At 72.0% G+C, this 226,836-nt stretch carries 201 protein-coding genes and 7 pseudogenes (1 of these 208 only partly in view); 125 read left to right on the top strand and 83 right to left on the bottom strand.

Annotated elements, in window-relative coordinates; all coding sequences use genetic code 11:
• Positions 1–286: 286 nt before the first annotated feature.
• On the bottom strand, positions 287–658 hold the full coding sequence (locus WBK31_RS17685; protein WP_406675253.1) for a group 1 truncated hemoglobin: 372 nt from the start codon (positions 656–658) through the stop codon (positions 287–289).
• Positions 659–998: 340 nt separating this feature from the next.
• On the opposite strand from WBK31_RS17685, the gene WBK31_RS17680 reads away from it, so the two are divergent.
• The 20 genes from WBK31_RS17680 to WBK31_RS17585 all read left to right on the top strand — a co-directional run bounded on the left by WBK31_RS17680 (position 999) and on the right by WBK31_RS17585 (position 33,093).
• Complete coding sequence (locus WBK31_RS17680; protein WP_364052403.1) at positions 999–2,270, top strand: cytochrome P450; 1,272 nt, start codon at positions 999–1,001, stop codon at positions 2,268–2,270.
• Positions 2,271–2,383: 113 nt separating this feature from the next.
• Entirely contained in the window at positions 2,384–3,805 is a 1,422-nt protein-coding gene (locus WBK31_RS17675) for an aldehyde dehydrogenase family protein (RefSeq protein ID WP_406675252.1), read from the top strand.
• A gap of 20 nt (positions 3,806–3,825) precedes the next feature.
• Positions 3,826–4,899 (top strand): Zn-dependent alcohol dehydrogenase, encoded by a 1,074-nt coding sequence (locus WBK31_RS17670; protein WP_364052397.1) that lies wholly within the window; start codon positions 3,826–3,828, stop codon positions 4,897–4,899.
• Positions 4,900–4,982: 83 nt separating this feature from the next.
• Positions 4,983–6,461 carry an MFS transporter gene (locus WBK31_RS17665; protein WP_406675251.1) on the top strand — a complete coding sequence of 493 codons (1,479 nt, stop codon included), beginning with the start codon at positions 4,983–4,985 and terminating at the stop codon, positions 6,459–6,461.
• Complete coding sequence (locus tag WBK31_RS17660) at positions 6,458–7,144, top strand: CehA/McbA family metallohydrolase (RefSeq protein ID WP_364052391.1); 687 nt, start codon at positions 6,458–6,460, stop codon at positions 7,142–7,144. The genes WBK31_RS17665 and WBK31_RS17660 overlap by 4 nt, the downstream gene beginning before the upstream one ends.
• Before the next feature lie 136 nt (positions 7,145–7,280).
• Positions 7,281–9,155 carry an ATP-binding protein gene (locus WBK31_RS17655; RefSeq protein WP_364052388.1) on the top strand — a complete coding sequence of 625 codons (1,875 nt, stop codon included), beginning with the start codon at positions 7,281–7,283 and terminating at the stop codon, positions 9,153–9,155.
• Between the two features lie 16 nt (positions 9,156–9,171).
• Positions 9,172–10,323 carry an exonuclease SbcCD subunit D gene (locus WBK31_RS17650; RefSeq protein ID WP_364052385.1) on the top strand — a complete coding sequence of 384 codons (1,152 nt, stop codon included), beginning with the start codon at positions 9,172–9,174 and terminating at the stop codon, positions 10,321–10,323.
• A complete protein-coding gene (locus tag WBK31_RS17645; protein WP_364052382.1) occupies positions 10,323–13,007 on the top strand; it encodes an SMC family ATPase in 2,685 nt (894 codons plus the stop codon). Before WBK31_RS17650 ends, WBK31_RS17645 begins: the two co-directional genes overlap by 1 nt.
• Positions 13,004–13,999 (top strand): hypothetical protein, encoded by a 996-nt coding sequence (locus WBK31_RS17640; protein ID WP_364052379.1) that lies wholly within the window; start codon positions 13,004–13,006, stop codon positions 13,997–13,999. Before WBK31_RS17645 ends, WBK31_RS17640 begins: the two co-directional genes overlap by 4 nt.
• A 321-nt stretch (positions 14,000–14,320) precedes the next feature.
• Positions 14,321–15,208, top strand: a complete 888-nt coding sequence (locus tag WBK31_RS17635) for an SseB family protein (protein WP_364052376.1) — start codon at positions 14,321–14,323, stop codon at positions 15,206–15,208.
• Positions 15,205–15,612, top strand: a complete 408-nt coding sequence (locus WBK31_RS17630; protein WP_364052373.1) for a hypothetical protein — start codon at positions 15,205–15,207, stop codon at positions 15,610–15,612. The genes WBK31_RS17635 and WBK31_RS17630 overlap by 4 nt, the downstream gene beginning before the upstream one ends.
• A 90-nt stretch (positions 15,613–15,702) precedes the next feature.
• Positions 15,703–16,107 (top strand): YbaB/EbfC family nucleoid-associated protein, encoded by a 405-nt coding sequence (locus WBK31_RS17625; protein WP_378788530.1) that lies wholly within the window; start codon positions 15,703–15,705, stop codon positions 16,105–16,107.
• Positions 16,104–16,448, top strand: coding sequence for a hypothetical protein (locus tag WBK31_RS17620; protein WP_364052367.1), 345 nt, complete (start codon positions 16,104–16,106; stop codon positions 16,446–16,448). Before WBK31_RS17625 ends, WBK31_RS17620 begins: the two co-directional genes overlap by 4 nt.
• Positions 16,449–16,458: 10 nt before the next feature.
• Positions 16,459–27,363: a hypothetical protein gene (locus WBK31_RS17615; protein ID WP_406675250.1), complete on the top strand. Its 10,905-nt coding sequence runs from the start codon at positions 16,459–16,461 to the stop codon at positions 27,361–27,363.
• A 162-nt stretch (positions 27,364–27,525) separates the two neighbouring features.
• A complete protein-coding gene (locus WBK31_RS17610) occupies positions 27,526–28,050 on the top strand; it encodes a hypothetical protein (RefSeq protein WP_364052361.1) in 525 nt (174 codons plus the stop codon).
• Positions 28,043–28,594 (top strand): hypothetical protein, encoded by a 552-nt coding sequence (locus tag WBK31_RS17605; RefSeq protein ID WP_364052358.1) that lies wholly within the window; start codon positions 28,043–28,045, stop codon positions 28,592–28,594. Before WBK31_RS17610 ends, WBK31_RS17605 begins: the two co-directional genes overlap by 8 nt.
• Positions 28,595–28,822: 228 nt before the next feature.
• Positions 28,823–29,887 carry an ABC transporter substrate-binding protein gene (locus WBK31_RS17600; protein ID WP_364052355.1) on the top strand — a complete coding sequence of 355 codons (1,065 nt, stop codon included), beginning with the start codon at positions 28,823–28,825 and terminating at the stop codon, positions 29,885–29,887.
• Between the two features lie 111 nt (positions 29,888–29,998).
• On the top strand, positions 29,999–30,823 hold the full coding sequence (locus WBK31_RS17595; RefSeq protein WP_364052352.1) for an ABC transporter permease: 825 nt from the start codon (positions 29,999–30,001) through the stop codon (positions 30,821–30,823).
• A complete protein-coding gene (locus WBK31_RS17590) occupies positions 30,799–31,491 on the top strand; it encodes an ABC transporter ATP-binding protein (RefSeq protein ID WP_378788535.1) in 693 nt (230 codons plus the stop codon). The genes WBK31_RS17595 and WBK31_RS17590 overlap by 25 nt, the downstream gene beginning before the upstream one ends.
• A 267-nt stretch (positions 31,492–31,758) precedes the next feature.
• Entirely contained in the window at positions 31,759–33,093 is a 1,335-nt protein-coding gene (locus tag WBK31_RS17585) for a lanthionine synthetase LanC family protein (protein ID WP_364052346.1), read from the top strand.
• Between the two features lie 20 nt (positions 33,094–33,113).
• Here the strand turns inward: WBK31_RS17585 and WBK31_RS17580 are convergent, their stop codons facing one another.
• On the bottom strand, positions 33,114–34,001 hold the full coding sequence (locus WBK31_RS17580) for an NAD(P)-dependent oxidoreductase (RefSeq protein ID WP_406675249.1): 888 nt from the start codon (positions 33,999–34,001) through the stop codon (positions 33,114–33,116).
• Positions 34,002–34,047: 46 nt separating this feature from the next.
• Here WBK31_RS17580 and WBK31_RS17575 point away from each other — a divergent pair, with 46 nt between their 5' ends.
• Positions 34,048–34,398, top strand: coding sequence for a helix-turn-helix domain-containing protein (locus tag WBK31_RS17575; protein ID WP_364052340.1), 351 nt, complete (start codon positions 34,048–34,050; stop codon positions 34,396–34,398).
• Between the two features lie 468 nt (positions 34,399–34,866).
• Here WBK31_RS17575 and WBK31_RS17570 read toward each other — a convergent pair.
• Positions 34,867–35,142 (bottom strand): annotated as a pseudogene (locus WBK31_RS17570) (Ig domain-containing protein); the annotation flags it as partial.
• 395 nt (positions 35,143–35,537) lie between these two features.
• Between WBK31_RS17570 and WBK31_RS17565 the strand changes: the two are divergent.
• The 20 genes from WBK31_RS17565 (at position 35,538) to WBK31_RS17470 (ending at position 57,037) form a co-directional block, all read left to right on the top strand.
• On the top strand, positions 35,538–36,050 hold the full coding sequence (locus WBK31_RS17565; RefSeq protein ID WP_364052337.1) for a flavin reductase family protein: 513 nt from the start codon (positions 35,538–35,540) through the stop codon (positions 36,048–36,050).
• 23 nt (positions 36,051–36,073) lie between these two features.
• Positions 36,074–37,015 carry a glutathione S-transferase C-terminal domain-containing protein gene (locus WBK31_RS17560; protein ID WP_378788538.1) on the top strand — a complete coding sequence of 314 codons (942 nt, stop codon included), beginning with the start codon at positions 36,074–36,076 and terminating at the stop codon, positions 37,013–37,015.
• Positions 37,012–38,334, top strand: a complete 1,323-nt coding sequence (locus WBK31_RS17555; RefSeq protein ID WP_364052331.1) for an NtaA/DmoA family FMN-dependent monooxygenase — start codon at positions 37,012–37,014, stop codon at positions 38,332–38,334. The genes WBK31_RS17560 and WBK31_RS17555 overlap by 4 nt, the downstream gene beginning before the upstream one ends.
• Positions 38,331–39,503, top strand: coding sequence for an LLM class flavin-dependent oxidoreductase (locus WBK31_RS17550; RefSeq protein WP_406675248.1), 1,173 nt, complete (start codon positions 38,331–38,333; stop codon positions 39,501–39,503). The genes WBK31_RS17555 and WBK31_RS17550 overlap by 4 nt, the downstream gene beginning before the upstream one ends.
• Complete coding sequence (locus WBK31_RS17545; protein ID WP_378788542.1) at positions 39,500–40,585, top strand: LLM class flavin-dependent oxidoreductase; 1,086 nt, start codon at positions 39,500–39,502, stop codon at positions 40,583–40,585. Before WBK31_RS17550 ends, WBK31_RS17545 begins: the two co-directional genes overlap by 4 nt.
• Entirely contained in the window at positions 40,582–41,691 is a 1,110-nt protein-coding gene (locus WBK31_RS17540) for an LLM class flavin-dependent oxidoreductase (protein WP_364052322.1), read from the top strand. Before WBK31_RS17545 ends, WBK31_RS17540 begins: the two co-directional genes overlap by 4 nt.
• A gap of 14 nt (positions 41,692–41,705) precedes the next feature.
• Positions 41,706–43,310, top strand: a complete 1,605-nt coding sequence (locus tag WBK31_RS17535; RefSeq protein ID WP_406675245.1) for an ABC transporter substrate-binding protein — start codon at positions 41,706–41,708, stop codon at positions 43,308–43,310.
• A complete protein-coding gene (locus WBK31_RS17530) occupies positions 43,307–44,212 on the top strand; it encodes an ABC transporter permease (RefSeq protein WP_406675244.1) in 906 nt (301 codons plus the stop codon). The genes WBK31_RS17535 and WBK31_RS17530 overlap by 4 nt, the downstream gene beginning before the upstream one ends.
• 2 nt (positions 44,213–44,214) lie before the next feature.
• Positions 44,215–45,012, top strand: a complete 798-nt coding sequence (locus WBK31_RS17525) for an ABC transporter permease (protein ID WP_378788549.1) — start codon at positions 44,215–44,217, stop codon at positions 45,010–45,012.
• Complete coding sequence (locus WBK31_RS17520) at positions 45,009–46,694, top strand: dipeptide ABC transporter ATP-binding protein (RefSeq protein ID WP_406675243.1); 1,686 nt, start codon at positions 45,009–45,011, stop codon at positions 46,692–46,694. Before WBK31_RS17525 ends, WBK31_RS17520 begins: the two co-directional genes overlap by 4 nt.
• Before the next feature lie 67 nt (positions 46,695–46,761).
• A complete protein-coding gene (locus WBK31_RS17515; protein ID WP_364052307.1) occupies positions 46,762–47,523 on the top strand; it encodes a GntR family transcriptional regulator in 762 nt (253 codons plus the stop codon).
• On the top strand, positions 47,514–47,741 hold the full coding sequence (locus WBK31_RS17510) for a 4Fe-4S dicluster domain-containing protein (RefSeq protein WP_364052304.1): 228 nt from the start codon (positions 47,514–47,516) through the stop codon (positions 47,739–47,741). Before WBK31_RS17515 ends, WBK31_RS17510 begins: the two co-directional genes overlap by 10 nt.
• An 11-nt stretch (positions 47,742–47,752) precedes the next feature.
• Positions 47,753–49,183, top strand: a complete 1,431-nt coding sequence (locus tag WBK31_RS17505; protein WP_364052301.1) for an ABC transporter substrate-binding protein — start codon at positions 47,753–47,755, stop codon at positions 49,181–49,183.
• Positions 49,180–50,046, top strand: coding sequence for an ABC transporter permease (locus WBK31_RS17500; RefSeq protein WP_378788552.1), 867 nt, complete (start codon positions 49,180–49,182; stop codon positions 50,044–50,046). The genes WBK31_RS17505 and WBK31_RS17500 overlap by 4 nt, the downstream gene beginning before the upstream one ends.
• Positions 50,043–50,765, top strand: coding sequence for an ABC transporter ATP-binding protein (locus tag WBK31_RS17495; protein ID WP_406675242.1), 723 nt, complete (start codon positions 50,043–50,045; stop codon positions 50,763–50,765). Before WBK31_RS17500 ends, WBK31_RS17495 begins: the two co-directional genes overlap by 4 nt.
• A 3-nt stretch (positions 50,766–50,768) precedes the next feature.
• Positions 50,769–53,429 carry a fumarate reductase/succinate dehydrogenase flavoprotein subunit gene (locus WBK31_RS17490; protein ID WP_406675241.1) on the top strand — a complete coding sequence of 887 codons (2,661 nt, stop codon included), beginning with the start codon at positions 50,769–50,771 and terminating at the stop codon, positions 53,427–53,429.
• A 510-nt stretch (positions 53,430–53,939) separates the two neighbouring features.
• On the top strand, positions 53,940–54,614 hold the full coding sequence (locus tag WBK31_RS17485) for a ThuA domain-containing protein (RefSeq protein ID WP_364052289.1): 675 nt from the start codon (positions 53,940–53,942) through the stop codon (positions 54,612–54,614).
• The gene (locus WBK31_RS17480) at positions 54,599–55,687 is read left to right on the top strand and encodes a Gfo/Idh/MocA family oxidoreductase (RefSeq protein WP_364052286.1); all 1,089 of its coding nucleotides are present in this window, start codon (positions 54,599–54,601) and stop codon (positions 55,685–55,687) included. Before WBK31_RS17485 ends, WBK31_RS17480 begins: the two co-directional genes overlap by 16 nt.
• Positions 55,688–55,832: 145 nt before the next feature.
• Complete coding sequence (locus tag WBK31_RS17475; RefSeq protein WP_406675240.1) at positions 55,833–56,114, top strand: hypothetical protein; 282 nt, start codon at positions 55,833–55,835, stop codon at positions 56,112–56,114.
• Positions 56,114–57,037, top strand: a complete 924-nt coding sequence (locus WBK31_RS17470) for a cytochrome P450 (RefSeq protein WP_378788556.1) — start codon at positions 56,114–56,116, stop codon at positions 57,035–57,037. The genes WBK31_RS17475 and WBK31_RS17470 overlap by 1 nt, the downstream gene beginning before the upstream one ends.
• 18 nt (positions 57,038–57,055) lie before the next feature.
• Here WBK31_RS17470 and WBK31_RS17465 read toward each other — a convergent pair whose 3' ends face one another.
• From WBK31_RS17465 to WBK31_RS17455, 3 genes are read right to left on the bottom strand one after another with little or no spacing between them, the layout of a single operon-like run.
• Entirely contained in the window at positions 57,056–57,874 is an 819-nt protein-coding gene (locus WBK31_RS17465; RefSeq protein ID WP_364052280.1) for a carbohydrate ABC transporter permease, read from the bottom strand.
• A complete protein-coding gene (locus WBK31_RS17460; protein WP_378788561.1) occupies positions 57,874–58,812 on the bottom strand; it encodes a carbohydrate ABC transporter permease in 939 nt (312 codons plus the stop codon). Before WBK31_RS17460 ends, WBK31_RS17465 begins: the two co-directional genes overlap by 1 nt.
• A gap of 2 nt (positions 58,813–58,814) precedes the next feature.
• Entirely contained in the window at positions 58,815–60,113 is a 1,299-nt protein-coding gene (locus WBK31_RS17455) for an ABC transporter substrate-binding protein (RefSeq protein WP_364052274.1), read from the bottom strand.
• A gap of 118 nt (positions 60,114–60,231) precedes the next feature.
• On the opposite strand from WBK31_RS17455, the gene WBK31_RS17450 reads away from it, so the two are divergent.
• Both WBK31_RS17450 and WBK31_RS17445 read left to right on the top strand, forming a co-directional pair.
• On the top strand, positions 60,232–61,173 hold the full coding sequence (locus WBK31_RS17450) for a carbohydrate kinase family protein (protein WP_406675239.1): 942 nt from the start codon (positions 60,232–60,234) through the stop codon (positions 61,171–61,173).
• Positions 61,170–62,438 carry an alpha-glucosidase/alpha-galactosidase gene (locus WBK31_RS17445; RefSeq protein WP_364052268.1) on the top strand — a complete coding sequence of 423 codons (1,269 nt, stop codon included), beginning with the start codon at positions 61,170–61,172 and terminating at the stop codon, positions 62,436–62,438. The genes WBK31_RS17450 and WBK31_RS17445 overlap by 4 nt, the downstream gene beginning before the upstream one ends.
• A 215-nt stretch (positions 62,439–62,653) precedes the next feature.
• Here WBK31_RS17445 and WBK31_RS17440 read toward each other — a convergent pair whose 3' ends face one another.
• Together WBK31_RS17440 and WBK31_RS17435 are read right to left on the bottom strand one after the other, a co-directional pair.
• The gene (locus WBK31_RS17440) at positions 62,654–63,433 is read right to left on the bottom strand and encodes a DeoR/GlpR family DNA-binding transcription regulator (RefSeq protein ID WP_364052265.1); all 780 of its coding nucleotides are present in this window, start codon (positions 63,431–63,433) and stop codon (positions 62,654–62,656) included.
• Between the two features lie 8 nt (positions 63,434–63,441).
• Positions 63,442–64,740 (bottom strand): alpha-glucosidase/alpha-galactosidase, encoded by a 1,299-nt coding sequence (locus tag WBK31_RS17435; RefSeq protein ID WP_364052262.1) that lies wholly within the window; start codon positions 64,738–64,740, stop codon positions 63,442–63,444.
• A 139-nt stretch (positions 64,741–64,879) separates the two neighbouring features.
• Here WBK31_RS17435 and WBK31_RS17430 point away from each other — a divergent pair, with 139 nt between their 5' ends.
• The gene (locus WBK31_RS17430) at positions 64,880–66,055 is read left to right on the top strand and encodes an N-acetylglucosamine kinase (RefSeq protein WP_378788566.1); all 1,176 of its coding nucleotides are present in this window, start codon (positions 64,880–64,882) and stop codon (positions 66,053–66,055) included.
• Positions 66,056–66,426: 371 nt separating this feature from the next.
• On the top strand, positions 66,427–67,743 hold the full coding sequence (locus WBK31_RS17425; RefSeq protein WP_364052256.1) for an FAD-binding oxidoreductase: 1,317 nt from the start codon (positions 66,427–66,429) through the stop codon (positions 67,741–67,743).
• Between the two features lie 141 nt (positions 67,744–67,884).
• Here WBK31_RS17425 and WBK31_RS17420 read toward each other — a convergent pair whose 3' ends face one another.
• Positions 67,885–68,451, bottom strand: a complete 567-nt coding sequence (locus WBK31_RS17420) for a TetR/AcrR family transcriptional regulator (protein WP_364052253.1) — start codon at positions 68,449–68,451, stop codon at positions 67,885–67,887.
• A gap of 87 nt (positions 68,452–68,538) precedes the next feature.
• Here WBK31_RS17420 and WBK31_RS17415 point away from each other — a divergent pair, with 87 nt between their 5' ends.
• Complete coding sequence (locus WBK31_RS17415) at positions 68,539–69,357, top strand: NAD(P)H-binding protein (protein ID WP_406675238.1); 819 nt, start codon at positions 68,539–68,541, stop codon at positions 69,355–69,357.
• 6 nt (positions 69,358–69,363) lie between these two features.
• On the opposite strand, the gene WBK31_RS17410 is transcribed toward WBK31_RS17415, so the two are convergent.
• Positions 69,364–69,537, bottom strand: a complete 174-nt coding sequence (locus WBK31_RS17410) for a hypothetical protein (protein WP_406675237.1) — start codon at positions 69,535–69,537, stop codon at positions 69,364–69,366.
• 486 nt (positions 69,538–70,023) lie between these two features.
• Between WBK31_RS17410 and WBK31_RS17405 the strand changes: the two genes are divergently transcribed.
• From WBK31_RS17405 to WBK31_RS17395, 3 genes are read left to right on the top strand one after another with little or no spacing between them, the layout of a single operon-like run.
• On the top strand, positions 70,024–70,584 hold the full coding sequence (locus WBK31_RS17405; RefSeq protein WP_364052245.1) for a TetR family transcriptional regulator: 561 nt from the start codon (positions 70,024–70,026) through the stop codon (positions 70,582–70,584).
• Between the two features lie 21 nt (positions 70,585–70,605).
• On the top strand, positions 70,606–71,019 hold the full coding sequence (locus tag WBK31_RS17400; protein ID WP_406675236.1) for a hypothetical protein: 414 nt from the start codon (positions 70,606–70,608) through the stop codon (positions 71,017–71,019).
• A gap of 10 nt (positions 71,020–71,029) precedes the next feature.
• Positions 71,030–72,565, top strand: coding sequence for an AMP-binding protein (locus WBK31_RS17395; protein ID WP_406675235.1), 1,536 nt, complete (start codon positions 71,030–71,032; stop codon positions 72,563–72,565).
• 3 nt (positions 72,566–72,568) lie between these two features.
• Here the strand turns inward: WBK31_RS17395 and WBK31_RS17390 are convergent, their stop codons facing one another.
• Complete coding sequence (locus WBK31_RS17390; RefSeq protein WP_406675234.1) at positions 72,569–73,624, bottom strand: aldo/keto reductase; 1,056 nt, start codon at positions 73,622–73,624, stop codon at positions 72,569–72,571.
• A gap of 483 nt (positions 73,625–74,107) precedes the next feature.
• Between WBK31_RS17390 and WBK31_RS17385 the strand changes: the two genes are divergently transcribed.
• The gene (locus WBK31_RS17385; protein WP_406675233.1) at positions 74,108–75,223 is read left to right on the top strand and encodes a S1 family peptidase; all 1,116 of its coding nucleotides are present in this window, start codon (positions 74,108–74,110) and stop codon (positions 75,221–75,223) included.
• Here WBK31_RS17385 and WBK31_RS17380 read toward each other — a convergent pair.
• A complete protein-coding gene (locus WBK31_RS17380; RefSeq protein WP_406675232.1) occupies positions 75,213–75,797 on the bottom strand; it encodes a TetR/AcrR family transcriptional regulator in 585 nt (194 codons plus the stop codon). The genes WBK31_RS17385 and WBK31_RS17380 overlap by 11 nt on opposite strands.
• 178 nt (positions 75,798–75,975) lie before the next feature.
• On the opposite strand from WBK31_RS17380, the gene WBK31_RS17375 reads away from it, so the two are divergent.
• Positions 75,976–76,893 carry a zinc-binding dehydrogenase gene (locus WBK31_RS17375; RefSeq protein WP_406675231.1) on the top strand — a complete coding sequence of 306 codons (918 nt, stop codon included), beginning with the start codon at positions 75,976–75,978 and terminating at the stop codon, positions 76,891–76,893.
• A gap of 462 nt (positions 76,894–77,355) precedes the next feature.
• On the opposite strand, the gene WBK31_RS17370 is transcribed toward WBK31_RS17375, so the two are convergent.
• The gene (locus WBK31_RS17370) at positions 77,356–77,742 is read right to left on the bottom strand and encodes a DUF4440 domain-containing protein (RefSeq protein WP_364052224.1); all 387 of its coding nucleotides are present in this window, start codon (positions 77,740–77,742) and stop codon (positions 77,356–77,358) included.
• Between WBK31_RS17370 and WBK31_RS17365 the strand changes: the two genes are divergently transcribed.
• On the top strand, positions 77,731–79,401 hold the full coding sequence (locus WBK31_RS17365) for a hypothetical protein (RefSeq protein ID WP_406675230.1): 1,671 nt from the start codon (positions 77,731–77,733) through the stop codon (positions 79,399–79,401). The genes WBK31_RS17370 and WBK31_RS17365 overlap by 12 nt on opposite strands.
• A gap of 15 nt (positions 79,402–79,416) precedes the next feature.
• Here WBK31_RS17365 and WBK31_RS17360 read toward each other — a convergent pair.
• Both WBK31_RS17360 and WBK31_RS17355 read right to left on the bottom strand, forming a co-directional pair.
• Positions 79,417–79,848: pseudogene (locus tag WBK31_RS17360) on the bottom strand (serine/threonine-protein kinase); the annotation flags it as partial.
• A gap of 70 nt (positions 79,849–79,918) precedes the next feature.
• A complete protein-coding gene (locus WBK31_RS17355) occupies positions 79,919–80,842 on the bottom strand; it encodes an AEC family transporter (protein WP_364052218.1) in 924 nt (307 codons plus the stop codon).
• A gap of 411 nt (positions 80,843–81,253) precedes the next feature.
• On the opposite strand from WBK31_RS17355, the pseudogene ctaD reads away from it, so the two are divergent.
• A pseudogene (gene ctaD / locus WBK31_RS17350) lies at positions 81,254–82,815 on the top strand (cytochrome c oxidase subunit I).
• On the top strand, positions 82,812–83,048 hold the full coding sequence (locus WBK31_RS17345; RefSeq protein ID WP_364052212.1) for a DUF3040 domain-containing protein: 237 nt from the start codon (positions 82,812–82,814) through the stop codon (positions 83,046–83,048). The pseudogene ctaD and the gene WBK31_RS17345 overlap by 4 nt, the downstream one beginning before the upstream one ends.
• On the opposite strand, the gene WBK31_RS17340 is transcribed toward WBK31_RS17345, so the two are convergent.
• A complete protein-coding gene (locus WBK31_RS17340) occupies positions 83,008–83,607 on the bottom strand; it encodes a hypothetical protein (protein ID WP_406675229.1) in 600 nt (199 codons plus the stop codon). The two genes, WBK31_RS17345 and WBK31_RS17340, sit on opposite strands and share 41 nt — an antisense overlap.
• A gap of 79 nt (positions 83,608–83,686) precedes the next feature.
• Complete coding sequence (locus WBK31_RS17335) at positions 83,687–84,142, bottom strand: MarR family transcriptional regulator (protein WP_364052203.1); 456 nt, start codon at positions 84,140–84,142, stop codon at positions 83,687–83,689.
• A gap of 666 nt (positions 84,143–84,808) precedes the next feature.
• Here WBK31_RS17335 and WBK31_RS17330 point away from each other — a divergent pair.
• Positions 84,809–85,618 (top strand): hypothetical protein, encoded by an 810-nt coding sequence (locus tag WBK31_RS17330; protein ID WP_364052200.1) that lies wholly within the window; start codon positions 84,809–84,811, stop codon positions 85,616–85,618.
• Between the two features lie 192 nt (positions 85,619–85,810).
• On the opposite strand, the gene WBK31_RS17325 is transcribed toward WBK31_RS17330, so the two are convergent.
• Positions 85,811–87,040: a hypothetical protein gene (locus WBK31_RS17325; protein WP_406675228.1), complete on the bottom strand. Its 1,230-nt coding sequence runs from the start codon at positions 87,038–87,040 to the stop codon at positions 85,811–85,813.
• A 137-nt stretch (positions 87,041–87,177) separates the two neighbouring features.
• Here WBK31_RS17325 and WBK31_RS17320 point away from each other — a divergent pair, with 137 nt between their 5' ends.
• From WBK31_RS17320 to WBK31_RS17305, 4 genes are all read left to right on the top strand, one after another.
• A complete protein-coding gene (locus WBK31_RS17320) occupies positions 87,178–87,732 on the top strand; it encodes a TetR/AcrR family transcriptional regulator (protein WP_406675227.1) in 555 nt (184 codons plus the stop codon).
• 25 nt (positions 87,733–87,757) lie between these two features.
• Positions 87,758–88,141 (top strand): tautomerase family protein, encoded by a 384-nt coding sequence (locus WBK31_RS17315; RefSeq protein WP_406675226.1) that lies wholly within the window; start codon positions 87,758–87,760, stop codon positions 88,139–88,141.
• Positions 88,142–88,309: 168 nt separating this feature from the next.
• Positions 88,310–89,143, top strand: a complete 834-nt coding sequence (locus tag WBK31_RS17310; protein ID WP_406675224.1) for a helix-turn-helix domain-containing protein — start codon at positions 88,310–88,312, stop codon at positions 89,141–89,143.
• A complete protein-coding gene (locus tag WBK31_RS17305; RefSeq protein WP_364052185.1) occupies positions 89,140–89,937 on the top strand; it encodes an SAM-dependent methyltransferase in 798 nt (265 codons plus the stop codon). The genes WBK31_RS17310 and WBK31_RS17305 overlap by 4 nt, the downstream gene beginning before the upstream one ends.
• A gap of 116 nt (positions 89,938–90,053) precedes the next feature.
• On the opposite strand, the gene WBK31_RS17300 is transcribed toward WBK31_RS17305, so the two are convergent.
• Positions 90,054–91,487, bottom strand: coding sequence for an amidohydrolase family protein (locus WBK31_RS17300; protein ID WP_406675223.1), 1,434 nt, complete (start codon positions 91,485–91,487; stop codon positions 90,054–90,056).
• 197 nt (positions 91,488–91,684) lie between these two features.
• Here WBK31_RS17300 and WBK31_RS17295 point away from each other — a divergent pair, with 197 nt between their 5' ends.
• The 5 genes from WBK31_RS17295 to WBK31_RS17275 are packed head-to-tail and all read left to right on the top strand — an operon-like array spanning position 91,685 to position 95,858.
• Complete coding sequence (locus WBK31_RS17295; RefSeq protein ID WP_364052179.1) at positions 91,685–92,878, top strand: CaiB/BaiF CoA-transferase family protein; 1,194 nt, start codon at positions 91,685–91,687, stop codon at positions 92,876–92,878.
• The gene (locus WBK31_RS17290) at positions 92,875–93,684 is read left to right on the top strand and encodes a citryl-CoA lyase (RefSeq protein ID WP_364052176.1); all 810 of its coding nucleotides are present in this window, start codon (positions 92,875–92,877) and stop codon (positions 93,682–93,684) included. The genes WBK31_RS17295 and WBK31_RS17290 overlap by 4 nt, the downstream gene beginning before the upstream one ends.
• On the top strand, positions 93,677–94,543 hold the full coding sequence (locus WBK31_RS17285) for an extradiol ring-cleavage dioxygenase (protein WP_364052173.1): 867 nt from the start codon (positions 93,677–93,679) through the stop codon (positions 94,541–94,543). Before WBK31_RS17290 ends, WBK31_RS17285 begins: the two co-directional genes overlap by 8 nt.
• Entirely contained in the window at positions 94,540–94,902 is a 363-nt protein-coding gene (locus WBK31_RS17280; protein WP_364052170.1) for a hypothetical protein, read from the top strand. Before WBK31_RS17285 ends, WBK31_RS17280 begins: the two co-directional genes overlap by 4 nt.
• Complete coding sequence (locus WBK31_RS17275) at positions 94,902–95,858, top strand: zinc-binding alcohol dehydrogenase family protein (protein ID WP_364052167.1); 957 nt, start codon at positions 94,902–94,904, stop codon at positions 95,856–95,858. The genes WBK31_RS17280 and WBK31_RS17275 overlap by 1 nt, the downstream gene beginning before the upstream one ends.
• A gap of 92 nt (positions 95,859–95,950) precedes the next feature.
• Here the strand turns inward: WBK31_RS17275 and WBK31_RS17270 are convergent, their stop codons facing one another.
• Complete coding sequence (locus WBK31_RS17270) at positions 95,951–96,754, bottom strand: IclR family transcriptional regulator C-terminal domain-containing protein (RefSeq protein WP_364052164.1); 804 nt, start codon at positions 96,752–96,754, stop codon at positions 95,951–95,953.
• A 165-nt stretch (positions 96,755–96,919) separates the two neighbouring features.
• Positions 96,920–97,540 (bottom strand): TetR/AcrR family transcriptional regulator, encoded by a 621-nt coding sequence (locus WBK31_RS17265; protein ID WP_378788602.1) that lies wholly within the window; start codon positions 97,538–97,540, stop codon positions 96,920–96,922.
• A gap of 155 nt (positions 97,541–97,695) precedes the next feature.
• On the opposite strand from WBK31_RS17265, the gene WBK31_RS17260 reads away from it, so the two are divergent.
• The gene (locus tag WBK31_RS17260) at positions 97,696–98,418 is read left to right on the top strand and encodes an SDR family NAD(P)-dependent oxidoreductase (protein WP_364052158.1); all 723 of its coding nucleotides are present in this window, start codon (positions 97,696–97,698) and stop codon (positions 98,416–98,418) included.
• Between the two features lie 92 nt (positions 98,419–98,510).
• Positions 98,511–100,556 (top strand): SpoIIE family protein phosphatase, encoded by a 2,046-nt coding sequence (locus WBK31_RS17255; RefSeq protein WP_378788604.1) that lies wholly within the window; start codon positions 98,511–98,513, stop codon positions 100,554–100,556.
• Between the two features lie 8 nt (positions 100,557–100,564).
• Here WBK31_RS17255 and WBK31_RS17250 read toward each other — a convergent pair whose 3' ends face one another.
• The 8 genes from WBK31_RS17250 to WBK31_RS17215 form a co-directional block, all read right to left on the bottom strand.
• Entirely contained in the window at positions 100,565–101,308 is a 744-nt protein-coding gene (locus WBK31_RS17250) for an ABC transporter ATP-binding protein (RefSeq protein WP_364057428.1), read from the bottom strand.
• Positions 101,309–101,313: 5 nt separating this feature from the next.
• Positions 101,314–102,108: an ABC transporter ATP-binding protein gene (locus tag WBK31_RS17245; RefSeq protein WP_364052153.1), complete on the bottom strand. Its 795-nt coding sequence runs from the start codon at positions 102,106–102,108 to the stop codon at positions 101,314–101,316.
• On the bottom strand, positions 102,105–102,899 hold the full coding sequence (locus WBK31_RS17240) for an ABC transporter permease (protein WP_364052150.1): 795 nt from the start codon (positions 102,897–102,899) through the stop codon (positions 102,105–102,107). The genes WBK31_RS17245 and WBK31_RS17240 overlap by 4 nt, the downstream gene beginning before the upstream one ends.
• Complete coding sequence (locus WBK31_RS17235) at positions 102,896–103,297, bottom strand: ABC transporter permease (protein WP_378788606.1); 402 nt, start codon at positions 103,295–103,297, stop codon at positions 102,896–102,898. Before WBK31_RS17235 ends, WBK31_RS17240 begins: the two co-directional genes overlap by 4 nt.
• A gap of 20 nt (positions 103,298–103,317) precedes the next feature.
• Positions 103,318–103,851, bottom strand: coding sequence for an ABC transporter permease (locus WBK31_RS17230; protein WP_406675222.1), 534 nt, complete (start codon positions 103,849–103,851; stop codon positions 103,318–103,320).
• Positions 103,851–105,350, bottom strand: coding sequence for an ABC transporter substrate-binding protein (locus tag WBK31_RS17225; protein WP_406675221.1), 1,500 nt, complete (start codon positions 105,348–105,350; stop codon positions 103,851–103,853). Before WBK31_RS17225 ends, WBK31_RS17230 begins: the two co-directional genes overlap by 1 nt.
• An 86-nt stretch (positions 105,351–105,436) precedes the next feature.
• Positions 105,437–106,255: an ergot alkaloid biosynthesis protein gene (locus WBK31_RS17220; RefSeq protein WP_364052141.1), complete on the bottom strand. Its 819-nt coding sequence runs from the start codon at positions 106,253–106,255 to the stop codon at positions 105,437–105,439.
• Positions 106,252–106,686: a nuclear transport factor 2 family protein gene (locus WBK31_RS17215; protein ID WP_364052138.1), complete on the bottom strand. Its 435-nt coding sequence runs from the start codon at positions 106,684–106,686 to the stop codon at positions 106,252–106,254. Before WBK31_RS17215 ends, WBK31_RS17220 begins: the two co-directional genes overlap by 4 nt.
• Before the next feature lie 94 nt (positions 106,687–106,780).
• Here WBK31_RS17215 and WBK31_RS17210 point away from each other — a divergent pair, with 94 nt between their 5' ends.
• From WBK31_RS17210 to WBK31_RS17200, 3 genes are all read left to right on the top strand, one after another.
• Positions 106,781–107,377, top strand: coding sequence for a TetR/AcrR family transcriptional regulator (locus WBK31_RS17210; protein ID WP_364052135.1), 597 nt, complete (start codon positions 106,781–106,783; stop codon positions 107,375–107,377).
• 37 nt (positions 107,378–107,414) lie between these two features.
• A complete protein-coding gene (locus WBK31_RS17205) occupies positions 107,415–108,035 on the top strand; it encodes a TetR/AcrR family transcriptional regulator (RefSeq protein WP_364052132.1) in 621 nt (206 codons plus the stop codon).
• A gap of 207 nt (positions 108,036–108,242) precedes the next feature.
• Complete coding sequence (locus WBK31_RS17200) at positions 108,243–109,037, top strand: glycerophosphodiester phosphodiesterase family protein (RefSeq protein WP_364052129.1); 795 nt, start codon at positions 108,243–108,245, stop codon at positions 109,035–109,037.
• 280 nt (positions 109,038–109,317) lie between these two features.
• On the opposite strand, the gene WBK31_RS17195 is transcribed toward WBK31_RS17200, so the two are convergent.
• Both WBK31_RS17195 and WBK31_RS17190 read right to left on the bottom strand, forming a co-directional pair.
• The gene (locus WBK31_RS17195) at positions 109,318–110,238 is read right to left on the bottom strand and encodes an FAD binding domain-containing protein (protein WP_406675219.1); all 921 of its coding nucleotides are present in this window, start codon (positions 110,236–110,238) and stop codon (positions 109,318–109,320) included.
• An 84-nt stretch (positions 110,239–110,322) separates the two neighbouring features.
• The gene (locus WBK31_RS17190; protein ID WP_406675218.1) at positions 110,323–112,836 is read right to left on the bottom strand and encodes a molybdopterin-dependent oxidoreductase; all 2,514 of its coding nucleotides are present in this window, start codon (positions 112,834–112,836) and stop codon (positions 110,323–110,325) included.
• Between the two features lie 96 nt (positions 112,837–112,932).
• On the opposite strand from WBK31_RS17190, the gene WBK31_RS17185 reads away from it, so the two are divergent.
• A complete protein-coding gene (locus WBK31_RS17185) occupies positions 112,933–113,478 on the top strand; it encodes a TetR/AcrR family transcriptional regulator (protein WP_406675217.1) in 546 nt (181 codons plus the stop codon).
• Positions 113,479–113,486: 8 nt separating this feature from the next.
• Here WBK31_RS17185 and lepB read toward each other — a convergent pair whose 3' ends face one another.
• Genes lepB through WBK31_RS17170 form a run of 3 tightly spaced genes read right to left on the bottom strand, consistent with a single transcriptional unit; the run spans position 113,487 to position 116,166 of the window.
• Positions 113,487–114,011, bottom strand: a complete 525-nt coding sequence (gene lepB / locus WBK31_RS17180; RefSeq protein ID WP_364052119.1) for a signal peptidase I — start codon at positions 114,009–114,011, stop codon at positions 113,487–113,489.
• A gap of 42 nt (positions 114,012–114,053) precedes the next feature.
• The gene (locus WBK31_RS17175) at positions 114,054–115,223 is read right to left on the bottom strand and encodes an erythromycin esterase family protein (protein ID WP_406675216.1); all 1,170 of its coding nucleotides are present in this window, start codon (positions 115,221–115,223) and stop codon (positions 114,054–114,056) included.
• A 37-nt stretch (positions 115,224–115,260) separates the two neighbouring features.
• Positions 115,261–116,166, bottom strand: a complete 906-nt coding sequence (locus WBK31_RS17170; RefSeq protein WP_364052115.1) for an SDR family NAD(P)-dependent oxidoreductase — start codon at positions 116,164–116,166, stop codon at positions 115,261–115,263.
• A gap of 60 nt (positions 116,167–116,226) precedes the next feature.
• Between WBK31_RS17170 and WBK31_RS17165 the strand changes: the two genes are divergently transcribed.
• Positions 116,227–117,192, top strand: a complete 966-nt coding sequence (locus WBK31_RS17165; protein WP_406675215.1) for a cupin domain-containing protein — start codon at positions 116,227–116,229, stop codon at positions 117,190–117,192.
• A 219-nt stretch (positions 117,193–117,411) separates the two neighbouring features.
• On the opposite strand, the gene WBK31_RS17160 is transcribed toward WBK31_RS17165, so the two are convergent.
• The 3 genes from WBK31_RS17160 to WBK31_RS17150 form a co-directional block, all read right to left on the bottom strand.
• Positions 117,412–117,852 carry a carboxymuconolactone decarboxylase family protein gene (locus tag WBK31_RS17160; protein WP_364052109.1) on the bottom strand — a complete coding sequence of 147 codons (441 nt, stop codon included), beginning with the start codon at positions 117,850–117,852 and terminating at the stop codon, positions 117,412–117,414.
• Positions 117,853–117,937: 85 nt separating this feature from the next.
• The gene (locus WBK31_RS17155; RefSeq protein ID WP_406675214.1) at positions 117,938–118,417 is read right to left on the bottom strand and encodes an RrF2 family transcriptional regulator; all 480 of its coding nucleotides are present in this window, start codon (positions 118,415–118,417) and stop codon (positions 117,938–117,940) included.
• 354 nt (positions 118,418–118,771) lie between these two features.
• Entirely contained in the window at positions 118,772–119,422 is a 651-nt protein-coding gene (locus WBK31_RS17150) for a TetR family transcriptional regulator (protein WP_364057422.1), read from the bottom strand.
• 204 nt (positions 119,423–119,626) lie between these two features.
• On the opposite strand from WBK31_RS17150, the gene WBK31_RS17145 reads away from it, so the two are divergent.
• Both WBK31_RS17145 and WBK31_RS17140 read left to right on the top strand, forming a co-directional pair.
• Positions 119,627–121,102: an MFS transporter gene (locus tag WBK31_RS17145; RefSeq protein ID WP_364052103.1), complete on the top strand. Its 1,476-nt coding sequence runs from the start codon at positions 119,627–119,629 to the stop codon at positions 121,100–121,102.
• Complete coding sequence (locus WBK31_RS17140) at positions 121,099–121,224, top strand: hypothetical protein (RefSeq protein WP_406675213.1); 126 nt, start codon at positions 121,099–121,101, stop codon at positions 121,222–121,224. Before WBK31_RS17145 ends, WBK31_RS17140 begins: the two co-directional genes overlap by 4 nt.
• Before the next feature lie 53 nt (positions 121,225–121,277).
• On the opposite strand, the gene WBK31_RS17135 is transcribed toward WBK31_RS17140, so the two are convergent.
• Positions 121,278–121,415, bottom strand: a complete 138-nt coding sequence (locus WBK31_RS17135) for a hypothetical protein (RefSeq protein WP_406675212.1) — start codon at positions 121,413–121,415, stop codon at positions 121,278–121,280.
• Positions 121,416–121,654: 239 nt separating this feature from the next.
• On the opposite strand from WBK31_RS17135, the gene WBK31_RS17130 reads away from it, so the two are divergent.
• The gene (locus WBK31_RS17130; RefSeq protein WP_364057419.1) at positions 121,655–122,074 is read left to right on the top strand and encodes a TetR family transcriptional regulator C-terminal domain-containing protein; all 420 of its coding nucleotides are present in this window, start codon (positions 121,655–121,657) and stop codon (positions 122,072–122,074) included.
• A gap of 1 nt (position 122,075) precedes the next feature.
• Here WBK31_RS17130 and WBK31_RS17125 read toward each other — a convergent pair whose 3' ends face one another.
• A complete protein-coding gene (locus tag WBK31_RS17125) occupies positions 122,076–123,863 on the bottom strand; it encodes an alpha/beta fold hydrolase (protein WP_406675211.1) in 1,788 nt (595 codons plus the stop codon).
• A gap of 119 nt (positions 123,864–123,982) precedes the next feature.
• On the opposite strand from WBK31_RS17125, the gene WBK31_RS17120 reads away from it, so the two are divergent.
• The 4 genes from WBK31_RS17120 (at position 123,983) to WBK31_RS17105 (ending at position 125,801) form a co-directional block, all read left to right on the top strand.
• Entirely contained in the window at positions 123,983–124,288 is a 306-nt protein-coding gene (locus WBK31_RS17120) for a hypothetical protein (RefSeq protein ID WP_364052094.1), read from the top strand.
• Positions 124,289–124,663: 375 nt separating this feature from the next.
• Entirely contained in the window at positions 124,664–124,894 is a 231-nt protein-coding gene (locus tag WBK31_RS17115) for a hypothetical protein (protein ID WP_364052091.1), read from the top strand.
• A gap of 350 nt (positions 124,895–125,244) precedes the next feature.
• Positions 125,245–125,388: a hypothetical protein gene (locus tag WBK31_RS17110; RefSeq protein WP_364052088.1), complete on the top strand. Its 144-nt coding sequence runs from the start codon at positions 125,245–125,247 to the stop codon at positions 125,386–125,388.
• Positions 125,385–125,801, top strand: coding sequence for an alpha/beta fold hydrolase (locus WBK31_RS17105; RefSeq protein WP_406675210.1), 417 nt, complete (start codon positions 125,385–125,387; stop codon positions 125,799–125,801). The genes WBK31_RS17110 and WBK31_RS17105 overlap by 4 nt, the downstream gene beginning before the upstream one ends.
• Positions 125,802–125,816: 15 nt before the next feature.
• Here WBK31_RS17105 and WBK31_RS17100 read toward each other — a convergent pair whose 3' ends face one another.
• The 11 genes from WBK31_RS17100 to WBK31_RS17050 form a co-directional block, all read right to left on the bottom strand.
• Positions 125,817–126,020 carry a hypothetical protein gene (locus WBK31_RS17100; protein ID WP_364052082.1) on the bottom strand — a complete coding sequence of 68 codons (204 nt, stop codon included), beginning with the start codon at positions 126,018–126,020 and terminating at the stop codon, positions 125,817–125,819.
• A gap of 565 nt (positions 126,021–126,585) precedes the next feature.
• Positions 126,586–127,644 carry an LLM class flavin-dependent oxidoreductase gene (locus tag WBK31_RS17095; protein WP_406675209.1) on the bottom strand — a complete coding sequence of 353 codons (1,059 nt, stop codon included), beginning with the start codon at positions 127,642–127,644 and terminating at the stop codon, positions 126,586–126,588.
• Between the two features lie 102 nt (positions 127,645–127,746).
• Positions 127,747–128,475, bottom strand: a complete 729-nt coding sequence (locus WBK31_RS17090; protein WP_406675208.1) for a Type 1 glutamine amidotransferase-like domain-containing protein — start codon at positions 128,473–128,475, stop codon at positions 127,747–127,749.
• Between the two features lie 56 nt (positions 128,476–128,531).
• Positions 128,532–129,809, bottom strand: coding sequence for a cytochrome P450 (locus WBK31_RS17085; protein ID WP_364052073.1), 1,278 nt, complete (start codon positions 129,807–129,809; stop codon positions 128,532–128,534).
• Positions 129,810–129,863: 54 nt separating this feature from the next.
• Positions 129,864–130,109: an MbtH family protein gene (locus WBK31_RS17080; protein ID WP_378788637.1), complete on the bottom strand. Its 246-nt coding sequence runs from the start codon at positions 130,107–130,109 to the stop codon at positions 129,864–129,866.
• A gap of 21 nt (positions 130,110–130,130) precedes the next feature.
• Positions 130,131–131,825: an ABC transporter ATP-binding protein gene (locus WBK31_RS17075; RefSeq protein WP_406675207.1), complete on the bottom strand. Its 1,695-nt coding sequence runs from the start codon at positions 131,823–131,825 to the stop codon at positions 130,131–130,133.
• Between the two features lies 1 nt (position 131,826).
• The gene (locus WBK31_RS17070) at positions 131,827–142,737 is read right to left on the bottom strand and encodes an amino acid adenylation domain-containing protein (protein ID WP_406675206.1); all 10,911 of its coding nucleotides are present in this window, start codon (positions 142,735–142,737) and stop codon (positions 131,827–131,829) included.
• A 70-nt stretch (positions 142,738–142,807) separates the two neighbouring features.
• Positions 142,808–144,604 (bottom strand): ABC transporter transmembrane domain-containing protein, encoded by a 1,797-nt coding sequence (locus WBK31_RS17065; RefSeq protein ID WP_406675205.1) that lies wholly within the window; start codon positions 144,602–144,604, stop codon positions 142,808–142,810.
• A gap of 37 nt (positions 144,605–144,641) precedes the next feature.
• On the bottom strand, positions 144,642–145,646 hold the full coding sequence (locus WBK31_RS17060; RefSeq protein WP_364057417.1) for an iron-siderophore ABC transporter substrate-binding protein: 1,005 nt from the start codon (positions 145,644–145,646) through the stop codon (positions 144,642–144,644).
• 143 nt (positions 145,647–145,789) lie between these two features.
• Complete coding sequence (locus WBK31_RS17055; protein ID WP_364052058.1) at positions 145,790–146,860, bottom strand: iron chelate uptake ABC transporter family permease subunit; 1,071 nt, start codon at positions 146,858–146,860, stop codon at positions 145,790–145,792.
• Positions 146,857–147,876 (bottom strand): FecCD family ABC transporter permease, encoded by a 1,020-nt coding sequence (locus WBK31_RS17050; RefSeq protein WP_406675204.1) that lies wholly within the window; start codon positions 147,874–147,876, stop codon positions 146,857–146,859. The genes WBK31_RS17055 and WBK31_RS17050 overlap by 4 nt, the downstream gene beginning before the upstream one ends.
• A 102-nt stretch (positions 147,877–147,978) precedes the next feature.
• Here WBK31_RS17050 and WBK31_RS17045 point away from each other — a divergent pair, with 102 nt between their 5' ends.
• Positions 147,979–149,058: an alpha/beta hydrolase-fold protein gene (locus WBK31_RS17045; RefSeq protein ID WP_406675203.1), complete on the top strand. Its 1,080-nt coding sequence runs from the start codon at positions 147,979–147,981 to the stop codon at positions 149,056–149,058.
• A gap of 72 nt (positions 149,059–149,130) precedes the next feature.
• On the opposite strand, the gene WBK31_RS17040 is transcribed toward WBK31_RS17045, so the two are convergent.
• Complete coding sequence (locus tag WBK31_RS17040) at positions 149,131–150,078, bottom strand: methionyl-tRNA formyltransferase (RefSeq protein WP_364052049.1); 948 nt, start codon at positions 150,076–150,078, stop codon at positions 149,131–149,133.
• A gap of 111 nt (positions 150,079–150,189) precedes the next feature.
• On the opposite strand from WBK31_RS17040, the gene WBK31_RS17035 reads away from it, so the two are divergent.
• Entirely contained in the window at positions 150,190–151,506 is a 1,317-nt protein-coding gene (locus WBK31_RS17035; RefSeq protein ID WP_364052046.1) for a lysine N(6)-hydroxylase/L-ornithine N(5)-oxygenase family protein, read from the top strand.
• 190 nt (positions 151,507–151,696) lie between these two features.
• Entirely contained in the window at positions 151,697–152,278 is a 582-nt protein-coding gene (locus tag WBK31_RS17030; protein WP_406675202.1) for a TetR/AcrR family transcriptional regulator, read from the top strand.
• A gap of 25 nt (positions 152,279–152,303) precedes the next feature.
• Here WBK31_RS17030 and WBK31_RS17025 read toward each other — a convergent pair whose 3' ends face one another.
• On the bottom strand, positions 152,304–152,702 hold the full coding sequence (locus WBK31_RS17025; RefSeq protein ID WP_406675505.1) for an NUDIX domain-containing protein: 399 nt from the start codon (positions 152,700–152,702) through the stop codon (positions 152,304–152,306).
• Between the two features lie 159 nt (positions 152,703–152,861).
• On the opposite strand from WBK31_RS17025, the gene WBK31_RS17020 reads away from it, so the two are divergent.
• Complete coding sequence (locus WBK31_RS17020; RefSeq protein WP_364052040.1) at positions 152,862–153,347, top strand: hypothetical protein; 486 nt, start codon at positions 152,862–152,864, stop codon at positions 153,345–153,347.
• A gap of 40 nt (positions 153,348–153,387) precedes the next feature.
• Here the strand turns inward: WBK31_RS17020 and WBK31_RS17015 are convergent, their stop codons facing one another.
• Positions 153,388–153,927 (bottom strand): hypothetical protein, encoded by a 540-nt coding sequence (locus WBK31_RS17015; protein WP_364052037.1) that lies wholly within the window; start codon positions 153,925–153,927, stop codon positions 153,388–153,390.
• Positions 153,928–155,808, bottom strand: coding sequence for an alpha/beta hydrolase (locus WBK31_RS17010; RefSeq protein WP_364052034.1), 1,881 nt, complete (start codon positions 155,806–155,808; stop codon positions 153,928–153,930).
• Positions 155,809–156,551: 743 nt separating this feature from the next.
• Between WBK31_RS17010 and WBK31_RS17005 the strand changes: the two genes are divergently transcribed.
• From WBK31_RS17005 to WBK31_RS16995, 3 genes are all read left to right on the top strand, one after another.
• The gene (locus WBK31_RS17005; RefSeq protein WP_406675201.1) at positions 156,552–156,806 is read left to right on the top strand and encodes a hypothetical protein; all 255 of its coding nucleotides are present in this window, start codon (positions 156,552–156,554) and stop codon (positions 156,804–156,806) included.
• 277 nt (positions 156,807–157,083) lie between these two features.
• Positions 157,084–157,776 carry a GH12 family glycosyl hydrolase domain-containing protein gene (locus WBK31_RS17000; protein ID WP_364052028.1) on the top strand — a complete coding sequence of 231 codons (693 nt, stop codon included), beginning with the start codon at positions 157,084–157,086 and terminating at the stop codon, positions 157,774–157,776.
• Between the two features lie 40 nt (positions 157,777–157,816).
• Complete coding sequence (locus WBK31_RS16995; protein WP_364052025.1) at positions 157,817–158,092, top strand: hypothetical protein; 276 nt, start codon at positions 157,817–157,819, stop codon at positions 158,090–158,092.
• On the opposite strand, the gene WBK31_RS16990 is transcribed toward WBK31_RS16995, so the two are convergent.
• Positions 158,055–158,450, bottom strand: a complete 396-nt coding sequence (locus WBK31_RS16990; protein ID WP_406675200.1) for an STAS domain-containing protein — start codon at positions 158,448–158,450, stop codon at positions 158,055–158,057. The two genes, WBK31_RS16995 and WBK31_RS16990, sit on opposite strands and share 38 nt — an antisense overlap.
• A 231-nt stretch (positions 158,451–158,681) precedes the next feature.
• Here WBK31_RS16990 and WBK31_RS16985 point away from each other — a divergent pair, with 231 nt between their 5' ends.
• Positions 158,682–159,035, top strand: a complete 354-nt coding sequence (locus WBK31_RS16985; RefSeq protein WP_364052019.1) for a helix-turn-helix domain-containing protein — start codon at positions 158,682–158,684, stop codon at positions 159,033–159,035.
• Positions 159,036–159,109: 74 nt separating this feature from the next.
• Here the strand turns inward: WBK31_RS16985 and WBK31_RS16980 are convergent, their stop codons facing one another.
• Positions 159,110–159,505 carry an STAS domain-containing protein gene (locus WBK31_RS16980; RefSeq protein ID WP_406675199.1) on the bottom strand — a complete coding sequence of 132 codons (396 nt, stop codon included), beginning with the start codon at positions 159,503–159,505 and terminating at the stop codon, positions 159,110–159,112.
• A gap of 377 nt (positions 159,506–159,882) precedes the next feature.
• Between WBK31_RS16980 and WBK31_RS16975 the strand changes: the two genes are divergently transcribed.
• From WBK31_RS16975 to WBK31_RS16965, 3 genes are all read left to right on the top strand, one after another.
• Positions 159,883–160,278: a hypothetical protein gene (locus WBK31_RS16975; protein ID WP_364052013.1), complete on the top strand. Its 396-nt coding sequence runs from the start codon at positions 159,883–159,885 to the stop codon at positions 160,276–160,278.
• A gap of 249 nt (positions 160,279–160,527) precedes the next feature.
• Positions 160,528–161,895, top strand: a complete 1,368-nt coding sequence (locus WBK31_RS16970; RefSeq protein ID WP_364052010.1) for an MFS transporter — start codon at positions 160,528–160,530, stop codon at positions 161,893–161,895.
• The gene (locus WBK31_RS16965) at positions 161,892–162,722 is read left to right on the top strand and encodes a carbohydrate deacetylase (protein WP_406675198.1); all 831 of its coding nucleotides are present in this window, start codon (positions 161,892–161,894) and stop codon (positions 162,720–162,722) included. Before WBK31_RS16970 ends, WBK31_RS16965 begins: the two co-directional genes overlap by 4 nt.
• An 8-nt stretch (positions 162,723–162,730) precedes the next feature.
• Here WBK31_RS16965 and WBK31_RS16960 read toward each other — a convergent pair whose 3' ends face one another.
• Positions 162,731–162,964, bottom strand: a complete 234-nt coding sequence (locus WBK31_RS16960) for a hypothetical protein (protein ID WP_378788663.1) — start codon at positions 162,962–162,964, stop codon at positions 162,731–162,733.
• A gap of 394 nt (positions 162,965–163,358) precedes the next feature.
• On the opposite strand from WBK31_RS16960, the gene WBK31_RS16955 reads away from it, so the two are divergent.
• Positions 163,359–163,619 (top strand): hypothetical protein, encoded by a 261-nt coding sequence (locus tag WBK31_RS16955; RefSeq protein WP_406675197.1) that lies wholly within the window; start codon positions 163,359–163,361, stop codon positions 163,617–163,619.
• Positions 163,620–163,824: 205 nt separating this feature from the next.
• Positions 163,825–164,802 carry a hypothetical protein gene (locus tag WBK31_RS16950; RefSeq protein ID WP_406675196.1) on the top strand — a complete coding sequence of 326 codons (978 nt, stop codon included), beginning with the start codon at positions 163,825–163,827 and terminating at the stop codon, positions 164,800–164,802.
• A gap of 51 nt (positions 164,803–164,853) precedes the next feature.
• On the opposite strand, the gene WBK31_RS16945 is transcribed toward WBK31_RS16950, so the two are convergent.
• The 5 genes and pseudogenes from WBK31_RS16945 to WBK31_RS16925 all read right to left on the bottom strand — a co-directional run bounded on the left by WBK31_RS16945 (position 164,854) and on the right by WBK31_RS16925 (position 168,908).
• Complete coding sequence (locus WBK31_RS16945) at positions 164,854–165,165, bottom strand: AMP-binding enzyme (protein ID WP_406675504.1); 312 nt, start codon at positions 165,163–165,165, stop codon at positions 164,854–164,856.
• Between the two features lie 174 nt (positions 165,166–165,339).
• Positions 165,340–166,340 (bottom strand): annotated as a pseudogene (locus WBK31_RS16940) (AMP-binding protein); the annotation flags it as partial.
• 298 nt (positions 166,341–166,638) lie between these two features.
• On the bottom strand, positions 166,639–167,097 hold the full coding sequence (locus WBK31_RS16935) for a MaoC family dehydratase (protein ID WP_364051998.1): 459 nt from the start codon (positions 167,095–167,097) through the stop codon (positions 166,639–166,641).
• Positions 167,097–167,981, bottom strand: coding sequence for an amidohydrolase family protein (locus WBK31_RS16930; RefSeq protein ID WP_406675195.1), 885 nt, complete (start codon positions 167,979–167,981; stop codon positions 167,097–167,099). Before WBK31_RS16930 ends, WBK31_RS16935 begins: the two co-directional genes overlap by 1 nt.
• Position 167,982: 1 nt before the next feature.
• A pseudogene (locus tag WBK31_RS16925) lies at positions 167,983–168,908 on the bottom strand (SDR family oxidoreductase).
• Between the two features lie 105 nt (positions 168,909–169,013).
• Here WBK31_RS16925 and WBK31_RS16920 point away from each other — a divergent pair.
• Positions 169,014–169,982 (top strand): PaaX family transcriptional regulator C-terminal domain-containing protein, encoded by a 969-nt coding sequence (locus tag WBK31_RS16920; protein ID WP_364051992.1) that lies wholly within the window; start codon positions 169,014–169,016, stop codon positions 169,980–169,982.
• Here WBK31_RS16920 and WBK31_RS16915 read toward each other — a convergent pair.
• The 10 genes from WBK31_RS16915 to WBK31_RS16870 form a co-directional block, all read right to left on the bottom strand.
• Positions 169,883–171,214: a 2-hydroxyacyl-CoA dehydratase family protein gene (locus WBK31_RS16915; RefSeq protein ID WP_364051989.1), complete on the bottom strand. Its 1,332-nt coding sequence runs from the start codon at positions 171,212–171,214 to the stop codon at positions 169,883–169,885. The two genes, WBK31_RS16920 and WBK31_RS16915, sit on opposite strands and share 100 nt — an antisense overlap.
• Positions 171,202–172,389, bottom strand: a complete 1,188-nt coding sequence (locus WBK31_RS16910; protein WP_406675194.1) for a 2-hydroxyacyl-CoA dehydratase — start codon at positions 172,387–172,389, stop codon at positions 171,202–171,204. The genes WBK31_RS16915 and WBK31_RS16910 overlap by 13 nt, the downstream gene beginning before the upstream one ends.
• A gap of 1 nt (position 172,390) precedes the next feature.
• On the bottom strand, positions 172,391–173,629 hold the full coding sequence (locus WBK31_RS16905; protein WP_364051984.1) for a CoA transferase: 1,239 nt from the start codon (positions 173,627–173,629) through the stop codon (positions 172,391–172,393).
• On the bottom strand, positions 173,622–174,743 hold the full coding sequence (locus WBK31_RS16900) for a CapA family protein (protein ID WP_378788672.1): 1,122 nt from the start codon (positions 174,741–174,743) through the stop codon (positions 173,622–173,624). Before WBK31_RS16900 ends, WBK31_RS16905 begins: the two co-directional genes overlap by 8 nt.
• Positions 174,740–175,561 (bottom strand): amino acid ABC transporter ATP-binding protein, encoded by an 822-nt coding sequence (locus tag WBK31_RS16895; protein WP_378788674.1) that lies wholly within the window; start codon positions 175,559–175,561, stop codon positions 174,740–174,742. Before WBK31_RS16895 ends, WBK31_RS16900 begins: the two co-directional genes overlap by 4 nt.
• On the bottom strand, positions 175,558–176,415 hold the full coding sequence (locus WBK31_RS16890; protein WP_364051975.1) for an amino acid ABC transporter permease: 858 nt from the start codon (positions 176,413–176,415) through the stop codon (positions 175,558–175,560). Before WBK31_RS16890 ends, WBK31_RS16895 begins: the two co-directional genes overlap by 4 nt.
• Positions 176,412–177,305: a transporter substrate-binding domain-containing protein gene (locus WBK31_RS16885; protein ID WP_364051972.1), complete on the bottom strand. Its 894-nt coding sequence runs from the start codon at positions 177,303–177,305 to the stop codon at positions 176,412–176,414. The genes WBK31_RS16890 and WBK31_RS16885 overlap by 4 nt, the downstream gene beginning before the upstream one ends.
• Before the next feature lie 135 nt (positions 177,306–177,440).
• On the bottom strand, positions 177,441–178,364 hold the full coding sequence (locus tag WBK31_RS16880; RefSeq protein WP_406675193.1) for a PaaX family transcriptional regulator C-terminal domain-containing protein: 924 nt from the start codon (positions 178,362–178,364) through the stop codon (positions 177,441–177,443).
• 48 nt (positions 178,365–178,412) lie between these two features.
• Positions 178,413–179,423, bottom strand: a complete 1,011-nt coding sequence (locus WBK31_RS16875) for a PaaX family transcriptional regulator C-terminal domain-containing protein (protein WP_406675192.1) — start codon at positions 179,421–179,423, stop codon at positions 178,413–178,415.
• 77 nt (positions 179,424–179,500) lie between these two features.
• Entirely contained in the window at positions 179,501–180,871 is a 1,371-nt protein-coding gene (locus WBK31_RS16870) for a hypothetical protein (RefSeq protein ID WP_406675191.1), read from the bottom strand.
• 191 nt (positions 180,872–181,062) lie between these two features.
• Here WBK31_RS16870 and WBK31_RS16865 point away from each other — a divergent pair, with 191 nt between their 5' ends.
• From WBK31_RS16865 to WBK31_RS16835, 7 genes are all read left to right on the top strand, one after another.
• Positions 181,063–182,058: a phosphate/phosphite/phosphonate ABC transporter substrate-binding protein gene (locus WBK31_RS16865; protein WP_406675190.1), complete on the top strand. Its 996-nt coding sequence runs from the start codon at positions 181,063–181,065 to the stop codon at positions 182,056–182,058.
• A complete protein-coding gene (locus tag WBK31_RS16860) occupies positions 182,051–182,827 on the top strand; it encodes a phosphonate ABC transporter ATP-binding protein (RefSeq protein WP_364051957.1) in 777 nt (258 codons plus the stop codon). Before WBK31_RS16865 ends, WBK31_RS16860 begins: the two co-directional genes overlap by 8 nt.
• Positions 182,820–184,457, top strand: coding sequence for a phosphonate ABC transporter, permease protein PhnE (gene phnE / locus WBK31_RS16855; protein ID WP_378788685.1), 1,638 nt, complete (start codon positions 182,820–182,822; stop codon positions 184,455–184,457). The genes WBK31_RS16860 and phnE overlap by 8 nt, the downstream gene beginning before the upstream one ends.
• Positions 184,458–184,494: 37 nt before the next feature.
• The gene (locus WBK31_RS16850; RefSeq protein WP_364051951.1) at positions 184,495–185,697 is read left to right on the top strand and encodes a cytochrome P450; all 1,203 of its coding nucleotides are present in this window, start codon (positions 184,495–184,497) and stop codon (positions 185,695–185,697) included.
• 96 nt (positions 185,698–185,793) lie between these two features.
• Positions 185,794–186,705: a hypothetical protein gene (locus tag WBK31_RS16845; RefSeq protein WP_364051948.1), complete on the top strand. Its 912-nt coding sequence runs from the start codon at positions 185,794–185,796 to the stop codon at positions 186,703–186,705.
• Positions 186,702–188,192, top strand: coding sequence for an alpha/beta hydrolase family protein (locus WBK31_RS16840; protein ID WP_406675189.1), 1,491 nt, complete (start codon positions 186,702–186,704; stop codon positions 188,190–188,192). The genes WBK31_RS16845 and WBK31_RS16840 overlap by 4 nt, the downstream gene beginning before the upstream one ends.
• A gap of 280 nt (positions 188,193–188,472) precedes the next feature.
• Positions 188,473–189,435, top strand: coding sequence for an NADP-dependent oxidoreductase (locus tag WBK31_RS16835; protein WP_406675188.1), 963 nt, complete (start codon positions 188,473–188,475; stop codon positions 189,433–189,435).
• Between the two features lie 937 nt (positions 189,436–190,372).
• Here WBK31_RS16835 and WBK31_RS16830 read toward each other — a convergent pair.
• The 4 genes and pseudogenes from WBK31_RS16830 to WBK31_RS16815 form a co-directional block, all read right to left on the bottom strand.
• On the bottom strand, positions 190,373–192,469 hold the full coding sequence (locus WBK31_RS16830) for a hypothetical protein (RefSeq protein WP_406675187.1): 2,097 nt from the start codon (positions 192,467–192,469) through the stop codon (positions 190,373–190,375).
• Positions 192,433–192,993: a hypothetical protein gene (locus tag WBK31_RS16825; protein WP_406675186.1), complete on the bottom strand. Its 561-nt coding sequence runs from the start codon at positions 192,991–192,993 to the stop codon at positions 192,433–192,435. The genes WBK31_RS16830 and WBK31_RS16825 overlap by 37 nt, the downstream gene beginning before the upstream one ends.
• 65 nt (positions 192,994–193,058) lie before the next feature.
• Positions 193,059–194,179 (bottom strand): annotated as a pseudogene (locus WBK31_RS16820) (IS701 family transposase).
• 128 nt (positions 194,180–194,307) lie between these two features.
• Positions 194,308–194,724 (bottom strand): esterase/lipase family protein, encoded by a 417-nt coding sequence (locus tag WBK31_RS16815; protein WP_406675185.1) that lies wholly within the window; start codon positions 194,722–194,724, stop codon positions 194,308–194,310.
• 212 nt (positions 194,725–194,936) lie between these two features.
• Between WBK31_RS16815 and WBK31_RS16810 the strand changes: the two genes are divergently transcribed.
• Positions 194,937–195,404: a RidA family protein gene (locus WBK31_RS16810; RefSeq protein ID WP_364051936.1), complete on the top strand. Its 468-nt coding sequence runs from the start codon at positions 194,937–194,939 to the stop codon at positions 195,402–195,404.
• A 222-nt stretch (positions 195,405–195,626) separates the two neighbouring features.
• On the opposite strand, the gene WBK31_RS16805 is transcribed toward WBK31_RS16810, so the two are convergent.
• From WBK31_RS16805 to WBK31_RS16795, 3 genes are all read right to left on the bottom strand, one after another.
• Positions 195,627–196,463, bottom strand: a complete 837-nt coding sequence (locus WBK31_RS16805; protein ID WP_364051933.1) for a PhzF family phenazine biosynthesis isomerase — start codon at positions 196,461–196,463, stop codon at positions 195,627–195,629.
• Between the two features lie 67 nt (positions 196,464–196,530).
• Positions 196,531–197,334: a hypothetical protein gene (locus WBK31_RS16800; protein WP_378788696.1), complete on the bottom strand. Its 804-nt coding sequence runs from the start codon at positions 197,332–197,334 to the stop codon at positions 196,531–196,533.
• A 977-nt stretch (positions 197,335–198,311) separates the two neighbouring features.
• Entirely contained in the window at positions 198,312–199,112 is an 801-nt protein-coding gene (locus tag WBK31_RS16795; protein ID WP_364051928.1) for a GntR family transcriptional regulator, read from the bottom strand.
• 243 nt (positions 199,113–199,355) lie between these two features.
• Between WBK31_RS16795 and WBK31_RS16790 the strand changes: the two genes are divergently transcribed.
• From WBK31_RS16790 to WBK31_RS16775, 4 genes are all read left to right on the top strand, one after another.
• Positions 199,356–199,988, top strand: a complete 633-nt coding sequence (locus tag WBK31_RS16790; RefSeq protein ID WP_364051925.1) for a GNAT family protein — start codon at positions 199,356–199,358, stop codon at positions 199,986–199,988.
• 86 nt (positions 199,989–200,074) lie between these two features.
• On the top strand, positions 200,075–200,539 hold the full coding sequence (locus tag WBK31_RS16785; protein WP_378788700.1) for a DinB family protein: 465 nt from the start codon (positions 200,075–200,077) through the stop codon (positions 200,537–200,539).
• 14 nt (positions 200,540–200,553) lie between these two features.
• A complete protein-coding gene (locus WBK31_RS16780; RefSeq protein ID WP_364051919.1) occupies positions 200,554–201,021 on the top strand; it encodes a GNAT family N-acetyltransferase in 468 nt (155 codons plus the stop codon).
• A 141-nt stretch (positions 201,022–201,162) separates the two neighbouring features.
• On the top strand, positions 201,163–201,621 hold the full coding sequence (locus WBK31_RS16775; protein ID WP_406675184.1) for a VOC family protein: 459 nt from the start codon (positions 201,163–201,165) through the stop codon (positions 201,619–201,621).
• Between the two features lie 21 nt (positions 201,622–201,642).
• Here the strand turns inward: WBK31_RS16775 and WBK31_RS16770 are convergent.
• Positions 201,643–202,562 (bottom strand): annotated as a pseudogene (locus WBK31_RS16770) (SDR family oxidoreductase).
• Between the two features lie 75 nt (positions 202,563–202,637).
• Entirely contained in the window at positions 202,638–203,357 is a 720-nt protein-coding gene (locus tag WBK31_RS16765) for an SDR family oxidoreductase (protein ID WP_364051910.1), read from the bottom strand.
• 55 nt (positions 203,358–203,412) lie between these two features.
• On the opposite strand from WBK31_RS16765, the gene WBK31_RS16760 reads away from it, so the two are divergent.
• Complete coding sequence (locus tag WBK31_RS16760) at positions 203,413–203,928, top strand: MarR family transcriptional regulator (RefSeq protein ID WP_364051907.1); 516 nt, start codon at positions 203,413–203,415, stop codon at positions 203,926–203,928.
• Here WBK31_RS16760 and WBK31_RS16755 read toward each other — a convergent pair.
• Positions 203,914–204,837, bottom strand: a complete 924-nt coding sequence (locus WBK31_RS16755) for a hypothetical protein (RefSeq protein WP_364051904.1) — start codon at positions 204,835–204,837, stop codon at positions 203,914–203,916. The genes WBK31_RS16760 and WBK31_RS16755 overlap by 15 nt on opposite strands.
• A gap of 193 nt (positions 204,838–205,030) precedes the next feature.
• Between WBK31_RS16755 and WBK31_RS16750 the strand changes: the two genes are divergently transcribed.
• The 4 genes from WBK31_RS16750 to WBK31_RS16735 all read left to right on the top strand — a co-directional run bounded on the left by WBK31_RS16750 (position 205,031) and on the right by WBK31_RS16735 (position 209,752).
• Positions 205,031–206,302, top strand: coding sequence for a sensor histidine kinase (locus WBK31_RS16750; protein WP_378788704.1), 1,272 nt, complete (start codon positions 205,031–205,033; stop codon positions 206,300–206,302).
• 28 nt (positions 206,303–206,330) lie between these two features.
• The gene (locus tag WBK31_RS16745) at positions 206,331–207,017 is read left to right on the top strand and encodes a response regulator transcription factor (RefSeq protein ID WP_364051898.1); all 687 of its coding nucleotides are present in this window, start codon (positions 206,331–206,333) and stop codon (positions 207,015–207,017) included.
• Between the two features lie 174 nt (positions 207,018–207,191).
• Positions 207,192–208,490 (top strand): MFS transporter, encoded by a 1,299-nt coding sequence (locus WBK31_RS16740; RefSeq protein WP_406675503.1) that lies wholly within the window; start codon positions 207,192–207,194, stop codon positions 208,488–208,490.
• Between the two features lie 152 nt (positions 208,491–208,642).
• Entirely contained in the window at positions 208,643–209,752 is a 1,110-nt protein-coding gene (locus WBK31_RS16735; protein ID WP_364051895.1) for a right-handed parallel beta-helix repeat-containing protein, read from the top strand.
• Positions 209,753–209,882: 130 nt separating this feature from the next.
• Here the strand turns inward: WBK31_RS16735 and WBK31_RS16730 are convergent, their stop codons facing one another.
• Entirely contained in the window at positions 209,883–210,302 is a 420-nt protein-coding gene (locus WBK31_RS16730) for an AraC family transcriptional regulator (RefSeq protein ID WP_406675183.1), read from the bottom strand.
• Here WBK31_RS16730 and WBK31_RS16725 point away from each other — a divergent pair.
• From WBK31_RS16725 to WBK31_RS16650, 16 genes are all read left to right on the top strand, one after another.
• Complete coding sequence (locus WBK31_RS16725) at positions 210,268–210,714, top strand: molybdopterin cofactor-binding domain-containing protein (RefSeq protein WP_406675182.1); 447 nt, start codon at positions 210,268–210,270, stop codon at positions 210,712–210,714. The two genes, WBK31_RS16730 and WBK31_RS16725, sit on opposite strands and share 35 nt — an antisense overlap.
• 352 nt (positions 210,715–211,066) lie before the next feature.
• Positions 211,067–211,816: a hypothetical protein gene (locus WBK31_RS16720; protein ID WP_364051889.1), complete on the top strand. Its 750-nt coding sequence runs from the start codon at positions 211,067–211,069 to the stop codon at positions 211,814–211,816.
• A 57-nt stretch (positions 211,817–211,873) separates the two neighbouring features.
• Positions 211,874–212,437 (top strand): dihydrofolate reductase family protein, encoded by a 564-nt coding sequence (locus WBK31_RS16715; protein ID WP_364051886.1) that lies wholly within the window; start codon positions 211,874–211,876, stop codon positions 212,435–212,437.
• Positions 212,438–212,955: 518 nt separating this feature from the next.
• Positions 212,956–214,560, top strand: a complete 1,605-nt coding sequence (locus WBK31_RS16710; protein WP_406675181.1) for a hypothetical protein — start codon at positions 212,956–212,958, stop codon at positions 214,558–214,560.
• Between the two features lie 1,062 nt (positions 214,561–215,622).
• The gene (locus WBK31_RS16705) at positions 215,623–215,877 is read left to right on the top strand and encodes a response regulator transcription factor (RefSeq protein WP_406675180.1); all 255 of its coding nucleotides are present in this window, start codon (positions 215,623–215,625) and stop codon (positions 215,875–215,877) included.
• Between the two features lie 395 nt (positions 215,878–216,272).
• Positions 216,273–217,064: an ABC transporter ATP-binding protein gene (locus WBK31_RS16700; protein WP_378788713.1), complete on the top strand. Its 792-nt coding sequence runs from the start codon at positions 216,273–216,275 to the stop codon at positions 217,062–217,064.
• A gap of 19 nt (positions 217,065–217,083) precedes the next feature.
• A complete protein-coding gene (locus WBK31_RS16695; RefSeq protein ID WP_406675179.1) occupies positions 217,084–218,073 on the top strand; it encodes an aliphatic sulfonate ABC transporter substrate-binding protein in 990 nt (329 codons plus the stop codon).
• The gene (locus WBK31_RS16690; protein ID WP_406675178.1) at positions 218,070–218,936 is read left to right on the top strand and encodes an ABC transporter permease; all 867 of its coding nucleotides are present in this window, start codon (positions 218,070–218,072) and stop codon (positions 218,934–218,936) included. The genes WBK31_RS16695 and WBK31_RS16690 overlap by 4 nt, the downstream gene beginning before the upstream one ends.
• 262 nt (positions 218,937–219,198) lie before the next feature.
• A complete protein-coding gene (locus WBK31_RS16685; RefSeq protein WP_378788717.1) occupies positions 219,199–220,137 on the top strand; it encodes a GNAT family N-acetyltransferase in 939 nt (312 codons plus the stop codon).
• Positions 220,134–220,844 (top strand): PIG-L family deacetylase, encoded by a 711-nt coding sequence (locus WBK31_RS16680; protein ID WP_364051865.1) that lies wholly within the window; start codon positions 220,134–220,136, stop codon positions 220,842–220,844. The genes WBK31_RS16685 and WBK31_RS16680 overlap by 4 nt, the downstream gene beginning before the upstream one ends.
• Positions 220,841–222,469: an ABC transporter substrate-binding protein gene (locus tag WBK31_RS16675; protein WP_378788719.1), complete on the top strand. Its 1,629-nt coding sequence runs from the start codon at positions 220,841–220,843 to the stop codon at positions 222,467–222,469. The genes WBK31_RS16680 and WBK31_RS16675 overlap by 4 nt, the downstream gene beginning before the upstream one ends.
• The gene (locus tag WBK31_RS16670; RefSeq protein WP_364051859.1) at positions 222,466–223,446 is read left to right on the top strand and encodes an ABC transporter permease; all 981 of its coding nucleotides are present in this window, start codon (positions 222,466–222,468) and stop codon (positions 223,444–223,446) included. The genes WBK31_RS16675 and WBK31_RS16670 overlap by 4 nt, the downstream gene beginning before the upstream one ends.
• Complete coding sequence (locus WBK31_RS16665) at positions 223,443–224,276, top strand: ABC transporter permease (RefSeq protein WP_364051856.1); 834 nt, start codon at positions 223,443–223,445, stop codon at positions 224,274–224,276. The genes WBK31_RS16670 and WBK31_RS16665 overlap by 4 nt, the downstream gene beginning before the upstream one ends.
• Positions 224,273–225,256: an ABC transporter ATP-binding protein gene (locus WBK31_RS16660; protein WP_364051853.1), complete on the top strand. Its 984-nt coding sequence runs from the start codon at positions 224,273–224,275 to the stop codon at positions 225,254–225,256. The genes WBK31_RS16665 and WBK31_RS16660 overlap by 4 nt, the downstream gene beginning before the upstream one ends.
• Entirely contained in the window at positions 225,253–226,260 is a 1,008-nt protein-coding gene (locus tag WBK31_RS16655; protein WP_364051850.1) for an ABC transporter ATP-binding protein, read from the top strand. The genes WBK31_RS16660 and WBK31_RS16655 overlap by 4 nt, the downstream gene beginning before the upstream one ends.
• A gap of 101 nt (positions 226,261–226,361) precedes the next feature.
• On the top strand, positions 226,362–226,836 hold the 5' portion of the coding sequence (locus WBK31_RS16650; protein ID WP_378788720.1) for an SAM-dependent methyltransferase. Its footprint extends 329 nt past the window's final position; 475 of the gene's 804 nt are visible here — the first part of the coding sequence; its start codon is at positions 226,362–226,364; the stop codon falls past the right edge of the window.

Below are 226,836 nucleotides of genomic sequence, written 5' to 3'. Positions count from 1 at the left end.
CGGCGCCCCTGGAGCCCGCGCGGGCGCTCGTGGGGATGGCGCGGGTGTTCGAGGGAGAGTGTGAGGGGCCGCGGGGATGGCGCGGATGCTCGCGGGGAGGGTGCGAGGGCTCTGGGGATGGCGCGGGCGCTCGTGGGGAGGGCGTGAGGGCTCGTGGGGAGGGTGCGGGCGATCACGGGAGGGACGCACGGAGCGCGGCGGTAGCGGGGGCGACCGCGCTGGGAGCGGTGGGACGGGCCACAGCCCCTGACCGCGACAAGCCCGGCCCGCCGCTCCCAGACACGGCTCAGACCGTGGACACCTCGCCGGCCACGATCTGGTCGCGCAGCGGGGCGAGCGCGCCCGCGATCGTCGCGATGGTCTCCTGCGGCACCCCGCAGTGCGTCAGGGCCCCCGCCAGATGCCCGACCACCGCGTCGAAGTCGCTGCCGGTGATGCCCAGGCCGGCGTGCGCCTGGTCCATCGTCTTGCCCCGGTACTCCTGCGGCCCGCCCAGCGCCGCCGCGACGAAGCTGCGCTGGTGCGCCTTGAGCTTGCCCATGTCGGTGCCGGCGAAGTAGCGGCCGAGCGCGGGATCGGCCACGACCCGCTCGTAGAACTCGTCTACCACCGCCGAGACCGCGCTCGCGCCGCCGATCTGGTCAAAGATGGACGCCATTGGTGACCTTCCCTCCGGTGCGGATACCAGGAGGGTCACGCCGGGCCGTTCCATCGCCGTGACACACCGGCAATACGCCTGCACCATCGCGCTCACCGAGGTGACATCGGCGTAACGTGGCGCCTTCACGCGGCCGAGCGGACGAAGGAGCCGGCAGGCGCGCAGGCGGACCTGTCCCCCGGGCGCCGGCCGAGGCCCGCACCCGCCGTGGGGCTCTTGACGGGGCAAATGAACGATTTTTTAATTCGCTCAAGGACGTCCCGGAACCGAGACCCAGCACAGACGGGAACGAGGGCATGAAGGTACAGATCGACCCCGGGTCCCCGAGCGGAGCCGTACGATGACCGCCACCGACCGCTTCGGCGAAGAGCTCGCGCAGGCGCGCAAGAACCGCCCCATCGGCACGGCCACCGCCCCGGTCACCGACCCGGTCACGGATTGGGCGACCGACTTCTCCCACGTCGATCCCCAGTGGGCCGCCGATCCCTATCCCATCCAGGATGATCTTCGCGAGCGCTGCCCCATCGCGCACACCGAGCGGTTCGGCGGGGTGTGGCTGCCGACCCGGTACGAGGACATCGCGTCGATCGCCTACGACACCGACCGGTTCTCCTCCCGGGCGATCATCGTGAGCAACGTCCGCCCGCCCAAGGAGCTGGCCCCGGTGGGGGCGGTGCCGCCGATCTCCTCCGATCCGCCGTTCCACCACGATGCCCGCAAGCTGCTGCTGCCCGCGTTCACCAGGTCGGCGGTGGCCAAGCGGGAGGCGGCGACCAGGGCGTACTGCCACGAGCTGATAGACGAGATGCGCGGCAAGGAGGTCGTGGACGCGGCCGCCGACTACGCCCAGCACATCCCGATGCGGGTGATCGCCGACATGCTGGGCTTTCCGCCCGAGGACGGGCCGAAGTTCGCCAAGTTCGTCGAAGCCGCGCTGGAGAGCATCAACCGGCCGCAGGAAGAGCGCGTGGAGGGCTTCGAGAGGCTGACGGACTACCTAGTGGCGCAGATCCACGACCACATCGAGCACCCGCGCGACGACCTCACCACGTACCTGATGAACGCCGAGCTGCACGGCCGCAAGCTCGACCCGATCCACGTGGTGGGCATGATGACGCTGCTGCTCATCGCCGGGATCGACACGACGTGGAGCGCGATCGGGGCCTCGCTGTGGCATCTGGCCAAGACGCCGGCCGACCGGGAGCGGCTGGTGGCCGAGCCGGAGCTGCTGCCGACGGCGATGGAGGAGTTCCTGCGGGCGTACGCGCCGGTCACCATGGCCCGCCTGGTCAAGGAGGACATGACCTGGCGCGGGGTGGAGATGAAGGCCGACGACTGGGTGCTGCTGTCGTTCCCCTCCGCCAACCGGGATCCGCGGCAGTTCGAGCGGGCCGGTGAGGTGGTGATCGACCGCGAGGTGAACCGGCACGTCGCGTTCGGGCTGGGCATCCACCGGTGCGTCGGCTCGCATCTCGCGCGCATGGAGCTGCGGGTCGCGCTGGAGGTCTGGCTGGAGCGGATCCCCGTGTTCGAGCTGGCCGACCCGGCGGCGGTGACCTGGGCGGCCAGCCAGGTACGCGGGCCCAGGACCCTCCCCGTCCGTATCGGCTGACGGCCCCCACCGGCTGTCGGCCTCCCAGGCTCCACACCGCCGCCCTGGACGGGAACGTACGGCGAATCTAGAATCCGAATCTAGAATTTGCGTCCGTTCCTTAAGGTGGGGTCATGCCGCATCGGATCTATGTCGACGGTGAGTGGGTACAGGCGAGCGGCGGCACGCCGATACCGGTGGTGAACCCCGCCACCGAGGAGGTCTTCGACGAGGTGCCGCGCGGCGGCGTCAAGGACGTGGCCCGCGCGGTCGAGGCCGCTGCCGCCGCCCTGCCCGGCTGGTCGGCCCGGCCGGTCGCCGAGCGGGCCGCCCTCTGCGCGAAGGTGGCCGAGGCCCTGCGGGAACGCGCCGACGAGCTGGCCGACATGATCGTGGACGAGCTGGGCATGCCGCTGAAGCTCACCAAGGCCATCCAGGTGGGCGCGCCCATCCGGACGTTCGCCTCGATGCCGCAGGTCGCCGCCGAGATCGCGTTCGAGGAACGGCTCGGCAACTCGGTCGTGCACCGCGACCCCATCGGCGTCGTCGGCGCCATCACCCCGTGGAACTACCCGCTGCACCAGATCGCCGCCAAGGTCGCCCCCGCGCTGACCGCCGGCTGCACGGTGGTGCTCAAGCCCAGCGAGGTCACGCCGCTGAACGCGTTCGTGCTGGCCGATGTCATGCACGAGGCCGGCGTGCCCGCGGGCGTGTTCAACCTGGTCTCCGGCACCGGGCCCGAGGCCGGGGAGGCGCTGGCCGGCCACCCGCAGGTGGACATGGTCTCCTTCACCGGCTCCACCAGGGCCGGGCGGCGGGTCGCCGAGCTGGCCGCCGCCGGGGTCAAGCGCACCGCGCTGGAGCTCGGCGGCAAGTCCGCGAACGTGCTGCTCGACGATCTCGACGACGGCGCCTTCGAGGACGCCGTACGCAAAGGCGTCGCCGCCTGCTACCTCAACTCGGGCCAGACCTGCTCGGCGCTGACCCGGCTGCTCGTCCCGCGCGAGCGGCTGGAGCAGGCCGAGCGCGTCGCCGCCGACGAGGCGAGCACGTACACGGTGGGCGACCCGCGCGACCCCGCCACCAGGCTCGGCCCGCTGGTGTCGGACGTGCAGCGCGAGCGCGTACGCGACCACCTGCGCTCGGCGGCCGAGGACGGCGCGACCGTGCTCACCGGCGGCCCCGACGCGCCCGACGGCCTGGAACGCGGCTTCTACGTGCGGCCGACCGTGCTCACCGGCGTGACCCCCGAGGCGCGCGTCGCCCAGGAGGAGATCTTCGGGCCGGTCCTGGTCATCCTGCCCTACGACGGCGAGGACCAGGCGGTCAGGATCGCCAACGGCACCGCGTACGGGCTGGCCGCCGGAGTCCGCGGCGCCGACCCCGAGCGCGCCTACCGCGTCGCCCGGCGGCTGCGCGCCGGGCAGATCAGCGTCAACGACGGCGCGCACAACGGCCTGGCCCCCTTCGGCGGCTACAAGCAGTCCGGGTACGGCCGCGAGTACGGCCGCTTCGGGCTGGAGGAGTTCCTCACCACCACGTCCATCCAGCTCTGAAGCACCGGGGAGAAAGATCGATGCGAGGCGTCATCCTGCGCGAGACGGGCAAGCCGGTCGAGGTCAGCGACGGGCTGGCCATCCGGCCGCCAGGCCCTGGCGAGGTGCGCGTACGGCTGCGGGCCGCCGGCGTCTGCCACTCCGACCTGTCGATGTGCGAGGGACGGCTGCCCGCCCGGCTGCCGCTCGTGCCCGGCCACGAGGGCGCGGGCGAGGTGGTCGAGCTCGGTCCCGGCGTGACGGGGCCGCCCGTCGGCAGCCACGTCATCCTGTCGTGGATCCCGCCCTGCGGCGGCTGCGCGTACTGCCTGGGCGGGCAGCCCAACCTGTGCACCTCCGTCAGCCCGCCCGCCGAGCCCACGCTGACCGTCGGCGGCGAGCCCGCGTACGCGGGGCTGGGCGTCGGCTGCTTCGCCGAGGAGACGGTCGTGGACGCCCGCGCCGCCATCCCCATCCCCGACGACGTGCCGTTCGAGGTGGCCGCCGTGGTCGGCTGCGCGGTGCTCACCGGCGTCGGCGCGGTGATCAACACCGCCCGCGTGCGGCCCGGCTCGTCGGTGCTGGTGATCGGCTGCGGTGGCGTCGGCGTCAACGTCATCCAGGGCGCCGCGCTGGCCGCCGCCGCGCCCGTCGTGGCGGTGGACCGCGTACCGGAGAAGCTGGCCGCCGCCCGCGCCTTCGGCGCCACCCACACCCTCACCCCCGACGAGCTGCGGGAGGCCGCCAAGGAGCTGACCGGCGGGCTCGGCTTCGACTACGCCTTCGAGGTCGTGGGCCGCTCCGAGACGATCAGGCAGGCGTACAAGTCCACCAGGCGCGGCGGCACCACCGTCGTCGTCGGAGCGGGCAGCGCCGACGACCCGGTCACGTTCAGCGCCGCCGAGCTGTTCGCCACCGAACGCCGCCTGCTCGGCTGTCTGTACGGCTCCGGCGACGTGCGCACCGACTTCGCCCGCCTGCTGCGGCTGTGGCGGGCCGGACGGCTCGACCTGGAGGGACTGATCAGCAGGCGCATCACGCTCGACGGGGTGGGCGAGGCGTTCGAGGCCATGGGTTCAGGGGACGTGATCCGCTCGCTGGTCACGTTCCCATGACCCGGCCGGGAGAACCGGCCCGGGACGATCCAGGGGTACCGGACGACACCGGTGAGCGCGCGCGGCTCCGCTACGCCTGGCGCGTGCTGTCCGTCGTCGGCCTGGCCAGCATCCTCATCGCGCTCGGCAGCAGCTCGCTGAACGTCGCGCTGCCCGAGGTCGTCCGCCACTTCGACGCGGGCGCCGCCGCGGCGAGCTGGATGCTGCTGTCGTTCATGCTGGCCAACACCGTGCTCATGGTGGTGTTCGGGCGGCTTGCCGACATGTTCGGCCGCCGCGCGATGTACCTGTGGGGCCTGGCCACCTACACCGGCGCGAGCCTCCTGCTCGGCTTCGCCCCTGGCGAGTGGTACGTCGTCGCGCTGCGCGTCTTGCAGGCCGCGGGCGGCGCGATGCTGCTGACCAACAGCGCCGCCCTGCTCACCGACGCCTTCCCGCGCCGCCACCTCGGCCGCGGCATGGGCATCTACATCGCCTCCTTCTCCGTCGCCCAGCTCGTCGGTCCCACGCTCGGCGGCTTCCTGACGCACCGGTTCGGCTGGCAGTGGGTGTTCTGGTACAACGTGCCGCTCGGCGTGCTCTGCCTCGTCTGGGGGGCGATCACGCTGCGCCGTACCGCGTCCCGGACGGGGGAGCGCGGCATCGACGTGCCGGGCAACCTGCTGGTGCTGGTCTCGCTCGGCGGGCTGCTGTTCGGGCTGTCGCAGGCCGCGGACTTCGGCTGGACGGACCCGGTCGTGGTGGGCGGGGTGGTGCTGTTCGTCCTGCTCATGCCGGTGTTCGTGGTGGTCGAGCGGCGCAGCGCGCACCCGGTGGTGGACGTACGGCTCTTCGCCGACCGGGTGTTCGCGCTCGACCTGCTGGCCACGTTGCTCAGCACGGTCGGGCGGATGGCGGTGGTGCTGCTCGTCGCGCTGTTCTACCAGGCCGTGCACGGCGAGAACCCGGTCGCGGCAGGGCTGAAGGTGCTGCCGCTGTCGGTCGCCATGATGATCGCGTCGATGAGCGCCGGCCCGCTGCACGCCTGGCTCGGCGCCCGGGTCGTGGGGCTGCTCGGCAACGTCGTCGGCACCGCGGGGCTGGTGGTGCTGCTCGCGTGCCTGTCGCCGGACGTCGGGTACGCGCCCGTCTGCGCCGGCACGGTGCTGGTCGGAGCCGGCGCCGGGATGTTCCTGCCGGCCACCGCCACCGCGATACTCGACCAGCTTCCCTCCCACCGGATCGGCATCGTCAACGCCATGCGGCTCATGGTGCAGAACACCGGCGTCGTGGTGAGCACCGCGCTCGCCCTCTCCCTGGTCACCGGGCCGCTGCCGGCCGCGCTGCGGCCCGCCGTCTTCGCCGGGACGCTGTCGCGGGTGGCCCCCGAGGGGATCGGGGCGCTGATCACCGGGTATCGGATCACGTTCGGGGTGCTCGCCACCGTGTCCGTGCTGGCGGTGCTGGCCTCGCTCGGCGGGCTGCGCCGCCGCGCCCGCCAGGCCGCCGTACCCGCGGGGGAAGAGCCCGCGCCCGCCGCACCCGGGGGTGCGCCGGCATCGCCAGGGGAGCGGAGATCGTGACGCACGTGCCGCCCGCGATCGAGCCGGCGTCACCGCCCGACACCCAGCGGCCCGTGCCCGCCGGATGGGTGCGGGTGGACTGCCACGTGCACACCGTGGCCTCCGGCGACGCGGTCACCACGCTCGACCTGCTCGCCGAACGGGTGGCCGCGCACCGCATCGACGTCGTGTGCCTGACCGACCACAACCACCTGGCGGGCACGGCCGAGGAGCTGTCGCGGGCCGTCGGGTGCCGGGTCGTGCCGGGCGAGGAGATCCGTACGGGGTGGGGCGAGCTGCTCGGGCTGTTCCTGACCGAGCGGGTGCCGTACGTGCTGCCCGCCCGCGAGGCGATCCGGCGCATCCGCGCCCAAGGCGGGCTGGTGTGCGCGCCGCACCCGTACGATCCGGAGCGCTCCGGCCTCGGCGACCGCCTGGAAGAGCTGTGCCGCGACGGGCTGATCGACGCCGTCGAGGTGTTCAACGCCAAGATCGAGGACCAGGAGCACAACAGGGCCGCGCTACGGGCGGCACGGGCGTACCGGCTGCCCGGCACCGTCGGCTCCGACGCCCACGACCCGGACGGGATCGGCGCCGCGTACATGGAGATGCCCGACTTCGACGGCCCTCGGGCGTTCCTGGAGGCGCTGCACCGGGCCCGCCGCTACGGCGAGTACCGCGCGCACGCGCCCCGTTACCGGTGATTCTTTACCTGCTTTTGACCAATCGGTCCGGCCACCACGCCTCCCTGTCGGCAATGTCACAACAGTGGCAAAAGGCGGCATTGCGGTCGTTAGGATTCTGCGGGAAGTACGTGAACGTCCGGGGCGGGGGAGATCGGTGAGCGAGCAGACGGAGGCGGCGGCCGCCAACGGGTCCACCGGCCACACCTCAGGGCGCGCGACGGCCTCCGGTGGGAATGGGACCGCCGCCGGCGCGACGGCCTCCGGCAGCGGGACGGCCGCCGGCGGGAGGGCCGCCTCGGCGGATGCGGTCGGCCGGGTCCTCGGCACCCACGCCGCCTCCCCGCTGTCGTTCTGGGTGGGGCTGGAGCCGGGCCGCGTCGTCCAGCTCGACGACGTGGTGGTGACCAGGCGCGACACGCCCGACTACGGTCCGGTGCTGGTCGCGGGCGTGGTGTCGGCCGTCGAGGCGCGCCACGAGGGCGCCGGGTTCGACTCCGACGTCTTCCTCATCGCCGACGGCGCGCTGCCCGCCGCCGTGGTCGAGCGCGCGGAGGTGCGCGTCACCCGGGTCGAGCCGGAGGTCTTCGTGCCGCCGCTGCCCGGCGCCCCCGTCTACCGCGCCGCGAGCGGCGACCGCGACCAGGCGCTCTACTTCGACGTCATGGACCGGCGCGTCCCCATGGGCCTCGGCCGCGACGGCCGGCCGATGTACGTCAATTTCGATTTTCTCGACGGCACTCGCGGCGCGCACGTGTCGATCTCCGGCGTTTCCGGCGTGGCGACAAAGACGTCATTCGCCACATTTCTCCTCTATTCGATATTCAATTCCGGCGTGCTGGGCGCGGAGGCCGCCAACACCAAAGCCCTGATCTTCTCCGTGAAAGGCGAGGACCTGCTCTTCCTCGACCACGCGAATACCCGCCTCGACGCCGCCGCGACCGCCCAGTACGCCCGGCTCGGCCTGCCCGCCGGGCCGTTCGGCAGCGTCCACGTGTTCGCGCCGCCGCGCCCCCGCGACCCCAACGGCGTGCCCGACGTCTCGGCCAGGACCCGCGACGTCAGCGCCTACTACTGGACGCTGGCCGAGTTCTGCGCCGAGGAGCTGCTGCGGTTCGTGTTCACCGACGCCGACGACGAGCGTGCCCAGTACTCGCTGCTCGTCGGCCAGGTCGCGGCGCGGCTGCAGGCGTGGGCCGAGCCCGTGGGGGACAGCGGCGCCGTACGCATCCGCCGCCCCGGCGAGGAGGGCGGCCCCGTCTGCCGCACGTTCGGCGACCTGGTGGACGTGATCGGCGCCCAGCTCGCCGACGAGGGCACCCGCGCCGTCTGGACCGGCGCGCCCACCCCGCTGGGCACCGTCAACGCGTTCCTGCGCCGGCTGCGCGGCGCGGTCAGGGCGCTGTCGCCCATCGTGCGCGGTGATCTGCCCGGCGGCCGGCCGCACGGCATCGGCACGTCCGGCGCCCAGGTCTCCATCGTGGACCTGCACAACCTGCCGGATCGGGCGCAGCGGTTCGTGGTCGGCGTGACGCTGCGCGGCGAGTTCGCCCGCAAGGAGAGCGCGGGCACCGCACGCCCGCTGCTGTTCGTGGTGCTGGACGAGCTCAACAAGTACGCGCCGCGCGAAGGCGAGTCGCCCATCAAGGAGATCCTGCTGGATGTGGCCGAGCGCGGCCGCTCCCTGGGCGTGATCCTCATCGGCGCCCAGCAGACCGCGTCCGAGGTGGAGCGGCGCATCGTGGCCAACTGCTCGGTACGCATCGCGGGCCGACTCGACCCGGCCGAGGCCACCCGCCCCGAGTACGGCTGGCTGCCCGCCACCGCCAGAGACCGCGCCACGATCGCCCGCCCCGGCACGATGTTCGTCACCCAGCCCGAGATCCCCGTGCCGCTCGCCGTCACGTTCCCCTTCCCGGCCTGGGCCACCCGTCCCGCCGAAGCCGCGGCGCGGCCCGCTTCGAGCCCGAAGGCCGCCGCCGATCCGTTCGCCGGGCTGCCGGGCGCCGACGACGACATCCCGCCCTTCTAGGTCAGGGAAAGCGCGCATGAAGATCCTGCACACCGCCGACTGGCACGTCGGCAAGGTACTCAAGGGCCGCCACCGCATCGACGAGCACCGCGCCGTGCTGCGCGACCTGGTGACCATCGCCCGTACGGAGGACGTCGACGCGGTCCTCGTGGCCGGGGACCTCTTCGACACCAGCGCCCCCACGCCCGAGGCGCAGGCGCTGGTGCTCAACGCCCTCATGGCGCTGCACGAGGGCGGGCGCCAGGTGGTGGTGCTGGCCGGCAACCACGACAACCCGCACCTGCTGGAGGTCTACCGGCCGGTGCTCGGCAAGATCGGCGTGCACGTCGTCGGCGCGTTCCGGCGGCCCGACCAGGGCGGCACGCTCGCCTTCACCGCACGTTCCGGCGAGCCCGTGCGCCTCGCCGTGCTGCCGTTCCTGTCGCATCGGTACGTCGTACGCGCCGCGGAGGTGCTGGCCGGCACCCAGGCCGAGCACAACCGCGACTACGCCGCCCGCATCGCCGAGCTGGTCGCCGCGCTCACCGCGGGATTCTCCGCCGACACCGTCAACCTCGTCACCACCCACGGCACGCTGCCCAGCGGCCGGTTCGGCGGCGGCGAGCGGCGGGCTCAGTCGATCTTCTCCTACTACTTCGAGCCCACCGCGTTCCCGCCCGCCACCCAGTACGCCGCGCTCGGCCACCTGCACCGCCGCCAGCAGATCGCCGGTCCCTGTCCCATCTGGTACAGCGGCTCCCCCATCGCCGTCGACTTCGGCGAGGAGGACAACACTCCCGGCGCGCTGCTCGTCACCGTCGAGCCGGGCCGTCCCGCCCAGGTCCGCGAGGTGCCCATCACCTCGGCCCGCGCCCTCGCGACCAGGACGGGCACGCTGGAGGAGCTGGAGGCCATGGCGCCCGGCCTGGCCGAGACGTGGCTGCGGGTCGTCGTCACCGAGCCGCCCAGGCCGGGCCTGGCCGAGGCCGTACGCGAGATCCTGCCCACCGCCCTGGAGGTCACCGTCCACGAGCGGTTCCGCCCCGTACGCGACCCCGGCCGCGCCCCGGCGACAGGACCCGCCCGCAGCCCCCGTGACCTCTTCCGCGACTACCTCGCCGCCTCCGGCCGCCACGACGACCGCGTCGCCGCCCTGTTCGACCGCCTCCACGAGGAGGTGACCGGCTGATGCGCCCGCTGCGGCTGCACCTCGACAACTTCGGCAGCTTCCGCGAGCCCGCCACCGCCGACTTCTCCGGCGTCGAGTACTTCGTCCTGGTCGGCCCCACGGGCGCCGGCAAGAGCACGCTCATCGACGCCATCTGCTTCGCCCTCTACGGCACCGTCCCGCGCTGGGGCAAGGAGAACGTCATCGCCCATGCTCTGGCGCCGTCCGCCGTCGCGGCCAAGGTCGCGCTCGTCTTCGAGAGCGCGGGCCGTCGCTACGCCGTCGTACGGGCGCTCAAGCGCGACGCCAAGGGCAAGGTGCACACCGCCGAGGCCCGCCTCGACGAGCTGGACCCCGCCGTGCCCGGCTCGGCCGAGCTGGAGGAGCTGCTGGCCGCCGTCGTCCGGCCCGTCGCCGAGGGCGCCGCCGTCACCGCCGAGGTGCAGCGCATCACCGGCCTCGAATACCGGTTCTTCACCCAGTGCGTGGTACTGCCGCAGGGCAGGTTCGCCGAGTTCCTGCACGCCCAGCCGCGCGAGCGCCAGGACCTGCTGGTGCAGCTTCTCGACGCCGACGTCTACGAACGCATCCGGCAGCGCGCCGTCCAGGAGGAGGCCGCCGCCGCGCAGGCCGCCGGCTTCGCCAGGGAGCGCCTGGCCAAGCTCACCGACGCCGACGAGCAGGCCGAGCGCGCCGCGTCCGACCGGCTCGCCGCGCTGCGCGACCTCGACGGGAGCATCAGGGCCGACCTCGACGCGCTGCGCGGCCACGACGAGGAGCTGCGCCGCCTCGCCGATGAGCGCGACGCGCTGCGCGACCGGCTGGCCGCGCTGACCGCGCTCGCCCTGCCCGCCGACGTGCCCACGCTCGCCGGGAGCGCCCGCGCCGCCACCGACGAGGTGGCCGCGCTCACCGAGGCCGTGGCCGCCGCCGAGGCCGCCGAGCAGCGCGCCGAGGACGCGGCCGCCGCCTGCGACGACCCGGCCGTGCTGCTGGAACGCCTCCAGGCGCTCGACACGTACGAGCGGCTGCTCGCCGACCTCGGCACCGCCGAGTCCCAGGCCGCCGAGACCCGCGCCGCGCTCGAACCCCTCGCCGCCCGCGCCCGCGACCTGGAGGCCGCACTGGCCGAGGCCGAGCAGGCCCGCGACCGGCTGCGCGACGCCCACGCCGGGGCCGACCTGGCCCGCCGCCTCGTCGTCGGCGAACCGTGCCCCACTTGCCTGCAGACCGTCACCGCCCTGCCGCACCACCCGGCCACGGATGATCTGCGGGCCGCCGAGCAGCGGGTCAAGACCACGCGAAAGGAGGCCGAGCAGGCCCGCCGCCGCCACACCGAAACCGGCACCGAGCTGCGCCACCTCGACCGCACCGTACGCGAACTCGCCGCCCGCGCCGCCGAGCTGCGCGGGAAGCTGGCGGCGGTTCTCGGCGACGCCGCCACCACGAGCGGTGCGGATGATGTCGGCGACGCCGCCACGATCGGCCGGGATGGGAGGCCGCGCACCGATGCCGGAGCGCGGGCGGCGGCCGCCGCCGCGGAGGGGGCCGACCCGCAGCCCTGCGAGCGGGCCGCGTCCCCGGTGCCGCCTTCCGGGGCGGAGGCCATCGACGGGGGGCTCGAAGCCGAGCGGATCGCCAAGTGGCGGGCCGGGCTGGAGGAACGGCTGGCGGCGGGGCGGGCCGCGCGGCAGCGGGCGGCCGAGCTGCGGCGGGCCGCGCGCGAGGCCCGCACCGCACTGAACCGGGCCAGAAGCCGCGCCGACGAGCTGGCACGGAGGACCGAGCGGCTCTGGCGCGACCTGGACGCCGCCCGCGACACCGTGGTCCCGCTCGGCGCGCCGCCGCTCGACCGCGCCGACCTCCACCACGCCTGGACGGCCCTGCTCGCCTGGCGCGACGAGGCGGCCGTACGCGAGCGCGCCGCCCTGGAGGAGCAGGAGGCCCGCATGGCCGGGACCGACCGGCAGGCCCGCGCCCTGTGGACGTCGCTGGTCGCCCGCCTCGCCGAGCACGACGTGACCCCGCCGGAAGGCACCGGGGAGCGGGCCGGACGGGCGGGGCCCGCCGCGCGCCTCGGCGAGGCCGTCAGCGCCGCGATCGCCCAGGCCGAGGCCAGGCTCGCCCAGGTCAAGGAGAACCGCGCCACCGCCCGCGAGCTGGAAGAGCGCGTCAGAGCCGAGGAGGAGCGCGCCCAGGTCGCCAAGGAGCTGGCCCAGTGCCTGCGCGCCGACGCCTTCGAACGCTGGCTGTGCACCGAGGCGCTCGACCTGCTCGTCACCGCCGCCTCCGAGACCCTGCGCGAGCTGTCCGACGGCCAGTACGAGCTGGCGCTCGGCGCGCGGAACGAGATCGAGGTCATCGACCACGCCGAGGCCGGGATGCGGCGCAACGCGCGCACCCTGTCGGGCGGCGAGACGTTCCAGGCCGCGCTCGCGCTGGCACTCGCCCTGTCCGACCAGGTCGCCGGGCTGTCGGCCACCGCCGCGCGCAGCCTCGACTCGCTCTTCCTCGACGAGGGCTTCGGCACCCTCGACCCGGCCACACTCGACACGGTCGCCACCACGCTCGAACGCCTGGCCGCCGGCCGCGACCGCATGGTCGGCGTCGTCACGCACGTGCCCGCGCTGGCCGACCGCATCCCGGTACGCTTCGAGGTCAGCCGCGACGCCAGGGGGTCACACCTGTGCAGGACGACCGCATGACGGCCGGGTTCACCGTCGACGCGTGGGACCCCGCCTACTCGGCGGCGCTCGACGCCGAGGCGCTCGCCGAGCTCGACGCCACCAGCGCCGAGCTGGACCTCGACGTCGAGCTGCCCGCCGCCCGGTGGCGGCCGGTCACCCCCGACCCCGCCACCGCGCCGCCCGGCGTGCTGCTGATCGCCGACGGGGTGCGCCGCATCGACGCCCGGCTGTGGACGTACGCCGACGGCGAGCCCGACGTGCTGCCCGGCATCGCGGCCTCGTGCGCGGCCGGGATCGTCCGCTGCGCCCCGGGAACGGGGGCCGCGCCGGTCGCCGTCGAGGTGAGCCGGTCGCTGTTCAGCGCCTCGCCGCACGCGGCCGACGTCGTCACCTCCTCCGCCGCCTACCGCGCACGCAGGGCCCCCGGCTCCGGCCCCGACGAGCTGACCCTGGCCCTGCAGCGCCACCTCACCGAGCTGGAGGTCGGCCTGGCCGTCCGCTACCGGGCCGAGGCGGGGGAGGAGGACCTGCTGCTGGTGGACGGGCCGCTGCGGGGGCGTACGCACCTGCCGCGCACGGTCGGCTACGTCAAGACCCACCACACCGCCTACCTGCCCGCCCCGCAGGCCGCCACCGTGCCGGCGCTGCTGCCCGGCCAGCGCACCCCGGTCTTCCTCATGGGCACGAGCTGGCGCCGCCACACCTGGTACCTTCGCCTGCCCACGACCTCCGACATGCCGTGGGCGGGGATCGTACGCTGCGAGGCGAGCGCCGACCTGCCGCTCGACGACCTCGTACGGCTGGCCGACTCGCTCACCCGCGCCCTGCCGCCGCTCGCGGGCGTCGACTACAAGGACCCGCGCGCCCCGCAGAACCTCGTGCCCATCGGCGGGCTCGAAAAGCTGCTGCGCCACCGCCTCGGCGACGCCCGCCTCCTCTACCGCGCCCTGCGCGCCGCCGCCCGCCAGACCCGCCCCACCTCTCCCCGCACCCCGGTCCCCACCCGCTGACGGGTCGGGCGAAGGGGAGGAAACGGCGCCGGTTCTGTGCCACGTCGCTCCTCACCCGCTGGGATGCGCGGTGGGGGCGGGGCCGGCCGGTGCCGTGCGGCCTCGTCATGCGCTTCGCCGGGGCGCGCGGTGAGGCGTAGGGCCGGCTGCTTCCATGCGGCCTCGTCGTGCGCTCGGCCGAGGGCGCGCGGTGGGGGCGTGGGCCGGCCGCTTCCGCGCGGACCCACCATGCGCTCCGCCGGGGCGCGCAGTGACGCGGCCGGGAAGGGAGCGGCGGGCGAACAGGAACCACAAGGGTTGAGAACGGGACAGAATTGTCGGGTGACCGTCGATGATCACTTTCCGGCCAGCCCCTTCGAGGAGCAGTTGCTGGCGGCCTATCAGGACGGGCAGCAGGCGGCGTGCCTGAGCCTGCTGCGCGAGGCCGACCTGGCGTTGCCGATCACCGCCGCCGCGGCCGCCGGCGCCGAGCGTCCCGCCTGGGCGACCGCCGCCGACGGCGAGCGGACCTGGGTGATGGCCTTCACCTCGGTCGAGGCGATGACGCTGGCCACCGGCGGCGCCGCCACGCACTGCCGGGTCGCGTCGATGACCGAGCTGGCCGCCGGCTGGCCCGACCTGCGCTGGGGGCTGGCGATCAACCCGGGGCTGCCGGTGTCCTTCCTGCTCGAATCCGGTACGGTGGCCCGCCTCGCCGTGCCCACCCTGGAGCAGGACCTGCAGATCGCCCCCGGCTCGGGCGTGCCGGTGGTGCAGAAGCTCATCGCGGCCGCCGACATCCCCGACCTGCTCGCCACGTCCGAGCCGCGCGTGTCGGGCTACTGCCACCACGCGCTCGACGTCTCGCACATCGCCACCCCCGCCGTGCTGGCCGCCGCGCTGAACCAGACCGACATGCTCACCGAGACGGGTTCGCTGAACATGCTGCGCTGGCGTCCCGTCGGCCTCGACCTCTACCGCACGCCGTACGGAGGCACCGACGAGGAGGGGCGGCAGGCCGTGGCGGGCTGGGTCGTGGAGGAGCCGCCGTTCTTCGGCATGGGCCTGGTCCCCAGCGTCGACAACGTCATCCGCGAGTACAAGGTGTACGGCGTGGGCCTGCCGCACGGCGCGGAGATCTGGGAGCTCACCCAGGCCGGCACCGAGTACCGCCGCGCCTTCTACCACGGCGACCTGCGCCGCTGGCTCCTGGTGGGGAGGCGATCATGACGTCGTGGCACGGCTACCGTGCGCGCTGGAACGGCGAAGAATATCCGGTCAGCCCCGAGCCGCACGCGCTGGAGCTCTGGGTACGGCTGCGCAGCGAGACGCCGCGCGACGGCTTCGAGGAGGTCGAGCCGGACTGCCACGTCCGCACGGTCCCGGTGCAGGAGTGCGAGTCGCTGCACTTCGTGACCGTCGTGTGCCGGTGGCGCGACGAGCCCTTCCAGGTGCACGACGAGCGGGACGGGCGGCTGTTGCTCGAATACCTCGGCGGGTCCGCGCTCAAGGCCCGTGACCTGGGACTCGATCGGGTGGAACGCGGCGTGTGGCGGGCCTGGGTGCCGCGCGCGGAGGTGACGGACATGCGGGAGGAGGCGGTGCCCCTCACTTCGAGGTTTCTGAACGTTTAGGTTAAGCCCTTGTTTCCTGGTGTTAATGTGACGGAAACTGACCTCTCAGGCACATGTGGCGTCACATGGTGCAAACGTAGCGAGGGGGTTATGGGGGCTTCCGAACAGCCGGATGTGGCCGCGATGCGGGCATACGCCGACGAGCTGCGTGAGACGTTCACGCGCCTGCAGGAGCAAGGGCTGGAGCTGCACGCCAAGGCCAAGGCCGTGCAGGTCACCGAGACCTCCAGCGACGGCCTGGTCTCCGTCACCGTCGGCCCGCGCGGCGACCTGATCCGCCTCGACCTCGACCCCCGCATCTACCGCCGCCCCGACGCCAGGGCGCTCGCCGACACGATCGCCGCGACCGCGCGCAAGGCCGCCGAGGCCGCCCAGCAGCGGGTCATGGAGATCTTCGAGCCGGTGATCCCGGCCGAGCAGTTCAAGGCGCACCTCGAGGGCGACGTGGAGGCCGCGATGGCCCAGCTCGTCGACGGCATCGGAGGTGACCGGTGATCGAGGACTGGTCGGGCGCGTACGTCTCCAAGACCGTCGTGAACCGCGGCATGTCGGCCTGGTCCACGACCGCCGAAGAGGTCGGCAGGACCCTGCCCAAGCTCGCCGACGACGTGGAGTCGTACCTGAGCACCGCGCCGTGGGGCGGCGGAGCCGAGGGCCAGGCCTTCTACAAGGCCCACTGCGGCGACGGCGGGCCCATCGAGATGGTCCGCCAGGCCAAGCGGCTGGCCGAGCAGATCGTGGACGCCGGCGACCGGCTGCGCGCCGCGATCGACAACACGTTGCAGACGGACGCCGACATCCGGCACGACCTCACCCGCATGGCGCGGGAAGTCTGAGACGGGGTTCATGGCGTACTCGGGCGACCACAACTCCAACATCCAGACCCCCGGCGGACAGTCCGTCCAGAAGCAGATCGTCCAGATCGACAGCGACGTCCGGCCCGTCTGGGAGACCGAAGCGCTGCCGGACTGGGTGAACTACTGGCTGATTCCGATGTTGTCGGCCGGTCAGAAGTGGCCGGAGGCCAGCGAGGCCGGGCTGTCGGAGCTCGCACGCCGGTACGCGGCGCTGTCGGACGGCGCGATCTCCTCCGCCGAGCCCGCTGGTTCGGCGGTGCGGACGATCGTCACGGGATGGGCGGCGCCCGCGACCGCGAAGTTCGTGGGCCGGGCGCGTGAGCTGTACAGCAAAGAGAGCGGCATCACCGGCGTCAGCCACAACGCGCACGCGTACGCGGTGCAGGCCAGCAACTTCGCGGTGCAGACGCAGTACTCGAAGCTGACGATCAACGTGGCCTTCTGGGTGACGGTGATCGCCATCGCGATCACGCTGCTGGTGGCGTTCTTCACCGCGGGCGTCTCAACGCCGTTGATCGGTCCGTACGCGGCTGGTGCACGCGCGGCCATCAGCCGGATCCTGGTCAAGCTGGTGGGCGCCGCCGGGCAGAAGGTCGGTGCGGCCCGCCTGGCGCAGGTGGCGGCGTTGAGCGGCCCCACCGGGCGGGCGTTGCTGCTGCGGGTGCTGGCCTCGCCGATCGGCAGGGAGCTCGTCGAAGAGATGGGCGAGGAGTTCTTCATCGAGTTCGTCGCCCAATACCTTCAGAGGCTGAAGGGCACCCGGGAGGACTTCGACTGGCGGGAGATCGCCATGGTCACGGCGAGCGGCGGTGGCGGCGGAATCACCGGGACGGTGGTCGGAGGGCCGATCTCGCGGGTCACCCAGGTGGTGCCGGGGTTCGCCGGGCGGGCGCTGACGACGGGTGCGACCAATGTGATCGCCTCACCGGTCGGCAGTTTCATGGGCAACGCGCTGGTGTACGGGGAGCTACAGAATCCGTTCACCGCCGAGTCCATGGTGGGCGCGTTCATGGGTGGCGTGGGGCGTACCGGGACGATCAGCCCGTTCAACCCGGACGTGGCCCTGGCGCTGGCGCATCCGACGACCACGCTGGCCTCCGCCTACGACGCCGCCGCACGGACCGACGCCGCCCGCGCCGCCGCCTGGGCGGGCGGAGGCAGCCCGTCCGCTGACCCCTCCGGGACCGCTGTCGCGCCGACCGGCCCCGGCGGCAACCAGCCCGCCACGGCCGGCGGCATGCGTACGTCCGAGCCGGTCACCATCCCCGCGCAGCGTACGGCGAGCACGGCCGGCACGATGTCGTCGGCCGGTTCGTCGTCCGGCTCGGCGTCCCGCCCGAGCGTCGGCGTCCCCGACGCCGACGCTTCGCAGCGTCGCCGCACCCCGGAACAGCAGGTCACCCCGGCCCCCGACCGGAATCAGGAGCCGAACCAGGACGACGCCCCCGAGGCGACCCCGGAGCGGCAGCCCGCACGCACCACCCCGGACACCGCACCCCGGCTCGCCGCGGACGCCCAGCCTTCCGCGAGCGTCACCTCCGACACGCGTCCTGACGCCCGCACGCCGCACACGAACGCGACGCCGGAGTCGGAGCCGGCCACCGCACCGGAGCCGCGCACGGCCTCGTCGCCGCAGTCCGGCTCGGCTTCCGCGCAGCAGCCGGCCGCCGGGCAGGCGCCGGGCGCGCCGGCCGCCGCCACGCTCGGCGACCCGGCCACCGTCAGCAGCCCGACCGGCACCCCGGCGGGCACCACGGCGGGCATCACGGCAGGGGACACGACCAGCGCGAACACGGCGGTGACGACGAGCGAGCCGTCCGCCGCACGCGCCGATGGCCGGCCGCAGCCGGCCGCTGGGCAGCAGCAGACCACCGCGCAGAGCCCGGCGAACGAGGGCGCGGCCCAGCCTGTGGTGGCGGCCGGCGCGCCGACCGGCCCGTCCACCGGCCGGACGGGCAGCGACGCGGCTCAGCCGGCCACGCCGCCTGCCGACCGCAGCGACGCGACCCAGCAGCCCGGCACAACCGCCCAGCCCGTCGTAACGGGCCGGCCTGGTACGTCCGGTCAGCCCGACACGGGCGGCCGGGCAGCGGCCGCCCAGGCGGCCGATCAGGCGAGCAACCAGGCAGCGGACGCGGACCACGAGGCCGACAGGACGGCCGCCGACCAGGGCGGCCGGACGAAGGCGGCGTCCAAGGCCGGGGCGCCGACGAGGGCGCGGGCGGCGCTGGTGGAAGCGCTCGAGACCACGTTCCCCGGCGCCGTGATCGGCCCAGACGGCGAGGTGATCGTCCCGAAGCCGGACGGCGGATTCCGCGTCCTGCCGAACGACACGATGAAGCGCCTGCGCCGCACGCTCGACGACGTCGCGGGCAACGTGGACAGCCACCCGGAGCTGGTGGTGGAGGCGTCCGCGCTGCTGGTGCTCGCCGCGTCCAGCGACTCGCTGTCCTCGGACGTCACCCGCGTCACCCCGCCGGAGACGCACACCAGCATCCCGGGAACGGTCACCTCGCAACCGATCGCCGGCACCGCGTACGTCACGGACAGCGGCCGCGACACCGACGTCACCCTTGACGAGATCAAGCAGGCGGCCCAGGCCCTCGACCCCAGGCACTTCGTGCACGGCGCCCAGGAGGTGCGGGGCCTGTCCTGGGACGGCGACGCCCTGACGGTGACCACGGGGAGCGGCGTCCAGCACTTCACGTTCACCGTCGGCGAGCCCGGCCAGCGCGAGATGGCGCGGACCAGGGTGCGCGCGGGCACCGCCGAGGACCCGCACGTGGTGACGTTCGCCCCGCGCGTCGCCACCGACCAGCTCACCAGGGTGTGGCTGCACGAGATCACCGACACGTTCCAGCGGCAGGCGGCCGGCCAGGGACGCAGGGGCATCCTGCGCCGCATGCTGCCGGGCCGCCCGGCGCGGGAGGTCAGGGACGAGTGCGTGACCGCCCGCCGGAACGAGCGGGTGCTGCTGATCGAGCAGTGGGAGAACGCCCCCACGATGCCGGAGAAGCGGCAGAAGGCGATCGACATCGACGGCCTGGACGCCGAGCTGCGCGCCCGGGGCGCGGAGGTGCCGCCGCCGCCGTGGGCGGTGGGGCCGGACGACGTGCGTACCGGCTTCGACATCCCCAGACCGTCCGAGGACGTCGATGAGCTGCGCCGGGCGGCCGAGCAGCTCTCGACGGTCGAGAAGGCCCTGCGCCACCTGCTGAAGGCCCACGTGGCGATCGCGCAGGAGGCCGCGAAAGACGCCGAGGAGGCCGAGAAGAAGGCCGAGACCGCCGGCCGGGACAAGGACAGCGGTGCCGACATCCGCGCCACGACGGCCGCCGAGGACGCCCGCGCGGGGCGGGACAAGCAGGCGCGGAACGAGCGGATCGCCGCCGTGTACGCGAACGCGGTGAACGCGTCGATCGCGGCGAGGGTGGCGTACGAGCGGTACGCGCGGCTGCTCGCCGCGCCGCCCGGCAGCCTCGGGCCTTCGCTGCATCCGGGCCAGCCCACCATGGCCGACCTCATCAGGCAGGCCCGTCGGGAGGCGGAGAAGGCGTACGCGCGGTACGAGCAGGTGCTGGGGCGGAGCAGGCCGGACCCGCTGTCGCTGCCCGAGGCGATGCCCACCGGCCGGCTCGCGCACCTCGACGAGCTCACCGACCAGGTCAACGCGCTGCTGGAGCGGAAGAAGGTCGCCAAGCGGTTCACGCCGAACGAGCTGGAAGGGCTCATCCGCGCCGACTGGCACAAGGCGGTGGCGGGCGACGGCCTGGTGCTGCCGATCAACTTCAGCGGCAGGGCGATCGAGCTGCGGATCAAGCTCAGGCTGTCGGACCTCGTGGAGGTGGACAGCCCCGCCATGCGGGCGTCCCAGGTGACGGTCGGCCTGTTCTACCAGACGGGACAGTCCTACACCGCCACCGAGGCGGGCAGCTTCGGCGTCAACGTGGACTTCAACACGGCGAAGGCGGCGGAGTACCTGATTCCGGGCAGCTGGGGCGCCGCCCTCTTGGAGGTGGCGGGCATCTCCGTCGGCGGCCGCTTCGGTCGCAACTGGTCGGCCTCCGGCGGGGGCAGCATGTTCGAGCAGGGCGGTTCGGTCGCGGACAACCGCACCGAGTCGCTGCTGTACGACGCCGTCGCCGAGTGGACGATCGAGGAGCGCTCCGGCAAGAACGCTACGTGGAGCGCGCCCATCCGGGTCAGCGAGGGCAGCCGCGGCGACTCCCGCACCCAGCGCTTCTGGGTGTGGCACTCGTACGCCGACGCCGGCACGGCCTCCCAGCAGACCATCGACCCGCAGCTGCGCAACCCGAAGCCGCCGAACCAGGAGGTCATCAGCATGACCGGCCTGGAGGAGGCGTTCGACGCGCTCGCCGAGCAGCTCGGCGGCGAGTTCGCCCAGGTCGGCACCCCCGCCCGCCAGAACCTGCGCAAGTTCGTCGTCCGCGAGCTGCAGACGCGCTTCCGCCAGACCCTGGACTCCGGCCTGTCGGTCGATCTGGTGGTGCCGGGCGACACCGACTTCAAGATCACCGCCCACAGCGAGATCGTCGAAGAAGAGACCCGCATGGTCGGTGGGTGGACGCGCGACGCGCTCGAGGAGGAGGTGCTCACCGAGACCGCCACCTCCACCACCAAGGCCGAGACCGGCGACTCGTTCGAGGGCAAGGTATCCGCGGGATTCCCCAAGGCGGAGATCGAGGATCTCGACGTCACCGGGCCGCTGAGCGACTACCGGCCCGACTCCATCGGGCCCAGCGCCAACACCAGCAGGCCGGTGTCGCAGTCGTCGTCGTCCACGGCGAACGAGGTCGCCGTCCATCCGCAGGTGGACAAGCGCAGCGGCCCCTCGCAGGCCTACCGCAAGGTGGCCAAGGTGACGTTCACCATCGAACGGAAGAACAAGCCGCCGCGGACGCTGGAGCCGTTCCAGACGGAGCTGCTGGTGCGCCAGCAGGTGCTCGACGCCTTCCACGCCGGCGACCCCGTGCCGGTCGAGCTGTTCGTCACGGAGAACGGCCGCATCAAGATCGGCGACGACGGGCTCGCCGTGCTCAAGGACTCCAAGGGAGCCGAGCCCATCCCGGGCCGCGAGATGCGGCTGCCGGAATGGCTCGGCGCCGGGGATGGACGGCTGCGCGGCGCAGGCCCCACCGACGTGCGCGAGGTCCACGGGCTCGACGGGCTCGTGGACGAGGTACTCGCCGAGCTGTCCGGCACCGGGCTGGTGGGCGAGGAGGTGGACGGCAAGCGCGTCTACAGCAAGAACCCGCTCGTCCGCGCCGCCCAGCGGATGAACGAGAGCGACATCAAGCTTCACCTGGAGGAGAGCCCGGTCCGCAGCGCGTTCGACCAGCTCGCCCAGGGCGGCGTCATGGTCCCGCTGCAGAAGCACGGCTTCAACCGGGCTCTCGGCCTGGACGCGCTGTACATCGTCGTCCGGCAGGACCCGGACGACACCGGCACCGGCACCGGCCAGGTCACCAAGGTGCGCACCCACCTCGACATCGCCAGCGACACCGCCGGGCGGGGCGTGAGCCGGTCGGTGGCGGGGACGCTCGGCGGCTCGGCGTCCAAGACCGACGGCCCGGAGGAGGGGCAGGACGGGATCTCGCACAAGGCGGGACCGAACGTCGGCGGCGACCGCTCGTACTCGGCCGCGACCAACGTGACCAGCATGGTCAACAAGGTCGGCATGACCGAGGACGGCAAGAACAAGCCGACCGCCGTCGTCGAGACCAGGGCGACGATCGAGGTCCACCAGATCCACGGGGCCACGATGGCGCCCCTGATCGAGCCGCGCCCCATCACGGCCGTCCTGATGGTGCCCGGCGACATGCTGCCCCGCGAGGGCGGGCCGCGCTTCTCCGGCTCGATGGGCAAGCCGAGCAAGCGGCTCATGCGGCTCTCCACGCTGGAGCACTTCGACGTCGGCCCAGAACTGAGCGACATCGACCAGGTCCGCCGCCTGCTGCCGAAGGCGCTGAGAAAGCGGGTCGCGCCGCTGATCCAGCTCTGGCCGATGCTGAGCCGCCACCATCTCGCCGGCCACATCTTCGAGGGCCCGATCTCCAACGATCTCGTGCTCGATCCGCAGGGGCCGAAGCCCACGCGGGCCAAGGTGGACGTGCGCGCGGAGCTCGGCGAGGCGGAGTTCGTCGACATCGCCGACCCGGTGTCCGGCCGCATCATGCTCGCCCTGCGCAGCGTCGGCATCTCCTGGAACGGGGCCAAGAACTTCCTGCTCAGCCTGGTGAACAGCGTCGGCGACTCGGACGACAACGGTGCCAGCAGCGACACCGGCAGCGCCTCGCTGCCCTCGCGCAACCGCACCAGGATGCTGCTGACCGCGCTCGTCGCCATCTTCGGCACCGAGTTCCTCGGCATCGCGACCGGCCGGAAGTACCGCTTCAAGGTCCCGGTCGACGTCGTCACGACCGTCAGCACCAGCAAGGTCGGCCTGGTCGGAGACGAATCCCGCACCCAGCGGGGCGACACGCTGCGCAGCCACGGCAACGGGGTGTTCGTCGTCCCCGAGCACGACGCGCTGCGGATGTTCGCCGAGGGAGAGCTGAAGCTGCCGGTGGCCGTCGTGGCCGACGCGGTCGACCGCTTCATCAACGGCCACATGGACCTGCACCGCACGGTCGCCGTACCGCTGATCACCCGCTACATCCAGGCCAGGAGGGAGGCGGTCGAGCGGGGCGAGGACATCGGGCTCGGTAAGCGGCACTATCCGTCCGACCTGCTCCAAGCGCTCAAGAAGGTCGCCGACCTCGAGCCCGCCGTCGCCCCGGCGGCCGAGGCCACCCGTCACGACCCCGGCAAGGGCTTCATCCACCTCGCGGACGCGCTGAGCAAGGCCCAGGAGGTCAACGACCGGCTCAAGGAGGTCGTCCTCGCGCCCCAGTACGCCGCCGGCATGAGCTCCAGCGTGCCGACGTCGTTCACCGTGACGAACAGGCAGGGCGACGAGGTCAACCTCATGGACGAGGCGCTCAGCCTCATCGAGGAGGCCGTGCCGGGCGCCAACGCCGCCACCCCGAACCTGGCCAGGCAGGTCAGGGTGGACCTCAACGACACCCGCTCCGAGATCCACCTCGACGAGATGATGTCGCGGCGCGGGTTCGAGCGCGAGTACGAGGTGCAGTCGAGCACCCCCAACGCGGCCCCGCAGGTCGTCACCGTCCGCGCCAAGCTCAGGCCCAAGGGCGACCCGAGCCGGGCCCGGATGGTGAGCCAGACCGCTGAGAAGGGCAACATCATCCAGCGCTACCGCGGAGGTGAGCTCGCGCACACGGAGTCGCACTCCGTCGCGCTGTCCGCCGGCGTCGACTACAACGCAGCCGAGGAGGGCGGCGAAAGCAAGGCCGGCGCGTCCACCAAGCGCAGCCGCTCCTTCTCCAACACCAAGATCAACAACGTCATGCGGCTGCTGCGGATCGCGAGGTTCGTCGGCGTGACCACGGTCGCCCAGGACATGGAGCTCGTCCTCGAGGTCGAGACCCGCCCCGCCCGCGTGCGGCGCATCCCGTTCGAGCGGCGCATGCCGGGCACCGCCGCCAGGATCCGCAAGACCGTGCACGCGGTGGGGCGCAAGGGCGAGCCGCCGCAGCGCACGTACGACGTGGTGCTCGAACGCGACGTGCCCAGCGACATGGTGCGCCCCGTCGCCGAGGACCCGGGTCCGGTCCGCGCCGTGACCGACCCGCGCTCGGTCGAGCTGGAGCCGGGCTTCTTCCCCGACACCCTGACCGAGGACCCGGACAGGCCCACGCTCTACGACGCCGTCATCCGCCAGCTCACGAAGATGGTCGGCGACGCCGCGGTCAGAGAGCGCTTGGGAGCGCTGTCGGCCTGGCTGTCGCACTCCGGCCTGATCACCGGCCTGGAACAGATCTCGGGACGCGACGGCGCCGTGGTGCCGCACGTCGCCGAGGCCAAGCTCCGCAACCAGGGCGTGGACGTCTCGATCAAGACCCGCATGTCGGACCTCACGGTGGTGGCCGGGCCGTTCGACGGCGAGAAGGGCGAGGTGGACAGGCGGGCCGAGGCGCAGAACGTCTCCGTCGGCCGCAGCCAGGTCACGCCCGTGGGCGTGAACGGCGGCCAGAGCATCGGCGCCCTCGGCGTGAGCGTCGGCACCAGCGCGGGCGCCCAGGCGTCGCAGAGCGTCAACGTCCACCAGGGCGCGCGCAGCGAGCGCAGCATGTTCGAAAGCGGCAAGCTCTACACCGTCCAGGTGCGGGTGGACTACGACCTGACGTTCGAGCGGGTCAAGCTGCGGCGCGATGGCGACGTCCGGTCCGCGCGCGAGGCCGTCCATCTGCCCGGCGCGAGCGGCGGCACCGCCATGGTCACGATGTCCGGCGAGGAGCTGAACGAGCTGCACGCCAGGATGCAGGCGGGCATCCGCATCGCGGCGCCGCTCGACGGGCTGCCGACGTTCAGGTTCACGCCGGAGCCCGGCCGCGAAGGGCTCATCCAGGTCCTTCAGGACGCCCGCGTGGCCGCCCGCGACCGCGGCGCGGTGGCCCGCGTCCGCGTGCAGGAGCCCGACGGCCTCCACCACTACCTGGCCGCTCCCGACGGCACCGTGCGCAGCGACGACTCCGGGCGGAACAGCCACCGCGACGCCGGGTTCGCCGAGGCGTTCTCCACGCTGCCGCCCCACATTCTGGACGCGGCCGACCAGCAGAACCTGGACCTGCGCGAGGTGTTCCTGAACTCGCCGGTGTCCGGCACGTTCACCGACCAGGTCTCGGCCGCGCTGGCCGAGCGCGGCGCCCTGCCCAGGCCGCCGGAACCGGTCTGGAAGATCGTCCAGGTCGAGGAGTCGGAGCCGCCGCCCGGCGCCAGCACCTTCCAGGGCACGCTCCCGTCCAGCGCGCACGAGGAGGCGCTGCCTGACAGCCCGCTGGGCGCCTCGGCGCGTCCCGAAGGCGAACCGGACCTCACCGTCGCCGAGATCCGCAGCCGGCACGTGGCCGCCACCGACTTCGGCGGGGCCGTCGCCGACGTGCGCTGGACCGGTGAGGACCGCCTCGTCGTCCGGCTGCCCGGGGCCGCCGACCAGCACGTCCGCGTGGTGGCCGCGAACCCCGGCGACGGATTCATCGGGCGCACCGACTTCCGCGCCGGCACCGCGGAGGACCCGCACATCACTTTCGTCGCTCCACGGGTGCACCCGGACATGGTGTCCACGGTGCTGGTCCACGAGATCTCGCACATCGCCCAGGAACGCGCCGCGCAGGCGGCCGGGGCGCCCCAGGGGACGATCAGGGAGTCGCTGTCGCCCCGGAAGGAAGGCGCGGACCACTGCCTGGTGCCCCGGCTCAACGAGCACGCCCACCTGTCGCGCAGGTGGAGCGCGACCGCCGACCCGCAGCTCAGGGAGACGCTCGCGGCCGCCATCAACGCCGTCGCCACGGACATCCGCAAACGCGGCCACACCCCGCCGCCCCCGCCCTGGCCCACCCACCCGCCGTCCGGCCCTCCGGCTGCGGAGGGTGTGCCCGGCGTGCGGGTCAGCGACGAGGACGCGGCGGCCGCCGCCCGCCTACGCGCCCTCATCGACGCGCTCCACAACGCGCAGCCGGCCGAGCCCTCCCTGGCCGCCGCCCTGACCGGCAGCGCCACGGCGTCGGGGCCGTCACTCGCCGACGCCTTGCACGGCAGCGCCACGGCGTCGGGGCCGTCACTCGCCGACGCTTTGCACGGCCGTCCCGCTGCTCCGCACTCCTTGGCCGACGTCGTGAACGGTGGCGCGTCAGCTCCGGGCTCGCTCGCCGGCGCCTCGAACGGCACTGCCCCTGCCACCGGATCCCTGGCCGATGCGCTCAGTGGGCGGCCCGCCGCGCGCCGGTCGCTCGGCGCGGTGTTCGGTGGCGGGCGGTCCGGTGCCGCCGAGGCGGCAGCCGCGATCCGTGCCGAAGCCGAGAGAGCGGGCCTGGCACCGGGGCAGCCGGGTGCGACCGCTAAGCTCGTGGCCCTGGCCAGGGCGGGCGAGCTGGCCCCCGAGCACGTGGCGGCGCTGCGCGGCGCGCCTGAGCTGCCGGAGCTGGCCGCGGCCAACGCGGTCAGCAGGGCCGCCGCGCTCATGGGCGCGAAGGCCCGCGTGCTGGGGCCCGGCCTGATCGACGTCCAGCTCCCCGGCCGGCCGCCCCTGGCCGTCGAGATCCGCCCGCCCGCCCCGGCCATCCCCGCCCAGCCGACAGCCGCCGCGAACGGCGCCGCCCACCACAACGGCGAGGCTTCGCCGAACGGCGTGGGGCAGGCGAACGGCACTGCCCATGGGACTGGCATGGCCCGAACCCTTGGCAAGGCCCAGGACACCGGTGTCGGACAGGACATCGGCATGGGGGCGGCCGGTGTGGCGGGCTCGTCCGGCTCGGCGAGCGCGGGCGGGGCCGTGGAACCGACGGGCGGTGGTGTGGTGACGTACCAGGTGGACGGGCTGCAGCCGGTCGGCGCGAACGAGCGGGCCGCCGCGGCCGTCACCGCCGGAGCCATCGCGGCGGCGATGGGCCTGCCTGCCGCACCGTACCGGCACGTCGCGGCGCTGGTCGAGGCCGCCCGCCAGGTGCGGGCCGCGACGGTGCCGCAGCGACGGGCCCGGCTCGGCGTGCTGTACGACCTGGCCGCCACCGCCCCGATGCACCTGGTGCCCGCTCCGGTAGCCGCCGAGCTGACCAAGCTGCTCGACGGTCCACGGCCCGGCGGCCGCGACGACCGCTTGGAGCGGGCGCGCACGTACCTGGAGCGCGGGCGCAAGCTCTCCGCCGGCGTCGGCAGGCTGCCGGACGAGGAGTGCCACTGCCCGAAAGCCGGTCCGTGCCACTGCGGCCGCCGCGAGCAGCGCGACACCGACCGCCACGTGATGCGGGTATGAGCGGGCCGTCTCGTGGCGCGTGCGCGGGCGGGTCGTCTGGTGGCGCGGGGGTGACCCGGCCGTCGTGCGACGCGCGCGTGGGCGGGCCGTCTCGTGGCGTGGGCACGAGCCGGTCGTCTCGTTGGGCGGGCATGATAGGAGAACGGCGAGGAGAGGACGGTTATGGCCTTCGCGGTGGCGCGGACAAGGGATGAGGCGCATCTCTACCTCGACCTGCACCCGTGCGAGTGCGGCTCGGTCGAGACGACCTGGGAGAACGGCCTGGTCGCCGTCGACGAGGGGCTCGCCAACCGCTACTGGGGCACCTGCGACGACTGCGGCAGGCAGCGCGAATACCTGTTCGGCCTGCCGGAGCGGCCGGTGATGCCGTCGGGCTACCCGACGTTCGGGGGCGAGGAGCCGTCGCAGCTGCTCGACGCGGGGGAGTGGCTGTGGGTGGCGGACCTGTCGGCGGGCAATGTGCCGGCGGACGACGCGGCCGAGGCCCACCGTACGCTGTCGATCGCCACGGCCGCCGTCGAGGAGGTCGTGAAGTTCATCCCGCCGGGCGCCGACGAGGTGCCCGATGACGCGTTCTGGTCGCAGCGGGGACGCGAGATGCGGGCGGCCGAACCCGGCAGGTTCCAGCTCGACCGGCTGCTGATCGTCCGCGACTCCTACCGCGATCTGGCGGCCAGGCATGCTTGACGGCGCCACGGCGCGCTCGCTGGTCGAGGCGCACATCTACCTCGATCTGACGGTCTCCGGCGGGTCGGCGGAGGCGTCGGTGATCGAGGTGCCCGACGGGTGGCTGGTGCGGGCGGGCGGCGTGGAGGTGCCGGTCTCGTACGAGGGCGAGCACGCGGCCAGACGGTCGGGCGCCACGTTCGGCACCGGCGCATCCGAGCTGCTGGACGCCGGCCAGTGGGTGCTGATCGGCGCCACGTACGCGAGCCGGGCCCTGGAGGGCCAGCTCGACTACGTGGCGGGCGCGCCCGACGCCGAGCGGTTCCGCGCCGTGGAGACCGACTGGATCTACGCGGCCGATGCGGTGGCCGAGGCGTTGAAGTTCCTGCCTGAGGGCGCCGCCGAGCTGCCGCCCGAGGCGTTCTGGACCGAGATGGGCAGGTCCGCGCGCGAGGCCGACCCGGGCCGCTTCACCAGGGCCAAGCTGGAGAGCGACCACGCGTTCTTCCGCCAGAGCCTCGGCGACTTCCGCCGCATCGCCGGCCCCGCCGCCGGCGACCGCTGACCGGCGCGGCGAGGCTCCCGCGAGCGCCGCTGACGGCGGTTCTGCCGGGGGCACCGGTGACCGCCCTGGAGAAGGCTTCGGCGAGTACGAATGACCCGCCCGAAAAGGGCCCTGGCGAGGCGTGCCTGACCGCCCCTTCAGCAGGCCATGGACCGCCATCGACAGAAAATCATGTAAACCTGGTAGGAAATGTTGACTTATGGCCCTGGCGCTCGTACCTTCGTGGTCATGAGCCAGGGCCCCTACCACACGTCCTCGTTACGACCCGTGCTCGCCGCGCTTCTCATGCTGGTCATGACCGCCTGTACGCCGGGCGCCGCCCAGGAGTCCTCAGGACCCGAGCTGTCCGCGCAGGCGCCGCTGCCGACCGCGGTCCCGGAAGGCACCCGGCTGATCGTCGGAGACCCGGCGACCCGGGTGGCGCTGGAGCTGTCCGGCGAGATCGACAAGTTCTCGTTCGACATCGAGTGGGCCAACATCAGCGGCGGCCCGCAGACGACCGAGGCCTTCAGGGCGAACGCGCTCGACGTCGGAGCGGTGGCCGACATCCCGCCCATCCACGCCACCTGGACCGGCCTGCCGGTGAAGATCGTGGCGGCCAAGTTCCGCAAGGACCCGATCGACCACCCCACCTACGAGCTCGGCATCGCGCCAGGCGTCCAGGTCAAGAGCCTGGCCGATCTGCGCGGCAAGAAGATCGCCTACAGCCCCGGCCAGGCGCAGGGCGCGCTGGTGCTCAGGGTGCTGAAGAAGGCCGGGCTCACCAAGGACGACGTCGAGCTGGTAGAGCTGCCGAGCACCGGCGACGTCTACCCCAACGCGCTGGCATCGCGCCAGGTGGACGTCGCGCCGATCGGCGGCGTCAACATCAAGCGCTACACCGGCAAGTTCGGCAGGGACGGCGCCACCACCGTCCAGCACGGCCTGCGCGACGACCCCGCACACCTCTACGTCCGCACCGAGACGCTGAAGGACCCGGCCAAGGCGGCCGCCATCCGCGAGTACGTCGCCGCGTGGGCGCGCGCCTCCCGCTGGGCCTACGAGCACCCCAAGGAGTGGATCGAGGGCTACTACGTCAAGGACCAGGGCCTCAACACCGCCGACGGCCAGTACCTGGTCGAACAGGCGGGCGAGCCCGACATCCCGGCCGACTGGACGGAGGTCATCGCCCGGCACCAGGAGACCATCGACATCCTGGCCGCCGAGACGGGCAACCCGCCGCTGAAGGCCGAGGACCTGTACGACCGCCGCTTCGAGCACATCGCCGCCGACGCGCTCAAGGAGGGCGCGTGATGGCGCAGCCCGGCGTCCGCGCAGGCCGTGGCCAGGCGGCGCGACCGGACGCACGCGAAACCGCGCAGGCCGCCGGATCCCCGAGAACCGCGCTCAAGGAGGGTGCGTGACATGACTCTGCTCGCCTCACGTCCCGTCGCGCCCGCCCGCGTACGGGCCCGCCGCCGGCTGAGGCCGGGCCGCCCGATCAAGCTGGGCTTCCTGGTGGGCCCGCTGCTGCTGCTCGCCCTCTGGGCGGTGGCATCGGCGACGGGCCGGCTCGACCCCCGCTTCCTGTCCGCGCCGTGGACCGTGGTCGCCACCGCGGGCGAACTGATCGAGAACGGCCGCCTCCAGGACAACCTGCTGACCTCGCTCGGCCGGGTGGCCTCCGGCCTGGCCATCGGCGTGCCGCTGGGGACGGTGCTCGCGCTGGTGTCCGGCCTCAGCCGCTGGGGCGAGGCGATCATCGACGGCCCGGTGCAGATCAAGCGCGCCATTCCGTCGCTGGCGCTGATGCCGCTGCTGATCCTGTGGCTGGGCATCGGCGAGACCATGAAGGTCACCGTCATCGCCGTCGGCGTGCTCGTGCCCATCTACATCCACACGCACAACGGCCTGCGCGGCATCGACAGCCGCTACGTCGAGCTGGCCGAGACCGTCGATCTGACGCGCGGCGCGTTCATCAGGAAGGTGGTGCTGCCGGGAGCGCTGCCCGGCTTCCTGCTGGGGCTGCGCTTCGCGGTCACCACGGCCTGGTTGTTCCTGGTGGTGGCCGAGCTGATCAACTCGACCAGCGGCATCGGCTACATGATGGACCTGGCCCGCACGTACGGGCAGACGGACGTGATCCTCGTCGGCATCGTCCTGTACGGCCTGCTCGGCCTGTTCTCCGACGCCGCGGTCCGCCTCGTGGAAAGGAGGGCGCTGTCGTGGCGACGGACGTTGGCGAGCTGATCCGCGTCGAAGGGCTGACCCGCGTCTACGGCTCCCGCCGGGTGCTGGACGGCCTGGACCTGGAGCTGGCGCCCGGCGAGTTCACGGCGCTGCTCGGCCGCAGCGGCTCGGGCAAGAGCACGCTGCTGAAGGCCCTGGCCGGGCTGGACGCCGACGTGGCCGGCGGCGGCACGGTGCAGGTGCCTGACGAGGTGTCCGTGGTGTTCCAGGACGCCCGGCTGCTGCCGTGGCAGCGGGTGCTGCCGAACGTCGTGCTCGGCCTGACCGGAGCCGAGGAGCGCGGCAGGCAGAGCCTGGCCGAGGTCGGCCTCGCCGGGCGCGAGCGGGCCTGGCCGAACGAGCTGTCGGGTGGCGAGCAGCAGCGGGTGGCGCTGGCCAGATCCCTGGTACGCGAGCCCCGCCTGCTCCTGGCCGACGAGCCGTTCGGCGCCCTCGACGCCCTGACCAGGCTGAAGATGCACCGGCTGCTGCGCCGCCTGTTCGAGCAGCACCGCCCGGCCGTGCTGCTGGTCACCCACGACGTGGACGAGGCCATCGCGCTGGCCGACCGCGTGCTGGTGCTGGACGGCGGCCGGATCGCCGTCGAGAAGCGGCTCGACGCCACGATGGACGCCGCCGAGGTCCGCGCCGAGCTGCTGCGGGCGCTCGGCGTCACCGGGGACGAGTGATGCACGCCGACGCGACGCGAGCGGCCTGCGCTTCGAGAGCCGTTCTCGGCAGAGCCGTACCCGGCATCAGAACCGTCCCCGGTAGCGGGGCCGTCCCCAGCAGCGGGGCCTTGCTCGCCGTCAGAGCCGGCGGCGCCGCCGGAACCGCAAGTGCTGTCGCTCCCGCGCGGCTATTTGTGCCGCGGCCCGGACGGGTGGAGCATCGTGTCCACATCTGCTTCGCCCGCTTTCCGAGTCTTCCTACTAAGTCTATGGGAAAATGATTCCATGAGCCTGGACGAGATGCGCGCGTCGAGCGCCCGCGCCGACACGCCGCTGACCGCCGCCATCCTGGCCGGGCGGTGGGTCCGCTCGGCCGCCGTCGACGACGAGCACGGCCGCTGGTGGCAGGCCAACCCCGACACGCGCGGCGCGTCCGCCGTCACCGCCGAGCCCTGGTCCCTGTACTCGGGGGCCGCCGGCGTGGTGCTGTTCTTCCTCGAGCTGGCCGCCGCCACTGGGCACGAGGCGTACCTGGAGGACGCCAGGGCCGGGGCCAGGCGGCTCGCCGCGACCTGGCGCGAGCAGGAGGACCTCACCCTCTACCACGGGCTCACCGGCATCATGATCGCCCTCATGGAGGCCGGATGGACGCTCGGCGATGCGCGGTTCGAGGCCGAGGCCGCCGCCATCGCCGACCACATCGTGCGCAAGGGCACCGAGCGAGGCGACGGGGTCCAGTGGTCCCGCGACCCCGCGCAGCGCGGCGAGGGCGGCATCATCCTCGGGCTGCTGCGGGCGGCCACGCACCTCGGCGTGCCGGCGTACGAGGAAGCCGCCGTGGAGGCGGGCCTGCGCGTCGCCCGCGTGCCGGTGCCGGGCCACTGGTTCGGCGAGTGCGCCGACCTGCCGGTGGACGCCGTCACCCCCGGCTTTCTCGCCGGTACGTCCGGCACGGCGTACCTGCTGGCCCGCCTGTACGGCGTCACCGGCGACCGGCGCTTCCTCGACGCCGCGCGCAGCGGCGCCGCCTTCGTCCGCGAGGTCAGCGTCGTCAGCGGGCGCTGCGCGGTCGTGCCGCACCACGTGCCGCAGGCGCGCGGCCTGCACTACCTCGGCTTCTGCTCCGGCTCGGCCGGCGTGGCCAGGATGTTCTACGAGCTGTACCGGGTGGGCGGCGACCCCGCCGACCTGGAGTGGGCCGAGCGGCTGGCGCGCGGCATCGTCAGCAGCGGGGCGCCGCGCCGCCGCACCGAGGGCTACTGGAACGTGGCCTGCCAGTGCTGCGGCACGGCCGGGGTGATCGAGCTGTTCGTCGGCCTGTGGGCGGTCACCGGCGACCGGGCCCACCTGGAGTACGCCCACACGCTCGCCGCCGACCTGATCGCCCGCGCCACCGACCACAACGGCCGGGGCTACCGCTGGTACCAGGCGTACCGGAGGCTGCGGCCGGGCGAGGTCACCGCCGACACCGGCTACATGGTCGGTGCGGCGGGCATCGGCGCGGCGCTGCTCCACCTCGACGCCGCCAGCACGCCCGACCGGCCGCGCCGCGTGGTGCTGCTGCCCGACAACCCCTTCCCGGCCATCCCGCTGCCCGCCTCGGCGGCCGGCGGCCGCTGACCCGCCGTACCGGGGGACCGTCAGCGGGGGTTGAGCAGGTCGGTGACGCGCAGGAAGCCGTCCCCGCCGTGTCCGAGCCCGATGACGCGGCGGGCCAGCCCTTCGGCGGCGCGCATCACGCTCGCGTCGATGCCGCGCTCCTCGGACGCCTGCACGATGTGCCGCATGGACGACGCCGCCGAGGTGATCGGGTTGATGTCGCCGGAGAAGACGCCCGCGTCGGCCTCCCGCGCGCCCTGCTCGAAGAGCGGCGGCAGGATCGCGGAGATGCCCTTCGCGAACGGCGCCAGCTCCTGGGCCGTGACGCCCTCCGCCTTGGCCAGCGCCAGCGCGTGGGCGTACCCGGCCATCGCGGTCCAGAAGATGTCGAGCAGCGCGAGGTCGTACGAGGCCGCCCGGCCGACATCGGCCCCCAGGTGGGTGTGGGTGCCGCCGAGCGTCTCCAGCACCGCCCGGTGCTCGCGGTAGAGCTCCTCGGGGCCGCTGTGTAGGAACACCGCGTTCGGCGTGCCGATGGTGGTGGACGGCGTCATGATGGCGCCGTCCAGGTAGCCGATGCCGTGCGCGGAGGCCCACGCGCCCATGTCGCGGGCGCGCGCCGGCGTGTCGGCGGTCAGGTTGACCAGCGTGCGGCCCTTGAGTGCGGCGGCCACCGCGTCCCTGCGCACGATCGCGTGGGCGGCGTCGTAATCCACCACGCAGAGCACGGTGAGCGGGCTCGCGGCGACCGCGGCCTCGGGTGACGGCGCGCCCGACACGCCGCGGGCCACCAGCTCGCGGTCCCGGCCCCGCGTACGGTTCCAGACCGTGACGGCCAGGCCCGCGTCCAGGAACGCGCCGGCCAGCGCCCGGCCCATCGGACCCAGGCCGAGCACGGTGACGGCAGACTGTGGGGTGGATACGGACATCCGTGAAGACTCCTCGACGACATGGCTTGTGAAGGGTGAAACGGCGATGACGCGCAGCAGAGCACAGGACCCCAACGTCTGCGGGGTGACCGCCGCGATCGCCGTGATCGACGGCAAGTGGAAGACGACGCTGCTCTGGCTGCTGGAGTCAGGCCCGTGGCGTCCCGGCGAGCTGCTGCGCCGGCTGCCCGGGCTCAGCGAGAAGGTGCTGACTCAGACGCTGCGCGAGATGGAGGGCGACGGGTTGGTCCACCGGCAGGTGTACGACGAGCGGCCGCTGCGGACCGAATACTCGCTGACCCCGTTCGGCCGCGACCTGGCCGAGGCGCTGGAGCCCCTCGCCGGCTGGGGTCACCGCCGCCTGGAGAGGCTGGCCGCGGCCCGGCAGGTCTCGTGACGCGCACCGCCCCGGCCTCCTCTCGTACGTCCTGCTGGTCCCCGGCGGCCCTCCGGCCGCCGTGTCCTCAGCTTCGTCCGTGGAGTGCCGGGGCGGCAAGTACCCACAAAAAAGTGGGTATCCGCACGGCCGGTCAGGCGTATGCCTTGACCTCGAGAAGCCCGACCAACGCCGCTCAGTACTGCAGTTTCCAGCTCGCCGCAGCCGCACGCCGCCGCCGTCGTCGAAGACGTACACCTCGGCCGAGCCGATCGTGCGGGCCGACGGCCAGGTCAGCTCGGCCCACTGGGTGCCGGTCTGCGGCCAGGCGCCCCAGCGGGGGTTGGCGGTGTCGTTGGATGACGGCGGGTCGATGCCGTCGTTGATCGCGGCCACGCTCTCCCAGGGCGCGGTATAGGAGGCCGAGGGGGCGGCGTCCGCGGCCAGGTCGGTCGCGGGGCCTGCGCCGCCGCTGCCGACGTTCAGCGTGAACGTCTTGGTGACGGAGCTGCTGAGCCGGTCGTAGTCGCGCAGCCGGACGGTGAAGGTGTGGCTGCCCGCGGCGGTCGGGGTGATGGTGCCGGTGAACCGGTCGAGGGTGAGCCCGGCGGGCAGCGACCCGCTGGTGATCTGCCAGTCGTAGAACGGCACGCCGCCCTTGGCCCGCAGCTCGTGCCGGTAGGCGGTGCCGGCGGCGGCCTGGGGGAGCGAGGCGGTGACGATGGACGGTTCCACCGCCGCCGGCCGGTGGCGGGGCGTCGCCATGTCCGGGCAGGCGCCGTCCAATTTCCCGTATAACAAGTAGGAAATATTGACTTATCCGAGAGTCCGGCTTAGCGTCGAAGACATGAGCCAGGGCTTCCTCCTGACCGCGCGCCCGCACGTGGACTTCTGCCACGTCGCCAGCGCGCAGTGTCGCTGATCACGGACCACCGCCCGCGGCCTTCCGCCGCACGCCGCCATCACCCCTTGAGCTCGGGCGTGGCCGACGCCGTCCACGCACCCGCTGACGACCCCGTACACCCGCGTTCGCGCACCACCGCCAGCGCGCCGCGCGAGCGCGCCTTCCCCGTGAGGAACGATCCCGTGATCCCATCACGTCCCACCACCCCCACCAGCCCAGCACCGGCCGGCACCGACCGCGAGGGGAGTGCCCGGGCATGACCGACACGCTGCCCGGCCGCGCCGTCGGCGCCGAGTCGTTCCGCCGCGCGCTCGCCGTCCACGCCAGCGGCGTCGTGGTGATCACCGCGCAGAACGAGGGCGTCCCGGTCGGCATGACCGCCACCTCGTTCTCCTCGGTCAGCCTCGAACCGCCGCTCGTCTCCTTCTACGTCGACCAGTCCTCGACCACCTGGCCCTGGCTGCGCTCCGCCGACCACTTCGCCGTCAACATCCTCTCCGCCGACCAGGCCGACCTGGCCGCGAGGTTCGCCCGCAAGGGCATCGACCGCTTCGCCCCGCCCACCAGGTGGCGGCCGGGCCCGCTCGGCGCGCCGCTGCTGCAGGACGTGTGCGCGCACCTGGTGTGCCTGCCGTACGAGACCGCCGACGTCGGCGACCACGTGCTCGTCGTCGGCCTGGTCGCCGACGTGCGCACGCACGGCGAGGGCCGGCCGCTCCTCTACCACAAGGGCCGATTCGGCCGCTTCCGCCCGCACAACGAAGACTGAGCGACCCGCGTCTGGAGCTGAGTGTGACCGTGCACACCGGGATCAACCCCCGGACCGACACCGGGACGGCGGCCCCCGCCTACGCCAGTCCCGTCGACTACGACGCCTACGGCTCGTACGGCCCAGGCCGCCTGCACCTGTCGCCCGGCTGGAACCGCCCCATCTACCCCTTCCAGGGCCGGATCACCGCCGACGGGTCCAGCGGCTACCGCGCCGAGCCCGGCCGCTACCACCTCTACGTCGCCTGGGTCTGCCCGTACGCCCACCGCGCGGCGATCGTCCGCAAGCTCAAGGGGCTGGAGGAGGTGGTGTCGCTGTCCTACGTGGACGACGAGCGCGACGGGCGCGGCTGGGCCTTCAGGGAGCGCAGGGGCCCCGACCCGGTCAACGGGTTCACGCTCCTTGAGCAGGCGTACGACGCCACCGAGAAGGGCTACCCCGGCCACATCTCGGTGCCCGTGCTGTGGGACCGGCGGCGCGGCAGGATCGTCAGCAACAACTTCCCCGACATCACGATCGACCTGGCCACCCAGTTCGAGGAGTGGGCCGACCGCAGCGTGGACCTCTATCCGCGGGCGCTGCGCCCCGAGATCAACAAGCTGAACGCCTGGATCTACCACGACGTCAACACCGGCGTCTCGCGCGTCGCCCGCGCCGCGAGCGAGCGGGAACGCGACAACGAGCGCCAGCGGGTCGCCGGCATGCTCCGCTCGCTCGACCGCAGGCTGGAGGAACGGCGCTACCTGCTCGGCGACACGGTCACCGAGGCCGACGTGCGCCTGTGGGTCACGCTGGCCAGGTACGACACCGAGTACAACCGCCACCACCTCATCACCGAGCACGACCTGTCCGGCTTCCCGAACCTGTGGGGCTACGCCCGCGACCTCTACACGCTGCCCGCGTTCGCCGAGACCACCGAGGGCCTGCCGGACACCTGGCGCACTCCCCACGGGCGGGACCGATGACAGCACGCAAGCGGGTACATCTCGCCGCGCACTTCCCCGGCGTCAACAACACCACCGTCTGGAGCGACCCCCGCTCCGGCAGCCAGATCGACTTCTCCTCGTTCGTCCACCTGGCCAAGACCGCCGAGCGCGGCAAGTTCGACTTCTTCTTCCTTGCCGAGGGCCTGCGGCTGCGCGAGCTGAAAGGCCGTATCCACGACCTCGACGTGGTCGGCAGGCCGGAGTCGCTGACCGTGCTGAGCGCGCTGGCGGCCGTCACCGACCGGCTCGGGCTGGCCGGGACCGTCAGCGCCACCTTCAACGAGCCGTACGAGCTGGCCCGCCGCCTGGCCACGCTCGACCACCTCAGCGAGGGCAGGGCGGCATGGAACGTCGTCACCACCTCCGACGCCTTCACCGGCGAGAACTTCCGCCGCGGCGGCTTCCTCGACTACAACGACCGCTACGAGCGGGCCGCCGAGTTCGTCCGCCTGGCCCGCGAGCTGTGGGACTCCTGGGCCCCGGACGCCGTGCTCGCCGACGCGGACAGCGGCGGCTTCCTGCGGGAGGGAGCCATCGGCGACGTCGTGCACCACGGCAAGCACTTCGACGTCGAAGGCCGCTTCACGCTGCCGCGCAGCCCCCAGGGGCACCCCGTGATCATCCAGGCCGGGGATTCGTCCGACGGCAGGGAGTTCGCCGCCGCCACCGCAGACGTCGTCTTCACCGGGCACGGCACGCTGGAGGACGGCAAGCGGTTCTCCGCCGACGTCAAAGGCCGCATGGCCAAGTACGGCCGCGAACCCCACCAGCTCAAGATCATGCCGGGCGTCACGTACGCGCTCGGCGACACCGAGGAGGAGGCCGCCGAGAACGCCGCCGCCATCCGCAGGCAGCAGGTGAGCCCGCAGACCGCCATCGCCTTCCTGGAGCAGGTGTGGGGACGCGACATGTCCGCCTGCGACCCCGAAGGCCCGCTGCCCGACGTCGAGCCCGACCTCAGCGAGGGCGTCTCGCGCGGCCGGGTGCCGATCAAGGACAGGGCCGCCGTGGCCGCCAAGTGGCGGGCGCTGGCCGCGGAGAAGAAGCTCACCATCCGCGAGCTGGTCATCGAGGTGACCGGGCGGCAGACGTTCATCGGCACCCCCGAGACCGTCGCCCGCAAGATCGACGAGCACGTGCAGGCCGGCGCCGCCGACGGCTTCATCCTCGTGCCGCACCTGACGCCCGGCGGCCTGGACGACTTCGTCGACAAGGTGGTGCCGCTGCTGCAGGAGCGCGGCGTCTTCCGTACCGACTACACCGGCGCCACCCTGCGCGAGCACCTGGAGCTGGCATGACCCCACCCGCACCCCTCCACCTGGCCGTCGCCCTGGACGGCGCGGGCTGGCACCCGGCCGCCTGGCGGGAGGCGCCCGGGGCCGCCCGCGCCCTGTTCACCGCCCGCTACTGGGCCGGGCTCGTCACCGAGGCCGAGCGCGGCCTGCTCGACTTCGTCACCATCGAGGACGCGTTCGGCCCGCAGTCCTCGCTGCCCGACGGCTTCGACGACCGCACCGACCAGGTGCGCGGCCGGTTCGACGCCGTGCTGCTCGCCGCCCGGGTGGCCCCGCTCACCCACCGGATCGGCCTGGTGCCGACCGCCACCACCACCCACACTGAGCCGTTCCACGTCGCCATCGGCATCGCCACGCTCGACCACGTCAGCGGCGGCCGGGCCGGCTGGCGGCCGCAGATCTCCGTACGCTCGGCCGAGGCCCGCCACTTCGGCCGCAGGACCATCCCGCCGCTCGACCCCGCCGCCGGGTCGGTCAGCGCGCACCCGCACGTACAGGACCTGTTCGAGGAGGCCGCCGACGCGGTCGAGGTGGCCAGGCGGCTCTGGGACAGCTGGGAGGACGACGCCGAGATCAGGGACGTCGCCACCGGCCGCTTCATCGACCGCGACAAGCTCCACTACATCGACTTCTCCGGGAGGTTCTTCTCCGTCAAAGGGCCGTCCATCACGCCGCGCTCGCCGCAAGGACAGCCGGTCGTGGCCGCGCTCGCCCACCAGCGGCTGCCGTACGAGTTCGCCGCCGCGAACGCCGACGTCGTGTTCGTCACACCGCACTCGGCCGGGCACGCCCGAGACATCGTCGCCGAGATCAGGGAGCTGTCGCCGGACATCAAGATCTTCGCCGACCTGCTGGTGTTCCTCGGCGACGACGCCGCGCGGCGCAAGGCACGGCTCGACGAGCAGGACGGCGCCGAGCTGACCTCCGACGCGGCGATCTTCACCGGCCACGTGCGGGAGCTCGCGGACCTGCTGCTGCAGTGGCGGCGGGCCGGCATCCAGGGGTTCCGGCTGCGGCCGGGGGCGCTGCCGTACGACCTGTCACAGATCACCTCGGGGCTGACCGCCGAGCTGCGGGCGCGCTCGGCCTTCAGAAGCACCTACGAGGCCGGGACACTGCGCGGGCTGCTCGGCCTGCCCCGGCCGGCGAACCGGTACGCGGAGGCACGATGAAGTTCCTGGCCATCACCCTCATCTCGCACCACGCCGCCACCTCGCCGACCGAGCGCTTCGGCGAGGTCGTCGCGACCGCGCAACTGGCCGAGGAACTGGGCTTCGACGGGTTCGGGGTGGGGGAGCGGCACGAGTGGCCGTTCCTGTCCTCATCACCGCCCGTCGTGCTCAGCCACATCGCCGCCAAGACCTCCCGCATCCGGCTGTTCACCGCCGTCACCACGCTGAGCCTGCTCGACCCCGTACGCGCCTACGAGGACTACGCCACGCTCGACCACCTGTCCGGCGGGCGGCTGGAACTGATCATCGGCAAGGGCAACGGCGCGGCCCAGGCCAAGCTGTTCCACGTCACCACCGAGGACCAGTGGGAGCGCAACCGGGAGTCGTACGAGCTGTTCCGACGTCTGTGGCGGGAGGAGAAGGTGACCTGGAGCGGCCGGTTCCGCCCCGCCCTTGAGGACGCCCAGACCTGGCCGCGTCCCCTGCAGCGGCCGATCAGGGTCTGGCACGGCAGCGCCACCAGCAAGGAGTCGGTCGAGCTGGCCGCCCGCCACGGCGACCCGCTGTTCTCCGCCAACGTCTCCAACCCCATCGAGCCGTACGCCGAGCTGATCGACCACTACCGCGAGCGGTGGGCGCACTACGGGCACGACCCGGCGGACGCGCTGGTCGGGGCCGGGTTCGCCGGACTGTACGCGGCCCGTACCTCGCAGGAGGCCATCGCCGCCTACCGGCCGGTCTTCCAGGCGCGGCTGGACTATCAGCGCAAGGCCGGCATCCCGATCGTCTTCCCCACGCTGGAGGACGCCATCGAGCGCAGCTCGGTGCTGGTGGGCAGCCCGCAGCAGATCATCGACAAGGTGCTGCGCTACCACCGGCGGTTCGGGCACGAGGTCATGCACATCCCCGCCGACGCAGAAGGGCTCACGCCCGCGCGGCACCGGGCCACGCTTGAGCTGTTCCAGTCGGAGATCGCGCCGGTGCTGCGGGCCGAGGTCCCGAGCCGGCCGTTCCCCTCACCGCCTTCCTCTCCCGCCGCGTCCGACGACCGGGTGCCCGCCGTCGCAGGAGGCACGTCATGACGCTGTCCATCCTCGACCTCGCCCCCATCCCCTCGGGCGGCACGGCCTCCGACGCCCTGAACAACACGATCGACCTGGCCCGCAGGGCCGAGGAGTTCGGCTACCGCCGCTACTGGCTGGCCGAGCACCACTTCGCGCCCGGCGTGGCCAGCTCCGCGCCCGCCGTGCTGATCGCCCTGGTCGCCGCGGCGACCTCGCGCATCAGGGTCGGCTCCGGCGCGGTGCAGCTCGGACACCAGACCCCGTTGTCGGTCGTCGAGCAGTTCGGCATCATCGACGCCCTGCATCCAGGACGCATCGACCTCGGCATCGGCCGCTCGGGTCAGCGCCGCGCCGAGCTCGCCGCCGCCCCCAAGGGTCCTCCGCCGCGGCCGCGCGAGGACCGCGAGGACAAGGTGGTGGACGGGCTGCTTATCCCGGCGCCGCTCGACCTGTCCACGCTCGCCGTCCACCCGCAGCTCGTCCACTACGCCACCTTCCTCCAACAGCCCGGCGCTCAGACGCCCGACTTCGCCGAGCAGATCGACGACGTGCTCGCCTTCATCAACGGCACCCACGAGGTGCACGCCGTCCCGGGCGAGGGCGCGGACCTGGAGGTGTGGATCCTCGGCAGCAGCGGCGGCCAGAGCGCCAGGGTGGCGGGGGAGCGCGGGCTGCCGTTCGCCGCCAACTACCACGTCAGCCCCTCCAATGTGCTGGAGGCGGTGGAGGCCTACCGGGAGGCGTTCAAGCCGTCGGACGAGCTGTCCGAGCCGTACGTCATGGTCTCCGCCGACGCCGTCGTCGCCCCCACCGAGGCCGCCGCCCGCGAGCTCGCCTCCCCCTACGCGCTGTGGGTGCGCAGCATCAGGACCGGCGCGGGCGCCATGCGCTTCGCCACGCCCGCCGAGGCCGCCGCCCACGTCTGGACCGACGAGGACCGCGCCCTGGTCAAGGACCGCGTCGACACCCAGTTCGTCGGCACCCCCGGCCAGGTCGCCGAACGGCTGCGCACCCTGCGCCGGGTGACCGGGGCCGACGAACTGCTCGTCACCACCATCACCCACGACCACGAAGACCGCGTGCGCTCGTACGAGCTGCTCGCCGAAGCATGGAACCACCAGTGACGCCCATGACGCCGATGAAACGCCTCGCGCCGGCCTTACTGCTCGCACTCACCCTGGCCGCCTGCGGCGCCGAGCCCGCGCAGGAGGGGGCCGCGCCCGCCAGCCTGACCTGGGCCATCGAGACGGAGCCGATCACGCTCAACCCCCAGCAGTGGGTGCAGAACAAGGCCAGGCTGCTGGTGTTCAACCAGTTCGACGCCCTGCTGTCGCGGGACGAGCAAGGCGAGTTCCACCCCTGGCTGGCCACGTCGTGGAAGGTGTCGGACGACGGCCGCGTCTACACCCTCCGGCTCCGCGACGACGTCACCTTCCACGACGGCACCACGTTCGACGCCGCCGCCGTCAAGGCCAACCTCGACCAGTTCATGGTGCCCGGCTACAACCCGGCCGTCGCGGCCATCCAGCTCAAGGCGTACGAGAAGTCCGAGGTCGTCTCGCCGACCACGATCAAGATCACCCTCAAGGAGCCCGACGCGCTCTTCCTCGACTTCCTCGCCTCCCCCTACGCGGGGCAGGTCTCGCCGCGCTCGCTCAAGAACGCCAAGGACCTCAAGTTCGGCGGGCCCGACCTGGTCGGCACCGGGCCGTTCATCCTCGACAGGTACGTCCCGGGCCAGGAGATCCACTACCGCCGCAACCCCGACTACAAGTGGCCGCCCGCCGGGGCCGCGCACCAGGGCCCCGCCCACCTGGCCGAGATCACCTACCGGTTCCTGCCCGAGGCCGCCGTCCGCGTCGGCGCGCTCACCTCCGGCCAGGTGCAGGTCATCGAGGGCGTGCCGGCCACCGAGGCCGCGATGATCGAGCGCGACCCCGACCTCACGCTGAGCACCGCGCTCAACTCCGGCACCTCCTTCAGCTACTACTTCAACACCTCCCGCACCCCCTTCGACGACCAGCGCGTACGCGAGGCGTTCCGCGAGGCCGTGGACCTCGACGCCGTGCTGCGGTCGGTCTACCAGGGCACCGCGACCAGGGCGTGGAGCCTCGTCGCCAAGTCGAGCCCGTTCTACGACGCGAGCCTGGAGGGCCGCTACGGCGGCGACGCGGCCAAGGCCAACGCGCTGCTCGACGCCGCCGGATGGAAGGAGCGCGACGCCGAGGGCTACCGCGTCAAGGACGGCAAGCGGCTGACCGTGCGCGTTTTCGCCTCCGCGGCGTTCCAGCGCGACCGCCGCGATGTCCTCGCCCAGGCCATCCAGGCCCAGGTCAAGCAGAACGCCGGCATCGACTACCAAGTCAAGATCGTCGATCAGGGCGCGGCGCAGCAGGCGCTGCAGGACAACGACTACGAGGTGTTCGAGAACTCCCGCGGCGACTCCGACTCCGGCGCCGCGCTCAACCTCATCCTGCCCGCCGAGGGCTCGCTCAACAGGACGCACTACGCCGACAAGCGGCTGGACTCCTGGCTCGCCGAGGCCGGCGCCATCTCCGACCAGGAGCGGCGCAAGGAGCTCTACCACAAGGTCCAGCAGACCGCGGTGCTCGACAAGGCCATCGTGTTCCCGCTCTACGTGCCCGCCGACCAGATCGCCGCGCACAAGAGCGTGCAGGGTCTCGGCTTCGAGCCCGCGTCGGGCACCCCCGCGGGCGCCTACGACGTGCGGATCGGCACATGATCAGAAGGCTCGGCAGCGGGCTGGCCGTGCTGTGGGCCGCGGCCACCGCCGCTTACCTGGCGCTGCTCCTCGCCCCAGGCGACACCGTGGACATCCTGGTCGGCGACGGACCCGACACCCCCGAGATCCGGGCCAAGATCATCGCCGAGTGGGGGCTCGACCGGCCCGAGATCGTCCAGTACCTGTCCTACCTGTGGCGGCTGCTGCACGGCGACCTCGGGCGTTCGTACCGGCTGCAGCAGGACGTCGGCGAGGTGCTGGCCACGCAGGTCGGGCCCACCCTGCAGCTCACCGCCGCCGCGGCCGGCATCGGGATCGCGCTGGCCGGGGTGATCGCGCTCGTCACCGCCGGCCGGGGGCGGCTCGCGCGCGGCGCGGCCTCGCTGGCGGAGCTGGTGGCGGTGTCGGTGCCGCCGTTCCTCATCGGGATCCTGCTGCTGTCGCTGTTCTCGTTCACGCTGGGCTGGTTCCCCGTCTCCGGGGCGCAGGGGCCGCGCGCGCTCGTGCTGCCCGCGCTCGCGCTCGCGCTGCCCATCGCGGGCGTGCTCGGGCAGGTGCTGCGCGGCGGTCTCGAACGGGCACTCGAGCAGCCGTTCGCGGTCACCGCGCGGGCGCGCGGGCTCACCGAGCGGGCGCTGGTCGCCAGGCACGCGCTCAGGCACGCTCTCATCCCCGCCGTCACGCTGGCCGGCTGGTTCACCGGCGCGCTGCTCGGCGGCACCGTCATCACCGAGGTGCTGTTCGGCAGGCCGGGGCTCGGCCGCGTCGCCATGGACGCCGTACAGGGCCGCGACATGCCGGTGGTGATGGCGGTCGTGCTGCTGTCGGCCCTCGTGTACGTCACCATCAGCACCCTGCTCGACCTGGCCTACCGCGCCATCGACCCGCGAATCAGAGGCTGACCGTGCGCCGCCTGATCCTCCCCATCGTCTTTCTCGCCGTGCTCGCACTCGCCGTGGCCGTGCCGGGGCTGGTCACCGGTGCCGACCCGCTGGCCGCCGACCCGCTCGCCGCGCTCGCCCCGCCCGGCGGCGAGCACTGGTTCGGCAGCGACCACCTCGGCCGCGACGTGCTGGCCAGGGTCGTCTACGGCGCCCGCCACTCCATCAGCATCGGCGTCGCCGCGACCGTCTTCGCCGTCACCTCGGGCGTGCTGCTCGGCCTGGCCGCCGGGCTGTCGCCGAAATGGCTCGACGAGGCGCTGGCCCGCTCGTTCGACGTGCTGTCCACGCTGCCCGAGCTGCTGCTCGCGCTGCTCATCGTGGCGATCACCGGCCCCGGCACCGGAAACGTGATCTTCGCGATCGCCGTCGCCCAGGTACCCAACTACGCCCGCGTGATCCGCGCCCAGACGTTCGTGGTGCGCCGCTCCGGCTACGTCGAGCAGGCCGTCACGTTCGGCCGCTCCCGGCTCGCCATCACCGTGGGGCACGTGCTGCCGAACGTGCTCGGCCCGATCCCCGTGCTGGCCACGATCGGGCTCGGCCAGGCCGTCATCGCCGGATCCGGGCTCAGCTTTCTCGGCATGGGACCGCAGCCCCCGGCCGCAGAATGGGGCGCCATGCTCTCCGAGGCCCGCAACTACCTGCGGGTGGCCTGGTGGGAGGCGCTCTTCCCCGGCCTGGCGATCACGCTGACCGTCGTGTGCCTGACCGTCGTCGGCCGCCGGCTCCAGCAACGCTTCGAAGGAAGGACGTCATGACCACCACCCACGACGCCGTCTCCGCCGCGGCCGCGCCGTCCGGCTCCGCCGGGCCGCTGATCGACGTGCGGGACCTGCGGGTGAGCTTCGGGGAGCACGAGGTGGTGCGCGGCCTGTCGCTGGCGATCGCGCCGGGCGAGTGCGTCGCCGTGGTGGGGGAGTCGGGGTCGGGCAAGAGCGTGACGGCGCGGACCCTGCTCGGGCTGACCGGCCCCGGCTCGACGGTGGAGGCGGCGGCGTTCACCGTCGCCGGGCGGGACGCGCTGCGCTTCGGCCCGCACGACTGGCGGCGGCTGCGCGGCCGCTTCGCCGGGCTCGTGCTGCAGGACGCGCTGGTCTCGCTCGACCCGCTGCGCACCGTGGGCTCCGAGATCGCCGAGGTGCTGGCCGTGCACGACGTGGTGCCGCGCGCCCGCCGGGCGGAAAGAGTGCTGGAGCTGCTGGAGGCGGCCGGGGTGCCGGAGCCGGAGCTGCGGGCGGAGCAGCGCCCGCACGAGCTGTCGGGCGGGCTGCGCCAGCGGGTGCTCATCGCCTCCGCCATCGCCGCCGACCCGGCGCTGATCATTGCCGACGAGCCCACGACGGCGCTGGACGTGACCGTGCAGGCCCAGATCCTGCGGCTGCTCGCCGGGCAGAAGGCGGCAGGCACGGCGCTGCTGCTCATCAGCCACGACCTGGCCGTGGTCGGGTCGATCGCCGACCGCATCCTCGTCATGCACGACGGCCGGGTGGTGGAGGAGGGCCCGGCGCGCGACGTGCTGACCCGGCCACGGCACGACTACACCCGCGCGCTGCTGGCCGCCGTACCGTCGGCCGCCTCGCGCGGCACCCGGCTCACCGACGGCCGCCCGCTGGCCCGCCCTGCTCCAACCGCGGAGGGCGGGCCGGTGCTGGCGGCCACCGGGCTGACGCGCACGTACGGCGCCCGCCGCGCCGTGGACGACGTCTCCTTCACCCTGCGCAAGGGCGAGACGCTGGGCATCGTCGGCGAGTCCGGCTCGGGCAAGACCACGCTCGCCCGCCTGTGCATGGCCCTGCTGGAGCCGGACGAGGGCGGCGTGACCCTGCTCGGGCGGCCGTGGAGCGAGCTGCGCGAGCGCGAGCGCAGGCCGCTGCGCCCCCGCATCCAGGTGATCACGCAGAACCCGCTGGACTCCTTCGACCCTCGCCACAAGGTCGGCCGCCTGGTGGCCGAGCCGCTGCGGCTGCCCAAGGCCGAACGGCGGGCCCGCGTGCTGGACCTGCTGGCCCGCGTGGGCCTGCCGCAGGACGTGGCCGACCGGCACCCCCGCGAGCTGTCGGGCGGCCAGCGCCAGCGCGTCGCCATCGCCCGCGCCCTCGGCACCCGCCCCGACGTGCTGCTCTGCGACGAGCCCGTCTCCGCGCTGGACGTCTCGATCCAGGCCCAGGTGCTCGACCTGCTGGCCGAGCTGCAGGCCGAGTACGGCACCGCCATGGTGTTCATCTCCCACGATCTCGGCGTCGTCCAGCACGTCGCCGACCGGGTGCTGGTCATGAAGGACGGCCAGGTCGTGGAGGAGGGCGAGGTGGCCGAGGTGTTCCTGCGGCCGCGCCATCCGTACACGCACGAACTGGTCGCCGCCGTGCCCCGATTGCCCGCGGAAAGGGTGGCAGATCTTCCAGGATCCAGCACGGAACCGCAGGTCAGCGCGGGTACATAGGCTCCGCCTGGTGGCGCAATCCACCCGTTATCCCATTTTTCCTACCGATTGAGTAGGTTGAAGAGCCATGGAACGGGTGGCCCTCGACGATCGGCGGCGCCGGGCGGACCGCGCCCGGCAGGTCGCCGACCTGCTGAGAAGACAGATCATCCACGGCGGATACCCCGGCGGGCAGCTCCCGCTGGAGTCCGCGCTCGCCCGCGAGTTCGACACCTCGCGCAACACCGTGCGCCAGGCGCTGGACCTGCTGCGCGAGGAAGGACTGGTCGAACGGTGTCCCGGCGTCGGCACCACGGTCGCCGCCGAGAAGTACCCGCACGGCCTGCACCGCCTGCTCGGCCTGGCCGAGACGCTGCACGAGCACGGCCAGGTGGTCAACCAGGTGCGCACGATGACGCTCATCGAGCCGCCCGCCCCGGTCAGCCACCGGCTCGGGCTGGCGCCCGGCGAGCAGGTCGTCTACCTCGAACGCCTGCGCAGCCTCAACGGCCTGCCGCTCTCCCTCGACCTCACCTACCTGGTGCGCGACGTGGGCGAGCCGCTGTTCGACGCCGACCTCACCGGCAACGACATCTTCGTCCTGCTCGAACACATCGCCGGCCAGCCGCTCGGCACCGCCGAGCTGACCCTGGAGGCGGTCAACGCCGACCCGCACACCGCCGCCGTGCTCGGCGCGCCGCGCGGGGCCGCGCTGCTCATGGTCGAGCGGCTCACCCACCTGGCCGACGGCAGGCCCGTGGACCTGGAGTTCATCCGTTTCCGCGGCGACCGCCTGACGATGCGCGGTCACCTGCGGCGTAGCGAGAAAGAGGAGCACGCATGGCCCTGATCGACCAGCGCGTCGAGGTCCCGGTCACGATCGACGAGTCCCTGTGCATCGACGGCTGCACGCTCTGCGTGGAGGCGTGCCCGCTCGACTCGCTGGCCATCAGCGACGAGACCGGAAAGGCGTACATGCACGTGGACGAGTGCTGGTACTGCGGGCCCTGCGCGGCCCGCTGCCCCGTGGACGCGGTCACCATCAACATCCCCTACCTGCTGCGATGAAGGAACGCCCGATGCGCACAGCACTCATGGCCGCCGCCACCGCCCTGCTGCTCGCGGCGACCGGCTGCTCGGTGGCCGGCGCGGCCGGCGGCGGCTCCGGTGACTCCGGCGCCTCCCATGGCGGCGGCACGACCAAGGTGGTCGTCGGCTACCAGTCCAAGACCATCAACACCGTCACCGCAGGGACCCTGCTCCGCTCGCTCGGCTACCTGGAGAAGCGGCTCGGCCCCCGCTACACCGTCGAGTGGCAGGACTACGACACCGGCGCCCCCATCACCGCCAAGATGGTCGCCGGGAAGATCGACATCGGCTCGATGGGCGACTACCCGCTGCTCATCAACGCCGCCCGCACCCAGAACGTGCCCTCGGCCAAGACCGAGATGATCTCCATCACCGGCTACAACCTGCGCGGCGGGCTCAACATGGTGCTCGTCTCGCCCGCGTCGTCCGCGCGCACGCTCGCCGACCTGGCCGGCACCAAGATCTCCGCCAGCGTCGGCTCGGCCGGGCACGGCACGCTCGTGCAGGCCATGGAGCGGTCGGGCATCAGCGCCGACGTGGTCAACCACCAGCCCGCCGTCGGCGCGGCCCAGCTCGAGTCGGGCGGCGTGCAGGGCTACGCCCAGTTCGTGGCCTGGCCCGGCCTGCTCGCCTTCCAGGACAAGGGCCGGCTCATCTACGACGGCTCCGCGCTGGACGTGCCGACCTTCCACGGCGTCGTCGCCCGCAAGGCGTACGCGGAAGAGCACCCCGAGGTCGTGGACGCCTTCCTCAAGGCGCAGATCGACGCCACCCGTTACCTGCACGAGCACCCGGTGGAGGCGGCCGAGTCGGTGGCCGAGGCGACCGGGCTGCCGCCCGAGGTCGTCTACCTCTACAACGGGCGCGGCGGCATCGCCACCTTCGACGTCACGCTCAAGGAGCCGCTGCAGGCCGCCCATCAGCGGGACGTGGCCTACCTCAAGCGGATCAGCCCCGACTTCTCCGGCGTGGACGTGGCCGCGTTCGTCAACGACTCCTACCTGCGCAAGGCGTACGGGGCGAACTACGACGCCGACCGGGCCTCGACCGCGAACCCCGCCGCCGTCACCGGCACCGACAGCGCCTGCGGCACGCCCGTCAACGCCCCTGGGACCGCCTCCGAGTTGTGGCTGACCGGGGAGAAGGACACCAGGCCCGCCGCCACGCCCACCTGCCTGCTGCGCCAGGTGGCCGCCGCGAACGCGCAGGTGCGGGCCGCGTACGTGCCCGACACCACGACCGGCACCCGCTGGTTCGCCGACCGCTCGGTCTGGCTGCGCGACCCCGATGCCGACCCCGATCACCGGTTCCTGCCGTTCACCACGCAGGAGGGCGCCGACGCCTACCGCGCGAAGCACCCGGACACCAGGCCCGTCAGCTACGCCGACGCGCTCAAGGCCGCAGGAGGTGACGACCGATGACCGCCGGCACCGAGGTACGCGCACCCGCGCTGCCCGCCTCCGGCGGCAGGCCGCGCATGCGCGGCGGCGGCCGAGCGGGCAGGGCGGGCAGGGCGCGCAGGCGGCTCGTCCGCCTCGCCTCGCTGCTCGCCGCGGCCGGGCTGTGGCAGCTGCTGACGGTCACCGACGCCCGGCTGTGGCTCAGGTTCGACCGGCTGCCCACCCTCGTCGAGGTCGCCGAGCGGGCCGCGAGCCTGCTCGCCACCCGGCTCTACTGGCTGGACCTGCTGCAGAGCCTCATCAGGATCTGCACGGGCTTCGGGCTCGCCGCCGTGGCGGGCGTGGCGGCGGGCATCCTGGTCGCCAGGTCCGCCAAGGCCGGTGACGTGCTGCTGCCGCTGCTGGAGGCGGTGCGGCCGATCCCGGCGATCGCGCTGGTGCCGGTCGCCATCCTGCTGTTCCCCACCGACGAGCAGGGCATCGTGTTCATCACGTTCGCCGCCGCGTTCTTCCCGATCATGGTGAGCACCCGGCACGCCGTACGAGCCCTGCCCACGCTGTGGGAGGACGCCGTCAGGACGCTCGGCGGCGGGCGCCGCCACGTGCTGCTGAACGTCGTACTGCCCGGCATCCTGCCCGGGGTCTTCGGCGGGCTGTCGGTCGGCATGGGCGTGTCGTGGATCTGCGTCATCTCGGCCGAGATGATCTCCGGCGAGTTCGGGGTCGGCTACCGCACCTGGATGTCGTACACGATCGTGGACTACCCCTCCGTCATCGTCGGCATGATCACCATCGGCCTGCTCGGCTGGCTCACCTCGGCCGCCGTCGAACTCGCCAGGCGCCTGACGCGGTGGCTGCCACGCGCGGAGGAGGCCGCGTCATGACGCTCGGCATCACCATGGAGTCCCTGACCCTCGGCTACGGGCGCGGGCCCGTGCTGCGCGACGTCGACCTGGCCGTCCGGCCCGGCGAGGTGCTGGTGATCGTCGGCGCGTCCGGGTCGGGCAAGTCCACGCTGCTGCGCGCCATCGCCGGGCTGCTGCGCCCGCGCGACGGCCGCGTGGTCGCCGACGGCGCGGAGATCACCGCCACCTCCGGCGAGCGCGCCATGGTCTTCCAGGACGACGCGCTGCTGCCCTGGCGCACCGTACGCGGCAACGTCGAGCTGCCCCTGCGCATCCGCGGCTGGTCCACGGCGCGGCGGCGGGCCGTCGCCGAGGAGTGGATCGCCCGCGTCGGCCTGGCCGGGCACGAGGACCGGCTGCCCCGCGAGCTGTCCGGCGGTATGCGCCAGCGCGTCCAGCTCGCCCGCGCACTCGCCGGGGCGCCCAGGGCCGTGCTCATGGACGAGCCGTTCGGCGCGCTCGACGCCCAGACCCGTGCCGGCATGCAGGCCCTGCTGCTCGACGTGCTGCGCGACACCCAGGCGACCGTCGTGTTCGTCACCCACGACGTGGACGAGGCGCTGCTGCTCGCCGACCGGGTCGTGGTGCTCGGCCACGGCGCCGTGCGCTCCGTCATCGACGTCCCCTGCCCTCGTGCCCCCGCAACCGGAGCCGCCGATCGTGCCGGGCTGCGCGCTCAGATCCTCAAGGAGTTGTGAACGATGGAGATCCCCGCGATCGAAGACCGCCTGCACCTGGAGTGCGAGGTGCTCGTCATCGGCGGCGGCACCGCCGGCACCATGGCCGCCATCACCGCCGCCGAGCACGGCGCGCAGGTGCTGCTCCTGGAGAAGGCCCACGTCCGCCACAGCGGCGCGCTCGCCATGGGCATGGACGGCGTCAACAACGCCGTCATCCCCGGCAAGGCCACCCCTGAGGACTACGTCGCCGAGATCACCCGCGCCAACGACGGCATCGTCAACCAGAAGACCATCAACCAGACCGCCACCAGGGGCTACGACATGGTCCGCCGCCTGGAGCGGTACGGCGTGAAGTTCGAAAAGGACGAGCACGGCGACTACGCGGTGCGCCGCGTGCACCGCTCGGGCAGCTACGTGCTGCCCATGCCCGAGGGCAAGGACGTCAAGAAGGTGCTCTACCGGGTGCTGCGGCAGCGCCACATCCGGGAGAAGGTGCGCATCGAGAACCGGTTCATGCCGGTCAGGGTGCTCACCTCCGGCGGGCGGGCCGTCGGCGCGGCCGGGTTCGACACCCGCAGCGGGCGGTTCGTCACCGTCTCGGCCGGCGCCGTCATCCTGGCCACCGGCGCCTGCGGGCGGCTCGGGCTGCCCGCCTCCGGCTACCTCTACGGAACGTACGAGAACCCCACCAACGCCGGCGACGGCTACGCCATGGCCTACCACGCGGGGGCCGAGCTGAGCGGCATCGAGTGCTTCCAGATCAACCCGCTCATCAAGGACTACAACGGGCCCGCCTGCGCGTACGTCGCCAACCCGTTCGGCGGCTACCAGGTCAACAACAAGGGGGAGCGGTTCGTCGACTCCGACTACTGGTCGGGGCAGATGATGGCCGAGGTCTCCGCCGAGATCGCCTCCGCCCGCGGGCCCATCTACCTCAAGCTCACCCACCTGCCCGACGAGACCATCACCGCCATCGAGAACATCCTGCACACCACCGAGCGGCCCACCCGTGGCACGTTCCACGCCGGGCGCGGCCACGACTACCGCACCCACGACGTCGAGATGCACATCTCCGAGATCGGGCTGTGCGGCGGCCACTCCGCATCCGGCGTCTGGGTGGACGAGAACGGCGCCACCACCGTCCCCGGCCTGTACGCGGCCGGCGACCTGGCCTGCGTGCCGCACAACTACATGATCGGCGCGTTCGTCTTCGGCGACCTCGCCGGCGCCCACGCCGCCGCGCACCACGCCCCGCTCGCCGAACCGCCCGCCGACCAGGTCGCCGCCGCACACGAGCTCGTCTACCGGCCGCTGCGCAACCCCGACGGTACGCCGCAGCGGCAGGTCGAGTACAAGCTGCGCCGCTTCGTCAACGACTACGTCGCGCCGCCCAAGACGGCGGCCAAGCTGGAGATCGGGCTGGAGTCGTTCGAGCGGATGCGCCACGAGATCGCCGCCATGGGGGCGCGCACGCCGCACGAGCTGATGCGCTGCGCCGAGGTCGACTTCATCCGCGACTGCGCCGAGATGGCGGCGCGAGCCTCGCTGGCGCGCACCGAGAGCCGGTGGGGGCTCTACCACGAGCGGGCCGACCTGCCGCAACGCGACGACGCCGAATGGCTGTTCCACCTCAACCTGCGCAAGCGGGACGACGGGGCCATGGAGTTCGTCAAGCGGCCCGTGGAGCCGTACCTCGTGCCGGTCGAGGAGTTCACGCCCGTCCAGGCCGAGCCCGTCGTGCTCGGCACCGTCGGCACGGCCGTCGTCGCGCGCCGCGGCACCCGCGAGCGCCGCCAGGAGGCCGCGGTCGGCCGCTCGCCGCGCATCCTGGAGCTGCACCGGCTCGCCGAGGAGCAGCCGACCCTGACCGACCTCGCTCCCTACCTCGCCGATGCCGACCCCAAGGTGCGCAGGGCTGCCATCGCCACCCTCACCGAGACCGTCCCCGAGGGCACCGGGACCGCGCTGGCCGAGGCGCTCGCCGACCCGCACGGCACCGTACGCAGGGCCGCCGCCACCGGGCTCACCGAGCTCGTCGAGGTGCTGCCCGCCTCCGCCGGCCTGGGCGCCGCCCTGACCGCGCGGCTCGCCGGCGGCGACGCCTTCGTCCGCGCCGCCGTCCTCGACGTGCTGCGGGCGCTGCGGCTCGGCAGCGTCGAGATCTTCCGCGCCGCGATCGGCGACGGCGACCACCGGGTGCGCATCGCCGCCATCCGCGGGCTCGTCTCGCTCGACGCGCCGGACGAACTGGCCGCCGCCGCGTCCGACCAGTCCCGCGAGGTACGCGTCTGGGCCGCCAAGGGCCTCGGCCTCATCGGCCGCCCCACGCCCGTCCTCGCCGATCTGGCACGGGACGCCGACCCCCTCGTCAGGGCGGCCGCCCTGGAGGCGTCGGCCGCCACCGGCGCGCCCCTGGTCGCCCAGGCCCTGCCCGCGCTGTCCGACCCGGCCTGGCAGGTCCGCGTCGGCGCGGCCCGCTGCCTCGCCGCCGCCGACCCGGACACCGCCACGAAACCCCTGGTGGGCGCCCTCTCGGACGGCAACCTGGACGTCCGCAAGGCCGCCGTCCTGGCCCTGACCCCGTGGGCCGCCGACGCCACCGTCTCGGCCGCCCTGGAAGGAGCCCTGACCGACCCCGACGCCGACGTCCGCGCCTACGCCCGCCACGCCCTCACCCCCTGAAGGGTCACCCATCACGTGTCCCCTCGGGAGGGGCGGCCGCTCGCCGCGTTTCACTCTCTCGGGGTGGCCGCTCGCCGCGTTTGACCCGCTTTGGGGGTGGCCGCTCGCCGCGTTGCACTCCCTTCGGGGGTGGCCGCTCGCCACGTTTGACCCGCTCCGGGGGCGGCCGCCCGCGACATTTCACCCCCTCCGGGGGCGACCGCCCGCCAGGTCGCCCCCGGAGGGGCCGCCCGTTGTGTCATCACGCCGGGGCCGGGGCGCCCCGTCCTCCACCGCCCCCCTGGGGAGAGTGGTGGCTGCGGCCTTTCGCCGGAGAGGGGTCCAGGTTTCTTCGAGGTGAGGCGAACTTCTCGTTGCCGGTAGGAGAAAGGGGGTGGGGGTTTCGGGGGAAGTCAGACAGAATTGGCGAAGTGTGCCGCTATTCGTGGAATGGGCGGTACGCAACGGTTTATCGTTCAACGAGTGATTGGCGATTGCATGGCGGGCGAGCACACGCGCAAGGTTCTCGTGGTGCGAGGGGGATGGGAGGGGCACGCCCCGGTGGCGGCCACCGACCTCTTCGTGCCCTTCCTGGAGAAGAACGGCTTCGAGGTGCGGCTGTCCGACAGCCCGGCCCCGTACGCCGACCCCGCGTTCATGGCCGAGATCGACCTCATCGTGCAGTGCTACACGATGGGCACGATCGAGCCCGATCAGCTCAAGGGCCTGCGGGCGGCGATCGAGGCGGGCACGGGGATGGCGGGCTGGCACGGCGGCATCGCCGACTCGTTCCGCAACTCCTCCGACTACCTGCACCTCATCGGCGGGCAGTTCGCCTGTCACCCGGGCAAGCATCCCGACGACCCGGACGCGGGCACCGAGCGGCACAACTTCGTCCCGTACACGGTGAACATGCTCCCGGAGGCGGCCGCGCACCCGATCACGGAGGGCATCGAGGACTTCGACCTGGTGACCGAGCAGTACTGGGTGCTGACCGACGACTACATCGACGTGCTGGCCACCACGACGCAGAAGGTGCGCCCGTGGGACCCTTGGCACCGCGAGGTGACCTCGCCGGCCATCTGGACCCGACGCTGGGGCAAGGGGCGGATCTTCGTCACGACCCCGGGGCACAGCCTGGACGTTCTGCAGCACGACAGCGTACGTACGATCATCGAGAGGGGCATGCTGTGGGCCAGCCGCTGACCGTCGGGATCGTGGGCTGCGGAGCCATCTCCGCCCAATACCTCAAGACCATCGACCGCCTGCCCCAGGTGAAGCTCGTCGCCGTGGCCGACCTCGACCCCGAGCGGGCGCGCGCGGCGGCCGAGCAGTACGCGGGCGTCGAGGCGCTGGGCGTGGCCGAGCTGATCGCGGACCCGCGCATCCAGGTGGTGCTCAACCTCACCATCCCGGCCGCGCACGCGGACATCGCGCTGCAGGCCATCGCGGCGGGCAAGGACGTCTACTGCGAGAAGCCGCTGGCCGCGACCGGCGAGGACGCCCGGCGCGTGCTGGACGCCGCCCGCGAGGCCGGGGTACGGGTGGGCTGCGCGCCCGACACCGTGCTCGGCACCGGCACGCAGACGGCCCGCGCCGCCATCGACGACGGTCTCATCGGCCGCCCCATCGCGGCGACGGCGACCATGATGACGCCCGGCCACGAGCGCTGGCACCCCAACCCGGACTTCTACTACGTGCCGGGCGGCGGCCCGCTCCTGGACATGGGCCCGTACTACATCAGCAGCCTGATCACCATGCTCGGGCCGGTGCGCTCGGTCATCGGCGCGGCCAGCAGGACCCGCTCCAAGCGCACGATCGGCTCGGGCCCGCGTCAGGGCGAGGAGATCCCGGTCACCGTGGACACGCACGTCACCGGCGTGCTCGTGCACGAGTCGGGCGTGCTGTCCACGCTGGTGATGAGCTTCGACGCGGTGGCCACCCGCGCGCCCAACATCGAGGTGCACGGTGAGCGGGGCTCGCTCGTCGTCCCCGACCCCAACCGCTTCGACGGGCAGGTGCTGCTGACGAAGCTCGGCGACGGGGAGGCGCGGGAGCTGCCCGTCTCGGCCGGGTACGCCGAGGCGGGACGCGGCGTCGGCCTCATCGACTTCCTGTCCGATCGGGAGCCCAGGGCGGGCGGGACGCTGGCGTTCCACGTCCTGGACGTCATGGAGTCGCTGCTCGCCTCCGCCCGCTCCGGCAGGTCGGTGGACGTCGAGAGCACGTGCGAGCGCCCTGCGGCGGTGGCGCTCGGCGACCCGGCCGCACTCGGCTGACGGTCTTCGGAACGGTCCCGGCCGCGCACGGCCGCAGACGCCGAAAGCGCACGGCCACAGACGCCGAGAGGCGCGCGGCCGGGACCCGCTTCCGCGCACCGGCTCTTCCCCAGGCGTTTAATGGAGGCCAAGGGGGAGCGACTTGATGACTGATTCCACGACGGCGCCCGAGATGCCCGTCTACATGCGGCGCTCGACCTTCACCCCGGATCCCGAGCTGGCGAGGATCCGCGAGGAGGAGGGCGTGCGCAAGGTCAGCACCTCGTTCGGACTCGATGTCTGGATGGTGACGAGGTTCGCCGACGTCCGAGAGGTGCTGGGCGATCCCCCCAGTTCAGCAACGCCCGCTCGGCAGGTCACCGGCCGCCGGGCGCGCCGCGGCTCACCGACGACGAGCTGCGGCGCATACGGGCGGGCAACCTGCTGATGTTCGACCCGCCCGAGCACACCCGGCTGCGCCGCATGCTCACCCCCGAGTTCACGATGCGCCGCATGCGCCGCCTGGAGCCGCGCGTCAGGGACATCGTCACCGCCCACCTCGACGCCATGGAGGCGGCGGGTCCGCCCGCCGACCTGGTGACGTCGTTCGCGCTGCCGATCCCGTCGCTGGTGATCTGCGAGCTGCTCGGCGTCCCGTACGAGGACCGCGCCGACTTCCAGCGCCGCAGCGGCACCATGCTCGACCTGTCGCAGCCGGTGGAGCGGCGGGCCGCCGCGCAGCTCGAATCGCGCGCCTACATGAGCGAGCTGGTCGGCCGCGCGCTCAAAGACCCCGGCGACGACCTGCTCGGCATGCTCGTCCGCGAGCACGGCGACGACCTGTCCGCCGATGAGCTGGTCGGCATCGGCAGCCTGCTGTTGCTGGCCGGCCACGAGACCACGTCCAACATGCTCGGCCTCGGCACGCTGGCGCTGCTGCGCCACCCCGACCAGCTCGGCCTGCTGCGCAAGGAGCCCGAGCGGTGGGGCGCGGCGGTCGAGGAGCTGCTGCGCTGGCTCAGCATCGTGCACTCGGGCACGATCAAGGTGACCACCACCGAGGTGGAGGTGTCAGGTGTGCGGATCCCGGAGGGCGAGCTGGTGGTGTGCGCGCTGCCGGCCGCCAACCGGGATCCGGCGTTCGTGCCCGACCCCGAACGGCTGGACATCTCGCGCGGCGAGATGGGCCACGTCGCCTTCGGCCACGGCGTGCACCACTGCCTCGGCGCGCCGCTGGCCAGGATGGAGATGACCATCGCGTTCCCCGCGCTGTTCGAGCGCTTCCCCGGGCTGCGCGAGGAGGGACCGCCCGCCGAGTTCCGCTCGTTCAACGTCGTGTACGGCCTCACCTCCCTGCCCGTCGCCTGGTAGGCGCCCCTGGTAGAAGGCTCAGCCCTTGAGCCCGGTGAACGTCATGGTGGCGACGAACTGCCGCTGCGCCGCGACGAACCCGACGATGAGCGGCAGCGTCGCCACCACGTTCCCGGCCATGAGCAGCGACCACTGGGTGTGCCGGGTGCCCTGGAAGTTGGCCAGGCCGAGCTGGATCGTGTAGATGTTCTCGTCGCTGATGGCGATGAGCGGCCAGATGAGGTCGTTCCACGAGCCGAGCAGCGTGAACACCGTCAGCGTGGCCAGCGCGGGCCTGGCCAGCGGCAGCACCACCCGCCAGAACACGCCGAACGTCGTGCACCCGTCGATGCGGGCGGCGTCCTCCAGCTCGGCGGGCAGCGACAGGAAGAACTGCCGCATCAGGAAGATCCCGAACGCCGACGCCAGCCACGGCACGAACGCCGCCGCCAGCGTGTCGATCAGGCCGAGCCGGCTGAACATCACGTACGTCGGGATCATCAGCAGCTGGGTCGGGATCATGATGGTCGCGAGGATCATCAGGAACCCGGCCTGCTTGCCGAAGAACTTCAGCCGCGCGAAGCCGTACCCGGCCATGGAGCACAGGACGAGGTGCGACACGACCGAGACGGCGGCCACGATCACCGTGTTCAGCAGCCACAGCAGCGCCTGCGACTGGCTGAACAGGCCCGCGAACCCGTCGAGGGTGAGCCGGCTCGGGATGAAGCGCGGCGGGAAGCGGTTGATGTCGCTGTCCGGCATGAACGCGGTCAGCACCATCTGCACCAGCGGCAGCGCGAACAGCAGCGCCAGCGGCATGAGCAGCAGGTGCCACGGGCTGAACGGCAGGCGTCGCATCAGAAGGCCTCGATCTTGCTGCGCCGGGAGTAGAGGATCATCCCGACGGTGATGAGCATGGTGGCGGCGAACAGCCCGTACGCGACGGCCGAGCCGTAGCCGAACTTGGTGAGCTTGAACGCCTGGACGTAGACGTAGTAGACGATCGTCTGCGTCGCCCCGAGCGGCCCGCCCCTGGTGGTGGTGAAGACCAGGTCGAACAGCTGCAGCGCGGTGATCGTCTGCCAGATGGAGGTGAAGACGGTCACCGGGCCGAGCTGCGGCATGGTGACGTGCCGGAAGACCTGCCAGCGGCCGGCGCCGTCCATGCGGGCCGCCTCCACCACGTCCTTCGGGATGTCCTGCAGCGCGGCCAGGTAGACCACCACGGTGAAGCCGACCTGCCCCCACAGCGCGATCAGGCAGATCACCGCGAGCGCCTGCGACTGGCTCTCCAGGAACTGCTGCTGCGGCAGGCCGAGCACGCGCAGGACGCTGTTGGCGGCGCCGTACTGCGGGTTGAAGACGAAGTTCGCGAGGATGCCGGTGGCCGCGGCCGAGGCGACGAACGGGATGAAGATGCACGTACGGTAGAAGCCGACCAGCTTGATCGGCCGGTTGAGCGCGACCGCGACGAGCATCCCGAGGAAGATCGACGACGGGACGAACAGCACCGTGAACACCAGCGTGTGCCGCACGGCCGCGAGCAGATCGGGGTCTTGGACCATGAGCTCGTAGTTGAGCCAGCCGATCGGCTTGGCGGGGGAGATGCCGTTCCACTTCTGCCGGGAGATGAGGAACGCCCACACCGCCGGGAAGATCGACAGGCCGACCACGAGCAGGGTGGCGGGGCCGGCGAAGCCCCATCCGGTCAGCGTGCGATGCAGCCACCGCACCCGGCCGGACGGGAGCGTCGCCGCGTGTGCGGCCGGACGGCGCCCGGCGAACAGCACCGACATCGTCAGCCCCCGGCCAGCGCCAGGGCCGACTTCTGCGCCGCCTCGTCAAGGGCCTGCTTGGGCGTCGCCGCGCCCTGCATGGCCTTGGCGATGGCCTCGCCGACGTGCCGCGACATCTCCACGTAGCCGCTGACCGTGGGCCTGGCCTGCTTGGCGTTGGCCAGGTTGGCGACCATCTTCTCCGCGCCCGGGTACTCCTTGATGTACGTCTCGTACTCGGGCAGCTCCGTCTCGGAGGTGCGCAGCGGCAGGTTGCCCTGCGTGAGGTTCCACTGGGCGTCGCCCTCCGCCGAGGTGAGCCACTTGATCAGCTCGAACGACCAGTAGGCCCGGTTGGCGTCGCCGTTGTCGAACAGCGTCCACAGGTCGGGCCCCGAGACGGTCTGGTGGTCGCCGTTGGTGCCGGGCAGGAAGGCCACGCCGTAGTCGGTCTTCTTCCGCTTGAGGTCGTACAGCGACCACGGCCCGTTGATGATCATGGCGATGCGGCCGTCGGCGAACAGCGGCGCGTACCGCTCGTCGGTCTGGTCGAGGTAGACGCTCTTGTCGTCCACCGCCATCGCCCGCAGGAACTCCAGCGCGTCCACCCCGGCCTGCGAGTTGAACGCGGGCTTCTTGTGATCCGGCGTCAGGATGCTGCCGCCGCGCTGCCACAGCAGCGGCCAGAAGTGCCAGGTCGTGTCCTCCGACGCGCTCACCGAGTACGCGGTCCCGTAGATCTTCTCCGCCGGGTCGGTGAGCTTCCTCGCCGCCTCGCGGAAGTCGTCCCAGGTCCAGTCATCGGTCGGGTACGGCACGCCCTTGGCGTCGAAGAGCTTCTTGTTGTAGAGCAGCGAGAGGTTGTCCACGATCGCGGGGAAGCCGATGACCTGCCCGTTCGGCGTCGCGGTCGAGCGGGCCGCCTCGGGGAACTCCTCCCACCCGACCGACGGGTCCTTCACCTTCTCGGTCAGGTCGAGGGTCTTGCCGGACTCCTGGAGCTGCGAGGCCCAGCTTCCGAAAGCGTAGGAGATGTCGGGGTAGACGCCGCTCGCGAAGCCGGCGGAGAGCTTCTGCAGCAGGTCGTCGGTGGTCGAGGCGCCGGAGGAGACCTCGATCGTGACGTTGGGGTGCTGCTGGGTGAACTTTGCGGCCAGCCCTTCGAGGACTTTCTGCGCGTCCGCCGTCTGGCCCGTCCACCAGGTGAGCTTCACCTTCGCCTGCGGGTCCACCGTCTTCGCGCCCTCCTGCGCCGACCCTCCGCAGCCCGCGGCCGCCAGGACGATCGCCGCGACCAGGGCCGCCGCGGTTCTTCTTCGCACTGTGGATGCTCCTCCCGGAATGATTGGAGCCAATCATGGTGACTTTCGAAGTCTTGTCAATACCTTCGAAAAATCGCAAGACTTGACAAGCTTCCACAACACCTGAAACGGTGCCGTGGTGTCCAGAACGACCTTCGACCTGCTTGTCGTCGGCGACGCCAACCCGGACGTGATCGTCTCCGGCGCGCCTCGCCATCCCGAGTTCGGCCAGCGCGAACAGCTCGTCCCCGCCGCCGGTCTGGTGCTCGGCGGCTCCGGAGCGATCACCGCGTACGGCGCCGCCCGGCTCGGCCTGCGCACCGCGTTCGTCGGCCGGGTGGGGGACGACCCCGCCGGGGCCTTCGTCCTGGACGCCCTGCGCGGCGGCGGCGTCGACGTCTCCGCCTGCGTCGTCGACCCCGACGTGCCCACCGCCATGACCGTGGTGCTCGCGGACGGCGACGACCGGGCCATACTCACCGCCTCCGGCTGCCTCGACCGGCTCGCCGCCGACGACGTGCCGCGCGGGCTCGTCGAGCGGGCCGCGCACGTCCACGTCTCGTCGTACTTCCTCCAGCCGCGGCTCGCCGCCGGGCTCCCCGGGCTGTTCGCCCTGGCCAGAGCGGCCGGCGCGTCCACCTCGCTCGACACCAACGACGACCCCGCCGGCCGGTGGGCGGGCCTGGCGGAGGTCCTGCCCGTCACCGACGTCCTGCTGCCCAACGAGGCCGAAGCGCTCGCCATCGCCGCCGCCGTCGCGGGCCCGCCGCCCGGCGGCGCCGGTGTGGAGTGGGCCGTACGCGAGCTGGCCGCCCGCGGCACGCTGCCCGTCGTCAAGCGCGGCGCGCTCGGCGCGCTCGCCTTCGCCGACGGAGAGCCCGCCGAGGTGCCCGCCACGCCCGCCACCGTGGTCGACGCCGTCGGCGCGGGCGACAGCTTCAACGCCGGCCTGCTCGCCGCGCTGCTGCGCGGCCAGCCGCTCAAGCAGGCCATGACCGTGGCCGTGACCTGCGGCACCCTTTCCACCCGCGCCGCAGGCGGCACCGCGGCGCAGCCCACCTGGGAGGAAGCAACGTCATGAAGAAGATCGTGTTCGTCGGGGCGGGAAGCGTCGTCTTCACCCAGGGACTGCTCGCCGACCTGGTCGCCTTCCCCGAGCTGCGCGGCATGCGCATCGCGCTGCACGACATCGACGCCGAGCGCCTGGAGGTCGCCGAGGCCGTCGCCCGCCGCATCACCGCCGGCGCCGCCACCGTCACCGCCCACCTCGACCGCCGCGAGGCGCTCGACGGCGCCGACTTCGTCATCAACATGGTGCAGGTCGGCGGCTACGACGCCACCGTGACCGACTTCGAGATCCCCGCCGGGTACGGGCTGCGCCAGACCATCGCCGACACCATCGGCGCCGGCGGCGTGTTCCGCGCGCTGCGCACGTTCCCCCTGCTCGACGCCCTCGCCGCCGACATCGGCGCGGTCTGCCCCGACGCGCTGCTGCTCAACTACACCAATCCGATGGCGATGAACGTGTGGTACCTGTCGGGCAAGGTCAAGAACGTCGTCGGCCTGTGCCACTCCGTCTACTGGACCATGCGGGGACTGGCCGATCTCGTGTCGGTGCCGTACGAGGAGGTGTCGTACGTCGCGGCCGGCGTCAACCACCAGGCGTGGGTGCTGCGCTTCGAACGCGACGGCGAGGACCTCTACCCGCGGCTCGACGTGGACGACCCCGAACTGCGCAGGCGGGTCAGAATCGACATGTACCGGCGGCTCGGCTACTACCCGACCGAGACCAGCGAGCACTCCGCCGAGTACGTGCCGTGGCTGATGCACCACGACGGCGAGATCGACCGGCTGCGCATCCCCGTCGGCGAATACCTGCGGGTCAGCGAGGAGAATCTGGCCGAGTACAAGCGCACCCGCGATCTCGTGCGGAGCGGCGGCGAGCTGGACATCGCAGGAACCGACGAGTACGCGCCGCAGATCATCCACAGCATCGTCACCGGCACGCCGCGCGTCGTCTACGGCAACGTCGTCAACGACGGCCTCATCTCGAACCTGCCGCAAGGCTGCGTCGTCGAAGTACCGTGCGCGGTGGACGCCACCGGCGTCCGGCCCACCGCCGTCGGCGCGCTGCCGCCGCAGTGCGCGGCGCTGAACCGGGCGTACGTGAGCGTCAACGAGCTGACCGTGCGCGCCGCGCTGGAAGGCGACCCCCGCCTGGTCAGGCACGCCCTGATGGTCGATCCGAACACGGCCGCGTCACTGACGCTCGACCAGATCTGGGCCATGGCCGACGACCTGACCCGGGCACACGGCGACCTGCTCCCGGAGGCGCTGCGCGCCTGACCACCGCCGCCTCACCCGCGCCCGCCACCCGCACTCGCGCCCAGGCCCGCCACCCGAACCCGTGTCCGGGCCCGGCACCCGCACCCGCGTTCGGGCCCGTCGCCCCACCTGCGTCCGGGCCGGCTACCCCATCCGCGCCCGGGCCCGCCGCGGGGGTCGGGCGCGCGGCGGCGGCCGGCGGGACGGGGAGCGACGGCCCAGGGGCCGGACCGGGCTCAGCGGGCGATCTCGACCTCAAGCCCCTTGTCCCGCAGCGCCGCCACGCACTCGGGATCGGCCGACTCCCCGGTGATCAGCAGATCGATCTCCCCGATCGCGCAGATCGGCGCCATCTCCACCACGCCCAGCTTCGACGCGTCGGCCACCAGGATCTTCCTGGCCGCCGCCCGCAGCATGCGCTGCTTCATCTCGGCGTCGGGCAGGCTCACGTTCGTCACCCCGGCGACCGGGTCGATGCCGCCGCAGCCCATGATCACCGTGTGCGCCCTGATGCCCTCGAGCAGCTTGCCGCCCAGCGGATCGACCAGCGAATGCTGCTGGCGGCGCAGGGTCCCGCCGGTCACCACCACCGAGATCCGGGGCAGCGCGGGCTCCAGCTCCAGCGCGGTGCGCAGCCCGTTGGTGAACACCGTCACCTCGGTCAGATCGGTGCGCGCCACCAGCTCGCGGGCCACGTACGAGGTGGTCGTGCCCGCCCCCATCAGCACGGACTCGCCGGACGTCACCAGCCGCGCCGCCACCTTCGCGATCAGCGACTTCTCCACCGCCGCCGTGCCCAGCGACAGCTCGAACGACGGCTCCACGTGCGGCGCGGGCCCGGCGATCATCGCGCCGCCGCGCACCCGGCGTACCTTGCCCTGCTCCTCCAGCGCGTCGAGGTCGGCGCGCACGGTCACGCTCGACACCCCGAACGCCTCGGCGAGCTCCGCCACCCGCGCGAACTCCTGCTCGGCGAGCATCGCCAGCATGCGCTCGCGCCGCACCTCCGTCGGCATCTGCTCCATCACGCACGGACCGCCGCGGGCAGCAGGTCGCCGTGCGCCTCGATCAGCTCGTCGCACAGCTCCTTGATCTTGGGCAGCGGCAGCGTCGCGCCCGTGTTCGGGTCGAGCATCGCCGCGTGGTAGACGTGCGAACGGTCTCCGTCGAGCGCCGCCCGCACGGTCAGCTCCACGACGTTCAGGAACGTCCGGTTGAGCGCGGCGAGCTGCACCGGCAGGTCGCCGACGGGCCGGGGCCGCACCCCCGCCGCGCCGACCACGGCCGGCACCTCCACGCAGCACCCCTCCGGCAGGTTGCCGATCAGGCCCCGGTTGGCCACGTTGACGTAGATCTCCTTCTCCTCACCGGTCAGCATCGCCAGGATCATCGCAGCCGCCGGCTCCTGATGCTGCCACCGGATCAGCAGCGGGTGGCCCGCCGACAGGGCGCGCCGCGTCTCCTCGTACAGGTGCAGGCTCTTGCCGACGCGCCGCAGGTACTCCTCGACCGGCACGCCCAGCCGCGCCGTCTCGTCGGGGTGGCGCATGATCCACGGCACGTACTCGGCGGCGTGCTCGCTCGACTGCGTCGGGAAGTAGCCGAACGTGCGGTAGAGCTCGACGCGTACGTGCCGCCGGAGCTGCGGGTCGGCTTCCAGCACCGCGTCGAGCTCCGGATAGAGCGAGCGCCCGTCCGCCTCGAAGCGCAGCACGAACGACTGGTGGTTGAGCCCGGCGCTGAGGAACGTCACCTCGTCCTCGTCGCGTCCCACGAGATCGGCCAGGTACGCGTGTGTGTCGCACACCGCGTGGCACAGCCCGGCGAACCGCTCGAACCCGGTCGCCTCGTGCACCGCCCACCCGGTCATCGCCATCGGGTCGCTGCAGCTCAGCAGCCACGCGTCCGGGCACTCCTCGGCCATCTGCCCGGCCAGCTCCACCAGCACCGGGATCGTGCGCAGGCCGCGGAAGACGCCGCCGATGCCGATCGTGTCGCCGATGGTCTGGCGCAGGCCGTAACGGTGGGGGATCTCGAAGTCGCGCAACGTCGCGTCGAACCCGCCCACGTCGAGATGGCTCACCACGAAGTCGGCGCCCTTGAGCGCCTGCCGCCGGTCGAAGACGCTGCGGATCTTCGCCTCCGCGCCCGCCTCGGCGTCGATCGCGCGTACCAGCCGCTCGGTCGTGACGAGCTTGCCCGGGTCGTCGTCGTGCAGAATGATCTCGAGTTCGCCGCGCAGGCCGGGACCCAGCACCAGCGCGGAGACCACGCGGCGCGTCAGCTCCACGTCACCGACCCCGATGAAGACGATCCGCGCCATTTCCGCAGTATCCCACGCCCACCCGGGTGCCCCGCCCCTGTGATCCGGCCCTGTCCGCCGGGCGGGCCGGTGGGGCGGCGCTCGGCGGGCATGACGAGTACAGTGCGCGCCGATCCCCCAGCACGACGAGAGAGCGACCATGGACCTGTACCTCGGCATCGACGCCGGCGGCACCTCCACGCGTGCCCTGCTCACCACCTCCACCGGCGAACGCGTCGGCTACGGCCTGGCCGGAGGCGGGAACCCCGTCGCGCACGGCGTCGATGCCGCGCTCGCCCAGATCACCGCCGCCGTCAAGCAGGCGCTCGGCGAGATCGACCCCGGCCGGGTGGCGAACGGCGTCATCGGGCTCGCCGGCCTCGGAGCCCTCCAGGACTCCGCCGTGCACGCCGCCTTCACCCGCGCCTGGGCCGGCTGCGGGCTGCGCTTCCCGGTACGCGGCCTCGAAGACCCTTTGCTCGCCTTCGTCGCGGGCACCCCGCAGCCGTCCGGGCACGTACTGCTGTCGGGGACGGGCGCGGTCGCCCTGCGCGTCGAAGACAGGCGCGTCACCCACGTCGCCGACGGTCACGGCTGGCTGCTGGGCGACGAGGGCTCGGGCTTCTGGCTCGGCCGCGCCGCCGCCCGCCACACCATCCGCCACCTCACCGCCACTCCGGCAGTCCGGCCTGAGCCCGGCATCTCAGGCGGCAGCTCGACTCATCCGCCCACCACCGGCACGGCGGGCGAGCAGCGCACGGAAACCGGCCGCTCGCCCGCTTCCGCCGCCGCGGATCCGACCGGCGAGCACACGGTGGACGGCCGCTCGCGTGGTTCGGCCGCCGGAAACGCGACCGGCGAGCGGACGGTGGATGGCCGCTCGGACCGTCCTGCCGATGCCGGTCACGCGGGTGAGCTGGTGCGGCTGGTGGCCGAGGCGGTGGCCGGGCCCGGGGCGGAGCCGACGGCGCGCATCGCCGATCTCCTCATCATCCGGGCGCAGGCCGCGCCCGTGGCGACGCTCGCCCCGCTGGCGCCGCTGGTCGGCAAGGCCGCCCAGGCGGGCGATCCGGCCGCCGTCGCGATCGTCGAGTCCGCCGCCGAACGGCTGCTCGCCACGCTGGCTCAGGTGCGCGCGCCCGGGGAGACGTCGCCGATCGTGCTGGCCGGCGGCGTCCTGACCGCCGAAGGCCCGGTACGCGAGCACGTCCGGCGGCTGTGCGAGAAGCGATGGACCACCCCGGTCACGATCGCCGGCGACACCGCAGCCGCAGCCGCCTGGCTCGCCGCCGGAGCCCAAGGCCCGCACGCCGCCTGGTTGCGCGCCACCCCCTGACGCACGGCCCTGGGGAGTGAGGTGAAGGTGCGTGCGTGCGGGACTCGGGGAGGAACCGCACAGGATGTGCGCTGGAGCGGCAGGGTGACGAAGCCGAGTACGCCGCGGTAGCCGTTCAGCCACATGTCCCGGTGCTCCCTGGCCGCCGCCAGGGCATCCTCGGCCGCCGCGTCCATGGCGGACGGCGAGACGTCCACCCCGTCGGCGGCCGCGCCGGGACAGCGCGCCAGCGCCCGCACCAGCCACGCTTCCTCCCCGCACCCGTAGCCGACGATCCGCAGGTCACACTCTCCCCGCCGATTTCGTCATAGCCGGTGACCCCGAATCGATTCTCCGGGGCCGTCGGAACGATCCAAAGGAGCAGAGGACATATGACGAACGCGAAGCTGCGCGCGGCCGTGCCGGGCGGCAGGGTGCTGCTGCCGGGCGACGTCGGGTTCGAGGAGGCGGCCAGGCCGTGGAACGCGTCGGTCCGCCAGCCCGTCGCCGCCGTCGTCGAGCCCGGCGACGCGCAAGAGGTGGCGGCGGTGGTCAGGTACGCCGCCGAGTCGGGGATCGCGGTCGCCGCCCAGGCGGGCGGGCACGGCGCGACGGGCGACACCGAGGGGGTGATCCTGCTGCGCACGACCCGCCTGGGCGGCGTCGAGGTGCGCCCCGATGAGCGGGTCGCCCGGGTGGGCGCGGGCGTGAAGTGGGGCGAGGTGCTGGCCGAGGCGGGCCGGCACGGGCTGACGGGCCTCGCGGGCAGCAGCCCGGTCGTGAGCGTGGCGGGGTACACGCTGGGCGGCGGGCTGAGCTGGTTCGGGCGGCGGTACGGGTTCGCGGCCGACGCCGTACGGGCCTTTGACGTCGTACGCGCCGACGGTGAGCCCGCCACGGTGACGGCCGAGTCGGACCCGGAGCTGTTCTGGGCGCTGCGCGGCGGCGGTGGCGACTTCGCGGTGGTCACGGCCGTCGAGTTCGAGCTGTTCCCCGCCCCGGCCCTGTACGGAGGCCGGGTGGCGTGGCCGGCGCACCGGGCGCGCGAGGTGTTCGACGCCTACCGCGAGCTCACCGCGGAGGCGCCGGACGAGCTGGCGCTGTGGTTCGGCCGGGTGAACCTGCCCAACCTGCCGCCCATGGTGACGATCGACGCCGCGTTCCTCGGCGAGGAGCAGAAGGGGCGCGCGCTGCTCGACCGGCTCGGCAAGATCGATGACGTGCTCCGCGACACCCGTGGGCCGCTCGCGGTGGCCGACCTCGGCTCGATCACCGCCGAGCCCGTCGATCCCACCCCCGGCAGGTCCCGTTCGGAGCTGCTGACCGGGCTGGACGACGAGGTCGCCGATCTGGTGCTGGACGCGCCGCTCGCGCCGCTGGCCGTCGCGCAGGTGCGGCACCTCGGCGGCGCGCTGGCCGCCTCCTGGCCGAACGCCGGGCCGAGCGGCCCGGTGGCGGAGCCGTACCTGCTGTACCTGCTCGGGCCCGCCTTCACACCCGAGCTGGCCGAGGCGGCGGGGGAGCGGCTGCGGTGGTTCGCCGGTCAGCTGGGGGAGCGGGCGAGCGGGCGCAAGCCGTACACGCTGCTCGGGTACGGGGAGCGCGCCTCGGCCGCCTTCCCCGCGCCCGTGCTGGAGCGGCTGCGCGCGATCAAGCGCGCCAGGGACCCGCACGGCGTGCTGCGCGCCAACTACCCGGTCCTCGCCTGACCCCCGCCTACCCGGGCCCCGTGTGACCCGCCACCCGGGCCTCGCCTGACCCGGCTCCTGGGCAGGCCCTCGTCGCCGTGCAGGGGTCTGCCCGAGCCGGGGCAGGTCAGGGGAGGCCGCCAACGGCGCTTCCGACCCAGGTCAGGTCAGGGAGTCGATCCAGCGCTCCAAGCGGCGGCCTTCCACGGTCATCAGCTCGGGCTCCCGGAAGGTGTTGGTGAGCAGCGAGACGCCCTGGTACGAGGCGAACAGCCCGACGGCCAGCTCCCGCGCGTCCCCCCGCCCCATGGCGGCGAACTGCGCCTCCACCCAGTCGAGCACCCGCCGCATCACCCCGGCGATCGCCTTGTCCAGCCCGTCGTCGCGCTTGTCCAGCTCGGATGCGAGGGTGCCGGTGGGGCAGCCGTAGCGGGCGGTGACCTCAGGCCGGCTCATCCAGCCGCGTACCAGCCCCTTGAGCCGCTCCTGCGGGGTGCCGAGCCGGTCGAGTTCGGCGATGACGGTGTCGAGCTCGCGGTCGTGCTCGTCGATCGCGGCCTGGATGAGCTGGTCCTTCGTCTTGAAGTAGTAGTAGACGTTGCCCACGGGCACGTCGGCGGCGCGCGCGATGTCCGCCAGAGTCGTCTTCTCGACCCCTCGCTCGTGCAGCACCTGGGCGGCGGCGCTCGCCAGCCGCTCCCGCTTTCCCGGCCGCTTTGAGTCAGTCACCTGACTAACTATAGACAACCGCGCCTCGGGCCCGCTATGGTCGCAGCTCTAAGTCAGTCAACTAACTAAGAACTGAGGAGCACGTCCATGTTCGTCATCACGGGAGCCACGGGGAACGTCGGCGCAGAGGTCGTCCGCCTGCTCGCCGCCGCAGGAGAGCAGGTCACGGCCGTCTTGCGCAACCCCGCACCGCAGCCGGCGGGCGTCCGTCACGTCGCGGCCGACCTGGGTGACCCGGCGAGCCTCGAGGCCGCCTTCGCCGGAGCGAGCGCGCTGTTGCTGCTGGTCGCCGGGCAGGAGCCGGAGGCTGTCATGAAGACGGCAAAGGAGGCGGGGATCCGGCGCGTCGTCCTGCTCTCCTCGCAGGGCGCGGGCACCAGGCCCGGCCAGTACGCGCACCCGGCCGCCTTCGAGGACGCCGTCCGCGCCTCAGGGCTGGAGTGGACGATCCTGCGTCCCAGCGGCTTCTACACCAACACGCTGGCCTGGGCCGGATCCGTGCGCGCCCGGCAGGCCGCCGCCGCGCCGTTCGCCGACGTCGCGCTGCCGTTCATCGACCCGGCCGACATCGCCGAGGTCGCGGCCACGGTGCTGCGGCAGGACGGGCACGCGGGCCGCACGTACGTGCTCACCGGGCCCGAGCCGATCACCCCACGCCAGCGGGCCGCGGCCATCGGGCGGGCGCTCGGCGCCGAGGTGCGCTTCACCGAGCAGAGCCGGGAGGAGGCCCGTACGGAGATGTCCAGGTTCATGCCGGCCGAGGTCGTCGAGGCCACGCTGGACGTCCTCGGCGCGCCGACGGCGGCCGAGCAGCAGGTCAGCCCCGACGTGGCCGCAGTCCTGGGCCGCCCGGCGCGCACCTTTGCCGGCTGGGCCGCCCGCCACGCCGCCGCCTTCCGCCCCTGATGGGCGTCACTTGGCGTCCGGGCCGCCGGGAAGCTCATGCCCGCAGAACTTCTCGGCCGTCTTCTGCGCCGCAAGCCAGCGTTTGCGGGCGGGTCCGTAGTCGATGACGATGCCGGGCCGGGGCTTGTGCTCGGTGACGTATCGCGCGACCGCGGTGCTGGCGGAGGCGCACTTGATCAATGTCGGCTGTAGTCGCCCGGGGGCCTGGGCCGCGTCAAGGAGGAGCTGATCGGCGAACCTCCGGTAGGTCCTGGCTCGGCCCGTAACGCGGAGTCCTTCTTCTTGCCGCTGACGGCCTTCACCTCGGCGAAAATCCGGCCGGACACCGACAGGCTCAGCATGTAACAGGGATCGAGTGTGGGGTCGGTCTCAGATGACGCGGTCGTCGCCGTCGTCCCGGGAGCAGCAGGAGTGCTGGGAGGGGTGGCGGCGGTGGGAGGAGCGGTGCCCGCCTGTGGCGTCTCCTGCCGCCTGCCCTGGCCGGAAGGGCCGGTCAGCAGGAGTGCCGGCACCGTGACCAGCGGCGAGCGTCACGACGATCAATCCTGCGCGCGTCCTTCTGCCCATGCGTTCCCTCCGCGTCGATCTCCGCTGTACGGTTCGCTCTCGGGACCGGCCCCCGGCCTCCGGGACATGTCATACAAGCGTTGGCCTACACTTGTTGTCATGGCGTTCACGGAGAGATCGGCGGCGACCAGGAGTTCGATACTCGCCGCCGCCAGGAAGCTGCTCATCGAGCGTGGCTACGAGGCGATGACGATCCGGGCGGTGGCCTCGATGGTCGGCGTCGACCCCTCGATGGTCATGCGCTACTACGGCAGCAAGGCCGGGCTGTTCAGCGCGGCCGTGGACGTCGACCTCAAGCTCGCCGCCGTCGACGATCCGCCCGTCGAACGGCTCGGCGAGCTGCTCGTACGCCACTTCCTGGCCCGCTGGGAGGGCGACCTCTCCGACGACGTGCTGATCCTGCTGCTGCGCTCGGCCAGCACCAACCCCATGGCCGCCGAGCGCATGCGCGAGGTCTTCGAGACGCAGATCGCCGCCTTCATCGGCCGGGTGACGGGGGCGGACGACGCGGCCTACCGGGCCGGGCTGGTCAGCACCCAGATGCTCGGCCTGGCACTGACCCGCTACATCCTGCGCCTGCCGCCGATGGTGGAGGCCGAGGTGGACGACCTCGTACGCGACATCGGACCGGTGATCCAGCGCTACGTCACGAGCGCCTGAAGCCGGTCAGCGCAGCGAGATGTGCGGCATCTCGCCCGCCGTGCGGTAGCCGATGCGGGTGTAGACGCTCGCGACCTCGGCCGTCCCGAGACGCGGGCCGCCGAGCTGGCCGCCGCCGACCACCTGGCCGGTGGCGGCGGCGCCGGCGGCGACTGGGGGCAGCGCGTCGGCAGCGAGTACTACATGTCGAACCTCGACGCCGACAACATGCACATCCTGCTGCACGAGATCGGCCACTCGTTCGGCCTGGACGACTTCTACGACTGGACGCCGAGCGGCGTCTGCTGCTTCCTCATGAAGGCCGGCAGCGCGTCGCAGATCACGGAGTTCGACGCGTGGATGTTCCGCGACTGGTGGCGCGTCCGGCTGACCGGAGGTTGCGTCCGGGCTTCAGCGGGTACGCGTACCTCCTCCTGGCTCGTACCGGAAAGGTGAGGGGGCGCCGGTGCTCGGACGGCTGATCGACCTGGGCGGCTTCGGAGTGGAGGCCGTCGCCACGCTCACCCGCAACGGGCTGCTCGGCCCGGTCCATCCGGCCGCGCTCGCCCGCGTCGTGGAGGCGTACCGGCACTTCCACCTCACCCCCGCGACCGGCCTGGCCGTCGCCGCGGCGCGCTGGCCGGACCGCCCGGCCGTCATCGACGAGGAAGGCGAGGTCACCTTCGCCGAGCTGGACGCGCGCGCCGCCGCGCTGGCGGCCGGGCTGCACCGGCGCTTCGGCGTCGGGCCCGGCACGACGGTCGCCGTCATGTGGCCGAACGACCGGGGATTTCCCGCCGCCGCGGGCGCGGTGTCGCGGCTCGGCGCCGACCTGCTGCTGCTCAACACCGGCCTGGCCGGGCCGCGCCTGCGCGAGGTGCTGCGGCGCGAGGGCGTGCACCTGCTCGTCGCCGCGCCCGGCCTGTGGGAGGTCGAGTTCGACGGGCCGCGCGTGAGCGACCTCGACGACCTCGCCGGCTCCGCGCCGGGGGATGAGCCGCCGTACCCGAAGCGGCCGGGGCGGCTGGTGCTGCTCACCTCCGGCACGACCGGCACCCCCAAGGGGGCACCGCGCCGGCTGTCGATGGCGGCGCTGGCCGAGCCGTTCGTGTCGATGCTGGCCACCGTGCCACTGCGCAGTGGCGAGCCGATGCTGATCGCGCCGCCGCTGTTCCACGGGCTCGGCCTGCTCTGGTACGCCGCCGCGCTCGTCCTCGGCTGCCCCGTCGTGCTGCGCCGCCGCTTCGACGCCGCTGCCGTGCTCGACGATCTCGACCGCACCGGGGCGGGCGCGCTGATCGCGGTGCCGGTCATGCTGCGGCGGCTGCTGGAGCTGCCGCCCAGGCCGCTGCCCCGCCTGCGCGTCGTCGTCTCCGGCGGCTCCGCGCTGCCCGCCGACCTCGCCACCCGCTTCATGGACACGTACGGGAACGTGCTCCACGACCTGTACGGCTCCACCGAGGCCGGCTGGGCCGCCCTGGCCACCCCCGCCGACCTGCGCGACGCCCCCGGCACCGTCGGCCGCCCGCCGCGCGGCGCCACCGTCCGCATCGAGGACGCCTCGGGCGAGGAGCTGCCGCCCGGGGAGGTGGGCCGGGTGGTCGTGGCGGGCGGGCTGACGTTCGGCCCCGGCGGGCCGCTGCCCACCGGCGACCTCGGCCACCGCGACGAGCACGGGCGGCTGTTCATCGACGGCCGCGACGACGACATGATCGTCTCCGGCGGCGAGAACGTGTTCCCGCAGGAGGTCGAGGACTTCCTCGCGGCCAGGCCGGGCGTGGCCGACGTCGCCGTGCTGGGCGTGCCCGACGAGGAGTTCGGGCAGCGGCTCGCCGCGTACGTCGTCCCCGAGGACGGTGTCGAGCTGTCGGCCGACGAGCTGCGCCAGGCCGTCAAGGAGGAGCTGGCCGGGTTCAAGGTGCCCCGCGACGTGGTGTTCGTACGGGAGGTGCCGCGCAACCAGACGGGCAAGGTCGATCGGGCGCGGCTCGTATGGGAGTGAGCCTCACCCCGCGAGCCCGGCCGCGATGAGCCGCTCGATCGGCGGGTTCACCCGCGCGAACCCCTCCTGGTTCCGATACGGGTGGTACGGGTAAGGCGCGGTGACCTCGCTCGCCTTGTCCAGCCTGCTGACCTGCTCGGGGGTCAGCCGCCAGCCGACGGCCCCGAGGTTCTCGCGCAACTGCTCCTCATTGCGCGCGCCCACGATCACCGAGGACACGCTGGGCCGGGTCAGCAGCCAGTTGAGCGCGATCTGCGGCACGCTCCTGCCGGTCTCGGCGGCGAGCTCGTCCAGCACGTCCACGACCCGGTAGAGCAGCTCGTCGTCCACGGCGGGGCCGTACACGGCGGTCTTGTGCAGCCTGCTGCCCTCCGGGATCGGGCTGCCCCGCCTGATCTTGCCGGTCAGCCGTCCCCAGCCGAGCGGACTCCACACCAGTGCGCCGACGCCCTGGTCGAGGGCGAGCGGCATCAGCTCCCACTCGTAGTCGCGGCCGACCAGCGAGTAGTAGACCTGGTGGGCCACGTACCGGGGGCGGCCGTGCCGGTCGGCGTGCGCCAGCGACTTCATGAGCTGCCAGCCGGAGAAGTTGGACGCGCCGACGTACCGGAGCTTGCCCGCCGTGACCAGGTCGCCGAGCGTGTCCAGCACCTCCTCGACCGGGGTGGCCGCGTCGAAGGCGTGGAGCTGGAACAGGTCGATGTAGTCGGTGCCGAGGCGGCGCAGCGCGTCGTCCACGGCCTTGATCAGCCGGGAGCGCGAGGTGCCCGCGCCGTTCGGCCCGTCGTGCATGGGCAGGCCGGCCTTGGTGGAGATGAGCACCTTGTCGCGCCGCCCCTTGACGGCCTGGCCGAGCACCTCTTCCGAGGCGCCGTCGGAGTAGACGTCCGCCGTGTCGAACATGGTCATCCCCGCGTCCAGCGCCACGTCCACCAGCCGCCTGGCCTCGGCCACATCGGTGTTGCCCCAAGCGCCGAACAGCTCGCCCCTGCCGCCGAACGTGCCGGCGCCGAAGCTCAGCACGGGCACGTCGAGCCCGCCAAGCCGCCTGTACTCCACAATGCCCTCCTAAACGGAACGGATTTACCGTTAAGCACTGTAGCACGCTAACGGGAGAGTTGTCCCGTTTAGGAGGGTGCGGCTTCGCGTTCGAGTGCGATGTCCCGACGGAGCGCGGTGTCCTGGTGGAAGGAGCGGTCACCGGCGTCCCTGGCTCACCGCCCAGCTCGCCGTGCGGATCACCCGCAAGCCCTGGGGGCCGGTGACGCCGCGGGTCTTCGAGAGCTTCGGCCGCCCAGGCGCTGGGCGTGCCGGCCCGCGACCGGTTCACCGTGACCTCGACCCCGGCGAGTGCCCGTTCATGAAGGCCATCGCCGGTCAGGTGCGCGCGCACGACGACCGCGAGCGGTTCCTGAGCGGAATCGACCTGGTCCTGCGCGGCATCGTCGGCGGGTCGGCCATAACGCCGTGATAGGTGCAAAGTGATATGAGGCGGGCGGCGGGCTTCACGATCTACGGTTGCTGCCAGGAGGCCCAACCCGCATGAACGCGTACCGCCTTGCCGCCACGGCGCTCACCCTCGGACTCGCCCTCATCACCGGCCCTTCGGTGTCGGCCTTCGCACCCGGCCCCGACGCCGATGTGGCGCCGGCGATGGAGCGGGACCTCGGGCTCGCCTCCGGACAGGCCGCCGCCCGGCTCGCCGCCGAGGAGCGCGCCAGTGCTGCGGAGACGGAGTTACGGCGAGAGCTCGGAGACGCCTTCGCGGGCACCTGGCTGGCCGATGACGGGACGCTCGTCGCCGCCACCACGGACGCCGCCCGCGTTCCGGCCATCGCGAAGGCCGGCGCCCGCGCCGACGTCGTCACCCGCCCGCTGGCCGCGCTCGACGCCGCCAAGGCCCGCCTGGACGCCGCCGCCCGCGCGGCCGGTCCCGACGTGCACGCCTGGTACGTGGACGTGGCCGCCAACGACGTCGTGATCCTGGCCGCCGACCCGGCCGAGGCGGCCGCCTTCGTCGAGGCCGCAGGGGTGGACGCCTCCGCCGTACGCGTCGAGCCGTCGGCCGCCAGGCCCGTCCCCTACGCCGGCATCCGCGGCGGCGACGGCTTCATGGTCGAGGGCAAGGGACGCTGCATCGTCGGTTTCACCGCACGGCAGGGCACCACCGACGGCTTCCTCACCGCCGGCCACTGCGGCGAGCCCGGCGACATCGCCACGACCACCGACGGCACCCCGATCGGCGTCTTCGCCTACTCCTCCGGCTCCGGCTACGACTACGCCTGGGTCACCCTCTACCCCGGCTGGACCCCGCGCGGCGCGGTCGCCGCCGGCGGCACCGAGCAGCTCATCCGCGGCGCCACCCCCGCGCCCGTCGGCGCGTCCGTCTGCCGGGCCGCTCCCGGCGCCGGCTGGCACTGCGGCATCATTCAGCAGCGCAACGTCACCGTGAACTTCCCCGAAGGCGTGATCACCGGCCTGGTGCGCACGAACGTCTGCTCCGAGCCCGGCATGTCGGGAGCGCCGTTCGTCTCGGGCGACCAGGCCCAGGGCGTCACCGTGGGCGGCTCGGGCAACTGCGCGTCCGGCGGCACCACGTTCTTCCAGCCGGTCGCCGAGGCGCTGTCCGCCCTGGGGCTGACGCTCATCACGTCCTGACGTCCTCCTGGTCGCCGAGGAGCGCGGCCACCATTCGCTGGACGGAACGCGTGAAGTAGCGCGGATCGCCCGGCGGCGTCACGTGGCGGATCAGGTCGCCGTCGAAGACCGCGAGCACCGCGTGGGCCGCGAACTCGGTGTCCAGCCCCGGGCGGGCCTCGGCCAGCAGCTCGCTGAGGTGCCGGTGCCAGAAGCGGTAGCTCGGGTCGGCGTACTTGTCCTCGGCGCACGCCTGCTCGTGCGCCGACAGCAGCACGGCGTTGCCCTCGGCGATCGCGCCCAGCGCATCGAGGAACGCCGTCAGCCGTTCCCTGGCCGGCACCCCCGGGCCGAGCGGCGGCGGCCCGGTCATGATGGCCTCTTTCAGCTCACGTGAACGCTCCTCCAGCAGCGCCTGCAGCAATCCCGCACGGCTGCCGAACCGCCGGAACACCGTGCCCTTGCCCACCCCGGCCAGCGCCGCGACCCGATCGAGCGACACGTGGTCGCCGCCGCCTTCGGCGAGCAGCCGTTCGGTGGCGTCGAGCACCGCGCGGCGGTTACGAGCGGCGTCGGCACGTTCTGTACGGGTCATGGGGTTCCCCTCTGCGCATGGCGTCGCGCTCTCGTCTGCCGGCCGGGCCGGGCACCGGGTTCACACGATACGGACTGCCGGTCCGCATATGCTACCGTTCGGGAAAACCGGACCAGCGGTCCGAATGGGCGATGCGAACGTTTCGCATCACCCCCGACACCCATAGGAGCCTCGACCCGTGCGCGCACTCCTCATCGACCCCGACGTCCCATCCGCCATCCGCCTCGGCACCGCCCCCGAACCCGAACCCGCCCCCAACCAGCTCCTGCTCGACGTCCGGCACATCTCGCTGAACCGCGGCGAGGTCGCGTTCGCCGCCCGCCGTCCGCCCGGGACCGTGCACGGCCACGACGCCGCCGGCGTTGTCGTACGAGCCGCCGCCGACGGGACGGGACCCGCCGTCGGCACCCCCGTCGTGGCCTTCGGGGAAGGCGCGTGGGCCGAGCGGATGGCCGTGGACACCACGGCGGTCGCCGAAATCCCCGACGGCGTCGATCCGGCCGACGCCGCCGCCCTGCCGATCGCCGGCGTCACCGCGCTGCGCACCCTCCGCGCCCGCCCGATACTCGGCCACCGCGTACTGATCACCGGCGCGGCCGGAGGAGTCGGCCGGTACGCGGTCCAGCTCGCCGCCCTGGGCGGCGCCCACGTCATCGCCTCGGTCGGCTCACCCGCCCGCGCCGAGGGCCTGGCCGAGCTGGGCGCCGACGAGGTCATGATCGGGCTGGAGGGGATCGACCAGCCGGTGGACCTCATCCTCGACACCGTCGGCGGCCCCCAGCTCGCCGCCGCCTGGGAACTTCTCGCGCCCGGTGGGAACGTCCAGAACATCGGCTGGGCATCGGACGAACCCGCCGTTTTCAAGCCGTACTCGCTGTTCTCGATCGGGCCTGCGAAGACGATGAGCACGTTCGGCGACGTCCACGAGGTCGGCCCTGACCTGGCCACGCTGCTCCGGTTTCTCGCGACCGGACGGTTGAAGGCGGAGGTGAGCCGCCGCGGCCCTTGGGAGGACGTGGCGACCGCCGCCCGTGACCTGCTGGAGCGCCGAGTCGCCGGCAAAGCCGTCCTAGACGTAACCCCCGCAACCCCCTGACCGCCCTGCGGCCTCCTCGGACCGCTCTTCAGCCGGCCGGTGCGATCACTTTCTGACGTCCTGCGCGGTCACCTCTCAACGTCGTGCGCGGTCGCCGTCGGTCCGCCCGTGCGGTCGCCGCACGGCCGCATGCGCAGCCGCGCCGGTCTGGACTCCGCACTGCTCCCAGCCCCGCGCCCCTCCTCGGTCGCCTGCGCGGCCACGCTGTGGGCCATGCGCCGCCCCAGCCGCGCCGCCCTCGCCCTCGCCCTCGCGGAACGGCACGCGCCGGCTCTGTGCCAGCCTGCCCCGCGCTGGCTTGGCCCGCATCCCCTTCTCGGCACCCGAGGCGGAACGAGCATCGTGGACCTCGCCCCCACAGACTCGCACCTGGTTGAATTGGCGGCGGCGGTTGAGCTGGCGGTGCAGGGCGTGGCCGGCGCGGGGTCCGGGCGGCGCCGGCTGTCTCGGCAGCAGTGGTCGTCAGCTCGGGAACGTGGCGGTGCCGTGCGGGTTGTCGATGACGTACCGCCACTGCCCGTCCGCGCCGCGCCTGAGGACGTCGGTCGCGGTGCCGCTCATATCGATCTTGGTGCCGTCGCGGGCGGTGCCGCGCATCGACCAGTCGACGATGAGCAGGGCGATGTCCCCGGCGACGTACACCTGACGCGGGACCGCCTCCATCGGCACCCCGAAGCTCTGCAAGTGGCGGTTGGCGGCGGCGAGGGCGGAACCGGTGACGGGGTGGCCGGGCACCGGGATGAGTACGGCGCCGTCTTCGTAAACGTGATCGAGGGAGCCGCCGGAATTCATAGCCTCGACGAAGCGGGCGGCGGCATCGGCAGGGCCGGAGTTGTCATGAGTCTTCATGACAAAATGATCATATCACGTTTTCGTGATCACGTTCGAGATCTGGAATTGTCGTGGGCGCTCGCTATGGTCCTGGCCATGGTGGATGCGGTGATGCCGGCACGGCGGCCGGGGGTCGCGGAAGCGTGGGCGAAGCTGCTCACGCTCGCCCGAGCGGGTGACGTGCCCGGCACCGAGCGATACGTCAGCACGCTGGACCCGGCCGCACGCGCCGTGATCGCGGCCGAACTGCCCGGCTACGTCGCCCGCACGCCCGGCCTGGGACGGCAGGCTGGGCCGTTGCTGCTGGCCGGGGTGGGCTGCCTGAGCGACCCGTCGCAGGTCGCGGCCTGGCTCTTCCGCCCAGAGCTCCGGGAACACAGCGCCCCTGGCGAAAGCGCGAGAGGAGGAGGTGGGACGCGCGAGCAGCACGGCATCGGAGGAGGGAACGCGGCGCGACGCGAGGGCAGGGGAGCGGAGAGCGAAAGCGCAGGACGCCGCGGGAAGGCCGAGCACGCGGAGGCCGAGTGCAAGGAGGGCGGCAGCGGGGGAAGCGGGCCCGCGGAAAGCAGCGTGGGAAGTAGACGCGCGGAGGGCTGCGGCTCGCATCGCGGTAGCGCGGAGGGCGAGCGTGCGAAGGGCGGCAGCGCGGAAAGAGGGCGCGCGGAGGGCGGTAGCTCGGGGAGCGAGGGCGTGGAGAGTCGGCGTCTCCTTCGGCTGTTGCGGAGCAGGCCGCTGGAGTGGCGGGCCGAGGCGGCACGCCACATCGCGTCCCGGCTGAGGTTGCCGGAACTGCGGCACTGGGACGTGGCAGCCGCGCTGGTGCGCGAGACGGGCATCGCACCACCCGAGGACAGAGCGTTCGTCGTGGGCTGGCTGCGGTCACTGCGAGCACGGCGATCAGCGTGGTCCGGCACGCAGGTGGACGATCCGCTGCTCGCCGCGTACGCGCCGCGCCTGCTCGACATCGACGGCCTTCCGCACGCCGAACTGTGGCCACTGGTCGGTACGGTGGTACGGCTCGTCGAAGACGGGCTGCTCGACCGGGCGAACGTCATCGAGGCCCTCCTCGGCCGCCTGACCCGCTTCGCCTATCACCCGGGCCAGTTCGAGCAGCGGCCCATACGGGATGAGGGCGCCGCCCCACGCGCCGGGTGCCTGACACCGGCCCAGCTCGTGGGCCTGCATGATCGCCTCAACCTCACCATCGATGAGTCGGCCGCGCACGCCGCCGACTACGTACGCCTGCTGCCCACCGGCCCGGTCGCGGTCGCGGACATGGCAGTGTCGCAGCTTTGGCGTCTTGAGGAGGCGGGGCGGCTGGACGAGAGGCTGTTCGGTCAGGCATTGACGGCGCTGACGTCCCGGCCGGAGAAGAGGCTGCTGCGTGCGGCGCTGGAGTGGGCGGGCGAGGCGGTGCTGCGCGACGCGACCCGCGCCGGCGTCGTGCGGGAAGCGCTGGCTCCGATCCTCACTCAGGACACGCCCGCCCTGCGGGAACGCGCAGCCCGCCTAGCGGCCCGCTTGACGCCGCTGGCAGGCCCGAGGGGCCGCACGGCCCCGCACCAGGCGGCGGTACTGCGTGCCGAACTCCCGTCGCTCCGTCATGCGGCGGGACCACTCGGGGGACGCCATACGGTCCGTCGCCTCCGCCCCGGTGACCGGCGCCGGTTGAGGTGAGCAGTGGGAGAGTGGCAAGCCCAGCACGCAGCCGAGCGAGAACACGTCCGCCGCCGGACCGGCCTTCTGCGCGCGGGCCTGTTCCGGGGACATGAACGCCGCCGTGCTGAGGACGGTGGAGGTGTGGGTGGTGGAGGTGCCGTCGAGGGCTCGGGCGATGCCGAAGCCGATCAGCCGGGGCCCGTCCTCGGCCAAGAGTACGTTGGCGGGTTTGAGGTCGCGGTGCACGATCCCGCTCATGTGCACGGCGGCCGGCCCCTCGGCCAGAGCGGCCCCGAGTACGGCCACGGACTCCAGGGGGAGCGGGCCTCGGCCGGCGATGGCCTGGTGCAGGGAGGGGCCGGTACGTAGGCGGGTGGCCAGCCACGGCAGGTCGGCGTCGGTGTCGGCGTCGATGAGCGGGGCGGTGAAGGCGCCGCTGACCTTGCGGGCGGCGGCCACCTCGTCGGCGAAGCGCCGCCGGAAGTCCGTACGCGGTGCGACCGGCTCTGCACAACTCGTACAGGCGCGGTGGCGGTCAACCCAGTACGGCGCCGATGGCGGTCATGATCGGGATGGACAGGCCGGTCGTCACCAAGATGGTGCCGCGCGCCAGCCGCCGGGCGGTGTCGTACGTGACGGCGTACACGTAGATGTTCTGGGCCGTGGGCAGCGCGGCGAAGAGGGTGGCCGCGAGCAGGTGCAGGCCGTCGAGGTGGAGGGCGAAACGCGCGGTCAGGTACGCCACCGTCGGCTGGGCGACGGCCTTGAGCGCCACGGCCAGCGCGATGTCCTTGCCCACGCCGTCCTCCTCGGGGGCGGGCGCCTGGCGGCGGGAGCCGTACAGGCTGAGGCCGTACGCCAGCAGCGCCACCGGCACGGCCGCGCCGCCCAGCAGGTCGATCGGGCGCATGACCGCGACCGGCAGCGAGACGCCGCTCACCGCGAGCGCCAGGCCGAGCAGCGAGGCGACCGTGAGCGGGTTCCTGAACGGCAGCAGCAGGGCGGCGCGCGGGGAGCGGGCGCCCTTGTCCAGGATCAGGAACGACACCGGGGTCAGCACCAGAAGCTGGAAGAGCAGGATGGGGGCGATCAGGGCGGCGTCGCCCAGCACGTACAGGGAGATCGGCACGCCCAGGTTTCCGGCGTTGACGTACGAGGAGGCCAGGGCGCCGATCGTGGCCTGCCGGGTGTCGCGACGGAACACCAGCCTGGCCACCAGCACGAAGACCAGCTGCGTGAACGCCACCGCGATGACCTCGGTGAGCAGCACCGGCGACAGCAGCGCCGCCAGATCGGCCTTGGAGACGGTGGCGAACATCAGCGCCGGGGTCGCCACGAAGAACGCCAGCCGCGACAGCGTCAGCTCGTCGCTCGCCCGGAGCAGTCCGGTGGCCCCGATGACGTAGCCGAGTACGGCGACCGACACCAGAGCGGCGAACGCCGCGACAACCCCCGACACCCAATACCTCCCCAAGTGGTCGATTCAGGAGGCTATCGGAGGTCGATTTCTCGGCTGTGAGCTGGTGGTGTGTGTGAGGTGGTGTGGGCGGTGTTCGACTCAGGGAGGCTGTCGGAGGTCGGCTGTGCGGCTGTTGCCTGGTGGTGCTCGGTGGACACAGGTGGGTCACGGGCGCCGCGGGGTGCGCTGAGCATAGGTCCGGACGGAGAGGGTAAGCCCGTCGTACGGCGCTGACCTGCGAAAACAGGGCAGCGCAGGCATGTGGGGGCAAAATGGGGGGCTTCGGTGACCATTGAGGAACCGCGTACTGACGAACCGTTGACGTCCGCCCTGTCGCCGGTCGAGGCCAAAGGCAAGGGGCGGCTCATCGTGGCCTGGCTCTCGAGCACGGACCACAAGATCATCGGCTACATGTACCTGATCGCCTCGTTCCTGTTCTTCCTGCTGGCCGGGATCATGGCCCTGGTCATCCGGGGCGAGCTGGCACAGCCCGGCCTGGACCTGGTCAGCCCCGAGGCGTACAACCAGCTGTTCACCATGCACGGCACGATCATGATGCTGTTCTTCGCGACCCCGCTGTTCGCCGGGTTCGCGAACGTGATCATGCCGCTCCAGATCGGCGCCCCCGACGTGGCCTTCCCCGGCTCAACGCGGTCAGCTTCTGGCTCTTCCTGTTCGGCGGCCTCATCGCCGTCAGCGGGTTCTTCAGCGCCGGCGGCGCCGCCGACTTCGGGTGGTTCGCCTACACCCCGCTCTCGCACTCCACGTTCAGCCCCACCATAGGCGGCGATCTGTGGATCATGGGCCTGGCGCTGTCAGGACTCGGCACCATCCTCGGCTCGGTCAACTTCATCACCACGATCATCACCATGCGCGCCCCCGGCATGACGATGTTCCGGATGCCGATCTTCACCTGGAATACGCTGCTCACCAGCATGCTCGTGCTGATGGCGTTCCCGGTGCTGGCCGCCGCGCTGCTCGCGCTGGAGGCCGACCGCAAGCTCGGCACCCACGTCTACGACCCCACCAACGCCGGGGCCATGCTCTGGCAGCACCTGTTCTGGTTCTTCGGGCATCCCGAGGTCTACATCATCGCGCTGCCGTTCTTCGGCATCATCACCGAGGTCATCCCGGTCTTCAGCCGCAAGCCCGTCTTCGGCTACATCGGCCTGGTCGGCGCGACCATCGCCATCTCGGGACTGTCGATGACGGTGTGGGCGCACCACATGTTCGGCACCGGCCAGGTGCTGCTGCCGTTCTTCGCCTTCACCACGTTCCTCATCGCCATCCCCACGGGCGTGAAGTTCTTCAACTGGACCGGCACCATGTGGCGCGGCCACATCAGCTTCCAGACGCCCATGCTGTTCGCGGTCGGCTTCCTCGTCACCTTCCTGCTGGGCGGGCTGACCGGGATGATCCTGGCCTCGCCGCCGCTCGACTTCCACATCACCGACACGTACTTCGTCGTCGCCCACTTCCACTACGTGGTCTTCGGCACCGTGGTGTTCGCCATGTTCTCCGGGTTCTACTTCTGGTGGCCCAAGATGACGGGAAAGATGCTGAACGAACGGCTCGGCAAGGTGCACTTCTGGATGCTGTTCATCGGCTTCCACACCACGTTCCTGGTGCAGCACTGGCTGGGCGTGGCCGGCATGCCGCGCCGGTACGCCGACTACAGCGCCATCGACCACTTCACCGACCTGCACCTCATCTCGTCCATCGGCGCGCTGATCCTGGGACTGTCCACGCTGCCGTTCCTCTACAACGTCTGGTGGAGCGCCCGTCACGCGCCCCGCGTCACCGTGGACGACCCGTGGGGCTTCGGCAACTCCCTGGAATGGGCGACGAGCTGCCCGCCGCCGCGCCACAACTTCACCAGCCTGCCGCGCATCCGCTCGGAGCGGCCCGCCTTCGACCTGCACTACCCCCACTCGGCTCCTCCCGCCGTCGAAGCCGCCGCGGAGAAGGAGTGAGCATCGTGGACGGCCTGTCGCCCCACGAGCAGCTCATCCTGGCGGAGATCGAGCTGGAGCTGCGCCACACCGAAGCGCGCCTGGCCAGCAGGCTGAGCGCCTTCAACGCCAGAGTCGGCGAGGACAACCCGCAGCGCTTCGCCTCGCAGGTCGGCAACTGGGAGGTGGCCGCCGTGCTGGGCATGGTGCTGCTCATCTCCGCCCTGGTGACCCTCTTCGTCCTGTCCTGCTGACGCGGCGGGAGGCCCTAGGCCGCCCGGTTATGGGCTCACGCACGCGCCGCTCCGGTACGGCTCGGCGTCTGAGCGTGTGCCGGGGTGTCAGCGGCGGCCGCGGAACGTGCGGCGCAGGTCGGACACCCACTCCTGCGGGATCTCCCACGGGATGAAGTGCCCGCCGCGATCGTGGCAGGTGACGCCGGCGTGGTTGTACCAGGCCGCCCGGTCGCTCTCCAGGAACTGCGATGCGCTGCTCGCCGGTCGTCACGCCCGGCGGGTTCTCGTAGCCGACGAACGTGATGCCCGTCGGTGCCTCCACCACCGGCCACCGGCCGTGCGACGGCGTCCACGGGTAGCGGTTGTTGTTGGCGTACGTGCGGATAGACGAGGCGATCGACTCGCCCGCCCAGTAGATGGCCGCGTGCGTGAGCAGGTCGTCCTTGCTGAACACCCGCTCCACGTCGCAGCCCGCCGCCGCATACCGCTCGTGCCCGAGCACGCCGGTCATCAGCTCGTGCCAGACGTCGACGACCTTCGACCAGTGCCAGAACGTCCATGGCCAGCCGTGGCGCAAGATAGCGGCACCGGATCCGGCCCAGCCCCGGGGCGGCGCATGAAGTGCACGTGCAGCGGCACCGGCTCCGGCGGCCTGTTCATGGTCGATCCTCCAGTCGTTCGGCGATCTCGGTCAGCCGGCCGAGTACCCGCATCACGTCGGCGAGCGCGGCCCGGTCGTCGCCGTCCAGGTGGTCCACCAGGCGGCGCAGCCGCGCGACGCGGTCGGCGCGCCGGGAGTCGACGATCCGCCGGCCCTCGGGCGTGAGCGACAGCAGGACGGCCCGCCCGTCGCGGGGGTCGGGACGGCGTGACACCAGCCCCTCGCGTTCCAGCTTCGCCACGAGGCTGGTCAGCGCGGGCTGCTTGAGCTGCTCGGTCGCCGTCAGGTCGGTGAGCCGCATCGGGCCCTTGCGCGACAGGGTGTGGAGCACCGACAGGGTCGATGTATTTCGGCTCAGGAGGGTCGGTCGCCTGGAAGCCGGACATGCCGGGTGACGAACGGGGCGGAACGCGGAGGAGATGGGGCCGCTCCGTGAGAAGATCGAGATCATGATTGGACTGCCTGGCTCAGGCCGCCCGGGCGCTCACGATGCCCGCGCGACGGCCACCGACTCCTCCGTGACGTCCTTCGCGCGGCCGGGGCTGCTCGGCCATGCCGCTGTCGTGGAGAGGACGGGTGCGGTCGAGTGCTGAGCATGCCGAAAGCCCACGACGACGCCGCCGTCCCCGCCGTCTCCGGAGGCGCGCAGTCCTTAACGTCCGGCGATGACCATTCCCTGCACGGGCCTGACCCGCTGACCGGCGACCTCGCCGCGCCACACCGGTCCGGCTCCTTGCCCGGTGAGCTTGCCGCGCCGCACCTGCCGGGTTCGTTGCCGGGCGACGAACGCGCCGCGCACCCGCCGGACCCGCTGCCCGGCCCTTCCCGGCTCCCCAGCCGCCTGGCCGCCAGGGCGAGCGGTCCCCGCTCCGGCCCTGCCGGGGCGAGTCCTGGCACGGCAGGTGAGCCGGAGGGCCATGCCCTTCGCGCGGCAGGCGGGCCGGACGATCGGAACCCGGGAATGACAGGCGGGCCGGAAGACGGTGACCCTCGTACGTCCGAGCCGCAGGCGAGCGGACAAGGTGACCTTGATGCCGGGACGGCGGAGCCGCGGGCCGGGAGCGTCGGCCGGATTCCAGGGCTCCGGCCGCGCCGCAGGCCCGGTGACGGGGGTGAGGTGGCCGGTGCCGACGTCGACTTCGTGGACGGGCTGGCGGCGCCGACCCGCCGTACGGTCGTGGCCTGGCTGACCGAGAAGCCCTCCAAGGCGACCCGGCAGGCCAGGCTGCAGGTGCTGGCCGCGTTCCTGCGCTGGCTCCAGGACGCCGAGCCCGCCCTCGACCCGCTCGCGGCCACCGGCGCCCACCTCGACGCCTACTGCAACGGCGCGCTCAGCGGCACGCTGACCGTCGGCGTGCGCACCCCGGGCAGGCCGCTGTCGCCGACCACCGTGTCCAGGAAGCGGGCGATGCTGTCGGCGTTCTACACGTTCGCCTGGCAGCGGGGCGCCGTACGGCCCGGCCCCATCCCCGCGCTGACCCCCGGCGACCGGCGGCTGCTGCGCAAGGGCGTCGCCCGGCTGGCCGCCGAAGGCAAGCCCGCCGAGGCCGTCGCGGTCGCGCTGCTCGACGCCACCGGCGCGCCGGTCTCCTCGCTGGCCGGGATCACCCTGCAGGACCTGCGGGCGGTGACCGCCGGCGAACCCGCCATCGTCACCGTCGCCGACGGCCGCGGCGACCTCGTGGCCTTCCCGGTCCCGCCGGTGGCCAGGCCCCTGCTGCGTACGCTGTCGTCGTCCAGGACCCCTGGAGAGCCGCTCATCAAGCAGGAGGACGGGCACCCCGTGGACGTCCGGTGGGTCAAGGAGGCGCTCACCGAGGCCGCCCTGGCCGGCGGCATCCCCCGCCGCCGCGCCGAGGCGCTCGACCCCCACATGATGCAGGCGCCGACGGTCTCCGACCTGCTCCGCACCCACGCCCCCCGCTGACCCGCCCCGGCGGCCGTCGTGACCGCCGGGCGCGACCGTGCCCAAGCCCGCCGTCCCTCCACGGCGGGCCGCACCCCCGAATCGCCGCCTCCGACGTGCGACAAAGACGCGTACGAGCGGCGGAGGCCGGTACAAGCGGGCAAAGCCCGTGCCTGCTGCGAGGCCGCACGAGGGGTGAGGCCGAGCAGATCATCACTTCCCGCTCCCATGGGCGGCTCGCAGCTCGGCGAGCTTCTCCTTGACCAGCTCGTCCAGGGCCCGGCGCTGCTCGGGGTCCTCCTCCCAGGTGGCCTCCGCGCACAGCACCCTGGCCGCCTCGTGCGGTTCTGCGTTGCGCGCCGCGTACCAGTCGGGGCCGCCGCCGCAGTGCCTTGTTTCGTCGCTGCGCAAAATCGTCACGATGCCGGAGACGAGAATCTGCCTGGTCCACGGATTCTCGGCCACCACCTGCCGATCCACCGTCAGCCCGCCGCCCCGCAGCGCGCCGCCGAGGTAGTCGGTCTCCCACCGCCACACACGGAGGCTGTCGCCGGGTGCGACACTGCGGCGTTCGACGGGCACCGAGAACGTGGGCGTGCCGCGGCGGCACAACTCCTTGGCGATGCGATCGGCGTCGGCGCGCTCGCGCAGCCCGTACTCGGCCAGGTTCGCAAACGAGTCCCGCCTCGCCTGCTCGGCGTAGTAGCAGTCGATCACCGGATCCTCGTACCGGCCGGCGCGCCAGTACGGCGGGGCGCACGCGGCCAGCGTGAGGTCCGCGCCGTCCTCGATGTCGATCCCGTGCGCGCGCAGCCGCTGGTAGATGGTGACGCCGTCGGCTTCGGCCGTGCGGCGTTCCCGGCGCAGCCAGCCGTCGAAGGTGTCGAGGTCGGGGTCCGGGCACAGCGACACCCAGTCGGACACCGCCGAGACCGGCACCGGCACCTTCCGCCGCGACGGAGGCGGCACGAGCCGCTCGGGCTCGATGTCGATCGAGTGGTACCCGACTCCGGGCACGAAATAGTGCTCCGGCGCCGCGTGCTCGATGGGGTCGAAGACGTCCCGGATCGGCCAGAACCTCAGCATCCACGTCTCGTCGCTCTTGCCCGTGCCGTGTCCGTCGCCGGGCCGGGGCTCGCGTAAGTACATCTGCACGCCGTACTCGAAGTGCGGCGGCCCGATCAGGAAGTCGTGTCCCCTGTACTCCATCATCGAGGTGATCGCGACCACGCCGCGCTCCGCGACGAACGTCTGCGTGCTGACCGGCGTCCATGAAGCGTCCGCGGGCTCCGGCTCGGCGTCCCACGACTCGAGCCGTACGGCGGCGGTGAAGTGGTGGATCTCCTCGGTGGGTGAGCTCCACAGCAGATCGGTGCCGTCCAGACCGAACGTGTTGTACTCGATGTGCACCTCGTCATCGAGCCTTCGCAGCAGTTGCGCCATGTGCCACACCCTTCCTTCGTGATCATGCCGGCTCGGCGCAGTATGGCCTGCCGCACCGACAATCCCGGGGGCGCAGGAGCTTCACGGTGTCGTACGCACCCAGCGCAGCACGTCCTGTACCTACTAGTATGTCCAGCATGGACACCAGGGAACGGCTCATCGAGAGCACCCGCGAGCTGCTGTGGGAGCGCGGCTATGTCGGCACCAGCCCCAAGGCGATCCAGCAGCGGTCGGGGGCCGGGCAAGGCAGCATGTACCACCACTTCAGCGGCAAGCCGGACCTCGCCCTGGCCGCCATCGACCGCAGCGCCGCGGAGCTGAGGCAGCGGGCCGAGGCCGCGTTCACCGGGCCGGGCAGCGCCGTCGAACGCGTCGCCGCCTACCTGCGCCGCGAGCGCGACGCGCTCAAGGGCTGTCCCGTCGGCCGCCTCACCCAGGACCCCGACGTGATGGCCGACCCCGGGCTGCGGCGGCCGGTCGAGGAGACGTTCGCCTGGCTCACCGGACGCATCGCCGAGCTGCTCGAAGAGGGCCGCGCCGCAGGGGAGCTGGACCCCGCGCTCGACCCCAGGGCCACGGCCACCGCGCTCGTCGCCACGCTTCAGGGCGGGTACGTGCTGGCCCGCGCCGCCGGCGACGCCCAGGTGTTCGCCACGGCCGTCGAAGGCGCGCTCAGCATGCTCACCCGATAGCCCCGCATCCGAAAGGGAGACGACCATGCCGTTCGTCCGCATCGACGCGATGCGAGCCGCCCCCGAGCGGCTCGACGCGCTCGGCCGTGCCGTCCACGACGCCATGGTCGAGACCATCGGCATCCCGTCCGACGACCTGTTCCAGGTGCTGACCTCGCACGACGGCGCCCGCAGCGTGATGCGGTACGGCACGTTCCCCGGCCTGCGCCGTACCGACGACGTCGTCTTCATCGCGATCACCTTCCGGGCGGGCCGTACGCCCGAGCAGAAGAAGGCCATGTACCGGCGGATCGCCGAGCTTGCCCGCGAGTACGCGGGCACCGAGCCGCGCGACGTCTTCATCTCGGTGACCGAGAACGGGCCGATCGACTGGTCCTTCGGCGACGGGGTCGCCCACTACGTGCCCTGACGCGCCGCCCGCTCGGTGATTCCCTCGCTGAAAAATCTGTGATCTTCCAAGCGAAGGGCAGTGCCCCCTTTACATGGACTAATGCGATATGTCTACATAGAGTCTGGCGATCACTGAAAATCCGGTCGGGCGGTCCGGTGGCGTGCCGGGCCCGCGTGAAGGGGGCACGTGAACGGCGCGAGCACGGCGGCCGCCAGACAGACGGTGGGCGCTCGGCTGCGCCATCTGCGGCTCGACCGTGGACTCACCCTGGAAGCCGTGGCCGCGGAGACGGGCAGCTCGGCGCCGACGCTCTCCCGCATGGAGCGCGGCCAGGCCCCGTTCGACCGCGCCTTCCTGTCCCGGCTGCTGACGCTGTACGGGATCACCGACCCCTACCAGCAGGAGGCGCTGATCTCCGTGGCCGTGGGGCGGCGGGAACCGGGCTGGTGGGACCAGACGGTCCCGCTGGAAGAGACCGTGCTGTGGCATCACGAGCAGGCCGCGACGCTCATCCGCACGTACGCGACGCACTTCGTGCCGGACCTGCTGCGCACGCCGGAGTACGAGCAGGCCGTGCAGCGTGCCGTGCAGTTCCCGACGCCGCCCGGCGAGGTGACGCTGGCGAAGGCCGAGAACCTGCGCCGCCGCCAGGAGAGCCGGCGGGCCCGCCTGTGGGCCGTCATCGAGGAGACGGTGCTGCGGCGCCCGCTCGGCGGCGACGTGGCCGCGCACGTCCGGCAGCTCGACGAGCTGCTCAAGGCGTCCCGCGAGCCGGACATCACCCTCCAGATACTTCCCGCGGACTCCGCGTTCCTGCCGCTGGAGCCGTTCACGGTGCTGCGACTGCCGGATCAGCAGGTCATCGTGTTCCACCGCTTCGGCGGCGAGGAGCTCGGCGACCTGCGCGAGCACGAGCGGTACGGGTTGCTGCTCGACCAGCTCGCCGGCGTCGCGCGCACCCCGGCCGAGTCCGCGCTGATGCTCGCTGCCATCCGCGATCAACTCCGAGAAGGGACATGATGGTGAGTTCCCCCACCGAGCTCGACGCCTCCAAGCCGTCGTCGGCGCGCATCTATGACTACCTTCTGGGCGGCTGTGACCACTTCGCGGTCGACCGGGAGGCGGCCAAGACGTTCATGCTGGCCGTGCCGAACGCGCGCAACTCGGCCCGCGCGACGCGCGGGTTCGTGCTGCGTGCCACCCGGGCGATGGCCGAGCTGGGCATCCGCCAGTTCATCGACATCGGCTGCGGCATCCCGATCTACCCGAACGTGCACGACATCGCGCGCAAGGTGGTGCCGGACGCCCGGGTCGCGTACGTGGACAACGACCCGATCGTGCTGGCGAAGGGCCGCGCGCTGCGGGACGAGCAGGGCGTGGTGACCGTGGAGGGCGACCTGCGCAAGCCGGCCGAGATCTTCGCCGGCCCCGAGGTGTCCGGGCTGCTCGACCTCGATCAGCCGGTCGGGGTGCTGACGATCGCGGTGTGGCACTTCCTGCCCGAAGACGAGGTCTACCAGTACCAGGCGCAGATCCGGCAAGCGCTCGCCCCCGGCTCCTGCCTGGCGTTATCCCACGCCTGCGTGGACCACGTGTCGCAGGAGGAGGTGGAGGGCGGGCAGGCCGTGTACCGGCAGACCACGAACCCGATGCGGGCGCGCACCCGCGAGGAGATCGCCGGCCTGTTCGAAGGGTTCGAGCTGATCGATCCGGGCCTGGTGCCGTTGAGCGAGTGGCGGCCGCGCAAGGACGACCCCTACCCGGAGCGATCGCTGGAGGCGCTGGCCGGCGTCGGGGTGCTGCCCGCCCGCTGACAGCGGGCGGGCAAGGGGGATGACCGATGTCCGCTCCTTCCGCGCCGGCACGCGGGACTCTCGCGCCGGTATCCCGAGCCCGCGCACCGGCGCGGAAGGACGCAAGCGAGCGACGGCTACCTGCGGTGGGTGGCGTCGCTGCGGTAGTCGGTGTACGTGTACGGGTTGTCGAGCACCTTCGTCGTGGGGATGTCCGGGTTCATGCCCTTCTCCCAGGCCTCCTCGCCCAGCTCGCCGCGCAGGTACTCGACGGTCCTGTCCACCTGGGCACGGGCGGCGGCGAGGTCGATGCCGACCAGCCGGTGCTCGTGCTTGACCACCCGCCCGTTGACCAGCACCGTGTGCACGTCGCCGCGCTGCGCCTGGAACACCACGTGCCCGAACGGGTTGAGCAGCGGGAACGACACCGGCGAGTGATCGTTCTTGATGAGCACGATGTCGGCCTTCTTGCCCGGCTCGATGACGCCGAGGTCGTCGCGGCCGATGGCGTCGGCGCCGCCCCGGGTGGCCCAGTGCACCACCTGGTCGGCGCGGAGCGCGGCGTGCGTGACGGTCTCGCCCTTGGCCTGCGCCTCCAGGTGCTCGCGTGCGCGGTCGGCGCCGAGCGTGGTGCGCATGGCGGAGAACAGGTCGCCGCTCCACCACACGCTGGTGTCCATCGACAGCGAGACCGGGATGCCGTGCAGGCGGATGGCCCAGGTGGGCGGGTAGCCCTGGCCGGCGCTCTGCTCGCTCTCGGTGGAGACCGAGATGGAGCCGCCGGTGGCCGCGATGCGGTTGTAGGAGTCGGCCGACAGCGAGGCGGCGTGCACGTAGACCGTGCCGGGCGTCATGAAGCCGTGCTCGTACATGAGCCGGATGCCCTCGTCACTGGTGGCGCCCCACACGCCGGCGTGCGTGGTGACGTTCACGCCGAGGTCGCGGGCCACCTCGAAGGCGGGTTTCTCGGGGAACGACGGGTCGCCCGTCACATCGAAGGCGATCTGGAAGCCGAGCATGTCGTCGCCGGTGATGCGGCGGCGCACGAAGTCGCGGAACTCGGGCGCGGTGGTCCACTCGGCGGGCGGCGCCTGGATGTTGCCGTAGGCGAGCACGTACCGGCCGGGCACCGCCTGCAGCGCGTCCACGGCGGCGTCGGCGTGGTCGGGCGTGCGCAGGCCGTGCGACCAGTCGACGACGGTGGTGACGCCGGCGTCCAGGGCCTCGATGGCGGCCAGGGTGTTGCCCGCGTGCACGTCCTCAGGGCGGAACAGCTTGCCGTACTCCAGGTAGTACCAGACGAAGTACTGGGTGAGCGTCCAGTCGGCGCCGTAGCCGCGCATCGCGGTCTGCCACATGTGCCGGTGGGTGTCGATCATGCCGGGCATGACGATGCCGCCGGAGGCGTCGATCTCGGCCGTGCCCTCGGGCACCTCAAGCCGGGGACCGATGGCGGCGATCTTGTCACCGGTGACCAGCACGTCCGTCTCTGTCAGCACCCGCCTGCCGTCCATCGGCAGCACGGTGCCGTTGCGCAGCACCAGCGGCCGCCCGGCCTCGAACTCGGTCATCGTCATAACTCCTCAAGGAAAGCAAAAAGCGCGAACATCTGTCCGTACAACGGTCATTCTGCCGGTAACTCTACGAGCGCACCGCACGCTGTCAAGGTCGCTCCGCGCTATGGCCTGAGCGCAGGGCAGTGTGCCAGAATCCCGATGGCGGACATATGTCCGCTGAACGAACGGTGTGAAATCGAAGGGGAGACAGGATGACACGAGACGCCGCAACGAACGGACCGGCGGGGGGCGGGCCGCTGTCCGGCGTGCTGGTGGCCGACTTCTCCCGGATTTTGGCGGGTCCGTACGCCACGATGCTCCTGGCCGACCTGGGCGCCGACGTCATCAAGGTCGAGAGCCCGAACGGCGACGACACCCGCGGCTGGATGCCCCCCACGCGCGGCGAGGTGTCCACCTATTACCTCGGCGTCAACCGCGGCAAGCGCTCGATCGCGCTCGACCTGCGCGACGAGGAGGACGCGGCCGCGGCCAGGGAGCTGGCCAGGCGCGCCGACGTGCTCATCGAGAACTTCCGCCCCGGCGGCCTGGCCAAGTACGGACTCGACTACGACGCCGTCAAGGCCGCCAACCCCGGCATCGTCTACGCCTCCATCAGCGGGTTCGGCTCCGGCAAAGGCGCCCGCGTGCCCGGCTACGACCTCATGGTGCAGGCCATCTCCGGGCTCATGAGCCTCACCGGCGACCCCGACGGGCCGCCGTACCGGGCCGGCATCTCCGTCTTCGACGTGATGGCCGGCAACCACGCCGTCATCGGCATCCTGGCCGCGCTGCGGCACCGCGACGCCACGGGCCGGGGGCAGCACGTCGAGATCAACCTGCTGTCGTCGGCGCTGACCGGGCTGGTCAACCACAGCTCCGCGTACGTGGCCGGCGGGGTGATCCCGTACCGGATGGGCAACGCGCACCCCAGCGTGTTCCCGTACGAGCCGCTGCCCACCGCCGACAACGACCTCATCGTCACCGCCGCCAACGACGGCCAGTTCCGCAAGCTGTGCGAGGTGCTCGGCATCCCCGAGGTCGCCGACGACCCGCGCTTCGCCCGCAACGCCGACCGCACCGCCAACCGCGACGTGCTGCGCCCGATCCTCGTCGAGCGGCTGCGCACCCGCGGCGCCGTCGAGTGGTTCGAGCTGCTGGTCGAGGCCGGCGTGCCGAGCGGGCCGATCCAGACCATCGACGGCGGCTTCGCGATGGCCGAGCGGTTCGGCCTCGACCCGATCGTGGAGGTCGGCGAGGGCGAGCGCGCCGTGCCGACCACCCGGCATCCCATCCGGTTCTCGGAGACGCCCGTCAGCTATACGCTGCCGCCGCCGGATCTGGACGAGCACGGCGCGGAGCTGCGCAAGTGGCTGGCCACGACCGGCGGGCAAGGGGAGCGGGCATGAGCGAGCGCGAATATCCCACGGCGCTCGGAGCGTCGTCCCTGAAGAAGATCACGCTGCTCGGGCAGGACCTCGCCGGCGACGTCATGGGCGAGGTGGGCTTCGGCGAGCTGGCGTTCTGGCTGGCCACCCAGCGCCGCCCGTCACCCGGCGAGGTACGCGTCTTCGAGGCCGTGCTGGCCGCGCTGGCCGACCACGGGTTCACGCCGACCGCGATCGTGACGCGGCTGACGTACCTGTCGGCGCCCGACTCCGTGCAGGGGGCGCTGGCGGCGGGCCTGCTCGGCGGTGGCTCGCGCTTCCTCGGCGTCACCGAGGACTGCGGGCGCTTCCTCGACGACGTGCTGCGCGAGCACGGCGACCCGCTGCCCGCCGACGACGCCCACTGGGACGAACTGGCCCTGCGCACCGTGCGGGAGCGCCGCGAGCAGCGCAAGCTCATCCCCGGGCTCGGCCACCACGTGCACAAGGAAGGCGACCCGCGCACGCCCCGGCTGTTCGAGATCGCCGCCGAGGAAGGGCTCTACGGCCCCCACCTGTCGCTGTTCGCCGCGATCGGCCGCGTGCACCCCCAGGTGCTCGGCCGTACCTTGCCGCTCAACGGCGCCGGCGTGTGCGGCGCCGCGCTCGCCGACCTCGGACTGCCGCTGGAGCTGCTGCGCGCGTTCGCCCTGCTGGCCAGGACCGCGGGGCTCATCGGGCAGCTCGCGGAGGAGCTGCGCAACCCCGTCGCCAACGACATCTTCCTGTCGGTGGACCTCAACAACCGGCCGATCGATCCCGAGCCCTACGGAGGTTTGCATGGCTGAACTCGTCGCGGTCATCGCATCCACGCATCACCCGTTCTATTACCGCGCCTCCACCGCCACGGGGGAGGACCGGCCGCCGTTCGCCGACGAGTGGGTACGCAAGGTCGAAGCCTTCCGCGAGACCCTGACCAGGGCGAACCCCGACGTCCTCGTCATGGTCGGCTCCGACCACTTCCACCAGTTCTGGCTGGACAACATGCCGCAGTTCCTCGTCGGCAAGGCGCCCTTCTACGACGCCAACTGGTACAACGAGGAACGCGAGTTCGGCCTGCCCCGGATGTTCTTCACCGGCCAGGAGGAGCTGTCGGCGCACATCCTGCGCGGCGGCATCGACATGGGCTTCGACCTCGCCTTCTCCAACGAGCTGCGGATCGACCACTCCATCACGTGCCCGATCATCACCCTGCGCCCGCAGAACGACCTGCCGATCGTGCCCGTCTACACCAACATCTTCGCCCCGCCGCTGCCGCAGCCGAAACGCTTCATCCAGCTCGGCCAGGCCATCCGCGAGCTGGTCGAGTCGTGGCCGGGTGACCAGCGGGTGGCGGTCATCGGCACTGGGCACCTGTCGCTCGAGCTGGGCGGCCCCCGCCAGTTCGGGCCGCACGGCCCCGACCCCGAGTTCGACCGCAAGGCCGTCGAGTGGATCTCCACCGGCGACATCGAGGGCTGCCTGTCGGAGGTCACCCTCGACAGCCTGTGGAACCCCGGCAACGCCACCCACGGCTTCATGGACTTCATGCTGATGATGGGTGTCGCCGGCGAGGGCGCCAAGGCCGACTACGTGGACACCTACGACCTGTTCCACACCATGGAGGCGTACTTCACCTGGTATCCCAAGGGAGGCGGGCGCGCATGAGCAAGTACCTGCTGGACAAGTTCCTCTTCACCGTCGATCGCGACCCCGAGCTGGTCGAGCGCTACCGCGAAGAGCCGCGCGCGACCGTCGAGTGGTGGGAGGCCGAGTACGCCAACCGCCTGCTCAACTGCCACGCCGGCGAGGCGTCCACCTGGCTGCGCTTCGACGACGTCGAACGTGAGGCGCTGGCCACCCACGACTACGGCAAGCTGTTCGAGCTGGGCGCCCATCCGTTCCTCACGCTGACGCTGTTCATCGCGATGTTCGAGCGCGACTACCCCGAGCCGCTGGGCTTCCAGCACGAGTACGCCCGCCGGCTGTCGCACCACAAGCTGCCGTACCCGGACATCGCCACGTGATGAGGGCCGCGCAGATCGACACGTGCGGCCGGCCGCCGCGCCCGGCCGACCGGCCCGCGCCCGAGCCGGGGGAGTCCGAGCGGCTGGTGCGCGTGCTCGCCGCCCCGATCACGCCGCTCGACCTGCTGTGCGCCGGCGGCGCCTCCTACTTCGGGGCGCCCGCCACGCCGTACGTGCCGGGCGTGCAAGGCGTCGGGACGGTGGACGGGCGGCTGGTGTGGTTCCCCACCTCGGCCGGCATGGCGCCGGGCGACGGCAGCATGGCGGAGCTGGCGTGCGTGCCCGCCGGCGACCTCGTCGAGCTGCCCGACGGCGCCGACCCCGTCGCCGTCGCCGCGCTCGGGCTGTCGGCGGTGGCCGCGTACCAGGCGCTCACCTGGCGCGGCGAGCTGGCCCCCGGCGAGCAGGTGCTGGTGCTGGGCGCGGGCGGCGTCGTCGGGCAGGCGGCCGTGCAGCTCGCCCGCGTCGCCGGGGCGCGCCGGGTCGTCGCCGCCACCCGCTCGGCCGCCGGGTGCGAACGCGCCGCGCGGGCCGGCGCGGACGCCGTCGTCGCGCTCGACACCGAGGACGTGGCCGAGCTGGCCGAGCGCCTGGCCGACGCCTGTGACGGCCCGCTCGACCTGGTGCTCGACCCGCTCTTCGGCGCTCCCGCCGCCGCGGCGGCCCGCGTCCTGCGGCCCCATGGCCGGCTCGTCAACCTGGGTGCCTCCGCCGGCGAGACCTCGCCGTTCGACTCCTCCACCCTGCGCAGCCGCTCCCTGCGCCTGCTCGGCTACACCAACACCGAGCTGAGCCGCACGCAGCGGGCCGAGGTCATGGCGAAGGTGGCCGAGCTCGCGGTCTCGGGCCGGCTGCACGTGGACCACGAGGCGGTGCCTCTGGAGGACGTCGCCTCCGCCTGGCACCGCCAGAGCACCGGCACCGCCGCCGGCCGCCTCGTCCTCACCCCGCCCTGACCGGTCGCTCGCGTCACCCGGCAGCATGGCCTTCGCGCCGCTGCCGGGTCCGCTGCTGCGCCGCTCGCCGTTCCCGTCGCCAGGTGGGGTGGTCAGGGGGCGAGGGTGGCGTGGGGGACGGTGTCGTAGGCGGCCCAGTCGGCGCTGATCGCGCCGGCCGTCTTGAGCAGCAGCGGCAGATACTCCTCGGTCAGCCGCTCGACCGAGGTCTCGGCCGCGTTGACGTTGACGTTGATGGCGGCGATGACGTTGCCGAGCCCGTCGCGCAGCGGCGCGGCCACGCTGCGGATGCCGAGCGCCAGCTCCTCGTCCGTCAGCGCCCACCCCTTGGCCCTGACCTCGCGCAGCGCCGCCTCGCGCTCGGCCGCGCCGGGACGCCAGCGCGGCTCGATGCCGGAGCGGCTGGGCTCGGCCAGCACCCGGTCGACCTCCTCGGGCGGCAGCGCGGCGAGCAGCACCTTGCCCAAAGACGTCTGCAGCGCGGGGAACCGGGTGCCGATCTGCGCCGACAGGGTGACGATCTTGGGGACGGAGACGCGGGCGACGTACACGATGTCGGAGCCGTCGAGCTGGGCGATGGACGACGACTCGTGCGTCTGCTCCACCAGCCGCTCCATGTGCGGCCGTGCAACCTCCCACAGCCCCATCGACCGCACGTACGACACGCCGAGCTCCAGCACGCGCGGCGTCAGCGCGTAGCCGCGCGGCTCGCTGCGGGCGTACCCCAGCTCCTGGAGGGTGAGCAGGATGCGGCGGGCGGTGGGCCGGGCGAGCCCGGCGGCGGTGGCCACCTCGGTCAGCGACATGACCGGCCGGCCCGGCTGGAAGACCTTGATGACGTCGAGGCCGCGTGCGAGCGCCTCGATGAAGTCGGGGCCGGTGTCAGCACGTGCCATGAATACGCCTCCCTGCGTCGGGGTCCCGCGGGACCCGACTCTAGACCCTCGCGGCCGGATGTCCGCACAGCGGCGGCCGGGGAGAGCATAGCGGTGCCCGCCTCAGCCGCGCTTATAGAGTCAAGGGTACGGGTGAAGTGGCGTACACGTTGCCAAGCGATCGTTCTACGGACGGTTGTCCGTCAGGGTGGGCGCGCCGGGCAGCAGGGGATGGGCGGCCTCGGCCCGCAGGCCGTCGAGGAAGAACGACAGGCAGCGCCGCCAGGTGTCCGGCGCGGTGTCCATCGACTCGCGGATGACCCGCGACATCGCCCAGATCAGGGTGACCAGGTCGGGCATGCCGAAGTCGGCGCGCAACCGGCCGGCCTCCTTGGCCCGGACGACGATCCGCTCCGCGTCGAGGAAGCCCTGCTTGCAGACTTCGAGCACGTCGGTGGCGAGCGTGAACCCCCGGGTCAGGGCGTCGTTGAGCCCGTGATCCCGCGACTGCAGCGCGAACAGCCCTTCAAGGAAGGTCACGAACCCGTCCCACGGGTCGGGGTCGGCCAGCGCCGCCTCGGTGACCCGCTCGAGCGCGGCCAGCTGGTCGGGCAGGACCGCCGCGAGCAGCGCCTCGCGGGTGGGGAAGTGGTTGTAGAGGGTGCCGATGCTGACGCCGGCGCGGCGGGCGATGTGTTCGAGGGGGGCGTCGAGGCCGCGGTCGGCGAAGATCTCGGTGGCCGCGACCAGGAGCTTGTCGCGGTTGCGCGCGGCATCCGACCGCAGCGGCTTGGGTGCGGCTGCCATGGCAGACATCCTACGAAGGCGAGCCGGCCTTCATGACGCCGTCGCCGCCCGTCCGTCGCGGCCCCGCCCATCGTCTCGTTCTTGCCCGGGCACTCGTGGTACGGTCGCGAGCAAGAACTTGAGGCATCCCTCAACTTATCTCGGGAGGACCCGCCATGCCCGCACGTAAGACCGCCGTCATCGCCGGAGCCGGTCCGGGACTCGGCATGTCCATGGCCCGCCGCTTCGGCCGCGAAGGCTACGCCGTCGCCCTCATCTCCCGCTCACCCGACCGCCACCCCGGCTACGTCGCCGAGCTCGCCGAGTCGGGCGTCGAGGCCGCCGGGTTCGTCGCCGACGTCCACGACCGCGACCGCGTGCTCGAAACCCTCGACGAGATCACCGCCCGCTTCGGCCCGATCGGCCTGCTCTACTACGGCCCGGGCGCCGCCGACGTGACCGCGATGCCCGAGCCGATCACCGAGACCACCTCCGACGACGTCAGGAAGGCGATGAGCGTGGTGTACGCGGCCGTCGACGTCGCAGGCCACGTCCTGCCCGGCATGGTCGGCAGGGGCGAGGGCGGGCTGCTGTTCGCGGGCGGACTCAGCGCGGTCCTGCCGATGCCGCCGCTCGGCGCGCTCGCACCGGCCGCGGCGGCGCTGCGCACGTACGCGCTGACCCTCAACGCCGCCCTGGCCGGACAGGGCGTCTACGCCGGCAGCCTGACGATCGGCGGGCTGGTCGAGCGCGGCGACATCCACCGGTACATCGCCGCCGACCCGGCCCGCCTCGCCGAGCTGGGCGGAAAGACGCTCGATCCCGACGCCATCGCCGACACCGCCTGGGACATGTTCACCAAGCGCGACCGCGCGGAGGAGACGTTCAGCGCCCTGTGACGTATCCGGCAAGCCCGGGCGGAACCCGGCGTTCCGCTCGGGCCGGACAGGGGTAGGCATGAGGGGAGATGTGGCCATCGGGGGAGGTCACGATGGGGGATGAGTGTGATCGCGCTATCAGCGGGCTGCCGTTCGAGGTGCTGGATCCGGCACCGGTCAGTGTGGCGGTGACGCGCGGGGCCGATCACCGGCTCGTCTACACCAACGACGCCTACCGCGCGGAACTCGGCGACCGCCCGATCGGGTCGCCGCTGCCCAGGTCGTTCGCCGACGGCCGCCGGCAGCACTACCGGGAGCTGCTCGACCGGGTGTACGCCACCGGCGAGCCGGTCGTGCTCACCGCCGCCCCGGCCAGCACCGACGAGCCCGACCGGTACTTCACCTCGAGCCTGTCACGGGTGTCGTTCGGGGGCGGCGAGTACGGCGTGCTGGTGGTCGCGGTGGAGGTCACCGACCAGATCACGGCCGCCCGGCAGGTGGAGGCCCTCGCCAACGAGCGCAGCCACATCCTGCGCCGCTACCAGAGCATCATGCAGGTCAGCGCGCAGATCTTCTGGGTGGCCGGGCCCACGGGCGAGGTGATCGAGCACAGCGCGAGCTGGGAGCGGGTGACCGGCCAGCCGTGGGAGGAGTACCAGGGGCAGGGCTGGCTGAAGATGGTGCACCCCGACGATCGGGAGGCGGCGATGGCCTCGTGGGCTGAGGCCCTCGGCAGGATGGAGGTCTGGGAGTACGCCTACCGGCTGCGCACCGTCGACGGCTCCTACCGCCACTACGCGGTCACGGCCGTGCCGATCAGGGAGCACGGCGAGCTGGTGGAGTGGGTGGGCACCTGCACCGACATCGAGCAGCAGTGGCAGGAACAGCGCTGCCAGCAGCTGCTCGACCGCGCCGCCGCCGCCACGGCCGAGCGGACCAACCTGGAGGAGATGCTCGGCGCGGTCGCCAACGTCATCGTGCCGGAGCTGGCCGACGGCTGCGGCGTCCACCTCGTCACCGACCTCACCGGCGAACAGCGCAGCGGGGCGCCGTTCGTGGTCGAGCGGGTCGCCACGGCCGCGCGGCCCGGCCTGCCCCGCCTTCCGCCGTACGGCGAGGAGCGGCTGCCGCCCGACAACGCGGTCGTGCAGGCCGCGCGGCGGCGCCGCCCGCTGTCGAATCGGTTCCCGCCCGGCTGCCCGCCGCCCGGCGTGGCACCGTCCTGGTCGCAGCAGTGGATGGTGGCGAACAAGGCCAACAGCATCGTCGTGCTGCCCGTCGTGGTGGACGGCGCGGTGCCCGCCGTCGTGACGCTGATGACCTGCGGCGACCGCCCGCCGATCAGCCGGGCCGACATCGCGCTGCTGAGCCGCATGTTCGAACACGCGCACGACGCGCTGAGCAGCGCCATACGGTTCCAGCGCACGCAGCAGATCGCGCTGGCCCTGCAGCACAGCCTGCTCGTGGAGCCGCCCAAGCTGGCCGGCCTGCGCATCGAGGCCCGCTACCGGGCCAGCCCGTCGGCGGCCGAGGTGGGCGGCGACTGGTATGACTCGTTCGTCCTGCCCGACGGCGTCCCCGTCATGGCCATCGGCGACGTCGCGGGTCACGACCTCGGCGCGGCCGTCGCCATGAGCCAGATCCGCAACATGCTGCGGGCTCTTGCCATGGACCGGTGCGAGCCGCCGGGGGAGATACTCACCAGGCTCAACATCGCCATGAGCTCGCTGTCGTCGGACGTCACCGCGACGTGCGTGCTGGCCAGGATCGAGGAGTACGGCGGCCGGTACCGGCTCAACTACGCGGTCGCCGGCCACCCGCCGCCGCTGCTGGTCACCGAGGACGGCGCGGGCCGCTTCCTGGAGAGCTGCGTCAACCCGCTGCTCGGCTTCCCGAACGAGGACGGCTGCCGCTCCAGCATCGAGCCGCTGCCGCCCGGCTCCACGGTGCTGTTCTACACCGACGGCCTCATCGAGCGGCCCGGGGAGAACATCGACGACGGCCTCGAACGGCTGCGCCACCTGGCCGGCGCGCTCGCCCGCTGCCCCCTGGACCGCTTCTGCGACCAGGTGCTCAGCAGCCTGCCGACGACCGGGCTCGACGACATCGCGGTCATCGCGCTCCGCCTGCCGCCCGCGCCGGACGACGCCGGCGGCTGAGGCCGGCGTCAGTACCGGCTGAGCCTGGGCACGCTCTCGACCAGCCGCCGCGTGTACGGGTGCGACGGCGAGCCCAGCACGTCGGCGGCGGCGCCGCGTTCGGCGATCCTGCCTCGCTCGATGACCGCGATCTCCTGGCACAGCGCGGCCACCACCGCCAGGTCGTGCGAGACCATCACGACGGTCAGGTCACGGGAGGCGCTGAGCTCCTTCAGCAGCTCGACCACCCGCACCCGGGTCGATACGTCCAGCGCGCTGACCGGCTCGTCGGCCAGCAGCACCCGCGGCTCGCACACGATGGCCCTGGCGATCGCGATGCGCTGCCGCTGCCCGCCGGAGAACTCGTGCGGATAGCGCTCGGCCGCGTCGGCCGGCAGGCCCACCGAGCGCAGCGCCTCGGCCACCCGGTCACCGATCTCGTCGCGCGGGCAGGCGCGCAGCGCCCGCAGCGGCTCGGAGACGATCCTGCGGACCCGCTGGCGCGGGTCGAGCGACGAGTACGGGTCCTGGAACACCGGCTGGACCGCCCGCCGGAACTTCCGGTCCCGCGCGGACGTCACCGGCCTGCCGTCGAACAGCACCTGCCCCGACGTCGGCCTGGCCAGCCCGAGCAGCAGCCGCAGCAGCGTCGTCTTGCCCGCGCCGGACTCGCCGACGATCGCCAGGTTGCGCCCGCGCGTCACCTCGACTGACACGCCGGACAGCACCTCGGCCCCGCCCCGGTAGGCGAAGCCGACCTCCCGCGCCTCCATGATCGTCACGGCGCCATCCGATCCAGCTCGGCCTCCAGCTCCCTGGCGCTGTCCACCAGGGACCGCGTGTAGGGGTGGCGTGGCTCGCGCACGATGTCCCGCGTCCTTCCCGACTCCACCGCGGAGCCCTCCTTCAGCACGATCAGCCGGTCCGCCACGCCCGCGACCACCGCCAGGTCGTGCCCGATGAACAGCAGCGCCATGTCCCTGGCCGCGATCAGCCGGTCCAGCAGCGCCAGCACCTCGGCCTGCACGGTGACGTCCAGCGCCGTGGTCGGCTCGTCGGCGATCAGCAGCGCGGGCTCGCAGGCCAGCGCCATCGCGATCGCCGCCCGCTGCCGCTGCCCGCCGGAGATCTCGTGCGGGTACGCCCGCGCGACGCGTTCCGGCAGCGCCACCTCCTCCAGTGCGGCCAGGACCGCCGAGCGCAGCGCCGCGCCGCGCAGCCCGCGCCGCCGCCGGATCGGCCCGGCGACCTGCCTGCCGATGCGCATGAGCGGGTCGAGCGCGGTCAGCGGCTCCTGGAAGACGACCGAGGCGGCCCGGCCGCGCAGCCGGTCGAGCCGCCTGCCGGGCGCGCCGACGACCTGCGTGCCCGACAGCAGCACGCTGCCGTGCGCGGTCAGGCCGGGCGGCAGCAGGCCGAGTACGGCGAGGGCGGTCAGCGACTTGCCGGAGCCGGACTCGCCGATCAGGCCGAGCCGCTCGCCGGGGGCGAGGCCGAACGACAGGCCGTGGATCAGCTCGTGGCCGTCGGAGCGGCGTACCGACAGATTCTCCACCGACAGCAGCTCGCTCACCGTGACCTCCCTCCGCTGAGGTCGCGCAGCCCGTCGGCGACCAGGTTCGTCCCGATGACCAGCACGACGAGCAGCACGCCCGGCGCGACGGCACCGACCGGCGCGGTCAGCACCGTCGCCTGCGCCTCCTGCAGCAGCCGGCCCCACGAGGCGTTCGGCGGCGGCGGGCCGAGCCCCAGGTACGACAGCGACGCCTCGGCCAGCACCGCGAGGCCGAGCTGCAGCGCCAGGTTGACCATGAGCGTCGGCCAGATGTTCGGCAGCACGTGCTCGGCGATGATCCGCGGCCACGAGCTGCCCGAGGTGCGGGCCGCGGTGATGTAGTCCTGCGCCAGCACCCGCTTGACCAGCACCCGCGTCAGCCTGGCCACCACCGCCGACATGGCCAGCCCGATGGCCAGGATCGCCGAGCCCAGCGACGCCTCGCGTACCGCCACCACCAGCATGGCCAGCAGCAGCGTCGGGAACGCGATGAGCGCGTCCAGCACGGCGGCGAGCGCGTCGTCGAGCCAGCGGGTGGCGAACCCGGCCGCGAGGCCCGCCGCCACCCCGAGCAGCCCGCCGAGCAGCACCGATCCGGCGCCGGCCGCGAGCGCGATGCGCGCGCCGATCATGAGCTGGGTGAGCAGGTCGCGGCCCAGCTTGTCGGTGCCCAGCAGGTGCTCGCCGCCCGGCGGCGCCAGCCGCCCGCCCGAGGTGTCGGCCGGATCGTACGGCAGCCACACCAGCGACACCGCCGCCACGAGCACCACGAAACCGACCAGCACGCAGCCCGTCACGAAAGACTTCATGAGCGCCCCAGCCTGGTCCGCAGCCGCGGGTCCACCAGCCGCTGCACCACGTCGGCGGCGAACCCGATCACCAGCACCGCGAGCGTGCTGACCGCCAGCACGCCCTGGATCACCGGATAGTCGTGCTCGGCGATGCCCTTGACCAGCATGGTGCCGAGCCCGGGCAGCGCGAACACGCTCTCCACCACCACCGCGCCGAGGAACGTGGTCGCAAGCTCGATGCCGAGGATCGAGATGACCGGCACCGAGGCGTTGCGCAGGCCGTGCCGCCACATGGCGCCGGCGAACGACTCGCCCATGGCCCGCGCCGTGCGCAGGTAGTCGGCGGTCAGCACGTCGAGCGTGGCCGAACGTACGTACCGGATCAACGAGGCCGACATCACCAGCGCGATCGTCACGACCGGCAGCGTCAGCGAGGTCAGCGCGCGGCCCGGCTCGGCCCAGTCCTGCCGGGGAAGCCGCCCGCGGGCAGCAGCCGCAGCTTCAGTGCGAACACCGTCACCAGCAGCATCCCGATCCAGAACACCGGCACCGCGATGCCGAGCTGGGACAGGCCGCTGAGCAGCGCGCCGTACCAGCGGTGCGCCCGGTACGCGGCCAGGAACCCGACCGGCAGCGCCACCAGCACCGCAAGCGCGAACGACAGCAGCGTCAGCGGCACCGTGACGGCCGGCCAGGCGATCTCCTCGCCGACCGGCAGCTTGCTGATGTAGGAGGTGCCGAGGTCGAGCCGGGCCAGATCGCCGAGCCAGGCCGCGTACTGCTGCGGCAGCGGCAGGTCCGAGCCGACCTCGTGGCGGGCCGCCGCGATCTGCTCGGGCGTCGCGCCCATCGGCAGCAGCGCGTTGGCCGGATCGCCCGGCAGCAACCGCAGCAGCACGAACAGCAGCGACGCGGCGAGCAGCAAGGAGGCCAGCAGGAACGCGGTACGGCGCAGCAGGTAGCGCCCCATCAGCCCTTCTTGATCCCGTAGGCGTAGAACTGCGAGTTCAGGCCGTTGACCGGGTAGCCCGACAGGTCGGACGAGGCCACCACGATCTGCGGGTACAGGTAGAGCCATTCGCTCGCGGCGTCCTCGGCGATCTTCCTGTTGGCCTTCTTCAGCAGCTCGGTCTGCTCGGCCTCGGTACGCGCCCGCTCGGCCTCCTCGATCCACGTGGAGACCTGCGGGTTGTCGTAACCCCAGTAGAAGTCGGGGTTGCCGTACCAGACCACGTCACGGTCGTTGACGTGCTCCTGCAGGGTGGCGGCGAAGTCGTGGTTCTTGTACACCTTCGTGTACCACTCGTCGGCGGTGATCACGTTGATGTCCACGGTGATGCCGACCTTGGCCAGCTCGCTCTTGATGAACGTGGCGGCCGTCGGGTGGGGGTCGTAGTTGGGCGTGTCCAGCGTGAAGCGGAAGCCCTTGGCGTACCCGGCGGCGGCCAGCTCGCGCCTGGCCGCCTCGACGTCGTAGGTGTCGAGCGAGGTGAGGTCCTCGTACCAGGGGTCGGTCGGCGGCACCATCGAGCCGATCAGCGTGCCGTGCCCGGCCCACACCGACTCCAGCAGCTTGGCGTCGTCGATGGCCGCAGCGACCGCCTTGCGCACCTGCGGCTTGTCGAACGGCGCCTTGCGGTCGTTGAACGCGAGCAGCAGCTTCGTCGTCGACTTGCCCTCGCTGACCTTGTAGTCGGGGTTGTTGTCGAACTGCGAGAGCGCGTCGGGGCTCTGCTGGCTGGTCACCACGTCCACGGCGCCGGTCAGCAGCGCGTTGTTGAGCGCCGATGCGTCGGTGAAGTAGTGGAACACCACGCCGCCGTTGGCCGGCTTGGGGCCCCAGTAGCCGGGGAACGGCTCGAGGCTGAGCGTCGAGCCGCGCTTCCACGACCCCAGCTTGTACGGCCCCGTGCCGTCCGCGCTCGTCGCCAGGTCCTTGGCGTCGGCGTTGACCACCCACACGTAGCTCAGGTTGTAGATCAGCGAGATCGAGCGGTGCTTCAGCTTCACCACGACCGTGCTCTCGTCGGGCGCCTCGACCGACTTGATGACCTCGAGGTTGCTCTTGCGGGCCGACTGGGAGTCCTCGGCCGTCACCCGCTCGATGCTGCGCTTGACGTCGTCCGCGGTCAGCGCCTTGCCCGAGTGGAACGTCACGCCCTTGCGCAGCGTGAACGTGTAGGTCAGGCCGTCGTCGGAGACCGTGTGGCTCTCGGCCAGCAGCGGCTCCACCTTGCCCTCGTCGGTCAGCCGGAACAGGCCCTCGTAGACGTTGCCGTTGAACGCCTCGGTGATCCCCTGGCCGCCGCCGGCGGTATTGTCGAGGTTCTGCGGCTCATAGAGGGAACCGATCTCGATCGTGGCCGGCGCGGCCGGGGCGCCGCTGGGCGACGCGTCCTCCGGGCCGGAGCCGCACGCGGCGAGTGCGAGGGCCAGTGCGACCGCGACGCCGGCGAACTTCCTGTTCAACGTAAACTCCACCATTGCTTACCAAATTAGTAGGTTTAGCGGAATATACCTCCTTGCCCGGTTCGGTGCGGCTTTGACCCCCGTGATCAGCGCAGCTCGGCGGCGGCGAAGGCGCGGAAGCTGCGCGGCGGGCGGCCGGTGACGCGCTGCACCGTGTCGGTGACGCGGTCCTCGGTGCCGAGGCTGATGTCGGTGTCCAGCGCGGCCAGCATGGCCGCGAAGTCCCGCGGCATGCCGTGGGCGGCGAAGTGCGCGGCGAGCTCGTCCTCGGTGACCGGGCGGTGCCGCAGCGGGCCCGCGCCCAGCTCGGTGAGCAGCGCGGCCACGTCGTCGTAGCCGAGCGCCTCCGGGCCGGTGATCACGTGCTCGGTGTTGTGCGGCTCCGGGTCGGTCAGCGCGTGCCCGGCCACGGCCGCGATGTCGCCCGCGTCCACGAACGCCACCCGGCCCGCGCCGGTCGCGGAGATCAGCTCGCCGTCGCGGAGGCGCAGCGCGAGCGCCTGGCCGGTGAAGTTCTGCATGAACCACGAGGGCCGCAGCACGGCCCACTCCGGCATCACCGTACGGACCAGCTCGTACAGCGCCACGGCCCCCGGCGTGCGCTCGGGGCGCGCCGACGTGCCGAGCAGCACCGCGCGCCGCACGCCCTGGCGTACCGCCTCATGCAGGAACGGCTCCACCAGCGGGGCCGGCTCGGTCACCCCGATGGGCGGCAGGACGTAGACGGCGCGCGCGCCGGACAGCGCGGGCGCGTAAGTCTCCGGCTCCGTCCAGTCGAAGCGCACGAAGCCCGGCCGGTCGGCCTTGCGGCTTGCGGGCCGCGCCGGCACGCCGCGTTCGCGCAGGAAGGCCGTCACCCGCGAACCGGTCGTGCCGGTCGCCCCGATCACCAGCACCTCGCTCATGCCGCACCTCCGGCGAACGCCTTCGTCAGCGCCTCGAGCCCGCCCATCGCCCGGGCGGCCTGCAGCGGGTTCCAGTAGTCGCGGTAGTGGCGGATCTCGCCGTCCCGCACGGTGATGATCGCGACGTACTCCATCCGGTACGGCTCCCCGCTGCGCGGCACGATTCCGGCCACCTCCAGCTCCACGACCACCACCTCGGGGTTCTCGGTCCGGTGGATCACCTTACGGACGACCTCCCGCACGTCGTACTTCTCGGGATAGTCGCGCAGGTACTCCCTGATCGCCTCGCGTCCCTCCACTTTGCGCGGGTACCCGGGAGGTGCGAACGGGAACTCGATCACGCCGTCCTCGGCCCACAGGCCCGCGAAGCCCGACATGTCCTTGGCGAGCAGCAGGGCGATGCCGCGCTCGACCAGCTCAGTGGCTTCCATGGCAATCCTCTCTACGTCGCGACGGTACGGTACCGTCCCGACGTCCACCATAGACGGAACGGTCCCGTATCGTCCAATCGCTAGACTGCGTGCCATGAGCCGCCGCACTCCCACCGGCGCAGCCGTGCTGCAGCCCCAGGTCACCGAGGCCATCACCGAGGCCGTGCTGGACGAGCTGGCCGAGCACGGCTACGCCAGGCTCTCGATGGAGGGGGTCGCCAAACGGGCCGGCGTGGGCAAGAGCGCGCTGTATCGCCGCTGGAAGTCCAAGCAGGAGATGGCCATGGCGGTGATCTGCGACCACTTCATCGCCACGCTCGACGTGCCCGACACCGGCACGCTCCGCGGCGACCTGCGCGCCTCCCTGGAGTCCGTGACCGGGTGGCTCACCCACCCGCGCTTCGCGCGCGTCCTGCCCGACCTCGTGGCCGAGATGGTCTGCAACCCCGAGCTGGGCGAGGTCGTGGGGCTGCTGGTGGGGGAGCCGAAGCGGGAGCGTACGGCCGAGATCTTCCGGCGCGCGATCGCGCGCGGCGAGCTGCCGCAGGACACCGACATCGAGCTCGCGCTCGACCTGATCGCCGCCCCGGTCTACTGGCGGTTCGTGGTACGCGCCGCCGAGGCGGGCCCCACCTACCTCGACGACCTCACCGACACGCTGCTGCGCGCCCTGCGGGCCACGTCCTCTTGAGGTCGCGGATGACATATCCGGTTGTAGGGTGGGGCACATGCCCGCCGCACCGCTGAGGAAAGACGCCGCACGCAACCGCCGGCAGATCCTGCAGACGGCCAGGGCCATGCTCGACGCGGGCGCCACCCTGCAGCTCAACGCCGTCGCCCGGGAGGCCGACGTCGGCGTGGGCACCGTCTACCGGCACTTCCCGACCCCCGAGGCGCTGCTCGCCGCGCTCGCCGAGCAGCGGTTCGAGGAGCTGATCGAGGAGGTCAGGCAGGCCACCGCCGCGCCCGACGTCCGCGCCGCCCTGCGGGAGATCCTGGAGCACGGGCTCACCGCGTACCTCGAGGACAAGGCGTTCGCCGCCGAGGCGCTCGGCCCGGCGCCCACCACCGAGCGCACTCGCGAGCTGCGGGACGAGCTGGCCGGGCTGCTTCGCGACCTGCTGGCCCGCGCCGTCTCCGATGGCGTCATGCGGCCCGGCATCGACGCGCTCGACCTGCTCGTGCTGATCTGCGGGATCGCGTACGCGGTCAACCACACCCCGCACCCCGGCGATCCGGGCGTCGCTTCCCGCTACCTGAACGCCCTGCTGAACGGCGTCCTGATCGGCGGCGGCACCGTGGAAGGGCCTGCGGGCGACGGCAGCGCTTCGGCTCGGGGTTCTGGGTGAGGCCGGGCGGCGCTCCGCCCGCCCCCTTCGAACCGGTCATCACCAAACCGGCGAGCCCGAGCCGCCCACCCTTCAAGGGTCCGGACGAGGAGCGTGGCGGCGCGGCACGCCTGCTTCGGCCTGGTCGCCGCCAATGCTTGATCATTTAGCGGTTCGATGCTTAGCCTGCCCGTGCCGATCATCCCCGACGCTAGGGAGTCAGCACGCATGACGATCATGAAGAAGGCGGCGTTACTGACCACGCTGGCCGCGCTCGGCACGACGCTCGCAGCACCTGCGGCGCACGCCCGGCCGGCCGCCGTCGCCTGTCCCGAGGTCTTCGGCCACGGCGGCTACCCCACCGGGCCGAACCCATGGGACCGTGACCAGATCCGCCAGCCCAACCACGCCCGCGGCATCGACGACCAGAAGGCGTGGGGCGCCGACGGGGTGGAGGGGGACGTCCAGGTCACCAGGCAGGGCACCAAGGCCGTCATGTGGCACAACACCACGACCAACGGCCTGACCGGCACCAGGAAGAACATCACCGACCTGTGGTGGGCGGCCGGCAGCGACAACCTGCGCGACCGCAGCATCTCGCGCGGGCCCTACAAGGGACAGAAGGTGCACACGCTGCGGCAGTGGCTGGACCATGTGAAGTCGCGGGGCATGATCGCGCTGCTGGAGATCAAGCCCGAGGCCCGGCCCGTGCTGTCCGACCCGACGTACGGGGCGCAGGCGTGGAAGGAGGTCTCCGACCCGATCAAGGAGCGCCAGGCGTCGATGCGCATCCTCGTCTACTCGAACGACTCCTGGATCCAGTCCGAGCTCGCCAAGCGCCACCCCGGCCTGCTCAAGGGCTCCCAGGCCCGCTGGACCGACAGCGTCGGCTGGGAGGAACCGCCGCCGTCCTGGACCGGCAACACCGCCCGCTGGACGGAGGTGCTGGCCCAGGCGCCGAAGAGCGTGATGACGAACTACACGAAGGAGTACCGCGCCTGGCTCCAGGGCAAGTGCACCTGACCAGTGCTCAACGACACGTCGCTCAACGACGCGCCGCCCAGCGACACGGCGTTCAGCGACACGCCGTTCAACGACGCGGCGCTTAGCGACACGGCCGCGCGCCCGTAGCGCCGGAGACCCCGTCGCCGACTGCGGTCTCCGGCGCCACGGGCGCCCCGCCTGTGTTACGGGTGCTCCGGCCCGGCAGCGCGTGCGTGCGTGCGCTCGGAGATCCCGCCGCCGACCACCGGTGCGCCTCCGGACCACCCGTGCCGTGAAGGCAGCGAGGCGGGGGCGGGGATCAGCTGGGGGTCGCGGCGCGTTCGAGGACCTCCAGGACGGTCGCGGTGAGCAGGGTGACCTTGTAGCCGTTGCGGGCGGCGGGGGTGCAGCGGGCGGCGGCGAGCCCGGCGGCGGTCTCGAAGGGCTGCCCGGCCAGCACCGCGTCCTCGACCTCGCCGAGCCGCAGCGGCACCCGCGCGACGCCGCCGACGGCAACGGCGGCGGCGGTGATCCTCGACCCCTCCGTGACCAGGCGGGCGGTCGCCTCCGCCAGCGGCCACTCGGCCTCAGACCGTGCGATGGCGCGACGGTACGCGGCGCGCTCCCCGGCCACCGGCGGCGGCAGATGCACGGAGGTGAGCAGCTCGCCGGGGCCGAGGAGGTGGTCGCGGGTCGGGTCGGACCCGTCGCCGTACAGCTCGGCGATCGGGAACGGGTCCCTGCCGTGCACCTCCACGACCGCGTCGTAGGCCAGCAGCGCCATGGCCAGGGATGACGGATGGGGTGCCAGGCAGGGGCCGGTGTCGATGACGGCGGTGTACATGCTCTGGCCCGCACGGGCCGGGCAGGAGTCGCCGCCGTCCTGGTGGCAGGTGAAGGCGGGGTTGCGGTAGTACGAGCAGCGGTTGCGCTGGAGCAGGTTGCCGCCGACGGTGGCCATCGCTCGGATCTGCGGGGTGGCCAGCCCGCGCGCGGTCAGCGCCAGCGCCGGGTACGCCGCACGCAGCCGTTCGTCGCGGGCCACCTCGGCGACGGTGGTGAGGGCGCCGATGCGGGCGGAGCCGTCCGGCTGCCAGGTGATGCCCGATATTTCGGGTGCGTCGCGCAGCCCGGCCAGGTCCACGTACGGACCGGCCACGCGCCGGCTCATCAGGTCGGTGCCGCCCGCGCGCGGCACGCCGTGCCGGGCGGCCTGGAGAAGATCGGTGGAGACGGTCAACGTCTGTTCCCTTCGAGAGGCGGAGCGGAGGAGTTCTTCGAGGCGGCGGTCGCCCGGGAGTTTTTCGAGGAGTGGCCGAAGTGGTCACGGGGAGAGGCCCTCGAGGACGCGGTCGGGGCGGATCGGAAGGTCGCGGGGCCGCCAGCCCGTCGCGTTGTACACGGCGTTGGCCACCGAGGCGGCCACCCCGACCGTGGAGACCTCGCCGAGCCCCACGCCGCCGCCGTTGACGTGGTCCCACCCCTCCTGATGGAAGTGCAAGGTGATCTCCGGTACGTCGCCGATGCCGGGGATGCGGTAGTCCTCCAGATTCGAGGTGAGGACGGTGCCGGTGACGGGGTCGATGAGGCGTTCTTCGTACAGGGCGTACCCGATGCCCTGGATGATGCCGCCCTCGCACTGGTTGCGCGCCGGCTTCTCGGCGTAGATGCGCCCTGCGGTGATGCCGCCCCAGACGCTGAGCGGCCTGATCGTGCCGAACCTGGTGTCCACCTCGACCTCGGTGACGTGCACCGCGCCGCTGAACCCGCGGCCGAGCGCCATGCCGTTCATCGGGAACGGCGTCACGTAGCCGCCGCGGTCGCGCCGCCGCTTGCCGACGACCTCGGTGCCGGGCTTGAGACCCTGCGCGAGCAGGCGGCGGGCGGCGTCGCGGGCGGCCGGGGCCACCGAGGTGGTGCTGCGGCTGCCCAGCGCGGGCGGGCCGGGAGGTGCGGAGGAGCGGCCGATCTCGACCTGGATCCGCTCGGCGGGCAGCCCCAGCTCCTCCTGCAGGACGCCGGCGATGACGCTGCGCACGCCCGTACCGATGTCCTGGGTGGCGGTGCGGGCCACGACCACATCGCCCACGACCTCCAGCTCGACCTGGGTCGCCGGGGTGATCGCGTAGATCCAGCTGGCCATGGCCACGCCGACGCCGCGCCGGAACCGTCCCGTCTGCGACCCGCTGCGCGGCCGGTCGCGCCAGACGGGCAGCGCCAGAGCCCGCTCGTAGAGCGCGTGCCGCTTGGGGTTGCCGTCCCAGCGGCGGCGCAGCACGATCGGGTCGACGTCGAGGCGGTGCGCCATCTCGTCCACGGCCTGCTCCAGCGCCCACAGCATCGGCGGGGCACCGGGCCCCCTGAACGGCGTGCCGGGCGGCTCGTTGGTGACCACGTCGTAGTCGCGCAGCCGCCGGGGCGCGGTGCCGTACACGAAGCGGGCCAGCGCCGCCGACATCCCTCCGACGGCGACGCCGCCCCGGCTGCGCACGTCCATCGCGAGCGCGGCGAGCTCCCCGTCCCGGCCGGCCAGCAGCGCGATGTTCGTGGTGCTGCCCGGCCAGCTGCCGGCGTCGGTCAGCTCTTCCGCGCGGCTGAACACGACGCGTACGGGCGCGCCGCAGGCCCGCGCAAGCTCGACCGCCGCGACCGCCTCCACGGTGATCCCGGACTTGGCGCCGAAACCGCCGCCCACGTGCTCGGCGACGACCTGCACCCGGCCCGGGTCGAGCTTCCAGCGCCTGGCGGCCTGCTCGGCGGCGATGGCCACCGTCTGGGTGGACAGGTGCAGGTGAAGGTCGCCGCGCTCGTCCCACCTGGCCAGGCAGGCGTGCGGCTCCAGCGGCGTGTGCACCTGCACGGCGGTGCTGAACGTGCCCGTCACCAGCAGCGGATCGCCGCGTCTCCGGGCCGCGTCGATCAGCTCGGCCGCCTTGCGGCCTCGCTTGCTCGCCCCGCTGAACGGCCCGCGCACGTTGCCGTCCCAGGAGGCGGGCAGCGTCATGCCCTCGCTGGAGCTGGGGGCGTTCTTCCTGCTCCGCTCGTCGTAAACGGGCGGGGCGTCCGGGCCGTCGCCGAACGCGGCGGGGAACGGCTCGTACCCGATCCGCGCGCTCGCGGCGATCGCCTCGGCCTCCCCGCGGGTCGCGGCGGCGACGGCGGCGATCGGCTGCCCGGCGTAACGGACGATCCGGTCCTCCGGCAGCAGATCCACCACGGGGGAGCCGTCCACCTCCACCGAGGTGACCCGCGCGTGCGCCCGCGCCGAACGGATGATCACCCCTTCGAGCATGCCGTCCAGCCGGACGTCCGTCGTGTAGCGGGCGCGTCCGGTGATCTTCTCCATGGCCTCGACCCTGGCGGGCGTGACCTCGCCGTCGTCGTGCTCGCCCCGGCAGGCGGCCGCGACCGCCTCGTAGATACGTCCGTACGCGCCGCAACGGCACAGGTGACCGGCCAGGGCGGCGGCGATCTCCTCTCTGGGCGGCTCGACGTCGCCGTGCCCGGCCCGCCAGGCGTCCACGAAAGCGGCGGCCTCCACCACGAAGCCGGGCGTGCAGTATCCGCACTGCAGGCCGTCGTGGGCGGCGAAGGCCCGCTGGACCGGATGGTCGAGCCCTTCCGCGGTGGTCAGGGCGCGTCCCTCCACCGCCGCGGCCGGCAGCAGGCAGGCGGCCTGCGGGGTGCCGTCGACCGCGATCGTGCACGCTCCGCACACGCCCGTACGGCAGACCGCCTTGGTCCCGGTCAGGCCCAGGCCGTCGCGCAGGACGTCCACCACGGGGTCGTCGCGTCCGGCGGCCACCTCGTGCGGCTCGCCGTTCACCGTGATCTTCATAGCTCTCCTGCTGACGCTGTCAACATCGGGATATGTGGACAGTGTCAACGACTATGCTGACATTGTCAACACAGAAGGTCGTGAGAGAGTGATGCCATGATCGACGGCACCAGGTCCCGGCTGATAGAGAGCGCGCTGACGTTGCTGCGCGAGCAGGGGCTCGAAGGCGTGACGTTGCGCGCGGTCGGCGAGCTGGCCGGGTTGTCGCGCATGGCCCCCTACCGTCACTTCGCCGACAAGAAGGCGCTGCTCGCGGCGGTTGCCGCCCGCGTCATGACCGACATCGCCGCCCACATCGCCGCCGCCGTGCTCCCGCAGAGCGGCCAGGGGGAGCGGCTGCGCGCCTTCTACCGCAGCTACGTCGAGTACGCCGTGGAGCACCCCGAGGAATACCGGCTGGTGTTCTCCTCGATGTTCGTCGCCGGGCGGCATCCCGAAGTGGAGCAGGCCATCGACGAGATCATGTCCGCGCTGAGCGTCGACATCGCCGGCGGAGGCCGTCGCGACAAGGCCGCGCTCGCGGCCCTGCTGGCCAGCGCGCACGGCGTGGCCGAGCTGGTCACCGTGGGTGACTTCGCGCACAAGGGGATCGGCGCCGACGACATCATCGACGTGATGGTCAGCCGCGCAGCCCGCCCCTGACCCCCTCGCTACCGGCGGGATGTATCGATCACCCCGACGACGTCGGTGACCTCGATGGTCCCGTTGCCGGGGGCGCCCTGGTGGGCGCGGGAGTCCAGGGCGACGTGGCGGTTGTCGTTCATGATCCAGAGCCGGCCGGGCGGCACCCGGACGTCGAACGTCACGTCGGAGGCGGGCGGCCGTGCGATGTAGGGCTCATCCAGCGGCTGGCCGTTCAGCTCCAGCCGGCCATCGGCGTCGCAGCATGTCACCGTGCTCTCCGGGATGCCGATGACCCGCCCGACGCGCTCCGCGCCCGCGGTGGTGCCCGTCCAGCCTTCGGGCGTGCGGAAGACCACGATGTCCCCGGTACGGGGAACACGGTCGCCGATCGGACGGACGGACAGGTGCGCGCCCTTCTTGAGCGTCGGCTCCATGGACTCGCTCGAGATGCTGACGGTGAAACCGCCGCGAGCCACCTCGACGAGCCCGCAGCCGGAGACCGGCAGAAGGAGCAGCGCGAGGGACAGAGCGCGTAAACGTGTAGGAATCACCACGGCATTCTGTCGGACCGGACGCCCGGCCGCGATCCGCGCTCAGCCCGGTGGCAGGTCCCTGACGTAGCAGAGGGCGTCGCTGCCGGTCAGGTCGGCGGGGCCGAGCGGGAGGTAGCCGTACCAGGGGGAGTCGCGGGGAACGAGACCGGCGCCGTCCAGCTCCCGGCCGGCGACCAGGAAGCGATCGCCGGGCAACGCGTGCAGCAGTCCCTCGACGGTGTTCGGGGGAGGATCGCCGACGCCGTGGTGGCGGATCGTGCCGACCGCGGTGGCGACGAAGGCGTACGCGCCGCCGAGCCGGGCGGTGAGCTGCGCGCCCGCGCTCCACCAGTCCACCCGCAGCCCGCCCAGCAGCACCGTGCTGCGGTGCCGCTGCAGGTGCCGGTTGTGGGCGTGGACGAGCGTCGGGCCGCGTTCTGCGAGGGCGAGCAGGTTGGCGGCCATCATCGCATCACGCAGGCCCATCATCGCGTCGGCCCGGCCGGGTGCGGTGTCGGCCATGCGGGCGTGGTAGCGCAGCAGGCCGATGGCGGTACGGGCGTACAGGCAGGCCCGCTCCCACGCCTCCCGCGAGGTCGCCGCGACCAGCTCCGGCGCGTGCGCGCCGAGCAGCGCGGCCAGGTCGTCGGCCAGCAGCCGCAGCCGCCCCGCCGCGTCCGAGCGGCCGATCGACCGCGAGGGGTCCAGCATCGCGCCGCCGTTCGCCCACCGCTCGTCGGGCCCCAGCAGCCGATCGAGGACGTCCGCGCGCACGCCGGTGTCCATGTGCGCGGCCAGGTACGCGTGAAGGGCGGTGAGCGCCTGCCGGGGGCTCCCCGCGCCGGTCATCTCCAGCGGTGCGTCGAAGCCCGCGAAGCGCACCCGCTCGGCGGCCGGCCGCCCCGCGTTGTACGCCCGCAGCCACCGCACCAGCTCCCGGTTGCCCCGCCACGCCCCCGCCCCGTGGCTGAAGCCGCGCTCCATGACCTCGTCCAGGTCGCCCGCGCCCGTGGTGACGTGGTCGTCCACCACCAGACCCTTCAAACAGTCGCTCTCGATCGCGACGCACCGGTACCCCTGCTGCTCGACGAGCCGCACGAACAGCTCGTTGCGGAGCGCGAGCAGGGTCTCGTCGCCGTGGGTGGGCTCGCCCACGGCGAGCAGGCGCGGCCGGGACGGCAGCAGGCTCATGAGGGCGGCGGCATCGACGCCGTGCGCGGGATTCTCCATACCTTCGACGGTATCGTTGAACCATCTGTTGAGACCTTCATGCGGTGATCGCCTCGTGCGCGTACGCCCAGAGCCGGTCCGCCGCGTCCGGGTCCACCGACCACGACGCCACGCCCGTCATCACCTCGGGCCCGCCCCGGACCACCGCGGCCTCCTGGTTGCCGGAGAAGTACCGGCCGGTCACGCCCTTCACCAGCGGAGACCCGGCGAGCAGCACCGAGGTGGCGGCCCCCTGCTCCGGCGTCTTGAAGCAGGCGGGGGTCAACAGGCGGCCCTGCTCGTCCATCGCGCCCATCGCCCGCATCGTCGCCGCGTCCACGTGCCGCTGCAGGTTCGTGTGGATGTAGCCGGGTTCGAGGGCGTTGGCGGTGATGCCGTCACCCGCCCAGCGCCGCGCCGCGCCGACCGCGAGCAGCACCCCGGCCGTCTTCGACTGCGCGTACGCCGCCCACGGGTCGTACGGGCGCCGCTCGAAATGCGGATCGTCGAAGTCGAACGGCTCCCGCAGCTGCGCGCCTGAGCCGACCACGACCACCCGCGCGTCTCCGGCCTGCCGCAGATTCTCGTGCAGGGCCGTGACCAGCGCGAAGTGGCCGAGGAAGTTCGTGGCGAGCTGCAGCTCCCAGCCGTTCGCCGCGACCTGGCGGGTGGGCAGCGCCATGACACCGGCGTTCGCGACGATCACGTGCAGCGGGCCGCTCCAGGAGGCGGCGAACGCGCGTACGGAGCCGAGATCGCTCAGATCGAGCCGCCGCTCGCCGGCGGCCGGGTTGCGGGTGGCGACCGTGACGTCCGCCCCGGCACCCCGCAGAGCGCGTACGGTCTCCAGCCCGATCCCGGACGCCCCGCCGGTCACGATCATCCGCCGGCCGGTCAGATCGACGCCTTCGAGTACTTCGGCGGCGGTGCTCCTGGCGGTGAAAGGGGTGCTGATACGTGTCATGCGAGCAACCCTAGGAAGCTCCGATTGGACGCAGAAGCCTCAAACGTCCAGGATTGTTGCGTGACAGTCCGACCGGCCGACCCGCTCGAAGACGTGCTGACGCTCGTCGGCACCACCAGCCGCCTGTCCACCGGGCTGGTGGCCGGCGGCCGGTGGGCGCTCGCGTTCGACCCTCCACAGGGGGTCAAGTTCAACGCCGTACGGCGCGGCCACTGCCTGCTCACCGTGGACGGCGTGCCCGGGCCGATCGAGCTGCGCGAGGGCGACTGCTTCCTGCTCGTCCAGCCGCGCGCCTTCACCCTGGCCGGCGGGCCTGATGTGGCGCCTGTACCTGCGGCGCCGGTCTTCAAAGCGGCGGGGAGCGATCTGGCGCGCGCGGGCGACGGCGACGACGTGGAGCTGATGGGCGGCCGGTTCGACTTCGGCGAGCGGGCCAGGGAGCTGCTGTTCGACGTGCTGCCGCCGGTGATCCACGTGCCCGGGCGTACGGCGCAGGCCACCACCGTACGCTGGGCGCTCGAGCTCATCGCCGCCGAGCTGCGCGACCCGCAGCCCGCCGCCGCCCTGGTCACCGAGCACCTCGCGCTCGTCATGCTCATCCACCTGCTGCGCCTGCACCTCGCCGCCACGCCGGGCGGGACCTCCGGCTGGCTGGCCGGTCTCGCCGACCCCGTCGTGGCACCGGCCCTGCGCGCCATGCACGCGCGCCCCGCCCACGCCTGGACGGTGTCGGAGCTGGCCGGCGTCAGCGCGGTGTCCCGCTCGACGCTCGCCGCCCGGTTCAAGCGGGTCGTCGGGCGAGGACCGCTGGAGTACCTCACCGGATGGCGCATCGAGCTGGCCGCCGGACGGCTGCGCCACGGCGGGGCCACGATGGAGTCCATCGCCCGCGAGGTCGGTTACGCCTCGGTCAGCGCGCTCAGCAACGCCTTCAAACGCGTGACGGGCCTCGCTCCGCGCGACTACCGCAGGGCCGCCGGCGTCGCCGGCCGCTTCGCCGACGGAGAGCCGGTCGGCGGCGGGTAGACCACGAGGAACGCAAGATCGCCTCCCGTTCGGGGAACACCCTTCGCGCATGGGGCCGAGGATCACCCCGGCGGATCATGTTGCGCTCGGCGCGCGGCATGGCCTCGAAGGCCAGGCTCTGCGCAGACCAGGGCTCGCCGGTATCACCTGCGCGGGCACGCCGGGGTCGGGGGCGGCGCGCCCGGGGGCGAAGCGGTCCCCAGGGGCGCCGCCCGGTCATCAGGCCGCGGGGGCGTTGCGGACGGTGACGTTCAGCCGGTTCCACGCGTTGATCTGGGCGGTCGCCATCACCAGCACGGCCAGCTGCTCCTCGTCGTACACGTCGGCCGCGGCGTCCCACACGTCGTCCGGCACGCCCTCCGGGTTGTCGGCCAGCCGGGTCGCCGCCTCGGCGAGCGCCAGCGCGGCCCGCTCCTCTTCGGAGAAGAACGGCGCGTCCCGCCACGCGGCCAGCGCGTGCAGCTTCCGCTCGGGCACGCCCGCCTCCTTGGCCTCCTTGGAGTGCATGTCCACGCAGAAGGCGCAGCCGTTGATCTGGCTGACCCGCAGTCGCAGCAGGTCGAGCGTGGTGCGGGGCACCGGGCCCGCGTTGAGGTACGCCTCCACCGCGTACATGCCCTTCAGCCCTTCGGCGGCGGGGCGCTTGACGTCCATGCGCATGATGTCGTCACTCCTTTGTCGATAATTTGGGTATTTGATATCCAGAATTTGGCGAAGCGAAAGGGCTCGGCGGGGCCGCTCACCGTCAGGACCTGCGGCGGGCGAACCACTCGCGCGTGGCCCTGGGCGTGCCGGGGGAGGCGCGCTCCACCTTCGCCTTGATGTCGGCCAAGGTTTGGCCCGCCAGCTCCTTGCGCCAGGCCAGCTCGGCCTGCCGCATCGCCTGCGAGATGAAGCACGACTTGCGGTAGTCGACGTCGTCCCGCCCCTCGGGGCCCTTGCGCAGCACCTGCTCGCAACGGAACGCATCCCCCGGACCCTCGATCGCCGTGACCACGTCGAGCAGGGTGATCTGCTCGAGCGGCCGGGCCAGCCGGAACCCGCCGCGCGGTCCCGGCGTCGAGGTGAGGATGCCGACCCGTGCCAGCGCCTGAAGCTGCTTGTTCAGGTACGCCGGCGGCAGGTCGTAGAACGCCGCCAGCCGCGCCGCGGTCATCGCCTCGTCGGAGTCGAGCCAGGCGAGGTTCAGGCAACTGTGCATCGCCCACTCCACGCCTTCGCTCATCCTCATGAATCTGGATATTAGACCTCCAGGATGGGGGTCCGCAACCCGCGCGCGTCGCGTCGGCACTGCGCACCCGCCGCCGCCGGCCGGAGGCGCGGTGAGTGGGTGCGGCCTGAGCGCGGTGGTGGCGCGGGTGATGGCGCGTTCCGCCGGTCGGAACGGCTGGGGGTGGTCGGGCGGGCCGGGGCCTGGGCTGCGCGCTCTGCTCCTCCGGTTTGGCGGGCGCGTTGGCCGGGACGGGCCTGAGTGCGGACCGCGTGCAGGATGTGGCCGTGGTGCGTGCCTTCTCGGCCACGAGGTCACAGGGGTGGATGATCGGCGCGAGGTCAGGAGGGGTGGGTGATCGGCGCGAGGTCAGGAGGGGTGGGTGACCGGAGCCAGCCAGAGGCCCACTAGGGCGTCGATGAGGCCGGTCGCGGCGTCGTGCCAGCTCGCCCGTGGCGTGGCCGCGCCCCGCGCCAGGGCGCGTTCGCGCTCCGCGCAGGTGTGCAGGATGAGCTGGCGCATCATCGTGCCCCGCTCGGCCTGGACGGCGGCGGGCAGCTCGGGCAGGCAGTGGGTGAACCCGTCGACGGCCCGGCGCAGAGACGGCGACGTGCGATTCTCCTCGTCGAGGATCTCGCACAGCGCCGGGTCGGTGCCCACCTGGGCGAGGAAGCGCGCGTACCAGGTGGGGGAGCCGAGCGCGGCGAGGTGCTCGGTGACGGGCCGCACCATGCACGAGACCCAGTCGCGTACGTCGTCCGACCCCTCGGCGGCGGCCACCATGCGGGCGCGCAGCTCCTCGATGGGCACGGCGTGCCGGCGCACGATCGCCCTGACGAGGTCGGCCTTACCGCCGAAGTGGTAGCCGACGGCCGCGGTGTTACCTTGTCCTGCGGCCTCGCTGATGCGCCGGTTGGACGCGGCGCACACGCCGTACTCGGCGAACAGCCGCTCGGCCGCCGTGAGGATCTGCTCGCGGGTCACGCCGACGCGCTCGGCCCGGATGGTCCTGCTCATCATCATCACCGCACCGGAACTGCTCGCCTGCCCTGCGCCCGACGTCCGGCGCCATGATTGCAGCCGCAGGCGGCTTCGCCAAATTCGGCTCCGGTTACCAGAGTCGCAACGAGCCGGAAACATCGATCCTGCTAATTTTAACTCAAGCGCTTGATTTAACTCGTTGCTCCGCGCTGCCGTCCCACTCCCACAACCGGAGGCCTCCGCATGACCAACCCGTCCCCCCGCGCCGCCCACGCGGCCGGTCCGCCGCGGGCGTCCACGTTCGTCGTGGTGCTCGCCTTCAGCGGGATCGCGGTGTCGCTGATGCAGACCCTGGTGATCCCGCTGGTGCCCGAGCTGCCCACGCTGCTCGGCGCCTCCGCGGCCGACGCCGCCTGGGCGGTCACCGCGACGCTGCTGGCCAGCGCCGCGGCCACGCCGGTGATGGGACGGCTCGGCGACATGTACGGCAAGCGCCGCATGCTGCTGGTGAGCCTCTTCATGCTGGTCGCGGGCTCGGTCATCTGCGGGCTGAGCGACGCGCTGACCCCCATGATCGCCGGACGCGCGCTGCAGGGCCTCGCCTCGGGCGTCATCCCGCTCGGCATCAGCATCATGCGCGACGAGCTGCCGCCCGAGCGGCTCGGCTCGGCGATCGCGTCCATGAGCTCCTCGCTCGGCGTGGGTGGCGCGCTCGGCCTGCCCGCCGCCGCGCTGCTCGCTGAGAATTTCGACTGGCACGTGCTGTTCTGGACCGCCGCAGGGCTGGGCACCGTCGCGTTCGTGCTGGTGGTGGCGCTCGTGCCGGAATCGGCGGTCCGCAGCGGCGGCCGCTTCGACCTGGTCGGCGCCATCGGGCTGTCGGCCGCCCTGGTGGCCCTGCTGCTGGCCATCTCCAAGGGGGCCGACTGGGGGTGGACGGACGCGCTGACGATCGGCCTGTTCGCCGGGGCGGTCGTGGTGCTGCTGCTGTGGGGCTGGTGGGAGCTGCGCACCCGCGAGCCGATGGTGGACCTGCGCACCACCGCGCGCCGCCAGGTGCTGCTGACGAACCTCGCCTCCATCATGCTCGGCTTCTCGATGTTCGCGATGTCGCTGGTGCTGCCGCAGATCCTGCAGCTGCCCGAGGCCACCGGCTACGGGCTCGGCCGGTCGATGCTGGTGGCCGGCCTGGTGATGGCGCCGTCTGGCCTGGTCATGCTGCTGCTCTCGCCCATCGCGGCCCGCGTGACGGCCGCGCGCGGCCCCAAGCTGACGCTGATGATCGGCGCGCTCATCGTGGCCGGCGGCTACGGGCTCGACATCGTGCTCATGTCCGAGGTGTGGCACCTCGTGCTGGTCTCCGTCGTCATCGGCGCCGGCATCGGCTTCTCGTACGCGTCCATGCCCGCCCTGGTGATGGCCGCCGTGCCGGTCACCGAGACGGCCGCGGCCAACAGCCTCAACACGCTCATGCGCGCCATCGGCACCTCGGTCTCCAGCGCCGTGGCCGGAGCCGTCCTGGCCGGGATGACGATCAGGTTCGGGCCCGCCGAGCTGCCGTCGGACGACGGGTTCCGCGTGGTGCTGGCGATCGGCGGCGGCGCGGCGCTGCTGGCGTTCCTGATCGCGTTCTTCTTGCCGCGCCGTACCGGGGCCGCCGCGCCGGCTGCGCACGGCGGGTCGCATCGGCACGCCGCGCCCGCCCCATCGGGAAGGTGACGATCCGTTCGGGCAACGTGCCGGAAGGTAGGCGTCAAGCGGTCAACGGCACGACCGCCCAGGTGAAGGTCGCGAGGAACGACCCGTGGAGCATCGCCACCTCCGTCAGGGCGCCGCGCTGAGCCCGGCGCGACGGTGAGTGCGGAGCCGGACGTCTCGGCCGTACGGGTGCCCGTCAGCGCCACGGAACGCCGACCGTCTCGGGGAACAGCACGCTCACGGCGTCCACGACGAGGAAGATGCCGGCGATCCAGACCATCCAACTGACCGTGGTGCGCGAGCCGGACGACAGCCTGGCCCGCCACCGCTCCAACCGCCCGCGCGTCCGCTCGCCCAGCGCGGTCCAGGCGGCTTAGGGCAGGATGCCGGGCAGCACCATGATCACCACGTACGCCCCGAGCAGCGGCAGCCATTCCGCCGCGGCCAGCCCCGCCGAGGTCATGAGGCCGATCGCGGCGAAGTACGGCACCGCCGTGGCGAACTCGAACAGCCACGTCCCGAGCCCAGCAGCAGCATCGTGCCCGCGGTGAAGGACCTGGCCTCAGCGGCGCGCTGCCCGTCCCGCCGGGGGATGAGGTAACTGTCTCGCTGCTGGAGGAGCTGCTGCCGCTGGACGACGACCGGCGAGAGGAATACGCGCTGTGGTCGGCCGTCGTCGCCTGGGAGCGCCGTCGCCCCTCGCAGGACGGCTCCCCGGTCTGGAACGACCAGCGGGCGCTGTGCCGCCAGTGCGTCGCCGTGCTGCGCGGCCAGGAGCCGGTACGCGACCCCGACGCGGCGCTCCGCCCGCACCCCCACCCGCAGGTCGAGCTGTGGGCGGGCGTGCTGCACACGTTCGTGGACGGGCTGGCCGCGCAGCTCGTGAACACCCCGCACCGGCTCGGCCCCGGCGGCGCGCGAGCTGCTGCGCGCGCTGCTCGAGGCCGTGCCGGGCCGGGCGGTGTGACTCAGCCGTCGCGCGGCGCGGTGTGACTCAGGCGCCGGACGGCTCGGCCAGCGTGACCGTCGACTCGTGCTCGACCAGCGGACGGATGACCGCCCGCTCGTTCGGTGAATCGTTCGGCTGGTGCAGGGTGAGGGCGAGCGAGCCGTCACGCAGCCGCACGATCATGCCGTGGCCGCCGTCCTCCGCCCACAGCGGCCGCTCCTCCTGCGTCCACGGCCCGGTCACCAGGCCGCTCTCGGAGTGGGCGATGCCCATCGCATAACCCTTATCGCCGTAGCTGGACCACAGCATGAGCAGGTGGCCGCTGGACAGCCGGAACAGGAACGGGCCGTCCGTGACGTACGACGGCAGCTTCGCATCACGCGTGGACGGACGGTCGAGCGGCCTGACCCAGGGCGCGTCGGAGGCGTTGAACAGGAACACCGGCGTGCCGGCCGTCTCGCGCAGGTCGGCGCTGAGCCGCTGCGCCCACATCGCGCCGTCGTGCACCTGCTGCCACTCCTGGCAGTAGACGATCCAGGGATCGCCCGCCTCGTCCACGAACAGCGTGCCGTCGAGGCACTGCCACTTGCGCGGGGTCACCGCGCCGTCGCTCCACGGCTGGAACGGCCCCTCCGGCGTGTCGGCCACCAGCACCTGCGTGCCCCGGTAGCCGTCGGGCGCGGTGAACGTGGCGAACATGTAGTAGCGGCCGCCGTACGGGTGGACCTCCGGCGCCCAGAACTGGCCCTTGCTCCAGAACTTCGCGGGCGGACGGAACGCCGGGAACGGCCCCTCCCAGGTGCGCAGGTCCTCGCTGCGGTAGGTGTCGAAGCCCACGCCGGGGCCCGACCAGATGTCGGGGTCCGTGCTGCCGTACAGCCAGTAGGTGGAGCCCACGCTGAGCAGGAACGGGTCGCGGATCTGAATCTCGCCGAGCGTCACGTCCGCGCGGACCGGCCGCTCCTCGGGCCGCGGCGGCTCCGCCGCGCCGTCGAAGAAGTCGCGCAGGTGCGCGAGCACCACATCGGGACGCTCCTCGGCCAGGAAGTGCCCGCACTCGGGGATCACCGTGCCGCGCACGTCACGCGCGTACTTCCGCCAGATGTCGAGCACCGGCAGCGTGCTCAGCAGGCCCGCCGAACCCCACAGCGCCAGCACCGGCATCTCCAGCCGCCGGCCCGCCCGCCAGTCGGCCTCGTCGTGCTCGGCGTCGTCGGGGAACGAGGCGCGGTAGTCGTCGAAGCCCGCCCGCAGCGCGCCCGGCCGCTCGAACGCCCTGACGTACTCCTCGACGTCGAGCCCGGCCCGGTGCACCGTCCACTTGTCGAAGAAGTAGTCCAGGTAGCCGCGCACGTCGTGACCCGCCAGCCGCTCCGGCAGGTCGGGCTGCAGATGGAACGTCCAGTGCCAGGTGCCGCGCGCCACGCCGGTCTTCATGTCGAAACGGGCCCACATCTCCCTGGTGGGCACGATGTCCATGACCACCAGGCGCTCCACCTCGTCGGGGTGGTCGAGCGCGTAGCGGTGCGCGACCCGCGCGCCGCGGTCGTGGCCCACCAGGGTCACCCTCATGTGGCCGAGCGAACGTACGAGCGCGCGGACGTCGGCGGCCATCGTGCGCTTGTCGTAACCGCTGGTGGGCTTGTCGGTCAGGCCGTAGCCGCGCAGGTCGGGCGCGACGACGGTGAACCGCTTCGCCAGCTCCGGCATGATCCGATGCCAGCAGTGGCTGGTCTGCGGCCATCCGTGCAGCAGCACCAGCAGCGGGCCGTCGCCCTCGATGAGGTAGTGCATGCGCAAGCCGTCGAGAATCGCGGTACGGGACTCAGCCATCGATGCCTCCTTCAAGCACTGACATCCTCCGGCATATCACCCGGCACCGACAATAGAATCGTAGGATCTTCGGACGAATTTGTTCCGTCGTCGTCGTAGTGCCGTGCGACGCTGGGGACATGCCCTACGGCGAGAACCGATGGCTGGAGGTCGCGCCTCCCGGCGGCGGCACCCGCCCGGTGCTGATGAAGGCCGATCCGCAATGGCCCGAGACGCCCTCCGGCGTGCCCGGCTACGTGCTGTTCGAGGCCGATGACATCGAAGCCGAGTACGAGCGATTGAGCGTGGCCGGCGTCCACGTCGTCCAGCCGCCCACGCAGGAGCGACGACGCCCGCGATGGGCGCGTGATCGTCTCCTTCGACCCGTTCTCGCCCGGCAACCGGCGGGCGGCGCGGGGGCGAACCGCACGCTTTGGATCACCTGATGGACGGGGCTGCGCTTCACGATCAGCGACGATGACACGCACGGTGACGAACGCGTGGAGGACCCGGAGAGCGTCGGCTCCGCCCTCACCCTCATCGGCCGCTTCCACCGGCACCGACATCGCCGCCAACCGATCCTTGGCGACGCACTCCCGCATGAGACCCGCCGGCTCGTAGGCGGAGGGACGTTCGCCGTGGCCTGGTGAGCCGAGGCAAGGAGTGCTCCGGCTGCTTCCCCACAGCCGGAGCACTCCTTGCGGGGTGGGCAATCGATCCCTGCTCGCAACCTACCCACATCGCCCCAAATCTATGCATATGTCCGTTTTGTGCGATCGCTGTGTGGAGTGGCGACCCCGTTCCCGGGCAGGGGCCCGGGCATGACACAACAGGACGAAGGCACCTCCTTGCCCCCGGCCGTCGGCAAGGTGAACGGGGAGAGCGACACGATCGCCAAGCGGGCCGGCGTAGAGCTGAGAGCCAGCCGCCGCCCCATCCCGGCCGAGCCCATCGATCCACCGCCCGACCTCGAGCAGAAGGTCGAGGACGAACGGCGCGAGGCGGCGACCGACGACGAAGAGATCCGCCCTGACGCCGAACCCACCGACTGACTCACCGCGGTTCGGCGGCTCTTCGCCGCGGTCGGCGCTCCGCCGGGAGCCTCCTTCCGCCCGCGCCTCGGCCTGAAGCCGGCGCAGGCGGCGGGCCACCGCCCCGCCGGCGACGAGGTCGATCAGCGCGTCGGCTGTGACCGCCTCGGTGTCGGGTCGGGGCTGTTGCGGCACCCGCGGATGCACCTCGACTTTCGCGGGGTTCGCGGGGATGGCGCCCAGCTCGGCCGCGTGGTCCTGCCGGCCTGCAGGGCCACGTGCCGGCCCGGCGGATTGCCGAGGCCGGCGCTCGCACCTCGAATCCCGATAAGGGTTGGAGCCCGGCGGCAGGCGACCGCTAGCGTGCCTCCATGCTGAACGCGCAGGAGCGGTTCGTGGACTCCGGGCCGGTGCGGTCATGGACCGAACGGACCGGAGATCCCGATGATCCCGCCGTGCTGATGGTGATGGGCTCGGCGCCGCGCACGTGGCGGGCACCTCGCTGGGCGGCATGATCGCCCAGTGGCTCGGGGTGCATGCGCCGGACCGGGCGCGGTCGTTGACCATCATGTCCAGCTCGCCGATGGGGCACGAGCCGAGGCCGGCGATGAAGCGGGCACTGGCGGGTGAGCCGGCCGCCCGGGCGATGCTGGAGCTGGCCCTGTCGCGGGCCGTCGATCCGGGCGCGGCGGCCAGCCATCACCGGGCCGTGTGGCTGGACGATCCCTCCCTGGACGCCCCGCTGTCGTCGATCAGCGCGCCGACTTCGATCGTGGACGGCGACCGGGATCCGCTCTATCCCCTGGCCCACGGTGAGGCGCTGGCGGCCGCGATTCCCGGCGCGGTCCTGCACGTCGTGCCCGGGATGGGCCATGTCATGACCTCGCCGGGCCTGTCCGAGGAGGTCGCCGACCTCATCCGTTTGTGATGACCGGCAGGGGTCTCAGTCGTCCTCGAGGCGGTCGACGACGAGCTGGGTGCGGCGCGTCGCGCGAACTCCGTACACCTGCGCGATCGGCTCGGCGGTGAGCACCTCGCAGCGCAGGCCGGTGAGCGTGTCGTCGATGCTGAACTGCGGCACCTCCTCGGGGCCGCACCGGCCGCCCAGGATGTAGACGGGGCTGCCGGCCGCGTCCAGCTCCTCCACGGTCGCGTAGCCGCCGGCGGCGTCGAAGCTCCGCCACGCTGTTGTCCAGGACGAAGTCCGCGCCCTGGGTGAGCATGACCTCCCTCTGCGGCAGCATGGTCGTGCCGGAGATCTGCGGGATCTTGTCGTACTGCTCCTTCTGACCCGGCAGGAACGCGCTCTCCCCGACGTACGTGCGCCCGGTCACCCAGCCCGAGCGCGAGCAGAGTCTCCAGCGGCGGGTGGTAGCCGGTCACCGCCTTGGACGGCGGGCGGCCGAAGGTGAGCGTACGGCCGCAGTTCTCCACCGTGACGAGAAACCCCGCTCCCGAGGCTCGGGCCGGCGGGCGCCTGCCCGCAGGCGGTCAGCGCCAGCGCCGCCACCAGGACGAGCAGCCTCCTCATGAGCCGGACACCGCCTCGCGGTCGCGGGCTGTGGAGTCGGGGGCGGTGCAACCACAAGGTGCCGGCCGGCGAAGAAACAAGGTGCCGGCGGGCAAAGAAACAAGGTGCCGGCGGCGGAGAAAGAGCCCGGCGGACCGAGGAGAAGCCCGCCGGGCACGTGAAAGCACAGAAGGGGGCGGGGTCAGGTGCGGAGCAGGGGCAGGAGCTGTTCGCCCTGGCGCTTGATCTCCGGCAGGTACGGCGTGTCGGACAGGATGAAGTGCGTGATGCCGAGCGCCTGGTAGCGGCGCAGCGACTTGGCGACGTCCTCAGGCGAGCCCACCAGCCACGTGGTGCCGGCTCCGCCGCCGCCGTACTTGCCGGGCGCGGTGTAGAGGTTGTCGTCGAGCACCTCGCCACGGGCGGCCAGGCCGAGCAGGCGCTGCTGGCCGACGGCGGTGTGCCGGTTGGGGTCGCGGAAGGTGCCGTCCTGCGACATCTTGGCGACCTTGGCCTCGGCGTCGGCCCACGCCTGCTCGGTGGTGTCGCGGACGAACGTGGTCACCCGCAGCCCGAACTCCAGCGGCGGCAGTTCCCTGCCGAGCCGTTCGCTGAGCGTCTTGAGGCGGTCGATGCGCTCGGCGATCCCGTCGAGCGGCTCGCCCCAGAAGAGCTGCACGTCGGCGTCCGTCGCGGCCACCCGCTCGGCCGCCTCGGACGCGCCGCCGAAGTAGAGCCTCGGATGGCGGCGCTCGCCCCTGACGACCGGGCGCGGCCGCACGGTGGAGCCGGTGACCTGGAAGTGCTCGCCGTGGAAGGTGACGTCCTCCTCGGTCCACAGCCGCCGCACGATCTGCAGGAACTCCCTGGTACGGGCGTAGCGCTGGGCCTGGTCGCCCTCGCTGTCGCCGTAGGCGGCGAGGTTGTCCTTGCCGGAGACGATGTTGACGAGCACCCGCCCGCCGGTCAGGTGGTCGAGGGTGGCGGCGGCGGAGGCGAACTTGGCGGGATGCCAGTAGCCGGGCCGCACGGCGATCAGCGGCCGGAACGTCGTCGTGCGCGCGGCCAGCGCCGTGGCGACGGTGAAGGTGTCGGGACGCCCCCAGCCGGTGCCGATGAGCGCCCCCTCCCAGCCGTGCTTCTCCAGCGCCAGGGCATGACTGGTGAGGGTCTCCAGGCTGTTGTGGCCCTCCACGACGTCGTCGCCGCGGTGGCCTGGGTCGTTCTGGTTCGGGATGTACCAGAGGAACTCGGAGCTCATCGGTGCGTCTTCCTGTTCCGGTCGGCGACAATAACCCAGTGTTCGAGTAGGAAAAGCATAAAATATGGATGCGCCGCCACGGAAGCGTCCGAGACGAAACTCTCAGGGCATCCAGAGCCGAGCAGGTATCGCCGTCTCCCGATGGCTTCCGCCCGGCCCCGGCTCGATGAAGCAGGCATGCCGCTCCGGCAGCACGGCCACCGCCTCATGCAAGCGGGTCCCCACATAGTGCAGGGCCACGCCGTCCTCGGTGGCGTATCCGGCGGGCAGCTCGCCCGCGCCCACGGCCCGGCGGAAGCTCGTACGTCTGGGCTGATCGCCGAGGTCGTCGTGCACCCCGTTGGAGAACGGCAGGAACGCCAGGCCGTCGGCGACCACATCCAGCCGGTCGCCGAAGGAGTCGGTCACCCCGCCGAGGTGCCAGCACAGGCTGCCCGCGCTCTGCCCGGCCAGCACCACCCCCGACTCCCAGCACTCGCGCAGGATCTCCTCCAGCCGGTGGGCGCGCCAGACGGCGAGCAGGTTGACCACGCTGCCGCCGGAGACGAAGATCACGTCCTGGGCGCGCAGGTGCGCCCGCACGTCGGGCACGTTCGGCTGGGTGAACAGCGTGAGGTGGGACAGCTCCGCGTCCCCGAACGAGCCGGCCCGTTCGTACCAGCCCGTGATGTGCTCGCGCGAGTCGCCGGTGGCCGTGGCGATGAGGCACACGCGCGGCCTGCGGACGTCCGCCAGCCGCATGGCCTGCCAGATCTGGGCGCCGGGGTGGCGGTAGTCCGCGGGCGGGTACAGCACGCCGGAGCAGGCGAGGATCTGCGGTTCTCTGATCATGGGCACCCATGCTCCGCTCGCGCGGCGAGCCAGGCAAGGCAGCGCAAGGCGAAGGGTCAGGCGGGGGCGCGGCGCCCGGCGTGCGGGAAGGGAGAGGCCGGGGACGCCAGGGGTGCGGGGCGGGCGGGGACGAGGATGAAGCCGCTGGCCGGGCGGGCGGGCATCCGGCGCAGGGAGATGGTCAGGTCCTGGCGCGGCACCTCATAGTCGAGCCTGGCCAGGCGGGGCGCGACAGCGCGCAGCAGTGCCATGGTGAGCGCTTCGCCGGGACAGCGGTGGCCGCTGTGCGCGTCGCCGCCGCCCTGAGGGATCAGGTCGTACGGGCCCGGCGCGGCGCCGAGAAAGCGGCGGGGGTCGAACGTGTACGGGTCACGCCAGTACCTCGGGTCGTGGTGCTGGCCGTACACGTCCAGCAGGATCAGCGACCCGCGGGGGATGTGCGTGCCGCGCCAGTCGAGCTCGCGCGCGGCCCGGCCGCCGAGCAGCGGCGCGAACGGGTAGAAGCGCCGCAGCTCGTGCGCGAACGCCTCGGCGAACTCCGGGTCGCCGCCGGCCAGCCGGGCACGATGCTCGGGCCGGCGATGCAGGGCGTGCGCCGCGTACGTGATGAGCCAGGAGACCGCCACGGTCGGCCGCAGCACGTTGAGCAGCTCCACGGCCGCCACGCGCGGGGGCAGCGGCCGGCCGCCGGCGTCGCGGTGCACGGCCACCACCTCGGCGGCGGAGTCGGGCGGCGCCTCCTCGCAGCCGTTGCGCAGGTCGCGGACCAGCCGGTCCAGCCAGGCTTCGCGCCGCCGCCGCGCCTGCCTGGCCCGCCAGTGCCGGGGCCCGGCGGTGCCCAGCCCGTCCACCATCGCGACCAGGTCGGCGGCCAGCTCCGGCAGGTCCTCCTCGTCCACGGCCAGCCCGGTCCACTCGCACACCGCCCTGGTCAGCATCAGGGCGCTCTCGTCGAACAGCACCACCGGCCGCCCCTCCCAGGACGCCACCGCGAGATCCCACTCGGTGGTGACGTGCGCGACGAGCGCGGCCACGGCGGGCCCGCTGAACAGCGAGGTGAACATCGCCTTGCGCACCCGGTGTGCGGCGCCGTCCAGGCCGTGCACCGAACCGTGGCCGAACAGCGTGCTCCTGACCGGGCCGGGCAGCGCCGCCCGCCGCTCCACGTTCTCCTCGTCGTAGAAGAAACGCGCGGCGTCGGGACCGCACAGGCCGGTCGCCCGCCGCCCGAGCACGCGCGTGCGCACCACGTCGCCCGCCGCCCGCCTGCGCAGGTCGGGGAGCCAGGCGTATCCCTTGAGCAACAACATCAGCGTCTGGTCCACAACAGGCATGCGGCGCGTCTGCCCCGACCGGCGGCTCGTAAACAGTCGGGAGATCAGGTCAGGTCACGTGTCCACGTTTCCGGCGCTCCCGGCGCTCCCGGCGCTCCCGGCCCTCTCGGCCAGCGATCGGGGCCGCAGGTCCGTCCAGTGCGTCTCGATGTACTCCAGGCAGGCGGCGCGGGTGGTCTCGGGCAGCACGACGGTCCACCCGGCGGGCACCGGCGCGAACGACGGCCACAGCGAGTGCTGGTTCTCCGGGTTGACCAGCACCAGGAAGCGGCCGTCCGCGTCGTCGAAGGGGTTGGTCATGCTCGTTCCTCTCTAGGTGTTTCACCTGGCGACGGCCAGGCGGTAGGTGTCGTCGCGGGACAGCAGGTCACGGTGGGCGCCCTCGGCGGCGATCACGCCGCCGTCCAGGACGAGGACGCGGTCCGCCGCGTCCAGCAGCGCCGGGCTGCCGGTGATCACCACCGTGGTGCGGCCACGGCGCAGCGCGGCCAGGTTGCGGGCGATGAGCTGCTCGGTGACCGCGTCCACGGCCGTGGTCGGGTCGTGCAGCACGAGGATGGCGGGGTCGGCGGCGAGCGCGCGGGCCAGCGACAGGCGCTGCCGCTGCCCGCCGGACAGGTTCGCGCCGCGGTCGCGTACGGGATGGTCGAGCCCCTCCGGGTGCAGGGCCACGACGTCGGTCAGCATGGACGCCTCCACCGCCGCCGCGACGTCGCGGCCGGTGCCCGACGGGTCGATGTTGCTGCGCAGCGTGCCGGCGAAGATCTCCGCGTCGTACGGGTTCACCAGCAGATGCTCGCGCACCCCGGTGACCGACAGCTCCCGGATGTCCCGGCCGCCGATCCGCACCACGCCCTCGTATGCGCCGGGCGGCACCCGCGCCCCCAAGACGGCGACGAGGTCGGCCGCCGCGCGCTGGTCGTAGGCGGCGATCGCCACGAAGGAACCGGCGGGCACGTGGAACTTCAGCCCGTCGAGCGCCCCAAAGCGCAGGCCGTCCACCTCCAGGTCGCCGTCCGGAGGCGGATGCCCGGAGCCGGGCGCCGCCACCGGCGGCGCGGCCAGCACCAGCGCCATCCGGTCGGCCGACGCCCGCGCGACCGTCACGTACTTGGGCATCTCGGAGAACAGCTTGAGCGGCTCCATGATGAACTGCGCGAGCCCCACCGCCATGACCAGCTCCCCGATGGAGATCTCCCCGGACAGCGCCAGCCAGCCCGCCGTCAGCGTCACGGCGGCGGCGAGCAGGGTGTTGAGCGCGAGCGCGGTCCCGGCGTACGCGCCTGCGGCCTTGGCGACGGTGATCGCCTGGTCGCGGGCGTGCGCGCTGACCTTCCGGTACGACAGGAACGCCGCGTGCCCGCCGCCGAAGCCGTGCAGCGGGCGCAGGCCGCTGATCAGGTCGGCGACCTTCGCGCCCGCCCGCGCCACCCTGGCCTGCTGCTCGCGGGTGCCGGCGCCGATGCGCCGCGACAGCACGCTGAGCGCCGACAGGATGGCCGCCGTGCCGGCGATCACCAGCAGGCCGAGCGGCATGCTGGCCATGCCCAGCGCCACCGCCGCCACCACGACCGCGACCAGCGAGCTGATCAGCAGCGGCACCACCTCGATGATGTCGGCGGTCTGGTCGGCGTCCTCGGTGGCGATGGTCAGCACCTCGCCGGACTTGAGCCCGGTGTCCCTGGCGACCGGCTGCAGCGCGCAGGAGGCGATCCTGACCCGCCAGCGGTGCGCCTCGGTCGTGTTGGCCTTCTGCAGGATGCGCATCCCGAACCGCCACGACAGCGACACCGTCGTGACGATCACGGCGAGCGCCGCGATCGACAGGGCCAGCGAGCCCAGGCTGCGCTCCTGCAGCGTGTGCTCGACGATGAGGCCGAGCGCGATGGGGAAGGCGGTCTCGGCCGCCTGGTACATCCCCATGAGCAGGGTGCCCGCCGTCATCGCGCGCGCGTTGCGGCGCAGCGCGGCGCGCAGCACGTCGGAGCCCGTGCGCACAGGAGTCTCTTCGGTCATGTCAGGAGTGCTCATCGATGTGGCGGGCCAGCGCTTGCGGGGTTCTCAGGGTGAACAGGTCGCGTACGGTGACGACCGGGCCGAACTCGCGGCGCAGCAGACCGGCCAGCCGCAGCGCGAGCATGGAGTGCCCGCCCATGGCCAGGAAGTCGCTCACCGCGCTCACCTCGTCGTCGTCCAGGTCGAGCGTCTCGGCGAACAGCGCGCACACCACCGCCTCGGTCTCGGTCGCGGGCCCCCGCTCGCCCGCGGAGGTCAGCGCGCCGAGCGGCTTGGCCTCGGGCAGCGCCCTGGTGTCGGCCTTGCCGTTCACGGTCAGCGGGATCGCGGGGACCTGCGCGTAGTGGGTGGGCCGCAGGTAGTCGGGCAGCGCGGCGCACACCTCGGCGGCGACCGAGGTGAGGTCCGCGCCGTCCAGCACGAGGTAGGCGGCCAGCCGGTACGCCCCGTCAACCCCCGGGTCGGGCTGCGCCACCGCCGCGGCGAACCGCACCGCCGGATGCGCCGCGAACGCCGCCTCCACCTCGCCCGGCTCCACCCGGTGTCCCCGGATCTTGACCTGCTGGTCGGTGCGGCCCAGGTAGGCGAGGTTGCCGTCGGGCCGCCGCAGCACGAGGTCGCCCGTGCGGTACATCCGCTCGCCCGGCTCGCCGAACGGGCAGGCCACGAACCGGTGCGCGGTCTGCCCGCTCTGCCCGAGGTAGCCGCGCGCGATGCCGATGCCCGAGACGTACAGCTCGCCGGGCACCCCGTCGGGCACCGGGCGCAGCCACGGGTCCAGCACGTACACGTCGGTGTTGTCGATCGGCACGCCCACCACCGGGTCGGCGCACTCGAACGTGCCCACGCCGAGCGTGTTGATCGTGTACTCGGTGGGCCCGTACAGGTTGTAGCCGCACGTGCTCTCGGTCTCGGCGAGCCGCGACCACAGGCCGGGCGTCACCGCCTCGCCGCCGAGCAGCACCAGCGCGGGCCGCCGCGCCGGGTCGTCGAGCAGCCCCTCGGCCAGCAGCTGCTGGGCGTAGGTGGGGGTGACGTTGATGACGTCGATGCCGTGCTCCAGGCAGTACGCGACCAGCCGGGGCGCGTCCCTGCGCAGCTCCTCGTCGCAGATGTGCACCTCGTGGCCGTCGGCGAGCCACAGCAGCTCCTCCCACGACATGTCGAACGCGAACGACACCGTGTGCGCGATTCTGAACACCCGGTGCCCGTGCTCGGCCAGCACCGGCTCGAAGATGCGGCGCTGGTGGTTGAGCAGCATGTTCGTCAGCCCGGCGTACTCCGTCACCACGCCCTTCGGCCGCCCGGTCGAGCCGGAGGTGTAGATGACGTACGCGGGGTGCCGCAGCCGGTCGGGGTCGCCGGGCGCGAACGTCACGTACGGCTCCGCCTCCGGCAGCGGCCGGTCCAGCTCGATCAGCTCCGCGGCGGTGCCGCGCAGGCGGGACGCGACCGCGCTCACCGTGAGGACGACGTCGGGGCGGGCGTCGGCGACGATCGCGGCGATCCGCTCGTCCGGGTGGTCCAGCTCCAGCGGCACGTACGCGGCCCCCGTCCGCAGCACGGCGAACAGCGCCACGATCGAGTCGAGCGAGCGCGGGACGGCCAGCGCGACGGTCCGCTCGGGGCCGATGCCGCGCCGGGCGAGCACCCCGGCCACCGCCCTGCTGCGCTCCTTGAGCTGCTCGAACGTCATCGACGCGCCGCCCGCGACGAGCGCCGTCCGGTGCGGGGAACGCTCGGCCGCCCGGTCGAACAGGTCCACCACGGTCTCGGTGCCGACGTCCGTACGCGGGCCCGGCACCGGCGTCGGGCCCAGGCCGGGCAGGGCCGCGACCGGGCCGCCGGCGCGGGCCAGCTCGTCGAGCAGGAGCAGGTAGTCGTCCAGGAGCCGCTCGGCGCGCGCGGTGTCGCCGTCGCGGTACTCCAGCTTCACCGTCAGCCGCTCGCCCGGCGTGACCACCCAGGTGAACGGGTAGTGCGTGGAGTCGTCGGCGCGCACCTCGACGATGCCGTGCCGGGCGTTGATCTCCTCCAGCGCGTCCAGGTCGAGGAAGTTCTGCAGCACGAAGAGGTTGTCGAACAGCGTGTCGTGGCCGGTGTCGCGCTGGATGTCGCCCAGCCCCAGGTGCTCGTGCTCCATCGCGGCGGCCCTGGCCGCCTGCACCTCCGCCAGATAGTCGCCTACGGTGCCGGCCGGGCGGGGCCGCGTCCACATCGGGACGGTGTTGAGCAGCACGCCCACCATGCCGTCCAGGCCCGGGAACTGCTGCCCGTCGCGGCCGGAGACGGTGACGCCGAAGACCGCGTCCGAGCGGCCGGTGTGCGCGCCGAGCAGCAGGCCGAACGCGCCGGTCAGCACCGTGTTGAGGGTGACGCCGTGCGTCCGCGCCGCCGCGCGCAGCCGCTCCGACCGCTCGGCGGACAGCGTCCGTACGAGCGCCTGCGGCAGCCCGTCGCGCAGCTTCGGCGCGGGACCCGCGAGCAGCGTCGGCCCGGGCAGGCCGGCGAGCTGCTCGGCCCAGAACCGCCTGGCCGGCGCGGGGTCGCGGGCGGCGAGCGCGCGGGCGTACTCCTCGAAGCCCGGCGTCGCGGGAGCCGGGTCGAGCGGCCGGCCGGCGAGCACCGCCTCGTAGGCGGCGAACAGATCGCGCAGCACGATCTCGCGCGACCAGCCGTCCCACAGCAGCAGGTGGTAGCTGAGCAGCAGCACGTCCCCGCCGCCCGGGCGGCGCAGCACGGTCATCCTGATCAGCGGCGGATCTTCAAGGTCGAAGCCGGTGGCCCGGTCGCGGGTGCGCAACTCCTCGGCCTCGGCGTCCGACGCCACCTCCACGGTCCGCACCTCCACCCGGCGGCCCGCCGCCAGCACCTGGACGGGCACGCCGTCCGCGCCGGTGGTGAACCCGGCCCCGACGCCGGGATGCCGGGCGATCACGTACGCCATCGCGCCGGCCAGCGCCTCGGGGTCCAGGCGGCGGTCGAAGGTGAAGCAGCTCTGCGCCACGTAGTGCCCGGAGGGGCCGGAGAGCTGCGCCTGGTAGAACAGGCCCTGCTGCAGCGGGGTCACCGGCGCGGTCCGCTCGGCCGCCGCCGCGGCCCGCGCGACCTCGCCGACCGCGTCCCGCCAGTGCTCGGCCAGCTCGTCCGGTACGCCCTCGGCCAGCGCGAACGTGGCACGCAGCGCCCCGGTGCCCGCCTCCAGCCAGGCGTCCGCCTCGACCGCGTAATGGCAAGGCGCGTCCCCCGTGACCTCCACCGCCTGGGACTCGCTGCCCTGGCCGAGGTAGTTGAAGAGCACCTGCGGCCGCCCGGTCAGCAGCGGGGCCGTCTGCGGGTTGAGGTAGCGGAGCCGCCCGTAGGCGAGGTGCGCGTGCTCGTCCGGCTGCCGCTCGGCCAGCTCGCGCGCCGCCGCCACCGGGTCGGTGTGCGGGGCCAGCCGGACGGGCGCGATCGAGGTGAACCAGCCGACCGTGCGCGTGTAGTCGTGGTGCGGCAGCACCGGGACCCGGCCGTGCCGTTCCAGGTCGATCGCCAGATCATCCGGTACGTCCTGGACGCGGGTCAGCGCGGCCCGCAGCGCCCCGCACAGCAGCTCGGTCACGCCGACGCCGAGCGCGGCGGGCGCGTCCCGCGTGACGGCCGCGCTGACCTCCGGCGCGACCTCCACCGTCACCGTCCGCCGCCCCCCGGGCGTGCCGGGCAGCAGCGGGGGCGCGTCCAGGGTGGTGAGCCAGCGGCCGAGGGAACCGGTGCCGTGGGCGGCGGTGGCGGCCAGGGCGTCGGCGTAGTCCGCGTACGGCGTCGTCTCCGGCGGCAGGCCGGCGCCCCTCAGCGCGGCGGCCAGGTCGTCGAGCAGCACCAGCCAGGAGACCGCGTCCACGGCGAGGTGGTGCGCGGTGACGACGAGTGTCCGGCACGCCTCCAGCCAGGTGAACGCGACCATCTTTCCGGACTCGGGATCCAGCCGCCCGGCCGCCTCGTCCGCCGCCGCCTTCGCGTCGGTCCCGGCCGCCCGGACGACGGCGACGGGCCTCGGCGGCTCGGTGCACGGCGTCCACACGCCGTGCTCGATCCGCAGCCGCAGCCGCAGCGCCGGGTGGGCGGCGACGACCGCGTTCGCCGCCCGCTCGACGTCCGCCAAGCCGGCCTCGTCCGGTACTGCCAGCGTTCTGGCCTGCGCGAACCTGGCCGGCGAGCCGCCCAGCTCGCGCTGCCGCAGCATGATCGGGGTCGGCGCGAACGGCCCGTCCGCACGGGCGGCGGGCGTGGCGGGCGCGACGGGCTGGGGCGCCGGTTCGGCGGGCACGTCCAGGTGCTCGGCGAGCGCGCGCGGCGTCTTGAACAGGAACACCTCGCGCGGTGTGACCGGCAGCCCGAGCGCCCTCGCCCGGTTGACCAGGGCGATGGCCACGATGCTGTCGCCCCCGGCGCGGAAGAAATCGGTGTCGGCGTCCACCTCGACACCCGGCAGCGTCTCGGCGAACACCCCGACCAGCGCACTCACGACGGCTTCGACGCCCGGCGCGGGTGAGGGGTGAGAGGAGGCGGCGTCCGCTTGTCCGGCGGTGCGGGCGGCCAGGGCGGCGCGGTCCAGCTTGCCGTTGACGGTCAGCGGCAGCGCGTCGATCGGCAGCATCAGCCCCGGCACCATGTACGCGGGCAGCCGCGCCCCCAGCAGGCCGGCCCAGTCGTCCGGCACCCGGCCGGCCACGTGCGCCACGAGATGGTCACCGGACGGAGCGACGGTGACGGCCACGTCCACGACCCCGTCCAGGTCCCGGATGGCCGACTCGACCTCGCCGAGCTCGATCCTGAACCCCTTGAGCTGCACCTGGTCGTCGGCCCGCCCGACGAACTCCAGCTCCCCGTCCAGCGTCCGCCGCGCCAGGTCGCCCGTGTGGTACATCCTGGACCCGTCACCGGCAAAGGGATCCGCCACGAACCGCGACGCGGTCAGCCCGCGCCGCCCCAGGTAGCCGAGCGCGAGCTGCGCACCCGCCACGTAAACGGCGCCTGCCCGGCCGGGCGGCACCGGCCGCAGCAGCTCATCCAGCAGGTACGTGACCAGGCCGGGGATCGCCCGCCCGATCGGCGACACGGCGGAGCCCGCGAAGTCCTCGTCGGTCAGCACCCGGTGGGTGACATGCACGGTGGTCTCGGTGATGCCGTACATGTTGACCAGTTCGGGCGCGCGCGTGCCGTACCGCCCGACCCAGCCGCGCAGCCGTCCGAGGTCCAGCGCCTCGCCGCCGAAGATCACCAGCCGCAGCGACTCCATGCGCTGATCGGCGTGCCGGTCGGCCTCGGCGAGCTGGTAGAACGCGGAGGGTGTCTGGTTCAGCACGGTCACCCCGCGCTCGCGCACCAGGCGGTGGAAGTCGGTGGGGGAGCGGGTGAGCGCGTACTCCGGCACCAGCAGCTCACCGCCGTGCGCCAGCGCGCCCCACAGCTCCCACACCGCGAAGTCGAACGACGCCGAGTGGAACTGCACCCACACGTCATCCGGTCCGAACCGCATGTCCGGCCATGTGCCGGCGAGCAGCGACAGAACGGCGGAGTGCGGCACCACCACGCCCTTGGGCCGGCCGGTCGAGCCGGAGGTGTAGATCACGTACGCGGGGTCGTGCGCGGCGACACGCGGCCTGGAGGGGTCGAGCGGCAGGTCGTCGTCCTGGACGAGCACGGGCACCCGCCCGCCGGCCAGCCGCGCCATGCGGTCGCGCCGCTCCCGGTCCGCGAGCACCACCTTGGGCGCGGAGTCGGCCAGCAGGTACGCCAGCCGCTCGTCCGGGTACGCCGGGTCGAGCGGCACGTACGCGCCGCCCGCCGTGACGGCCGCGATGATCGCGACGACCTGTTCGAGCGAGCGCGGCATCGCGACCGCCACCCGGTCGCCGGGCCCCACCCCGGCCGCGCGCAGCGCCGAGGCCAGCCGCTCCTTGGCCTCCCGCACCTCCCGGTACGTCATCGACCGGGTGCCGCCGTCCAGCGCGCACTGGGTGACGGCCACGGTATCGGGGTGCCGCGCGGCGGCGGCGTCGAACAGCCCGCCGAGCGTGATGTGCTCACCGCCATGTGCGGGCAGGGCCGGTGCGGGCTCGCTGACGGGGCCGTCCGGCCGGGTGAGCAACCGGACGAGCGTGCGGGTGAACGTGCCCAGGATGTGCCGCGCGCCCCGCTCCCGCAGCAGCGCGCCGTCGTAGATGAGGGTGAAGCGCGGCCCGCCGCCGGGCTCCCGCGCCACGACCAGGGTCAGCGGATAGTGCGGCGCGCCCTCGTTCACGACCTCGGTGATGATCAGATCGTCGCCGGGCCTGCGCAGGCTCGCCACGTCGGTGGCGACGTCGAACACCACGAGCGTGTCGAACAGCGGCCCGCCGCCCGCCGCCCGCCCGATCGCGGTGAGCGAGACGTGCTGGTGGCCGCGCACCGCGCTCTGGTGCGCGCGCACGGACTCCAGCAGCTCGCCCGCCGTGGTAGCGGCGTCCCACCGCGCGCGCACGGGGATCGTGTTGATCAGCAACCCCACCATGTCCTGGACGCCGGGGACGTCCACCTCCCGCCCGGACACCGTGGAGCCGAACACCACGTCCGTGCGCTGCAGGATGCCGCCCAGCGTGGCGGCCCACGCGCTGTGCACGGCCACGCTCAGCGGCACCCCCGCCGCCCGAGCGGCCTCGTCGATGTCGGCGTCCGGGATCTCGGTGACGTCGGCGTACCGGTCCGACGGGGTGTGACCCTCGGCCACCAGCGAGGGGCCCGCCAGCCCGTCGAGCTGCTCGCGCCAGACCCGCTCGCTCCCGGCGTCGTCCCGCCCGGCCAGCTCCCGTACGTACGCGGCGAAGCCGTCGTCCGCGTACCCGCTGCCCGGCCGGTGGTATTCGTCCAGCAGCGCCCGCAGCATCACCGGCACCGACCAGCCGTCGGCGACGATGTGGTGCACGGTCTGCACCAGGACGTGCCGGCCGGGGCTCCGGCGGATGAGCGTGTACCGCATGAGCGGCCCCGTCGCGAGGTCGAACCCGGCGCGCCGGTCCCGCTCGGCGAGGTCACGCAGCTCCTCGTCGGTGATGCCGGGCCGGTCCAGCGTGGAGAACGGCGCGCGCACGCCGTCCTCCAGCACCGAGACGACGCGGCCGTCGGCGAGCGCCACGAACCGCGCCGCCAGGTTCGGATAGAGCGCGAGCAGCCTCGTGGCCGCCGCGGCGAGCCGGTCGGCGTCCACCGGGCCGTCCAGGGTGATGATCTGCTGCTCGACGTAGCCGCCCGCCGATTCGCCGTCGAAGACCGAGTGGAAGTACAGGCCCTCCTGCAGCGGGGTCAGCGGGAGGATGTCGCGCAGCGCGGGGCCGTCGAGGGCGTCCACGTCGGCCTGGGTGAGGACGAGCGGCAGGAAGTCGCTGGGGGAGTGGCCGCCGTCTTGGAGCGCGGCCAGCGACTCGAGCGCCTGCCGGTAGTAGCCGGCCAGCGCCTCGATGTCGGCGCCGGTGAAGACTCCTTCGGGCCAGGAGATCGTGGTGACCAGCTCGTACGCGCCCGTCGGCCCCGGCTCGGCGATGGCGTTGAACTCCAGGGGGCGCGGCAGCCGCATCCCCGGGTCGCGCCGCTCGCCGAGCTGCCCCGTCGCGACCGCGAGCCGCCAGTCCGCCCGCGTGCCCGCCTCGTACCTGCCGAGATAGTTGAACAGCACCTGCGGCGCGGGCGCGTCGAACGCGACGCCGCGCAGGTGGCGCAGCACGCCGTAGGCGAGGCCGTTGCCCGGCACCCCGGCCAGGTCCTCCTTGACCCGCTTCAGCGCCGCCGCCAGGTATGCGGGGTCGGTGAAGTCGTCCGCCGCGCCCGGGTCCACGGTCACCGGGAACAACGTGGTGAACCAGCCCACGGTCCGCGACAGCTCGGGCTCGAACCCGGCCGACGCGGCGACGAACCGTCCCTCGCGGCCGTGCCCCTCCAGCTCGACGTGCGCGAACGTCTGCTCCTGCCCCAGGTCGCGGCGGCGGCGGGCGAGCGCGACGGCCAGCGCGGTCAGCAGCACGTCGTTGACCTTCGCGTGGAACCTCGCGGGCAGGTCGCCCAGCAGCGCGGCGGTCACCTCAGGGCCGACGGTGACGACGTGCGTGCGCTCGCGGGCCACGGTGTCCGACGCCTCCAGCGGCCGCCTGCCCAGCGGCAGGTCCGCGCCGGGAAGCGGGCGGGCGAAGTACGCGCGGCCGGCCGCGAAGTCCGCCGACTCCAGCACCTGCGTCCAGCGCCGGAACGACGTGCCCGCGGGCGGCAGCGCGATCGGCTCCCCGCAGGAGAGCCGCCGCCAGGCGGTGGCCAGGTCGTCCATGAGGATGCGCCACGAGACGCCGTCGATCACCACGTGGTGCGCGGCCAGCACGAGCTGCCGCTCCGCCCGCCGCCACACGGCGCGCAGCATCACGCCCCCATCCGGGTCCAGCGCCGACACGGCCCGGTCCACGCACTCATCAAGGCTCCGGTCGCTCTCCTCCCAGAGCGCGCCGCCTTGGTGAGCAGCGGCGGCGGGGACGTCGAAGCCCCAGCGCTCGCCGCGCACCAGCCGCGCCCGCAGCATGGGGTGCCGGTCGAGCAGGGCGGCGAGCATCGCATCGAGCGCCTCGCCGGTCAGCCCGTCCGGCGTGTTGAGCACCACCGACTGCGCGAACCCGCCGATCGCGTCCGTCGTCTCGCCGAGCCACCGCAGGATCGGCGACCCGGTGATCGGCCCGGTGGCGACGTCGGAGGGGTCGGCGGCGGCGTCCTCCCGCTGGGCCACCGCCGCGAGCGCGCCCAGCGTGGGGGAGGCGAAGACCTGCGCCGCCGTGATGTGCAGGCCCCGCTCGCGCAGCGCGCTGATCAGCGAGATCGCGAGGATGCTGTCGCCGCCGAGCCGGAAGAAGTTGCGGTCCACGCCGACCGCGCCGGCCGCGCCGGTCTCGTCCAGGCCGAGCACGGACGCGACGGCCGCGCACACCGCGCGCTCCTCCTCGGTGGCGGGCGCGACGACCCGCTCGGCCCGCGGCTCGGGGTCGGGCAGCGCGCGCCGGTCCAGCTTGCCGTTGGGGGTGAGCGGGAACGCGTCCATGACGACGACGTGAGCGGGCACCATGTACTCGACCATGTGCCCGGCGGCCCACTCCAGGACGTCCTCAGGCCGCAGGTCCTCGTGGCCGGCCGCCGGGATCACGTACCCCACCAGGTAGGTGCCGCCCGATGCGTGCTTCTTGGCGGCCACGCACGTGTGCCGCACGCCCGGGTGCTCGGCGAGTGCGACCTCGACGTCCTCCAGCTCCAGCCGCATGCCGCGGATCTTCACCTGGTTGTCGGCGCGGCCGAGGAAGTCCAGCGACCCGTCGGGGGCGAACCTGGCGAGGTCGCCGGTCCGGTACAGGCGGGAGCCGTCGGAGGCGAACGGGTTGGCCACGAACCGGGAGGCGGTCAGGCCGGGCGCGTTGACGTAGCCGCGGCCCAGCAGGAAACCGCCGGCGTACAGCTCGCCGCCCACCCCGACGGGCACCGGGCGCAGCTCGTCGTCCAGCACGTACAGGCAGGTGTTGGGGTTGGCCTTGCCGATCGAGGTGGACAGGCGCTCGGCTTCGCCCCGGTAGATGACGTGCGAGACGCCGATCGTCGCCTCCGCCGGGCCGTAACCGTGGTAGAGGGGGATGCCGAGACGGGTGCGGAACCGCTCGTACAGCTCGGGGGTGAGCACCTCGCCGCCGCACCACACGTGCCGCAGGCTGTCCAGGCGACCCGAGTCGCCGGCCATCTCCAGCAGCACGTCCAGCATCGACGACACCAGGTACGTGAACGTCACCCGCTGCTCGGCGATCACGCGGAGCAGGTGGTGGGGGTCGCGCTCGCCGCCGGGCCGCAGCACCACCAGCCGGCCGCCGCAGACCAGCGGCAGGAAGATCTCGTTGATCGAGATGTCGAACGACAGCGGCGCCTTGAACAGCGAGGCGTCGTCGGGCCCGAAGCCGAGGATCTCCTGCGACTGCCACAGCAGCCGCTCGCTGATCGCCTCATGCCGGATCATCGCGCCCTTGGGCCGCCCGGTGGAGCCGGAGGTGAAGATCACGTACGCCAGCGCGGGCCCCGGCACGGTCACCCCGGTCTCGGTGGCCGGGTAGCAGCCGTAGCCCCAGGCGTCGAGGTCCACGGCCACCGCGTCCGGCTCTGCGGGGTCGTGCTCGCCGGTGCGGTCGAGCTGCGCGACGAGCCCGGCGTCGGCGATGACCTGGGCGCGGCGCTCGGCCGGCCAGTGCGGGTCGAGCGGCACGAACGCGCCGCCCGCCATGAGCACCGCCAGCAGCCCGATCACCATCTCGGCCGAGCGTTCCAGCGAGATGCCGACGGTCTGCTCGGCGGCCAGCCCGCGCTCGATGAGGTGGTGGGCGAGCTGGTGGGCCAGCTCGGCGGTCTCGCGGTAGGTGAGCGTGCGGCGCTCGTCCACGATGGCGACGGCGTCGGGACGGGTGCGTACCTGTTCGTGGAAGAGCTCCACGATGGTCGGCCTGACCCGGTCGGCGCGGGTGTCGTTCCATCGGGCGAGCTGGGCGAGCCGGATCTCGATGCTCGACGGGGCGATGGTGCCGATGGGCCGGTCGGGGAAGTCGGCCAGGTCGTCCAGCGCGAGCTGGGCGTCGGCGAGATCGACGCCCTCCGGGACGGCGATGCCGAGGCCGTCTGCCCGCCAGCGCTCCGGTGCGCGGCCGCCGCCCGCCGCCCAGGCCAGCACGTCGGCGAACGGCGTGCCGGGCGTGAGCGCGAGCCCGTCGATGCCGTCCGGCCCGTCCGCCCAGTACGCCAGCCCGATCGCACAGGCCTCCAGCAGAACCCCGTCGGGATGGTCGCCGGCCCGGCGGCGCAGGCCGGCCAGCCGTTCGGGAGAGAGGGAGACCACACGAGTGCTTGGTCGAAGCATGAAGACCTCAGCCGCCCCTTCAGACGTTCGTAAGTAAGGTAAGCCTAACCTAACAATGATCGGCTAACCAGACTCGCGCCAGGCCCGCCAGAGCCGCGCGTACCGGCCGTCCGCGGCCACCAGCTCCTCGTGGGTGCCCTCCTCGACCACCCGCCCCGCCTCCAGCACCGCGATGCGGTCGGCGGTCATCGCCTGCGTCAGCCGGTGCGCCACGAACAGCGCCGTACGCCCCCGGCACGCGGCCAGCACCGCGCGCTCCAGCTCGGCGGCTCCCTGGCTGCCCGCCTCCGCGGTCGACTCGTCCAGCACCACCACCGGCGCCCGCCCCAGCACCAGCCGGGCCAGCGCGAGCTGCGCCGCCTTGGTGCCGTCGAGCCGCTCGCCGCCCTCGCCGACCAGCGTGTCCAGGCCGTCGGGCAGCGCCGACACCCACGGCTCCGCGCCCACCGTGCGCAGCGCGTCCATCAGCTCGGCGTCGCTCGCCTCCGGCGCGGCCAGCCGCAGGTCGTCGGCGAGCGTGCCGGAGAACACGTGCGTCTCCTGTGTGAGGATGCTCACCAGTGCCCGCGCGTCCGCCTCGTCCAGGTCGGAGATCGAGGTCGAGCCGATGCGCACCGCCGGCCTGCGGGGTGCCGATGCCGGCGATGAGCGCCGCCAGCGTCGTCTTGCCCGCGCCCGTGGCCCCGACCAGCGCGAGCGAGCGCCCGGCCGGGATCGTCAGGTTCACATCGCGCAGCACCGGCCGGTCGGAGCCGGGATAGCCGAACGTCAGCCCCTCCACCGTCACCGCCTGCGGGCCGGGGCCCGCAGGGGCGATGTCAGGGGCGCCCGCCAGGCGTTCCTGGGTGGCCTCGCTCAGCACCCCGACCAGCCGGGCCAGGCTCGCGCCCGACTTCTGCGCCTCGTCGAAGGTGAACATGATCGAGCCGAGCGGGTTGAACAGCCGGTGGAACAGCAGCGGCGCGACCGACGCCTCGCCCAGCGTGATCTGGCCGGTCTCCAGCAGCACGTACCCGGCGACGATGATCAGGGTGAGCCCGATGAACTCGGCGCGGTTCTCCCGGCCGACGAACCGGCCGAAGAGCCGGAACACCTGGATGCCGAGGTTCCGCACCCGCCACGACTCGCGGGCCACCCGCTCGCGGAACAGCGGTTCGAGGCGGTAGGCCCGCACGGTGCCGATGCCGTTCAGCCCGCTGATGAGCGCCTGCGCCCGGTCGGCCTGCGCCTCGCGCTGCCGGCGGTAGAGCGGCGCGGAGCGGGGCAGGTACCAGCGCAGCGCCAGCGCGTACGCGGGCAGCGCCCCCGCGCCGGCCAGCCCCAGCCGCCAGTCCAGGCCGAACATGCCGGCCGTGGCGATGACGACCAGCACCGCCGCAGAGAACAGGGTGGGGATCGCCGTGCGGATGCCCTTGGACACCACGGCCACGTCGTCACCCACCCGCGACAGCACGTCACCGTGCCCGACCTGCTCGATCCTGGCGCTCGGCAGGCCCAGCACCGCCCGCACCGCGCCCTCGCGCAGCCGGGCGAGCAGGTCCGCGCCGAGCCGCCCGATCAGGTACGACGACGCAGCGGCGGCCACCGTGCCGAGCAGCAGGGCGAGCGCCAGCAGCACCCCGATCGTGACCAGCAGGTCGTGCGGCTTCCCGGCGATCACGCCGTCCACCACCTGGCCGAGCAGGAACACCGGCAGCACCTGCAGCGCCGCCCCCGCCACCGTGGTCACGGCGGTCGCGGCGGTCAGCCACGGCGTGTCGCGGCAGTGCGCCACGACCCACCTGGCCGCCTCGCGCGCGCTCGCCGTGCGCAGGATGGCGAGGGCGGTCTCGGTCCCGGTGCTCACACCAGGACCGCCGAAGCTTCGCGGGAATGCGTCCTTGTCACGACTCCACCGACTTGACGAGCTCGTCGATCGCGTACGGCAGCGACAGCAGCGTGCTCTGCGACATGGCCGCGCCGATCGCCGGGCCCTCGCTGTCGAGCAGGTACGAGACGTTGCCGTTCTTGACCGCGGGCAGGTTGGCGAACAGCTTGAACTTCTTCAGCGCGTCCTGGTCGGCCTGGTCGGCGATGACGAAGATGTGATCGACGTCCACCAGGTCGATGCGCTCGGGGGACAGCACCGTGTAGAAGCTGCCGCCCGCGATCTCGTCGATCTCCGGCCGGCCCTTGAAGCCGATGCCCGTCACCAGCCGGCCGCGCACGTCGGTGGTGGTGAAGGGCGCGACCGAGTTCTTGTACCAGGACAGCGCCACCGCGGTCTTCCCGGCCCACTCGGGGTGCGCGTCGCGCGCCGCCTTGAGCTTGGCGTCGATCTCCGCGACCATCTTCGCGCCCTCCTCGGCCTTGCCGAGCGCCTTGGCGATGTGCAGCGCGTTGTCCTGCCAGGGAGCGCTGAACGGCTCCTTCTCGGCCTTGGTACGGGCGACCACCGGCGCGATCTTGGACAGCCGGTCGTAGGCCGCCTGGTCGATCTCCGAGTAGACCGCGACGATCAGATCCGGCCGCAGCGCGGCGATCTTCTCGTAGTTGGGGCCCGAGTCGCCGTTGGTCATGACGACCTCGGGCCGGGTGTCGCCCCACTTGTCCTTCACCCAGGGCCACTGGGTGTTGATGTCGGGCGTCGTGCCCGGCGGGTTCGGGTACTGGTCCACCATGCCGACCGGCTTGATGCCGAACGCCAGGACGGCCTGGTCGTCGGTGTAACCCACGGAGACGACCCGCTCGGGGGCCTTGGTGATCTCCGTGGTGCCGAAGGCGTGCTCCACCGTGACGGGGAACGCGCCGCCCGAGCCGGCGGCGGCGCTCGCGCCGGTGGTCGCGTCCGGCTGCTCCGCGGCTCCGGACCCGCACCCCGCGAGCAGGGCCGCGGCGGACAACACCACCGTCAACCGCCGCAGGGTCTTCGCAACTGTGGATCGAGGGGAGAGCATCCGCAAGTCCCTTTGCTGTCGTGCTGTGGCTGCACCACCGACGTGGGGCAGGCAAACCGTAACACGAACTAGTTAGGCAAGGCTAACCTAACTTTCTAGCGACCTCTGGTTCTCCTGAGGTTGGCCCGCACCAGGACGTACACCAGGAACGGGCCGCCGATCGCCGCCGTCACCACGCCGACGGGCAGCGCCACCGGCAGCGCCGTGCGCGCCACCAGGTCGGCGCCGATCAGCAGCAGCGCGCCCGTCAGACCCGAGGCCACCAGCGGCGGCGTCGCGTACCGGGTGAGCCGCATCGCCACCTGCGGCGCCACCAGCGCCACGAACGGCACCGGCCCCGCCGCGCTCACCGCCACCCCGGCGAGCAGCACCGCGCACAGCAGCAGCACGCCGCGCACCATCGAGAACCGCACGCCCAGCCCGGTCGCCACCTCGTCGCCGAAATGCAGCGGTTTGAGGTGGAAGGCCACGTACGCCACCACGGCGAGCAGCGCCAGCCCGCACCACAGCGCCGGCCACACCTCCTCCCAGGTGCGCGAGTCCAGCGACCCGACCAGCCACGCCTGGGCCCTGGCCACGTCGCGGATGTCGGCCGTGGCGAGCAGCCACACCGTGATCGCCTCCGCCACGGCGCTCACCGAGATGCCGATGAGGATCAGCCGCAAGCCGTCGATGCCGCGCCGCCAGGCCAGCAGATACACCAGCAGGCCGGTGCCCAGGCCGCCGGTCAGCGCCGCCGCGGGCAGGCCGACCGTGCCGGCGATCGCCGACGCGGCCCCGCCCGTCACCGTCACCAGGAACACCGCGACCATGCTCGCGCCGCCGGTGATGCCCAGCACGTCGGGACTGGCCAGCGGGTTGCGCGCGATGGACTGCGTGATCGCCCCCGACACGCCCAGCACCACCCCGACCACCAGCCCGGCCAGCGCGCGCGGCATCCGCAGCTCCAAGACCACGAACTCGTCCACCCGCTCGCCCTGCCCGAACAGCGTCGCCACCACCTGCGGCAGCGCGATGGGGAAGTCGCCGAGCGCGATCGACAGGCAGAACACCAGGAACGCCGCCGCCGCGAGCAGCAGGGTCACGCACACCATCCACGGCCGCCACACGAACGACGCGCGGCCGACCCGGACGCCCCGCACGCCTCGAACCAGGGTCCCGATCACGTTTTCCTGAACCTTCCGCGCCACACGAGCGCCGCGAAGAACGGGGCGCCGGCCAGGGCGACGACGACGCCCGCCGGCGACTCGCCGGGCCGCGTCACCACGCGCCCCAGGATGTCGCAGGCCAGCAGGACGACGGCGCCGAGCAGCCCGGCGAACGGTACCAGCCAGCGATAGTCGGGCCCGGTCACGTACCGGGCGATGTGAGCCACCATGAGCCCCAGGAACGCGATCGGCCCGCAGGCCGCCGTCGCCGCCCCCGCCAGCACGGTGATGGCGACGACGCCCACCGTCCTGTTCCGCGCGATGTTCACGCCCATCGCACGGGCCACGTCGTCGCCCAGGTTGAGCAGGTTGATGGCGGGCAGCGTGGTCGCCGCCAGCACCAGCCCCGCCCCGATGAACGCGACGACCGGCCAGATCACGTCGAAGCCCACACCGGCCACGCCGCCCGCGTTCCAGAACCGCAGGGCGTTCAGCGAGGTCTGGTCGGTCAGCGCGATCGCCGTCGTCATCGCGGCCAGGAACACCGCGATGCCCTGCCCGGCCAGCGCCAGCGTCAGCGGGCTGCCCGCGCCCTGGCCGAGGCTGGCCAGCCCGAACACCACCGTCCCGGCCGCCGCCGCGCCCAGGAACGCGAACCACACGTACTGGTACGGGTTCGCCAGCCCGAACAGGATGATCACGGTGACCACCGCGAACGAGGCGCCCGCGTTCACCCCGAGCAGGCCCGTGTCGGCGATCGGGTTGCGGGTGTAGCCCTGGATCAGCGCCCCGCCCACGCCCAGCGCGATGCCGGCCGCGATCGCGAGCACGGTCCTCGGCACCCGTACGGTCTGCACGATGAGCGCGATCTCGGTGAGCCGCTGATCGCCGCCCGCCGCTCCGAACAGGCCCTGCCAGACCTCGCCGAGGCTGAGCGCGCGGGCCCCGACGGCCAGCGACGCGCCCGCCGCGACCACCAGGACCAGCGCGAGCCCGCCCGCGCCGAGAACCCGCCGCCGGCGGGCACGTTTCATCGCAGTCGTGCTCATGGCGACGTCGGCAGTTCCTTCGTGCTGGGAAGATCGGACTTAGGTAAAGCTATCCTTAGTTCGCGGTCGATGGGAAGGGACGCGCGCATGGGAGAGACCTTCGCCCGGTACGGGCTCACCGGCGAACCCGGCACCGAGCAGTTCTGGCAGGCGGCGCGCTCGCCCGTCAGCGCGCCGGACGGCGGCGGCTGGATGACGCTCTTCCTGTGGCGCGGCGGCCCGGCCACCCTCTCCTTCGAGAGCCTGCCGGAGCCGGTGCCGCTGGCCCGCTGGGGCGAGACCGACTGCTGGTACGCCGAGGTCGCCATGCCCGCGCGGCTGCGGGTGACGTACCGGATCCTCACCGGCGACGGCGCGCACGCCGACCCGCTCAACCCCGTCGGCGCGGGCGGCGAACGGTCCATCGCGGCCACCCCCGACGTGCCCGGGCAGCCGTACTGGCCCGCCATCGGCCCCGACGACGTGCTGCCGCTCCCCGAAATCCGCCTGCGCTGGACCAGCGCGCTGCTCGGCGGGCGGCGCACCGTGCGCGTGCATCCGGCGGGCGGTGGCGGGCCCCTCGTGCTGCTGCTCGACGGCGACGACTGGCTGTATCTGCACCCGGCCATGACCGCCTTCGACGCGGCCGTGGCCGATGGCGCGGTGCCGCCCGTCACGCTCGTCTTCCTGCCCGCGCGCGACCGCGAGCACGAGTACGCCTGCCGCCCCGAGCTGTGGCGGGCCGTCCGCGACGAACTGCTGCCGCTGATCGTCGGCGGCGGCGTGCCCGCCGACCTCGGCCGGCTCGTGGCCGCCGGGCAGAGCCTCGGCGGGCTCAGCGCCCTGTACGCGGCGCTGGAGTTCCCCGGCCTGCTGGCCGGGGTCGCCTGCCAGTCGGGCTCCTTCTGGTGGGCGCCCGGGGCGGAAGACCGCACTGACCCGCTCGACGGCCTGCCAGGCGGCGCCATCGCCGCCCGCCTGGAGCGGGACCGCCCCGACCTGTCCGGCCTGCGCGTCGCCTTCGACGTGGGGGAGCACGAGCGCCGCATGCTCCCGCACTGCGAACGCGTCGAACGCCTCACCGAGCAGGCCGGAGCCGCCGTGCGGGTGTCGCGCTCGCCCTCGGGCCACGACCGGGCGGGCTGGCGGGGCGCCCTGCTGCGGGACGTCGCCTGGACGCTCGGGTGATCGTTGGCCGTGTCGAGGGCTTCAGGGCCAGGACTGCCGGGGCCTGGGGTGCCGGGTTCCGGGCCGCCGGGTCTAGGGCCGGCGGGTGAGGTAACCGCCCATGCTGCGGAACAGCTCGGTGGCGGGCAGCTCGGCGCCGTCCTCCGTACGTACCTGCTCGATCACCAGACCGTGAGAGCGCCCCTTGCGCGCTTCCGCGCCCGCCACGATGACCACGCCGTCACCCTCACGGATGAAGATCCGCCCCGGCGTGCCGCCGTAGAAGCCGCGCGACACCGACGCCTTGGTCACCCTGATCCGCTCGCCCTTGTAGTAGGTGAAGGCGTTGGGATACGGGTCGGACTGGGCGCGGACCAGCCGCTCGATGTCCTCGGCGGGCCAGGTCCAGTCGATGTTGCCGTCCTCGATCGAACGCTTGTGGAAGAAACTCGCCTGCGAGCGGTCCTGCGGGGTGAAGACGGCCGTTCCGGAGCCGATGAGGTCGAGCGCCTCGGTGACGATCGGGCCGATCAGGTCCACGGTGCGGTGGAACAGGTCCGTGGCCGTGTCCTTCGGGCCCACCGGCACCGCGCGCTGCACCACGATGTCACCGGCGTCCAGCTCCTCGTTCATCATGTGGGCGGTCACCCCCACCTCCTTCTCGCCGTTGATCAGCGCCCAGATCAGCGGGGAGAAGCCGGCGTATTTCGGCAGCAGCGAGTCGTGCACGTTGAGCGTGCCGTGACGGGGCAGGTTGAAGATCTCCGGCGGGATCCAGGTGCGCCAGTTGTTGGCGACGATGAGGTCGGGGTCGGCCTCCTTGAGCCGGGACATCAATTCCTCGTCGTCCGGCCGGTTGCGCAGCAGCACCGGCACACCGTGGGCCTCGGCCAGCTCGGCCACCGAGTCGTTCCAGATCCTCTCGTACGCGTGCTCGCTCCTGGGGTGTGTGACCACGAGCACGACCTCGTGCTCGGAGTCCAGAAGCGCCTGGAGCGTGCGATGCCCCCAGGTCTGGTAGCCGAACATCACGACCCGCATGGTGTCTCCTTGTCGAGAGGAACCGCTTCGGTTAGGGTGACCTTAATTAGGCAAGGCTAACCTAATTTGGGCCTCGTCTCCATCCCCGGTCCGGTCGTCAGAAAGGCCTCCATGTCCTCCTCGGAGCAGCACGTCCATGACCTCATCGGCATCGGCTTCGGGCCCTCCAATCTGGCCCTGGCCATCGCGCTGAAAGAGCGTCACGGTGACGGAGCCGACGCGGTGTTCCTGGAGAAACAGCCCGCCTTCGGCTGGCATCGCGGCATGCTCCTCGAAGGCGCCACGATGCAGGTGTCGTTCCTGAAGGACCTGGTCACGATGCGGAACCCGGCCAGCGAGTTCAGCTTCCTGTGCTACCTGCGGGAAAAGGGGCGGTTGCTCGACTTCATCAACCACAAGACGATGTTCCCGTCCCGGCTGGAGTTCCACGACTACCTCGAATGGGCCGCCGCGCGCTTCACCGGCCAGGTGGAATACTCCTCCGAAGTCGTCGGCGTCACCCCGGTGCATGTGGACGGCGCCATCGAGTTCCTCGACGTGGTGGCCCGCCAGGGCGACGGCACCCTCGTCACCCGCCGCGCCCGCAACCTCGTGCTCGCCGCCGGACTCGAACCCGTCCTGCCCGACGGCGTGGTGAGCGACGAGCGCGTCTGGCACAGCGAAGAGCTCCTCGACAAGCTGCCCGCGCTGCGCGACCCCCGCAGGTTCGTGGTCGTCGGGGCCGGGCAGAGCGCCGCCGAGGTGGCCGGCCACCTGCACGCGGCGTTCCCCGCCGCCGAGGTCTGCGCCGTCTTCGCCAAGTACGGCTACACCCCCGCCGACGACAGCTCCTTCGCCAACCGCATCTTCGACACCGCCGCCGTCGACCACTTCTACGCCGCCCCCGACGACGTGAAGGAGCGCCTGCGGGCGTACCACGCCTCCACCAACTACTCCGTCGTGGACCTGGAGCTGATCGACGAGCTCTACCGCCGCCACTACCAGGAGAAGGTGCAGGGCAAGGAACGCCTGCGCATCTTCAACGCCTCCCGCCTCACCGACGTCTCGCGCGACGACGACGGCCTGCGCGTCGCCGTCCAGTTCCTGCCCACCGGCGAGCGCACCCTGCTGGACGCCGACGTCCTCGTCTACGCCACCGGCTACCGCCCCACCGACCCGCTCACCCTCCTCGGCGAGACCGGCCGCCTGTGCGAGCGCCTCCCGGGTGGCGGTGTGCGCCTCGGCCGCGACTACCGCATCGCCACCTCACCCGAGCTGCGCTGCGGCATCTACGTCCAGGGGGCCAGCGAGCACACCCACGGCCTGACCTCGACCCTGCTCTCCAACACCGCTGTACGCGTGGGCGAGATCGCCGACTCCCTCGCCGACCGCCTCCACGCCACCTCCTCTTCCTCCTGCGCTCCCGGCTCGGTCCGCTCCCTGGTCTGACCGCCCGTCGCGCCGACCGTCCGTGCCTGGTCGATGGGACGGGTCGCCCCGCCGGCCCGTCCCATCGCCGACGGTTCCACCCGTCGCCGCGCGTTCGCACAGCGCTCCCCGCCTCTGCTGCGCTTTCGCCGCGCGCTCCCTGCCTCCGGCGCGCCGCCGCTACGATTCGCTGCGCCGCACGGCGCAGGCGATGGAGACCCGCGCCGAGATAGCCCGCGCCGCGCGCCGCCTCTTCGTCGCGCGCGGCTGGGGTGCGTCGACCGTACGCGACGTCGCACGCGAGGCCGGGGTCTCGGTGCCGACGGTCTATTCGGTGTACGGCAACAAGACGGGGCTGACCCGGGCGCTGGCGGACGCCGCCGGCCTGTCCGCCGACCTCTCGCGCCAGCTCGCCGAGCTGGAGGCACCGGAGGCGACCCCCGGACGCCAGCTCGCCGCGATGGCGGCCTTCGACCGGCGGCTGTTCGAGCAGGCCGGAGACGTCATCGTGCCGCTGCGCGAAGCCACCCGCACCGAGCCCGAGCTCGCCGCTCTCTACCGCGACAGCCGTGCCCGCGCCGACGAGACCCGCCTGACGGTCTTCTCCTCCTGGCCGGACGGCACCCTCCGCCCGGGCCTGGACGTCCGCACCGCCACCGACATCTACGCGGCCCTGTGCAACATCGACGTCTACACCACGCTCACCGTGGAGCGCGGCTGGTTCCCGGACCGCGTCGAACAATGGTGGGCCGAAACCTTGGCCCGCGAACTCCTCACCTCACCGGCTGGCTGAGAGGCCGCCTGCCCGGAGTGGGGTCTCATGGGGCGGGGCGAAGGGCTCCGGCTTCGATCAGCCGCGGAACCACGTGATGGCGAACCGCCGGAGCCAGCCGAGCCTCATAGCCGTCACGCCCATCGGTCCATCCCAGCGCGGCGAGCTCGGCGGCAGGCTCAGGGCGTCCGGCGAGCGCGGCCGTGAACACTGTCATGCGCATCGGCACACCCTCGAGCGCGGCCACGTCCTCGACCTCGCAGAACAGCTCCGGATCGCGCGGCGCGACGCCGAGCTCCTCCTTCAGCTCCCGCACCAGGGTCTCCTCCGGACTCTCCCCGGCCTCCGGCTTCCCGCCGGGCAGGTAGAACGTCCCCGGCGCGGCCTTCTTGCTGACGACGAGCAGCCGCCCCTGATCAACGACGGCCGCCGCCACCACCCGCATCACACCCCGATCGAACACGCCCGCCAGTATGTCAGCCCGACCAAAGCCCGGCATCGGGGCACGTGTTCAGCGGGCTGTTGACGCAACACTCCATGCCGGGTTCGCACACTTGCCGATCCCAAGATGCGGAGTGGCCGAGATCTCTGATGACCGGCAGTTATGCCCCACCTCTCATACCTGACGTGGTGCGACGGCCCGGAAGCCGAGGATGCGCTGCTCCGGATCGGCGGACTGCCTGACACGATCGCTCACCGCACCATCTTCGAGACGGTCACGGCGGCCTACGCCGCGCGCCCTGAAACCACGGGGCCGCTTACGCGGGAAAGCTGGGGCCCAGGGACCCTCGTCCCGGAGCCGAACGGGTTCCAAAGTTCCCGCCTGCCGTTGCCGGCCGGGCTGTCGCGCGACGGCCGGGCTACGAGCGTGTCCCGGAACGCGAACGGGGATGCTCAGATCGTCCACACCGAGTACGGCCGGCTCGTCACCGTCATAGACCCATGCGACCCGGAGGAAGAGGACGGCGACGAGGAACCCGCGGAACTCGCGCTGCGCTGGAGAAGCGTCGCCGAGGCGAATGAGGACTGGCGGGCGGGCCCGCTGCGCTGCGGATACGCGGCGAGGCGGCTAATTCATCGCACTGCCTGACGAACGGGCTCAGCTTCGATGGAGCCATCGAGCGGATGCGTCAGGGTGTGGTTGTAGGGGATGGCTCGGGGGTGCCGTTGGGCCAGAGGCAGGTCGAGGTGGCGGTGAGGGTGAGCACGTTGTCGGCTACTCGACCGATGGTGATGAGGAAGTCGTCGGGGCGGGAGTGCCCGAACAGTTGTAGTCCGTTTTCGTGCTCAGCCGTGATATTGTGCCCCTCTTTTTGCCAGTACGCCTTGACGTCGGCGACCACTCTTCTAAGGGCGTTCTCGTCTTTGGGTAGTCCTTCCAGGTGGTACTCGCGGCTGACTTCTATCGGGTCCTCAAAGCCGGGGCCCAATGGATTGTCGCAAACACCGTCAATGAGGCTGGGCCTATAAAGCTCCAGTCGAGGCTTAGGACGAATCACTCCGACGGTTCCGTTGATCAATTGCTCGATGCGAGTGAGCGCCTGCGACTTGGTGATCGTTGGCTCGTCGGCCGACGAGTTCATGCGTCCTCCAAGAGTTCCGCCGGGTTCGCATCCGGCGATGCTAATCACTGCCGCGATAACCAGAATCAACCGGACGGTGCGGAACATTCAGTCTCCCGGCGATGTGGATGAGGACTGCGAAGTGGGTGATGACCGGGGCACCGGATCCTGAGCAGAGCGTGAGCGCGGTGTCGGCAGTTTATCCACGTCCTGGTACCTGCCGGTGATAATGTGCCCCATGTTCAGTAAAGAGGATGAACCCCGAGCCCAGTAGCCGGAGTGAGCGTCAAGGCTGTAGCCGGTCCACCCGGCAGGCGTAGGGTCGACGACAAAGCGGTTCGCGCCGAAGGCGATGTTGCTGGGGTCGGTCCCGAAAGGGCCTTCGCCGTTCGGAAGCCAGGGATGCAGGATGCCCGAGATCGGGTGCCGTCCGCCGCTCATTCCAAGATGGCCAAGATCGGCGATAGGGTCTTGCGGCGACTCGCCTACCCACACATGCTTCACCCCGAGATCGCTGGCCTTTGCCGCCATAGTGCCAGGGCTTCCCAGCAGAATGAGTTGATCGGCGAATCTTCCTTTCCTCGACTGGGCGGCTATACCGGTCACCACGCTGCCATAGCTGTGGCCCAGAACGGTGAAGCGAGGCGTTCCGGTCGGCTGGTGTGTTGCGTGCAAACCGTCGAGGAAACCTGCCAGTGGACCCGCTCCGTCTTCGGCGAGCTTGGGCGATGCCACTGACGAGTCGGCCCAGAGAACGCTGGCGTCGAGTTGCGGTGCCTTATAGCCAAGCCAAATGATCGAAGCGACTTTTGTGTCAGGAGAGGAGCTGTTGGACTGGTCCCACAGCATTGCGGCGCGATTTGCGTCACCGCCGATCCCCTCCAATGTGCTGCCCGTGCCCGGTACGGAGGTGACCACTGAGTCCGCCTTGTCGGGGTCGCCGAACGAAATGGCCGCCTTACCGAGCCCGGCCAAATCGACCTGGAGCAGAAGGGCCGGCGGGCGACCCTCGATTCCGCCCATCGCCAGGCTCCTTTCGACGGCCGCGATCTTGCGGAGTTCCTCCTCCAGCGCATCTATTTCGAAGAGTAGCTGAGTCTGCCGTGCCCCTCCCTTCATGTTTTCTGCCATCTCGCGCAGTTCCGCTAACTGCTTGTTGATCACGCTCTTACGCATGCCGAGATAGGCGCGGTTCGCGCTGTCGCGGGTGGCGGCGGGTACGCCGTTGAGTGAGCCGACCAGCCGGGGCTCGGCGTCGATGAGGCGTTGGCGAGCGGCCGGGTCGAGCATCTGCCACCAGGCGTGGACGCGGGCGGCGAGGGTGGGGTCCTTGCCGGTGTTCTGTGCCTCCACCACCTTTTTCAGCGCCGCGGTGTCGCCGTTCGCGGCGGCGGCGAGGAGGCCGCCGACGCCGTCCGGATCGGGTGCGAACCCGCCGAACAGCCCGAAGCCGAGCAGGGCCGCGTTCGCCAAGGCACCGTCGGGGCGCTGCTGGAGCACGGTCAGCCGCCTGCGCAGGTCGGCTGCCTGCCCTGTTGCCCAGGTGCCCACAGCCGCGACTTGTTGGGCGGGTACGGGGCTGACGCAAACCGAGCCCAACGCTGCGGAGAGCCGGCTTCCTGCGGCGGGCAGGTCGTGTCCGGCGCGCTCCAGGTCGGCCACCATGCGGGTCATCACTCCCACGTCCATCCCCGAGAAGCCGCCGCGTGTCGACGTGCTGACCGGAAGCGCGGTCGCCAGTGATGGAGCGGTGGCGTTTCCGCCCTGGGCCCGGATGCGCTCGACGATCTGCGCTGCCGCGGTTTCGAAGGCCCGCTGAAGCCGGGTGCGCTGGTCCTGGGTGGCTTGGGTGAAAGGGGCCGCGCCGCCGCCGACCCAGGCGTGGGCCGCCATGTGGCGCAACGTGGAGTCGAGCGCGCCGATATGATCGCCCGCCAGCCGCACCACGCGACTGAGGGCCTCTTCCAGACCGGTCGTCTCGCCCGCCACAAAATCCTAAGATGTCACGCTTCGACAACATTCGTCCGCATGGCATGCGTACTTGTTATGAGCAGCACCCGTGATGCAGTTTCGGACCTTAGCAGGCCCGCACGCAGCGCCCAAACTCCCGCCATGACCTCGCCGCTTGTAAATCCGTATATATCCGGACATGGGCGCCCGGCGGCGCATCGCGGTTCATCGTGCGTCGCTCCTTTTTGCTGGCTGTAGATATGGTCGCTAGGGCGCGGGTTGATTTGTCATCCTCCGCGAGCTTTGAGGCATTCGAATGTCGCCGCTGGGCAGGCATCTCCGGTAGATCAAGAACGGCTGTGGGTGACGTCCTGGACCGGGTTCGGCGCGTCGGCCACGATGAGCGCATGGCTGACAGCGGGACGGCGGGGACGGGTGGTGGGGGAGTGGGGTCGCGTTTCAATTGGACGGCGGTGAGTGCGATCGCGGGTTCGCTTGCGGCTCTGGTCGCGCTCGTCGCCTACCTGAGGCCGTCGGTGACATCTGGGACCTCCGCCCCGACTCCGATCCCGGGCGTCACCGTGATCGAGAGTCCGACCCCGACTCCATCTCCTTCGGAAGAAGTCCCTCAATCTCCTCCAACACAGGAGGGTCCACCGACTGATGACCCGACGCCCGAGCCTGCTGCACCTACGCCGTCACCTCGTTCGCACGAGGTGCGAAGTGCCGAGCCGACGCCGGCATCCGTCCGGCCCGACGGCTGCGACCAGGCGGAGGCGGCCTTGGCCGGATATCGCAGGAACGCCGGGACCGGCCGCAGCGGTCAGGCGGCCGCGGCTCAACAGGCGTACCAGGAACTGATGGGGGCGGGTCTCCGTGCGGAGGAACCTGTGGCGGCGACGATCAGGCGGCTGGCCGCTGAGTTCCAGGAACTCAACTTCCGCCTGACCGGCATGACCGGTGGCGACCCCAATCAGGTGATCGCGGATATCAATACGGACATGGCGGGGCTCTACACGATGTGTCACGTCGGTTGATCGAGCAGCGGCGGCAGTCGTTCGGTCGCGTACCGCCTCCGAGGGGCGAAGACCTCACAACGTGTGAAAGTTTCATGGGCGGTCGGGCTTGACCTGCGGCTGTTAGGAGGGCTTGCTCGTCGCAGTTTCCATCTCGCGTACGCGGATCTACGGTGGCTCCACCTCCCCGCCGGAACCCAGCTGCTGTTCGTCGAACGATTGTCGAAGCGCTTCGACAAGCGTTCGACAACACCGTCAGACAGGTGCCGGCGGGTGGACCCCAGCGGAAAGGGAGAACATGTTCAGCAAGCTCCGCCTCCTCATCCCCGTCTCCGTGATCGTCGCGCTCGTCACCGTGCTCGCCCAGCCGGCCCAGGCCGCCGTCTGGTCGTCGTCCGACCAGTGGGGCACCTGGACCAACGGCGGCTACACGCTCTACAACAACATCTGGGGCAGCGGCGCGGGCCCGCAGACCATCTGGGCGAACTCGTACAGCGACTGGGGCGTCTGGGCGAACCATCCCAACACCGGCGGCGTCAAGTCCTACCCCAACGCCACCAGGAACGTGAACCGCCGCATCAGCTCCCTCGGCAGCGTGACCAGCCGGTTCGACGTGTCGGTGCCGAACGCCGGGGCGTACGCGACCGCGTACGACATCTGGTGCGACGGCCACACCTACGAGATCATGCTCTGGATGAACAAGTACGGCCCGGTCGGGCCGCTCGGGTCGTACCAGACCAGCGCCTCGGTCGGCGGCCACTCCTGGGACGTCTACCGCGGCTCCAACGGGTCCAACCAGGTGTTCTCCTTCGTCCGCCAGGGCAACGCCTACGCGGGAACCGTGGACATCAAGGCCGTGCTGACCTGGCTGCGCGACAGGAACTGGTTCGGCGACGTGACGCTGGGCGACGTGCAGTTCGGATACGAGATCACCTCGTCCAGTGGCGGTCTGGACTTCCACACCAGGAGTTTCTCGGTGTCGGCCGGCTGAGGCTCGGAAGCCCCCGCTGCGGGGCGGCGTCCGGCTCACCGTGGCCGGTGGGCTGGACGCCGCCAACGCCGACCGGCCGCAATCCGCCATCGAGCGCGACCGGCTTCCGTGCCTGCCGTCGGGCCTGGACCCCCTCGGACACGCAGGTGAGCGGGACCGCCTCTGGCTCCGCCCGCTGATCCTCGACCTCGGCGGGCTGAGGTTCATGGGGCTGAGGTTCATGGACAGCACCGGCCTGTACGTGCCGCTGCGCGTTCACGGTGACGTGGACGCGGCCGTCATGGCCGTGTGGGGCCCGGCGGCGGTGAGCCAGTGAAGCTCTCCATGTTCAGTATCGGCAGCAGGCCGGTGATCTCCATCAGCCGGGCCAGTATGCCGTGGACGCCCTTCAGGTGCAGCGAGCCGCCCGCGTGCCGCAGGGCGACGTGCAGGTTCTCCAGGACCCGCAGGCCGCTGCTGTCGATGAACGTCAGCATGGTCATGTCGAGCACCACCCGCTCCCCGGGCGACGCGTGCTCGCGGACGTATTGCTCAAGTACGGCGGCATTGGTCATGTCCACCTCGCCCAGCACCGTGATCACCAGGCCCGCGGTGTGCCGGCGGTGTTCGAGGGTGAGGGGCGATGCGGCGCGCGCCAGGCTGCCGCTGGGCCGGTATGCGATGTGAACGTGCATGGCGTCCTCCCGGGCGAGGTCGGTCCGACGTTCGTCTCAGGCTCTGCAGCCTAATGCCCGAATTGCAATACCGGAAGTGCTCTTCGTGTGATCTTCGTCCTGGGGCCCTCGTCCGAATCTCCGAGCGTCTACGCGTCCGTACGAGCGGTCCTGCGTTCGAGGGCCGAGTGTCCGGCCCGTCCGAGGGGGAGCGCGCCGCGAACCGCCTGATCTGGTACAACTAGAGATTTCGTGAGCACGTCCGTGAACCGATCCAGCTCCTGGACCTTCCTGACCAACCACGCCCGCGTGTTGGTGGAGATCGCCCGCAACCCGCGGGCGCGCGTCCGTGACATCGCCGCCGGCATCGGCATCACCGAGCGTGCCGTCCAGGGCATCGTCTCCGACCTGCAGCAAGCCGGTTACGTCACCATCGACCGCGTCGGCCGGCGCAACGAGTACAGCCTCAACCCCGACGCCCGGTTCCGGTACCCGACGGAGGCCGACCTGCCCGTCCGCCTCCTCATCGACATGTTCACCCAGCACGACATGCCGGACCCGGAGGAGACCGCCCCGGTCAAGGAGGAGACGAAGGCCGACGAATGAGCCAGGCCGGGCGGCGCTGGCCGGGCTTCAGGCGCTGGCCGGGCCTCAACTGACGGGCTTCCGCGGGCGACGCGCTACGACGGCGCCGCCTCGATGGCCGGTTGCGCGGCCGCCGGTGCGGGCAGCCGCAGGGCCGCCAAGACCGCCTCCTCCACGGTGTCGTGCACGTGCAGCACGGTATGGGCGTGGGTGAAGCGCATCATGGCCGCGAGCCGGGGATGCGGCGCGGCCAGACGCAGGGTGCCGCCGTGCTGACGGGCGAAGGCGTGCGTGTTGAGCAGCACCCGCAGCCCGGCGCTGCCCAGGAAGTGGGCGTCGCTGAGGTCGATCACCAGGTGCTCATGGGGCGCGCGGCGGGTCGCGCGCAGTTGCCGGTCGAGCAGTACGGCCGTGACGGCGTCGATCTCGCCCGCCACGGAGATCACGCTCACCCCGGGTAGCCGCTGCGTGGCGAACGTCAGGTCCGGCACGGGCACCTCCCCCCACCACGAGAAGTTCGCAGCCCTACGGTAACGGCGCGGAGGACGGCCGTACAGAGGTATGCGAAGGCGCACCCGAGACGAAATTCGAGGGACGGCCGGAATGGCCGCGGAAGGGGCGCACGAATGGTCCGGAGGTACAAAAAGGGAGGGCCCGGAAACGTTCGTTTTACCTGCGCCGGGATTCCTCATGGAATCCCCTGTCCAGGCCGTGGGGAACCGATGTCCCTGGCGGGATGGTCATGGGTTCTCTTGAGAACGACCAAGGTTTCTTGATCATCTTTGTCGGGGTGGCGCGCGGCATCGCGGCAGACGCGGTCTTACTTTCTTTCTTGCTTCCTATCGGGACGCGAACGAAAGGAAAACACATGCTCCGTCGTACTGTGTCAGGCGCTTTCGCTCTGACGGTCGCCGGTCTCATCGCGGCTGCGGCTTCTCCCGCGCACGCCGAGTCCACGAGCCCGGCCGACTTCTACGACACGGCCGCGGCCATCATCAACTCCGACGGCACCCTGAACAACGGGACGAACGTCTTGCGGTCGTGGCGGGCAGGCACTGGCAAGTACTGCATCCAGCTGAGCCACAAGGTGTCCGCGCCCCACACGCTCATCCAGCTCACCCCGCGCGAACCGCGGAGGCTGCCGAACATCGCCTACCGTAACCCGTCCGCGACGTGCTGGCAGCACAACACCATCACCGTCAACGTCTACGACACCAACACCGGCCGGCTCGCCGACGGCGGTTTCGACCTGCTGGCGATCTGACGTTCCGGCCCTGCAAGCGCCGCGCCGCCGATGAGCTCCGCAGGGAGCGCACGGCGGCGCTCGCTGTTTCGCCCCCGCATCCGAGCCGCGCGCGCCCGAAAGCCGTGACCCGCTCGCGACCCCCGAGCGCGACACTGTCTGTCGACGTCCGGCCCGCCCGCGCATCACCCGCCGTTCGCCTCGGCCTGCGAACGTGTCGCCGTGCAGCGCAACGGCGCGGCAGTCGCGAACGGCAAGGAAGGTGATCGCGTGTCACTCCCCGGCCCGGCCCCCTCCCCGGGACGGACTCCCGCCTGGCGCTACGCCGTCGGAATGTTCGGCACCTCCATCCCGATCAACATGATCAAGGGGTCGATGATCCTCTTCTACGTCGACATCCTCGGGCTCGACGTACGCGCCTACGGCGTGGTCATGGTGATCTACGCGGTCATCGACGCCATCGACAACCCGGTGCTCGGCCACCTGTCCGACCGCACCCGCACCCGTTTCGGCCGCCGCCGACCGTGGCTGCTGGTCGGCGCGCCCATGCTGGCCGCCTGCATGATCGCGTTCTTCTCCGCGCCGGAGTCACTGGAGGGCATGGGCCTGCTGCTGTGGTTCGCGGTGTTCGCCATCCTGTGCGAGGCTTTCGACTCGATGCTGAACGCGAACTACGGCGCGCTGCTGCCCGAGCTCTACCCGCGCGAGCGCGATCGCGCCGTCGCCAACAGCCTGCGCCAGGGCTTCCAGCTCGTGGCGCTGGTGATCTCGCTCGCGGTCACCCCGGTGCTCACCACGCAGGTGTTCGGCACCGAGACCTCCACCCAGGGCTTCCGGACGACCGCGATCATCTACGGCGTCATCGCGGCCGCCGTGATCGTGTTCATGGCGCTGAGCGCCCGCGAGAACCCCCGCTACGCCACCCGCGAGCGCCCGCTGCTGCTGCGCAGCATCTGGTCGATCCTGCGCAACCGGCTGTTCTGGACGGTCGGCCTCACCGGCGCCTGCTACGGCGTCGCCATGGCGCTCGTGCTCTCCGGCATCCAGCTGTACGTGCGCTACTCGCTCGGCCTCCCCGTCGGCCACGCCCTCTACCTCCAGGGCATCGTCATCCTGGTCTCGGCCGGCGGCCTGGTCGCCTGGACGCGGGTCGTCGCCCGCCGTGGCGCGCTGTGGACATGGCGGCTGGCGTTCGCGGTGCTCGCGGTCAGCTTCGCCGCCCTGTTCTTCGCCACCGGCCTCGTCACCGCGATCGCCGCGGGCGTGCTGGTCGGCGCCGGCTGGTCGGGCATGCTCGCCACGAACGACCTCATCGTCGCCCGCGTCCTCGACGCCGACGCGGCACGCAACGGCGAGCACCGCGAGGGACTGTTCCTGTCGGCGTTCGGCTTCTTCGGCCGGCTCAATGGCGTGGTGACCGGGCTCGCGCTCACCTCGCTGGGCGTGTTCTTCGGCTACAACTCGGGCGACGACCCCGGCGGCGATCCCGGGCTGGCGTTCCGCGTCTACCTGTGCGTCTATCCGTTCGTGCTGACCGCGATCGGCGCGGTCGCCGCCCGCTTCATCTCCGTCCCGATCGAGACGCCCGCAGAACAGCAGTCCGCAGAACAGCAGTCCGCCGTGGAGCAGCCGAAATGAGCCGCCGCGTCGTCATCACCGCCGACGACCTCGGGCGCGAGCCCGGCACGACCGAGGTCATCGCCTCCCTGCTCGCCGAGGGCCACGTCAGCGCCACCACGCTCATCTGCGTCTCGCCCGAGGCGGAACGCGCCGCCCGGCGGGTGCGGGAGCTGGGCGTGCTGCCGCGCCTGCACATCACGCTCACCAGCGAGCGCGGGGTGCCGCGCTGGCGGCCGCTCAACGGCGCGGCGAGCATCGCCGGCCCCGACGGCACGCTCACCGACGACCCCTTCGCCTTCGCCGCGCGCGGCAAGGCCGGCGACGTCATCGGCGAGGCCGACGCCCAGCTCGCCTGGATGCGCGAGCACGACCTCGCGCCCGTCGCCGCCGATTCCCACGCCGGCACCGTGTACGGCCTGCACGGCAGGTCGTTCCTCGCCGAGACGCTCCAGTGGTGCGCCCGCCACGGCCTGGCGTTCCGGTTGCCCCGCGACCCCGAGCCGTACATGGGCGGGCCGCTGCCGCCGCCGCTCGCCGCGGCCCACGAGGGCGCCGTCGCGCTCGCCGACTCGCTCGGCGTCGCCCTGCCGCAGACGATCGCCACCAACCGCCGTACGGCCGCCGACCTCGGCACCTACGAACGGCTCCGCGACGACTACCTGCGCCGGCTCGCCGACCTGCCGGAAGGCACCAGCGAGCTGTTCCTGCACCCCTCGCGCAAGGACGCCGTCACCGGACCCGACGGCATCGTGCGCACGTGGGAGGCACGGCTGCTGCGCGACCCCGTCTGGCACGCGGCGCTGGAACGCGAGGACGTCGAGGTCGTCCCCGGCTGGTGGAGCTAGGCGCGGGGTCAGGAGAACCAGTTCGCGCCGATCTCCTGGATCGTCTTGCTGCCCTTGGGGACCAGTACCGCCTCGTTCAGCACCTGGTTGACGTGCTTTTTGTCGTTCAGCATGGCGAACAGGAAGAACGAGCCGCCGTCCGCCGTCGTGAAGCCGTAGATCGAGCTGCGGCCACGGAAGGCCACGTACGCGCCCTGGGAGACCTCGGGGAACGCCTTGCGGCCGAAGCTGTTCTTCGCCATAGCCGGACTCGCCCTCCTTCTTCCCGTGGTTCCAGAAGTTCTGGTATTCCGCCGTCACCGCGAGGGCGATCGCGTCGCTGGGCATGCTGATGTAGCCGTCGGCGTCCAGCTCCGCCTTCGGCACCCGCCGGCCCCAGTGCACCGGCGTCGCGACGGCGAGCTTGAACGACGACTCGTCCCTCCGGCGCAGGAAGCTCAGCAGGTGCGGGCGCACCTGGCCCTTGGTGTCCTGGTACGTCGCCTGCGCCATGAACCAGTCCGCGAAACCCGGCTGGTTCTCCGGCCGCACCACGTAGATGACCGGAGTGCCTTGGATGGCGATCGGCCGGTGCCCCGGCGACGTGCCCATCGCCTCGCGGGTACGTTCGAGCACGCCTTCGTGCAGGGCCCTTCGGTGAACAGCGCGTCGAGCGTGTCGTTCTTCCGCCACCACTTCGGCTTCTTGAGCGCCTTGTTGTACGCGGCCACCCACTGCCGGAATGCCTGCTCGGCCTGGGCGGCGGTGAAGGGCCGCCCGGTGGGGGAGGGAGCGGGGGTGGCCGGGGGCGTCGGCGAGGGGGAGGCGGATGGGAACCCGATGGCCCGCGTCGTGGCCGGCGTCATGGCCCGCGTCGTGGCCGGCGTCGTGGGGGTCGGTTGGGCCGGCCGGGGTTGAGCGGCGGCAGCGTTCCGCAACCCGCGAGGCCCGTGACGAGAGCCAGGCCCAGCACCGTCCGGCGTGCCGACATCCAATCCCCAACCCGAAATCAGCGACAAATCGGGACGAACCTATCGGATGCTCTGTGCGGGTACGCGCCGGTGGCGCGCCTGATCGCCGCTTGATTCAATCGCCGCAGGGGCGTCGGCCGGAAGGTGGGATCATGCGCAGCGTGTCCAGGGCGGCGGCCCTGCTGTTATCGCTCTTCGTCCACGCGCTCACCCTGGCGTTCATGGCCGTGGGGTGCTGGATCATCTGGGCGAACGCCCGCCTCGCTGTCTTCTGGCTGATCGGGCTGCTGCTCATCGGGATCGGCGTGCTGCTGCTGCCCAGGGCGCGCCGGTTGCCCGCCGACGCCGAGGTGCTCGGCCGCTCCGCCGCGCCCGAGCTGTACGCCGCCGCCGAGCGGGTGGCCCGCGCGATGGGGGTCGAGCCGCCCGAGACGCTGGCCGTGCGCGATCTCGCCGTGGCCACCGAGGTGCTGCGGGCGGGACGCCGTCGCGTGCTGCTGATCGGGCTGCCGCCGTGGCTCGTGCTGTCGCCGCGGCAGCGGGTGGTGCTGCTCGCCAGGGCGTACGCGGCGGAGCCCGACGACGGGCGGATCGTCGGCGGCGCGCTCGCCGGTCTCGCCGTCTGGCGCGAGTCGCTGCTGCGCGGCAAGGAGGCGCCGGGACGCTCCGACGTCCACACGCGGATCGGCGCCACGCTCGGCTCGGCGGGCACCCCGTCCGGCGCCTACGCCGGCATGGGCACGATGGGCCGCGGGCTGGGCGCGGTGCTCGGCCTGCCGGTCCTCGCCCTGGAGTGGGCGCTGACCCGGCTCGTCCAGGCGGCGCGCGGGGACGCGGCGGCCGAGGAGCTTCAGCGGGTACGCCGCGTCGCCACGGACGCCGAGCCGGCCGAACTCGACGGGCTGCTGCGCGACGGCCGCTTCCTCGCTCCGGTGCAGGCCGCCGCGCTACGCGGGCAGAGCGCGGCCGAGATCCGGGCGGCCGCCCGCGACCGTACGGACGCCGGGGATCGTACGGACACCCCCGAACCCGAGGACGGGCTGCTCACCGCCGGCGCGTCCGAGCGCATCGACGCCGAGCTGAGCGGGCACTTCGCACGCGCGATCAAGGGGTTCGGGCTGATCTCGTGAAGCGTCTCACCGGGAGGCCGGCAGGGGCGACGCTGACCTCGCGAGGCGTCCTCACCGGGAGACCGGGAGCGGGAGATCGCGCAGCCGGGGCTTGTGGATCTTTCCGGAGCCCGTCTTCGGCAGCTCGTCCACGACATCGACGTACACCGGGATCTTGTACGCCGCCAGCCGCGGCCGGAGGAAGTCCCGCAGCTCCTCGGCCGTGACCCGAGCGCCGGGACGCAGGACCAGGAACGCCCGGCCCACCTCGCCCCACTTGGCGTCCGGCACGCCGAGCACGGCCACCTCGGCGACGGCGGGATGCTCGAAGATCGCCGCCTCGACCTCGGCCGGGTAGACGTTCTCCCCGCCCGAGATGAACATGTCCTTGACCCGGTCCACGACGTACAGGTGACCGTCCTCGTCCAGGACCGCGACGTCGCCGGAGTGGAACCAGCCGTCGCCGGTGAACGCGGCGGTCGTCGCCTCGGGGTCGCGCCAGTAGCCGGGCGTCACGTTCGGGCCCTGGATGAGCACTTCACCCGGCTCGCCCGGCGGGGCGTCGGTGCCGTCGGCGCGCACCACCCGTACGTCGGCGAAGAACACCGGCACCCCCGCCGAGCCCACCTTGCGCGTGCTCTGGCTGGCCTCCAGGAAGGTGGCGCCGGGAGCGGTCTCGGTGAGCCCGTACCCCTGGCAGAAGACCAGGCCGCGCTCCTGGTACGTGCGGATCAAAGCGGCCGGTACCGCCGCGCCCCGGCCATGAGGTGGCGCAGCGACGACAGGTCCGCCCCGGCCCACCTCGGCGAGCGGGCGAACGCGGCGAACATCGTGGTGACCCCGAACATCCAGGTGATGCCGTGCTTTTCGATGAGGTCGTAGCAGGCGTCCACCTCCCACGACGGCATGACCACCGAGCAGCCGCCCTTGAGGAACGTCGGCAGCAGGGTCTGGTTCAGCGCGGCGACGTGGAACAGCGGCGCGCTGATCAGCGTCATCTCGTCGCTGGTGACGTCGACGCCGAGCAGCAGGTTGAAGCAGTTCCACACCAGGTTGCCGTGGGTGAGCGTGGCGCCCTTGGGCCGTCCGGTCGTGCCGGAGGTGTAGAGGATGAGCGCCGGGTCCTCGAGGCGTACGGGCGTGTCGATCGGGGTGGGGTCGCCCTGCGCGAGCCAGCTGTCGTAGTGCCGCTCGCCGGGCGCGGGGTCGGCGAGCGCGACGATCTCGCGCGGGCGTGCCGCGTCGCCGGGCAGCGCGCGCACGACCTCGGCGCACTCGGGCGCGTAGACCAGCACGTCGGCGCCGGAATGGCCGAGCATGTACGCGACCTCGGGCGCCGCCAGCCGGAAGTTCAGCGGTACGAAGATCGCGCCCAGCACGTGGGCGGCGAACATCGTCTCGACGAACGCGAGGTGGTTGCGGCCGAGGTAGGCGACCCGGTCGCCGGCCCGCACCCCTGACGCGCGCAGCTGCGCGGCCAGCCGCGTGGTCCGGTCGTGGACCTCGGCGTAGGTGACGGGCCGGTCGGCGAAGATGAACGCGGTCCGCTCCGGCGTCATCCTGGCCCTGCGGGCGGGCCAGCATCCCAGTCCGGCGTTGCGCATCGGTGTTCGGCCTCCTGTCGGCGGGGGGATCGGCCAGGATCAGGTGGAACAGGCCAGAAATCGGTCAGGGGGTCGGGGACGGCGGTGATCGGCAAATTCGGGCAGGGATCGGTCAGGGGTCGGGGACGGCGGTGATCGGCAGGTTCGGGCAGGGATCGGCCAGGGGCGGGCGGCGGTGATCCGTGGGGATCGGCCAGGATCGGGCGGCGGTGATCCGTGGGGATCGGCCAGGATCGGGCGGAACGGGCGCGGCTCAGGCGTAGTGGCGGTAGATGGCGCGGGCGACGCAGGCCGGCCGGTCCGACCCCTCGATCTCCACGGTGAAGTCGAGGTGCATCTGCACGCCGTCGCCGGGGACGTCCTCGACGGAGGCGACGACCCCGCCGAGCCGCACCCGCGCGCCCACCTTCACCGGGGCGGGGAAGCGGACCCTGTCCAGGCCGTAGTTGATGCTCATCTTGACGCCCTGGATCTCCAGCAGCTCCCCGAAGAGGGGGATGAGCAGCGCCAGCGTCAGATAGCCGTGCGCGATCGTGCCGCCGAACGGCCCCTCGGCGGCCCTGACGGGATCGACGTGGATCCACTGGTGGTCGTTCGTGGCGTCGGCGAAGGTGTTGACGCGGTCCTGGGTGATCTCCAGCCAGCCGGTGTGGCCGAGGTCCTTGCCGGCCAGGGCCTTGATCTCCGACAGTCCGTGCGCGGTGATGGTCATCAGGCGTTCTCCTTCAGGCCGAGCAGGCGGGCGGCGTTGTCTTTGAGGATCTTGGGGCGGACCTCTGGCTTGATCTCGAGCTTGTCGAAGTCGCTGAGCCAGCGGTCCGGGGTGATCACGGGGTGGTCGGAGCCGAAGAGCACCTTGTCCTTCAGCAGCGAGTTGGCGTATCTGACGAGCTGCGGCGGGAAGTACTTCGGCGACCAGCCGGACAGGTCGATGTAGACGTACGGCTTGTGCACGGCCACCGCCAGCGCCTCGTCCTGCCAGGGGAAGGACGGGTGGGCGAGGATGATGCGCAGCTCGGGGAAGTCCACGGCGACGTCGTCCACCAGCATCGGGTCGCCGTACTTGAGCCTGATGCCGCCACCGCCGGGGACGCCCGCGCCGATGCCGGTCTGCCCGGTGTGGAACACGGCGGGCACGCCCAGCTCCTCGATGGCCTCGTACAGCGGGTACGCCATGGGGTCGTTGGGCGCGAAGCCCTGGATGCTGGGGTGGAACTTGAAGCCGCGCACGCCGTGCTCCTCGACCAGCCGCCGCGCCTCGCGCACCCCGGCCTTGCCCTTCCACGGGTCCACGCTGGCGAACGGGATCAGCACGTCGGCGTGCTCGGCGCAGCTCTCGGCGACCTCCTCGTTGGAGATGCGCGGGTGCCCGGTGGCGTGCTCGGCGTCCACGGTGAACACCACGGCGGCCATCTTGCGCTCGCGATAGTACGCGGCGGTCTCCGCGATGGTGGGCTGCCGGTGGCCGTGGGCCTTGAAGTACTCCTCAGAGGCGCCGAACAGCTCGGGGCTCAGCGAGCGGTGGCCGTCCTTGGAGATCTCGGCGTGGGTGTGCACGTCGATCGCGACGAGGTTCCCGACGTCGATGCCCGCCATCTCAGGCCCCCTGGCCGGTCTCGGCGGGCGCCTTGGGCGCGGGGATGCCGTACGTCTCCGGCTCGGCCCCGACCCCCGACCGCCAGGACTCGGCGATGGCGTCGGCCGTCCAGCCGCCGTCACGGAAGGCGACGGCCTTCTCGGCGGGGTGCGACCAGAGCGCGAGGCGGTCGCCGCCGATGCCGATCGCCTGGCCGGTGATCCCGGCGGAGGCGTCGGAGGCGAGGAACACGATCAGCCCGGCCACGTCCTCGACGGTGCCCATGCCCTCGTCCTTGCGCAGCCAGTCGGGGAACGGCTTGCCGGTCCGCTCGGCCTCCTCGATGACGGGCGCGAACGCCGGAATCGTCTTGGTCATCTCGGTGGCCGCGACCGGCACGACCGCGTTGACCGTGATGTTCGCCCTGGCCAGCTCCATCGCCCAGGTCCTGGCCATGGCGACGATGCCGGCCTTGGCGGCGGCGTAGTTGGTCTGGCCGAAGTTGCCGCGCTGGCCGGCGGGGAGGAGATGAGGATCAGCCGGCCGCCGTCGCCCTGCTCCCGCATCTTGACCGCGGCGGCCCGCGCGCAGGTGAACGTGCCGCGCAGGTGCACGTCGATCACCGCGTCGAAGTCGTCGTCCGACATCTTCCACAGCACCCTGTCGCGCAGGATGCCGGCGTTGGTCACCATCACATCCAGCCGCCCGAACTCGCTGGTCGCGGCCTCGACCAGGCGCTCGGCCGCCTCGGACGACCCCACGGGGGCGGCGACGTCGCGCGCCCTGCCGCCCCGATCCGTGATGCCCGCGGCGACCTTGGCCGCCGCCTCCGCGTCCACGTCGTTGACGATCACCGCCGCTCCGGCCGCGGCGAGCGCCTCGGCGTACGCGCGGCCGAGCCCGCGGCCCGCACCTGTGACAACGGCGACCTTGCCGGAAAGATCCATGGGATTCCCCCTGAGGTGGTAAGGCGGACGAGAGCGAATATATGTCACTGTTCTGACGGGCGTCAAAGATTTGCCCAACGTTAGGGGTCTGCCTACGCTCGTGCTGTGACGCGTACGCAGGCGAACAACACCGGGAACGGCACGGCGAACGACACCGTGAACGACACGGCGAGCACCACGGCCAACGACAGCCGGCAGGCGGCCTCGGCCGCGCGGCCGCAGTCCCTGCTGCTCAGCTTCCTGGGGATCTACGTCCTGGGCCGTGGCACGGCCGTGTACTCCGGGAGCTTCATCGAGGTGTTCGCCCGCCTCGGCGTCTCCGAGGAGGCCGTCAGGTCCACGCTCGCCCGGATGGCCAAGCGCAACCTGCTGGAGCGCCACCGGCGCGGGCGCAAGACGTACTTCGGGCTGACGGAACGCGCGGAGCAGGTGCTGGAGGACGGCCGCCGCCGCGTCTGGGAGACCGGCGCGGTCAACCGCGAGTGGGACGGCACCTGGACGCTCGTCGGCTTCTCCCTGCCCGACAGCCTCCGCCCCACCCGCCACGACCTGCGCTCCCAGCTCATCTGGGCCGGCTTCGGGCTGCTGCAGAGCGGCCTGTGGGCCGCACCCGGCACCAAGGACGTCGGCGGCATCCTCACATCGCTCGAAGCCTCCCTCGCGGGGAGCGGCCTGCGGGTGACCGACCACGTCACCGTGCTGCAGGCCAGGGCGCTCGGGCCCACCGAGTCGGCCGACATCGTCCGCAAGGCGTTCGGCATCGAGGAGATCGCCGCCCGCTACCGCGCCTTCCTGGAGCGCTGGGACACCGAGCGGCCCTTGCCGGAGGCCGCCGACGACCTCGCCCGCCAGCTCCTGCTGCACACCGACTGGCTGCAGCTCATCCGGCAGGACCCGCACCTGCCCGCCGAGCACCTGCCGCCCGACTGGCCGGCGATCCGCGCCGAGCAGGTCTTCCACCGCCTCGCCCGCCTCTACGAGCCGCCGGCGGCGAAGCTGGCGTCGGAGATCGTCGAGACGGCCGAGGTCCGTGACGAGCCCGCCCGCGGCAGCACCACGGTCTCCAGCCACTGAGCGACGCGATCGGCCACGTCGCCGCCGAACGTGCGGGTGTCGACGTTGTCGGCGTGCACCTCGAGCACCGGGAACCCGGCCGACTCCAGCGCCCTCGCCGTGAAGTAGCTGCCGCGCGGGTCGTCGGAGACCAGGTGCACCACGCCGTCGATGCCGTGCAGGCGGGCCTCCTTGACGTACCACTCGCTCGACCACGGCGGCGTGTAGAGCTGGTCGCCGAAGGCGGCGAAGCGCGCCGCCAGCGCCCGCATCGGGTCGTCGCCGTAGCGGATGTAGCCGTCGGCGGCGATCGCGAGGTACATCGACCAGACGAAGACCGCGCCGTACTCCTCCTGGAAGCGCTGGTAGAAGCCCATGTCGTACCAGAGTCCCCGGCCGATCCACATCAGCCGGGCCCGCTCCTCGCGGCAGACGCCCACGCCGGCCTCCACCCGCTCGCGCACCTCCTCGTAGAAGCTCCGCGCGAGGTCGCGGGCCCACGTGGTGCCGCGATGCCACTGCGGCAGCATGACGCTGGGGATGCTGTCCACCACGCTCAACGGCGCGGGACGGGCGCGGGCGATGAGGTCGCGGGCCTTCCTGTTCCACTCCTCCTGCTCGTTGACCAGGGCCATCACCTCGCGGAAGCGGGACTCCTCGAACCGCCTGCCGGTGGTGGTCTCCAGGAACCTGACGAGGTTCTCCAGCTCGGCGGTGAGCAGGTCGAGCCGGGCCGTGCCGACCGCCTCCTCCCATCGGTGCGGCATCAGCTCCCACCAGTTGACCGGGACCTCGTTCTCCGCCGCGCTCTCCAAGGGGAAGAACGTCACCCCGGGCTCGTGCCCCCAGATGTCGAAGATCTTGCGGGTGACGTCGCCGGTGGCCTCGCCGACGATGATGTCCGGCTTCGGCAGGCCCCCCCACGGGCCCTCATCCGGCTCGGGGTCGAACGCGGAGCCGAGCGTGACCGCGTTGTACTGCTCGGAGTAGTCGGGGTAGCCGCGCCGCCGCACCAGGTCGAGGTAGTGCCCTGAGCGCTGCTTGGCGGTCACCAGGGACGCCCACCACTGGCCCACCACGTACGGGATGTCCATCGTGCGGAAGATCTCGTGCGGGACGTCCGCGTTGAGCAGGGCGAACGGCTCGCCCGCCGCGACCCTGCGGCGCAGCTCGGCGAACCATTCGCGCTGGTGCCTGCCCGCCTCCGCCGCCGTGGCGAGCGACTTCACGCTGCGCGAGCTCACTGGGGGCATGGATGCTCCTTCCGCAGGGCGGTCAGGTCGGCGCGCCCGTACTCCTGGCGTTCGAGCAGCACGGCGGGGATGCTCATGGCGGCGCGCTGGGCGGGGAAGTCCCAGGCGGGGGCCTCGTCCGACTCGCGGCAGTAGGCGACGAACAGCTCGGCACGGCAGCGGCGCACGGCCACCGCCGCGTACGCGGCCCGCGCCCCAGGCGTGGCCCGGTGCGCGGTCAGGCCATGGCGGTGATAGTGCTCGGCCAGCGCGTCGAGGCTCGCCGTGCCGACGGGACCGGTCACGGCGAGGTCGCCGAACGAGTGGTCCTCGCCCACGATGACGTCGCCCTCGGCCTCGATGGCCTCGTACACGTGCGGGGTGTCGTGGTCGCTGCCGCTGAGGAAGACCCGCCGCCCGCGATGCTCGCCGAGCCGGTCGGCCTCGTCCAGCAGCCGGCGCAGCAGCGCGACGTGCTCGTGCACCGGCAGGGCCGCGTTCGCCGCCGCGAGGAACTGCCGTCCGGTGAGCCGGGCCGGCACGGCCCTGCGCAGCTCGGCGACGGTGGCCAGCAGCCGGCGCCGCTCGTCGTGCGCCGCCACCGCTGCCGCGAGATTGAGCGGCCGGCCGCTCCACGCCTCGAGCCGGGCGGCGAACTCGCCGATCCTGCGCCGGTTGTAGCGGGCGGTCGTGCGGTGCGGCAGGTGGAGCAGGTCCACCAGGTACGCCTCGGGCAGCCCCCGTTCCGGCTCGACGCGGCGAAGCTCGCGCAGCGCGTAGAACAGCCGCAGCGACGCCTCGCAGTCGTGCGAGACCACCACCTTGTCCAGGTCGCCGAACGCCCCTTCGAGCAGCCGGGTGAGTACCGAGCGGGCCGCCGGGTCCACCCCGCGTCCCAGGTAGCGGTCGCCGAGCGCGGAGCCGGACTCCGGGTCGCCCGTCAGGCGCACCGCGCGCATCCCGGCGGCGGTCAGCAGCTCGACCGGCACGTCCGCGCCGACGTATCCGACCACCGGGCCGTCCTGTACGACCGAGTCGTTCTGCGCGGCCAAGTCGTTGTCCGCGGCCGAGTCGTTCTGCGCGGCCGCGCCGTTCTGTGCGATCGAGCCGTTCTGTGCGGGCGGGCCGTCTCTTCCGGGCGGCGGGGCGCCGCGCCGCGCGTAGGCCTCCTCCAAGGCGGCCAGTGCGGTGACCACGTCAGATCACCCCTTCCTCGGCCAGCGCCTTCAGCTCCTCGGGGGAATAGCCGAGCAGCCCGCCGTAGATCTCGTCGTTGTGCTCGCCGAGCGCCGGCGCCGGCCGGTCGAGCGCCGCCTCCGCGCCGGAGAAGCGGATCGGCACGCCGGTGCCGTACAGGTCGCCCGGGTCGCCGTGGCGCGGGTGCGCGAGCGGCACGACCTCCTCGCGCTCCAGCACGAGCGGGTCGCGTACGGCGTCGCCGGGCTCGCGCACCTCGGCGGCGGGCACGCCGTGCCGCGCCAGCAGGTCCAGCACCTCGGCGAGCGGGCGCTGCGCCGCCCACGCGCCCACCAGCTCGTGCAGCTCGCCGGCGTGGGCCACGCGCGCGTCACGAGAGGCGAAGCGCGGGTCGGCGGCCAGGTCGTCGCGGCCCATCGCGGTGAACAGGCCGCGCGCGAACGCGTCGGTGGGTCCGCACAGTGCGAACCAGCCGTCCGCGGCCGGGAACGTTCCGAACGGGGCCAGCCTGGGCACGGTCGCCCCCGTGCGCATGGGCAGGCCCAGCTTCTCGTAGGCGTCGAACGGCTCGCACGCCACCAGCGAGGTGAGCGCGCCCAGCATGGACACGTCCACGTGCTGGCCCCTGCCGGTCGCGTCGGCCTGCAGCACCGCAGCGAGTGTGCCGATCACCGCGTACAGCGGGGCGACCAGGTCGCCCACCGGCAGCCCGAAGCGGACCGGCGGCTCGCCCGGCGCGCCCGCGGTCATCATCACGCCGCTCAGCGCCTGGATGATGGTGTCCATCGCCTTGCCGGAGCCGGGACCGCCCTGGCCGCCGAAGCCGCTGATCGACGTGCACACGATGCGCGGGTTGATCGCGCTCGCCCAGTCGTGGCCGATGCCGAGCCGCGCCGTCACGCCCGCGCTGTAGTTGTCGATCATGATGTCGGCGACCCTGACCAGGCCGGCCAGCACGTCGCGGGCCTTGGGGTGCTTGAGGTTGAGCGTGACGCTCTGCTTGTTGCGGCCGCGCAGCAGCATCGACACCGACATGTCGTCCTCGCCGCGGCGGGCCAGCGACAGGCCGTCCGCGCCGAGGTAGGGGGCGTTGTTGCGGGAGCTGTCGCCGCCGGTCAGCGGGTTCTCCACCTTGATCACGCGGGCGCCGAGCCCGGCGAGCAGCAGGGTCGCGTACGGTCCCGACAGCGCGGTGGTCAGGTCGATCACCGTACGGCCGGCCAGCGGGCGCTCAGCCACGCAGCACCACCTCATCACCCTCCCAGCGGAACTCCGTCTCCAGGCCCGCCTGCCGCGTGATGCGCTCGATGTAGGCCGCCACCTCGCGGCCCTGCTCGCCGTCGCCGAGCGGCACCGGGCGTCCCGCGCCGTCGATCCAGCAGGGCAGCAGACCCGCCGAGACGAGGCCGTTCCGGTCGAAACGGCACAGCGCGATCGCGGTGTTGCGGCTCTCCGGATGGAACGGGTAGTACGGCATGTCCGGGTCGGGGGCGAAGCCGTACAGCTCGACCCTGCGGCGCGCCCACGCGGCCCGCTCGCCCTCGTCGCCCGGCGCGGGCGTCAGCGCCCGGGTGACCGTGACGAAGTTGCCCAGCCCGTGATAGATCGGCCGGTCGCGGTAGATCTCCACGCCGCGCATGATGTGGGCGTGATGGGCGAACACCGCGTGCGCGCCGGCGTCGATCGCGGCGTGCGCGACGGGCCGCTCGTACATCGCCAGCACGGCCGGCGTGTGCCCGACGCCCTTGTGCAGCGACACCAGCACCACGTCCGCCTCGGCGGCCAGCGCCTTGACATCGGCCGCCATCTGCTCCAGGGACTCGGGGGCGGCGAAGGTGTAGACGGTCGGCGGGCCGCCGGGGCTCGCGTGGTCGAGCTCGTAGTGGGTGAGCACCTTGACGTACGCGCAGCCCGGCTTGCGGCTGGTCGCCCACGACTCGCGGGGACCGACGCAGTTGTAGCTCAGCACGCCGACGCGCAGCCCGTCGCGGGTCACCACGGCGGGGCGGCGGGCCTCGGCGAGCGTCATGCCGGCTCCTGTCGTGACCATCCCGGCCTCGGCCGCGTACGCGATGGTGTCGGCCACGCCCTGGTCGCCGGCGTCGTAGACGTGGTTGCCGGCGAGCGTCACCACGTGGAAGCCGGCCTCGGCGACGGCGCGCAGCGCGGCGGGGTCGGCGGGCGGTGCGGGCACGTCGGTGCTGACCTGGGCGGTGGAGGTGCTGTGCGGCACCTCGACGTGGCCGATCACCACGTCGCCATGGCCCAGCGTCTCGCGGGCGGGGTCGAAGAAGGACGCGGGATCGGGCTCGTCGACGACCAGGTCGCCGACGGCCATCACCGTGAGGCTCACGAAGTGCTCTCCTCCTCAAGCACGTGGTCCGAAGGGGCCTCCTCCGCGCGCCCGGTGAAGCGCGACAGGAAGGCCCGCAGGCGGGGCGAGGCGGGGGAGTCGAAGATCTCCTCGGGCGTGCCGGTCGCGGCCACGCGGCCCTGCTCCATGAAGACGCAGCGGTCGGCCACCTCGCGGGCGAAGCTCATCTCGTGCGTGACGATGATCATGGTCATGCCGCCGCGCGCCAGGTCGCGCACCACGCTCAGCACCTCGTCGACCAGCTCGGGGTCCAGGGCGCTGGTGGGCTCGTCGAACAGCATGATCCGCGGGTCGGTGGCCAGGGCCCTGGCGATGGCGACCCGCTGCTGCTGGCCGCCGGAGAGCATCCGGGGATGGGCGTCCGCCTTGTCCGCCAGGCCCACCCGGTCGAGCAGCCGCAGCGCCTCGGCGCGCGCCCGCTCCGGATCGCGGCCGTGCACCGCCACCTGCGCCTCGACGACGTTGCGCAGCACGCTCCAGTGCGGGAACAGATTGAACTGCTGGAAGACCATGCCCATGCGGCTGCGCTGGGCGGCCACCCGGCGGTCCGGCAGCGGGCGCAGGTGGCCCCGGTGCATCTCGTAGCCGAGCAGCTCACCGTCGAGGTACATCGCGCCGCCGTCGATGCTCTCCAGCTGGTGGACGCAGCGCACCAGCGTGGACTTGCCCGACCCGGACGGGCCGATGACGGTGACGACCTCGCCCTCGTGCACGTCGAGGCTCACCCCGTCGAGCGCCGCGTGGCCGCCGAACCGCTTGCGCACGTCGCAGACGCGCAGCACCGGCGTCTCCCTCACCGCTGCCCCTTCCCGAAGTGCCGCTCCAGGCGGCGCTGGCCGAGCGAGAGCACGGTGACCACCGCCAGATACCAGGCGCAGGCGACGATCAGCAGCGGGACGATCTCGTACGTCCTGTTGTAGATCACCTGCACCGAGTACAGCAGGTCGGCCATCGCGATCACGCTGACCAGCGAGGTGCCCTTGAGCAGGCTGATGAACTGGCTGCCCGTCGGCGGCACGATCACCCGCATCGCCTGCGGGAGCACCACCTTGACGAAGCCCTGCGCGGCGGTGAAGCCCATCGCGCGGGCCGCGTCGCGCTGCCCTGAGTCCACCGCCAGGATCCCCGCCCTGACGATCTCGGCCATGTACGCCGCCTCGTGCAGGGTGAGCCCGATGATGGCGGCGGTCAGCGAGCTGATCACCGAGTTGGTCGGCCACGAGACGAAGGTCGGGCCGAACGGCACGCCCAGCGAGATGCGCGGCAGCAGGTAGCCGAGGTTGAACCAGAAGATCAGCTGCACCAGCGGCGGGATGCCGCGGAAGACCGCCACGTAGATCGCGCACGCCCACGACACCGGCTTGAAGCCGCTCAGCCGGCCGGCCGCGAGCAGCACGCCGAGCAGGCTGCCCAGCACCATGCCGATGACGGTGAGCAGCAGCGACATGCCGAGGCCGCGCAGGATGTTCGGGTCGAACAGGTAGCGGGCGGCCACCGGCCACTCGAAGCGCGGGTTGGTGACGAGGAACCAGGCGAACTGCGCGGCCAGGACGAGCAGCACGGCCCCGGCCACCCAGCGCAGGGGACGGATGCGCGGCCGGGCCGTGGCGACGTCCACGGGCCGGGCGGCGGCCTGCGGGGCGACGCTCATCGCCCGGCCGCCGTGTTCATCGCGGGCTCCTCGACCGCGACGTTCTGGAGCCCGTACTTGTCCATGATCCGCTTGTACTCGCCGTTCTTGAAGATCTCCTTGAACGCGTCGAGCATGACCGGCCCGAGACCGCTGGACTTGGGCACGAGCATCGCGAGCTGATCGACGCCGGCGCCCTGCTCGTCGGTCTGGGTGACGTAGGTGAAGGCGTCCTTCTCCTTGTTCAGCACGTCGAGCGCGGCGCTCTCGGTCATGCCCGCCGCGTCGGCGCGGCCGGACTTGGCGGCGAGGATGGTGCCGTTGGTGTCGGCGAAGCCGATGAAGTCGATCTTCGGCTTGCCCTGCTTGGCGCACCAGTCGGTCAGGCGCTTGACCTGGTCCTCCACGATGCTGCCCGCCGTGCCCGCGACGCGCTTGCCGCACAGGTCACCCGAGCTCTTGATGGCCGCGGAGCCGGACTTGGGGATCAGGTAGGAGGTCCTGGTGACCATCCAGACGATCGCGTCGAACTGCTTCTCGCGCTCGGCGGTGTCCTTGACCGGGCCGTTGAAGGCGTCGTACCGGGAGGCGAGCATGCCGGACAGCGCCGCGGGCAGGCCGCTCACGATCGAGATCTCGGTGCGCACGCCCAGCGCCTTGCCGAGGGCGTCCTGCAGCTCCTTGTCGATGCCGGTGACGGTCTTGCCGTCGTCGGCGACGATCCGGTACGGCGGATGCGAATCACCGGCAAATCGGATGACGCCCGCTTCCTTGATGGCATCGGGTAGAGCGTCGTACAGAGCCGTCGCGCCGGCCGGCCGCTGCGCCTCACCGTCGCCTCCGCCGCACGCCGCGACGGAGGCGAGAGCCACCGCCGCCGCTCCCGCGAGCATGGTCCTGGACAGTCTCATGGGGGGTCCTTCCGCGACCAGCTAATGATGCACTTGGATGTGCGGTCGTTGGGGCAAGTGTCACACGTTGAGGTGCACAGCTGTCAAGGGCCCGTTGTGCGGCGGAGAGCGGGGAAGCGCGATCAGGAGGGGCGATCAGGTGGGGGTGAGGATGGAGCCCGTCCGGTGGTGGGAGACCAGCTCGGCCAGCGCGGGGTCGAACCCGGCGACGATCTGCCGGACGCGGAACTCGGCGAGCGGCCCGAGGGTGTCGTATATTTCCACGAACAGGTCGCGGGCGGTGGCGCGCGGCCAGTCGGCGGGCAGCAGCTCGGCGGGCAGGTCGGGGTCGTGGCTGGGAAAGGTCCGCCAGGTGTCCATGAGCCCCGTGCGCGCGACCAGCGCCTCCGACGCGCCGACCGTGCCCCGGCGCACGCGGTCGAGCAGCGGCTCGTACCGGGCGATGAAGTCGTCGTACGCGCGCCGCAGCGCGTCGAAGTCCCACGCCTGCTGCGGGGCGCGCATGCCGGGCAGGCCGAGCGCCTCGGCGCGGAACACCGTCGCCATGGGGATCTCCAGCTCGGCCAGCACCGCCGCCGCGCCGTCGGCGTCCGCCCTGGGCGAGACCCACAGCCCGTCATAGAGCGGGGCGAAGCCGAGCCAGCGCAGCCGCGCGCGCAGCGTGTGCCGCAGGTCGCGCTGCTCCTCGGAGATGGAGAACGCGGCCATCACCCACCGGCCGTCCCAAGGGCCCTGCTCAAGGCCGAAGGACATGATCCGCCGGCGGCCCTCCTGCAGCACCGCGGCGGCCTGGTCGGTCAGCCGGTAATAGGTGCGCCGCCCCGACTTGGACGACACCAGCAGATCGCGCTTGGTCAGGCGGCTCAGCGCGGCCCTGGCGGCCACGGCGGACACGCCGAACTCCTCGGCCAGCCGCACCAGGGCCGCCGACGGCAGCTGCTCCGGCCGGCTGATCCAATAGTCCCCGAGCAGCGTCGTGATCAGGTGCTGCGGGGGCGTGCCCACCTGGAAGCGCGGAAAGTCGATGTCTCTTGCCTCAGACAGCTTCCGATCATTCACATCCCGAGTATATTGACAACGTTTGCAAGTGCGGTCGTTATCGAGATGTCATGCTTTCTGGCGGGACCGGCCGTTCTCGTCGAGCAGGTCCAGGCGGGCCCGGTCGGTGTCCTCGTCGAAGCTCGTACGGCGGCGGATCGCCGGCGACTCCAGCGTGGCCGCCTGCGCGAAGGTGTGATGCGCCGCCAGCCCGGCCAGCTCGGGGTCGAACCCGGCGAGGATCTCGCGGAAGCGCTCCTCGGCCGGCTTGCCGAGCGAGTCGTAGATCTCCACGCAGAGCCGCCTGGCCTCAGCACGCGGCCATCCGTCCGGCAGCAGCTCGGCCGGCAGGTCGGGGTCGAGCGCGGGGAACGTCCGCCAGTCCGTCATGATCGCGGTGCGCAGCCGCAGCGCCTCCGCGGGCGGCGGGCTGGAGGCCGCGATCCGCTCGGCGATCGGCCGGTGGGTCTCGATGAAGCGGGCGTAGCGCTCGCGCAGCGCGTTCACGTCGAACGCCCGCTCCAGCACCGGCTCCAGGTCGCCGCCGGCGATCTCGCGGGCGCGGAACACCGCGGCGCCGCGCACGCCCAGCCTGCTCAGCAGCGCGAGAGCGTCGTCCGCCCGGTCGTGCGGCGACACCCAGACCGCGTCGAAGACCATGCCGAAGTGCAGCAGGCGCAGCCCGTCGCGCAGCGCGCGGCGCACGTCGCGCTGCTCCTCGGGCACCGAGAACGCGACCACCGTCCACTGCCCGTCCCAGCGCGGCGTGACCGCGCCGAACGTCAGCAGCCTGCGCATGTGCGCCACGATCACGTCATGGGCCCTCGGCGGCAGCCCGTACGCGGTCGTGCGGCCGTTGCGCGAGCTGGTCAGCAGCCCGCGCGAGGTGACCCGGCGCAGCGCGGCGCGGGCCCCGGCCGGTGTGATGCCGAACTCCTCCAGCAGGCGGACCAGCGCCGCCGACGGGATGTGCTCCTGCCGCCAGAACCAGTAGTCGCCCAGCAGCGTGGTCAGCAGGCGCTGAGGTTCGGCCCCCTGCCGCGCTCTGGGCAGGGCGCCGGGCTCCGGCGACGCGGTCACCTGGCGCCCCCCATCATCTGAAGTCCTGTCGGCTGCGGCCGGCTGAATCCTACGTCCTCACCGATCTCGATCTCCTCTCATCGCGGCACGTGCGGGCGCAGGAACCGGCCGGGACGGTGATCGGTGAACTGCGCGCTTCCCAGGCCGGGGTCGGCGTCGGCCAGGCGCGCGGCCAGCCGGCCGAGCCCGTGAGCATGGGCGTCCTTCCAGTGGCCGGTGGCGACCCGGTCGCGCAACGTCTCGACCGCGGCGGCGAACTCCGCACCGGTGTAGCGGCAGTGACCGGGCCTGTCCACGTACGCCTGCCGCAGCAGCGGGCCCTTCCCGGCTCGCTTGACCGCGTCGGCGTACGCGCGGGCCTGGGTGACGGTGGGGTAGTTGTCGCCGCGCTCGTGCAGCGTCAGCACCGGCACGCCCAGCCGGCCGCGCGGGGTGAAGTAGTCCTCCATGTACGCCACCGCCTCCGGGTCGGCGGCCACCCTGGGCGCCTTGGCCAGGGCCGCGAGGTCGGCGTCGAGGTCCAGCCCCGCCCGCTCGTAGAGCGCGCGCACCTGCCGCTCGCGCCCCGACTCGCGCAGCTGCTTGCGGTAGTCCACCCCGGTGTTCCAGGAGAAGTTCCCGCCCGCCCGCTGCTCCAGCGGATGGCGCGGGGAGAAGACGGTCGCCATGAACGCGGCGTACTCCTGGGCCTGCTGCCTCTCCCAGTCGTGCGGCGCGGGCTCCGGCGTATCCGGCACCGACCAGGTCGAGACCTGTGCGAAGGCGGCCGCAAGCGCGATGCGCGCCCGGCCCTGCGCCGTCTGCTGCGCGGCCTCCAGCACCTCGCGGGCGGCCGCCGTGCTGCGGGCCTCCTCTTCCGCCGAGGCCAGGTGGACCAGCTTGATCGCGTCCTCGCCGGGTGCGAGCAGGGTCTTGAACGCGAACGCCGCGTCCAGCGACTGGTTGAGCATCGCCACCGGCCCGGCGACCGAGGCGCAGTACGGCAGCGCGCCGTCGATCAGATCGGGCCGCAGCTCCGCCAGGCCCGCCGCGATGGCGCCGCCCATCGACGCGCCCCACGCCAGCGTCATCTCCGGCTCGCCGGCGGCCTTCGCGAACGTCGCCAGCGTCTCGGCCGAGGCGCGCAGGCTCTCCTCGACCGCCCAGCCGTCGCCGTACGGGCGGGTCCCGGCCAGCGCGTAGCCGTGGGCCAGCAACCAGGCGCGCGAGGCCGCGTCGCCGCCGAGCTCGGCCGGCCGGTGCTCGGGACCGGCGCCCTGGCCGTAGCCGGGGGTGAAGGAGAGCACGGTGCCGTTCCAGTCGCGCGGGACCTCGATCGCGTACGTGGCGCCGCTCGGGTGCACGCCCGCGAGACTGAGCGGGCCGTTCCCTGCGGCCTGGGCGGATGCCGGTGGTGCGAGGGCGAGCGCCGCGAGCACCGTCGCGGCGCAGGATGCCCGTTTGATCACGATAAGGGGATTGATGTCCGCCTCCAGGGGTGGGAAGCTGCAACGCAAAGAAAGGCAACACATCGAGGGACGCTCGTCCGGATCGAGTCGCCGATGTTATTCGACACAAATCCTACGGTCGTCACATAAGTGTTGACAATGGTGTGAGGGCTGCTTACTTTGGCCCGACCACCTGCATGTGAGGAGCCTCGATGTTCCGCAAGTCAGCTCTGGGCGCCATCGCGGCGGCTGCCGCGATCGCACTCCTGCCCGCCTGCGGCGCCGGCCCCGGAAGCACCACCCGCAGCGCGTCCGCCGACGGAGGCCGGCCCGCCGAGCTGGTCTTCGCCGCCATCCCGTCAGAGCAGAGCGACGACCTCGAGGCGTCGTTCGCCCCGATCGTCACCGCCCTTGGCAAAGAGCTCGGCATCCCCGTCCGCTTCCAGGCCGTCACCAGCAACGCGGCCGTCGTCGAGGCGCAGGTCGCCAAGCGGGTGGACGTCGCCGTCTACGGCGCGTTCAGCTACTACCTCGCCCGCACCCGCGCCGACGTCGAGCCCGTCGCCGTGCCGGTCGCCGAACCCGGCGGCGAGCCCGGCGCGTACGCCTACGGCGTGACCCGCGGCGGCGACAGCGGCATCTCCTCGCTCAAGGACGTCGCGGGCAAGGACGTCTGCTTCACCGACCCCGGCTCGACCACCGGCTACCTCCAGCCGCTCGCCTCCCTGCGCGAGGCCGGCGTCGACGTGGACAAGGACGTCAAGACCGTGTTCACCCACGGGCACGACACCGCCGTCGCCTCGCTGCTGGCCGGCGACTGCGACATCGCCTTCGTCGGCGACGTCTTCATCGACCAGCTCTTGCCCGCCCGCGGCCAGCTCAAGCCCGGACAGGTCACCAAGGTGTGGACCTCGCCGCTCATCCCCGGACCGCCGATCGTGGTGGGCACCTGGCTGCCGCAGGACGTACGCGACAAGATCGCCAAAGCCGTGACCGGCCTGACCGCCACCGGCGCCGCCTCCGCCGGGCTGTGCAAGGGCAGCGAGATCAAGGGGCCGAAGACCTGGGGCGAGCACGCCGGCGCCCCCGCCTGCACGCTCGGCACCTCCACCGCCTGGACGTTCGTCAAGGCCACCGACGCCACCTACCAGCCGATCACCCGCATCTGCGAGGTCACCAAGGCGGAGGTGTGCACGTCCGGTGGCTGAGATCACGAACGGCGACCCGGTCCTGCGCCTGTCGGACGTCGGCAAGAGCTTCGACGGCGTCACCGTGCTCGACGGCGTCTCCCTGGAGGTGCCGCGCGGGAGCTTCGTCGCCCTGACGGGACCGTCGGGCGCCGGCAAGTCCACGCTGCTGCGGCTGGTCAACGGCATGCACCTGCCGGACCGCGGCACCGTCAGCACGCTGGGGGAGAACCCGGCCGCCTGCTCCCGCGCCCGGCTGCGCGCCCTGCGGGCCAGGGTCGGCTTCGTCTTCCAGCAGTTCGGCCTCGTCGGGCGGCTGTCGGCGATGGAGAACGTGCTCATGGGAGCCCTCGCCACGCTGCGCCTGCCCCGCTACGGGGTGATGAGCTACCCGCGCGCGCTGCGCGCCCGCGCCGTCGAGCAGCTCGACCGGGTCGGCCTGGCCGACCAGCGCTTCCAGCGCTGCGACACGCTCTCCGGCGGCCAGCAGCAACGCGTCGCGGTGGCCCGCACGCTGCTGCAGGGCCCCGAGCTGATCCTCGCCGACGAGCCGGTCGCCTCGCTCGACCCGGCGGCGAGCGTGCTCGTGCTCGACACGCTCAAGCGCATCAGCGCCGAGGACGGCATCTCCGTCCTGTGCAGCCTGCACCAGGTCGAGCTGGCGCTGTCCACCGCCGACCGGGTGGTGGCGCTGCGCGGCGGCCGCCTGGTGCTGGACGAGCCCGCCCGCGACCTCACCGCCGCCCGGCTCCGGACGATCTACGACCTCGCGGGGGCCCGCGATGGTTGACACCGCCCCTGCCCCTTCCGCCACCGCCGCGCAGGACCCCGGCCCCCTCCGGCCGCCGGTGAGCGGCCGCGCGCTCGTCGCGGCCGGGCTGCTCGGCGCGGCCGTGGCCGTCACCTGGCTGGCGTTCTGGTGGATCGGCCTGTCCCCGGCCACGCTCGCCGCCGGGCTCGACGACACCGCCCGGCTGCTCGCCCGGATGTGGCCGCCCACCTTCCCCGCCGCCGGCGACGTCGCGTCCATGATCGCCGAGACGCTGCTCATCGCCGTCGCGGGCACCGGCCTGGCCACCGTGGCCTCCGTACCGCTGGCCTTCACCGCCGCGCGCACCCACCGCGGAAGCGCGTGGACGCGGCAGGCCGCCCGCGCGATTATCGTGCTCACCAGAGCCGTGCCCACGCTGGCCTTCGCGATCCTGTTCGTCAGGATCTTCGGGCTCGGCCCGGCGGCCGGCGCGCTCGCCGTCGCCGTCCACTCGGTCGGCATGATCGCGAAACTGCTCGCCGACGCCATCGAGGAGACCGACCCCGCCCCCGCCGAGGCGGCGCGCGCGTGCGGCGCCCGCGAGACGCAGGTGGCCGCCGCCACCGTCCTGCCCCGTGTCCTGCCCGCGCTGACCGCCATCGTGCTGTACCGGCTCGACATCAACATCAGGGCCTCCGCCGTGCTCGGCATCGTCGGAGCCGGCGGCATCGGCGTGGCGCTGCAGACCGCGCTCGGCAGCCTCAACTACCACCGCGCCGCCGGCATCATCTGCGTGATCGTCGCCCTCGTCCTGCTGCTCGAACTGCTGTCGGTGGCGCTGCGCCGCCGATCGACCGGGCGGACGCCGGGCGCCGCCGCGCTGCCCGCCGGGCGGGCACCGTACGACGTCGGCTGGGACCGCGGCCGGGTGCTGCGCGTGCTCGGCGCGACCGCCGCCCTCGTGATCTTCCTGGTCGCGCTGTGGTCGGTGCGCCCCGATCCCGGCCGGCTGTCGTCCGCATGGCCCAACCTGAGCGCGCTGCTCACCGGCATGTGGCCGCCCGCGTTCACCCTCGACCTGCTCATGGCGGTGCTGGAGAGCCTGCTCATGGCGCTCGGCGCGGCGGCCGCGGGCGCCGCGTGCGGGCTGGTCGCCGCCCTGCTCACCGCCGCGAACACCACCCCATGGCCCGCACTCGGCGCGGCGCTGCGGGTGCTGCTCGTGGTGGTCAGAGGCGTCCCCGACCTGGTGTACGCGCTGCTGTTCGTCGCCGCGCTCGGGCTCGGGCCGTTCGCGGGCTTCCTCGCCCTGTGGATCTCCTCCACGGCGCTGGCCGCCAAGTTCTTCACCGACTCGCTCGAACAGCTCGACCCGCTGCCCCGCGAAGCGCTGACCTCGGTCGGCGCGAGCCGCTGGCAGGCGTTCACCGCCGGGACCTGGCCGCAGTTCGTGCCCGCGTTCACCGGGAACGGCCTGTTCGTCGCCGACCTCGCGCTGCGCGAGTCGGTCGTGCTCGGCATCGCGGGCGCGGGCGGCGTCGGCTACCTCATGCAGGAGTCGATCGCCACACTGCGCTACGACACCACCGCCGCGATCGTCATCGCGATCGCCGTCGTCGTGTACGCCATCGAGACGCTCGCCCGCACCGCCCGCCGCCACCTGCTGTGACCGTGACCGGACGAGCCCGCGACGAAGGGACTCTGCCATGACCACCACCGCGGACCCCGGCCGCGCCTCCGACTGGGATCCCACCGCGCCCGAGACGTTCGACAGCTCCCACGCCGTCTACGCCGGCCTACGGCGGCGCTGCCCGGTGCCGTGGAGCGACGCCTTCGGCGGCTTCTGGGCCGCCACCCGCTACGAGGACGTGCTGCGGGTGGCCCGCGACAGCCTGACGTTCAGCACCGCCACCCAGAACGTCGTCCCGCACGTGCCGCGCACCCAGCGCCGCCCGCCGCTGCACTTCGACCCGCCCGAGCACGGCGTCTACCGCGCCCCCATGGACCGGGTGCTGCGCCGCGCCGTCGTACGCCGGCTCGAACCGGCCTTCGCGCGGGCCGCGCGCGAGCTGCTGGAGCCGCTGCTGGCGCGCGGCCGCGGCGACTACTCCCAGGAGTTCGCGCTCCCGTACGCGGCGCAGTGCTTCGCGATCTTCCTCGGGCTGCCGGTCGAGCAGGTGCTGGAGATCCGCCGCATCGGCGTCGAGTACAGCTTCGCCATCCAGGAGATGGACCGGGCGAGGGTCGCCGCGGCCAGCGAAGAGCTGTACGCCATCGCCCGCACCATCGTCGCCGAACGCGCCGCCGACCCACGAGACCCGGACGAGGACCTGGTGTCCAGCCTGCTGGAGGCGTCCCGCGACCCTGAGCGGCCGATCCCGCACGACATGGTCGTGGCCACCGTACGGCAGACCGTCGTGGCCGGCATCGGCGCGCCGCACGCCGTGCTCGGCAGCGCCGCCGTCCACCTGTCCCGCGACCCCGCGCTCCAGGACCGGCTGCGCGCCGACCCCGGCCTGCTGCCCGCCGCCATCGAGGAGCTGCTGCGGCTGTACGCCCCCTACCGGGTGTTCGCCCGCACCGCCACCCGGGACGTCGAACTGGGCGGCCGCACGATCCGCGCCGGTGAGCCGATCGCGATGATCTTCCCCTCGGCGAACAGGGACGAGGCGGTGTTCGACGACGCCGACCGGCTCGACCTGGAACGGCGGCCCAACCGGCACCTCGCGTTCGGCCGCGGCCCGCACCGCTGTCCCGGCGCCGCGATGGCCCGCCTTGAGCTGGCCGCCGCCCTCGGCGAGCTGCTCTCCTGCACCTCACTCGTCGCGGCGGACGGCGAGGTGGAGATGTTCAACTGGCTCGAATTCGGCCCCAAGTCCGCCCCGCTGCGCTTCGTCCCCCGCACCTGACCCCGCTTCCCGGCCCAGCCGGGTTCGTCCGCGTCCAACCCTTCCCGGCACGACCCTCTTGCCGGCCTCACCCATCCGATGTGGAGGCACACACCGATGTCGGCCCGCTTCAAGACCGCCCGGATGCTGCTGGCGGCGACCGTGGGAGCGGTCGTCCTCGCCGGCTCCGTCCCCGCCGCGACGGCCTCGCCCGCCCGCAACCCCTTACCGCCGGCTCCCGCGGCGGCCCGCACCGTCCTGCCCACCGTCAGAGAGGCCGCCGACGGGCTCCCCGGCCACACCGTCTACCGCCCCGCCGACCTGAAGAAGCTGCGCAAGGGCAGCCTGCCCGTGATCGTCCACGGCAACGGCGCCTGCGCGAAGAGCAACCTCGAAGGCATCGCGTTCCTCACCGGCCTTGCCTCCCAGGGGTACATCGTGATCGCCAACGGCGGTGTGTCCGACTTCCCCGTACCGAGCACGCCCGAGGAGACCATCGCGCACCCCGAGGCGCTGCTCGCCGCCGCCCGCTGGGCCACCGAATCGAAGCAGGCGCGCAAGCAGTTCGAAGGCCGCGCCGACACCACGCGCGTCGGCGTGCTCGGCCACAGCTGCGGCGGCGTCGAAGCGCTCGCCGCCGGCACCGACCCGATCGTGGACGCGGTCGCCGGGTTCAACACCGGGTACCTGCCCGAGCCGGCGTTCGGCGGATACGGACGCGACCGCCTCGCCGATCTGCACACGCCGACGCTCCTGGTCAACGGCGGCCCTGACGACGTCGCGTACCAGAACAGCATCGACAACTACGCCCTGCTCGACGTCCCCGCCGTGCTGGCCTCGAACGCGAGCGCCGGGCACGTCGGCTTCATCGCCGGGCTCCAGGCGACGACGGGCTGGCAGGTGGCCGCGGACTGGTTCGACTACACCCTGCGCGGCGACCGGAAGGCCGGGGCGCGCTTCGTCGGCCCGGACTGCGGGCTGTGCGGGGAGGACGGCTGGACGGTCGAGTCGAAGGGGCTGTCGCTGTGAGCCGCCGCGCATCCGCGATGCTGAGCCTGGCCGTCGCGGTCACGACCGCCGTCTCGGCCGCCACCATCACGGCCGTTCCGGCCGCCGCCGTCTCGCGTGGCGGCGCCGGTTCCGTCCCCGGCGCCGCCGCCGGGAAGGCCACCGCAACCCCCGCAGCCGCTTCACACGTACGGCGGGGCGGGACGCCGTGCCTGCCCGGCTCGCCCGCCCGTCCCACCTGCATCAGCGGCACGCTCAGCGACGGCACGCCTTACGAGTTCGTCGTCCCGGCCCGCTGGAACGGCACCGTGGTCGTCGCCCTCGACTTCGCCGGCACCGGCCGTAACGAGGAGCTGACCGCCCGGCTGCTCGCCGACGGTGTCGCCCGAGGCGGGACCAGCCGGGAGATCACCGGCTGGAACCTCCGCGCCGCCATCGACAACCAGGCCGAAGCGCTGGCCCGCTTCGAGCAGGCGTACGGCAGGGCCCGCTACGCCGTCGCCTCAGGGGCGTCCATGGGCGGCTTCGTCTCCGCCGGTGCCGCACAGCTCCACCCCGGCGCCTTCCACGCCGCCGTCCCCATGTGCGGCGGGCTCAGCGGATCCGTCGCCCAGTGGAACCAGAAGCTCGACACGATGTTCGTGCTGGAACGCCTGGTCGCCCCGGGACTCCCGGTGATCGACATCCCGGAGGACGTCGAGTCGGCCCGCCAGGCGTGGCTCGACGCGCTCGCCGCCGCCCAGCGCACCCCTGAGGGCCGGGCCAGGATCGCGCTGGCCGCCGCCATCGGCCAGCTCCCCGCGTGGGGCAGGAACCCCGACGGCACCACGCCGCCGCCTCCCGCCAGCGGCGACGCCGCCGCCCTTGAGCAAGGCGCCTACCTCGCGCTCGCCGGCGGCCCCCTGCCGTACGTCGGGCAGGCCATGAGCAGCCGCCGCCAGATCATGCAGGTGGTGGGCGGAAACCCGTCGTGGAACACCGGCGTCGACTACGCCGCGCAACTGCGCCAGGCCGACCCCGCGCTGCGGCGCGCCGTCGACAAGCTGTACAAGGCGGCGGGGCTCGACCTCGCCGGCGACCTCAAGACGCTGGCCGCGGCGCCCCGCATCGCGGCCGACCCGGACGCCGTCGAGCGGTTCGCCCGCGGTCTCGTGCTGGACGGCAGGCTGCGCATCCCCGTCCTGACCCTGTCGAACATCGGCGACCAGATCTCCACCGTGGCCCAGCAGCAGGCGTACGAGGAGAACGTGCGCCGGGCGGGAGCGGGCTCTTTGCTCCGCCAGACGTACACCGAGAGCGCCGGCCACTGCGACTTCTCACCGGCGGAGCAGCACGCCGCGCTGGCCGTCATGTTCGACCGGCTGCGCACGGGCCGCTGGCCGGCGACGTCCGCTCCGGCGATGAACGCCCGCGCGGCGCGCCTGGGAGCCGACCCCGCTCCCCGGTACATCCCGTTCACCCCACCCCGCTTCAACCGCCCGTACCCGGCGGGAACCACGCGCCCGTAGCGCTGGGATGCGGCCGCGCGGCTGTCCGGCCGCGCGGCCGTGTGACCGGTCGGGGCGGAGGGCTGTGAGCGGTGCGGCCGTGTGGCCGGTCGCCGCGGAGGGCCGGGCCGGGCGGCGTGGGCGACGTCGAGCAGTCGGGTGGACGCGAAACCAGGAGAACCGGACGCTGCTTGCCGAAAGCTAGAAATGCCTTCTGCTAGCCACTACCAGGCTCCGGGTACTTCCGGTCGCGGCCGGGCGATCGGCGTCCGGCGTACGAGCCGAGCGAGGACCCAAGCCCATGCCACCCACCATGCGCGCGATCACCCAGGACACCTTCGGCGGCCCCGAGGTGCTGCACCTGGCCGAGGTGCCGCGCCCCGCGCCGCTGCCCACGGAGATCCTGGTACGCGTGCACGCCGCCGGCGTGAACCCCGTGGACTGGAAGACCCGCCAGGGCTCCGGCATGGCGGGGGTGCTCGGCGACCCGCCGTTCGTGCTGGGCTGGGACGTCTCCGGCGTGGTGGAGGAGGTCGGCTTCGGCGTGACCATCGTCCAGCCGGGCGACGAGGTGTTCGGCATGCCGTGGTTCCCGCGCCAGGCGGGCGCGTACGCCGAGTACGTCACCGCGCCGTCCCGCCAGTTCGCCCGCAAGCCCCGCTCGATCGGCCACGTGGCCGCCGCCGGTACGCCCCTGGCCGCCCTCACCGCCTGGCAGGCCCTCATCGACACCGCGCACATCGGCAGCGGGCAACGCGTGCTCATCCACGCGGCGGCCGGCGGCGTCGGCCACCTGGCGGTGCAGATCGCCAAGAACGCGGGCGCGCACGTGATCGGCACCGCCCGGTCCGCCAAGCACGACTGGCTGCGCTCGCTCGGCGCCGACGAGCTCATCGACTACACCACCACGCGCTTCGAGGAGGCCGTACGCGACGTGGACGTGGTCATAGACCTGATCGGCGACGTCCACGACCAGACCAGCACCCGCTCGCTGGGAGTCCTGCGCCCCGGCGGCCTGCTCATCGCCGTCCCGTCCGGCGTGGCCGCCGAACTGCTCGACCGCGCCCGCGAGCAGGGCGTACGAGCCACCGGCATCCTGGTGGAGCCCGACGGCGCCGCCCTCACCCGCATCGCCGACCTCATCGACGAGGGCGACCTGACCGTCGAGGTGGAGCAGACGTACCCGCTCGCCGAGGCCGCCGAAGCCCACCGCCAGGGCGAACAAGGCCGCACCCGCGGCAAACTCGTCCTCACCGTCACCTGACCGTTCGATCGACGATCGTTTTCGACCGCGCCGCCAAGCCATTCCCGGAAACGCGCGAACTCCGCGGGGCCACGAACACCGTGGATTTCGCCGTGATGCTCAGCCATGGCCACCGATCGGGTGCCGGCCGGGCGACATGACCGTCCTCATCGTCATCCGCCCGTCAGGGGCGCGGTTGAGCGAGCGTACCAATGGATAATGAACGGTGCTTGCCGATCGCGTCGCACAGTCATTCCTGAAAGTGGGGCGAATTTTTCGCGCGGTGAATCGTCGAATTCGATGCGACGATCCGACGGGCTGCCTTATGGAATTGTCTGCGACACATAAGGAGGTTCACATCGCCGAGTCGCCATACGCTGACCTCGTGCCGCGCGCTCAGTGTCTCCAGAACGTCATTCGACGTCGCAGTTCGTGACCGGCGGTAGGTGTTCCGTTCGACTTCACGGCTGGCAGTCGCCCGACAGCGCACGAAGAGTCCGGCGGGCCCCTTTGCTGGGACGTCGGCTACGCGGGCCCGCCGTTTGCCGTGCTCCTGTGCATGCCATCGTTCACCTGTCGCCTGACGTGAGCGTCGTCCTGGGTCGGTGTGTTGCCAGCCCAGTCCGCTTGCGCGACGTGTGTGCGCTCACGGCGAGTTGTCGTTTCATGCTGGCCGAATTCAGATTATTTCGGCCGCCTTTACTCTCAATTCGGCGGCTTGGTACTCCGACTCTAGGGCTTGGCGTGCGAGTCGCTGGGCAATCTCCACCAAGGCGAGATCGTCGCGTGTCAGGTCTTCGTCGCTTGCAGGGCTTTGTGGCACATGCTCTGGTTTCGACATATGTGTCCCCTTCGACATGGTGATCTGTGTACGTGGCTCATTCAAAATAGCCTGCAACCGCCTCCGGTGTCAGCCTGGTGGAGTTGACGATTAGCCGACTTCCCTGCAGGCGGGCGCTCATTCCGGACCATGAAGAAGTTTCCGGATGTCGTCACGGAGTTTGCGCGTCCGTGCGGTGTCCGGATGACGATCTCCCAGTACGCGGGCGCGGCGCGCAAGCAGCGCGTTGGCCTGCTCGTATGCCTTGCTCAGCTCGTTCAACTCCAGCAGGATGGCGATGTAGGAGAAGGTCAGCGCCATGGCGTGGACCTCATCCAGGCGTTCCTGGTTGCGCGCGAGCGTAGCCTCCGCCTCCTGCCTTGCTTCGTCGATACGTCGCTGGACATGCAATGCGCGGACCAGCGTGCCTCGCACGAAAAGGACCTCGTTAAGAGGTGAAGTCCCGCTTGGATCCCACTGACTCAGGATTTCCCGGCACATCCGTTCGGCCAGCGGAGCCCGTCTTTCTTCTTGCGCGAGGATGGCGCGGGCGAGGCTGTGCTTGACGACCATGCTGTCCGTATGGTTCGGGTCGAGCGCGTCCTCGGCTTCGAGAATCCCCCAGAGGAGTTGCTCTGCCTCCTGCCAGCGGCCCTCCTGGACCAGGATCGCTTTGGCGAGCTTGTGCCGGCTTGCCCACGTATCGCGGTCGTTCTCGCCGAGTACGCGCGCGCGATCCGCGATCAGCTCGCGCAGGCGTGTCTCGGCGAGTTCGGCCTCTCCGATCTCGATCAGCATGCGTCCGTGCTCATGACGCAGTGCCATGATCTCCCTGTCATCCGAGGAGAAGCCGTACGAGCCGCAACGATCGATCAACCGGGGAAGAAAGTCGTTGGCCGGTGACAGGAGGCCGGCCGCGATGAAGTAGCGGCTCGTGGAACGGGCCAGGCCAAGGGCCTTGCGAATGAGGTCCTGCTCGTGCGGAAGGGTGGCGACGACGGTGTCGGTGATTTGCACGACATGCGGCGCAACCAACTGCCACAGCGCACGGTCTTCGCTCTGATCGGGATCCGACTTGCCGAGAGCGTCTTCCAGCAGTCGTAGCGCGAAGCCGTAGTAGGCACGTGGCCGGCTCATCACGTCGCGGTCAGTGCGCAGGACCAGGTGTACGGCCGGGTGCATGGAGACGGTCTGGGTCAGGTATTCACCCAGCCGGTTCCCTTGTCCACGGACCGGCTGCAAAGTGACGAGTCCGACATCGTTCAGTCGTTGCAGGATCCTGTCGATGTCCGGAGTGGGGTGACCGTCGAACAAGTCGGCGTGAGCCAGCTTCTCCGCTGTGTGCACCGGATAGGGGATGGCACTGGGATTCATGCAGGCCAGCACTTTCAGCAGTGGTGCCGCTTGAGGCATCCCGCTCTTCGCCAGTGCGTCGAGGGAGATCTTGAAGACCTCGTACACCAGCTCCAGTCCCAGCTCTTGATCCAAAGGACCGCATCCGGGGACCGCTGTCAGGCGGGATTCCAGGTCACGCCGATAGGCGGTGAACGTGTGTCCGGTCTCCCCGGACTGTTCGAAGCTGTTCTTGATGTGCCTCGCCGCGCACCAGAGCGCGAGCGGGAGGCCGCCCAACGTCCTGGAGAGCAGTCGCGCGTCTTCTCGTGTCCCGGCTGATGGCTGTCCGACCGTCTTGGTCAGTATCGCTATGCCGTCATCTTCTGCCAGGGGATTGATGGTCCTGATCTGGCACCAGGGTCCCCACGTGGTCTCGTTGCGGTCATGGCTGGTCACGATGACCCGGCCGTGTTCGGTAGCGGGTGTGCGCAGCCAGCCTCTGCCGTCGGCGACTCGTCCGATGCCTGCTGCGAGGGAGTCGGCGTTGTCGGCGTTGTCGAAAACGATGAGCCAGGGGCGTCCATGGTTCTCGAGTGCGTTCCAGATCACGTCCGGAACGTTCCGCGCGCTCGTCGCTTCGACGAGGGTGCTCTTCGGAATGCCGAGGCGAAGTCCCAGTTGCTGCATTGCGGTATGAAGTTCGGTGACGTTGATCCACCAGACGTCGCGCTGAGGACGCATCCGGTGAGCCGCTTCAAGAGCCACGCGGCTCTTCCCCACACCGCCCAGTCCGGCGAGCACGAGGACTTTCGCGTTGCTGGCCAGTATGGCTTCGACATCCTCGGCGCGACCCTGTAGATCGCTCACCTCCCGCTGCGACCACGGCGGTTCGATCGACACCTGAGCGATACCGTCGAGGGAGGGGATGGGGCCGGCGGGGCCGGTGCCCCCAGTGGAGCGCTACGTCCGCCGTCTGATGCCAGATATTGGCGGATAAGACGTTTGAAGAGCTGGTAGGACTCGTCGCTCGGGCCGCGCGGCCGAATGATCGACTTGTGGTCGCCGGGGACCGTCTCCCTGTTGCGGAAGGGATAGGTGGCGTCGACGTTGGGCGCCACGCCATCGGTGGCACCGCCGCATGCCGTTATGGGGAAGGGGCAACGCTCCTCAAGGGTCTCGATTGCCGGAACGTCCGCTTGCATGCGGCGGTGCAGCCACTCCTGCGGGTGCCGGATGAGCAGCAGCCTTCTCAGCCCGAGTGCGATCTTTGAGCCCGCGTTAGTACTCCAGCCGCATTTAGTGATCGATGATTCGTCGCTGTCGCTGGTAATGGCAGCGGCGGGCGCGGGCTTGATGCCGACGTCGCCACTGTGACCAGCGGATTCGATGACTGGCAGGGTGCCGGGGCTGGGCAAGATGAGCATGCAGACGCCGGATCTCGTTGACGGTAAGCGGGATCAGCTCGCCGGAATCGTCACCGTTCGCACCCTCAAGCTGTGATCGTCCCTGTCGGCAGGGCCCCCTGTGTGGCCAGGCCCGAGAAAGCCTCGCCCTGCTGAGCGCCCGTTGCGCCGGGTGGGCCGGCGGCGAGGAAAGCCAGGTGAGCGTGAGCGACCATGGCCAACGTGACGTGCCGATACCAGGCCAGGTGCTTGCGGACCTGGTAATGGTCCAGGCCGACCTCGTTCTTGGTGGCCTGGAAGCATTCCTCCACGCTCCACCGCGATCCCGCCACTCGCACCAGCTCCGGCAGCGCGACCGGGCCGGTGGCCCAGCAGGTGTAGAACGCCAGCTCGCCGGAATCAGTGATGGAGCGGCGGGCCAGCAGCCACTCGGCCGGGCCGAGCGGGATCCACGCCCAGTCGTAGTAGCGGTGGCCCTTGGCACCCTGGCCGCAGGAGTAACGCTGCCACGCCTGCTCCTCCAGCGCGGCGAAGACCTCATCGGCACGCATCTTCCGGCCGGCCAGCACGATCGGGTGGTCACAGGAGACAGCGAACACGTAGCTCAAACCCCGGCTGCGGCACCGCTCACGCAACACGGGGTTGTCGCCGTAGCCCTCATCCGCGGTGAGCCAGGCGAAGGTGAGCAGCGGATCGTCGGCGGCCCGCTCGATCATCCTCCAGGCCAGCTCCGGTTTGGTCGCGAACTCCACCTGCTCCGGGATGCCGGCGTCGGTGCGCCGCTCGGGTGCGGTGAACCAGGAAGCGGGCAGATACAGTTCCCGGTCGATCAGCACCCGTTGCCGGCCGGGTGCAGGTAGGAGGCGAACACTCCGACCTGACAGTTGGTGATCTTTCCGGCCGTGCCGGTGTACTGGCGCTGCACCCCGGCCGAGCGGCGGCCCTTCTTCTCGAACCCGGTGTCGTCGACCACCAGCACCCCGTCCAGGCACCCGAGCCGCTCGGCGACCTGGGCCCGCAGTGCATCCCGGACCGCATCGACGTCCCAGCGGGCGTGGTTGAGCAGTCGTTGCATCCCGTCGGGTGTCGCGTCTCCGGCGAACTCGGCCAGGGACCAGCCGTTCTTGCGTTCCAGCGAACTCAGCAGGCCCAGCAGGTAACCACGCGCTCTGATCCGCGGCTCACGCCGGCCGAAGAACGGTGCCACTACCTGCGCGAACAGGTCATCGAACGCATCGGCCCATACACGCGGGTCGATTTCGGCTACCGTGGCTGCCACGGCCACCGCCGATCATCTGGATTCCACACACCCACATGATCACTGCGGTGGCCGTCTCACGTCTCAGCCTCGACCAGATCGAGATCTCGAAGTGCGGCTGGAGTATTAGGACAGGCGTACATGAGCAGGTGGCTGATCCGGGAAAGATCGTATGAGGCACCGTTCCGCAGGGCCTTTGACAGGAAGATCTGTGCGACGATGCCTCCCTGGCTGTGCGTCACCAGGAACACCTTGTGTCCGTCTGCGACATTGCTTCGAAGGAACGATCCTAAATTGTCGGCAATGTCGTTGAATGTCGGTATTTTTCTCGAGAATCTTGTGATGAAGAATGGAGAGGAGTAGCCGAAGTGAAGCAAGGTGGTTTTGTCTGATAGGTCAGGATCCGTGCGGATTGTCCACTCGAAGTGCTTCCAGGTCTTGGGGCTTGAGAAGAGGCCATGGATAAAAACCACGTAGATGCGATCTTTCCCCACGCTACCCCTCCGTCTCATCATCGTCCGTTAGTGGTCGGTGTTCATCACGATAGTCCCCATAGTCGGACTTTTGTGTAGCCCAAGAGGAAGATGTCAAGATTGGATATGATTGCGGCGGCTGATGCGCAGTGGTCAAGTTCGGCGAATCATGCATAATTCGGACATCCGGCAAAATGCTGTGCGCTGACCATGCGGTCGCGTACCTTGTACCTATGAGAAGGGGAACTCCTTCTGCGAGGCTCTCAGAACTCGGCTTGAAGCTGCCGCCCGTCAGCCCGGCGAAAGGCTCCTATGTCCCGGCTGTTGCCGCAGGGGACTTCTTGTTCGTATCCGGCCAGATCCCGATGACCGGTGGGGAAGTGGTCGTCACCGGGAGGGTCGGCGATCAAGTATCGGTGGAGGTCGCAGCCGGTCTGTCGCGGCAGTGCGCGCTTGCCGCACTGGCGGCGGCGGATGCCGCTGTGGGGCTCGACCGGATACTGCGCGTGGTGAAGGTGGTCGGCTATGTATCGTCGGCGCCTGGCTTCACCTCACAAGCCGACGTTGTCAACGGCGCCAGTGATCTGCTGTGCGAGGTTTTCGGAGCAGCGGGACGGCACGCGCGCACTTCGATCGGGGTCGCGGTGCTACCCCTGAATGCTCCCGTCGAAATTGAGCTGACGCTGCACATCGATACGTAGGTCCCGCATCGCTCATCCCCGCCACCGACGCTGACCTGATCCGGCCCAAGGGGCGCGAACGCTCTGATCACCGCCCTGGCCCGTCCGTGCCGGCACTCGAGGGACAACGACCGACGGCCAATCGTGGCGGTGACCATGATGACACGCCACGTCCACTGCGTGATGCTGATCCCAGCCACGCGGTACCCGGGATGCGGTGCCGAAGCGAGGTGGGCCTTCAGATCACAGCCTGAGCGCTGATCCTGTGACGGCGATACCGCTAGCGGGATCCTGTGGGATGGACACGGTGATGGTACTGGGGCGACCCATGTCCTCGCCCTGCAGAACGGTTACCGTCGCCGGGAGCGCGACGAGCTTCAACGCGCGCAGGTAACCGCCGAGCGCCGCAGCCGCCGCGCCAGTAGCGGGATCTTCCACGACGCCCCCGGGTGGGAAGGGATTCCTGGCATGGAAGATGTCGTCGCTCTCCCGCCAGACGAGGTCGATGGTCGTCCATCCGGTACGTTCCATCAGCATGGCGAGCAGGGAGAAGTCGTAAGACAGATGCGCAAGGCGTTCACGGGTCCGGGCGGCGATGATCGGATGAGAAGCGCCTGCGTGAGCGACTTTCGGCGGGAGGCCGGCATCGAGGTCGGTTCGCGACCAGCGCAGGGCTGCAAGAAGCTCGTCGAGGAGTGTCGTGTCCAGATCATCGACGTGCGGTGGCACGCTGACGAGGGTCGCGACCGTGAGCCCGGTGTGCGTGACCGAAGTCGACACTTCGATCGGACCGGCCTGCGTGTCCAGCAGCAGTTCTCCGGGGCCATGCCGGTCGGCGAAGGCCACGGCCGTCGCGATGGTGGCATGACCGCAAAAAGGAACTTCCACCATCGGGCTGAAGTAACGGACGGCTAGGTGCCGGTCGGCTCTCCCGGTGACGAAGGCGGTCTCCGAATAGCCGACTTCGGCGGCGATCTCGAGCATCTGCTTCGGGTCGAGGCCCGCGGCGTCGAATACGACCCCCGCGGGATTACCGCCGTCGGTACTTTCGCTGAAGGCCGTGTACCGCAGAATCTCCATGAGGGCACGCTAAACTCTTCGATAAGTGGCCGACAACCGCTTTGCTGAAGTTGTGCAGGCGCGGTGGTCAACCCCAAGTCAGTAATTGTCCGGTATCCGTCATGGAGACGGAAAAGCCGAGGGCTATTCTGCGGCCGCCGTTGCTCGGTCGTACCGCATGAAAGTTTCTCGGATCGAGTAGCACGGCTTCGCCGGTTCGTGGCCGCATGTGGAAGGATTCGGCATCGCCGACGACGGACTCTTCGAAACCGTAGGATCCAGCGGGTTTGTGCTTGTCGTCGGCAGGATGCCAACGGTGTCGCCAGACAACCGTTTCGCCTCCTTCGTCCGGTACGCTGAGATACAGGTTGAAGGCGAATTGGCAGATGATGTCGGCGTCGAGGAAAGGGCCGGAGAACTCACGCTGCGCGTCGTCGAAGTGCACGAGAAACCCTTGGTTGGGCTCGCGGGCGACTCCGGCGCCCATGGGTCGGCCGCCATGCCGGGCGACTTCCACTGGCTGTGGCAGTTCGGCGCCCAATCGGCTCCGGCATAGTTCGAACGGGTCGAACGGAAGCTTCAGGTCATCCCAAGCGCGCCTGCTCTCGTCGACCGCGGTCCAATAGTCGTCGGAAATGGTTCCGTTCTTGCGGTAGTCGCTGACGCCTACGCCGAAGCGCATCACTTCGGGCCGCACTCGTTGCCGGCCGTACGTGGCGAACTCCACCTTGAGGAGCGCGTCCAAGACGAGCGCACACTCGTCTGGCGAGAAAAAGCCCGGCACTCGAATGGCTGCGCATCGACCCGCCGCGAGATCGGCAATCAATCGGCGCTCGAACCGGTCGGCGATCACCGGTTCAAAGAACGGATCGTGATCATAGGCTGGGTCCATAGGCACCCTCCGACCCTATTGAACGACCGTATGCCCGAATCATACTCAGGTTGAGCAGTGGTGCATAGACCTGGGGCGTCCGGGTGCATTCGAAGAGCCGTTATCTGATCAATCGGTGCGGCCGAAATGTATACGGCAGAGGGTGGGCCGCCGTTTCCTTCTCGGGTGCGTGTCGTTGACTCCCGTGTCGGCCTTCGTCGGGTGTCCCAGTCAACGTCGCCGCCCGCTGTACCGTTCATCGAGATTTTTGTGCCGTGAGTTGCCGGTGATCCGTATGACTTCTGGTATGAACGGTGCAAGTCGTACAAGAAGCTTTCAGAAAGCAAGTACGAAGAGGTGGGAAGTCGACTGTTGCTCACCGGCTGAGGTGAGTTTCGCGCACCGGGTCCGGACCGGACGACCGGCACGGCCGGGTCGCCGGGAACGAAAAAATGTAGGCGCGTTCGTCGGCGACTACGGCACCGCAGATGAAGACGATCAAACAGCCATACCACCCGGCGCCAACACGATCACGGTTTCCTGAATGTCGCTGAGACGAAGCGCGGCAGCCCGGGAGCGAGCCGCGGAAAAGTCGTCCGAGAAGGGAAGGGCGGGAACCCGTCCAGGCACGCCGCCTTCCGAGGGCCATGCGACGGAGGCCGATACCTCCGCCGCCGCTCGCCGGTCCGGGCAAGCCGGCGGAAGCGCTGTCCCCGTGCGGGGGAGAACCGCGAGGTGCGCGCTCTTCCCCCGGCGGGTTCGGCTTCGTGCAGCACCCGAGCGCCGTCCGCACGCGGCGGGGCGGCGCGTGCGTGGACGTCGATCCGACGTCAGAACGGCGAACCGCGCGCTGGAACCGGCCGCCGCGACCGTGAACCTGCGCCCGTCGGGCGGTGGAACCGAGCCGTTCGCTGACGGCTTCGCCCACGTATCGGTGGTGAAGACCCCGCAAGCCGCGCGCGACCCGCGCTCGCCACGTGCGGGTCGGGCTCTGCATGTCAGGGCTGGAGGTGAAGGCCGACGGCTCGGGAGTGCTCGGCGTCTGTGACCTGGTCACTGGCGCGTACGAGGTGCAGACCGATGCCGTACCCGCTGATGACGACGAGCGTGTAGGCGTCGATCGGCGTCCCGTCCTTACGGTAGGCGACGCCGGTGATGGAGAGGGCGGGCTCGCCGGGGGAAGCGCCGCACAGCCGGGCGGTGGCGGGGTCCAGCGAGGTCGGTTCGACGCGCTGGAGGCTTTCCTGGACGCGATGGCCCACGGCCGCCAGCGCGTCGACGACGGTCGCACAGCGCTGGAGCACCTGGGCGTCGATCCGGTCACCGACGTCCGCGGGAAGGATGTCGGTGGCGACACCGTAGACCTTGCCATCGCGCACCCGGGTGCCACGGAAGCGGACGGCCGGGCTGCCGGCAGGGATGTGCAGCCGAGCGGCGAGCGCCTCGTCGGCGATGATGGTCCGCCGGGATCGGTGCAGCTCGTGGACGTGGTGGGCCTCATCGTCGAGGTCGTCGAGGAAACCGGTGTAGACCGGCCCCGAACGAGGTGACAGCGGCTCGATCGGCGGTTCGGTGTTCACGTAGGTGCCCGAGCCGCGCCGGCTGGTGAGATATCCCTTGCCGCGGAGGTCGGCGATGGCCTGGCGGATGGTGCTGCGGCTGGCGCCGAAGCCGGCCGCGAGCTCCTCTTCGGGCGGCAGCCGGCTACCAGGCGGGTAGGTTCCGGCGAGGATCCGCGCCTTGAGCGACATGGCGATGCGGATGTAGAGCGGCCGGTCCGGTCCCGGCGGGCGTACCACTGCTTGATGGCCTTTCAGCTGCTCGCGGATGCGGGTCTAGATCGTGCTGCCAGCATAGGAGGCGTCCGGCAGGGCGGTGAGCCGGAGCATCGTGCCCGGCCACGGCGAACCTCCCCAGATGCCGGTGCAGCTCCCCCACAACCGTTAATTTGTAGGGTGTACCATACAAATCCGGCCGAGGCTCGCCGATGACGCTCACGCCGTGCTCCCCGCACCCCGCTCGGCAGAAAGGTGGCAGACCGCATGCACCGCCGGCTCGACGTTCCCGTGCTGACCGGATCTCGCGTACGCCTGGAGCCGCTGGCGATGAGCCACGCGGCGGATCTGGCGGAGGCCGCCGAGGAGGACCGCTCCTCCTACGCCTTCACCCTCGTGCCCCGCGCCGATGAGGTCCCGGCCTACCTGCGCGCCCAGCTCTCCCGCGAGGGGCTGACCCCTTTCGCCCAGATTCGGCTGAGCGACGGGAAGGCGGTGGGATGCACCGGGCTCTGGGATCCCCGTACGTGGCCGGGCCGGGACGAGCTGCGCGCGGTGGAGATCGGCTGGACCTGGCTGTCCGCCTCGGCCCAGGGCACCATGATCAACGCCGAGGCCAAGCTGCTCCTGCTCACCCACGCGTTCGAAACGCTGAACGTGACCCGCGTCGATCTCAAGACCGACGCCCGCAACCACCGCTCACGCCGGGCGATCGAGCGGCTCGGCGCGCACTTCGAGGGCGTCCTGCGAAGCTGGTCACCCTCCTGGGCGCCGGGTGAGGAGGGCCTGCTGCGCGACTCGGCCATGTTCTCGGTGATCGCCCCGGAATGGCCCGCCGTCAAAGCGGCGCTGCGCGAGCGCCTCGCCGCCGCGCCGGCCGAGTCCGCGCGAGCGAGGTGAGATCCACATGCGGATGTTCGCCGAGCTGTTCGTGCCCGAGGACAGCGACCCCAGGCCCGCCGTGCCGGCCCGGGGACGAGAAGGCGATGCTCGCCGCCTGCCTCCGCTGGCATCGCGAGACGCTGAAGCTGAAGTGCAAGGACCTCGACCCGGGAGCGCTCGCCCGCCGGTCGGTGCCCTTCGCGAACCTGTCGCTGCTGGGGCTCGTACGGCACCTCGCCGACGTCGAACGGCGCTGGTTCCGCCGGGACATGGCCGGGCAACCGGCCGGCCCGTACTTTCAGACCGAGGAGCGTCCCGACGCGGCCTTCGACGACGCCGTGCCTGACGCGGAGATCGTCGCCGAGGCGTGGCGGCTCTGGCACGACGAGGTGGACTTCGCCGACCGGTTCGTGGCCGGGGCGGCGAACCTGGAGATCACCGGCACGGACCCCTGGCGCGGTACGATCACGCTGCGCTGGGTGCTCCTCCACATGATCGAGGAGTACGGGCGGCACAACGGCCACGCCGACCTCCTGCGTCAGGGCATCGACGGTGCGGTGGGCCTGTGACCAGGCAGGAGAGCATGAGCAGGAGAACGGACGTGCTGGTCAGGGCCGCACGGCCGGACGAGGCGGAGCCGCTGAGCGAGCTGGCGTTGCGCTCGAAGGCCTACTGGGGCTACGACGAGACGTTCATGGCGGCCTGCCGGGACGAGCTCACCGTCCCGGCATCGCAGGTGGAGGCCCGGCGGACGACGGTGGCCGAACGGGACGGCCGCGTGCTGGGGTTCGTCACCGTCGAGGGCGATCCGCCGGAGGGGGAGCTGGGCATGCTCTTCGTCGAACCGGACGCCATCGGGCACGGCATCGGCCGCCTGCTGCTCGAGCACGCGGTGACCGCCGCGCGGAGGCTCGGCTTCGTGCGGTTGCTGATCGAGGCGGACCCGCACGCCGAGCCGTTCTACCTGGCGATGGGCGCCGCCCGGATCGGTCTGGCCCCGTCCGGCTCCATCTCCGGGCGCAGCCTTCCGCTCCTGTCTCTCGACACGTGAGCGATCACGCGGGAGCGCGTCGCCCGCCCGGGGCGCGATCGTGCTCATGCGGTGCCTCCTCGCGTGCCGGTCACCGGAGCTTGATCAGCGGCCTCGATATTCGGCCTGACGAGCACCCCGAATCGCCGGGCCTCGGGCAGGATGGCGGGCATGGTCTCGTATCAACTGGTGATCGATTGTGCGAATCCTGAGCGGATGGCCCGATTCTGGGCGGACGCATTGCGCTACAAGCTGGAGCCGCCGCCGGATGGCTTCGATACGTGGCGGGCGTACTGGCGCAGCATCGGCGTGCCGGAGGACGAGCTGGGCGAGGGCGACGGCAACGACAGCATCGTCGATCCGGAAGGGCGCGGGCCGAGGATCTGGTTCCAGCAGGTGCCCGAGGGCAAGGTCGTGAAGAACCGGTTCCATTTGGACGTGCTGGTCGGCGGCAAGCGCGACGAAACGCCCCTGGAGACCAGGCGAGCGCGAGTGGATGCCGAGGTGGAGCGGCTGGTCAAGGCAGGGGCGTCCGTCGTACGGGTGCACTCGCAGCCCGGGGCCGACCACTACGCGGTGGCGATGCTCGACCCCGAGGGCAACGAGTTCGACGTGGTCTAGTACCGCCGTCGCCGGCGGAGGTCAGCGGTAGCCGGTGACGTCGGCGGGTCTGCCGGGGTCCTGGACCTCCACCAGGTAGCGCCAGCAGTCCGGCTGGGAGCCGTCCACGTCCGTGAAGCCGTACTCCTGCGCGAGCTGCCCGCTCGACAGCGACCGGCCGGTCCACCGCATCACGTCAGGGTCGGCGGCCAGGGCGGCGACGGCGCGGCCGACGTACCGGGGCGACTCCGAGATGGCGAAGTGCGGCTCGCGCGCGGTCGCGTCGCGCCAGTTCTCCTCCTTCACCCCGTAGTGGTCGAGCATCATCTCCGACCGCAGCCAGCCGGGGGTCAGCGACACCGCCGCGCACCCGTACGGGCGCAGCTCGTGCGCCTGCGCGTAACCGAGCCGGATGACCGCGCTCTTGGCCTGGTCGTAGAAGAACGAGACGCGGTAATTGCGGTCGTTGTACTCCTTGGTGCCGTCGGTCATCTCCACCACCAGCCCGCCGGGCCGCTTGATCAGCAGGGGCAGCATGAAGTGGCTGGTGATGACGTGGGTGTCGACGGCGAGCCGGAGCAGGCGCAGGCCGGCGTCCAGGTCGTGCTCCCACAGCGGGGTGTCCCACTGGGCGAGGTGCTCGCCGCCCCAGATGTCGTTGACGAGCACGTCGAGGCGGCCGTGGTCGCGGCCGATGCGCTCGGCGAGCGACCTGACCTGGTCGCGGTCGAGGTGGTCGGCCGGTACGGCGATGCCGTGGCCGCCGGCCGCGTTCACCAGCTCGGCGGTCTCCTCGATGGTCTCGGGGCGGTCGTACTCGGATCGCGACCGCCGGGTGGTGCGGCCGGTCACGTAGACGGTGGCGCCGGCCGCGCCCAGCTCGACGGCGATGCCCCGGCCGGCGCCCGCGTCGCGCCGGCGACCAGGCAGACCTTGCCTCGCAGGTTCGGATGATTGCTCATGCGGCGAACGTAACGAGAAAAGCCGACAACGCCTGTCATGTTTTCCGTGCCGGTGCGGGGCCTTGCCGGGTGAGGTCAGCGGGTGGTGAACGCGCCGCCGTTCACGTGGATGGTCTGGCCGGTGATGTGGCGGGCGCCGGGCGAGGCGAGGAAGAAGACGGTCTGCGCGATGTCATCGGGCGTGCCGGGCCGCTTCAGCAGCGTCTCCTCCACCAGCGCGCGGTGGCGCTCCTCGGTCATGCCGTCGCCGAAGAAGTTGGTGCCGGCGACGTAACCGGACGAGATGACGTTGCAGGTGACGTCGCGTGGGCCCAGCTCGGCGGCGAGCGAGACGTTCCAGGCGGCGAGCGCGGCCTTCGCGGCGCCGTACGAGCCGCCGCGCCGTTCAGCCCCGATCGAGCCGATGCTGACCACCGTGCCGCCGGGCGCCAGCCGATCCTGTACGGCGGCCGTGGTGAGCGCGGCGCTGACCACGTTGAGCGACAGGCTCGACTGCCACTGCAGGGCGAGCGCCTCAAGCGGCGGCGTGCCCTCGGGTGGGGTGGCGGGCAGCCCGCCGGCCGCGTTCACCAGCACGTCGAGCGGTCCGCTCAGCTCGGCGGCCAGCGCGGCGACCTGATCGGGACGGGTGGCGTCGCAGGCGGCCCCGCGCACGCCGAGCTCCTTGGCGGCGGGTTCGACGGTGGCGGCGCGGCGGCCGGTGATGACGACGTCCGCGCCGTCGGCGGCGAAACGGGCGGCGATGGCCCGGCCGATGCCGCTGGTTCCTCCGGTGACCAGTACGGTCCTGCCCATGAGTCCCTCCTGACGGCAGGTATGTTTAGGGCTAAATATAGCGAAGGGTTCCGAGATGGCCGACGCCCCCACCAGTCCCGCGGAGATCGCCGCCGCCTGGCAGCGCGAGCGCCCCGGCACGCCGACCTCGTCCATCGAGATCGTCACGCCCATCTGGCGGCTGGCGAAGCTGTTCGCCGACGACCGCGCCCGCGTGCTGCGCGCCGCCGGGATCGACGCGGCCACGCTCGATCTGCTGTCCGTGCTGCGCCGGTCCGGGCCGCCGTACCGGCTGACCACCCGCGAGCTGGCCCGCCGCACGCTCGTCACGGCAGGAGCGATCTCCCAGCGGGTGGCCAGGGCCGAGCGGGAGGGCCTCATCCACCGCGCGCCCGGCGGCACCGGGCGCAAGAGCGTCGTCGTCACGCTGACGGAGGAGGGGCACGCGCTCATCGAACGTTCGGTGGACTCGGTGCTCGGCCGCGAGGCGTCCCTGGTCGCCGGGCTGACCCCGGAGGAGCGCGCCACCCTCGTCCAGCTGCTGGACAAGCTGACCGCCGACGTGCGCAGGCGGCTGTCAGCCGAGCCCTGACCGGCGGCGCAGCCCGGCCGCCGTCGCCACCGAGGCCGCGCCGAGCAGCAGCGCCGGCACGAGGTACAGCAGCGTCGAGAGGCTGAGCAGGTCGAACGGCTCCAGCCCCAGCGCCGTACGGCCAAGCGCGACCGCGAACAGGCTCGCGTACCCGGCGATGGCCGCGCTCATCGCCACCAGCCGCGCCCGCTCGGACAGCCGGCTGAAGCCCATCAGCCAGGCCAGCCCCGGCAGCACCTGGATCGCGTGCATCGGCACCGCGTGGGCGTACTTCATCGCGCCCGCCCGCCCGTACGTGCTCATCGAGTGCGTCAGCGGCGAGGCGCCGGCGTCGAGCAGGCCGATCCCGTGCACGATCATCCACATCCCGACCACCTGCGCGGCCAGCAGCGCCAGCATGCCGCCGCGGATCGCCCACGCCATCGGCGCGGGCGCGGTGCACGCGGTGAAGGCCGCCACGGTGATCAGCAGCAGCGCGATGTCGGTGACCGCGATCGTGACGCCGCCCGCCGTGAACAGCGCCCCGTCCAGCGCCGTCATGTCGTTGAAGTGCGACGGTACGCCACGCGCGCGCTGCACGCTCACCCACACCACCTCCAGCGCGGTCGAGACGCACAGCAGCACCGACACCAGCCACCCCGACCACGCCGGCACCCGCAGGTGGCCGCCGATCCAGCCGAGCGTGAGCGTGGTCAGGCCGAACGAGAGGCCGAACGTGGCCGGCTTGCGCCACGACAGCGGCCCCTCGATCGGGCCGCCGACGACCGCCCAGATCGCGCCGTGCGCGAGGCCAGTGAGGACGAGGGCGGCGCCGACGACGTACGCCAGCCGCTGGTAGCCGCGCGCCTCATCCCAGAACGTGGCGCGCAGCGACGCACCCATGGCGCGGGGGAGCGGCATCTCGGACATGGGGGACCTCCTGGTGGCAGCGGTCGGAGAACGGTGAACCGGTGTTCCAGCGGGATCCCTCTGACCTCTGACGGTAGGCGGCGGGCCGCCGTACCGGATCCCCCGCCGCACCGAACCTCCGGCTCACCCGGCCTGGGGAGGCTCCCTCCTGAGAGGGAGGTCAAGCGCGCCGCAGCGCCTCATACTTGGGCGTATGCCGACGAAACGCGTGGCGGCCTGGATCCGGGAGCACCCGGTGGCCGCCGACGGGGCGCTCGCCGTGCTCCTCGCGGCGATCTCCCTGATCGCGCTCTTCGTCCGCGCCGCCGCCGAGCACATGCCGCGCCCGGGGCCGCTCGCCGTGATCCTGGTCCTGCTCGGCACGCTGCCGCTGGCCTGGCGGCGCCGCCACCCGCTGTGGATCAACCTCGGGGCCGGCGCGGTGGCCGCCGTTTACGGCGCCGCGCCCTTCCCAGACCTGGTCACGCCCGTGGCGCCGGGCGGCGTCGTCGCCCTCTACACCATGGTCGCCTGGTGCGGCAGGACCGTCTCCGCCGTCGTGGGCGTGCTCGCGGGGGTCGGCGTGGCGGTGGTCGCGCTGGTGCCCGCCACCGACAGCGACCTGCTGGACGTCGCCTTCGCCATGCTGCTGCTGGCCGGAGCCTGGGTGCTGGGGGACAGCGCGCGGATCAGGCGGGCGTACACGGCCGAACTGGAGGCGCGCGCCGAGCTGCTGGCCCGCGAACGCGACTTCGAAGCCCGCCGCGCGGTCGCCGCCGAACGCGCCCGCATCGCCCGCGAACTGCACGACGTCGTCACCCACCACGTCGGCATGATGGTGGTGCAGGCCGAGGCCGGGCCGGTGCTGGCCGAACGCGACCCGCAGGCCGCCGAGCGGACGTTCGACACCATCGCCGAGACCGGGCGGCAGGCCATGACCGAGATGCGCCGCCTGTTGGGCGTGCTGCGCGAGGAGAGCCCGCAGGGGGAGGGCGCGCTCGCTCCGCAACCCGGGCTGGCGCAGGTGCCCGAACTGGTCGAACAGGCGCGCCGGTCCGGAGTGCCGGCCTCGCTGGAGATGGACGGGCCCGCCGGGCGGTTGCCCCCCGGGGTGGAGCTGTCGGCGTACCGGATCGTGCAGGAGGCGCTGACGAACGTGGTCAAGCACGCGGGCGGGGCGCGGGTGCGCGTACGGGTGCGGCACGGTGAACGCGACCTTCGTATCGAGGTCTGCGATGACGGTCCTGGGAGCGGAGGGGGCGACGGCCTGGACCGGCACGATTGCGACGGCTCCGATCCGAGCGGGCAGGGTGCGGACCGGCACGGTCTCAGCGAGCGGAGTGCGGACGGTAACGGTTCGAGCGGGCACGGGCTGGTCGGGATGCGGGAGCGCGTCCAGCTCTTCGGCGGCGAGCTGACCGCCGGAGCCCGGCCCGAGGGCGGCTTCGCCGTGGTGGCCCGGCTCCCGATCGGCGGCGGACGATGACGATCAGGGCGATCGGGAGCCGGGCGCGATGACGATCAGGATCGTCGTGGCCGACGACCAGGAGCTGGTACGTGCCGGCTTCCGCGCGATCCTGGACGCCCAGCCCGGCATGGAGGTGGTCGCCGAGGCCGCCGACGGGGTGCAGGCCGTCGAGGCGGCTCGCCGGTGGCGGCCCGACGTCGTGCTCATGGACGTACGCATGCCCCGCATGGACGGCCTGGAGGCCACTCGCCGCCTGGCCGGCCACGGCGTGGCCGACCCGGTCAAGGTGCTCATGGTGACCACGTTCGACCTGGATGAGTACGTCTTCGAGGCGCTGCGCGCGGGCGCCAGCGGCTTCCTGCTCAAGGACGTGCGCCGGTCCGGCCTGGTCGAGGCCGTACGCGTGGTCGCCGCCGGGGAGGCGCTGCTGGCACCGTCGGTCACTCGGCGGCTCATCGGCGAGTTCGTCCGCGCCCGGCCGCCCGCCCGTACCGCCCGGCCCGCGCCGCCCGAGATCAGCACGCTCACCGCCAGGGAACGGGAGGTACTGGAGCTGATCGCCCGTGGCCGATCGAACGCCGAGATAGCGGCCGACCTGACGATCGGGGAGCAGACGGTGAAGACCCACGTGAGCAACGTGCTGAGCAAACTGCTGCTGCGCGACCGGGTGCACGCGGTGATCCTCGCGTACGAGACCGGCCTCATCCGCCCCTCCCGCGACTTACGCCCCTGACGCACCCGCACCAGGGTTCCGGCACGCCCGTTATCGAATTGCGACGCTGACAAATTCACATCGCGCGCGTTTGAATGGTGAGGCACCATCCCCGGCGAGGTGATCGTCAGCGGCCCTTGTCCGGAACCCCCCACCAGCACGAACGGAGCCGACGTGACGAGTGAACCCCGCTCCATGACCGGCGACGACCGCAAGGTCCTCGCCAGCACCCTGGCCGGCACCACCATCGAGTGGTACGACTTCTTCATCTACGCCCAGGCCGCCGGCCTGGTGTTCGGGCCGCTGTTCCTGGCTCCGGTCAACGAGCAGGCCCCCGGCCTGGCCACGATCATCTCACTGGCCACGATCGGCATCAGCTTCCTGTTCCGGCCGCTCGGCGCGATCGTCGCGGGCCGCTACGGCGACCGGCTCGGCCGCAAGCGCATGCTGGTCATGACGCTCCTGCTCATGGGCGGGGCCACCACGCTCATCGGCCTGCTGCCCACGTACGGGTCGATCGGGGTGGCGGCGCCGATCGCCCTCATCCTGCTGCGCATCGTGCAGGGCTTCTCCGCGGGCGGCGAGTGGGGCGGCGCGGCCCTGCTGGCGGTGGAGCACGCGCCGCGCGAGCGCCGCGGCTGGTGGGGCACGTTCCCCCAGATCGGCGTGCCGATCGGGCTCATCCTGGCGACCGGCGTCCTGTGGATCATGAGTACGGTGACCACTCCCGAGCAGTTCCAGGCGTGGGGCTGGCGGGTGCCGTTCCTGCTCTCGCTGACCCTGATCATCATCGGCTACCTCGTGCGCCGCGCCGTGGAGGAGAGCCCGGTCTTCAAGGAGCTGCAGCAGCGCACTAAGACCTCGTCGGCGCCGCTGCGTGACCTGTTCCGCGGCCACAGCAAGAACGTCCTGCTGACCGCGCTCATCTTCGTCGCCAACAACGCGGCGGGCTACCTGCTCATCGCCTACTTCATCAGCTACGGCACCACCGCGCTCGGCCTGCCCCGTCCGTCCGTGCTGCTCGCCACCGTCGCCGGCTCGGTCGCGTGGCTGATCTTCACCCTGTACGGCGGCGCGCTGTCCGACCGCATCGGCCGCGTCCGCACGTTCCAGATCGGCTACGCGCTGGTGTTCGTCTGGATGATCCCGCTGTTCCTGCTGATGGAGACCCGCCAGATCTGGCTCTTCGCCGCGGCGGTCCTCGTCCTGGCCGTCGGTCTCGGCCTGTCGTACGGCCCGATGTCGGCCATGTACGCCGAGATGTTCCCCGCATCGGTGCGCTACTCGGGGGCGGCGATCGGGTACGCGCTCGGCGCGATCCTCGGCGGCGCGTTCGCCCCCACGATCGCGGAGGCCCTGGTGCAGAGCACGGGATCGGCGCTGTCGGTGGGCGGCTACATCATGGTGCTCTGCGTGATCTCGCTGGCCGCCGTCACCGCCGTGAAGGAGCCGAAGGGCGCCGATCTGGGCCTCGCCCGGCAGCCGATCACCTGACGCCCGAGGCGGGTTCCCGCCTCGCTCCGGCCGTCGTCGCGGCGCTCGTCCCGTAACGGAAAAATCACCACTTTCGTTGTGCCTCGTCTCATTGTTCACTAAAGGCGCGCCATGATCATCATGGCGTTCCGCAGCAGATGACAGGAGACTTCATGGCACATCTGAGGCCCGCCGTACGCCGGGTACTGACGGTCGCTTCCCTGACCGCCGTCGTGGCCGCCGCCGGCGTCGCGATACTCGGTGACGCGGATCCGGCGGAGGCGGCGCGGATCACCGCGACCTGCGCGAACAACGACGGCGATGCCGCCAGGATCCAGTCGGTGATCGACGGCTCCGACGAGGGCGACGAGATCATCATCGACGGTCCCTGCTTGATCACCAGCACCGTCCTGCTGGCCGGTGACCGTACCTACCGGGGAGAGAGCCCCACGACGCTCCTCAAGCAGGCCGACAACCGCAACCTTCCTGCCGTGCTTGCCTCCAAGTCGTGGGCCGACAACGACGCCACCGCCGACGGGCGCGTCGTGTTACGCGATCTCACCATCGACGCCAACGCCGCCGGGAACGCCTCGGGCGGAGACGGAGTGCTGATCCGCGCCTGGGGCTGCGTCATCGAGAACCTGCACATCCAGAACGCCAAGGCCAACGGACTCCACATCACCAGCATCGCGCGCGATGGGACGACAGTGGCGCCCACGGGCGGCATGGTCAACGGCCGCATTCACGGCCTCTTCATCGACCAGTCCGGGCAGAACGGCATCTACGTCGAGGAGGGCGACAATGCGGTGACCGACTGGAACCTCACCGAGACCTGGATCGATGAGACCGGGGGCGACGCGATCAAGCTGGAGAACAGCGCCGGCTGGGTGATCGAGCGCAACCACGTCTACAACGTCGGCGGTGCCGGCATCAACGCGGACCGCCTCTACGCGACCAGCCTCAGCGACAACTACATCGAGGACTTCGCCACCTACGGCATCGAGGCCGCCGTCCAGGGTGACGCCGCGAGCACCATCACGGGCAACCGCGTCTTCCAGTTCAGCGGCACGGGGACCACGTACGTGGCCATCACGAGGGTCAACTACGGCACCGGGAACGTCGCCGTCACCGGCAACGTCATCCGCGGCAACGGCTCCGGCACCGGCCTGTCGTACCAGCGGGGCGGCAACCAGCTCACCGTCACCTCGACGGGCAACCTCGTCACCGAGGTGACCACCCAGCGCTCGGTCGGCTCGGGCGTCAACGTGACGGCCGGAGTCTGACCTGGACGGCCCGCGAGAGCGAGAGCCTGAGCCGCATGAGGGCGCGTTCTTGCGGGCCGCCAGGCCGAACGTCCCCCGGGCGCACCCCGGGCGCGCTACCGGGGCGAGCAGGCCGCAGGGGCCGAGCGCGCTACCGTACGGTCTTGGCCAAGGCGCCCGCGCTCATCCCGAACGACTGCCGAAAGTGCCTGTCGAGGTGGCTCTGGTGGAAGAAGCCCAGCTCGCCGGCCACCTCCGCGACGCTCCTGCCCGCCGCCGGCTCGTCGAGCCGTTCGTGCAGGAGCTCGCGCACTTCGGGCAGAGCACGGTGGCGCAGTGCGGGGCTCGCCGCGTCCGGGGCGGTGGCGTGCCGGGTGACCAGGCGGTCGAGCCTGCCGGTCAGCGGCGACCGCTGGGTCAGCGCGTCGTCGCCCTCGGCCGGGAGACCGTGCAGCGCCGCGACGCCGTCGAACAGGTCGCGGTCGCGGTAGCGCGGCTCGCGGAACCGGGGCCGGTCGGCACGCTCGCCGGGCGGCATGAGCGAGGCGTCCACGACGAGGAGCGGCCGCACTCGCTGCAGCGGATCCGGCGGGGGCGCGCCGCCGGACGACGTCCTGGTGGACGACGGCTACCTGTACGTCCGCGGCGGCCGCTCCAGGGGCGAGCGGTACGCGAGCATCCTGTGCCGCGACCGGCTCCAGCCCGTGGACGCCACCGGCGGCCACAACCCGCCACCGCCCCACGAGGCGACGATCGCGAGCCGCGCCTTCGGCGCCGACTTCGCTGAGGTGAAGGTGGACCCGGAGCTCGGGACGGTCCGCGTGACCAGGCACGTCAAGGTGATCAAGGCCGGCCGCATCCTCAACCCCCGCACCGCGCGCTCCCGGGGCATCGGCGGCGTCGCGATGGGCATCGGCCAGGCGCTGGCCGAGGCCACCGAGGCGGACCGCCGCGACGCGCGCACCTCCAACGCCGGCCTCTGAGGCTCCTGCCGATCACCCCGGACAAACTGCTGTGACCTGCCGGCGGCCGTACCTGGCGGATCTCCGGGAACCTGCCCGCCTTTTCCCGCTGACGACGACTTGAGGCGGGGTTCCGGACGAAAAACCGGAACCACGTCACCGCGTACCTGATCAAGCATTTCCCCAAATTCGGCGACGGCCGCGCTTAGCCCGCGTTTCCCCAGGAAAAGACATGATCCGCGCTCGCCGTCGGGCTAGCACGACGACATGTCCGACATGCGCGACATTCAAAGGAAATTCGTTTTCTGGGGGATTCATGGATGCATTTCATGGCCGGTGTTCCGGCCTCATCATCACGGCGGCGGCTCTTCTGATGTCCGCACCCATGGCCGCGTACGGCGACACGCAACCGCAGCAGGCCGACGCCGGTCCTCCGGCGAGTGCGGCCGTCCTGCCCGGCATCGTCACCGCCAGCCACTGGGGCATCATCGGGCGCAACACCATCGGCGGGCCGAACGCGGTCCTGCGCGAGGGCCCCTACGGGCGCACCGGCTCCACCTTCGCCGCCACCCAGCCGCCCCCGTACGGGCACGGCAGCCTCGGCATCATCGTCGGCAGCGGCGCCGAAAAGATCGCGTGGGGCAATGAGAAGATCTTCGCGGGCACGCGGCTGTCGTCCATCAAGACGCTCAAGTACTGGGTGTTCGCCGGCATGGACAGCCTCACCGGCGTCAGCCTGCCGAACATCACCATCGAGGCCGACCCCAACGTCGGCCCGGCCGACTACACCAGCCTCGTCTACCTGCCCGACACCTCCACCAGCCCGTCCGCACCCGCGACCCGCGAGGTCAACCAGTGGCAGCAGTACGACGCCTCCGCCGACGGCAGCAGGTGGTACGCGACCGGCGCCACGGGCGGAGCCATCACCTGCACCCAGGCGTCGCCGTGCTCGTTCACCGAACTCAAGGCCAAGATGCCGGACGCGGTGATCAGCCTCAGCCTCGGCATCTCCAAGGGCCGCGACAACCCGTTCATCGGCGCCGTGGACGGACTCCAGGTCAACCACACGGTCTACGACTTCGAGTTCAGGGGCGTGCGTACGAGGTTCGTGCGCGAACGATGAGTTCCGCTGCGGCCGGCGGTCATACCTCGGAACCCGAAGTGCCGAGGAGGAACCCCGATGCGCAGCGTCACCTACTCCATGGGCGTCTCGCTCGACGGCTACATCGCCGGCCCCGACGGCGGCTTCGCCTGGGCCGAGCCCGACGCTGAGATCTTCCGCTACCACATCGACGAGCTGCGGCAGGTCGGCGTCCACCTGATGGGGCGGCGGCTGTACGAGACGATGCTCTTCTGGGAGACCGCCGACCAGGAGCCGTCGCTCGACGACGACACGCGCGAATGGATCGCGCTGTGGAACCCGCTTCCGAAGGTCGTCTTCTCCACCACGCTGACCGAGGTGAAGGGCAACGCCCGCCTGGCCACCGGCGGCCTGGCCGAGGAGATCGCGCGGCTGCGCGCCGAGCCGGGGGAGGGGGAGATCGCGATCGGCGGCGCGAGCCTGGCCGCCGAGGCGGCCGCCCTGGACCTGATCGACGAGTACCGGGCCGTCGTCTATCCGGTGCTGGTGGGCGGCGGGGTGCCGTTCTTTCCGCAGGGCAAGCGGCAGGTGGACCTCGACCTGGTCGAGACGCGCACGATCTCGAAGGCCGTCGTCCACCGCTACCGCGTACGGCGCCCCTAGACGGCCCGCACGGCTGTCAACCATCCGGGTCCACCTCTGGGGGTACGTCGCGTCCGCCTCAGGGTGGAGAGGCCGCCCTGAGGTACACGCTCCGGTGGAGGCAGAGACCCAGTCCCGGATTGATGATCGACCACCTCGCCTTCCTTAACGTTTTGTCCACCCGGCCGGGCCCGGTCACTGATGCTCCTTCGCTGGTCGTCAGAGGAGGTCTTGTGCGGACAGGTAAGGCGTCGTTGGCCGCGGTGACGGTGGCCGTCGTGATGATGAGCCCGCTGCACGTCCCGCCCCAACAGGAACCCGCCGTCATGGGCCCGCCCGAGGTCAGCGACGATCGGTGGGCGGTGCGAGGCAAGAAGGTGCCGGTTCCTGCCCGCGTCCCGGACCCCGCGGCAGGCCGGGACGCGCCGCGACCCCGCTGGCCGGCCGCGGGAGACACGTCGGCGGTGCGAGCGACGGGCGCCGCCCGGGTTCGCCTCCTCGACCGGAGCACGGCCGCGAAAGCGGGTGCCGATTTGTCAGTGAGGGTCGACAGCTCCGGCCCCGCCGCCGTAACCGTGGACTACGCCCCCTTCGCCACCGCCTACGGCGGCTCGTACGGCTCCCGATTACGTCTCGTCAAGCTGCCACAGTGCGCGCTGACCACCCCCGACCTGCCCGCATGCCGCACCGCCACACCGGTGGCCGGCCGCAACGACGCCGAGTCCCGCACCCTCACCGCCGGCCTCCCCGCAGGCACCGCCGTGCTCGCCGCCGTCGCCGCACCCGCGAGTGCCGCCGGCGACTATCGGGCCACCCCGCTGGCTCCGGCCGCGACCTGGAACAGCAGCGGCAACTCCGGCGACTTCACGTGGTCGTACCCGCTGCGGGTACCGCCGGTGCCGGGCGGCCTTACCCCGCAGCTCGCGATCGGCTACTCCGCCGCCTCCGTGGACGGCAGGACCTCCGCGACCAACAACCAGCCGTCCTGGGTCGGCGAGGGCTTCGACCTGTGGCCGGGCTTCATCGAACGCAGCTACAAGCCTTGCGCCGACGATGGCGCCCCCAAGAGCAACGGCGTGGACCCCGGCGACCAGTGCTGGGCCTACGACAACGCCACCGTCATCTGGAACGGCAGGGGCGGAGAGCTGATAAAGGCTGCGGACGGCACGTGGCGCATGCGCGGCGACGACGGCACCCGCTTCGAGAAGATGACCGGCGGCACGAACGGAGATAAGGACGGGGAGTACTGGAAGGCGACCGCCACCGATGGCACCCAGTACTTCTTCGGCCTGAACCGGTTGCCCGGCTGGACCTCCGACCGCGGCGAGACCTCCTCCGCGTGGACGATGCCGGTCTTCGGTAACGACGCCGGCGAGCCCTGCCATGACACGGCCGGGTTCGCGCGGTCGTCCTGCCGCCAGGCGTGGCGGTGGAACCTCGACTACGTCGTGGACACCCAGGGCAACGCCATCGCGTACTACTACGACAAGGAACGCAACAGCTACGGTCGCAACGTCTCGCTCACCGACGACGCCGAGTACGACCGTGGCGGCCGGCTGACCCACATCGAGTACGGGCTGCGCTCCGACGACCCGTTCGCCCCGCCGCCGGCCAAGGTGGTGTTCGAGACCTCTGAGCGGTGCATCCCCACTGACGCGTTCGACTGCGCCTCCTCGAAGATCGGCAGCAATCCTGATCATTGGCCGGATGTGCCGTGGGACCAGAACTGCACGTCGCAATGCACCAAGGCCGGGCTCATCGCCCCCACCTTCTGGTCCCGTCACCGGTTCACGGGCGTCACCACCAAGGTCAGGCAGGACGACGGCACCTACCGCGATGTGGACACCTGGACCCTGCGGCACGCCTGGGGCGACGCCGACGTCGATCGGGCGCTCCTCCTGAAGGGAATCACGCACACGGGCAAGGCGTCCGGCACCGCAGTGACGCTTCCCGAGGTCACCTTCAACCATCATCGAGTCCGACCGCACCGCCCGCGGGCCCGACATGGTCACGGAGTACCGCTACCTCGGCGGCGCGGCCTGGCACTTCGACGACGACGACGGCCTGACCAAGACGAAGGAGAAGACCTGGTCACAGTGGCGCGGCTACGGCCATGTCCAGGTTCTGACCGGCGGCGACGGTGAGCCGCTCACCCTGGAGGAACGCCTGTACCTGCGAGGCATGCACGGCGACCGGCTCAACGCCTCGGGCGGTACCAAAAGCGTCAGCGTCGCCGACGGCGAGGGCGGAACCCACCCCGACCACAACGACCTGGCCGGCTTCGAGCTCAAGCACATCGTCTACACCAAGCCGGGCGGCAGCGTGCACAGCAAGACCGTCAACACGCCAGGGCGGCATAAGACCGCCTCACGTACCCGCTCCTGGGGCACGTCAGACGCGGTGCTCACCGGCGTCGCCGCGAGGCATACCTGGACCGCCATGGACGGCGGCACGTGGCGGGAGACCCACACCGACACCGAGTACGACACCGTGACGGGTCTGCCCGTCCAGGAAGACGATCAGGGCGACATCGCACGCGATGACGACGACCTGTGCACCCGCACCACGTACGCGGTCAACGCCGACGCGTGGATCCGCGTGCTGCCCTCACGCGTCGAGACGGTCGCCGTCCGCTGCTCCGCAACACCTGAGAGGCCGAAGGACATCGTCTCCGACGTGCGCACCTTCTACGACGGCGGTACCACCCCTACGAGGGGCGACGTCACCCGCGTGGAGAAGATCGCAGACCATGACGGCACGACCGCCAGGTATGTGCCCACCGCCCGCACCACCTACGACGATCACGGCCGGGTCACGGCGGTCACGGACGCTCTCGGTCACACGACGACGACCACGTACACGGAGACGGCCGGGCTGACGACCAAAGTCACCACCACCGGCCCGCCCGTCGACCCCGACGACCCGGCCAGTGCGCACGTGACGACCGAGACCCTCGACCCCGCGCACGGCCGTCCGACCGCGCAGACCGACGCGGCAGGTCGCACCACCCATCTCGCCTACGACGGGCTGGGCCGCCTGACCAAAGTATGGCTGCCCGGCCGCCCCACCACGGCCACCCCTGACACCGAGCACTCCTACCAGGTCGCTGACGGGAAGATCTCTGCCGTCACCACGAAGACCCTCACCCCCACCGGCGCTCAACGGGCCGGCCACGCCCTGTTCGACGGTCGGCCACCAAACGGCTGATGGAGGCGTTCACCGGCCCGCCGAGCAGCTCGCCGCCACCCGGGCTCGACCGGCTCACCGCTCGCGAACTCGAGGTGCTGAGCCTGGTCGGACGGGCCCTGTCCAACAAGGAGATCTCCGAACGGCTGTCTGTCAGCGAAGGCACCGTCAAGACGCACATCAACCGGATCATGGCCAAGCTCGACCTGCGCAGCCGCGCCCAGGTGGTGGCGCTGTCCTACGACGCCGGCCTGGTGAAACCGGCCGCTCGCTGAGAGCACGCGCGGGACGGAGGCTTAAGCGGACGTAGGCGTGGCCGACCACGCTTTCGGCGTTGCCGGACGGCGGCGAGCCGCCGATCGAGAGGGCCGACCACTCCAACGGGCTGATCGTCGTGATGTCCACGGGCGTACTCGTCTACACCGGCATTGACACCGGGATCGTGCAGGTCGCGGTCACGCTCGCCTCGACGACGTCCTCTCAGGAGGCGTCGATGCCGGTCTGGATCAGGCCGTCCGCAAGGCCACCGGTCGCCCGTACCGAGGGTGAACCGGCCACCCCCGCGAACGCGGACTGTTCACAAGGTGAGACGGGCTTCCCAAGGAGTGGTCACGCGTGCCAGAATCATGCACAACCTGTAGGTAATGAGAATTTTCGGAAAGGGAGGGGCATGGCGGCACGTGCCGCAGGGGTGCGGTTGCGCGGCCTCGGCCACACCTTCGGCAACGGTCACGCCGTGCTGCGGGACATCGACCTCGACCTCCCGCCCGGAGAGATCGTCGCCATCCTGGGCCCGAGCGGCTGCGGCAAGTCGACGCTGCTGCGGCTGGTGGCCGGGCTCGACACGCCATCGGCGGGCGAGGTGCTGGTGGACGGGCGCGCCGTCACGGGCATCGACGAGCGCTGCGCCGTCGTCTTCCAGGAGCCGCGCCTGCTGCCCTGGCGCGACCTCGCCGGGAACGTACGGCTCGGCCTGCCCAAGGGCACCCGCAAGGCGGAGGGCGACCGCATCGTCCGGCACTGGCTCGACGTCGTCGGCCTGGCCGGTTTCCACGGGCACCGTCCCCGCCAGGTCTCCGGCGGCATGGCGCAGCGCACCGCCCTCGCGAGAGCGCTCGCCAGGGAACCCGGTGTGCTGCTGCTCGACGAGCCGTTCGCCGCCCTGGACGCGCTGACCCGGCTGCGCATGCAGGACCTGCTGGCCGACGTGCAGCGCGGCGCCGGGACGACGGTGCTGCTCGTCACCCACGACGTGGACGAGGCGCTGCACTTGGCCGACCGGGTGGTCATGCTCGGCAGCGTCCCGCCGGAGCCCGGCGCGACCGTGGTGACCACGCTCGACGTCAAGCACCCGCGGCCGCGCGACCGCGCACACCCCGAGCTCGCCGAGCTCCGCGCCGACCTGCTGGAACGGCTCGGCGTGCCCAGGCCCGTCCCCGCCGAAGAGGCGGCGCCGTCATGAAGCCCCTGAAGGAAACACCATGATCCACCGTCGCCTCCTGCTCACCACCGCGCTGCTCGCGACCCTGGCCACCGGCTGCGTGCAGGGCGAGAGCGACACCGCGGCGCCCGCGCAGGGGCAGCTCCGGCTCGACTACGCCTACTACAACCCGCTCAGCCTGGTCATCCGCCGGCAGCGCTGGCTGGAGAACGAGCTGAAGGGCACCACGGTCACCTGGGTCCTGTCGGCCGGCAGCAACAAGGCCAACGAGAACCTGCGCGCCGAGACCATCGACGTCGGCTCCACCGCGGGCGCCGCCGCGCTGCAGGCCCGCGCCAACGGCACGCCCATCAAGACCATCGGCATCTACACCCAGCCCGAGTGGACGGCGCTCGTCGTGCCCAAGGGCTCGCCGATCAAGGACGTCAAGGAGCTCAAGGGCAAGAAGGTCGCCGCGACCAAGGGCACCGACCCGTACTTCTTCCTGCTCCAGACGCTGGAGGAGGCCGGGCTCGGCGGTTCGGACGTCGAGGTCGTCAACCTGCAGCACGCCGACGGCAGGACGGCGCTGGAACGCGGCGACGTGGACGCCTGGGCCGGCCTCGACCCGATGATGGCGCAGAGCGAGCTGGAGGCCGGCTCGAAGCTCGTCTACCGCAACCCCGGCTTCAACACCTACGGCTTCCTCAACGCCCGCGAGGGCTTCATCAAGGACCACCCCGACCTCGCGCAGAAGGTGGTCGACGCCTACGAGCGGGCGCGCGCGTGGGTCGCCGAGCACCCCGACGAGGCCGTCAAGCTGCTGGCGCAGGAGGCCAAGCTCACGCCCGAGGTCGCCTCGGTGGTGCTGAAGGAGCGGACGAAGACCGACATCAGCCCGGTGCCGGGCGCCGAGCAGCGTACGGTGCTCGAACGCATCCTGCCGACCCTCGTACGCGAGAGCCAGGTCCGCTCCGAGGACGAGGCGCGCAAGGCGCTCGACTCGCTGTTCGAGCCGGGCTTCGCCGCGAAGGCGAAGGCGGCGTCGTGACCACCCGCCCCACCGGAACGCCGAGCCTGGGCCGCACGCAGGAACGCCCCGCGACCCCGCCGCCGGACCGGGGGAGCGCACGGGCGGGAGGGCGGCGGTTCGCGCAGGTGGGGCGGGTCGCCGCCGGGCTGGTGGTGCCGCTGATCGCGCTGGCCGCCTGGCAGGCCGCCGCGGCGGCGGGCGTGTTCACCCCGGCGCAGCTCCCCGCGCCGTCGGCCGTGCTGGCGGCGGTCGGCGAGCTGATCCAGCGCGGCGAGCTGTGGCAGCACATCGCGATCAGCGGTCAGCGGGTGCTGCTCGGCTTCGCCGCGGGCGCGGTCGCCGGGCTGCTGCTGGGCGCGGCGGTCGGCCTGTACGCCCCGGTCAGGGCGCTGCTCGCGCCCAGCGTCGCCGCCCTGCGCGCGGTGCCGTCGCTGGCCTGGGTGCCGCTGCTGGTGCTCTGGCTGGGCATCGCCGAGGCCCCCAAGATCGTGCTGGTGGCGATCGGCGCGTTCTTCCCCGTCTACACCACCGTCGCCTCGGCGCTGTCCCACGTGGATCCGCACCTCGTCGAGGCCGGTCGCGCGTACGGGCTGCGCGGCGTGGGCCTGCTGACCCGCATCCAGCTTCCGTACGCGGCGCCGTCCGTGCTCGCCGGGCTGCGGCTCGGCCTCGCCCAGGGCTGGCTGTTCCTCGTCGCCGCCGAGCTGATCGCCTCCTCGATGGGGCTCGGCTTCCTGCTCATCGACAGCCAGAACACCGGCAGGACGGACATCCTGCTGCTGTCGATCCTGCTGCTCGCCCTGCTGGGCAAGGCCGCTGACGCGCTGCTCGGCCTGCTGGCGCGTACGCTGTCCGGCCCGCTCGCCCACGACAAGGACTGAACGCGGCACCACCAGGACCGGGTCCGGCGCCGCCGGGCCCGGCTTCCGGCGTGCCCGCGCCCGGTCGCCGGCATCCAGGCAGCGCGGGATCAGCGCCCGCGATACACCTCAAACAGGGTGAACTATCCATACATACCGCATACGAAAACAATTTTCCACATGACTGACTTGTTAGAAAATTTCTTCCGAAATCCGCTTGACCTGGCCCGTTGACACTGGGAAAGCTGTGGCGGGAGTGCAAAGGTGAAAGGACCGCTCCCCCATGGCCACCGTCCGCCCGTTCCAGCCCGGTGATGAGACCGCGCTGGTCGACGCCTGGAACCGCAGCATGCCCGCCGACCCGACGACGGCCGGCTGGTTCAAGGACTGCGTGCTGCTCGACCCCAACTTCGACCCCGAGGGCCTGCGTGTGGCCGTGGAGGATGACGAGGTGGTGGGCTGTGCGTACGCCGTCCGCCGCCTGATCCCATTAGCGCCGGGCACCGACCTGGAGCCGGACGTCGGCTGGATCCCGTTCTTCTTCGTCGTCCCCGAGCACCGGGGCGGCGGCCTGGGCCGGCGGCTGCTGCAGGAGGCGGTCGCGTTCCTGGAGGGCCTCGGCCGCACGAAGATCGAATTCTCCTCCTACACCCCCTTCTACGTGCTGCCGGGCGCGGACGCCGAGCTCTACCCCGCCGGATACCGGCTCCTCGGACAGCTCGGCTTCACAACCCTCTACTCGCCGGTCGCCATGGACCGCACGCTCGTCGGCTACCAGGCGCCGCCCGAGGTACGCGAGCTGCGCGAGCAGCGTGAGCGCGAGGGGTACGACTTCCGCAGCCCCACCGTGGGCGAGCTGCCCGAGCTGATCAGGTTCGCCGCCGGCGCCTTCAACCCCGACTGGGGCGAGGCCATCCGCGGGCACCGGAACCCCGAGCGCATCGTGATCGCCAAGAAGGACGGCCGCATCGCCGGCTTCGCCCTGTACGCCGCCTACCGCGGCATCCCCGAGCGCTTCGGCCCGTTCGGCGTCGACCCCGAGCTGCGCGGCACCGGCCTCGGCAAGATCCTCCTCCACCTCACCATGACCAGGATGCGCGCGGAGGGACTCCACTCCTCCTGGTTCCTCTGGACCGGCGCCACCAGCCCCGCCGGCCACCTCTACACCAAGGCCGGCTACGAGATCACCAGAAAGTTCCACGTGATGAGGCGATCCGCATGACACACGTTCTCGCCATCGGGGCCCACGCGGGCGACATGGACCTGACCGCGGGCGCGGTGCTCGCCCAGCACGTGCTGCGCGGCGACCGCGCGACGCTGCTGCACCTGACGCTCGGCGAGCGCGGCCACCCCCGCATGCCGGTCTCCGACTACGCCAAGCAGAAGCGCGAGGAGGCTGAGACGTTCGCCGAGCGGATCGGCGCGGGCGTGCGCTTCCTCGACTACGAGGACGGCCTGCTGCCCGAGGACGACGAGACCAAGATGCGCGTCGGCGACATGATCAGGGAGCTGCGCCCCGACGTGATCATCACGCACTGGAGCGCCTCGATCCACAAGGACCACGCCCGCACCCACCGCATCGTCGAGGACGCCCGCTTCTACGGCGGGCTGAAGACCCTGGAGCGCGAGCACCCGGCCTACTGGGCGAGCGAGCTCTACTACGCCGACAACTGGGAGGACGCCGAAGGCTTCGCGCCCGACACGTTCGTCGAGATCGAGGAGGAGGCGTACGAGATCTGGTCGCAGGCCATCACCGGCTACGCCTACGCCAGGGGCGAGACCTACGGCTTCCCCTACGTCGACTACTACCGCGCGCTGACGATCGTGCGCGGCGCCCCCGCCGGGTTCAAGCGGGCCCAGGCGTTCGCCGCCCCCAAGGGCTCGCGGCAGCTGCGCACCAAGTACTTCGGGAAGGGAGCCTCCGCATGAGACGACCGGTGAGCCGGATCGCGGCGATGGCGGCCACGCTGGCACTGGCACTGGCGGGCTGCTCCGGCGGCGGGGGCGGCGGTGGCGCCGCCAAGAGCGGGGACGCGCCGCCGCTGGTGGTGCACGCCGTGGACGCGGGCACCTTCCAGGAGGACTTCAACCCGTACCACCTCGAAGGCGTGAACTTCGGCACCAGCGGGATGATCCACGAGACCCTCATGTTCTTCAACAAGCTCAAGCCGGGCGAGATCACGCCCTGGCTCGCGCTGGAGCACAAGTGGTCCGACAAGGGCAAGTCGGTGACGTTCACGCTACGGCAGAACGTCAAGTGGTCCGACGGCAAGCCGTTCACCGCCGACGACGTCGCCTTCACCTTCGACATGCTGAAGAAGCACCCGCAGCTCAACAAGAGCGCGCTGGAGATCGAGGGGACCGAGGTGCTCGCGCCCGACAAGGTGCGCATCGACTTCGCCGCCACCTCCTACGCCAAGCTGTACGACATCGCCGGCAACTCGCCCATCGTGCCCAAGCACATCTGGGAGAAGGAGAAGGACCCGGCGACCTTCACCAACCCCAAGCCGGTCGGCACGGGGCCGTACACGCTGTCGAAGTTCTCCGCCCAGCTCTACGAGCTGGTCAAGAACCCGTCCTACTGGCAGCCCGGCAAGCCCGAGGTGCCGGTCGTGCGCTTCCCCGCGTACACGGCCAACGCGCTGCAGACGGCGCTGCAGCAGGGCGAGGTTGACTGGGCGGGCGCGTTCGTGCCCGACATCGACAAGATCTACGTGCAGGGCAAGCCGGAGCAGAACAAGTACTTCTTCCCGCCCGAGGGCCTGGTGACGCTGCTGCCGAACCTGACCCACCCGGTGCTGGGCAAGCCCGAGGTGCGCCAGGCCATCAGCCTCGCCATCGACCGGGAGAAGATTGTCCGGATCGCCGAGCGCGACTACACCAAGGTCGCCCACCCGAGCGGCGTGACGATGCCGGGCGGCGAGGCGTACGTGCCGGAGGAGTACCGCGACGCCGCCTACAAGGTGGACATCGAGAAGGCCAAGGAGCTGCTCAAGGGCATCGACCCGGCGCAGCTCACGTTCGAGCTGCTGGTGCCGTCGCCGTACACCGACTGGGTGAACGCCGCGCAGCTCATCCGCGAGGACCTCGCCAAGGTCGGCATCACCGTCGAGACCAGGGGAGTGGCCTTCCAGGACTGGGTCTCCAAGGTCGGCAAGGGCGACTACGACCTGTCGATCAGGGGCACCCCGGCCGGCCCGACGCCGTACTTCCAGCTCCGCAGCCTGCTCTACGGCAAGCTCGCCAAGCCCGTCGGCGAGTCCTCCACCGGCAACTACGAGCGGTGGAAGGACGAGGAGACCGACAAGCTGATCGCCGAGTACGCCGCCACCGAGGACCTGGCCGAGCAGCAGAAGGCCACCCAGGGCCTGGCCAAGATCATGATCGAGAAGCTGCCCGCGCTGCCGCTGTTCTACAGCCCGTCCTGGGCGCAGTTCCGCACCAACAAGTACGTCGGCTGGCCCTCCGAGCAGGACCCGTACGCCATGCCGTCCCCCTACACCTCGCCTGACGCGGCGATGGTGCTGCTGCGACTGAAGCCGGCGGGCACGTGAGGTTCCTGGCCAGGCGGCTCGGCTTCTACCTCCTGACGGCCTGGGCCGCCATCACGCTGAACTTCCTGATCCCCCGGCTCATGCCGGGGGATCCGGTCGAGCTGCTGGTCGCCCGCATGAAGGGCAACGTCGAGCCGGCCGCCATCGACGCGATGCGCAAGGCGTTCGGCATCAGCGACGCGAGCCTGTGGCAGCAGTACGTGGACTACCTGGTCAACCTCTCCCACGGAGAGCTGGGCCGGTCGATCACCTTCTACCCGACCGAGGTCTCCACGGTGATCGCCGACAGCCTGCCGTGGACGATCGGGCTCGTCGGCGTCGCCACGCTGATCAGCTACCTCATCGGCACCGCGCTCGGCGTCATCATGGCGTGGAAGCGCGGCACCTGGCTGGACGGCGTGCTGCCGGCCGCCACGTTCATGCACGCGGTGCCCTACTTCTGGGTGGCGCTCGCGCTGGTCTTCGTCTTCGGCGTGACCCTGCAGTGGTTCCCGGTCAGCCGCGCGTACGGGCTGGACGTGACGCCCGGCTTCAACGCCGAGTTCGTGCAGAGCGTGCTCTACCACGCCGCCCTCCCGGCGATCACCATCGTCGTCGCCTCCATGGCCGACCGCATCCTCGGCATGCGCAACGTCATGGTGACCACGCTCGGCGAGGACTACGTGGTGATGGCCGAGGCCAAGGGCCTGACCTCGCGCCGGGTCATGTGGGCCTACGCCGCCCGCAACGCCATCCTGCCCAACATCACCAGCTTCGCGCTGTCGCTCGGTTTCGTGGTGGGCGGCTCGGTGCTCACCGAGATCGTCTTCTCCTACCCGGGCATCGGCTCGATGCTGCTCAAGGGCGTGGAGAACGAGGACTTCCCGCTCATGCAGGGCATCTTCCTCGTCATCTCGCTCGCGGTGCTCGTCGCGAACTTCCTGGCCGACCTGGCGTACGTGGTGCTCGACCCCCGGACCAGGCAGGAGTCGGAATGAAGATCAAGATCGGGGCCGGGATCCTCGCCTTCTTCGCGCTGGTGGCGATCTTCGGCCCGCTGTTCATCGGCGCCGATCCCGCCGCCACCAGCGACGCCGGGCTGCAGCCCCCGTCGGCCGAGCACTGGCTCGGCACCACCCAGACCGGTCAGGACGTGCTCGTCCAGCTCGTCTACGGCGCCCGCGTCTCGCTCGGCGTCGGCGTGCTGTCGGCGGTCATCGCGACCGTGCTCGCGGTCGCGGTCGGCCTGGTCGGCGGATACATCGGCGGCGCCGTGGACGAGGTGCTGTCGGTGCTCACCAACATCTTCCTCGTGCTGCCCGCGCTGCCGCTCATCATCGTGCTGGCCGGCTACCTGCCGCAGCGCGGCGTCACCTCGGTCGCCGTGGTGATCGCGGTGACCGGCTGGGCGTGGGGCGCGCGCGTGCTGCGCGCCCAGACCCTGTCGGTACGCCGCCGCGACTTCGTCCAGGCCGCCAGGGCGAGCGGCGAGGGGCCGCTGCGGATCGTCTTCTTCGAGATCCTGCCGGTCCTGCTGCCCGTCATCGCCACCAGCTTCCTGGCCACCGTCGTCTCGGCGATCCTGGCCGAGGCCGGGCTGTCGTTCCTGGGCCTGGCCGACCTGTCCACGGTGAGCTGGGGCAGCATGCTGTACTTCGCGCAGAACGGGCAGGCGCTGCTCATCGGCGCCTGGTGGTGGTTCATCCCGCCCGGCCTGTGCATCGCGCTCATCGGCACCGGCCTGGCCCTGGTGAACTTCGGCATCGACGAGATCGCCAACCCGCGGCTGCGCACGATCAAGGTCCCCAGGAAGGCACGCGCATCATGAACGTCCTGGAAGTCCGCGACCTCAGCGTGGACTACCTGTCCGGCTCCGGAGCCGTGCACGCGGTCTCCGGCGTCTCGCTCGACCTGCGCCGCGGCGAGATCCTCGGCCTGGCCGGCGAGAGCGGCAGCGGCAAGTCCACCATGGCCAACGCGGTGGCCAGGCTGCTGCGCCCGCCCGCCACCGTCACCTCCGGCACGGTCACCTACCGCCGCCAGGACGGCACCGCCGTGGACGTGCTCTCGCTCGGCAAGAACGAGCTGCGCGCCTTCCGCTGGAAGGAGCTGGCCGTCGTCTTCCAGAGCGCCATGAACTCCCTCAACCCGGTCAGCACCGTGGGCGCCCAGATCGACGACGTGCTGCGCATCCACGCGCCGGGCATGTCCCGCGCCGAGCGCACCGAGCGGGCGGTGGAGCTGCTGCAGCGCGTCGGCATCAGCGCCGACCGCCGCCGCTCCTACCCGCACGAGCTGTCCGGCGGCATGCGCCAGCGCGCCGCCATCGCCATCGCGCTGGCGCTCAACCCCGAGATCATCATCATGGACGAGCCGACGACCGCGCTCGACGTGGTGGTGCAGCGCGACATCCTCGCCGAGATCAGGGCGCTGCGCGAGGAGTACGGCTTCGCGGTCGTCTTCATCACCCACGACCTGTCGCTGCTCATGGAGATCTCCGACAGGATCGCCATCATGTACGCGGGCCGGGTCGTGGAGACCGGGACGGCCAAGGCGCTGCACCGGGCGCCGCGCCACCCGTACACGCTGGGCCTGCTGCGCTCCTTCCCCCGTCTGCGCGGCCCGCGCGAGGAGCTGCTCGGCATCCCCGGCACCCCGCCCGACCTGCGCACCCTGCCGCCCGGCTGCGCCTTCCACCCCAGATGCGCCAAGGCGATGGAGGAGTGCTCGCAGACCCTCCCGGTGCTGCGGTCCGAGGCGGACGGCGAGGTCGCGTGCCTGCTCAACGACGGGAGGGGGCTGTCATGAACACCGCCATGAACGACGTCGTCCTCGAGGGACGCAACCTGACCAAGCACTTCACCGCCGCCCGCGGCCCGCGCGGCCGCTTCGGCAAGCGCCCGCCGGTGCGGGCGGTCGAGGACGTCTCGATCGCGCTGCGCGCCGGCACGGTGACGGCGCTGGTCGGCGAGAGCGGCTGCGGCAAGAGCACGGTCGCCCGGCTGCTCGCCCAGGTCTATCCGGCCACCTCCGGCGAGGTGCTGCTCAACGGCGAGCCGGTACGCGCGCACCGCGGCCCCGCGTTCAAGGAGTACCGGCGGCAGGTCCAGCTCATCTTCCAGGACCCGTTCGCGTCGCTGAACCCCTTCCACCGGGTCCGCTACCACCTGGCCAGGCCGCTGCGGCTGCACGGCCACGCCCGCACCGACGCCGAGGAGCGCGAGCAGGTCGCCGAGCTGCTCGAACGCGTCAGCCTCACCCCGGTCGAGCAGTTCATGGACAAGATGCCGCACGAGCTGTCCGGCGGCCAGCGGCAGCGGGTGGCGATCGCGAGGGCGCTCGCCGTCCGGCCCGTCGCGCTGATCGCCGACGAGCCGGTGTCCATGCTGGACGTGTCCATCAGGCTCGGCGTGCTGCGCCTGCTGGAGGGGCTGGCCAGGGACAACGGGCTGGCGCTGCTCTACATCACGCACGACATCGCCAGCGCCCGCTACTTCGCCGAGGACATCACGGTCATGTACGCGGGCCGGCTGATCGAGAGCGGGCCCAGCGAGGAGCTCACGCAGTCGCCGCGCCACCCGTACACGCAGCTGCTGCTGGAGTCGGCGCCGGACCCCGACCGGGTGGCGCCGCCTGCGGGCGAGCGGCACGGCGAGCCGCCCAGCCTCATCGCACCGCCGAGCGGCTGCCGGTTCCACCCGCGCTGCCCGGTGGCGCTGCCGGTGTGCTCGGCCGAGGTGCCGGGGCGCACGGAGCTGGGGGACGGGCACTGGACGCACTGCTGGCAGGCGGAGGCGGCCGTCACCCGCTGAGTCGTGCCGGCCGGCGGGCTCCCCTGACACAGGGGCCGGTGCTTGGTAGAACAGGCAAATGCCGAAAAGGCGGCACCCCTCACCCCGACAAGGAGCAGCCCGTGGCCGACGACTCCCCGCTCAGCCGGATCGACACCAGCCGGCCCAGCCAGGCGAGAGCGTGGAACTACTGGTTAGGAGGCAAGCACTACTACCCCGTGGACAAAGAGTTCGCGGACATGCTCGAAAAGCACTACCCCGGCATGCAGGAGATCGCGCTGCACACCCGGGCCTTTCTGCGCCGGGCGGTCCGCCACCTCGCCGAGAACGAGGGTATCCGCCAGTTCCTCGACATCGGCACCGGCCTGCCCACCGAGGACAACACCCACGAGGTGGCCCAGCGCGTCGACCCGTCCAGCCGCATCGTCTACGTCGACAACGACCCGGTGGTGCTGCTGCACGCCCGCGCCCTGCTGACCAGCCACCCCGATGGGAGCTGTGACTACCTGGACGCCGACGTGCGCGACCCCGACGACATCCTCACCCGCGCGGCCCGCACCCTCGACTTCAGCCTGGCCGCGGTGATGATGCTGGGCG

The organism is Nonomuraea sp. N2-4H, assembly GCF_045291505.1.
GTDB lineage: Bacteria > Actinomycetota > Actinomycetes > Streptosporangiales > Streptosporangiaceae > Nonomuraea > Nonomuraea fastidiosa.
This window is presented reverse-complemented; position numbering and strand designations above follow the sequence as displayed.

Excerpts from the sequence above, each read along its gene's own strand:
- WBK31_RS17685 (WP_406675253.1), bottom strand. The coding sequence starts at position 658 with ATGGCGTCCATCTTTGACCAGATCGGCGGCGCGAGCGCGGTCTCGGCG.
- WBK31_RS17680 (WP_364052403.1), top strand. The coding sequence starts at position 999 with ATGACCGCCACCGACCGCTTCGGCGAAGAGCTCGCGCAGGCGCGCAAG.
- WBK31_RS17675 (WP_406675252.1), top strand. The coding sequence starts at position 2,384 with ATGCCGCATCGGATCTATGTCGACGGTGAGTGGGTACAGGCGAGCGGC.
- WBK31_RS17670 (WP_364052397.1), top strand. The coding sequence starts at position 3,826 with ATGCGAGGCGTCATCCTGCGCGAGACGGGCAAGCCGGTCGAGGTCAGC.
- WBK31_RS17650 (WP_364052385.1), top strand. The coding sequence starts at position 9,172 with ATGAAGATCCTGCACACCGCCGACTGGCACGTCGGCAAGGTACTCAAG.
- WBK31_RS17645 (WP_364052382.1), top strand. The coding sequence starts at position 10,323 with ATGCGCCCGCTGCGGCTGCACCTCGACAACTTCGGCAGCTTCCGCGAG.
- WBK31_RS17640 (WP_364052379.1), top strand. The coding sequence starts at position 13,004 with ATGACGGCCGGGTTCACCGTCGACGCGTGGGACCCCGCCTACTCGGCG.
- WBK31_RS17630 (WP_364052373.1), top strand. The coding sequence starts at position 15,205 with ATGACGTCGTGGCACGGCTACCGTGCGCGCTGGAACGGCGAAGAATAT.
- WBK31_RS17625 (WP_378788530.1), top strand. The coding sequence starts at position 15,703 with ATGGGGGCTTCCGAACAGCCGGATGTGGCCGCGATGCGGGCATACGCC.
- WBK31_RS17615 (WP_406675250.1), top strand. The coding sequence starts at position 16,459 with ATGGCGTACTCGGGCGACCACAACTCCAACATCCAGACCCCCGGCGGA.
- WBK31_RS17610 (WP_364052361.1), top strand. The coding sequence starts at position 27,526 with ATGGCCTTCGCGGTGGCGCGGACAAGGGATGAGGCGCATCTCTACCTC.
- WBK31_RS17605 (WP_364052358.1), top strand. The coding sequence starts at position 28,043 with ATGCTTGACGGCGCCACGGCGCGCTCGCTGGTCGAGGCGCACATCTAC.
- WBK31_RS17600 (WP_364052355.1), top strand. The coding sequence starts at position 28,823 with ATGAGCCAGGGCCCCTACCACACGTCCTCGTTACGACCCGTGCTCGCC.
- WBK31_RS17595 (WP_364052352.1), top strand. The coding sequence starts at position 29,999 with ATGACTCTGCTCGCCTCACGTCCCGTCGCGCCCGCCCGCGTACGGGCC.
- WBK31_RS17585 (WP_364052346.1), top strand. The coding sequence starts at position 31,759 with ATGAGCCTGGACGAGATGCGCGCGTCGAGCGCCCGCGCCGACACGCCG.
- WBK31_RS17580 (WP_406675249.1), bottom strand. The coding sequence starts at position 34,001 with ATGTCCGTATCCACCCCACAGTCTGCCGTCACCGTGCTCGGCCTGGGT.
- WBK31_RS17575 (WP_364052340.1), top strand. The coding sequence starts at position 34,048 with ATGACGCGCAGCAGAGCACAGGACCCCAACGTCTGCGGGGTGACCGCC.
- WBK31_RS17565 (WP_364052337.1), top strand. The coding sequence starts at position 35,538 with ATGACCGACACGCTGCCCGGCCGCGCCGTCGGCGCCGAGTCGTTCCGC.
- WBK31_RS17555 (WP_364052331.1), top strand. The coding sequence starts at position 37,012 with ATGACAGCACGCAAGCGGGTACATCTCGCCGCGCACTTCCCCGGCGTC.
- WBK31_RS17550 (WP_406675248.1), top strand. The coding sequence starts at position 38,331 with ATGACCCCACCCGCACCCCTCCACCTGGCCGTCGCCCTGGACGGCGCG.
- WBK31_RS17545 (WP_378788542.1), top strand. The coding sequence starts at position 39,500 with ATGAAGTTCCTGGCCATCACCCTCATCTCGCACCACGCCGCCACCTCG.
- WBK31_RS17540 (WP_364052322.1), top strand. The coding sequence starts at position 40,582 with ATGACGCTGTCCATCCTCGACCTCGCCCCCATCCCCTCGGGCGGCACG.
- WBK31_RS17535 (WP_406675245.1), top strand. The coding sequence starts at position 41,706 with ATGAAACGCCTCGCGCCGGCCTTACTGCTCGCACTCACCCTGGCCGCC.
- WBK31_RS17530 (WP_406675244.1), top strand. The coding sequence starts at position 43,307 with ATGATCAGAAGGCTCGGCAGCGGGCTGGCCGTGCTGTGGGCCGCGGCC.
- WBK31_RS17520 (WP_406675243.1), top strand. The coding sequence starts at position 45,009 with ATGACCACCACCCACGACGCCGTCTCCGCCGCGGCCGCGCCGTCCGGC.
- WBK31_RS17515 (WP_364052307.1), top strand. The coding sequence starts at position 46,762 with ATGGAACGGGTGGCCCTCGACGATCGGCGGCGCCGGGCGGACCGCGCC.
- WBK31_RS17510 (WP_364052304.1), top strand. The coding sequence starts at position 47,514 with ATGGCCCTGATCGACCAGCGCGTCGAGGTCCCGGTCACGATCGACGAG.
- WBK31_RS17505 (WP_364052301.1), top strand. The coding sequence starts at position 47,753 with ATGCGCACAGCACTCATGGCCGCCGCCACCGCCCTGCTGCTCGCGGCG.
- WBK31_RS17500 (WP_378788552.1), top strand. The coding sequence starts at position 49,180 with ATGACCGCCGGCACCGAGGTACGCGCACCCGCGCTGCCCGCCTCCGGC.
- WBK31_RS17495 (WP_406675242.1), top strand. The coding sequence starts at position 50,043 with ATGACGCTCGGCATCACCATGGAGTCCCTGACCCTCGGCTACGGGCGC.
- WBK31_RS17490 (WP_406675241.1), top strand. The coding sequence starts at position 50,769 with ATGGAGATCCCCGCGATCGAAGACCGCCTGCACCTGGAGTGCGAGGTG.
- WBK31_RS17475 (WP_406675240.1), top strand. The coding sequence starts at position 55,833 with ATGACTGATTCCACGACGGCGCCCGAGATGCCCGTCTACATGCGGCGC.
- WBK31_RS17470 (WP_378788556.1), top strand. The coding sequence starts at position 56,114 with ATGTTCGACCCGCCCGAGCACACCCGGCTGCGCCGCATGCTCACCCCC.
- WBK31_RS17465 (WP_364052280.1), bottom strand. The coding sequence starts at position 57,874 with ATGCGACGCCTGCCGTTCAGCCCGTGGCACCTGCTGCTCATGCCGCTG.
- WBK31_RS17460 (WP_378788561.1), bottom strand. The coding sequence starts at position 58,812 with ATGTCGGTGCTGTTCGCCGGGCGCCGTCCGGCCGCACACGCGGCGACG.
- WBK31_RS17445 (WP_364052268.1), top strand. The coding sequence starts at position 61,170 with ATGAAGAAGATCGTGTTCGTCGGGGCGGGAAGCGTCGTCTTCACCCAG.
- WBK31_RS17440 (WP_364052265.1), bottom strand. The coding sequence starts at position 63,433 with ATGCCGACGGAGGTGCGGCGCGAGCGCATGCTGGCGATGCTCGCCGAG.
- WBK31_RS17435 (WP_364052262.1), bottom strand. The coding sequence starts at position 64,740 with ATGGCGCGGATCGTCTTCATCGGGGTCGGTGACGTGGAGCTGACGCGC.
- WBK31_RS17430 (WP_378788566.1), top strand. The coding sequence starts at position 64,880 with ATGGACCTGTACCTCGGCATCGACGCCGGCGGCACCTCCACGCGTGCC.
- WBK31_RS17425 (WP_364052256.1), top strand. The coding sequence starts at position 66,427 with ATGACGAACGCGAAGCTGCGCGCGGCCGTGCCGGGCGGCAGGGTGCTG.
- WBK31_RS17415 (WP_406675238.1), top strand. The coding sequence starts at position 68,539 with ATGTTCGTCATCACGGGAGCCACGGGGAACGTCGGCGCAGAGGTCGTC.
- WBK31_RS17405 (WP_364052245.1), top strand. The coding sequence starts at position 70,024 with ATGGCGTTCACGGAGAGATCGGCGGCGACCAGGAGTTCGATACTCGCC.
- WBK31_RS17385 (WP_406675233.1), top strand. The coding sequence starts at position 74,108 with ATGAACGCGTACCGCCTTGCCGCCACGGCGCTCACCCTCGGACTCGCC.
- WBK31_RS17380 (WP_406675232.1), bottom strand. The coding sequence starts at position 75,797 with ATGACCCGTACAGAACGTGCCGACGCCGCTCGTAACCGCCGCGCGGTG.
- WBK31_RS17365 (WP_406675230.1), top strand. The coding sequence starts at position 77,731 with ATGAGTCTTCATGACAAAATGATCATATCACGTTTTCGTGATCACGTT.
- WBK31_RS17370 (WP_364052224.1), bottom strand. The coding sequence starts at position 77,742 with ATGAAGACTCATGACAACTCCGGCCCTGCCGATGCCGCCGCCCGCTTC.
- WBK31_RS17335 (WP_364052203.1), bottom strand. The coding sequence starts at position 84,142 with ATGATCTCGATCTTCTCACGGAGCGGCCCCATCTCCTCCGCGTTCCGC.
- WBK31_RS17325 (WP_406675228.1), bottom strand. The coding sequence starts at position 87,040 with ATGGCGCAACTGCTGCGAAGGCTCGATGACGAGGTGCACATCGAGTAC.
- WBK31_RS17320 (WP_406675227.1), top strand. The coding sequence starts at position 87,178 with ATGGACACCAGGGAACGGCTCATCGAGAGCACCCGCGAGCTGCTGTGG.
- WBK31_RS17315 (WP_406675226.1), top strand. The coding sequence starts at position 87,758 with ATGCCGTTCGTCCGCATCGACGCGATGCGAGCCGCCCCCGAGCGGCTC.
- WBK31_RS17305 (WP_364052185.1), top strand. The coding sequence starts at position 89,140 with ATGATGGTGAGTTCCCCCACCGAGCTCGACGCCTCCAAGCCGTCGTCG.
- WBK31_RS17300 (WP_406675223.1), bottom strand. The coding sequence starts at position 91,487 with ATGACCGAGTTCGAGGCCGGGCGGCCGCTGGTGCTGCGCAACGGCACC.
- WBK31_RS17295 (WP_364052179.1), top strand. The coding sequence starts at position 91,685 with ATGACACGAGACGCCGCAACGAACGGACCGGCGGGGGGCGGGCCGCTG.
- WBK31_RS17290 (WP_364052176.1), top strand. The coding sequence starts at position 92,875 with ATGAGCGAGCGCGAATATCCCACGGCGCTCGGAGCGTCGTCCCTGAAG.
- WBK31_RS17285 (WP_364052173.1), top strand. The coding sequence starts at position 93,677 with ATGGCTGAACTCGTCGCGGTCATCGCATCCACGCATCACCCGTTCTAT.
- WBK31_RS17280 (WP_364052170.1), top strand. The coding sequence starts at position 94,540 with ATGAGCAAGTACCTGCTGGACAAGTTCCTCTTCACCGTCGATCGCGAC.
- WBK31_RS17275 (WP_364052167.1), top strand. The coding sequence starts at position 94,902 with ATGAGGGCCGCGCAGATCGACACGTGCGGCCGGCCGCCGCGCCCGGCC.
- WBK31_RS17270 (WP_364052164.1), bottom strand. The coding sequence starts at position 96,754 with ATGGCACGTGCTGACACCGGCCCCGACTTCATCGAGGCGCTCGCACGC.
- WBK31_RS17265 (WP_378788602.1), bottom strand. The coding sequence starts at position 97,540 with ATGGCAGCCGCACCCAAGCCGCTGCGGTCGGATGCCGCGCGCAACCGC.
- WBK31_RS17260 (WP_364052158.1), top strand. The coding sequence starts at position 97,696 with ATGCCCGCACGTAAGACCGCCGTCATCGCCGGAGCCGGTCCGGGACTC.
- WBK31_RS17255 (WP_378788604.1), top strand. The coding sequence starts at position 98,511 with ATGGGGGATGAGTGTGATCGCGCTATCAGCGGGCTGCCGTTCGAGGTG.
- WBK31_RS17250 (WP_364057428.1), bottom strand. The coding sequence starts at position 101,308 with ATGGAGGCGCGGGAGGTCGGCTTCGCCTACCGGGGCGGGGCCGAGGTG.
- WBK31_RS17240 (WP_364052150.1), bottom strand. The coding sequence starts at position 102,899 with ATGAAGTCTTTCGTGACGGGCTGCGTGCTGGTCGGTTTCGTGGTGCTC.
- WBK31_RS17230 (WP_406675222.1), bottom strand. The coding sequence starts at position 103,851 with ATGGGGCGCTACCTGCTGCGCCGTACCGCGTTCCTGCTGGCCTCCTTG.
- WBK31_RS17220 (WP_364052141.1), bottom strand. The coding sequence starts at position 106,255 with ATGAGCGAGGTGCTGGTGATCGGGGCGACCGGCACGACCGGTTCGCGG.
- WBK31_RS17215 (WP_364052138.1), bottom strand. The coding sequence starts at position 106,686 with ATGGAAGCCACTGAGCTGGTCGAGCGCGGCATCGCCCTGCTGCTCGCC.
- WBK31_RS17210 (WP_364052135.1), top strand. The coding sequence starts at position 106,781 with ATGAGCCGCCGCACTCCCACCGGCGCAGCCGTGCTGCAGCCCCAGGTC.
- WBK31_RS17205 (WP_364052132.1), top strand. The coding sequence starts at position 107,415 with ATGCCCGCCGCACCGCTGAGGAAAGACGCCGCACGCAACCGCCGGCAG.
- WBK31_RS17200 (WP_364052129.1), top strand. The coding sequence starts at position 108,243 with ATGACGATCATGAAGAAGGCGGCGTTACTGACCACGCTGGCCGCGCTC.
- WBK31_RS17190 (WP_406675218.1), bottom strand. The coding sequence starts at position 112,836 with ATGAAGATCACGGTGAACGGCGAGCCGCACGAGGTGGCCGCCGGACGC.
- WBK31_RS17185 (WP_406675217.1), top strand. The coding sequence starts at position 112,933 with ATGATCGACGGCACCAGGTCCCGGCTGATAGAGAGCGCGCTGACGTTG.
- WBK31_RS17175 (WP_406675216.1), bottom strand. The coding sequence starts at position 115,223 with ATGGAGAATCCCGCGCACGGCGTCGATGCCGCCGCCCTCATGAGCCTG.
- WBK31_RS17170 (WP_364052115.1), bottom strand. The coding sequence starts at position 116,166 with ATGACACGTATCAGCACCCCTTTCACCGCCAGGAGCACCGCCGCCGAA.
- WBK31_RS17160 (WP_364052109.1), bottom strand. The coding sequence starts at position 117,852 with ATGCGCATGGACGTCAAGCGCCCCGCCGCCGAAGGGCTGAAGGGCATG.
- WBK31_RS17155 (WP_406675214.1), bottom strand. The coding sequence starts at position 118,417 with ATGAGCGAAGGCGTGGAGTGGGCGATGCACAGTTGCCTGAACCTCGCC.
- WBK31_RS17150 (WP_364057422.1), bottom strand. The coding sequence starts at position 119,422 with ATGATGAGCAGGACCATCCGGGCCGAGCGCGTCGGCGTGACCCGCGAG.
- WBK31_RS17145 (WP_364052103.1), top strand. The coding sequence starts at position 119,627 with ATGACCAACCCGTCCCCCCGCGCCGCCCACGCGGCCGGTCCGCCGCGG.
- WBK31_RS17125 (WP_406675211.1), bottom strand. The coding sequence starts at position 123,863 with ATGGCTGAGTCCCGTACCGCGATTCTCGACGGCTTGCGCATGCACTAC.
- WBK31_RS17120 (WP_364052094.1), top strand. The coding sequence starts at position 123,983 with ATGCCCTACGGCGAGAACCGATGGCTGGAGGTCGCGCCTCCCGGCGGC.
- WBK31_RS17115 (WP_364052091.1), top strand. The coding sequence starts at position 124,664 with ATGACACAACAGGACGAAGGCACCTCCTTGCCCCCGGCCGTCGGCAAG.
- WBK31_RS17110 (WP_364052088.1), top strand. The coding sequence starts at position 125,245 with ATGCTGAACGCGCAGGAGCGGTTCGTGGACTCCGGGCCGGTGCGGTCA.
- WBK31_RS17105 (WP_406675210.1), top strand. The coding sequence starts at position 125,385 with ATGATCGCCCAGTGGCTCGGGGTGCATGCGCCGGACCGGGCGCGGTCG.
- WBK31_RS17095 (WP_406675209.1), bottom strand. The coding sequence starts at position 127,644 with ATGAGCTCCGAGTTCCTCTGGTACATCCCGAACCAGAACGACCCAGGC.
- WBK31_RS17090 (WP_406675208.1), bottom strand. The coding sequence starts at position 128,475 with ATGATCAGAGAACCGCAGATCCTCGCCTGCTCCGGCGTGCTGTACCCG.
- WBK31_RS17085 (WP_364052073.1), bottom strand. The coding sequence starts at position 129,809 with ATGCCTGTTGTGGACCAGACGCTGATGTTGTTGCTCAAGGGATACGCC.
- WBK31_RS17080 (WP_378788637.1), bottom strand. The coding sequence starts at position 130,109 with ATGACCAACCCCTTCGACGACGCGGACGGCCGCTTCCTGGTGCTGGTC.
- WBK31_RS17075 (WP_406675207.1), bottom strand. The coding sequence starts at position 131,825 with ATGACCGAAGAGACTCCTGTGCGCACGGGCTCCGACGTGCTGCGCGCC.
- WBK31_RS17050 (WP_406675204.1), bottom strand. The coding sequence starts at position 147,876 with ATGAAACGTGCCCGCCGGCGGCGGGTTCTCGGCGCGGGCGGGCTCGCG.
- WBK31_RS17045 (WP_406675203.1), top strand. The coding sequence starts at position 147,979 with ATGGGAGAGACCTTCGCCCGGTACGGGCTCACCGGCGAACCCGGCACC.
- WBK31_RS17040 (WP_364052049.1), bottom strand. The coding sequence starts at position 150,078 with ATGCGGGTCGTGATGTTCGGCTACCAGACCTGGGGGCATCGCACGCTC.
- WBK31_RS17035 (WP_364052046.1), top strand. The coding sequence starts at position 150,190 with ATGTCCTCCTCGGAGCAGCACGTCCATGACCTCATCGGCATCGGCTTC.
- WBK31_RS17030 (WP_406675202.1), top strand. The coding sequence starts at position 151,697 with ATGGAGACCCGCGCCGAGATAGCCCGCGCCGCGCGCCGCCTCTTCGTC.
- WBK31_RS17025 (WP_406675505.1), bottom strand. The coding sequence starts at position 152,702 with ATGCGGGTGGTGGCGGCGGCCGTCGTTGATCAGGGGCGGCTGCTCGTC.
- WBK31_RS17020 (WP_364052040.1), top strand. The coding sequence starts at position 152,862 with ATGCCCCACCTCTCATACCTGACGTGGTGCGACGGCCCGGAAGCCGAG.
- WBK31_RS17015 (WP_364052037.1), bottom strand. The coding sequence starts at position 153,927 with ATGTTCCGCACCGTCCGGTTGATTCTGGTTATCGCGGCAGTGATTAGC.
- WBK31_RS17000 (WP_364052028.1), top strand. The coding sequence starts at position 157,084 with ATGTTCAGCAAGCTCCGCCTCCTCATCCCCGTCTCCGTGATCGTCGCG.
- WBK31_RS16990 (WP_406675200.1), bottom strand. The coding sequence starts at position 158,450 with ATGCACGTTCACATCGCATACCGGCCCAGCGGCAGCCTGGCGCGCGCC.
- WBK31_RS16975 (WP_364052013.1), top strand. The coding sequence starts at position 159,883 with ATGCTCCGTCGTACTGTGTCAGGCGCTTTCGCTCTGACGGTCGCCGGT.
- WBK31_RS16965 (WP_406675198.1), top strand. The coding sequence starts at position 161,892 with ATGAGCCGCCGCGTCGTCATCACCGCCGACGACCTCGGGCGCGAGCCC.
- WBK31_RS16960 (WP_378788663.1), bottom strand. The coding sequence starts at position 162,964 with ATGGCGAAGAACAGCTTCGGCCGCAAGGCGTTCCCCGAGGTCTCCCAG.
- WBK31_RS16950 (WP_406675196.1), top strand. The coding sequence starts at position 163,825 with ATGCGCAGCGTGTCCAGGGCGGCGGCCCTGCTGTTATCGCTCTTCGTC.
- WBK31_RS16945 (WP_406675504.1), bottom strand. The coding sequence starts at position 165,165 with ATGTTCATCTCGGGCGGGGAGAACGTCTACCCGGCCGAGGTCGAGGCG.
- WBK31_RS16935 (WP_364051998.1), bottom strand. The coding sequence starts at position 167,097 with ATGACCATCACCGCGCACGGACTGTCGGAGATCAAGGCCCTGGCCGGC.
- WBK31_RS16930 (WP_406675195.1), bottom strand. The coding sequence starts at position 167,981 with ATGGCGGGCATCGACGTCGGGAACCTCGTCGCGATCGACGTGCACACC.
- WBK31_RS16915 (WP_364051989.1), bottom strand. The coding sequence starts at position 171,214 with ATGCCCCCAGTGAGCTCGCGCAGCGTGAAGTCGCTCGCCACGGCGGCG.
- WBK31_RS16890 (WP_364051975.1), bottom strand. The coding sequence starts at position 176,415 with ATGAGCGTCGCCCCGCAGGCCGCCGCCCGGCCCGTGGACGTCGCCACG.
- WBK31_RS16885 (WP_364051972.1), bottom strand. The coding sequence starts at position 177,305 with ATGAGACTGTCCAGGACCATGCTCGCGGGAGCGGCGGCGGTGGCTCTC.
- WBK31_RS16865 (WP_406675190.1), top strand. The coding sequence starts at position 181,063 with ATGTTCCGCAAGTCAGCTCTGGGCGCCATCGCGGCGGCTGCCGCGATC.
- phnE (WP_378788685.1), top strand. The coding sequence starts at position 182,820 with ATGGTTGACACCGCCCCTGCCCCTTCCGCCACCGCCGCGCAGGACCCC.
- WBK31_RS16850 (WP_364051951.1), top strand. The coding sequence starts at position 184,495 with ATGACCACCACCGCGGACCCCGGCCGCGCCTCCGACTGGGATCCCACC.
- WBK31_RS16845 (WP_364051948.1), top strand. The coding sequence starts at position 185,794 with ATGTCGGCCCGCTTCAAGACCGCCCGGATGCTGCTGGCGGCGACCGTG.
- WBK31_RS16835 (WP_406675188.1), top strand. The coding sequence starts at position 188,473 with ATGCCACCCACCATGCGCGCGATCACCCAGGACACCTTCGGCGGCCCC.
- WBK31_RS16825 (WP_406675186.1), bottom strand. The coding sequence starts at position 192,993 with ATGCTCATCTTGCCCAGCCCCGGCACCCTGCCAGTCATCGAATCCGCT.
- WBK31_RS16810 (WP_364051936.1), top strand. The coding sequence starts at position 194,937 with ATGAGAAGGGGAACTCCTTCTGCGAGGCTCTCAGAACTCGGCTTGAAG.
- WBK31_RS16805 (WP_364051933.1), bottom strand. The coding sequence starts at position 196,463 with ATGGAGATTCTGCGGTACACGGCCTTCAGCGAAAGTACCGACGGCGGT.
- WBK31_RS16800 (WP_378788696.1), bottom strand. The coding sequence starts at position 197,334 with ATGGACCCAGCCTATGATCACGATCCGTTCTTTGAACCGGTGATCGCC.
- WBK31_RS16790 (WP_364051925.1), top strand. The coding sequence starts at position 199,356 with ATGCACCGCCGGCTCGACGTTCCCGTGCTGACCGGATCTCGCGTACGC.
- WBK31_RS16785 (WP_378788700.1), top strand. The coding sequence starts at position 200,075 with ATGCTCGCCGCCTGCCTCCGCTGGCATCGCGAGACGCTGAAGCTGAAG.
- WBK31_RS16780 (WP_364051919.1), top strand. The coding sequence starts at position 200,554 with ATGAGCAGGAGAACGGACGTGCTGGTCAGGGCCGCACGGCCGGACGAG.
- WBK31_RS16775 (WP_406675184.1), top strand. The coding sequence starts at position 201,163 with ATGGCGGGCATGGTCTCGTATCAACTGGTGATCGATTGTGCGAATCCT.
- WBK31_RS16765 (WP_364051910.1), bottom strand. The coding sequence starts at position 203,357 with ATGGGCAGGACCGTACTGGTCACCGGAGGAACCAGCGGCATCGGCCGG.
- WBK31_RS16760 (WP_364051907.1), top strand. The coding sequence starts at position 203,413 with ATGGCCGACGCCCCCACCAGTCCCGCGGAGATCGCCGCCGCCTGGCAG.
- WBK31_RS16755 (WP_364051904.1), bottom strand. The coding sequence starts at position 204,837 with ATGTCCGAGATGCCGCTCCCCCGCGCCATGGGTGCGTCGCTGCGCGCC.
- WBK31_RS16750 (WP_378788704.1), top strand. The coding sequence starts at position 205,031 with ATGCCGACGAAACGCGTGGCGGCCTGGATCCGGGAGCACCCGGTGGCC.
- WBK31_RS16745 (WP_364051898.1), top strand. The coding sequence starts at position 206,331 with ATGACGATCAGGATCGTCGTGGCCGACGACCAGGAGCTGGTACGTGCC.
- WBK31_RS16740 (WP_406675503.1), top strand. The coding sequence starts at position 207,192 with ATGACCGGCGACGACCGCAAGGTCCTCGCCAGCACCCTGGCCGGCACC.
- WBK31_RS16735 (WP_364051895.1), top strand. The coding sequence starts at position 208,643 with ATGGCACATCTGAGGCCCGCCGTACGCCGGGTACTGACGGTCGCTTCC.
- WBK31_RS16725 (WP_406675182.1), top strand. The coding sequence starts at position 210,268 with ATGAGCGAGGCGTCCACGACGAGGAGCGGCCGCACTCGCTGCAGCGGA.
- WBK31_RS16720 (WP_364051889.1), top strand. The coding sequence starts at position 211,067 with ATGTCCGCACCCATGGCCGCGTACGGCGACACGCAACCGCAGCAGGCC.
- WBK31_RS16715 (WP_364051886.1), top strand. The coding sequence starts at position 211,874 with ATGCGCAGCGTCACCTACTCCATGGGCGTCTCGCTCGACGGCTACATC.
- WBK31_RS16705 (WP_406675180.1), top strand. The coding sequence starts at position 215,623 with ATGGAGGCGTTCACCGGCCCGCCGAGCAGCTCGCCGCCACCCGGGCTC.
- WBK31_RS16700 (WP_378788713.1), top strand. The coding sequence starts at position 216,273 with ATGGCGGCACGTGCCGCAGGGGTGCGGTTGCGCGGCCTCGGCCACACC.
- WBK31_RS16695 (WP_406675179.1), top strand. The coding sequence starts at position 217,084 with ATGATCCACCGTCGCCTCCTGCTCACCACCGCGCTGCTCGCGACCCTG.
- WBK31_RS16685 (WP_378788717.1), top strand. The coding sequence starts at position 219,199 with ATGGCCACCGTCCGCCCGTTCCAGCCCGGTGATGAGACCGCGCTGGTC.
- WBK31_RS16680 (WP_364051865.1), top strand. The coding sequence starts at position 220,134 with ATGACACACGTTCTCGCCATCGGGGCCCACGCGGGCGACATGGACCTG.
- WBK31_RS16675 (WP_378788719.1), top strand. The coding sequence starts at position 220,841 with ATGAGACGACCGGTGAGCCGGATCGCGGCGATGGCGGCCACGCTGGCA.
- WBK31_RS16665 (WP_364051856.1), top strand. The coding sequence starts at position 223,443 with ATGAAGATCAAGATCGGGGCCGGGATCCTCGCCTTCTTCGCGCTGGTG.
- WBK31_RS16660 (WP_364051853.1), top strand. The coding sequence starts at position 224,273 with ATGAACGTCCTGGAAGTCCGCGACCTCAGCGTGGACTACCTGTCCGGC.
- WBK31_RS16655 (WP_364051850.1), top strand. The coding sequence starts at position 225,253 with ATGAACACCGCCATGAACGACGTCGTCCTCGAGGGACGCAACCTGACC.